Origin of the sequence: Flavobacterium sp. JLP, assembly GCF_015350755.1 — a bacterium.
Taxonomy (GTDB): domain Bacteria; phylum Bacteroidota; class Bacteroidia; order Flavobacteriales; family Flavobacteriaceae; genus Flavobacterium.
The window spans coordinates 288,356-519,041 of sequence record NZ_JADKPS010000001.1; the positions used below are offsets into that span (position 1 = coordinate 288,356).

The 230,686-nt window shown below is 33.8% G+C and carries 212 protein-coding genes and 1 pseudogene (2 of these 213 cut by a window edge); 98 read left to right on the forward strand and 115 right to left on the reverse strand.

The window, feature by feature from the left end:
* The 3 genes and pseudogenes from IRZ83_RS01310 to IRZ83_RS01320 all read right to left on the reverse strand — a co-directional run.
* Positions 1-40, reverse strand: partial view of a family 43 glycosylhydrolase gene (locus IRZ83_RS01310; protein WP_194566276.1) — the 5' end (the start) only. 1,463 nt of this gene lie to the left of the window's left edge; the window shows 40 of its 1,503 coding nt (coding positions 1-40); its start codon is at positions 38-40; the stop codon falls past the left edge of the window.
* 91 nt (positions 41-131) lie between these two features.
* Positions 132-296, reverse strand: a pseudogene (locus IRZ83_RS01315) (thioredoxin-disulfide reductase); the annotation flags it as partial.
* A gap of 331 nt (positions 297-627) precedes the next feature.
* Positions 628-1,107 (reverse strand): YybH family protein, encoded by a 480-nt coding sequence (locus IRZ83_RS01320; RefSeq protein ID WP_194566277.1) that lies wholly within the window; start codon positions 1,105-1,107, stop codon positions 628-630.
* Positions 1,108-1,520: 413 nt separating this feature from the next.
* Between IRZ83_RS01320 and IRZ83_RS01325 the strand changes: the two genes are divergently transcribed.
* A complete protein-coding gene (locus IRZ83_RS01325; RefSeq protein ID WP_194566278.1) occupies positions 1,521-1,808 on the forward strand; it encodes a hypothetical protein in 288 nt (95 codons plus the stop codon).
* A gap of 30 nt (positions 1,809-1,838) precedes the next feature.
* On the opposite strand, the gene IRZ83_RS01330 is transcribed toward IRZ83_RS01325, so the two are convergent.
* A complete protein-coding gene (locus tag IRZ83_RS01330; RefSeq protein ID WP_194566279.1) occupies positions 1,839-2,537 on the reverse strand; it encodes a DUF1826 domain-containing protein in 699 nt (232 codons plus the stop codon).
* A 364-nt stretch (positions 2,538-2,901) separates the two neighbouring features.
* On the opposite strand from IRZ83_RS01330, the gene IRZ83_RS01335 reads away from it, so the two are divergent.
* Genes IRZ83_RS01335 through IRZ83_RS01365 form a run of 7 tightly spaced genes read left to right on the forward strand, consistent with a single transcriptional unit; the run spans position 2,902 to position 8,283 of the window.
* Positions 2,902-4,029, forward strand: coding sequence for an NAD(P)/FAD-dependent oxidoreductase (locus tag IRZ83_RS01335; RefSeq protein WP_194566280.1), 1,128 nt, complete (start codon positions 2,902-2,904; stop codon positions 4,027-4,029).
* The gene (locus IRZ83_RS01340; protein ID WP_194566281.1) at positions 4,030-4,743 is read left to right on the forward strand and encodes a methyltransferase domain-containing protein; all 714 of its coding nucleotides are present in this window, start codon (positions 4,030-4,032) and stop codon (positions 4,741-4,743) included.
* On the forward strand, positions 4,740-5,792 hold the full coding sequence (locus IRZ83_RS01345) for a type III polyketide synthase (RefSeq protein WP_194566282.1): 1,053 nt from the start codon (positions 4,740-4,742) through the stop codon (positions 5,790-5,792). Before IRZ83_RS01340 ends, IRZ83_RS01345 begins: the two co-directional genes overlap by 4 nt.
* Before the next feature lie 17 nt (positions 5,793-5,809).
* Positions 5,810-6,247 (forward strand): 3-hydroxyacyl-ACP dehydratase FabZ family protein, encoded by a 438-nt coding sequence (locus IRZ83_RS01350; protein WP_194567327.1) that lies wholly within the window; start codon positions 5,810-5,812, stop codon positions 6,245-6,247.
* Complete coding sequence (locus IRZ83_RS01355; protein WP_194566283.1) at positions 6,244-7,518, forward strand: beta-ketoacyl-[acyl-carrier-protein] synthase family protein; 1,275 nt, start codon at positions 6,244-6,246, stop codon at positions 7,516-7,518. Before IRZ83_RS01350 ends, IRZ83_RS01355 begins: the two co-directional genes overlap by 4 nt.
* A gap of 7 nt (positions 7,519-7,525) precedes the next feature.
* On the forward strand, positions 7,526-7,780 hold the full coding sequence (locus tag IRZ83_RS01360) for an acyl carrier protein (protein ID WP_194566284.1): 255 nt from the start codon (positions 7,526-7,528) through the stop codon (positions 7,778-7,780).
* Positions 7,777-8,283 carry a 4'-phosphopantetheinyl transferase superfamily protein gene (locus tag IRZ83_RS01365; protein WP_194566286.1) on the forward strand — a complete coding sequence of 169 codons (507 nt, stop codon included), beginning with the start codon at positions 7,777-7,779 and terminating at the stop codon, positions 8,281-8,283. Before IRZ83_RS01360 ends, IRZ83_RS01365 begins: the two co-directional genes overlap by 4 nt.
* 86 nt (positions 8,284-8,369) lie before the next feature.
* On the opposite strand, the gene IRZ83_RS01370 is transcribed toward IRZ83_RS01365, so the two are convergent.
* The 7 genes from IRZ83_RS01370 to IRZ83_RS01400 form a co-directional block, all read right to left on the reverse strand.
* On the reverse strand, positions 8,370-9,797 hold the full coding sequence (locus IRZ83_RS01370) for a glycosyltransferase family 2 protein (RefSeq protein ID WP_194566288.1): 1,428 nt from the start codon (positions 9,795-9,797) through the stop codon (positions 8,370-8,372).
* 4 nt (positions 9,798-9,801) lie between these two features.
* On the reverse strand, positions 9,802-10,623 hold the full coding sequence (locus IRZ83_RS01375; RefSeq protein ID WP_194566290.1) for a hypothetical protein: 822 nt from the start codon (positions 10,621-10,623) through the stop codon (positions 9,802-9,804).
* Between the two features lies 1 nt (position 10,624).
* On the reverse strand, positions 10,625-11,839 hold the full coding sequence (locus IRZ83_RS01380; RefSeq protein WP_194566292.1) for a YaiO family outer membrane beta-barrel protein: 1,215 nt from the start codon (positions 11,837-11,839) through the stop codon (positions 10,625-10,627).
* Positions 11,836-12,204, reverse strand: coding sequence for a response regulator transcription factor (locus IRZ83_RS01385; RefSeq protein WP_194566294.1), 369 nt, complete (start codon positions 12,202-12,204; stop codon positions 11,836-11,838). The genes IRZ83_RS01380 and IRZ83_RS01385 overlap by 4 nt, the downstream gene beginning before the upstream one ends.
* Positions 12,205-12,283: 79 nt before the next feature.
* The gene (locus IRZ83_RS01390; RefSeq protein ID WP_194566296.1) at positions 12,284-14,272 is read right to left on the reverse strand and encodes an ATP-binding protein; all 1,989 of its coding nucleotides are present in this window, start codon (positions 14,270-14,272) and stop codon (positions 12,284-12,286) included.
* A 264-nt stretch (positions 14,273-14,536) separates the two neighbouring features.
* A complete protein-coding gene (katG, locus tag IRZ83_RS01395) occupies positions 14,537-16,810 on the reverse strand; it encodes a catalase/peroxidase HPI (RefSeq protein WP_194566298.1) in 2,274 nt (757 codons plus the stop codon).
* 213 nt (positions 16,811-17,023) lie between these two features.
* Positions 17,024-18,046, reverse strand: a complete 1,023-nt coding sequence (locus IRZ83_RS01400) for an LLM class flavin-dependent oxidoreductase (protein ID WP_194566301.1) — start codon at positions 18,044-18,046, stop codon at positions 17,024-17,026.
* Positions 18,047-18,372: 326 nt separating this feature from the next.
* Here IRZ83_RS01400 and IRZ83_RS01405 point away from each other — a divergent pair, with 326 nt between their 5' ends.
* The gene (locus IRZ83_RS01405; RefSeq protein WP_194566303.1) at positions 18,373-18,600 is read left to right on the forward strand and encodes a hypothetical protein; all 228 of its coding nucleotides are present in this window, start codon (positions 18,373-18,375) and stop codon (positions 18,598-18,600) included.
* A gap of 101 nt (positions 18,601-18,701) precedes the next feature.
* Here IRZ83_RS01405 and IRZ83_RS01410 read toward each other — a convergent pair whose 3' ends face one another.
* Entirely contained in the window at positions 18,702-20,210 is a 1,509-nt protein-coding gene (locus tag IRZ83_RS01410; protein ID WP_194566304.1) for a DEAD/DEAH box helicase, read from the reverse strand.
* 273 nt (positions 20,211-20,483) lie between these two features.
* Here IRZ83_RS01410 and IRZ83_RS01415 point away from each other — a divergent pair, with 273 nt between their 5' ends.
* Entirely contained in the window at positions 20,484-21,065 is a 582-nt protein-coding gene (locus tag IRZ83_RS01415; RefSeq protein WP_194566305.1) for a TetR/AcrR family transcriptional regulator, read from the forward strand.
* A 53-nt stretch (positions 21,066-21,118) separates the two neighbouring features.
* Positions 21,119-21,598 carry an acyl-CoA thioesterase gene (locus tag IRZ83_RS01420; protein WP_194566306.1) on the forward strand — a complete coding sequence of 160 codons (480 nt, stop codon included), beginning with the start codon at positions 21,119-21,121 and terminating at the stop codon, positions 21,596-21,598.
* 295 nt (positions 21,599-21,893) lie between these two features.
* Here the strand turns inward: IRZ83_RS01420 and IRZ83_RS01425 are convergent, their stop codons facing one another.
* On the reverse strand, positions 21,894-22,874 hold the full coding sequence (locus IRZ83_RS01425) for a YheT family hydrolase (RefSeq protein WP_194566307.1): 981 nt from the start codon (positions 22,872-22,874) through the stop codon (positions 21,894-21,896).
* A 160-nt stretch (positions 22,875-23,034) separates the two neighbouring features.
* The gene (locus IRZ83_RS01430; protein ID WP_317174537.1) at positions 23,035-24,396 is read right to left on the reverse strand and encodes an MFS transporter; all 1,362 of its coding nucleotides are present in this window, start codon (positions 24,394-24,396) and stop codon (positions 23,035-23,037) included.
* A gap of 337 nt (positions 24,397-24,733) precedes the next feature.
* Between IRZ83_RS01430 and IRZ83_RS01435 the strand changes: the two genes are divergently transcribed.
* The 10 genes from IRZ83_RS01435 to IRZ83_RS01480 all read left to right on the forward strand — a co-directional run bounded on the left by IRZ83_RS01435 (position 24,734) and on the right by IRZ83_RS01480 (position 33,668).
* Complete coding sequence (locus IRZ83_RS01435) at positions 24,734-25,474, forward strand: transporter (RefSeq protein WP_194600948.1); 741 nt, start codon at positions 24,734-24,736, stop codon at positions 25,472-25,474.
* 11 nt (positions 25,475-25,485) lie between these two features.
* Entirely contained in the window at positions 25,486-25,638 is a 153-nt protein-coding gene (locus IRZ83_RS01440) for a hypothetical protein (protein ID WP_194566310.1), read from the forward strand.
* Positions 25,639-25,787: 149 nt separating this feature from the next.
* Entirely contained in the window at positions 25,788-26,078 is a 291-nt protein-coding gene (locus IRZ83_RS01445) for a hypothetical protein (protein ID WP_157494962.1), read from the forward strand.
* A 105-nt stretch (positions 26,079-26,183) separates the two neighbouring features.
* Complete coding sequence (locus IRZ83_RS01450; protein ID WP_194566312.1) at positions 26,184-26,672, forward strand: hypothetical protein; 489 nt, start codon at positions 26,184-26,186, stop codon at positions 26,670-26,672.
* A 154-nt stretch (positions 26,673-26,826) separates the two neighbouring features.
* Entirely contained in the window at positions 26,827-28,410 is a 1,584-nt protein-coding gene (locus tag IRZ83_RS01455) for an FAD-dependent oxidoreductase (RefSeq protein ID WP_194566314.1), read from the forward strand.
* A gap of 52 nt (positions 28,411-28,462) precedes the next feature.
* Entirely contained in the window at positions 28,463-28,945 is a 483-nt protein-coding gene (locus IRZ83_RS01460; RefSeq protein WP_194566316.1) for an STAS/SEC14 domain-containing protein, read from the forward strand.
* 285 nt (positions 28,946-29,230) lie between these two features.
* A complete protein-coding gene (locus tag IRZ83_RS01465; RefSeq protein WP_194566318.1) occupies positions 29,231-29,605 on the forward strand; it encodes a DUF421 domain-containing protein in 375 nt (124 codons plus the stop codon).
* A gap of 333 nt (positions 29,606-29,938) precedes the next feature.
* Positions 29,939-31,897 carry a PAS domain-containing sensor histidine kinase gene (locus IRZ83_RS19460; RefSeq protein ID WP_228520643.1) on the forward strand — a complete coding sequence of 653 codons (1,959 nt, stop codon included), beginning with the start codon at positions 29,939-29,941 and terminating at the stop codon, positions 31,895-31,897.
* A gap of 9 nt (positions 31,898-31,906) precedes the next feature.
* The gene (locus tag IRZ83_RS01475) at positions 31,907-32,347 is read left to right on the forward strand and encodes a response regulator (RefSeq protein ID WP_194566320.1); all 441 of its coding nucleotides are present in this window, start codon (positions 31,907-31,909) and stop codon (positions 32,345-32,347) included.
* 40 nt (positions 32,348-32,387) lie between these two features.
* Positions 32,388-33,668 carry a hybrid sensor histidine kinase/response regulator gene (locus IRZ83_RS01480; RefSeq protein WP_194566322.1) on the forward strand — a complete coding sequence of 427 codons (1,281 nt, stop codon included), beginning with the start codon at positions 32,388-32,390 and terminating at the stop codon, positions 33,666-33,668.
* Positions 33,669-33,835: 167 nt separating this feature from the next.
* Here the strand turns inward: IRZ83_RS01480 and IRZ83_RS01485 are convergent, their stop codons facing one another.
* On the reverse strand, positions 33,836-35,260 hold the full coding sequence (locus IRZ83_RS01485) for a SusD/RagB family nutrient-binding outer membrane lipoprotein (protein WP_194566324.1): 1,425 nt from the start codon (positions 35,258-35,260) through the stop codon (positions 33,836-33,838).
* Between the two features lie 11 nt (positions 35,261-35,271).
* On the reverse strand, positions 35,272-38,448 hold the full coding sequence (locus IRZ83_RS01490) for a SusC/RagA family TonB-linked outer membrane protein (RefSeq protein ID WP_194566326.1): 3,177 nt from the start codon (positions 38,446-38,448) through the stop codon (positions 35,272-35,274).
* Between the two features lie 579 nt (positions 38,449-39,027).
* Here IRZ83_RS01490 and IRZ83_RS01495 point away from each other — a divergent pair.
* Positions 39,028-40,635: a class I SAM-dependent methyltransferase gene (locus tag IRZ83_RS01495; protein WP_194566328.1), complete on the forward strand. Its 1,608-nt coding sequence runs from the start codon at positions 39,028-39,030 to the stop codon at positions 40,633-40,635.
* Positions 40,636-40,786: 151 nt separating this feature from the next.
* Here the strand turns inward: IRZ83_RS01495 and IRZ83_RS01500 are convergent, their stop codons facing one another.
* The 11 genes from IRZ83_RS01500 to IRZ83_RS01550 all read right to left on the reverse strand — a co-directional run bounded on the left by IRZ83_RS01500 (position 40,787) and on the right by IRZ83_RS01550 (position 56,827).
* The gene (locus tag IRZ83_RS01500; protein WP_194566330.1) at positions 40,787-42,232 is read right to left on the reverse strand and encodes a serine hydrolase; all 1,446 of its coding nucleotides are present in this window, start codon (positions 42,230-42,232) and stop codon (positions 40,787-40,789) included.
* Between the two features lie 279 nt (positions 42,233-42,511).
* Positions 42,512-42,964 (reverse strand): hypothetical protein, encoded by a 453-nt coding sequence (locus tag IRZ83_RS01505; RefSeq protein ID WP_029270001.1) that lies wholly within the window; start codon positions 42,962-42,964, stop codon positions 42,512-42,514.
* A 121-nt stretch (positions 42,965-43,085) separates the two neighbouring features.
* A complete protein-coding gene (locus IRZ83_RS01510) occupies positions 43,086-43,841 on the reverse strand; it encodes a hypothetical protein (protein ID WP_228520644.1) in 756 nt (251 codons plus the stop codon).
* 282 nt (positions 43,842-44,123) lie between these two features.
* Positions 44,124-44,645 carry a DUF3347 domain-containing protein gene (locus IRZ83_RS01515; RefSeq protein WP_194566331.1) on the reverse strand — a complete coding sequence of 174 codons (522 nt, stop codon included), beginning with the start codon at positions 44,643-44,645 and terminating at the stop codon, positions 44,124-44,126.
* Positions 44,642-47,083, reverse strand: coding sequence for a zinc-dependent metalloprotease (locus IRZ83_RS01520; protein WP_194566332.1), 2,442 nt, complete (start codon positions 47,081-47,083; stop codon positions 44,642-44,644). Before IRZ83_RS01520 ends, IRZ83_RS01515 begins: the two co-directional genes overlap by 4 nt.
* A gap of 5 nt (positions 47,084-47,088) precedes the next feature.
* The gene (locus tag IRZ83_RS01525) at positions 47,089-48,513 is read right to left on the reverse strand and encodes a RagB/SusD family nutrient uptake outer membrane protein (RefSeq protein ID WP_194566333.1); all 1,425 of its coding nucleotides are present in this window, start codon (positions 48,511-48,513) and stop codon (positions 47,089-47,091) included.
* A gap of 4 nt (positions 48,514-48,517) precedes the next feature.
* On the reverse strand, positions 48,518-52,162 hold the full coding sequence (locus tag IRZ83_RS01530; RefSeq protein WP_194566334.1) for a SusC/RagA family TonB-linked outer membrane protein: 3,645 nt from the start codon (positions 52,160-52,162) through the stop codon (positions 48,518-48,520).
* Between the two features lie 135 nt (positions 52,163-52,297).
* Entirely contained in the window at positions 52,298-53,428 is a 1,131-nt protein-coding gene (locus IRZ83_RS01535; protein ID WP_194566335.1) for a FecR family protein, read from the reverse strand.
* A gap of 194 nt (positions 53,429-53,622) precedes the next feature.
* The gene (locus IRZ83_RS01540; protein ID WP_194566336.1) at positions 53,623-54,192 is read right to left on the reverse strand and encodes an RNA polymerase sigma factor; all 570 of its coding nucleotides are present in this window, start codon (positions 54,190-54,192) and stop codon (positions 53,623-53,625) included.
* A gap of 251 nt (positions 54,193-54,443) precedes the next feature.
* Positions 54,444-56,468: a M56 family metallopeptidase gene (locus IRZ83_RS01545; RefSeq protein ID WP_194566338.1), complete on the reverse strand. Its 2,025-nt coding sequence runs from the start codon at positions 56,466-56,468 to the stop codon at positions 54,444-54,446.
* Positions 56,465-56,827: a BlaI/MecI/CopY family transcriptional regulator gene (locus IRZ83_RS01550; RefSeq protein WP_029269983.1), complete on the reverse strand. Its 363-nt coding sequence runs from the start codon at positions 56,825-56,827 to the stop codon at positions 56,465-56,467. The genes IRZ83_RS01545 and IRZ83_RS01550 overlap by 4 nt, the downstream gene beginning before the upstream one ends.
* Before the next feature lie 241 nt (positions 56,828-57,068).
* Here IRZ83_RS01550 and IRZ83_RS01555 point away from each other — a divergent pair, with 241 nt between their 5' ends.
* The 8 genes from IRZ83_RS01555 (at position 57,069) to IRZ83_RS01590 (ending at position 66,294) form a co-directional block, all read left to right on the forward strand.
* Positions 57,069-57,461, forward strand: a complete 393-nt coding sequence (locus IRZ83_RS01555) for a hypothetical protein (protein WP_051662678.1) — start codon at positions 57,069-57,071, stop codon at positions 57,459-57,461.
* A 256-nt stretch (positions 57,462-57,717) separates the two neighbouring features.
* Positions 57,718-58,455: a hypothetical protein gene (locus tag IRZ83_RS01560; protein WP_194566340.1), complete on the forward strand. Its 738-nt coding sequence runs from the start codon at positions 57,718-57,720 to the stop codon at positions 58,453-58,455.
* Between the two features lie 427 nt (positions 58,456-58,882).
* Positions 58,883-60,424 (forward strand): hypothetical protein, encoded by a 1,542-nt coding sequence (locus tag IRZ83_RS01565; RefSeq protein ID WP_194566342.1) that lies wholly within the window; start codon positions 58,883-58,885, stop codon positions 60,422-60,424.
* Positions 60,425-60,530: 106 nt separating this feature from the next.
* Positions 60,531-61,160: a DNA-3-methyladenine glycosylase gene (locus IRZ83_RS01570; protein WP_194566344.1), complete on the forward strand. Its 630-nt coding sequence runs from the start codon at positions 60,531-60,533 to the stop codon at positions 61,158-61,160.
* 653 nt (positions 61,161-61,813) lie between these two features.
* Positions 61,814-63,319 carry an ATP-binding protein gene (locus IRZ83_RS01575; RefSeq protein WP_194566346.1) on the forward strand — a complete coding sequence of 502 codons (1,506 nt, stop codon included), beginning with the start codon at positions 61,814-61,816 and terminating at the stop codon, positions 63,317-63,319.
* 246 nt (positions 63,320-63,565) lie between these two features.
* Positions 63,566-65,032, forward strand: coding sequence for a glycoside hydrolase family 130 protein (locus IRZ83_RS01580; protein ID WP_194566348.1), 1,467 nt, complete (start codon positions 63,566-63,568; stop codon positions 65,030-65,032).
* Between the two features lie 70 nt (positions 65,033-65,102).
* Positions 65,103-65,537, forward strand: a complete 435-nt coding sequence (locus IRZ83_RS01585) for an META domain-containing protein (protein WP_194566350.1) — start codon at positions 65,103-65,105, stop codon at positions 65,535-65,537.
* A 163-nt stretch (positions 65,538-65,700) separates the two neighbouring features.
* Positions 65,701-66,294 carry a hypothetical protein gene (locus IRZ83_RS01590; protein ID WP_194566352.1) on the forward strand — a complete coding sequence of 198 codons (594 nt, stop codon included), beginning with the start codon at positions 65,701-65,703 and terminating at the stop codon, positions 66,292-66,294.
* A gap of 60 nt (positions 66,295-66,354) precedes the next feature.
* Here the strand turns inward: IRZ83_RS01590 and IRZ83_RS01595 are convergent, their stop codons facing one another.
* Together IRZ83_RS01595 and IRZ83_RS01600 are read right to left on the reverse strand one after the other, a co-directional pair.
* Positions 66,355-68,019: a serine hydrolase domain-containing protein gene (locus IRZ83_RS01595; RefSeq protein ID WP_194566353.1), complete on the reverse strand. Its 1,665-nt coding sequence runs from the start codon at positions 68,017-68,019 to the stop codon at positions 66,355-66,357.
* 78 nt (positions 68,020-68,097) lie between these two features.
* Positions 68,098-68,910: an AraC family transcriptional regulator gene (locus IRZ83_RS01600; protein ID WP_194566355.1), complete on the reverse strand. Its 813-nt coding sequence runs from the start codon at positions 68,908-68,910 to the stop codon at positions 68,098-68,100.
* Between the two features lie 256 nt (positions 68,911-69,166).
* Between IRZ83_RS01600 and IRZ83_RS01605 the strand changes: the two genes are divergently transcribed.
* Positions 69,167-69,724: a tetratricopeptide repeat protein gene (locus IRZ83_RS01605; RefSeq protein ID WP_194566357.1), complete on the forward strand. Its 558-nt coding sequence runs from the start codon at positions 69,167-69,169 to the stop codon at positions 69,722-69,724.
* 77 nt (positions 69,725-69,801) lie between these two features.
* Here the strand turns inward: IRZ83_RS01605 and IRZ83_RS01610 are convergent, their stop codons facing one another.
* Positions 69,802-71,664, reverse strand: coding sequence for a TonB-dependent receptor plug domain-containing protein (locus tag IRZ83_RS01610; RefSeq protein ID WP_194566359.1), 1,863 nt, complete (start codon positions 71,662-71,664; stop codon positions 69,802-69,804).
* 65 nt (positions 71,665-71,729) lie between these two features.
* Here IRZ83_RS01610 and IRZ83_RS01615 point away from each other — a divergent pair, with 65 nt between their 5' ends.
* Positions 71,730-73,208, forward strand: coding sequence for a PLP-dependent aminotransferase family protein (locus IRZ83_RS01615; RefSeq protein ID WP_194566361.1), 1,479 nt, complete (start codon positions 71,730-71,732; stop codon positions 73,206-73,208).
* A gap of 71 nt (positions 73,209-73,279) precedes the next feature.
* Here IRZ83_RS01615 and IRZ83_RS01620 read toward each other — a convergent pair whose 3' ends face one another.
* From IRZ83_RS01620 to IRZ83_RS01665, 10 genes are all read right to left on the reverse strand, one after another.
* Complete coding sequence (locus IRZ83_RS01620) at positions 73,280-74,335, reverse strand: NAD(P)-dependent alcohol dehydrogenase (RefSeq protein WP_194566363.1); 1,056 nt, start codon at positions 74,333-74,335, stop codon at positions 73,280-73,282.
* Positions 74,336-74,572: 237 nt separating this feature from the next.
* Positions 74,573-75,391 carry a methionine ABC transporter substrate-binding lipoprotein MetQ gene (gene metQ / locus IRZ83_RS01625; RefSeq protein WP_194566365.1) on the reverse strand — a complete coding sequence of 273 codons (819 nt, stop codon included), beginning with the start codon at positions 75,389-75,391 and terminating at the stop codon, positions 74,573-74,575.
* A gap of 19 nt (positions 75,392-75,410) precedes the next feature.
* Positions 75,411-76,064, reverse strand: a complete 654-nt coding sequence (locus IRZ83_RS01630; RefSeq protein WP_029269952.1) for a methionine ABC transporter permease MetI — start codon at positions 76,062-76,064, stop codon at positions 75,411-75,413.
* Positions 76,057-77,088 carry a methionine ABC transporter ATP-binding protein MetN gene (metN, locus tag IRZ83_RS01635; RefSeq protein WP_194566367.1) on the reverse strand — a complete coding sequence of 344 codons (1,032 nt, stop codon included), beginning with the start codon at positions 77,086-77,088 and terminating at the stop codon, positions 76,057-76,059. Before metN ends, IRZ83_RS01630 begins: the two co-directional genes overlap by 8 nt.
* Before the next feature lie 348 nt (positions 77,089-77,436).
* Entirely contained in the window at positions 77,437-78,522 is a 1,086-nt protein-coding gene (locus tag IRZ83_RS01640) for an NAD(P)H-dependent flavin oxidoreductase (RefSeq protein ID WP_194566369.1), read from the reverse strand.
* A 16-nt stretch (positions 78,523-78,538) separates the two neighbouring features.
* On the reverse strand, positions 78,539-78,916 hold the full coding sequence (locus IRZ83_RS01645; protein WP_228520645.1) for a nuclear transport factor 2 family protein: 378 nt from the start codon (positions 78,914-78,916) through the stop codon (positions 78,539-78,541).
* Between the two features lie 73 nt (positions 78,917-78,989).
* Positions 78,990-79,724, reverse strand: a complete 735-nt coding sequence (locus IRZ83_RS01650) for an SDR family NAD(P)-dependent oxidoreductase (RefSeq protein WP_194566373.1) — start codon at positions 79,722-79,724, stop codon at positions 78,990-78,992.
* Positions 79,721-79,948, reverse strand: coding sequence for a tautomerase family protein (locus IRZ83_RS01655; protein ID WP_194566375.1), 228 nt, complete (start codon positions 79,946-79,948; stop codon positions 79,721-79,723). Before IRZ83_RS01655 ends, IRZ83_RS01650 begins: the two co-directional genes overlap by 4 nt.
* 4 nt (positions 79,949-79,952) lie before the next feature.
* Positions 79,953-80,507, reverse strand: a complete 555-nt coding sequence (locus IRZ83_RS01660) for a YceI family protein (protein WP_194566377.1) — start codon at positions 80,505-80,507, stop codon at positions 79,953-79,955.
* Between the two features lie 244 nt (positions 80,508-80,751).
* Positions 80,752-81,324, reverse strand: a complete 573-nt coding sequence (locus IRZ83_RS01665; protein ID WP_194566379.1) for a Crp/Fnr family transcriptional regulator — start codon at positions 81,322-81,324, stop codon at positions 80,752-80,754.
* A 170-nt stretch (positions 81,325-81,494) separates the two neighbouring features.
* Here IRZ83_RS01665 and IRZ83_RS01670 point away from each other — a divergent pair, with 170 nt between their 5' ends.
* From IRZ83_RS01670 to IRZ83_RS01680, 3 genes are all read left to right on the forward strand, one after another.
* Positions 81,495-81,893 carry a DoxX family protein gene (locus IRZ83_RS01670; protein ID WP_194566381.1) on the forward strand — a complete coding sequence of 133 codons (399 nt, stop codon included), beginning with the start codon at positions 81,495-81,497 and terminating at the stop codon, positions 81,891-81,893.
* 188 nt (positions 81,894-82,081) lie between these two features.
* Complete coding sequence (locus IRZ83_RS01675) at positions 82,082-83,671, forward strand: ABC-F family ATP-binding cassette domain-containing protein (RefSeq protein ID WP_194566383.1); 1,590 nt, start codon at positions 82,082-82,084, stop codon at positions 83,669-83,671.
* Between the two features lie 181 nt (positions 83,672-83,852).
* Entirely contained in the window at positions 83,853-84,638 is a 786-nt protein-coding gene (locus IRZ83_RS01680; protein ID WP_194566384.1) for a DUF1223 domain-containing protein, read from the forward strand.
* A 71-nt stretch (positions 84,639-84,709) separates the two neighbouring features.
* On the opposite strand, the gene IRZ83_RS01685 is transcribed toward IRZ83_RS01680, so the two are convergent.
* The 7 genes from IRZ83_RS01685 to IRZ83_RS01710 form a co-directional block, all read right to left on the reverse strand.
* On the reverse strand, positions 84,710-85,477 hold the full coding sequence (locus IRZ83_RS01685; protein WP_194566386.1) for a LytR/AlgR family response regulator transcription factor: 768 nt from the start codon (positions 85,475-85,477) through the stop codon (positions 84,710-84,712).
* Positions 85,458-86,474, reverse strand: coding sequence for a sensor histidine kinase (locus IRZ83_RS01690; RefSeq protein WP_194566388.1), 1,017 nt, complete (start codon positions 86,472-86,474; stop codon positions 85,458-85,460). The genes IRZ83_RS01685 and IRZ83_RS01690 overlap by 20 nt, the downstream gene beginning before the upstream one ends.
* Positions 86,475-86,894: 420 nt before the next feature.
* Positions 86,895-87,305 (reverse strand): organic hydroperoxide resistance protein, encoded by a 411-nt coding sequence (locus tag IRZ83_RS01695; protein WP_194566390.1) that lies wholly within the window; start codon positions 87,303-87,305, stop codon positions 86,895-86,897.
* A 60-nt stretch (positions 87,306-87,365) separates the two neighbouring features.
* Positions 87,366-88,370 carry an alpha/beta fold hydrolase gene (locus tag IRZ83_RS01700; protein WP_194566392.1) on the reverse strand — a complete coding sequence of 335 codons (1,005 nt, stop codon included), beginning with the start codon at positions 88,368-88,370 and terminating at the stop codon, positions 87,366-87,368.
* A 141-nt stretch (positions 88,371-88,511) separates the two neighbouring features.
* The gene (locus IRZ83_RS19465; protein ID WP_317174550.1) at positions 88,512-88,706 is read right to left on the reverse strand and encodes a cupin domain-containing protein; all 195 of its coding nucleotides are present in this window, start codon (positions 88,704-88,706) and stop codon (positions 88,512-88,514) included.
* On the reverse strand, positions 88,691-88,921 hold the full coding sequence (locus IRZ83_RS19470; RefSeq protein WP_228520646.1) for a hypothetical protein: 231 nt from the start codon (positions 88,919-88,921) through the stop codon (positions 88,691-88,693). The genes IRZ83_RS19465 and IRZ83_RS19470 overlap by 16 nt, the downstream gene beginning before the upstream one ends.
* Positions 88,922-89,279: 358 nt before the next feature.
* Positions 89,280-90,023: an SDR family oxidoreductase gene (locus IRZ83_RS01710; protein ID WP_194566394.1), complete on the reverse strand. Its 744-nt coding sequence runs from the start codon at positions 90,021-90,023 to the stop codon at positions 89,280-89,282.
* 216 nt (positions 90,024-90,239) lie between these two features.
* Here IRZ83_RS01710 and IRZ83_RS01715 point away from each other — a divergent pair, with 216 nt between their 5' ends.
* The 6 genes from IRZ83_RS01715 to IRZ83_RS01740 all read left to right on the forward strand — a co-directional run bounded on the left by IRZ83_RS01715 (position 90,240) and on the right by IRZ83_RS01740 (position 94,898).
* Complete coding sequence (locus IRZ83_RS01715; protein WP_029269920.1) at positions 90,240-90,584, forward strand: winged helix-turn-helix transcriptional regulator; 345 nt, start codon at positions 90,240-90,242, stop codon at positions 90,582-90,584.
* Between the two features lie 49 nt (positions 90,585-90,633).
* Positions 90,634-91,467, forward strand: coding sequence for a helix-turn-helix domain-containing protein (locus tag IRZ83_RS01720; protein WP_194566396.1), 834 nt, complete (start codon positions 90,634-90,636; stop codon positions 91,465-91,467).
* Between the two features lie 89 nt (positions 91,468-91,556).
* Positions 91,557-91,964, forward strand: coding sequence for an ester cyclase (locus IRZ83_RS01725; protein WP_194566398.1), 408 nt, complete (start codon positions 91,557-91,559; stop codon positions 91,962-91,964).
* Positions 91,965-92,113: 149 nt separating this feature from the next.
* Positions 92,114-92,704, forward strand: a complete 591-nt coding sequence (locus IRZ83_RS01730; protein WP_194566400.1) for a TetR/AcrR family transcriptional regulator — start codon at positions 92,114-92,116, stop codon at positions 92,702-92,704.
* Positions 92,705-92,819: 115 nt separating this feature from the next.
* Complete coding sequence (locus IRZ83_RS01735; protein WP_228520647.1) at positions 92,820-93,263, forward strand: PaaI family thioesterase; 444 nt, start codon at positions 92,820-92,822, stop codon at positions 93,261-93,263.
* Positions 93,264-93,347: 84 nt separating this feature from the next.
* A complete protein-coding gene (locus tag IRZ83_RS01740; protein ID WP_029269909.1) occupies positions 93,348-94,898 on the forward strand; it encodes a DHA2 family efflux MFS transporter permease subunit in 1,551 nt (516 codons plus the stop codon).
* Between the two features lie 280 nt (positions 94,899-95,178).
* Here IRZ83_RS01740 and IRZ83_RS01745 read toward each other — a convergent pair whose 3' ends face one another.
* Together IRZ83_RS01745 and IRZ83_RS01750 are read right to left on the reverse strand one after the other, a co-directional pair.
* Positions 95,179-95,664, reverse strand: coding sequence for a MarR family winged helix-turn-helix transcriptional regulator (locus IRZ83_RS01745; RefSeq protein WP_194566402.1), 486 nt, complete (start codon positions 95,662-95,664; stop codon positions 95,179-95,181).
* A gap of 2 nt (positions 95,665-95,666) precedes the next feature.
* A complete protein-coding gene (locus IRZ83_RS01750; RefSeq protein WP_194566404.1) occupies positions 95,667-96,158 on the reverse strand; it encodes a GNAT family N-acetyltransferase in 492 nt (163 codons plus the stop codon).
* Positions 96,159-96,651: 493 nt separating this feature from the next.
* On the opposite strand from IRZ83_RS01750, the gene IRZ83_RS01755 reads away from it, so the two are divergent.
* From IRZ83_RS01755 to IRZ83_RS01775, 5 genes are all read left to right on the forward strand, one after another.
* Positions 96,652-97,239, forward strand: a complete 588-nt coding sequence (locus IRZ83_RS01755) for a TetR/AcrR family transcriptional regulator (RefSeq protein ID WP_194566406.1) — start codon at positions 96,652-96,654, stop codon at positions 97,237-97,239.
* 182 nt (positions 97,240-97,421) lie between these two features.
* A complete protein-coding gene (locus tag IRZ83_RS01760; RefSeq protein ID WP_228515056.1) occupies positions 97,422-98,231 on the forward strand; it encodes an SDR family NAD(P)-dependent oxidoreductase in 810 nt (269 codons plus the stop codon).
* 432 nt (positions 98,232-98,663) lie between these two features.
* Complete coding sequence (locus IRZ83_RS01765; protein ID WP_029269899.1) at positions 98,664-98,903, forward strand: hypothetical protein; 240 nt, start codon at positions 98,664-98,666, stop codon at positions 98,901-98,903.
* Between the two features lie 279 nt (positions 98,904-99,182).
* Entirely contained in the window at positions 99,183-99,599 is a 417-nt protein-coding gene (locus IRZ83_RS01770; protein WP_194566408.1) for an OsmC family protein, read from the forward strand.
* A 107-nt stretch (positions 99,600-99,706) separates the two neighbouring features.
* On the forward strand, positions 99,707-100,498 hold the full coding sequence (locus IRZ83_RS01775) for an alpha/beta hydrolase (RefSeq protein ID WP_194566410.1): 792 nt from the start codon (positions 99,707-99,709) through the stop codon (positions 100,496-100,498).
* Positions 100,499-100,658: 160 nt separating this feature from the next.
* Here IRZ83_RS01775 and IRZ83_RS01780 read toward each other — a convergent pair whose 3' ends face one another.
* The 3 genes from IRZ83_RS01780 to IRZ83_RS01790 all read right to left on the reverse strand — a co-directional run bounded on the left by IRZ83_RS01780 (position 100,659) and on the right by IRZ83_RS01790 (position 102,605).
* The gene (locus tag IRZ83_RS01780) at positions 100,659-101,630 is read right to left on the reverse strand and encodes a hydrogen peroxide-inducible genes activator (protein ID WP_194566412.1); all 972 of its coding nucleotides are present in this window, start codon (positions 101,628-101,630) and stop codon (positions 100,659-100,661) included.
* A gap of 221 nt (positions 101,631-101,851) precedes the next feature.
* Positions 101,852-102,175, reverse strand: a complete 324-nt coding sequence (locus tag IRZ83_RS01785) for an ArsR/SmtB family transcription factor (protein WP_194566414.1) — start codon at positions 102,173-102,175, stop codon at positions 101,852-101,854.
* 1 nt (position 102,176) lies between these two features.
* Positions 102,177-102,605: an SRPBCC family protein gene (locus IRZ83_RS01790; protein ID WP_194566416.1), complete on the reverse strand. Its 429-nt coding sequence runs from the start codon at positions 102,603-102,605 to the stop codon at positions 102,177-102,179.
* A gap of 315 nt (positions 102,606-102,920) precedes the next feature.
* Here IRZ83_RS01790 and IRZ83_RS01795 point away from each other — a divergent pair, with 315 nt between their 5' ends.
* Complete coding sequence (locus tag IRZ83_RS01795; protein ID WP_029269887.1) at positions 102,921-103,163, forward strand: hypothetical protein; 243 nt, start codon at positions 102,921-102,923, stop codon at positions 103,161-103,163.
* Between the two features lie 207 nt (positions 103,164-103,370).
* Positions 103,371-104,549 (forward strand): dipeptidase, encoded by a 1,179-nt coding sequence (locus IRZ83_RS01800; protein ID WP_194566418.1) that lies wholly within the window; start codon positions 103,371-103,373, stop codon positions 104,547-104,549.
* A gap of 173 nt (positions 104,550-104,722) precedes the next feature.
* On the opposite strand, the gene IRZ83_RS01805 is transcribed toward IRZ83_RS01800, so the two are convergent.
* Entirely contained in the window at positions 104,723-105,736 is a 1,014-nt protein-coding gene (locus IRZ83_RS01805; RefSeq protein WP_194566420.1) for a zinc-binding alcohol dehydrogenase family protein, read from the reverse strand.
* A 123-nt stretch (positions 105,737-105,859) separates the two neighbouring features.
* On the opposite strand from IRZ83_RS01805, the gene IRZ83_RS01810 reads away from it, so the two are divergent.
* The 9 genes from IRZ83_RS01810 (at position 105,860) to IRZ83_RS01850 (ending at position 114,717) form a co-directional block, all read left to right on the forward strand.
* Complete coding sequence (locus IRZ83_RS01810; protein WP_194566422.1) at positions 105,860-106,417, forward strand: GNAT family N-acetyltransferase; 558 nt, start codon at positions 105,860-105,862, stop codon at positions 106,415-106,417.
* 207 nt (positions 106,418-106,624) lie between these two features.
* Positions 106,625-108,298, forward strand: coding sequence for a circadian clock protein KaiC (kaiC, locus tag IRZ83_RS01815; RefSeq protein WP_194566424.1), 1,674 nt, complete (start codon positions 106,625-106,627; stop codon positions 108,296-108,298).
* 1 nt (position 108,299) lies between these two features.
* Positions 108,300-108,596, forward strand: coding sequence for a circadian clock KaiB family protein (locus tag IRZ83_RS01820; protein ID WP_194566426.1), 297 nt, complete (start codon positions 108,300-108,302; stop codon positions 108,594-108,596).
* A gap of 3 nt (positions 108,597-108,599) precedes the next feature.
* Complete coding sequence (locus IRZ83_RS01825) at positions 108,600-108,899, forward strand: circadian clock KaiB family protein (protein ID WP_194566428.1); 300 nt, start codon at positions 108,600-108,602, stop codon at positions 108,897-108,899.
* Positions 108,892-110,157 (forward strand): sensor histidine kinase, encoded by a 1,266-nt coding sequence (locus tag IRZ83_RS01830; protein WP_194566430.1) that lies wholly within the window; start codon positions 108,892-108,894, stop codon positions 110,155-110,157. The genes IRZ83_RS01825 and IRZ83_RS01830 overlap by 8 nt, the downstream gene beginning before the upstream one ends.
* A 1-nt stretch (position 110,158) precedes the next feature.
* Positions 110,159-110,575 carry a response regulator gene (locus tag IRZ83_RS01835; protein WP_194566432.1) on the forward strand — a complete coding sequence of 139 codons (417 nt, stop codon included), beginning with the start codon at positions 110,159-110,161 and terminating at the stop codon, positions 110,573-110,575.
* A gap of 531 nt (positions 110,576-111,106) precedes the next feature.
* The gene (locus tag IRZ83_RS01840) at positions 111,107-111,328 is read left to right on the forward strand and encodes a hypothetical protein (RefSeq protein WP_194566434.1); all 222 of its coding nucleotides are present in this window, start codon (positions 111,107-111,109) and stop codon (positions 111,326-111,328) included.
* A 49-nt stretch (positions 111,329-111,377) separates the two neighbouring features.
* Positions 111,378-113,189, forward strand: coding sequence for a T9SS type A sorting domain-containing protein (locus IRZ83_RS01845; RefSeq protein WP_228520648.1), 1,812 nt, complete (start codon positions 111,378-111,380; stop codon positions 113,187-113,189).
* Positions 113,190-113,229: 40 nt separating this feature from the next.
* Complete coding sequence (locus tag IRZ83_RS01850) at positions 113,230-114,717, forward strand: hypothetical protein (protein ID WP_194566436.1); 1,488 nt, start codon at positions 113,230-113,232, stop codon at positions 114,715-114,717.
* 78 nt (positions 114,718-114,795) lie between these two features.
* On the opposite strand, the gene IRZ83_RS01855 is transcribed toward IRZ83_RS01850, so the two are convergent.
* Positions 114,796-115,674, reverse strand: coding sequence for an NAD(P)H-binding protein (locus tag IRZ83_RS01855; RefSeq protein WP_194566438.1), 879 nt, complete (start codon positions 115,672-115,674; stop codon positions 114,796-114,798).
* 80 nt (positions 115,675-115,754) lie between these two features.
* Between IRZ83_RS01855 and IRZ83_RS01860 the strand changes: the two genes are divergently transcribed.
* Positions 115,755-116,120 (forward strand): winged helix-turn-helix transcriptional regulator, encoded by a 366-nt coding sequence (locus IRZ83_RS01860; protein WP_029269859.1) that lies wholly within the window; start codon positions 115,755-115,757, stop codon positions 116,118-116,120.
* Positions 116,121-116,176: 56 nt separating this feature from the next.
* On the forward strand, positions 116,177-116,611 hold the full coding sequence (locus IRZ83_RS01865) for a DoxX family membrane protein (protein ID WP_194566440.1): 435 nt from the start codon (positions 116,177-116,179) through the stop codon (positions 116,609-116,611).
* A gap of 139 nt (positions 116,612-116,750) precedes the next feature.
* On the opposite strand, the gene IRZ83_RS01870 is transcribed toward IRZ83_RS01865, so the two are convergent.
* Together IRZ83_RS01870 and IRZ83_RS01875 are read right to left on the reverse strand one after the other, a co-directional pair.
* The gene (locus IRZ83_RS01870) at positions 116,751-117,782 is read right to left on the reverse strand and encodes a LacI family DNA-binding transcriptional regulator (RefSeq protein WP_029269855.1); all 1,032 of its coding nucleotides are present in this window, start codon (positions 117,780-117,782) and stop codon (positions 116,751-116,753) included.
* A 110-nt stretch (positions 117,783-117,892) separates the two neighbouring features.
* Positions 117,893-119,494 (reverse strand): Na+/H+ antiporter, encoded by a 1,602-nt coding sequence (locus tag IRZ83_RS01875; protein ID WP_029269854.1) that lies wholly within the window; start codon positions 119,492-119,494, stop codon positions 117,893-117,895.
* A gap of 371 nt (positions 119,495-119,865) precedes the next feature.
* On the opposite strand from IRZ83_RS01875, the gene IRZ83_RS01880 reads away from it, so the two are divergent.
* The 5 genes from IRZ83_RS01880 to IRZ83_RS01900 all read left to right on the forward strand — a co-directional run bounded on the left by IRZ83_RS01880 (position 119,866) and on the right by IRZ83_RS01900 (position 127,748).
* The gene (locus IRZ83_RS01880; protein WP_194566442.1) at positions 119,866-121,344 is read left to right on the forward strand and encodes an ankyrin repeat domain-containing protein; all 1,479 of its coding nucleotides are present in this window, start codon (positions 119,866-119,868) and stop codon (positions 121,342-121,344) included.
* A 125-nt stretch (positions 121,345-121,469) separates the two neighbouring features.
* Complete coding sequence (locus tag IRZ83_RS01885) at positions 121,470-121,949, forward strand: DUF2271 domain-containing protein (protein WP_029269851.1); 480 nt, start codon at positions 121,470-121,472, stop codon at positions 121,947-121,949.
* 89 nt (positions 121,950-122,038) lie between these two features.
* On the forward strand, positions 122,039-124,222 hold the full coding sequence (locus tag IRZ83_RS01890) for a PepSY domain-containing protein (protein ID WP_194566444.1): 2,184 nt from the start codon (positions 122,039-122,041) through the stop codon (positions 124,220-124,222).
* A gap of 13 nt (positions 124,223-124,235) precedes the next feature.
* Complete coding sequence (locus IRZ83_RS01895) at positions 124,236-125,243, forward strand: FAD:protein FMN transferase (RefSeq protein WP_194566446.1); 1,008 nt, start codon at positions 124,236-124,238, stop codon at positions 125,241-125,243.
* A gap of 156 nt (positions 125,244-125,399) precedes the next feature.
* Positions 125,400-127,748 (forward strand): mechanosensitive ion channel family protein, encoded by a 2,349-nt coding sequence (locus tag IRZ83_RS01900; RefSeq protein WP_194566448.1) that lies wholly within the window; start codon positions 125,400-125,402, stop codon positions 127,746-127,748.
* Between the two features lie 72 nt (positions 127,749-127,820).
* Here IRZ83_RS01900 and IRZ83_RS01905 read toward each other — a convergent pair whose 3' ends face one another.
* The 6 genes from IRZ83_RS01905 to IRZ83_RS01930 form a co-directional block, all read right to left on the reverse strand.
* Positions 127,821-128,711 (reverse strand): SDR family oxidoreductase, encoded by an 891-nt coding sequence (locus IRZ83_RS01905; protein ID WP_194566450.1) that lies wholly within the window; start codon positions 128,709-128,711, stop codon positions 127,821-127,823.
* A 107-nt stretch (positions 128,712-128,818) separates the two neighbouring features.
* Positions 128,819-129,400, reverse strand: coding sequence for a Crp/Fnr family transcriptional regulator (locus IRZ83_RS01910; RefSeq protein ID WP_194566452.1), 582 nt, complete (start codon positions 129,398-129,400; stop codon positions 128,819-128,821).
* Positions 129,401-129,549: 149 nt separating this feature from the next.
* Complete coding sequence (locus IRZ83_RS01915; protein WP_194566454.1) at positions 129,550-130,059, reverse strand: hypothetical protein; 510 nt, start codon at positions 130,057-130,059, stop codon at positions 129,550-129,552.
* A gap of 194 nt (positions 130,060-130,253) precedes the next feature.
* Complete coding sequence (locus tag IRZ83_RS01920; protein WP_194566456.1) at positions 130,254-131,660, reverse strand: efflux transporter outer membrane subunit; 1,407 nt, start codon at positions 131,658-131,660, stop codon at positions 130,254-130,256.
* 18 nt (positions 131,661-131,678) lie between these two features.
* Positions 131,679-134,849: an efflux RND transporter permease subunit gene (locus IRZ83_RS01925; protein ID WP_194566458.1), complete on the reverse strand. Its 3,171-nt coding sequence runs from the start codon at positions 134,847-134,849 to the stop codon at positions 131,679-131,681.
* Between the two features lie 6 nt (positions 134,850-134,855).
* On the reverse strand, positions 134,856-136,013 hold the full coding sequence (locus IRZ83_RS01930; protein ID WP_029269834.1) for an efflux RND transporter periplasmic adaptor subunit: 1,158 nt from the start codon (positions 136,011-136,013) through the stop codon (positions 134,856-134,858).
* A gap of 270 nt (positions 136,014-136,283) precedes the next feature.
* Between IRZ83_RS01930 and IRZ83_RS01935 the strand changes: the two genes are divergently transcribed.
* Genes IRZ83_RS01935 through IRZ83_RS01945 form a run of 3 tightly spaced genes read left to right on the forward strand, consistent with a single transcriptional unit; the run spans position 136,284 to position 138,367 of the window.
* The gene (locus IRZ83_RS01935) at positions 136,284-137,327 is read left to right on the forward strand and encodes a sensor histidine kinase (RefSeq protein WP_194566460.1); all 1,044 of its coding nucleotides are present in this window, start codon (positions 136,284-136,286) and stop codon (positions 137,325-137,327) included.
* Positions 137,327-138,058: a LytR/AlgR family response regulator transcription factor gene (locus IRZ83_RS01940; protein WP_194566462.1), complete on the forward strand. Its 732-nt coding sequence runs from the start codon at positions 137,327-137,329 to the stop codon at positions 138,056-138,058. Before IRZ83_RS01935 ends, IRZ83_RS01940 begins: the two co-directional genes overlap by 1 nt.
* Positions 138,059-138,073: 15 nt before the next feature.
* Positions 138,074-138,367, forward strand: a complete 294-nt coding sequence (locus IRZ83_RS01945) for a DUF3861 domain-containing protein (RefSeq protein ID WP_194566464.1) — start codon at positions 138,074-138,076, stop codon at positions 138,365-138,367.
* 54 nt (positions 138,368-138,421) lie between these two features.
* Here the strand turns inward: IRZ83_RS01945 and IRZ83_RS01950 are convergent, their stop codons facing one another.
* Together IRZ83_RS01950 and IRZ83_RS01955 are read right to left on the reverse strand one after the other, a co-directional pair.
* Entirely contained in the window at positions 138,422-139,033 is a 612-nt protein-coding gene (locus IRZ83_RS01950) for a thioredoxin family protein (RefSeq protein ID WP_194566467.1), read from the reverse strand.
* A 12-nt stretch (positions 139,034-139,045) separates the two neighbouring features.
* Positions 139,046-139,522 carry a TlpA family protein disulfide reductase gene (locus IRZ83_RS01955; RefSeq protein WP_194566469.1) on the reverse strand — a complete coding sequence of 159 codons (477 nt, stop codon included), beginning with the start codon at positions 139,520-139,522 and terminating at the stop codon, positions 139,046-139,048.
* A gap of 308 nt (positions 139,523-139,830) precedes the next feature.
* On the opposite strand from IRZ83_RS01955, the gene IRZ83_RS01960 reads away from it, so the two are divergent.
* The 3 genes from IRZ83_RS01960 to IRZ83_RS01970 are packed head-to-tail and all read left to right on the forward strand — an operon-like array spanning position 139,831 to position 142,117.
* Positions 139,831-140,667 (forward strand): sulfite exporter TauE/SafE family protein, encoded by an 837-nt coding sequence (locus IRZ83_RS01960; RefSeq protein WP_029269822.1) that lies wholly within the window; start codon positions 139,831-139,833, stop codon positions 140,665-140,667.
* Positions 140,654-141,061 carry a DUF1634 domain-containing protein gene (locus IRZ83_RS01965; protein ID WP_082447127.1) on the forward strand — a complete coding sequence of 136 codons (408 nt, stop codon included), beginning with the start codon at positions 140,654-140,656 and terminating at the stop codon, positions 141,059-141,061. Before IRZ83_RS01960 ends, IRZ83_RS01965 begins: the two co-directional genes overlap by 14 nt.
* A gap of 33 nt (positions 141,062-141,094) precedes the next feature.
* On the forward strand, positions 141,095-142,117 hold the full coding sequence (locus tag IRZ83_RS01970; protein ID WP_194566471.1) for an LLM class flavin-dependent oxidoreductase: 1,023 nt from the start codon (positions 141,095-141,097) through the stop codon (positions 142,115-142,117).
* Between the two features lie 137 nt (positions 142,118-142,254).
* Here the strand turns inward: IRZ83_RS01970 and IRZ83_RS01975 are convergent, their stop codons facing one another.
* Positions 142,255-144,702, reverse strand: a complete 2,448-nt coding sequence (locus IRZ83_RS01975; protein ID WP_194566473.1) for a TonB-dependent receptor — start codon at positions 144,700-144,702, stop codon at positions 142,255-142,257.
* 219 nt (positions 144,703-144,921) lie between these two features.
* Between IRZ83_RS01975 and IRZ83_RS01980 the strand changes: the two genes are divergently transcribed.
* Positions 144,922-146,202 carry an acetyl-CoA C-acetyltransferase gene (locus IRZ83_RS01980; protein ID WP_194566475.1) on the forward strand — a complete coding sequence of 427 codons (1,281 nt, stop codon included), beginning with the start codon at positions 144,922-144,924 and terminating at the stop codon, positions 146,200-146,202.
* An 85-nt stretch (positions 146,203-146,287) separates the two neighbouring features.
* Here the strand turns inward: IRZ83_RS01980 and IRZ83_RS01985 are convergent, their stop codons facing one another.
* Positions 146,288-146,899, reverse strand: coding sequence for an FMN-dependent NADH-azoreductase (locus tag IRZ83_RS01985; RefSeq protein WP_194566477.1), 612 nt, complete (start codon positions 146,897-146,899; stop codon positions 146,288-146,290).
* A 106-nt stretch (positions 146,900-147,005) separates the two neighbouring features.
* Here IRZ83_RS01985 and IRZ83_RS01990 point away from each other — a divergent pair, with 106 nt between their 5' ends.
* The 4 genes from IRZ83_RS01990 (at position 147,006) to IRZ83_RS02005 (ending at position 152,122) form a co-directional block, all read left to right on the forward strand.
* Positions 147,006-147,377 carry a winged helix-turn-helix transcriptional regulator gene (locus IRZ83_RS01990; protein ID WP_029269809.1) on the forward strand — a complete coding sequence of 124 codons (372 nt, stop codon included), beginning with the start codon at positions 147,006-147,008 and terminating at the stop codon, positions 147,375-147,377.
* 238 nt (positions 147,378-147,615) lie between these two features.
* A complete protein-coding gene (locus tag IRZ83_RS01995) occupies positions 147,616-150,534 on the forward strand; it encodes a PQQ-dependent sugar dehydrogenase (protein WP_194566479.1) in 2,919 nt (972 codons plus the stop codon).
* Between the two features lie 256 nt (positions 150,535-150,790).
* Positions 150,791-151,225, forward strand: coding sequence for a DUF1810 domain-containing protein (locus IRZ83_RS02000; RefSeq protein ID WP_194566481.1), 435 nt, complete (start codon positions 150,791-150,793; stop codon positions 151,223-151,225).
* A gap of 288 nt (positions 151,226-151,513) precedes the next feature.
* Positions 151,514-152,122: a hypothetical protein gene (locus tag IRZ83_RS02005; RefSeq protein WP_194566483.1), complete on the forward strand. Its 609-nt coding sequence runs from the start codon at positions 151,514-151,516 to the stop codon at positions 152,120-152,122.
* A gap of 245 nt (positions 152,123-152,367) precedes the next feature.
* Here the strand turns inward: IRZ83_RS02005 and IRZ83_RS02010 are convergent, their stop codons facing one another.
* The 5 genes from IRZ83_RS02010 to IRZ83_RS02030 all read right to left on the reverse strand — a co-directional run bounded on the left by IRZ83_RS02010 (position 152,368) and on the right by IRZ83_RS02030 (position 160,698).
* Positions 152,368-154,362 (reverse strand): heavy metal translocating P-type ATPase, encoded by a 1,995-nt coding sequence (locus tag IRZ83_RS02010; RefSeq protein ID WP_194566485.1) that lies wholly within the window; start codon positions 154,360-154,362, stop codon positions 152,368-152,370.
* A 185-nt stretch (positions 154,363-154,547) separates the two neighbouring features.
* Positions 154,548-155,765: an efflux RND transporter periplasmic adaptor subunit gene (locus IRZ83_RS02015; RefSeq protein WP_194566487.1), complete on the reverse strand. Its 1,218-nt coding sequence runs from the start codon at positions 155,763-155,765 to the stop codon at positions 154,548-154,550.
* A gap of 2 nt (positions 155,766-155,767) precedes the next feature.
* Positions 155,768-157,015 carry a TolC family protein gene (locus IRZ83_RS02020; protein WP_194566489.1) on the reverse strand — a complete coding sequence of 416 codons (1,248 nt, stop codon included), beginning with the start codon at positions 157,013-157,015 and terminating at the stop codon, positions 155,768-155,770.
* A gap of 136 nt (positions 157,016-157,151) precedes the next feature.
* A complete protein-coding gene (locus IRZ83_RS02025; RefSeq protein ID WP_194566491.1) occupies positions 157,152-160,280 on the reverse strand; it encodes an efflux RND transporter permease subunit in 3,129 nt (1,042 codons plus the stop codon).
* Between the two features lie 94 nt (positions 160,281-160,374).
* Positions 160,375-160,698 (reverse strand): DUF6660 family protein, encoded by a 324-nt coding sequence (locus tag IRZ83_RS02030; protein WP_231632070.1) that lies wholly within the window; start codon positions 160,696-160,698, stop codon positions 160,375-160,377.
* A 316-nt stretch (positions 160,699-161,014) separates the two neighbouring features.
* On the opposite strand from IRZ83_RS02030, the gene IRZ83_RS02035 reads away from it, so the two are divergent.
* Together IRZ83_RS02035 and IRZ83_RS02040 are read left to right on the forward strand one after the other, a co-directional pair.
* Positions 161,015-162,136, forward strand: a complete 1,122-nt coding sequence (locus tag IRZ83_RS02035; protein ID WP_194566493.1) for a hypothetical protein — start codon at positions 161,015-161,017, stop codon at positions 162,134-162,136.
* Positions 162,137-162,146: 10 nt separating this feature from the next.
* Positions 162,147-162,920 carry a porin family protein gene (locus IRZ83_RS02040; RefSeq protein ID WP_194566495.1) on the forward strand — a complete coding sequence of 258 codons (774 nt, stop codon included), beginning with the start codon at positions 162,147-162,149 and terminating at the stop codon, positions 162,918-162,920.
* Positions 162,921-162,922: 2 nt separating this feature from the next.
* Here the strand turns inward: IRZ83_RS02040 and IRZ83_RS02045 are convergent, their stop codons facing one another.
* From IRZ83_RS02045 to IRZ83_RS02065, 5 genes are all read right to left on the reverse strand, one after another.
* A complete protein-coding gene (locus IRZ83_RS02045; protein ID WP_194566497.1) occupies positions 162,923-163,507 on the reverse strand; it encodes a chemotaxis protein CheB in 585 nt (194 codons plus the stop codon).
* Positions 163,489-164,298, reverse strand: a complete 810-nt coding sequence (locus tag IRZ83_RS02050) for a CheR family methyltransferase (protein WP_029269788.1) — start codon at positions 164,296-164,298, stop codon at positions 163,489-163,491. The genes IRZ83_RS02045 and IRZ83_RS02050 overlap by 19 nt, the downstream gene beginning before the upstream one ends.
* Before the next feature lie 6 nt (positions 164,299-164,304).
* A complete protein-coding gene (locus IRZ83_RS02055) occupies positions 164,305-164,673 on the reverse strand; it encodes a response regulator (RefSeq protein ID WP_029269786.1) in 369 nt (122 codons plus the stop codon).
* A 103-nt stretch (positions 164,674-164,776) separates the two neighbouring features.
* Positions 164,777-168,352, reverse strand: coding sequence for a response regulator (locus tag IRZ83_RS02060; protein ID WP_194566500.1), 3,576 nt, complete (start codon positions 168,350-168,352; stop codon positions 164,777-164,779).
* Between the two features lie 15 nt (positions 168,353-168,367).
* Positions 168,368-169,582: a response regulator gene (locus IRZ83_RS02065; RefSeq protein WP_194566502.1), complete on the reverse strand. Its 1,215-nt coding sequence runs from the start codon at positions 169,580-169,582 to the stop codon at positions 168,368-168,370.
* A 289-nt stretch (positions 169,583-169,871) separates the two neighbouring features.
* Between IRZ83_RS02065 and IRZ83_RS02070 the strand changes: the two genes are divergently transcribed.
* Positions 169,872-170,720 (forward strand): SDR family oxidoreductase, encoded by an 849-nt coding sequence (locus IRZ83_RS02070; protein ID WP_194566504.1) that lies wholly within the window; start codon positions 169,872-169,874, stop codon positions 170,718-170,720.
* Between the two features lie 141 nt (positions 170,721-170,861).
* Positions 170,862-171,122, forward strand: coding sequence for a SemiSWEET family sugar transporter (locus IRZ83_RS02075; protein WP_029269778.1), 261 nt, complete (start codon positions 170,862-170,864; stop codon positions 171,120-171,122).
* A 212-nt stretch (positions 171,123-171,334) separates the two neighbouring features.
* Here the strand turns inward: IRZ83_RS02075 and IRZ83_RS02080 are convergent, their stop codons facing one another.
* Together IRZ83_RS02080 and IRZ83_RS02085 are read right to left on the reverse strand one after the other, a co-directional pair.
* Positions 171,335-172,165, reverse strand: coding sequence for a hypothetical protein (locus tag IRZ83_RS02080; protein WP_194566506.1), 831 nt, complete (start codon positions 172,163-172,165; stop codon positions 171,335-171,337).
* Positions 172,166-172,668: 503 nt separating this feature from the next.
* The gene (locus IRZ83_RS02085; protein ID WP_029269774.1) at positions 172,669-173,007 is read right to left on the reverse strand and encodes a hypothetical protein; all 339 of its coding nucleotides are present in this window, start codon (positions 173,005-173,007) and stop codon (positions 172,669-172,671) included.
* A gap of 206 nt (positions 173,008-173,213) precedes the next feature.
* Here IRZ83_RS02085 and IRZ83_RS02090 point away from each other — a divergent pair, with 206 nt between their 5' ends.
* On the forward strand, positions 173,214-176,423 hold the full coding sequence (locus IRZ83_RS02090) for a PAS domain-containing protein (RefSeq protein ID WP_194566508.1): 3,210 nt from the start codon (positions 173,214-173,216) through the stop codon (positions 176,421-176,423).
* A 5-nt stretch (positions 176,424-176,428) separates the two neighbouring features.
* On the opposite strand, the gene IRZ83_RS02095 is transcribed toward IRZ83_RS02090, so the two are convergent.
* Positions 176,429-176,860 carry a response regulator gene (locus tag IRZ83_RS02095; RefSeq protein WP_029269771.1) on the reverse strand — a complete coding sequence of 144 codons (432 nt, stop codon included), beginning with the start codon at positions 176,858-176,860 and terminating at the stop codon, positions 176,429-176,431.
* 250 nt (positions 176,861-177,110) lie between these two features.
* On the opposite strand from IRZ83_RS02095, the gene IRZ83_RS02100 reads away from it, so the two are divergent.
* On the forward strand, positions 177,111-177,611 hold the full coding sequence (locus IRZ83_RS02100) for a pyridoxamine 5'-phosphate oxidase family protein (RefSeq protein ID WP_029269769.1): 501 nt from the start codon (positions 177,111-177,113) through the stop codon (positions 177,609-177,611).
* 99 nt (positions 177,612-177,710) lie between these two features.
* Here the strand turns inward: IRZ83_RS02100 and IRZ83_RS02105 are convergent, their stop codons facing one another.
* The 3 genes from IRZ83_RS02105 to IRZ83_RS02115 all read right to left on the reverse strand — a co-directional run bounded on the left by IRZ83_RS02105 (position 177,711) and on the right by IRZ83_RS02115 (position 179,799).
* Positions 177,711-178,421 (reverse strand): DUF72 domain-containing protein, encoded by a 711-nt coding sequence (locus tag IRZ83_RS02105; protein ID WP_029269767.1) that lies wholly within the window; start codon positions 178,419-178,421, stop codon positions 177,711-177,713.
* Positions 178,418-179,149: a DNA-formamidopyrimidine glycosylase family protein gene (locus IRZ83_RS02110; RefSeq protein ID WP_194566510.1), complete on the reverse strand. Its 732-nt coding sequence runs from the start codon at positions 179,147-179,149 to the stop codon at positions 178,418-178,420. The genes IRZ83_RS02105 and IRZ83_RS02110 overlap by 4 nt, the downstream gene beginning before the upstream one ends.
* Positions 179,150-179,226: 77 nt before the next feature.
* On the reverse strand, positions 179,227-179,799 hold the full coding sequence (locus tag IRZ83_RS02115) for a ferritin-like domain-containing protein (protein WP_194566512.1): 573 nt from the start codon (positions 179,797-179,799) through the stop codon (positions 179,227-179,229).
* 184 nt (positions 179,800-179,983) lie between these two features.
* Here IRZ83_RS02115 and IRZ83_RS02120 point away from each other — a divergent pair, with 184 nt between their 5' ends.
* Together IRZ83_RS02120 and IRZ83_RS02125 are read left to right on the forward strand one after the other, a co-directional pair.
* On the forward strand, positions 179,984-180,280 hold the full coding sequence (locus tag IRZ83_RS02120; RefSeq protein ID WP_029269762.1) for a hypothetical protein: 297 nt from the start codon (positions 179,984-179,986) through the stop codon (positions 180,278-180,280).
* A gap of 192 nt (positions 180,281-180,472) precedes the next feature.
* Positions 180,473-180,994 (forward strand): hypothetical protein, encoded by a 522-nt coding sequence (locus IRZ83_RS02125; protein WP_194566514.1) that lies wholly within the window; start codon positions 180,473-180,475, stop codon positions 180,992-180,994.
* A 161-nt stretch (positions 180,995-181,155) separates the two neighbouring features.
* On the opposite strand, the gene IRZ83_RS02130 is transcribed toward IRZ83_RS02125, so the two are convergent.
* The 4 genes from IRZ83_RS02130 to IRZ83_RS02145 form a co-directional block, all read right to left on the reverse strand.
* Positions 181,156-181,800: a DUF5661 family protein gene (locus tag IRZ83_RS02130; protein WP_194566515.1), complete on the reverse strand. Its 645-nt coding sequence runs from the start codon at positions 181,798-181,800 to the stop codon at positions 181,156-181,158.
* 90 nt (positions 181,801-181,890) lie between these two features.
* The gene (locus IRZ83_RS02135; protein WP_082447126.1) at positions 181,891-182,052 is read right to left on the reverse strand and encodes a DUF1328 family protein; all 162 of its coding nucleotides are present in this window, start codon (positions 182,050-182,052) and stop codon (positions 181,891-181,893) included.
* Positions 182,053-182,160: 108 nt separating this feature from the next.
* Positions 182,161-183,246, reverse strand: coding sequence for a DNA topoisomerase IB (locus IRZ83_RS02140; protein ID WP_029269756.1), 1,086 nt, complete (start codon positions 183,244-183,246; stop codon positions 182,161-182,163).
* Positions 183,247-183,380: 134 nt separating this feature from the next.
* Positions 183,381-183,554: a hypothetical protein gene (locus tag IRZ83_RS02145; RefSeq protein ID WP_194566516.1), complete on the reverse strand. Its 174-nt coding sequence runs from the start codon at positions 183,552-183,554 to the stop codon at positions 183,381-183,383.
* A gap of 462 nt (positions 183,555-184,016) precedes the next feature.
* On the opposite strand from IRZ83_RS02145, the gene IRZ83_RS02150 reads away from it, so the two are divergent.
* Positions 184,017-184,604: a DUF4142 domain-containing protein gene (locus IRZ83_RS02150; protein WP_029269752.1), complete on the forward strand. Its 588-nt coding sequence runs from the start codon at positions 184,017-184,019 to the stop codon at positions 184,602-184,604.
* Positions 184,605-184,718: 114 nt separating this feature from the next.
* Here IRZ83_RS02150 and IRZ83_RS02155 read toward each other — a convergent pair whose 3' ends face one another.
* From IRZ83_RS02155 to IRZ83_RS02165, 3 genes are all read right to left on the reverse strand, one after another.
* Entirely contained in the window at positions 184,719-185,132 is a 414-nt protein-coding gene (locus IRZ83_RS02155) for a cupin domain-containing protein (RefSeq protein ID WP_194566517.1), read from the reverse strand.
* Between the two features lie 28 nt (positions 185,133-185,160).
* Positions 185,161-185,577, reverse strand: coding sequence for a cupin domain-containing protein (locus IRZ83_RS02160; RefSeq protein WP_194566518.1), 417 nt, complete (start codon positions 185,575-185,577; stop codon positions 185,161-185,163).
* A 193-nt stretch (positions 185,578-185,770) separates the two neighbouring features.
* Positions 185,771-186,643, reverse strand: coding sequence for a helix-turn-helix domain-containing protein (locus IRZ83_RS02165; RefSeq protein WP_029269746.1), 873 nt, complete (start codon positions 186,641-186,643; stop codon positions 185,771-185,773).
* A gap of 193 nt (positions 186,644-186,836) precedes the next feature.
* Here IRZ83_RS02165 and IRZ83_RS02170 point away from each other — a divergent pair, with 193 nt between their 5' ends.
* Both IRZ83_RS02170 and IRZ83_RS02175 read left to right on the forward strand, forming a co-directional pair.
* Positions 186,837-187,424, forward strand: a complete 588-nt coding sequence (locus IRZ83_RS02170; protein ID WP_029269744.1) for a Crp/Fnr family transcriptional regulator — start codon at positions 186,837-186,839, stop codon at positions 187,422-187,424.
* Between the two features lie 100 nt (positions 187,425-187,524).
* Entirely contained in the window at positions 187,525-188,505 is a 981-nt protein-coding gene (locus IRZ83_RS02175) for an SMP-30/gluconolactonase/LRE family protein (protein WP_194566519.1), read from the forward strand.
* A 104-nt stretch (positions 188,506-188,609) separates the two neighbouring features.
* Here IRZ83_RS02175 and galA read toward each other — a convergent pair whose 3' ends face one another.
* Positions 188,610-191,429, reverse strand: coding sequence for a beta-galactosidase GalA (galA, locus tag IRZ83_RS02180; protein WP_194566520.1), 2,820 nt, complete (start codon positions 191,427-191,429; stop codon positions 188,610-188,612).
* A 224-nt stretch (positions 191,430-191,653) separates the two neighbouring features.
* Between galA and IRZ83_RS02185 the strand changes: the two genes are divergently transcribed.
* The 3 genes from IRZ83_RS02185 to IRZ83_RS02195 are packed head-to-tail and all read left to right on the forward strand — an operon-like array spanning position 191,654 to position 193,479.
* Positions 191,654-192,037, forward strand: a complete 384-nt coding sequence (locus IRZ83_RS02185; protein ID WP_029269737.1) for a hypothetical protein — start codon at positions 191,654-191,656, stop codon at positions 192,035-192,037.
* 18 nt (positions 192,038-192,055) lie between these two features.
* Entirely contained in the window at positions 192,056-192,922 is an 867-nt protein-coding gene (locus IRZ83_RS02190) for a chromate resistance protein ChrB domain-containing protein (RefSeq protein WP_194566522.1), read from the forward strand.
* Between the two features lie 56 nt (positions 192,923-192,978).
* Positions 192,979-193,479, forward strand: a complete 501-nt coding sequence (locus IRZ83_RS02195) for a hypothetical protein (RefSeq protein WP_194566524.1) — start codon at positions 192,979-192,981, stop codon at positions 193,477-193,479.
* Positions 193,480-193,649: 170 nt separating this feature from the next.
* On the opposite strand, the gene IRZ83_RS02200 is transcribed toward IRZ83_RS02195, so the two are convergent.
* Complete coding sequence (locus IRZ83_RS02200) at positions 193,650-194,123, reverse strand: hypothetical protein (protein ID WP_194566526.1); 474 nt, start codon at positions 194,121-194,123, stop codon at positions 193,650-193,652.
* 233 nt (positions 194,124-194,356) lie between these two features.
* Complete coding sequence (locus IRZ83_RS02205; protein WP_194566528.1) at positions 194,357-194,851, reverse strand: TlpA family protein disulfide reductase; 495 nt, start codon at positions 194,849-194,851, stop codon at positions 194,357-194,359.
* A 155-nt stretch (positions 194,852-195,006) separates the two neighbouring features.
* Here IRZ83_RS02205 and IRZ83_RS02210 point away from each other — a divergent pair, with 155 nt between their 5' ends.
* Together IRZ83_RS02210 and IRZ83_RS02215 are read left to right on the forward strand one after the other, a co-directional pair.
* Positions 195,007-195,309 carry an ArsR/SmtB family transcription factor gene (locus IRZ83_RS02210; protein ID WP_029269725.1) on the forward strand — a complete coding sequence of 101 codons (303 nt, stop codon included), beginning with the start codon at positions 195,007-195,009 and terminating at the stop codon, positions 195,307-195,309.
* 6 nt (positions 195,310-195,315) lie between these two features.
* A complete protein-coding gene (locus IRZ83_RS02215; protein ID WP_029269723.1) occupies positions 195,316-196,422 on the forward strand; it encodes an NADH:flavin oxidoreductase in 1,107 nt (368 codons plus the stop codon).
* Between the two features lie 230 nt (positions 196,423-196,652).
* Here IRZ83_RS02215 and IRZ83_RS02220 read toward each other — a convergent pair whose 3' ends face one another.
* The 6 genes from IRZ83_RS02220 to IRZ83_RS02245 all read right to left on the reverse strand — a co-directional run bounded on the left by IRZ83_RS02220 (position 196,653) and on the right by IRZ83_RS02245 (position 206,385).
* Entirely contained in the window at positions 196,653-197,792 is a 1,140-nt protein-coding gene (locus IRZ83_RS02220) for an acyltransferase family protein (protein ID WP_194566530.1), read from the reverse strand.
* A gap of 70 nt (positions 197,793-197,862) precedes the next feature.
* Positions 197,863-198,510, reverse strand: a complete 648-nt coding sequence (locus IRZ83_RS02225; RefSeq protein ID WP_194566532.1) for a DUF1349 domain-containing protein — start codon at positions 198,508-198,510, stop codon at positions 197,863-197,865.
* A 148-nt stretch (positions 198,511-198,658) separates the two neighbouring features.
* Positions 198,659-200,875 (reverse strand): glycoside hydrolase family 3 C-terminal domain-containing protein, encoded by a 2,217-nt coding sequence (locus tag IRZ83_RS02230; RefSeq protein ID WP_194566534.1) that lies wholly within the window; start codon positions 200,873-200,875, stop codon positions 198,659-198,661.
* A gap of 206 nt (positions 200,876-201,081) precedes the next feature.
* Positions 201,082-202,725 (reverse strand): DUF6377 domain-containing protein, encoded by a 1,644-nt coding sequence (locus IRZ83_RS02235; RefSeq protein ID WP_228520650.1) that lies wholly within the window; start codon positions 202,723-202,725, stop codon positions 201,082-201,084.
* 239 nt (positions 202,726-202,964) lie between these two features.
* The gene (locus IRZ83_RS02240) at positions 202,965-205,229 is read right to left on the reverse strand and encodes an acyl-CoA dehydrogenase (RefSeq protein ID WP_194566536.1); all 2,265 of its coding nucleotides are present in this window, start codon (positions 205,227-205,229) and stop codon (positions 202,965-202,967) included.
* Positions 205,230-205,467: 238 nt separating this feature from the next.
* On the reverse strand, positions 205,468-206,385 hold the full coding sequence (locus IRZ83_RS02245) for an EamA family transporter (protein ID WP_194566538.1): 918 nt from the start codon (positions 206,383-206,385) through the stop codon (positions 205,468-205,470).
* A 99-nt stretch (positions 206,386-206,484) separates the two neighbouring features.
* Between IRZ83_RS02245 and IRZ83_RS02250 the strand changes: the two genes are divergently transcribed.
* Positions 206,485-207,903 (forward strand): PLP-dependent aminotransferase family protein, encoded by a 1,419-nt coding sequence (locus IRZ83_RS02250; RefSeq protein WP_194566540.1) that lies wholly within the window; start codon positions 206,485-206,487, stop codon positions 207,901-207,903.
* Positions 207,904-207,966: 63 nt separating this feature from the next.
* Here the strand turns inward: IRZ83_RS02250 and IRZ83_RS02255 are convergent, their stop codons facing one another.
* The 5 genes from IRZ83_RS02255 to IRZ83_RS02275 all read right to left on the reverse strand — a co-directional run bounded on the left by IRZ83_RS02255 (position 207,967) and on the right by IRZ83_RS02275 (position 213,266).
* A complete protein-coding gene (locus tag IRZ83_RS02255) occupies positions 207,967-208,914 on the reverse strand; it encodes a bestrophin family protein (RefSeq protein ID WP_029269710.1) in 948 nt (315 codons plus the stop codon).
* A gap of 45 nt (positions 208,915-208,959) precedes the next feature.
* Entirely contained in the window at positions 208,960-209,682 is a 723-nt protein-coding gene (locus IRZ83_RS02260) for a hypothetical protein (RefSeq protein ID WP_194566542.1), read from the reverse strand.
* A gap of 77 nt (positions 209,683-209,759) precedes the next feature.
* Entirely contained in the window at positions 209,760-211,163 is a 1,404-nt protein-coding gene (locus IRZ83_RS02265; RefSeq protein ID WP_194566544.1) for a sensor histidine kinase, read from the reverse strand.
* Position 211,164: 1 nt separating this feature from the next.
* Entirely contained in the window at positions 211,165-211,839 is a 675-nt protein-coding gene (locus tag IRZ83_RS02270) for a response regulator transcription factor (RefSeq protein WP_029269704.1), read from the reverse strand.
* A gap of 155 nt (positions 211,840-211,994) precedes the next feature.
* A complete protein-coding gene (locus IRZ83_RS02275) occupies positions 211,995-213,266 on the reverse strand; it encodes a BamA/TamA family outer membrane protein (RefSeq protein ID WP_194566546.1) in 1,272 nt (423 codons plus the stop codon).
* Between the two features lie 284 nt (positions 213,267-213,550).
* Between IRZ83_RS02275 and IRZ83_RS02280 the strand changes: the two genes are divergently transcribed.
* Positions 213,551-214,030 carry a hypothetical protein gene (locus IRZ83_RS02280; protein WP_029269702.1) on the forward strand — a complete coding sequence of 160 codons (480 nt, stop codon included), beginning with the start codon at positions 213,551-213,553 and terminating at the stop codon, positions 214,028-214,030.
* A gap of 84 nt (positions 214,031-214,114) precedes the next feature.
* Here the strand turns inward: IRZ83_RS02280 and aspA are convergent, their stop codons facing one another.
* Positions 214,115-215,524, reverse strand: a complete 1,410-nt coding sequence (aspA, locus tag IRZ83_RS02285; RefSeq protein ID WP_194566548.1) for an aspartate ammonia-lyase — start codon at positions 215,522-215,524, stop codon at positions 214,115-214,117.
* A gap of 133 nt (positions 215,525-215,657) precedes the next feature.
* Between aspA and IRZ83_RS02290 the strand changes: the two genes are divergently transcribed.
* A complete protein-coding gene (locus tag IRZ83_RS02290; protein WP_194566550.1) occupies positions 215,658-216,236 on the forward strand; it encodes a pentapeptide repeat-containing protein in 579 nt (192 codons plus the stop codon).
* Between the two features lie 8 nt (positions 216,237-216,244).
* On the opposite strand, the gene IRZ83_RS02295 is transcribed toward IRZ83_RS02290, so the two are convergent.
* The 6 genes from IRZ83_RS02295 to glyA all read right to left on the reverse strand — a co-directional run bounded on the left by IRZ83_RS02295 (position 216,245) and on the right by glyA (position 221,071).
* Positions 216,245-216,562 carry a nucleotidyltransferase family protein gene (locus IRZ83_RS02295; RefSeq protein WP_194566551.1) on the reverse strand — a complete coding sequence of 106 codons (318 nt, stop codon included), beginning with the start codon at positions 216,560-216,562 and terminating at the stop codon, positions 216,245-216,247.
* 4 nt (positions 216,563-216,566) lie between these two features.
* Positions 216,567-217,040: a nucleotidyltransferase substrate binding protein gene (locus IRZ83_RS02300; RefSeq protein WP_194566553.1), complete on the reverse strand. Its 474-nt coding sequence runs from the start codon at positions 217,038-217,040 to the stop codon at positions 216,567-216,569.
* An 84-nt stretch (positions 217,041-217,124) separates the two neighbouring features.
* Positions 217,125-217,622, reverse strand: a complete 498-nt coding sequence (locus IRZ83_RS02305) for a GNAT family N-acetyltransferase (protein WP_194566555.1) — start codon at positions 217,620-217,622, stop codon at positions 217,125-217,127.
* Between the two features lie 15 nt (positions 217,623-217,637).
* Positions 217,638-218,678, reverse strand: coding sequence for a GMP reductase (locus tag IRZ83_RS02310; RefSeq protein ID WP_194566557.1), 1,041 nt, complete (start codon positions 218,676-218,678; stop codon positions 217,638-217,640).
* Positions 218,679-219,062: 384 nt separating this feature from the next.
* A complete protein-coding gene (locus IRZ83_RS02315; RefSeq protein WP_029269691.1) occupies positions 219,063-219,656 on the reverse strand; it encodes a tRNA-(ms[2]io[6]A)-hydroxylase in 594 nt (197 codons plus the stop codon).
* Between the two features lie 140 nt (positions 219,657-219,796).
* Entirely contained in the window at positions 219,797-221,071 is a 1,275-nt protein-coding gene (gene glyA, locus IRZ83_RS02320; protein WP_194566559.1) for a serine hydroxymethyltransferase, read from the reverse strand.
* Positions 221,072-221,179: 108 nt separating this feature from the next.
* On the opposite strand from glyA, the gene fahA reads away from it, so the two are divergent.
* A complete protein-coding gene (gene fahA / locus IRZ83_RS02325) occupies positions 221,180-222,463 on the forward strand; it encodes a fumarylacetoacetase (RefSeq protein ID WP_194566561.1) in 1,284 nt (427 codons plus the stop codon).
* A 161-nt stretch (positions 222,464-222,624) separates the two neighbouring features.
* On the opposite strand, the gene IRZ83_RS02330 is transcribed toward fahA, so the two are convergent.
* Both IRZ83_RS02330 and IRZ83_RS02335 read right to left on the reverse strand, forming a co-directional pair.
* The gene (locus tag IRZ83_RS02330; RefSeq protein ID WP_194566563.1) at positions 222,625-223,809 is read right to left on the reverse strand and encodes an endonuclease/exonuclease/phosphatase family protein; all 1,185 of its coding nucleotides are present in this window, start codon (positions 223,807-223,809) and stop codon (positions 222,625-222,627) included.
* A 155-nt stretch (positions 223,810-223,964) separates the two neighbouring features.
* A complete protein-coding gene (locus IRZ83_RS02335; protein WP_194566565.1) occupies positions 223,965-225,005 on the reverse strand; it encodes an agmatine/peptidylarginine deiminase in 1,041 nt (346 codons plus the stop codon).
* A 186-nt stretch (positions 225,006-225,191) separates the two neighbouring features.
* Between IRZ83_RS02335 and IRZ83_RS02340 the strand changes: the two genes are divergently transcribed.
* Positions 225,192-226,709, forward strand: coding sequence for a choice-of-anchor I family protein (locus IRZ83_RS02340; protein WP_194566567.1), 1,518 nt, complete (start codon positions 225,192-225,194; stop codon positions 226,707-226,709).
* A gap of 202 nt (positions 226,710-226,911) precedes the next feature.
* A complete protein-coding gene (locus tag IRZ83_RS02345; RefSeq protein ID WP_194566569.1) occupies positions 226,912-228,171 on the forward strand; it encodes an OmpA family protein in 1,260 nt (419 codons plus the stop codon).
* A gap of 124 nt (positions 228,172-228,295) precedes the next feature.
* On the opposite strand, the gene IRZ83_RS02350 is transcribed toward IRZ83_RS02345, so the two are convergent.
* A complete protein-coding gene (locus tag IRZ83_RS02350) occupies positions 228,296-229,186 on the reverse strand; it encodes a carbon-nitrogen hydrolase (protein WP_029269683.1) in 891 nt (296 codons plus the stop codon).
* A 153-nt stretch (positions 229,187-229,339) separates the two neighbouring features.
* Positions 229,340-229,750: a hypothetical protein gene (locus IRZ83_RS02355; protein ID WP_194566571.1), complete on the reverse strand. Its 411-nt coding sequence runs from the start codon at positions 229,748-229,750 to the stop codon at positions 229,340-229,342.
* 154 nt (positions 229,751-229,904) lie between these two features.
* Between IRZ83_RS02355 and IRZ83_RS02360 the strand changes: the two genes are divergently transcribed.
* Entirely contained in the window at positions 229,905-230,066 is a 162-nt protein-coding gene (locus tag IRZ83_RS02360) for a hypothetical protein (protein ID WP_194566573.1), read from the forward strand.
* Between the two features lie 19 nt (positions 230,067-230,085).
* On the opposite strand, the gene IRZ83_RS02365 is transcribed toward IRZ83_RS02360, so the two are convergent.
* Positions 230,086-230,686, reverse strand: partial view of a DUF808 domain-containing protein gene (locus tag IRZ83_RS02365; RefSeq protein ID WP_194566575.1) — the 3' portion only. 284 nt of this gene lie beyond the right edge of the window; 601 of the gene's 885 nt are visible here — the last part of the coding sequence; its start codon lies beyond the right edge, outside the window; the stop codon is at positions 230,086-230,088.

Consider the following 230,686-nt stretch of genomic DNA (forward strand, 5'->3'; position numbering starts at 1 on the left):
CATAAAATAGCACCAGCAATACTAATATTGATTTTTTCATTTGGATTAATAATATTTGAAAAACAAATATACATAACTTATAGTCTTTTTTACCATTAGATGAAAAACGATAAATATTGATTTTCATCTTACTAATCTTTAGAAGCCAAATAACATTCTGCATCAAGCGCGACCATACAGCATGTTCCAGCAGCAGTAATTGCCTGGCGGTATAGGTGATCTGCAGCATCTCCAGCTACAAAAACATCTTCAACATTAGTTCTTGACATTCTTGGAATATTGATGATATAACTGGTTCCGAGAAGCCTATTAGAGAGGAGTAGCGATTTCGCTTCCCAGACCGGAAACAGAATATACAGAATAAAAAAATAATCATTATTATCATTCGTTTTTCTGTTTATTAAATTCATATGCTCAAAATGAGATTAATCAATTATTATTCAATCTCCCATTGTATTAAGCAGAAATACGATCTACTCCTCAAAAGCCGAAAAATAGCTATCACAAAAAAAATTCAGTGATCATAGAAAAACAGGGGCAAATGATAAAGTTATCGATGCCCAGAACGAAAAAGTTTCACTTTACTACCTGTAAAAACAGTATTGACAATTTATCTTGCTCTATCTATTAATCAATTCCGTCATTAAGCTTTGCATTTTGTCCGGCTAAAATAAGCCATTTGCCATCTTTTTTTGTCAGAATGATTGTTCTGCGAAATTCAAACGTTTTTCCAGGAAAACGTGTATCGCCTGAAAGACCAGTACGAATGTGGGAAATGGCTACATCAGGTTTTACAAAAATTATGTCTTCTACAGCACGAGTATAATAATGTGACGATTTGAAATAGCTTGTATGAACAATTTCATAATGATTCTGAATATCCTCTTTGCCAATATAATATGCGCCAAACCAATTGACCCAAGTTGCATTATTATCGTAATTATCTGCAAGTCCTTTAGGATCATGTCTATTCCAAGCGTTTTCATAATTTGTTACAAGTTGTTTTATAGCATCTTTGTCATTTGCTGTGTCAACTTGAGCAACAACACTTTGTAGCGTTAATATAAAAAATAAAGTCATTGAAGGAATTGTGAAAATCTTGTTCATAATTAAGCTAATTAAAGGTTATTTAAAATCTCGCAATGTTAGTCTATGAGAAACCTAATTTGAGATGTCTCAAATTTAACAAAAAAAGCTGTGAAGCCGATACCTTTTCGCTATAAAAAGCTAAGCCACAGCTGGAAACGCTGAAAAACCTGATCGCGCAGATTTATAATCCGTGCCCGCAAAGTTCATCTTAATGGTTTAAAAAAAGAGAAAATCTAGTTACGCATATCCGAGCAGTTGTTGTCAAGACTGTTGTTGCGAAGTCAGAAGAAATTAAGAGCTTTCCAAAAGAACTCTGCAGTAGCAGGAAATCAATTAGCAATATTAAAGAAATCAAATTCTTATAATAATTAAAAGCTTCCACAAAATCTAATTGAAGTCTGTTTTCGTATATATAAGCAAAAGCTGTTGTCATGGAAACATTCCCAACCTTTCTTATAAAAATCCTGCAAATGCTTGCCGACAGATACGGCATGAGTTGTACTTTAGAAGAACTGACAAGTCTTTTAACTCCTGTTTTTAATATGTATACACCGGTAAAAGACAGTATATCTAATGAAAAGAAAAAACAAGCAAGAGTATTAGATGCTTTAATGCTTTTGAATAATGAAGGATATATCTTTTTAAATTCAAATTCTGATGAAAGTACAATAAGTATAAAAGGTTTGATTTTAGTAAACAATAGGGCCATTTGCAATTAAAATTAACTTCATTTACAAAGCAAATTTTCCTCAACAAATAAGCAACAACCGATATTCTCCGTCATTTTCTCTTGGTGCTCTATGAATACAGGGCTGCACTTCTTGTTTTGGATGATCTACTGCCAGTCGCCAAAGATGTCCTAATCCTAAATTAACAGGTACCGCATCTTGATGTGCCTTATAGTGCAAATCAAAATAATTTTCCTTTAAAAAGTTTTCGAATTCTTCCTCTGGTCCGTCATGCAGTTCTTTTAGCTTTGTTCGAATTTCTGGAATCCGAATTTTTTGCTCTGCCTGCGAATTAGAAATAATATCACTTGCCGCTCCGTGATAGGTACATAAAAAAGTATCTGTTGCAATGGGCGAACGATCAACATGAAAAGAATATACATCAGTCGATATAACATCAAATTCTTCGTCACGTTCATAACACTTCAGTAAATTAAGAGAAGGCGAAGCTCCAAAATCAGTTAGTAATTGCAAATCATTTAAAATTATTTCTCTTGCTATATTCCCCTCTTCTGATAGTTGGAGTGCGGTTAGATCTTCAGGATAAACTTCTGTTATGTTTTCTTTTAAATGTAATTGGGCAACAATCTCACTAAAATCGCCATCTAAATTTCTGTACCAGCATAGTGCATTCATTTCTCCTTTAAAATCGGTATGTAAAAGCTCAGAGAAAGTAGATACTATTCCAATTTGGCTGTTTTCAGAAAATGTGTTGTTCATAGTATAAAATTAGAAGCTAGTAACTTCATAGTACAAAATTATGTAATACCATCCAGCTGCAGCATTTTTATAGCCATAAACTTTTAAAGCTGTTATTTTTTTTACTTGAAAACACAACACTATACTCCAACAATAATTGATTTTGAATAATTAAAGACATTAGTACAGCAACTTTAAAAATTAAATAATCTACAAAACATTTTTTTGAACAAAAAAAGAAAATCTTAAAAGGTAAACCTTGAGACTTTTTTAGTAACCCTGTTTCTAATCTGAATAATAAATCTTTCAATATTATTTTAATACCCGATAAATTTAGTTTGCTTATTATAATCTATATGTAAGATTTAATACTTAAATTGGTAATATGGAAACAAAGATAGATGTACTGATTATTGGTGGCGGGCTTGCTGGATTAACAGCTGCAATTCATCTGTCTCAAAAAAATCTAAAAGTAACATTGATCGAAAAATCCACTTACCCTCGACATAAAGTTTGTGGTGAATATATTTCGAATGAAATTCTACCCTATCTCAAATGGCTTGGCGCCGATGTTGCAGCACTAAATCCTACCAATATCTCTAAATTTGAATTTACTACAAACAGTGGAAAAACTGCAAAAGCAAAATTACCGCTGGGAGGATTTGGCATCAGCAGATATGCGCTTGATGATTTTTTATATCAAAAGGCATTGGCTAACAACTGCACCGTAATTAAAGAAAATGTTATTGATGTTTCTTTTGCCGATAATTTATTCACAGTTACAACATCAGATCAAATTTTAACCGCTAAAATAGTTTTGGGTGCCTATGGAAAACGTTCGAATGTCGATCAGGTCATAAAGCGAAATTTCTTCAATAAAAAATCTCCTTGGCTAGCGGTAAAAGCACATTATTCTGGTAATTTAGATAATAATCTAGTGGCGCTTCACAACTTTAAAGGCGGTTACTGTGGCGTTTCTAACGTAGAGAACAACATCATAAACATTTGCTATCTGGCAGATTATGCGACTTTTAAGCGATATAAAAATATTGAGGAATATCAGCAAAATGTACTTTACAAAAACAAACATCTTAAATCTGTTTTTGAAAACAGCACGCTTCTTTTTGATAAACCGCTAACAATTAGCCAGATCTCTTTTGATAAAAAACAAGCGGTAGAAAACCATATTATCATGATTGGCGATACTGCGGGTCTTATCCATCCGCTTTGCGGCAACGGAATGGCGATGGCAATTCACAGCGCAAAAATAGCATCAGAATTAATTTTAGAATATTATTCAGATGAAAAAATGTCTAGAGAAACATTAGAAAAAAAGTACTCCAAAGAATGGAAAAAACATTTTGGAAAAAGAATCTTTATGGGAAGGATTCTAGCACGGATCTTAACCAATAAAACCATTACCAATATATTCGTTGCGACAACAGCATCTATTCCAGGAATACTGTCTCGAATAATTAAACTAACGCATGGTAAACCTATAGCAATCAATTAAATGGCAATAAATACTCAATATAGAACAGAGGAAAGTGAAATAATGGATGATTTCTCTCTTCAGGGAGAAGAACTAAGAGATGCGCTCGATCAGATTGCACGCATCAATCAGTTGCTCGGAGGCAATAAAATTACGCTGCATGGAATAAAAAAATTATTAAAAAAATCTCATAAAGCTAAGACAATTACAATAGCAGACATAGGATGCGGCAACGGAGATATGTTACGAATGCTGTCTGAATTCGGCCAAAAAAACAATCTCAATTTTAAACTTATTGGTATAGATGCTAATGATTTTACGATAAATTATGCGACGAAATTATCAACAGCATATCCCAATATCGAATATCAGTGCGTAGATATTTTTAGTGAAGATTTTAAAACTATGAAATTTGATATTATTTTATGTACGCTGACCCTGCACCATTTTACGAATGAGCAAATATTAAATATAATTACTATCTTTAGGAATAATGCAGAAACTGGCATCATAATAAATGATCTGCATCGAAGCAAACTGGCCTATCGGCTTTTTGAATTGATCTGTATTATTTTTAATCTGAATAGAATGTCGCGTGAAGATGGACTAGTATCTATCTTGAGAGGATTTAAGAAAAACGAACTCGAAGAATTCTCTAAAAAACTAAATTTAAAAAACTATACCATAAGCTGGAAATGGGCTTTTCGCTACCAGTGGATAATTACAAACAAATGAGTGTAAAAATAGTAACAGTTGCCAAGCAGCTACCACAATATTCCCGCGAAACAGCCGATATACTTCCAATGCTGGAAGTATGGCTGGAAGGGCAAGATGATCGTTTTATAAAAAAAGTCAAAAAGATATTTGAAGGCGCGGCTGTAGACAAACGGTATTCTATAATGGATCCCGCAGAAGTTTTTACTGCCACATCATTTGAAGAAAAAAATGATATTTATTCTCGCGAAGTTATTATTCTGGGTGAACAGGTGCTAAAAAAAGCACTCGAAAAAGCAAATTGGGAGCCGCAGACGCTGGATTACATTATCACAGTTAGCTGTACCGGAATTATGATTCCTTCTTTAGATGCTTATCTTATCAATAAAATGAACCTGAGACAAGATATTGTTCGGCTTCCGGTAACGGAAATGGGTTGTGCTGCTGGAATTTCGGGTATTATTTATGCGAAAAACTTTCTGAAGGCAAATCCTGGGAAACGAGCTGCAGTAATTGCAGTCGAATCTCCAACGGCGACATTTCAGCTTGATGATTTTTCGATGCCAAATATTGTAAGTGCGGCTATTTTTGGAGATGGATCTGCCTGTTGTTTGTTATCTTCTTACGAAGAGGATAAAGGTCCGGAAATAGTAAATGAAGAAATGTATCATTTTTACGAAGCCGAGCATATGATGGGTTTTAAACTTACAAATACAGGACTTCAAATGGTCTTAGACATCGAAGTTCCAGATACTATTGCCTCTCATTTTGGAGACATTATTCGCCCTTTTCTTCAAAAAAACAATTTACAAATCAAAGATATAGATCACATGATATTTCATCCAGGCGGAAAAAAGATTGTTACTACTGTTGAAGCACTTTTTTCTGGTTTAGGAAAGAATATTGAAGATACAAAAGAAGTCTTAAAACAATACGGAAATATGTCGAGTGCAACAGTACTATACGTTTTAGAGCGAATTATGGATGCAAATCCAAAAGAAGGTGAAAAAGGATTGATGCTCAGTTTCGGACCTGGATTTTCAGCACAAAGAGTTTTATTGCAATGGTAATTTTTAGAAGATAAATGATGAAACTGACCGATATTACAGCACAGTTACCGTACAGCAAACCTTTTTTATTTGTAGATGCGCTGCTTCACGTTGATGAAAATAGTGTGAGCGGTACTTATACTTTTAATGAAGATCTTGATTTTTATAAAGGTCATTTTAAAGATAATCCGGTAACTCCAGGCGTTATTTTAACAGAAACAATGGCACAAATTGGAATGGTCTGTCTTGGTATTTATTTATTAGGTGATGCCTTTAATAAAGATACTGTAATTGCTTTTACTTCAGCGGATATGCAGTTTTTAAAACCCGTTTATCCTAATGAAAAAGTAACGGTAACTTCTCAAAAATCATTTTTCAGGTTTGGAAAATTAAAGTGTGATGTTATTATGAAAAACGAAGCCGGACAAGAAGTTTGTAAAGGCATTTTGGCTGGCATGATTACGAATAAATTATGAGCAAGCGAGTTGTTATAACAGGTTTAGGCGTTGCTGCTCCAAACGGAGTTGGAATTGAAGCGTTTAGTCATTCTATAAAAAACGGAATATCAGGAATTCGGCATGATGCACAGCTGCAGGAATTGCAGTTTTCTTGTCAGATAACAGGTCAGCCTCAAATATCTGAAGAAATTAAAGCACAATATTTTACAGAACTTGAACTGCGCGGATTCAATAGCACAGGTATTTTGTACGGTGTTATTGCAGGAATGGAAGCCTGGAACAATGCTGGATTATCAATAGAAATTAATGACGAACCCGATTGGGACAACGGCGCTATTTTTGGAGCTGGTACTTCTGGAATAGATAAATTCCGAGAAAGCATTTATAAAATTGACGAATTACAAGTAAGAAGATTAGGCAGTACTGTTGTAGCACAAACTATGAATAGCGGTATCAGTGCTTATCTTGGCGGAAAATTGGGACTTGGAAATCAGGTTACTACAAATTCGTCTGCCTGCGCCACAGGAACAGAAGCAATACTAATGGCCTACGATCGCATACAGGCCGGAAAGGCAAAAAGAATTTTAGCAGGAAGTACCAGCGATAGCGGTCCTTACATTTGGGCAGGATTTGATGCGCTTCGTGTCTGCAGTTCAAAATATAATGATAATCCCGAAGCAGGTTCACGGCCTATGAGTGCAACAGCTGCTGGTTTTGTACCAGGAAGCGGCGCCGGAGCATTAGTTATAGAAGATTTAGAAAGTGCCTTAGAACGAGGCGCAACCATTTATGCAGAAATATTAGGAGGTGATGTAAACTCGGGAGGTCAGCGCGGCAATGGAAGCATGACTGCTCCTAACAGCACTGCTGTTCAACGCTGTATTACAAATGCAATTCATAATTCAGGTATTTCGCCAGATGCTGTTGATGCCATAAACGGACATCTTACTGCAACCACAAAGGACAGTCTTGAAATTGAAAATTGGACAAAAGCTTTAGGCCGAAAAGGAACTGAATTTCCATATATTAATTCTTTAAAAAGCATGACAGGTCACTGTTTGAGCGCGGCAGGAAGTATTGAAAGCATCGCAACTGTTTTACAGCTTTATGAAGGTTTTATATTTGGAAACACAAATTGTGACGATCTTCATCCTGATATTACGGCGCTTATCGATTCTTCAAAAGTATCTTTAAAAACAATAAACAGTAATCCTGCTATAATTGCTAAAGCCAGTTTTGGCTTTGGTGACGTAAATGCTTGTATAATCTTTAAAAAATTTGAAAAATAATCCTATTATGAACAAAGAAGAACTTATCGCTAAATTAAAATTAATCATCAAGCCATATACTACAAATACAGAAGCATATGACAACCTTACTGAAGATACTGATTTTATTAATGATTTGAGTATCAACTCGGCTAATCTGGTAGATATTGTACTTGATATCGAAGAAGCTTTTGATGTTGTAGTTGACAATACAGATATGGAACGAATGCTTGACGTTAAGACCGCTGTAGAAATCATCGAAACCAAATTGGCACAAAAATGATTGGTAATGACGTGATAGATATTAAGCAGTCACGCGAAGAAAGTAATTGGCAGCGAGAAGGTTTTATAGAAAAAATATATACTCGTGAAGAACAATTGCTTATTTCTAACGCATCTAATCCTGAATTTATGGTTTGGATTCTTTGGAGCATGAAAGAAGCTGCTTATAAAATTTATAATCGTCAGACAAAAGTTAGAGAATATATTCCTAAAAAACTGATTTGTTTTATTGAACTGCACAACAAAAATTTTATAATTGGGAAAGTTAGTTGCAACGAAAACATATACTATACAAAAACAACGCTCTCAAAAGATGAAATTCATACGGTAGCGGTCAGCAACTTAGAGGATTTAAAAAAGGTAATCGAAATTGAAAAAAAATCTATTTTAAAAGACAACGACAATATTCCATATTTAGATACTTCGTTACAAAATACAATTGGGGATGTTTCTGTAAGTCATCACGGAAGGTTTGAAAAAGTAGTAACAATTATGGCATTTTAATTTTAAAATATACTTTTAAAAGCCGGATTGATTTCTTTAACAATTGGAAATTAACCTTTAAAAAAGCAATATAATATCTATTAATATTATTTGCTAAAACCTTTGCGTGTCATCTCACCCCAGCTATTAGTGCCCTTAATTTTTTCTTTATAACCAATTAAAGCAGCATAAACTGAAATAGGATGAAAATAAAATGGCTCTATAAAAGCCGCTAAAAGCAATTTAAAGAAATCCGTTTGTTTTGGGTATTTGTGGTACGTTCGTTCTTCACTATATAAAGCAATTACCGAAAACATTACAGCAAAAAAGTAAACAAAAAGTACAAGTAACAAAAAAAAATGCCAATTAAGCAATCCAAATATAATAAATAGGAAAGTTAGTAAAAGGCCTGTAAATTCTATGGCAGGCGCCAGAAATTCAAATAATGCCCAATACGGTATACTAAGCATTCCCAACATTTTATACTTTGGATTTAAGAACATTTTTTTGTGAAAAATCAATGTTTCAATTGTTCCTCTCATCCATCGGCTTCGCTGTTTTTTAAATATTTTAAAATCTTCAGGTGCTTCTGTCCAACACAATGGGTCAGGTATGTAGGAAACAGAATAAGGGATTTTATTCTCTAACATATACCGACGCATTCTTACTACCAGTTCCATGTCTTCACCTACAGTTTTTGTATTATACCCTCCTGAAAGCAATGCTATTTCTTTATCGAATGCTCCAAATGCTCCGCTGATCAGCAATAGACCATCTAGCCTTCCCCATGCCATCCTGCCGAGTAGAAATGCCCTTAAATATTCTAAAACCTGTATTCTTGGCAACATAAGATCGGGAATGTTTACCTCAACCAAACGACCATTTTTAATAACGCATTGGTTTGCAATCCTTACAACACCGCCAGTAGCAATAATGCGTTTTCCATGAGATTCAAGAAAAGGTTTTGCGAGTTTAAGAAGTGCGTCCTTATCAAGAATACAATCAACATCGATGCATACAACGTAAGGATTGTGCGCAATATTTAATCCTACATTAAGAGCATCTGCCTTACCTCCATTTTCCTTGTCAACTACAATTAATTTTTTATATGCAGCATTTCTAGAAGTATAAATACCCTTAATTTTTTTTGTTTCAATTTGATGATGAAAGTTAAGGTCAGTAAGCAACAGGTCGTAGGTTTTAATAAGTATTTCCATGGAATCGTCTTTACTGCCGTCATTTACAACAATTACCTGGTAGTTATTATAATTTAGTGAAAGTAGGGATTTTATATTCTCTTCAATAGTAAAACTTTCATTATAAGCAGGCGCAATTAAAGAAAGTCCGGGTGCAAATTCACTTGTAAGCAATACATCATAATCTACAAAACTATTTTTTTTAAGATATTCTCTTAGTTCTCTAACAGAGAGATGAGCCAATAGTAGGTAAGAAGACATAATCAGGATGGCATACCCAAGAATGAGGATCATAAAAATATGAGAGAATATTGTTAGTTCATTATTTAAAAAAGTCATTTGCTTAAGCTCTTAAAGTTTGCAATACATGTTGGGCTTCATATTTTAAAACTGCATTTGGCGTTGTATCAGCCAAATGAGCTACAAATGGCATTTTTTGTGTCAGCTTCAGTTCTCTAATAAGTTTTAGCCCCAGAGTAACTACTGTTGTATTTTGTGATTCGAGTAAAAACTCAACGCCTTCAGTATCTCCTATGTCATGTTTTTTAAAAGCATTTATAATATTAACCTGAGTCCAGTCATCAATAGGGTAAGAATGCTCTGTGAGATGAACAATACCTTTTACTCCGGCAAGTTTAATACACGCGTTTAAAGCCGTTATTTTTAAAGTTTTGTTTTGTGCTTTAGAAATTGTAATAATGCTGTCAAAAACTTTAGTAATATTCATTTCTGCAAGCTCAGTAATTCCTTTGCATTTTATTTCCCATTTAGAGCTTCTGAGTTTTTTGAAAGAATCTTTTATTAGTCCTGATTTTTTATAGAATTGTTCAAGTCTCTTTGCATAAATGCCTTCGTAGTTTTTGTGCAGATTGATAATCGACTTGGTCATTACCTGTCTAAATAAAGTATTATTAATGAGTCTTTTAAAATCTATATCTTCTTTCGTTTCTGCTATTGTAGTTTCCTGAAAAATAAGAGCGAATATTATTTTTTCAGTAATGATCTCATATTCAATGGTTCGTCTTTCTTTTTTTATATTCCTGCTTCGGCTGGTAATAATCAACAGGTAAAGTATAAAACACACTGCTATAAAAACTCCTATCGACACAATTAGGAAAGATTTCACCCATACACCACTTTTATAAAACTCCCAGACCTCTTTCATATCAAAAACGTTTAGTAATAATAAGCTGTGCACTAAACCTGTTTCTGTATTCATCAGGCAAATATTCTTCATACTCATAAAGAAAAACAGGACGTACAAAAAATGAACCGCCAAAACGATGCTGATACTGTATTCCTACTCTGTATGCCTTTAAAGGAGTAACAAAATTATTGTAGAGATAAAGGTATGGCACATTACCATATTGAAATTCCAGCCTTATTAAACTCTCTTTTTCTTCATTACTAGTCTGTACACTTAAAACATGAGAAAATAATTCGTTTGATGTATCATAAAAAGGTCTATAAGCTAATGTATAACTACCTGCACGATATCCAAGCTGTCCTGTAAGCAATGTTACATCGTCTGTTTCGAAATGCATATATTTAAATCCCAGAGAATAATCAAATCTTTTGCGAGGAGCAAAAAAATATTCTGCACCAGCTTTTGCGACAGGAAATATGGTTTGACCGGTTGAAACGCCTCCATTTACATACAAGTAATTTCTTTTTGAAAAGGTCTGATAATAATCTGCTTCAAAAAGCATTTGCGTATCATTATTGGCATAACCTAGATTTGCTCTTCCTACAAGTGCCGATTTGGTAAATTTATGAGAATACTCAACATAGCCATAATGAAGCGGCGATTGTCCGGGATTTGAAGTAGAAACATTTAAATACGAAAAGGCCATTGCATTTTTTGCCTTTCGACCAATAAGTGTTCGAAGACCTGTAATCGCCTGAGTGCTATTTTCAGTAACAGATACTTTGTCTACAATTGCCAATGCTTCTTTATCGCGACCCAGCTTTTCAAGACATTTTGCCTTCGTTATTATAACATCTGTTGAATTGGGTTCAATTACTAAATACTGGTCACAATATAAAATACATTTATCAAACTGCTCTGACCAAAAATAGGTGTTAATAATTGCCAATAAAGCATCAGGGTTTGGATTTGTTCTATCTGTTAAAGGGGTCAGTATATCTATTGATTTCTTGTATTCTTTTTTCCAGCTGTATACCCGGCCTGCAAAAATTTTTATCTCTTCATTTTCAGGAAATCCAATAAGCAGAGGCTGAATAAGTGATAACGCTTTGTCGTAGTTGCCTATCTCAGCTTCATGTCTGGCCTCGGAAATTCTAGTATCTAAATTAATTTCCTGTCCCAAACAAGTCTGGGAAATAAATAACAGTAAAAGTAAGTAGTATATAAACTTCATGAAGGGCGTATATTTAGCAGTTTGTTAATTCTTATTAAAAGAACAGCGGGACTGACTGGTTTAGCTATGAATTCATTTGCTCCAATATCAAATGAATCCAATTCAGTCTGTTCTATTCCTGAAGAGGTAAAAATAATTATCGGAATATCAGAACCCATTGTTTGTCTTACATATTGTGTAATTTCCATCCCGCTTATTCCGGGCATATTGATATCTGTCAGGATTAGATCATAATTGTTTTTTTCAATAGCATCTAATGCCTCTTTACCATCCGAAAACTGATCAACGGTAAATCCTTTAGACTCTAAAAAAAAAGATAATGATTTACGCAGGATATCATTATCTTCTGACAAAATTATTCTCATAGGTTAGATATTTAATTGAAAATAACTCAATTTTATAAAATTAAGTACATAAGTAAAGCTAGCGCATATTTATCTTTTATCATAGTTCATTCAAAATTTTAACTATTTCAGCAATTTGATAATCGAGTGTTTTGATTTCACTTTGAGTTCTAGAAGTAAGTATTCCTCTTTTTGCTTCATCTTCAATAATAGATAAAAAATTAGAAAGATCTTCTAATAGAAACATATCTAAACTTGATTTCATGTTATGCGCTAATTTCTCTAACTTCTCTAAGTCATTATCATTAAATGCTTCTTCTAGCTTTGTTACTTCACTTGGAATTTTTGCTATAAAAAGATCAATCATCTCTTTCTTAAAGTTTAGATTACCACACGAAATTTCGTCTAAATATGATAAATCTATACTTCGTTCGTGTAGCTGTTTATTATTTTTAGTTATTGCGGTTTTTATAGCTTTTAAAAGTGCCGGCTGTTTAAAAGGTTTTGGAACATAACCGTCCATCCCTACAGAAAAACAATGTTCTTGTTCTCCTACAAGAGAGTGTGCTGTCATGGCAATAATAGGAATACTTAGTTTCATTTCGTTTCTAATATACTCAGCAGTTTGATAACCGTCCATTACAGGCATCTGAAGATCCATTAATATTAAGTCGTATGCATTTTTTGATAAATAGTTTATCCCTATTTCACCATTTTCAGCAACGTCTAATTCAAATCCGAAGCTGTCCATAACACTTTTAATAAGCTTCTGATTTAATATGTTGTCTTCACAAAGAAGTATTTTAAGTTTACCTAAATTTTCTACCGGTGTTTTCTCTGCTAGGGTTTCAGCATAATTTACTTTTCTGTAATTAAATACAAAGAAAAATTCTGAACCCCTTTCCTTTTGGCTTTTTACATGAATTTCGGCACCGTGCAATTCTACAAGCTGTTTTACAATGCTAAGGCCAAGTCCTGTACCGCCAAATCTTCGTGTAGTACTTTCTTCGGCTTGTGTAAATCGCTCAAAAATAGTTTTAAGCTTATTTGATGGTATTCCTATACCTGTATCCTTAACTGAAAATCTTAGTGAATATTGATCTTCTGTCTCGCCAACTTTTTTGACTGAAATTGTCACTTCACCTTCTTCAGTAAATTTAAGCGCATTGCCGGTTAGGTTAACCAATATTTGATTTAATCTTCCTTGATCACCAATAACAATTTCAGGCATATCGGCATCCAGAAAAAGATTAAATTCTACATTTTCAAGAGCCTTAACTTTTAAAAGATCATAAATATGTTTAAGTGTTTTTTTTAAATTGAATGGCTGATCTTCAATAGTCAAATTACCAGATTCTATTTTTGAGAGATCTAGAATATCATTCACGATCAAGAGTAAATTTTCTCCCGCTACTTGTACACTGTCCATATAATCACGCTGAATTCTATCAAGTTTTGTCTGTGCAAGAAGATCTGTAAACCCAATTATAGCATTTAACGGCGTCCTGATCTCGTGACTCATATTGGCTAAAAAACTATCTTTTGCCAAAACTGCACGATCAGCAATTTTTTTCTGAGTATTAAGTTCTATATTTTTTGTTCTTAATTCCAATTGATTTATAACGTGCTTTGCAACAATCGAAAGTGCATTTCTCTGATTTTTATCTAGTTTTTTACTTACATGATCTGCGGCACATATAGTTCCTATGTTATAACCATCAGGTGTTGTAAGAGGTACACCAGCATAGAATCTTACTTTAAAACCACCTTTAACATTGGGATCATCTTTTAACGTTTCATGTACGTGAGTATCTTCAATTTCAAGCATTTCCGATTCCATTATAGTATAACGGCAAAAAGAAATTTCTCTCGGCACTTCAGATACACCCACTCCAATTTCAGATTTAAACCACTGTCTGCTTTCATCTATAAATGATATATGAGCGATAGGTACACTACATATGTACGAAACTAGCCTTGTTGCGTCATCAAAAGCATCCTCAGGAAGCGTATCTAATATATTGTAGCGCTTTAGCGCTGCGAGTCGTTTTGTTTCGTTGGCTGGTATTGGATTGTCTAGACTGCTCATTTTTTCAAAGTATATCTATAAATGTAAGAAAATGCATTAACTAAATTAAATATATTAGCATTTTTTTATAATTGCATTTTGTTTGTTTTTCGAGCTATGGGATCAAAATTAAAATAGTATAGGAAAAAATATCAAACCATTATTTTGAAGATATTTTAAAAATTGATCTCCAAAATACCTATTAAAAAGAACAACCTCCAAAACTATTTTTTCTGGAGGTTGTTTTCAATTATTTGAAATGTTTTATTAACTATATAGAAATTATTAAACTAAATCAAATCTATCCAAATTCATTACTTTATTCCATACAGCAACGAAATCATTTATAAATTTCTCTCTTGCATCAGCACTTGCATAAACTTCTGCGATCGCTCTTAGTTCTGAATTAGAACCAAAAACAAGATCGGCACGCGTTCCTATCCATTTAGGCTGTCCAGTGTTACGATCGTTTCCTGTATATAATTCTTTATCATTAGAGACAGCCTGCCACTGCGTATTCATGTCAAGAAGATTTATAAAGAAATCATTGGTCAACTGGCCTGGTCGATGCGTAAATACACCATTTTTTGTATGATCAGCATTAATATCTAATACGCGCAATCCACCTAAAAGAACAGTTAATTCTGGTGCAGTAAGAGTTAGTAAATTTGCTTTATCAATAAGAAGTTCTTCTGTAGAAACTGTTGATTTTGTTTTTCTGTAATTACGGAAACCATCTGCTTTAGGTTCTAAATAACCAAATGACTCAACATCAGTCTGCTCAGCTGATGCATCCATACGGCCTGGAGAAAATGGTACTTTTACTGAAAATCCTGTTTCCTTAATTGCATTTTCTACTCCAACAACTCCTCCTAAAACAATTAAATCTGCCAATGAAACTTTTTTGTTTTGTGACTGTGATGCATTAAACTCTGATTGAATGCTTTCAAATTTGTCTAAAACTTGTTTAAGATCTGAAGGATTATTTACCTCCCAGTCTTTTTGTGGTGCCAATCTTATACGTGCACCATTAGCGCCACCACGCTTATCCGATCCTCTAAAAGTAGAAGCAGATGCCCATGCTGTTGCAACTAATTGTGATATTTTTAATCCAGAATTTTGTATTTTTTCTTTTAATTGGTTCGTATCGTTTTCATCTATTAACTCATGATTTACTTCTGGAATTGGATCTTGCCATAACAACTCTTCCTGCGGAACATCTGGTCCTAGATAACGTTCACGAGGTCCCATATCACGGTGTGTTAGTTTAAACCATGCACGTGCAAAAGCATCCGCAAATTCATCAGGATTTTCAAGGAAACGACGCGATATTTTTTCGTAAACAGGATCTAATCTTAATGACAAATCCGTGGTAAGCATTGTTGGCAGGTGTTTTTTTGAACTATCAAAAGCATCTGGAATAATTGCTTCGGCATTTTTAGCTACCCATTGATGTGCACCAGCTGGACTTTTAGAAAGTTCCCATTCAAATCCAAATAAGTTTTCGAAAAAATTATTGCTCCATTGCGTTGGAGTTTTTGTCCATGTAACTTCAAGTCCGCTTGTAATAGCATCAGTTCCCTTTCCTGAACCAAAACTATTTTTCCAGCCAAATCCCTGCAGTTCTAAACCAGCTGCTTCAGGTTCTTTATCTACGTGATCAGAAGAAGCTGCACCGTGAGTTTTTCCAAATGTGTGACCACCAGCAATTAATGCTACTGTTTCTTCATCGTTCATTGCCATGCGGCTAAACGTATCTCTTATATCTTTAGCTGCTGCAATAGGATCAGGATTTCCATCAGGCCCTTCAGGATTCACATATATAAGTCCCATTTGTACAGCTGCTAGAGGTTTTTCTAAATTTCTGCTATGAATATTTCCGTCAGCATCATCATCTGATGATACTACTCCATGATTTTTAGGAACACCTTCAGATCCATCATCATAACGTACATCTCCACCAAGCCATTCCGTTTCTGAACCCCAATAAACTGATTCATCCGGTTCCCAAACATCAGCCCTTCCTCCTGCAAAACCAAATGTTTTGAAACCCATAGATTCGAGAGCTACATTCCCTGTCAATATCATCAAATCAGCCCAAGAAATTTTTTGACCGTATTTTTGTTTTATTGGCCACAGTAATCTTCTGGCTTTATCAAGACTCACATTATCAGGCCAGCTGTTTAAAGGAGCAAAACGTTGCTGCCCTGCACCTGCACCACCACGACCATCATACACTCTATATGTTCCCGCACTATGCCAAGCCATTCGAATAAACAGACCTCCATAATGACCAAAATCTGCAGGCCACCACTCTTGCGAATCAGTCATTAGTTCGTGCAGATCTTTTTTTACTGCGTCAAGATCAAGACTTTTAAAAGCTTCTGCATAATTAAAATTCTCTTTTAAGGGATTTGATAGTGCTGAATTCTGTCGTAAGATATTTACCTTTAGCTGTTTTGGCCACCAGTCACGATTTTTTGTACCTGTTGCGGCTTCATTGTTCATACTGCCGTTATGAAAAGGGCACTTGCTGATGTCATTTGATTGATTATCCATAATTCCAAATTTAATTTTGATACTAATTTACAAAGTAATTAAAGAGAAAGTGATTAGTATTGATAATAAATAATTTTTAATTGATAGATAAAATCTATCAATTCACTTGATTAAGCTTTAGAATAGAACGATAACATTAATTCTATAGAATTTAAATTGAAGGAAAAAAGCCTCCTTATTAAAAGGAGGCTTCATTTTATTTATTTTAAAAAATTATCGCCAACCCAGTGCTGGTGCAATATGTTCTAATATAGACGACAGTATATGTACATTGTAGTCAACACCTAATGTGTTGGGTATTGTAAGCAGTACTGTATCTGCTTCTTGAATAGCTTCATCCTGAGCCAACTCTTCAATGAGTTTATCTGGTTCAGCTGCATAACTCTTCCCAAAAATTGCCCGTTTATCAGTTTCTATATTACCAAAACTATCAGAACCTTTACCTTGATTTCCAAAATAATATCTGTCCTGATCATTGACCAATGCAAAAATGGAACGGCTTACTGAAACACGTGGTTCGCGCTCATGTCCTGCTTTTCTCCAAGCTTCTTTATACAATCGAATCTGTTCTGCTTGCTGAATATGAAAAGGTTCACCATTTTCATCATACTTCAAGGTAGAACTTTGCAGGTACATGCCGTTTTCGGCAGCCCAAATAGCGGTCGCATTAGACGCTGCTCCCCACCAGATTCGCTCTCGCAATCCTTCGGAATGAGGCTCAAGTCTTAATAAACCCGGCGGATTTGGGAACATGGGGTACGGATTTGGCTCTGCAAAACCTTCACCCTTAAGCCTCTCTAAAAATTCTAAAGCTTTTTGGCGTCCCATATCTGCATCTGTTTCACCTTCCTTAGGTTTATAACCGAAAGAACGCCAGCCGTCAATGACCTGTTCCGGTGATCCTCTGCTGATTCCTAATTGCAAACGTCCGCCTGAAATTAAATCTGCGGCGCTGGCATCTTCCACCATATATAGTGGATTTTCATATCGCATATCGATTACACCTGTACCAATCTCTATTTTGCTCGTTTTAGCACCAATAGCCGAAAGTAGCGGAAAGGGTGATGCCAGCTGTCGTGCAAAATGATGGACTCTAAAATAAGCACCATCTAAACCAATTTCCTCTGCAGCCACAGCCAAATCGATGGACTGCAACAGAGTATCGCTTGCTGTACGAGCGACATAGGAAGGATGATCAGCCCAATGTCCAAACGATAAAAATCCTATTTTCTTCATAGATAGTTTTAATAGATATATAAAATTGCAATTATTAATTATTCACTTAACAAATGCAAACAAGAATTTATTAAAGATATAAAAAACTTAATTAACATTCCTCATCTTAATGTTAAATGCATTTGTGAGTTTACCAAAATCATATGATATTATCCCCTAGAAAAAGTTAAGTTTTCATTGCTTCAGCCTGATTAGCTCTTTGCATTATTACCATGATATTTGAAAGTCCTCGAGTGTAAATTTGATAAAGGAATTTCTTTTTCTTATAAAATAAATTCATGTTATAAAGTTAATTTTATTTCTATAAACAATTAAAAATTAGCATAATGGAAAATTTACACAATTATACGAGCGAAGAACTTCAAAAATGCCCATACCACAGCCAGATGAACACAGCTGCAAACAATGGTAAATCTCGAGAGGATGCCAATACAGGAGACTGGAATGAAGAGCGAGAAGATGAGGCAGGTACAGATCCTGATCGTAACGAACAAGGCGGCAATGACAACTCTGGAGGCTCTGGAAGCAGCGGAAGCGCAGCTACAAACAGCTAGACAGCTGATAAGGCTAATAAGATGATTGGTATTATTTTAAGACATTAAAAAAGAAACAGGCTTAAGTGAGCCTGTTTCTTTTTAGTATTAAACGACAATAATTATGCAGCATTCATTTTTGGGAATAATTTTGTAATAAGTACTTTAAGGCGCTGGTGATAATCCTCAATCAGCCATTGTTTGTAATTGGTGCTGGCGTTTTCCAGGCATTTCACGTACTGCTTCACTCTCCACTCAATTTCTGGTTTCAAAGCTTCAGCTAGTGATAAAGCTTCTGACAGTGTTCCCGCATTATCCAGACACATCTTTGCTTGCTGTCTTATAGACTGTTGAATAACTGTTTTAGGTTTTTTATCTGTATGATGTGCTTCTTGATACTGCTCTTCAATATCAAAAGTCATTTCAAGAGTGTTGGGAAACTTCGCACGGAGTTCTGCTGAAAATCCATGAGATTGTACAGCTGATGTTCCGCCTGCCTGATAGTGAAGCTGTTTGGCAAATACATCAGGATGTTCAAACACATGCTGCCAGTCAACAGGTTCTTCCCAATTTCCAAAACGCTGGATATTGTTGCCAAGATCTATAATTCGAAAGCTTTTTTTGGACGGAAGCCTGCGTGCTCCTCTTCCTACCATCTGATGGTAAAGCGTTATGGATGTTGTGGGGCGATTAAGAATAATATTCTCAACCGTCGGCTCATCAAATCCAGTAGTCAAAATGGAGACAGATGTGAGAACAGCATCTTTTGTCTTTTTGAACCACTTTAAGATTTCTTTTCTATCCTGATCTGAAGTCTTATTGTCCAAATGCTTAATCGAAATACCGGCTGCGGTAAAAGTTTCATACACTTTTTGCGAAGCAGTAATTCCATTATTAAATATAAGAGTCTTTGTTCCCGCCGCATGCTCTCTGTAAGCATTTAAGAGCAAATCCTGCATGACTTGCGAACTATAAAGATCATTAGAAGAGCTGACCGTGTAATCTCCATGCAGACCCGTTTTCAACGAGTTCAGTTCTACTTCATAAACATAAGATGTTGGTTTGGCCAGAAAACCTTTCTCGATAAGGCCTGCAATATTTTCTCCAGTAATTAAAGATTTGTAATGTCGATTCATCGGTTTGGTTATATCAGAGCTGAAAGGTGTAGCTGTAACGCCAATGATAAAAGCTTTTTTAAAGCTGCTCATCAATTTTCTGAACGAATTATGATGTGCTTCGTCGACAATGACAAGACCTATGTCTGCAGTTTTTATTTTTTTTGATTTAATTCTGTTTCGGAGCGTCTCCACCATAGCAACATAACAGTCGCAATCTTCTTTTATATTGCCGCTGGTACTATTTATAACACGGTTTTTGACACCGATATTTTTTAGCGTTCTGGAAGTCTGTGTGCATAATTCTATACGATGGGTAAGGATTATTACTTTTTTGCCGAAGCGCGCCATAAATTGTCTTGCGATTTCTGAAAACACAACTGTCTTCCCTCCTCCTGTAGGCAACTGATATAAGAGTTTCAGGTTCGAGGCATTTTCCATCTGGTCCAATATGTTTTTAATATCTCTCTCCTGATAAGTGTAAAATGCCTTAACAGGCTTTGTAGTAGTTTCCATTTTATCTTTTATTATGTTTATGCGAAAGTGTTGCTCTCGTTACTATTACTAAAATTAATATATAAGGCATAAGCATGTTTACAAAATTGCACGGCTTTATTATATTATTCTGACGTGCAAATAGGAAGCAATTTCAAAAAATGCAAAAATTCTGAAAGAGATATGATCATTTCTCATTTGAAACTATTATAAGCTGCAATTAAAAAATATTATTTTTATCAAATACCGATCGGTATTTATAGTATATTTGTTCCTGAATTTATATTAATACCAATGAATACTACCGAATTTATACTAGAAAGAGTAGCTCCTATTTTTAACAAACAAGGTTATGTAGGTACTAGTTTAACTGATATATCAAATGTCACTGGCCTTACAAAAGGTGCTATTTACTGTAATTTTTCTAATAAAGAAGATTTGGCTTTAAAGTCATTTCAATACAACATAAATGCAGCCATAACTCCATTATTCGAACTAGTTGCTGCTACGAAAGGAAGCTTAAATAAATTGCATGCTATAACAACTTATCAGCGTAGTTACTATGACTTAGTTAAAGACAGAGGCGGATGTCCCATGTTACGTGCAGGAGTTGATACAAAATTTATCAATCCGATGTTGTTTAAAAGTGCTCAAAAATTATCTCAAAAATTCACTACTGGTTTAACTAATATTATTAACGATGGTATTGTCAATAATGAAATTAATGAAAATACAGATTCGGCTCAGTATGCAAAAATAATTTTATCCCTAATTGAAGGAAGTTCACTTCTCGCCTTTACCCATAATGATCAAACATATATCAGCACAGCAATGGACTTTATAAATACTTCTATTATCGAAAGCATCAAAAAATAAAAAATTTTAACTCTTCAAATACCGATCGGTATTTGATGTAATACTATAGAAAAATGGAAAAAGTTTTAAAAACAAAAAGAAAAATCAGATTTCAGGATTGTGATCCTTTCAACCACTTAAACAACTCAAAGTATTTAGAATACTTTATTAATGTTCGCGAGGATCAAATTGAAGAACATTATGGCCTTGATATATTCAAATATTTAAAAACAACAGGATTAAGCTGGGTAGTTGCGTCAAATCAAATTAGTTATGTGAAACCTGCTTTTACGGTCGAAACTGTATTAATTGAATCTCAATTGATACAATTTACCAACAATATGCTGCTGGTCGAAATGAAAATGTGGAATGAAAATGAAACCGAACTAAAAGCAATTTTATGGATAAAGTTTATTCACTATAATGTTCAAACAAAAAAAGCGGCAAATCATTCTGATGATTTGATGAAACTATTTCAATCGGTTGTAATACCGGTAGATGAGACTATTTTTGAAAAGAGATATATAGAAATTATTCAAAAATCTTATATTTAACTTAAAGCTCTGCCTTATTTAAATTGGGCTAAACTAAATTCCTATTTCTTAAGAAATGGGAATTTTTTATGCTTTATTTCTGCAGAAATTATTCTTCAAGAAAGGCGTAATCATAATTATCCACAAATCTTTTTCAATGCAAATCAAATAACATACTAAATCCTACTTACTTGTGTAGAGGATTTTTTTCAATAAAAAGGTTGTGACAATTTAAAAAAAATAAAAGGCATAGGAATGTAGGCAGAAAAGTTCTTGAAAGTAAATCAATTTCGCTTTCAGAATTAGTTTTACATTATTAAGAATTAAGAATAGCTGCAGGCTTGCAGGATTTAAAAAACTCATAAGCTCTTTTCTCTGCATAAGAATGCGTTGAATCACGAAGTGGAAAAGCGCAATGTCCTCCATACTTTGGGGTTTCGAGATACACATATGCGCTGTCTTGAGCTATTGCTTTAGGATAGCATCTTTCGCCCAAAAAAGGATCATCTAAAGAGTTAATAATTAAAACTGGAGTCGTAATATTTTTAAGGGAAAATTCTGGAGAAACACGCTGATAATAATCGTCTTTGCTTGCAAAGCCATGCAGTGGTGCGGTAAAATATTGATCAACTTCATCAAAAGAAGTGATTTTATCAATTTGATCGCGGTTTATAAAATCAGGAAACTGCGCTGCTTTATGATTCAGCTTCTTTTTAATATCAATTGTAAAATTCTTTAAATACACTCTGTTGAAACCTTGTTTAAGTACCGCTGCACTTGTTGCAATATGAGTTGGTACAGAAATACATACGCCGGCTTTTATGCGCTCATCAATTTTTGTCCAGCCAAAATAATTCAGCAGCTGAACACCGCCCATTGAATATCCAATCAAATAAACCTCTTCAAATCCTTTTTGTAAAACAAACTTGACTACTTCATCAAGATCATCAACTGCTCCGTGATGATAAAGTCTTGGCAGGCGGTTCATTTCTCCTCCACAAGTACGATTGTTCCATGCGAAAACCGAAAAATCTTTTTCCTGAAAATAAACCGCACAGCTATTATTGTAGGTTCTTCGGGAATCTCCTTCTAAACCATGACAAAGTATAACTGCTTTTTTAGGATCATTTAAAATAAAATCGATATTGATAAAATCTCCATCATTTAGCTCATGTTTCTCTCTTGTATATCCTGGAGCATCAAACCTTTTAAACAAAGCCGCATAAATAGTAGAGACATGCCTGTTGCGATGAATAAAAGAAGGAAAATTATATTCTGATTGTTCAATTACTGGCATAATACGAAATTCTTTAGTGGATTATACAAATCTAAGAAATCAATCAATATGTAATCAAAAACTGTCTTTTTATTTTACTTTAAAAATAGCCTTGATCAGAGAACAAATATGATGTTTTTTAATCAATACTGATCAGAAAATGTTAATTCATTATTAATAATTACTCGGTATACTCTTCGCCATCCGTTTTGCTGAGTCTAGAGAATGTAATACTGGATAAAATAGTAAAAACGGCAAGCGTTATAAAAGTATACTGAAAAGCACGCGCGGTATTCATTTCAAAAATACCGGTTTGAAACAAAGAAAGTACCAAACTTGCTACCGATACCCCAAAACTTACAGACAACTGCTGCATAATAACCAGCATGGTATTGCCTCCGCTGGCAGTGTCCTGATCAAGATCGGCGAGCGTTATGGTGTTCATTGCAGACATTTGTATAGAGGTAAAAATTCCGTAGAAAACCATCAATATAATATAGTAAACAAGCGGTGTATCTTTTTGTACAAATCCAAGTATTATCAATATGATACCCAGCATTATAGTATTGCTTATCAATACATTTCTATAACCCATAAATTTAATAATACGAACCATAAAGGGTTTAATTGCAACATTAGACAAAGCAGACGGCAAAAGCAAAAGACCTGATACCGATGCTGAGTAACCAAAACTCGTTTGAAGCATAAGAGGCAACAGCAACGGCAGTCCCCCAATGCCAAGTCTGGTAATCAAACTTCCGGTTAATCCTATTTTTAGTGTTCTTATATTTAGAAGACGCAGATCAATAATTGGTTTTTCTGTTCTTTTATAATGAATAAAATAAAACACTGACAGCAGTCCAGCAAGAAACAACAATCCCATAATAAGCATAATGTGCATTCGTCCTCTCCCTACAAGTTCTAAAACCATAGTAATTACGATCAAGGCAAGACTAAAATAAACAAGTCCCCTGAAATCAAATCTGCCAACAGCATGCTTAAAGTTTGGCATGATTCGGTAAGCCATTGAAATTCCAATTAGTCCAATTGGAACATTTACTAAAAAAATCCAATGCCAAGAAAAATTATCAGAAAGAAATCCGCCAAGACTTGGCCCTATCACCATACCCAGAAGACCAAATACGGTTATAAAATTCATGGTTTTTAGGAGTTCCTTTTTGGGATACTGATATAAAATAGCAAGTCTTGCTACAGGAACCATCATTGATGCGCCGATAGCCTGTACAACTCGTGCAAGATTAAAAGTTGTTAGATCAACAGAAAGTGCACAAAGCAACGAACCGGTTACAAATAACCCTACAGCAATCATAAACATGGTTCTGGTTCCAAATTTATCAGCCAGCCATCCTGATAAAGGGATAAACATAGCCAGCGTTAGCGTATAGGTAACAATAACAGAATGCATCTGTGTGGGAGAATATGCCATATCGCGTGCTATCGAAGGCAATGATGTATTTAAAATAGTACCATCAAGGGACTGAATAAACATTGCCACAGCAGTAACCCATGGCAGAAGATGCACAGCATTCTTCTCTTTTTGCTCTGTTTTATTTGTCATATTGTAATTAGTAGCCGAATTTTAATTTAACCCGGCTATGTTGCCGTTATCAAAGTTTTAATAATTCAAATATAGGAATACTGATAGTTTTGGTCTTTTATTTAAATCCGAAAATTTTATAGAATTTTCTTTTAAAATGCAATTGAATTATATAACGTAATAACTGTAACATATAATTTATTAGCAGTATGTCACTTGTAATTTTATTCTGCTAAAAATTCAGGAGTAAACAGTTATTAAAATAATAAAGCTGTTTCCGACTTATAATAGAATAGACAACAAGGATTTAAAATTAGTGAGAATGAAAAAAATTACAAAATTACTGACCTTCATTTTGTTTTGTTTTGCCTTTACGGCTAAAGCACAACAAATACAAACAGACAGGCCTAATGAAACAGAGAGTCCAACAGCCATAAAAGTTCATCATTTACAAATAGAAAGCGGTTTTTCTTATGAAAAGCAAGATGATGAAAAAACTTTTGAAATTCCACAGGCAGTGTTTCGTTACGGACTTTTTAAAAATGCTGAAATAAGAATTGAAACTGCTTTTAAAATAAATGAAGAACAACAGGATAAGCACGAAGGAATTGATCCTGTAGTAATCGGTGCGAAATATCATCTTATTGATCATAAAGGTCTTATGCCAGATCTTGCCTTACTGTCGCGCGTTAGTATTCCGTGGATGGCTGATAATGCTTTTCAAGAACCGAAATACAGTCCAGAAATTCGGATGCTGGCACAACATGAGCTTTCAAAATCCTCACATGTAGGTTATAATATGGGAATAAAATGGTTAGCAGAAACTGCTCACCCAGAATATATTTATACACTATCTGCCGATCATGCGCTTACTAAAAAAATCAAATTAGTAGCAGAAGCTTATGGTTTCACTGAATCACATCATCATGCTCAAAACAGTGCTGATATTGCTCTCTTATATGTTCTTAAGAAAAATATGCAATTGGATATCATGTGCGGATCTGGAATTATGCATTCTCCAAAAGAGAAATATGTGGAGATAGGACTTTCTTATGTATTATAAATAAAGAAAATATGACAAATCTAAATCATAAAAATACTGGAGCGAGTTCGCGAACTTCCGACAAAAAACCGGCAATTAAACCGGCGTCGTCACGCACGAACGAAAAATTTAGCAGTGAAATAAAAAAATCAGTATTGCCTGGAAATATTTCTGAGCATTATTAATATAAATTTACTAATCGAACATTAAAAATGAAAATTTGACAATGCTTCGCGAAAATTATATAAAATCACTTGTCTCTTAAAATGTACCTTTAAAATAGTCTAATTGAAGATTAGGCAATTACTATGTTATTAATTTAAAACTCATTTATATGGAATTCGAAAATTACTTTTATTCGTCTGAAGAAACTGCAAATGATATGACATCTTATGAAGAACAGCTGCTGCTAAATTATGATGATTATCTTGAAGGCAGTTTTGCCGCTGCACTAAAAGCCAGCAACCACTACAACTTAGAACTTGGAGAGTTAGAAGATAATCTTGAAGATGATTTTGATTCTGAATATGACGAAAATGACTGGGAAGAAGAAGATTCAGATGACTCTGCAGGAGAATATGATAAAAATGAGGAAGAGCCTGGAACTTTTTTGATGAAAAATTGAAATTTTAATTTTTCTAAATAAAATCCTCAATCCTTAATAATTGAGGATTTTTAACATGCGCCAACAAACCATCTCAAAACTCAAATGCTTCCTAAAAATACTATTATGAAAAACCTTTCAATGCTTTTACTATCCATTTTCTTTTTTTCATGCCAGCAAAAAGAAAGTAAGAATCCTTCTGTTGAAATCTCAGATTCAATTGTTACAAATAAAAATAAGCAAGAAATTAAATATGAAAGTAAAAAGGAAAACAAACAAATAGGCGATACTATAGTCATGAATTTTAAGAATGAAGAAGGTTTGTTAGTAGCTGAAGGCTCTTTAGATTCTATTCATCCGAGAGTATACATCAAATTTAAAGATGAAGATTTGGGAGAATTAAAGGGACTGATTATTCCAACTACCGGAAAAGGAAACATCCGTTTCAATCAAATTATTTTTCCAGACCAAACGTCAGACGGACCCTTTGGAATGGATCTGACAATACCCCTTAAACAAAAAGGAAATTATATTTTAGTAATTGGACATTCTCAAATGGCTGATAATCCGTTTTATGGTAAATTCAAAGTACAGCTTGAGAATAAAAAAGGATAAGCTCGAAATTAAATGAACGATTCACTTCGTGTACTTTTCATTCAATTGGAGACAAAGCAACTGGCAATCCTATAAATTCTGATGTTAAAACTATAATAAACAGCACTTTACATTTTATAGCTTTGATGATTATTAAATTAATTATCAAACTAATATGGATTCATCTAGAGATAAAATTAAAAGTTCCAGTATTACTTCCGGCGATACAGTATCGTTTTGGATTGACACTACTTCTATAATTTCATATAATAAACCAGATCAGGACGTCAACACCGAAGTACTTATCATAGGTGGCGGTATTGCAGGCTTAACAACTGCTTATAAATTATTGCAGGCGGGAAAAAAAGTAGTTCTCGTAGAAGATGGTTTTATTGGAAGCGGTGAAACCGGCCGTACTACAGCACATCTAACTTGTGCACTTGATGACCGGTATTACTTTCTTGAAGAGACCTTTGGGGCAGATGCCACAAAACTTGCTGCTGAAAGCCACAAGGCCGCAATAGACGAGATTGAACAAATCATTACTACACTAAATATAGACTGCTCTTTTAAAAGGGTTAACGGCTACTTATTCCTTGATCCAACAGATAAAGAAGAAAATCTAGATAAAGAATTTCAGGCTACACAAAAAGCAGGAATTGCTACTTCAATATTACAGGGAACTCCAGCTGTTGCCAATGGCGAAAATCAAAGATGTTTGGTATTTAATGATCAGGCTCAGTTTCATATTCTTCATTATTTAAAAGGGCTTGCAGAAGCTGTAATTGCTCTTGGTGGCATTATTTACACAGAAGCTAATGCAAGAGAAATTACCAAAAAAGGAGCAGAAGTAAATGGTTTTACTTTTTCTGCAGACCAAATTGTGGTTGCTACTAACAGTCCGATTAATGATACTCTAACAATGCATACCAAACAACATGCTTATAGAACGTATGTAATTGGAGGCAAAATTCCAAAAGGACAACTGCCCTACTCATTATGGTGGGATACAGGCAATCAGGAATCAAAATGGGTTTCGCAGCCGTATCATTATGTGCGCCTCGAAGAATACGATGAACATTATGATATATTGATTTCTGGAGGAGAAGATCATAAAACCGGTCAGGAAGATGAGGAAAATATTTCTCAAATGGAACGCTATGACAGGCTCGAAGCATGGACGCGTAATTATTTCCCAATGTTAGAAGATGATCTTACCTACAGATGGTCAGGACAAGTAATGGAACCTGTAGATTCTCTTGGTTTTATGGGCAAAAATCCCGGAGATGACAACATTTATATTATTACAGGAGATTCAGGAAACGGTATGACACATGCTACTATTGGAGCCATGATCATCAGCGACAGCATAAATGGCAGTAAAAATAAATGGGAAGATTTATACAGTCCTTCGAGAATTACTTTAAAAACGACTGGAGATTTTATTAAGGAAGCCGGAAACATGGCATCGCAATATCTCGACTGGATAAAAGGATCTGACTTAAAAAATACAGCAGACTTGCCGGCAGGAGAAGGTGGTATAATTTCTTCGGGATTAAAGAAAATTGCTGTTTATCGTGATTATAACAATACTTTGAAAGCATTTTCAGCAGTATGCCCGCATTTAGGCTGCATCGTTCAGTGGAACAGTGATGAAAAGTCATTTGACTGCCCATGTCACGGTTCACGATTTGATACAGAAGGCACAGTAATAAACGGACCATCTCAAGACGATTTGCCAAAAATTCATATCAAATAAAATCTCTATGAATTTAAAAGCCTTCAAATAATATCGATATAATAATTACAAGATGATACAACAAATAAGTGCACCAGAAAATACAGTAGCTTTTAGAGCTATTGGAGAAGTAACAGCAGAGGATTATAAAATGGTTATTGCACCTGCAGTAACTGCATTAGCAGAGCAAATTAACGAAATCAATTTTTTGTTTCTGATTGATACTGAACTCGAAAATTTCAAAGCTTCAGCTTGGCTTGAAGATGCTTTAATTGGGCTTAGAAATCTTGGGAAATGGAATCGCGCCGCAATTGTAACCGATTCTGAAAAAGCGATTACTTTCACTAATGGATTCAGTTATATCGTTCCCGGAGAATTTCGCGGTTATAAAAAAGAAAAATTTCAAGAAGCCTTAAACTGGGTTCATGGAAGTGAAATACTCAATAACGATGCAAAGCAAAATGAACCTTATATTGATCCCGATGATTTAGGAGAAGAAGATCTTTCTAATGGCTATTCAGACTCAGATGATATAGATTATAATTACAAAGAATAATTAATGATAAGTCCTAGATACAAGGACTGAAGATTTTTACAAGACAATATTATGTTTTTCATTTTTTTATAAATCTTACAAATTGATTGACAAACCGTTTAATAAAATAATATGGAAGAGCTTTTTTTTAAAGATTGGAAAAGTATAGAGCACGTTATCCTTGCAACCTTTATAGCATTTATAACATTATTTTTTTTCGTAAGGATTTCAGGTAAACGCACTCTGGCGAAACTTAATGCATTCGACTTTGTGGTAACTGTGGCATTAGGATCAACATTATCGTATATGATGCTGGCCATTGTTCCCATAATTGAAGGTGCTATTGTTTTATTTCTCATTATTCTATTGCAATATATTTTTGCATGGACAGCGCGTCTTTCAAGAAAAATGGAAAGACTTATAAATGCTGTTCCGAGTCTTATATTTTATGATGGAGAATTTATAGAAAAAACTATGTCAAGAGAAGCTATAACTAAAGGCGAAATATTTTCAACAATCAGAAACTCCGGAATAGACCAAATTGACGACGTAAAAGCTGTTGTAATGGAATTAAATGGACAAATTACAGTAGTAAGAAAATCAAAAGGTAACGGAACCAGTTCATTAGATGATATTAAACCTTTAGAAAAAAGATTAAATACAACTCTTAAGAAAATTTAAAGACTGAAAGCCCTGCTCCTTTTTCATTCAATTTTTTCATTAAATTAAAAATTTATTTGTCTTATTGAATATTTTAATTCATTTCAATTCACTGCTGAATAACCAATATTTTTTTTTAAATTATACTGATAACCGCTCTTTTAATATGGAAACAAGTAATTTATTCAGTATTATTCATTACATTCGCGCACTACCACACATACAAGCTAAGTATATTATATGTTAAGGTAAACATTACATCATTATTGAATTTCAATGTTACATAACTAATAAAATATAGGTGCTTTTCCAGCAAATTACCGCCGTTATTTTCTAAATACCATTTCGCTTTATATGAGCAAAGAAGAAAAAAAAGACGGAAAAGAGCTGTATACTACAACCAAAGCAAAACCGTTTAATTCCGAAAAAGAATACCAATACGTCGAGGAGCTAAACATAGCTAAAAAAGAACTTCTTTTTCAAGATGGTGAAAAACAGAAAAGAGCAGCGGAATTAATCATTGCCAATATAGAACTCGTTTATCAAAAAGATGAAAAAGAAAAAAGAGCAGATGAACTTCTTATAGCAAATAAAGAGCTTATTTATCAAAATGCTGAAAAGGAAAATCGAGCCGACGAACTTATCATCGCCAACAAAGAACTTATTTATCAGAATACTGAAAAGGAAAATCGCGCATCAGAATTAATTATTGCCAATAAAGAGCTTGCTTTTCAAAATAAAGAAAAGCAAAAGCGAGCTGATGAACTGATTATTGCTAATGAAGAACTCTTGTACCAAAACACTGAGAAAGAAAATCGCGCATTAGAATTAATTATCGCTAATAAAGAGCTTGCTTTTCAAAATGAGGAAAAACAAAAACGTGCTGATGAATTGCATCTTATAAACGAACAGCTGAGAGCCAAAGAACAGCAATTAAACAATCATATTAATGCAATAGCGGTCTCAAATGCTTCTATCGAGTTTGATCTTGAGGGCAATATCTTAAACGCTAATCAAAACTTTCTTGAGATTATGGGATACACTTTCGATGATCTGGAAGGAAAACACCATAGCCTTTTTATAGATAAAGTTTATGCTAAATCTTCAGCTTATAAACAATTTTGGAATAATTTAAAGAAAGGGATTTACCAAAAAGATGAATTCAAACGAATTGGAAAACAAGGACAAATGATTTGGCTTCTTGGTAGTTACAATCCGATTTTGGATATTTCTGGAAAACCGTACAAGATATTAAAACTTGCTACTGATGTAACGTTAGCAAAAATACAGTTCCTTCAGTTAGCATCGCAAGCAGGAGAAAAAGAAAAGCGTGCTGCTGAACTCATCATAGCTAACAAAGAACTGGCTTTTCAGAATATAGAAAAAGAAAAACGCGCCGCAGAACTTATTATCGCTCATAAAGAGCTAGCAATAGAAAGCATAGAAAAAGAAAAGCGTGCCGCTGAACTTATTATAGCAAATAAAAAATTAGCCCTAGAGACTATTCAAAAAGAGAAAAGAAAAGCAGAGAAAGAAAAAAGTGCCGCAGAGCTTATTGTAACAAACCGAGAATTGGCTTATCAAGAAAAAAGAGGAAAAGAACTCTTTTTGGCTAACAGCGAACTCAAAAAAGCTCAGGAAGAGTTAGAAGGCTTCTCCTACTCTGTCTCTCATGATTTAAGAGCACCTATTCGTGCTATTAATGGTTATACGCAAATTTTAGTAGAAGATCACGCCGCAGCTATTGATGAAGATGGTCAAATGGTACTGAAAGCCATTATACACAACTCCAGAAAGATGGGACTTTTAATTGATGACCTTCTTGCTTTTAGCAAGTTAGGCCGTAAACAAGTAAGTACCGAGTCTATAAATATGAGATCTTTATTAAATGGAATCATTAGTGATATTGTGTTTGACAATGGTGATAAAATTCCAATATTTGAAATAGAATCGATTGAACCTGCTACCGGAGATCCTGCTTTAATCAAACAAGTATGGATTAATCTTATTTCTAATGCTATTAAATACTCTAAATATAAACCTGAAATCCGCATTAAAATTAGCTCATTTGCCAAAGAAGACAAGATTGTCTACTGCGTACAAGACTTTGGTGCCGGATTCGACATGGAATATTACGATAAACTGTTTGGTGTTTTTCAGCGTCTGCATTCACAGGAAGAATTTGACGGCACAGGAATTGGCCTTGCTATAGTACAAAAAATAATAAACCGTCATCACGGGACAGTATGGGCAGAATCAGAATTAGATCATGGATCGACATTTTATTTTAGCCTTCCAAATATTAATCTTTAAATATAAAAAATGAATTACGACGACGTTGAAATATTATTTGCCGAAGATAGTCTGGACGATGCTATGCTGACAATACGAGCATTATCAAAAAGCGGTTTTACAAACAAACTGCTTCATGTAAAAGACGGCGCAGAAGCACTTGACTTTATTTACTGCCGTGGCATATATGCAGATAGAAATCCTAAAGCATATCCAAAATTATTTCTTTTAGATCTTAAGATGCCAAAGGTTTCAGGTATGCAGGTGCTCGAAAAAATTAAAAGTGATCCTGAGTTTAAATCAATTCCGGCAGTAATATTAACTTCTTCACAAGAAGATCCGGACATTGCTAAATGTTATGATCTGGGTGCTAACAGCTACATTGTAAAACCGGTTGACAGTAATAACTTTTTCAATGCTATAAAAGAAATGGGCATGTACTGGATGATCCTGAGCCAGCCTTCACTCTAAAATTACAGTGGCTGCTTCTCACCTTATACTGTCTAATAAAATGAAGAAACAAATTAAGATATTGATTCTTGAGGATAACAGCTCAGATGCAGATTTGATTCTGCGACAGCTCCACAAATCAGGAATGAACTTTTTATCGAAAACTGTCGAAACACGAAAAATGTTTGAAGAGGCATTGGAAAATTTCTCTCCGGACATTATTTTGTCTGACTATTCTTTACCAACATTTGATGCTGTATCAGCTTTTGGTCTGCTTAAAAACAGAAAACTTAATATCCCATTTATTATAATTTCAGGAACTATTGGCGAAGAAAATGCTGTAGAGCTTTTAAAAGATGGAGTAACTGATTTTGCTTCTAAAAACAACCTAAGGTCCTTACCGCAAAAAGTAATTAGGGGACTCAAAGAAGCTGAAGAAAGTCTTGAAAAAAAAGAAATTTTAGAAAAATTAAAAATACAGACTGCTGCACTAGTTATTGCAAATGAAGAACTTCGATTTCAAAATAATGAAAAAGAAAAACGAGCTATAGAATTACTAAATGCGAACAAAGAACTACTGGCATTTAATTTTATCTCAAGCCATGATCTTCAGGAACCGTTGCGTAAAATCCAAACTTTTATTTCAGTAATTATGTCGAATGAGGCAAAAAACATGAGTGAAGCTGGTAAGAACAATATGGAACGCATACAAATAGCTGCAACCAGAATGAGACAGCTAATAGATGATTTATTGGCTTTTTCACGTGTAAGCAGTACGGGCCGCAGTTACGAAATGAATGATTTAAAAGGCATAATTGAAGATGTTCAATCAGATTTGAAGGACACAATTAAACAAAAAAATGCCACTATAGATATAATCGCACTCGTGCCGGTTAATGTAGTTACATTTCAGTTTAGACAACTTATTTATAACTTAATAAGTAACGCGCTTAAATTCTCTCATCCTGATTTACCTCCGCGTATTAGCATAGAAACCAGTATTTTAGAATCTACACATTCTAAACTGAACGAACTAAATTCTAAAGTATTAAACTGTGATTATTGGAATCTAAGTTTTCAAGACAACGGAATTGGTTTTGAAACTGAATTTAATGAACTGATATTTGTAATGTTTCAAAGGCTTCATCATCGTCATGAATATGCCGGTACTGGAATTGGGCTTGCCATTGTAAAGAAAATTGTGGACAACCACAATGGAATTATCACTGCAAATGGCATCTTAAACAAAGGAACTACTTTTGAAATTTTTATTCCTATACAGGAAAAATTAACTCCTAAAGCTGTAAAAATTAGGAGAACTATTCTGCCAATGCTAGTTTAATATAAGTATACATATGCTTTTATTTCAAGTTTTATTTTTTAAGGATTAACTACTTTAGTTGAATAGAGGAAAAATTCAGGTGAAAATCATAAAAAAAGCTAAATCGAAAGATTTAGCTTTTTGTTTTTTATCTCTAATAGCAGTTTAGATATGTTTTGAAATCGATCTTACTTTGCATCAAACCATAGTTTTGTAGTAAGCAAATCTTTTCCTTGAGCGGCTACTGCAGCTTGGTAGCTCACTCCGTTCAATGATTGCTCAGTTCCTGGATAAAAGAAACGCAAAGGCAGTTGTCCGTCTAAAACTGTAGCTGGACCGGCTTTTAACACCGGATAATCGAGTCTTCTCCACTCTACAAAAGCATCAAGACCTTGTCCGTAAAAAGCAATCCATTTTTGAGTCCCTATAGATTTCGCATAATTTGTTGCATCGTACTTCACAGTTGCTTGATTAACATAATTTGAAATTGCTGTTGCATCAGTAATACCAAATTGATTTAACGATGCTGTTATTGCATTTTTATAAAGCTGTTCTGCATCTCCTGAAATATAACCACGTGCCACAGCTTCAGAAAGATTAAATAGCGTTTCAGAATAAGAAGCAATTACTGCTGGCGATGTTGAGGTTAAAAAGTATGTACCCGGTTTTGATGTCTTAGCAAATCCTTGACTATTGGCATCACTATTTGATAATCCATTAGCACCTCCAACGTATTTTCCTACGGTTGCATCTGATGGCAATTGCGCATAAACAGGCAAACGCGGATCTGACAATGCATTTAACTGATCCACCATTGTTTTTGAAATACGAAAATCATCACGGGTTTCAAACCAGGCAGAAGCCGGATTTTGCTGAGGTGAACTAATGTAAGTAAACTTAAAAGTATCGTTATTACTGCTGATTAATCCTCCAGCATCAGTGGTTGCATCAATCGCAGCTTGCTTAGCCAAAGCAGGTTCTTTGTCTGAAATTCTCAATGCTATACGCAAACGAAGCGAATTCACAAATTTTTTCCATTTTGCAATATCTCCTTTATAAACTAAATCACCTGTTACAGCACCATTTGCCGTATTTAGCAAAGATTGAGCTTGTTTTAAATCTTCTAACAATCCAGTGTATACCTCTTTTTGTGTATTATATGCCGGAGTTACTTTTAGACCTGCTTCTTTATAAGGAATACTTCCGTAAGCATCTGTCAATAATAAAAAAGTCCATGAGCGAAGGGTCAGTGCAATTCCTTTATAATTTGAATTAGCCTGCTCTTCTGGAAAATTCAGAATCGTGTTTAGATCTGTAATCAAAGTGGCATATCCAGTATTCCACAATGATGTGAAAGATGTATTAGACACATCGTATCTGTCCGGTTCAGTATATTGGATTTTAGCCCAATGCTGTACAAATAACAAAGACGAGTTAAAATTATTATCTGATCCCCAATATAAGTCGGCTCCCTGCTTTAATGTTCCTGTTAACAGGTAAGGCGCCAGTGGTGTTTCAGTTGCATTTGGATTTTTATTAATATCATCCAAAGTATCACTGCATGAAGTCAGTGATAATGCAAATAGAGTTATATAGGCTATTTTTTTTAGCATGATTCGTGTTTTTAGAATTTAAGATTTACATTAAGGCTAAAATTTCTGGTAGTTGGCAAAGCTAAACTTTCCAGTCCTTGAGCGTTTCCAGTGTTGAAAGCTGTTTCAGGATCAATATTTGGTGCATCTTTATAGATAAACATCAGGTTACGGCCTACAGCAGTAATACTTGCAGCCTCAAATCCCAGTTTCTTAGCAAATGACTTATTAAAATTGTAAGCCAATTTTACTTCTCTAAGTTTTACAAAAGTTGAACTGTAGATATAAGCTTCACTAATATTGTATGAAGCTTTGTAATATTCCTGCGCACTAATTACTTGATTGTTAGGAGTTCCGTCGGCATATACTCCTTTAAAAATCATTCCATCATCATAAATCGCTGCTCCAGCTGGAGGCGTTCCGCTCGGAAGCAAGATTTTGTTAGTACCAGAATAATAGTAATTTAATCCGCCATTTGCTGCATCACGGCCTGGAAGCGTTTGCGCTAGCACACCCGTATAATTACCTGTTCTGTTCGTTCCTGAAAAAAGCTCTCCTCCTACACTTGCATCAACAAGAAATGACAATTCAATATTTTTATAGGTCAGCGTGTTTGTAACACCTGCTAAATAGTCTGGAGTATAATGTCCTAGAACTTTCTTAGTCGGATCAGCTTTTGGCAATCCGTTAGCGCCTACAACTATATTTCCACTTGCATCACGTTCGTAAGCTGTTCCATAAAGTGCTCCGTAAGCCTGTCCTACAGATGCCAATACGTCAACACCTCCTGAAGAACCAATAGTGTAGTTTTGAATCTGTTTTTCATAGTCAAGAATCTCAACTTTGCTTATATTCTTTGAATAATTTACACCTACATTCCATTTGAAAGCTTCAGTTTGAATAGGGCTTCCATCTAATTGAATTTCTATACCGCGGTTGTTTATTTTTCCAGCATTGATTAATTGCGAATTATAGCCACTAGAAGCTGTTGTTTTTATCTCCAGAATCTGATCAAAACTATTGGTATTGTAATATGCTGCATCAAAATGCAGTCTGTTTTTCCAAAAAGAGGCTTCTAGACCAATTTCGGTAGATCGTGTTGTTTCCGGTTTTAGGTTCTCATTTAGTTTTCTTTGAGAAGAAGTTTGTATAGGATTTCCGTCGAATGCAGTTAGAAAATTATAAACTGTAGACAATTGATATGGATCTGCATCATTACCAACTTCAGACCATCCGCCACGTAATTTTAAGAAATCAAGCGTGTTGCTTTTCAAATTCAAAGCTTCAGATAATACCAAACTTCCGTTAATAGAAGGATAGAAATAAGAACGGTTACTGCTTGGCAATGTCGATGACCAGTCGTTACGAGCTGTAAGATTTAAATAGGCATAGTTTTTATATCCCAGTTGTGCTGAGGCATAGGCACTATATACTCTCAATCTTGATAATGTATTTGATGACGTTAACGGATCTCGCGAGTTGATCAATGTATATAAATCAGGTACTGCCAAACGTGGTGCTTTTTGATAATTGTTAGCATCACTGTGGTTGCGAATATTAAATCCAGCTAAAGCATCTAAACTAAAATCATCATTCAGTTTCTTAGTATAAGTAAAAATACCTTCCGTATTTTGCTCGTTTACAGTGTACGCATCTTCAGCATAAGATCCAAAAGGAGTTCCATTTGTACCATATTTAATCTCGTATTTTCTGCGATCGTTATAATAGTCAACTCCAGTGCGGAATTTAAAATTAAGTCCATCGAAAATCTTGGCATCCAAATGAAAATCACCAATTAAACGGTTGCGTTGCTGACTTGTTGTATTATAATATGCATTCCAATACGGATTGCTGTAATAGCTATTATTCCAGTTTCTAGTCCAATCATTACTAAGCTGATTAATATCAACCTGACGTCCGAACCAAAGAAACTGCAGCATCACACCGGCTGCACGTCCGCCTGATGGACCACCCGGCAGTGCTGGAGCATTAGTAACAATATAGTTACCTGTTACCCCTACTTTTATATTTTTGGATATTTGATAATTAGTATTAATAGTAAAGTTTGTTTTGTTCACTTCACTGTTAGGCACTACTCCTGTTTGCTTTTGATTGTTTACTCCAATACGAAAATCTGATTTATCATCTGATCTGACCACAGAAACACTATTATCAAAAGTAAGCCCTGTATTAAAGAAATCTTTCACATTATCTGGATGAGCTACAAAAGGAACTGCCTCACCATTTGAGTAAAATTGAGGAATAAGACGTCCGTCTAATTTAGGACCCCAGCTTTCATCAACTCCGTCATTAATACCGCCTCCTTTGCCATCTACATAGCTGAATTTTCCGTTTGAACCTTGTCCAAATGAATTTTGATAGCTTGGTAATGTAGCAACTTGAGAGATCGTTATACCTGAACTAACGCTTATGCCCAGTCCTTTTTGACTTTTTCCTGATTTTGTAGTTATTAAAACAACACCATGCGCGGCACGTGACCCATAAAGTGCAGCGGCATTAGGTCCTTTCAGCACAGTTAATGTTTCAATATCTTGCGGATTTAAATCGGCAATTGCATTTTTAAAATCGCGCGTAGCTCCTCCAGCGTTAAGCTGTGAGTTATCTACAGGAACTCCATCGACCACAAATAACGGCTGATTATTTCCTGCTATAGATGTCTCACCACGAATAATAATACGTGAAGATCCCATATCACCCTGTGAATTAGTAATACGTACTCCGGCTAATTTACCAGTAAGACTATTCAGAAAATTAGTTTCTTTTGTATCTGCTATGTCCTTATTCTTAAGTGATTGAGTAGTATAACCTAAAGATTTTTTTTCTTTTGTAATACCAAGCGCTGTAACTACTACTTCTGACAACACATTTTGTTCTTCAATAAGACTAATAACAACTGCATTTGCAGTAACAACAACTTCTGTTTTTTTATAACCCAAATAACTTATTACCAGTGTATAAGGGAATTTTTGTCCCGTTTGGAAATAAAACTTTCCATCTAAATCTGTTGAAACACCGTGTGTAGTGCCTTTTATATTTACTGAAGCACCAATTACTGGTTCTTTTGTAATAGCATCAATTACTGTTCCTTCGAGTTTGGATTGTATTAAGGGTTTGGTTTCTTGAGCTTTAATCCCAATTGAAATCAATAAAATACATAACCAAATATATCTATTTAATTTTTTTTTCATTACTTTGTTTTAGTTTAAAAAATAAGGCTAGCCGAAAACGGATTTACTCCATTATCGCTTTCCTTACAGAGATCTACAATTTCTTTAAGCTTCGCCATTTCTGCTGCAACAGAAATGGTTTTTTTTTTAGCCGCAGCACATTCGTTTTTTCATTTTTATTTTTTTTGATTACTATTATTTGAATTTGTCTTTAAAATTCAATCCTGAAATTAGGATCAATTCTATTAAAATTTTTATGATTTAGAGATTGAAGAATTTTAACTGGGAAATTATAAGACATACAGTGTCAAATAGTTTCTCCTTAATCAGAAATTAAATGCCTGACAGCCTTTAAATCTGGAGTTAATTTTATATTCTACTAATTTGATAGAACAAAAGTATATTAAAATTATTAACCTCAAAAGTTAAATCTCTTTTTTTGTAAAAAAAATGTTAATTAAAATTTTAGTAAAATTTTAAATTACTAAAAACAAGATCTTTAATACTATCATCCCGTTTACTAAGGTGTAAGAATTTTTCTAAACAGAAAGGATCTTAGTTAAAAAAATCACTATTTTTATTATACTTTCATTCATTACTATGACAAATATATCAGAACTAAGAAGCTCAATTTTCAGACATCTTGACGGTTTGGCTGTAGCACCAGTAGCAATAGCACTCAAAAATCAAGGAGTTTTAAATTTTATCCTGCAAAAAAAGCAAACACAATTAGCAGAGCTTGCTACTGTTTTCAGAGCAAACGAAGGTTATCTTAATGTAGGTTTGAGAATTTTAGCTTCTCAAGGTTTTTTAGATTATAAAGTCAATAACAGTACACAAGAAATTATAATTTCAGAAAATGAAAAGACAGAAATAGCTTTTTCTATGTTTCATCTTTATGAAGATGTTGTTGATTTGCTTCAGTTTTCTGTACAGTTTCATTCACGATTATTTGAAGATGCACCCTTCGAAAAGCTCAATATTATTTTTGAAAAATATAAAATGAGTTACGGAATTATACCTACCGATAATATCTTGATTAATAGTATTCAAAACCAGATTTTAAAACATATAGAAGGTTATTTGATTGGACCGACAATAGTACGTTTGGCAATGAATGGAATGTTTCACAAGTATTTTATGGAGACTTCTTTCAGACCCGAAGAGTTTCATAAATCTCCTGAAAATTTTAAAAAAATATTAGACTTTTTTGTTCATCTTGGATGGTTCTTAGAAAAAAATGGCAATTACCAATTTACAGAAGTGGGTTTGTTTTTCGCCAAAAGAGCCAGTGCATATGGCGTTACGGTTTCATATTTGCCAACATTTGCAAAAATTGAAGAATTAATTTTTGGTGATCCAGCTGTTTTAAGAATGATAGCCGATGGTGAAAACGAAATTCATGTTGATCGGGAAATGAATGTATGGGGAAGCGGTGGCGCTCATGATACTTATTTTAAGGTTGTCGATGAGATTATCATTAGCCTTTTTAACTTGCCAATTGAAGAACAGCCTAAAGGAATCTTAGATATGGGTTGTGGCAATGGTGCTTTCCTACAACACATTTTTGAAGTAATCGACAGACAGACATTGCGCGGAAAAATGCTCGATGAATATCCACTATTTTTGGTTGGAGCAGATTATAATCAAGCTGCTCTGAAAGTAACCAGAGCTAATCTTATAAAAGCAGACATTTGGGCAAAAGTAATTTGGGGAGATATTGGACGACCAGATTTACTTTCGAATGATTTGAGAGAAAATTACAATATTGACCTAAAAGATTTGCTTAACGTGAGGACTTTTTTAGACCACAATCGAATTTGGACAAATCCGAAACACATTAATCAACATCGAATCAGTAAATCTACTGGTGCATTTGCCTATAGAGGAAAAAGAATAAGCAACAATCTGGTAGAAGACAATCTCTTGGAACATTTGCAAAAATGGTCGCCTTATGTTTGTAAATTTGGTCTGCTTCTAATTGAATTACATACTATAAATCCAAAACTTGCAGCTGGTAATTTAGGAAAAACACCTGCAACCGCTTATGATGCCACGCATGGCTTTTCTGATCAATATATTGTTGAAATAGATGTGTTTAATAATATAGCTGCAGAAGCAGGATTATTTCCAGATAAATCAATTTTTAAACGATTTCCAGATGCAGATATAGCTACAGTTAGTATTAATTTATTGAAAGGAAACTAAATACATTCCTACTCTATTTTTTCATAATAACCTCTTACAAAAAACCGAAATAAAACGTTTTAAATAAACTTCGCTTAAAAATGTGTTAGACCAATTTAATAAAAAATAGCTTTAACGAAACAGATTTTTGGCTAATAGAAATTTCTTTATTCTAATTCGAATATAAACGCTCTAGTATTTTTCTCCCGCTTTCATTGTTAGGATTCAACTCTATTGATTTTTTATACATCTCAATTGCTTTCTTCTTATCTCCTATTTTCAATAATATTTCACCATAACTGTCAAAAGCATTCGAGCTTTCTGGAAACAAATGGGCATTTAACTTTAAAATTTCTAAAGCTTCATTATTTTGCCCTTTGGCCATCATACGATAGGCCCATTCATTAATTTCAAATTCATTAGGGATAAACAATGGATTATTTTTTATTTCCTTCTCTGAAAATGGAATTGCATTCTCAAAACCAATCTCCCTCAAAGTCGTACGAAGATTTGTTATTGGGTCAGCTTTGGGTATACTTGGAATATATACGCCTGCAATTTCTTCTAAAAAATCTTCTGGATAACTTCCTCCAAGATTTGTCAGGATTATTACAGCCAAATTATCATCTGGATATATCAAAAATGCAGATCTTCCTCCTCCGGACATTCCAACAGCACGATGTTTATTCCGAAATTTATTCATTCCCCAGCCTAAACTCCAAGGTGTATTCTTGCCATTGTTAAAAACTGAAGGTGTCCACATTTTCTCAAGTAACGATTTAGATTTCAGCAGTTTGCCAGTTTGTAAAGCAATCACCCAATTTGCCATATCTTCTGAGGTACTGTTTAATCCTGCTGCGGTTCTTCGAAAATACGGAAATTCATAATAGTTATTAATCAGCTGGGGACTTTCTAATGCGCGTCCGTCAGTACTTTTTCTCCAGAAATAAGTCGGTGCAAAATGCGTTATTATATCGCGGGAGTCACCAAAAACAGTATATTTCATTTGTGCGGGCTTAAATTGCAGATCCGTAAAATTTTCAGTAAAAGGTTTTTCTGATAATTTATCTACGAGTTTCCCTAGTAAGTAAGCATTGGTTTGATTATAGGCAAATTTTTCTCCTGGAATAAAATCCATCGGCATTGTTTTTAGTTTTTCCCAAACTGCTTCTTCTGTTTTCAGAGCCCCTACACCACCTGTATTTGGATCAAGAATTTTTAGTAAATCTGGAAGTCCAGAAGTATTTGTAAGCAAATGTTTTATTGTAACAGATGCATCCCATTTTTTTGGAAATATATCTAAATAATGAGATACGGGCAATGAAAGATCTAATTTTCCTTTTTCGGCCAATTGCATTACCGATACAGCAGTAAAAACTTTTGTAATAGAATTGAGAGCAAATACAGTTTGATTTGTTACTGCAATACTATCTTGCACATTTGCAATACCATAACTTTTATTTAGGACAATTTTTCCATTTTGAACAACGGCAACTTGCAAACCGGGTATTTTACGTTCCTGCATTTCCCTAAAAATAATAGCATCTACATCCTTCTGTTGACCAGTCATCTGTAAAGTAAATATCAAAACGGTTATAAGAGAAAGTATTTTTTTCATTTGCTGTTAATTTAGAAGGTATAATTGAAGTTTAGATAAATAAAAAAATAAAAGGTTTAATGGTTCCTTCTAACAATATTTTAATAAATAAATATTCTGCATTAAACATCGTAATTAGCTAACATCAAGTTAATTTTAAACGAAAAACCTCCAAAATCAAATGACTTTGGAGGTTTTGTTTTTACAGGTGGTTTCGAATTCGAAACCTAAATGATATTTTCTATTAATTACTACCGTTCAAAATGAATCAGTGTAATGCTTTAGAAAGTATATTATTTATTACATTTCGTTCAAGTCGTTGAACTCGTGTAAAGATTTTAATGTGCTTTCGTAGAATAAGATTGCAGCTATTAGATTTCCTTTATCTGAATAAGGCATCATTTTTCGCTGAAAGTCTACTGTTGTATCTAAAAATGCTGTTGTACCTACTGCCTGAGCATCTAGTACTTTTTTGTGCTCACTATCGTCTGGAATACCTAAGTCTGCCATTGTAACACCTGGTTTAGTAACCAAAGCAATATAAGGGAGAGTTTTTACCAAAACTTTAATACGCTCAATGTACAATTCCAAAAGTTCTCCTTTTTGCATACCACTTAATTCTTTTTGATCGTGGTATTTACGAATTAGAGCTGTTGTACTGATAATACTTCTTGGAGCATTTTTTGCCTGTGCTGAAATAGCGCCAGTTGTCAAGAAGAAAAGGAAACTTAGTAAAATAATATTGCTCTTCATTTTATTATTGTTATTGGTTATTGATTGAAACAAAAATATATAAATTAACTTAAATTGCAACTTTATTATCATTTTTTTTTAATGTAATAATAGCAGTATTTTATTTTTAATGTCAGGCAGGTTAAATACTGCTGTCACTGCTTACAAAACTAGTAGCGGTATTCTTAATTTTAGGAGTAGTACTTGCCTCTTGCTGTGACTTAATATCGACTTCTTGCTGTGGTTTGATATTTACTTCTTCCTGCGATTTTATTATTCTAAAGCGTCCAGGATATTTTATCCATATGCTTTTTTTATTTCCATAATAGTCCATAAATTCTTCGCAAACAAAAACGGCATGTGCTGTTGACCACGCAACAACGCCACAAAATTCACTTCCGGACTGTCGTTTTAGCTTTTGTATTTGTTTGCCTTTTCTGAATCCTAAATATTTATAAATTGTTGGAGTATAAACTGCACCGTCTTCTAAATCCTCTAATGCTTTATCAAAAGTAGACTCGTTATCTATAATTTGCTTATATTTTGCCATTACTGCATATGTCAATACTGCATATTCTGTAATTTTTTCACTTTCCAGATTATCTTTGATATATACAAAACCAGCAGAAAATTTAGCTCTATCTATTTCGGCTTTTTTTAGATTAAAAGAGGCATTATTTTTTAATGTTATTTTGTATAAACTGTCATTTACCTGTTCCGTTAAAAAAAGATTATCTAATCCATACACGTTTAAAGAAGCTTTGATAAAAGCAATTGAGGAACAGTTTGTACGTTCTCCTTGTTTAAAACTTTCGAATATTTGATCTGAGCTTAATTGCGCATAAGAAGTGGAACAAATAAACATGAAAAATAAAAATATTGAAGTAACAGATTTCATTGTCTTTAGATTTTATAATTGTTTCCCAACTGATTTTAGAAATATACAGATTTTACAAATCTATAAAAAATCAATTCATAGTCGTTTTTTACCTCTTAACTTTTTTAAAAAATTATAAAAGATACTCCAAATATAAATCTTTTAGATATGACAGAATGAAATGAACAACTTTTTTTTTACTAACAGTTTATGATTGCACATTTATTACAAAAATTATAATAAAAGACAAATACGGCTCCTTTTCAGAATACCGTATTTATCAAACTAATTCAACTTAAATTTTTACAGACTTGCTTTTACCACACCGCAAGTCAGCATATTTTTTGGGTAGTACGGATTTTTAATTTCTTTACTGTCACTTACCCACTCTGCACTCGTCATCGGACACATTTGTAAATGAAGCTCTGTATCAGTGGCTTTGAATTTAGGTGCCAGTTCCCAAAATTTTACAGAAAGTGATTGAAAAATTCTACGTTGCTTATTGATGTTTTTAGTTGTTGTAACCTCTGCAGCAAGTGCTATTATTTCCTTTCTTGTTTTCGCAGCCTCGTTCATTTGTTCCAGACTTAACTTTTTAAATCTGAAGTTTTTTAATGAATTTTGCAAGGCAGTGGCATTTGTAATAACTGCCAAACTATCTGAAGCTATAAGGTTATTTTTTAAAGCAAGGTAATTGCTTGTGATTTCCTCTTTTTGCGCTTCACGTTTTGCTGCTAATTCTGGTGCAACTTCTTCTTTTGACGTTAATTGGGCTTGCGCCAAAGTGGTGATGCAAACAAATACTATCATTAATAATTTTCTCATATATCCGTTTTATTTAATTTTGAAATGATTTTGTCTATTTCTATCAAAATACCTTCGTAATGTTCTTTATTAAGTCCGGTTGTAACACTCATTAATTTTGTAACATCAGTTCTTAATTTTAAAAGATGCTGTTTAGCATACAATCTAATATCACTTCTCTGTGCTGCATTTAAAGCTTTGCCCGGCTCTACTTCTTTAGGCAATAACAGCATGTTTAGTTTGTCAATATAACTGCGTTGCAGGCTTCGTCTGTAAAAATCTAATTTTTCGTCACCACTAAATTTTACCCAAACAGTTTGCTGCAAATCATTTAAAAATTCAGGAACAGTGTAAGCTCCTTCAAACTGCATGGCTTTAAGACTGATGTTATAAAGCATTCCAGAGCTAAGCAGCATATTTAATACCTGATTTTGCTGATCTGATATTTGATCTTCTGTTTTTAACGAAATCATTTGACCAATATCTTGAGGATACATCCAGAGAGGAGCTACAAATAATTGTCTTCCTACATAATCTACAGCTGCTTTAACTTTTGCTTTAGGAACAGGCTGATAAACCAAACCTTTTTCATCAACAGTTCTTTTGGTTACATAATTATTCCCAATATATTTTAGCACATGATACAAATACAAACCGTATTGCTTTACAACCGCTTTATGCATATCTGATAAATTATCATATGCATCGTTAGGCTCGTAAGTCCATTGAATAAGGTTTGGTACAACACGCTTTAAATTTTTAATTCCATAATCACTGGCAAGAACAGCATCATCGCCAAGATCTTCTGTTTGGCTTCGAGGATCTTCTTCTTTTCCTTCTCCACCAAACCATAATTTAGGATTAGCAGTCAAACTATCAGTAGCTAGTTTGCTGAGTTTTTTTTCTTCCTCAAACTCATCTTTAGATTTTGGAAAATAGCTATACCCCCACTTTACAGCCCATTTATCGTACATACCAATACGCGGATAAATACCTTCTGGACTAATATTATCTTCTGGCTGTGCAACATAATTAAGTCGGGCATAATCCATTATAGAAACGGTATGACCATTTGCTTCAACCCATTTTTTATCTCTCAGTTTTTCTACAGGAGTGGCACTGCTGGCTCCCATGTTGTGGCGTAACCCAATAGTGTGCCCAATTTCATGAGAAGAAACAAAGCGAATTAATTGGCCCATAACCTCATCATCTAAGTGCATTTTTCTCGCTCTTGGGTCTAGAGGACCTACCTGGATCATATACCATCTTTGCACTAATTTCATCACATTATGATACCACCCTACATGGCTCTCGATGATTTCTCCACTTCTAGGATCGCTTACGCGTGGTCCATAAGCATTAGGCGTTTCTGATGCATAATAGCGTACTACAGAATATCTTGCATCTTCCAGACTCATTGTTTTATCATCTTCCGGCCATTCCTTGCCAACAATAGCATTTTTAAAACCAGCAGCTTCAAAAGCCTTCTGCCAATCGTTAATTCCGGCAATTAAGTAAGGTCTCCATTTTTTTGGCGTTGCCGGATCAATGTAATAAACAATTTGTTTTTTTGGTTCAACCAATTCCCCATTTAGGTATTTCTTAATGTCTTTATCCTTTGGCTCCAGACGATAACGCTGAATAATGAACTTCGTTTGTGCCCGCTGTTCATCATCATCAAACAAAACATATTTATTAGCAAAATATCCCACTCTTTCATCTGCAAAACGTTTGCGCATTGGTGTTTTTGGCAACAATACAATTGAGGTGTTTAATCTCAAAGTTATGCTTCCGCTGCTTGCTGTAGAACTCGTATAGGTTTTCGTTGTTTTTATTTCAATGTTAATAGGATAAGTATCTATTGTTTCGATAAATGATTTGTCATCGGCAAGAGAGGTCAGCTTTTTTTCTGTTTTCTCTTTATTTTCTATAGAGAACATTGGATTATCTTTCTTGAAAACATCCGTTACATCGATGACAACATTTCCAGTATCAGGATTTGTTGTTTTTACTGGAAAAGCAGCAACTATTGGATTTTCATTACTACCTGCTAATGCTTTTGCCAGCATCGAATCTGGATTACGCACATCTTGCCTGTATTGTAATGATCTTAAAAAAACGGTATTGTTTGCTCCTTTTTCAAAATAAACAGTCTGCTCATTAGCTTTCTCACCACCAAAAAGCCCTATGCCTTCTGGAGTAGAAAGATATCGAGTTACCACCAACATATACCTGTTAAACAAACTGTCCGGAATTTGGAAATAAAATTTATTATCGACAAGATTAACTGTAAAAAGACCTAATTTGCTTTTAGAGCCGTCTTTAATAATTTTATTATAAGGCTGTAAGGCTTTAGTCTGGGTACTTGTACTATCCGCTTTTTTTTCTGGCTGCGTTTGCGCAAAACCATGCTGCTGTAGCGTAAGCAGCATGATTATTAAAATAAATATTTTTTTCATTAGAATTAAAATGGAACTTTTTCGTCTGTGTTCAAAGTAAGTTTAGGATTCTTTTGCAGAGCAGATAAAGGAAATGGTATAATATATAATCTTGAATTAGGCAGTAAAGTATAGGTTTTTTGAGGCACAGTCTTATTCACTATTGGAAACACTCTTGTAACCGTTTTTGCATAGTCAGCTTCGTTATTTAATCTCTTAAGGTCAAAAAAACGATTAAAACCTAAAAGCAACTCTTTTCTGCGTTCGTTTATAACAAGTTCCATCGTTTCTTTTCTGGTTGTTGGAACGGTTAAATTGACAGTACCTGACAAAATACGTTTTGCTCTTAATTTATTTAAAACATCGACTGCATCGCTATATTTGTCTTCTCTGGCATAGCATTCAGCCAACATTAAATATACTTCAGTTGTTTTCATTCCAACTGTAGAATAAAAAAACTTTGTATATACAGTTGCCCAATACGCTGTATTTGAACCCTGATCTAGATTTGTTGTGCTTGTAGTATTGAAAAACAAATTAAAACGTGCATCATTTGTACCAAATAAAGTTCGCAGCTCCGGGCTTATGATATATTGATAGGCAAAGTTCATTTCATTATAGCCTGTCATGTACTGATAGCTCAGTACCTCTATATTATTTGCTGCTGGTACGGCGACTACGTTTGGTCCGCCTTGTTTATTGTAGGCTACCATATCAAATATTTGGCTATTATAAGTTAGCGACTTTTCTGCAGCTTCTTTAGCGCTTGCAATTTCGCGCTTAAATAAGTGCACTTTTGCTTTAAAAGCGTAAGCAAATGCAAGTGACGGATGGTAAATATCAAGAGGTTTTTCCTGAAGATAAGGAAGTGCATCTTCTATATCCTTCTGAATAAAATCATACACCTGTGCTACGGTAGATTTTGAAGGCTTCGCTTCTAAATCAAATTTATCCATAATACAAATACCACCATCAGTGGCAGCAGTTTGCGGATCATAAGCCTTTGCGTACGTATTCACTAATAAAAAGTGATCGTAAGCTCTATAAATTTTAGCTTCTGCCTTTGCTAATTGTTTTGTGCTTTCTTCTCCTTTGCTTTCATCAACTAATGAAATAATAGTATTCCATCTGTTGATATAAGTATAAGCCTGATTATAAAAACTTGAACCTGTTAACAAGGAAACTCTGTCTGTACTTTCATCAAAAGTAAAATTAATGATGTCAATATTTGGAGTTTTCCCAATTACGTTTGCTTCTTTCATCCATTGATCGTCTGATAAATACTGAAAGTTATTAATAGGATAACCTCTGTTTGGCAGAGATACCATTTCATGAAATTGCGCGGCAGTTTCTATAACTAATGCTCCTTTAGGAGTAATGTCAGTGTAATCTTCGCAAGATGTCACTGTTAACAGTAACAGCGACAGCGTTATAGCATATAGGTGTTTCATTTTATTAAAGAGTAAGATTAAAGCCGAATAAGAAAGTCTTAGGCAATGGTAAATTACGTGTGCCAGAGTTAGCCGAATAAACTTCTGGATCAATATGATTTCCAGCAGCACTCCAGTACCAAAGATTATTCACTTGAAAAGTAAATTTAGCCGATGCTATTTTAATTCTATTTGCAAATGATGTTGGCAAATTATAACCCAATGAAATGTTTCTCAGCTTGATATAATCGCCGTCTACCACATTTGCACTAGAATTTCGCCATTGACTGCTGATCGTTCCTGCATAATTTCTGATACTTTCATCAAAATCTACATATAAACGTGTATTGCCATTTTGGTTCGTATCTGTATAACGATCAGCAATACCTGAAAGTGTTACAGCATCAGAATCCATAGCTATAGTTTCTTTACGCATTACATTTCCGCCAGAAAAAATAAACATGAAATTTAAGTCAAATTGCTTATAAGAAAATCGTTGTGATAACGACCCCGTATATGTTGGCATTAAGCTTCCCATATTAACTAAAGCATCAGGATTTGTAACTGTTTTAATACTGGTAGATATTGGATTTCCATTTGCATCAAAAGTGATCGACGGATTTCCATTTTCATCTAAAATATACGGGTAGCCATTAGTGGTTCCTCCATATTTATAGGCATATAAACTATTATATAACTCATTTTCTGAAAAATAATCTATTGGAGAACTTACATATACTGAAGCTATTGATTGAGCTCGTGTAACTTTTTTAACAGTTGTTCTGTTGAAAGCCAGAATTGCATTAGAAGCAATACGGAAATCTCCATTATTATACCATTCAGAACCAACACTAAATTCAACTCCTTTATTAAGCAAAGCTCCAGCATTAATTCTTCGTGTCAATGCACCAACTGTAGGATCTAAATCTGTATTTGCTAATAAGTCGCTGCTGTATTTGCGATAAATATCAATACTACCATTTAACTTAGCTCTAAAAAGACTGTAATCTATACCAAAATTAGCACTTTGAGTTTTTTCCCATCTTAACATAGGATTAGGCTGCGCTGTAATATTTATATATTGCAAAGACTGATATAAGTTATCGTTTTTTCTAGTAGCCGTTATATAAGGAGTTGTACTCTGATCTATATTTCCGTTAATACCGTAGGTTGTTCTCAATTTCATCATGCTGATCCATTTTATTTCTTTCATAAAATCTTCATTGCTGATATTCCATCCTAAACCTGCAGACCATAATGGGCGATTTTTATACTTAGGATCTACACCAAACAAATCTGCCCTGTCAACACGATAACTTCCTGTTACATTATATTTTGATAAATAAGTATAACTAGCAGTACTAAAAACTGAAAAATAACGGTGTAAAATTTCTGTTTGTGTTCTAGATAAAGCACTAAGCGTTCGGTTATTTCCATAAATATAGCTGGCAACTCCCGTCTGGCTCATAGCAAGGCTATTCATTACTGTAGAAGTTAGTGTTACAGGATCATAACCATATCGCACCTGTTCAATAGTCCTTGGCAAATAAGTTTCACGCATTTCAATACCAGCTAAAGCATTTACAGAATGTTTTCCATCACCAAAATCCTGAGTAAAATCTAATTGATTTCTAAAAGAATAATTACTGGCTTGATTGCTTGATTGTGCGTAACGCCCACCTGCAGATAATCCCTCTGGATAAGTATAAGCATTTGTAGTCGCATTATATCCGGTTAATGCATTAATAGCATAACGCATTTTGTATGAGTCGACAGCATAATACTGCTCATTATCGTTTCTTTTTAATTCATATTGAAATTGCGTATTATAGCTTAATCCTCTCCATAGTTTAGCTTTAACGTTTGCAAAAGCTCTTAAGCTTAATGAATTTTGATGTTCTATACCTTCTTGAAGCGAATTTAAAACATTAAAACTCATAGATTTAAAACCGCTTAAAGCTGCTAATTTTTCAGCTACGGCTGGGTTAATAACACTGCTTGAAGTAAAACCATCGCTAATACCTACAAATGGTGATATTACAAGATTTCCTTTGTCATCAGTAATTCGCTCGTATCTTTTTTGAATATCGTAATTACTGAAACTAGGATCAGTAACATCTTCATTGCTATAGGTTCCGTTTATTCCAAATGTAGCATTCAGCCAGTTGTTAACCTGAAAACTGCTTTTTGCATAAAGATTAAAAGCACGGCTTGTATTGTATTTAACCCGATCTTTTGATTCATCATAATTTAACGACACATACGTATTTTGCTTGCTTGTACTGCCAGAAAAGGCAATATTATAACGTTGTCTCATTTCGTTTTGCCACACATTATCACGATAATCCTTTATATAATCATTCTTTCTCCATTGCGCAATTGTGCTGTCATAATCAGAATTGGTAATTTTTCCTTCTTCAAGATTTCTGTTAAGCTGATAAAGAGGGCTATAGTATTTCATACTGCTGCTTCCTATATCTCCATAACTGTTAAACATAGAAGCTGTATTGGTAAATCTCGCTCTTTCTCTATTGTATACTGACTGCTCAAGATCAATTAAATCGCTTGTAGACGCATAATTCATATCTCTTAAATTAGGCTTGTCTGCAATAAATAAATCAGAATTTATAGTTACTTTTAATTTACCATTTCCTTTTTTGGTAGTTAAAACAATAATTCCGTTTGCGGCTCTTGAACCGTAAATAGAAGCTGCTGCTGCATCTTTAAGAACATCAACACTTTCAATATCATAAGGATTAATATCATCTAAAGTCAACTCGGTTGGCAAACCATCTATAACCAAAAGCGGACTGTAACCAACTTGATCAGAAGAAAAAGTACCGATACCTCTTAATATAGGTTTATCTGACCCAATTCCAGCCACATTTTTTTGAAACATCAAACCTGAAACACGCCCTTCAAGTGCACTTGATAAATTAGAATTGATGTTTTCATTTAAGGTTTTCTCGTCTACTTTAGCAATTGCGCCAGTAAAATTACTTCTGGCAATAGTTTGATACCCCGTTATTACCACTTCTTTCATTGCAGAAATTTTGTCTTCAACGATAAGTGTTACTATGTTTCTTCCGTTAATGGCAAAAGATTTTTTTTCAATAGTCAATCCTGTACATTCGAGAATGCCGTTTTCTGGAACATCATCAAAAGTAAAACTTCCGTCAAAATCGGTTATGCTGGTTCTGTTTGTTCCAGAAAGAATCACAGTTACTCCGGGAAAAGGCTCATTTTTATTATTTAATACTTTTCCGCGGATATCGATTAGACCGTTTCCCAAATTCTCCTCTTTTTCTTTTACAGCAGTTACCACAATTGTTTGATTTGTAAGTGCGTACTTTAGATTTTGAGCATTAAAAATTTGATTAAGCGTTTCTTTTAATGTCGAATTCTTAACGTTAACAGATACTGGTTTCGAATCTTTGAGTAATTTCTGGGTGTAAAAAACTTCATAATTTGCCTGTTTCGCCACTTCTTTCAAAACGGTTTCAAGAGGTGCATCTTTAAAGTTTATGGTAATGTTTTGTGCTTGCCCGGAAAAACTGCAAAGCAGTAAAAAAAGAGCACTTATCATCCATGAAGGAGCAGAAAAACAAACTCCGGGAATCTTTTTTTCAGTTTTTTTGTAAGGTTTTTTTTGTTGTAAATTAAATTTCATACATTTACATTTGGTTATAGTTAAACAATAGGTGGACAACTTATACTGGCTATAAACTTTTATAACAACCAGAAGCATCGCAACTGCTTCTGGTTTTTTAGTTTATATACTCAGTATAATCGGGCAAATTTAAAATCAGGGATATACAATAATCGTTTTTCCTTCAACCTTAAATTTTATATTGCTAAGCTCAAGTACTTTCAATACTTCAGACAAATTTTTATTCATAAATGTACCTCCATTAAACCTGACATCAGAGACATCACCCTGGTACTCTACTTTTACTCCATACCAGCGTTCCAATTGTCGCATTACTGTTTTTAGATCTGCATTGTCAAATTTAAATCGGCCGTTTTTCCAGGCAATTGTGGCTTCGGTATCCACTTCTCTAATTTTAATATTATTATATTTATCAGATACATTAGATTGCTGTCCGGGTTTTAAAATTGATTTTTGATTTTTATAAGAAACTGCTACACTTCCTTCTAATAAAGTAGTTTTTACAACAGATTCATCCGTATAAGCATGTACATTAAAATGAGTTCCAAGTACTTCGATAGACTGTTCACCAGATTTTACTATAAAAGGTTTGCTCTTATTTTTGGCAACTTCAAAATAAGCTTCACCTTCTAGCTCTACAATTCTTTTGTCTCCGTTAAACTGGGTTGGATACTTTATAGAAGAAACTGCATTTAGATACACTTTTGTTCCATCTGCCAAAACAATATTATATTGCCCGCCAGTTGGGGTTGAAAGTGTATTAAACGAATTTTTATTTTCTTTTGAAGCTGCATCTGGATTTATGATATAAGTAACAACCCCATTTGCATTCATTTTAATTGTAACTTCTTCTCCTTCTTTGGCAATTGTATCTTTTGCAGAAATATCAGAAAGTACAATCTGTTTTCCGTTAGAAAGTGTCAAAATACCGCGATTACCTCCAGGTGCAACATCTTGAGGTTTTTCAGCAACTTGAATAGGTTTATCCTCTGGGTTTGTAAAATAAAAAATTCCTGTTCCTAATAATAAAGCGATTGAAGCAGCAACAGCAACACGCGGCCAAATACGAATTACTTTTGTTTCCTGCTTTAAAGGTAATTTTGCTTTTAGATATTCGTAACTATCTTCAAGTTCGTACTCGTTAAGCTGTAATTTGCTGTTAGCTGCTTTGTGCAAATACCATGCATCTAGTTTTTCCTTATCTGCATTAGATAAAGTATCTTCCTGGTATTTTTTAAGCAGCGCTAAAATTTCTTTTTCATTCATAAATACAACACGAAATTTGGTCCCGTTTTAAATAAGACAGTTAGGAATAAGTTTTGTCATAGACAAAAACAAAAAAAATTAAAAAAATATTATTATATCATTAACAAAGTAAGAAGAGTATTATTTCTTCTTTATCGATTAAGACGATATGCGTAGATTTTGATACAAGAATTAACAAAAACGCAACGATTTATTTACCAAACAAAAACACCCATGAAATCCTTGAGTTTTTCTCTTAGTATTTTAAGGGAATTGTATACTTGCTGCTTAGCTGTTTTATCAGTAATATTGAGCTGAATCGCGATTTCTTCATACGACAAGTCTTCTACTTTTCGGAGTAAAAAAACTTCACGCATTTTAGCCGGAAGAAGATCTATTTCTTTTGCAATAATAGCTTCTAATTCTTCTTCCCTAAGTTTAAAATCTGCCAAAACGTAATCATCTTCGATAAAGTTTGAAATAGATTCAGCATATCGCGAAACCACTTTTTCATGGGCGATGTGATTCAATATTCTGTTTTTTACAGCTTTGTATAAATAAGAAGAAAGTGATCCAGTAATAATCAATTCATAACGTTTGTTCCAGATAGACAAAAATACTTCCTGAACAACATCGTTTGCTTCATCTTGATCGCCAAGTATTTTATAAGCGTGGTTAACGAGAAGTTTACAATACCTTTCAAAAATTTCTGTATACGCTAACTGATCATCTTCTTTAAGAAGATTAAATAGAATATGATCAGCATATTTGCTATAAACAGGCATTATTTAATAAGGAATTGTGGGTCAAAAAAGCAATATTAAACATTTTTTATGTTAAAAACTAAAAGATGATTCAGTTAGAAAAACTACATCGATTTATAGCTATTATTTTCTTACAGAATTATATTACGCATCGAACAGAACTACAAAAAACCAATACTAATAAAAAAGCCCACTCCTATTGGTTTGGGCTTTCTAGTCATTACAATTCCATTTATTTTTAAGACTAATTCAAATAAAATTAGTTGTTTTTTTTAATTATCTGCAAGTGCTTTCAGTGCAATATACCTATCTAAGCTTTTAAAATCATGTCCTTTTGCTCGCATTGACTTAATAAAAGATGGCGTAGCACCTGTTGCTTTTGCACCAACAACTTCTTCTAAGTCTAAATTATCAAATCCAAGTTTTTTATATTCTTTTATTAACTCAGGTGTTACATTTTGTGATTTCAAAGCAATTAGATTTTCTGCCTGAATGTTTTTAAAACCTGCATTTTGAAAACTCTTTATATATTCTGCCGTAACATCTAGCGATTTCATAGCAATAAGATCACTATTTGAAAGATTATTATATCCAACGGCTTTAAAAGAATCAATAAAAGCTTTGTCAATGTTTAATGATTTAAAGGCAATGATATCATCATCATCGTCATCGTTGTCACCACTATTATTGCTAACGTTGTTTTCATCGCTATTATTTTTAGAAGAACTGCGGAAATCAGTAATATATTTTGCATCAATTCCTTGTGATTTCAATGCTATTATATTACCCGGACTAACATCTTTGTATCCAGAATTACGTATTTCTTCAATAAAAGCTTTATCAATCCCTAATGACCTGAAAGGAACTAAATCATCCAAATCAATATCTGGAATTGCTTTTTTAATTGAAGCAATATAAGCTTCGTTTACATCTAAAGCAGCAAGCGGAATAACTTGATCTTTATCAATTTTGTCATAGCCATTTTTTTTAAGCATCTGTACATAAGAAACTTTAATGTTGATCATAAAGAAAACCATAAGATCTTCATCGTTTTTAAGATCAATACCTTCTTTAGCCATTGCAGTGCTGTATGATGCATTTGGGGTAAATTTATAAGTTCCCATTCCTTTATCACCTTCAAATTTTCCTTTAAAAAGCATTGTTCCTGCCTCGCGTGTTAAAGTAAATTCTCCTTGCTTATCTCTAGGAAGACTGCTAATCTCGCTCAATTGAAAATTACTGGAAGAATTATCATTCTCGTCGCTTTTAAAGGTAATCTCTATGGTATTGCCTTTTATTACAGCAAACCAGTTTCCGTCTGTTTTCATTCCATTTTGAATGCCTGCATCCTCTTTCGATTCTTCTTTAGAATTAAGAGTTTGACTTTGCGCAGCCGGTTGATTAAAAAGGCAGGCAAAAAGTACCATTAGCGGTACAAGGAAAAAATATTTCCAAGTAGTGTGAACATTTGATTTTTTTGAGTTCATCATGATGATTCGTTTTTTTAATAATGATTGATTATAATTGGTTGTAAGACTCAAAGGAAATTGTGGTGCCGCTACCTTAAGCAGGCTAAACTGATAACTTTCTTTTTCTACAGTATCTTGCTGCAGCATTTGATCATCAGTCAAAAATTCAAGATTAATTTCTAAGGCTTTTCGCCATTGCCAAGCAAAAGGATTAAACCATTGAAAAACAAGAACCATCTCTGCAAGCAGAAGATCAATAGTGTGTTTTTGCTCAATATGAATTTTTTCATGAAGCAAAATCTGATTATAGGTTTCCCATTCGTATTTTTCAGGATTGATGAAAATATTATTTCCAAAAGAACAAGGAGCTTTGTCGCCGGTTATCTCAACAATACGAAACTTGCCATCTTGAATTACTGTTGTAGAATAGGCTCTAAACAATAATATAACGGCTTGCATCAAAAAATTAAGAGCAAAAACTACTACTCCAAACCAGTATAAATAAACCAGACACTTTAGTAAGACATCAGCATTGATTAGTTGTTTAGTCTCTTCAACAAGCGTTGGCTGAACTGGCAATTCTTTTATAACGGCTGTTTCAGTTTTATTTGATGGAGCTTTAGAAATTGTAATATGATTTTTTACAGGAATTTTTCTAAATGATAATTGCTGCGGAACTGGAATCAGTGGCAAAACAAACGCCAATAACATACAAGACAGCAATACATATCTGTTTAAATGAAAAAAAGTCTCTTTCTGTAAAAGCAGTTTATAAAACATAAGACATGCCGAAAGAATAAGTGCCGCATACAAAATATAAGGTATCATATTTTATCTTTTTTAATGATGTTTACTATTTCATCTAATTCTTTTTCTGAAAGTTTTTGTTCTTTTGCAAAAAAGGCAAGCATTCGAGGATAAGAGTTATCAAAATATTGGCTTACAATATCCTTCAGTGCAAATTGCTGGTACTCTTCTCTACTGATAACGGGAAAAAAACAATGCATATTCCCGGCAGTTTCATGATTTAGAAATCCTTTTTCTTCTAATATTTTTACTATTGTCGCCACACTATTATAATGTGGTTTCGGATCTGGTAACTGAGGAATTATATCTCTTATAAATGCTTTGTTTAAATCCCAAAACACCTGCATGATCTGTTCTTCTCTTTTTGCTAGTTTTATCATAGTTAAATATTTTAGTGCAAGATACTACTAATTAATTAGTAGATAAACTAATTTGTTAGTTTTTAAACTAATTAATTAGTAAGTACTTGAAATTACTGAGATACCAAACGCTAACAACCTATAAATTATACAAGTAAAATTGGTTTTTCTGTAATAATTTCAATTGATGTCTGGGCTAAATTTGTAAAACATGATCCTTAAAATGGATTTTTGCTAAAAATTAATTTAAAAAAACACTATCATGGAAAATCAAATCAACCACGATTATGGTCAAACAGATCCTGATTTTATAGATCAAAATACTCTTATAGATGGTCATCATATCGAAAACAATGATCAATTTCAAAAACAGCTTCATACTGAAAATAAATCTGAATTTGGAGAAAGCGATCCTGATTATTTAGAACAAAATACGCTCGTTGATCATGATAATTACGCCAGAGACGAAGATCCCTATGAGGCTAAAGAAGAATTTATTGAACAGTTTAAAAATCCTGAAAGCGATTTGAATGTAGAAAACAAATCGGATCAAGAAGAAATTACAAATACAGATGAAAATCTTGAAGAAGAAAATAAAAAAGAATCTAATCCTGAACCAGAAACTTTTGCTGACGACGGATATAAAATAGATTAAGAATAAAATTAACTAAATTATAAATCCCATTTTTTAAGAATGGGATTTTTTATGCACTATTCTCTCCTGAATTTTAATCTTTAAGTGAAAAGTGTCACAAAAAAACAATGAATTAAACGGAATGTTTCTTTAATTTGTCTTTTTGTAAAACTCTTGGGAAGTTTAAAAGCCCTATATTTACTTTTTTGGCTTACAAATTATATTGTGTAAAGATTTATATCCTGCAGTATAAGCCAATAAATTTTAAGCAGTCAAAATGGAAAATTATACAGTATCACAAGCTTCATTGCCTCTGGTTGATAATCCGATACCGAATACTCAAATAAAGAAAGCCGATTTATTGCCGGATGCAGAATCTCGACTAGATTCTATGGAAATGAAGGAAAAACCAATTTTGGACTCCACTATTCCATTTAGAGATTTAACAAATGCTGAGAGTAAAAAAGAAAGCATTCACAGACTTATTAATAAACTCGATGTTGAGACAAATCTAAGATACCAAAGAACTGTAGAAGATACCTATTGCAATGTCTACTCGTATGATTTTTGTTATTTTGCTAAGGTCTATCTTCCAACGGTTTGGTGGACAGATGAATCTCTTCAAAAAATAGTAAAAGGCCAGGAAATTGAACCGGTGTTTGAGCAAAGTGTAGATCGTATTTACTCAAGTGCCATACACGATTGGTTTTTAGAATGGGGAGCCAGTTTTGGCTGGAAAAGAATGTTTACTGCTGACGAAATTCAAAATAAAGTAAATGCTGAAGGTGGAATCGGAATAATTTGTGCCAAAAGAAAAATAAAAGGGCTTTCTGGACATATCGTTCCAGTTGTTCCTGAAACAGATTTGCATAAAGCGTATCGAGAAAATGGCGTTGTAATTTATCCACTGCAGTCACAGGCAGGAAAACTGAATTATAATTACTTTGCAGAAGTTCGAAAAGACTGGTGGAAAGACGAATTATACTCCTCTTATGTGTTTTATTACCATGAATAAATCAAACAATTCACCTAATTGTTTAAACTCTTAAAAAAAATATTGATTTTCAACAAGTTAACTACTTGTAAATAACATAATAAAAAACTACTTTTGCAACTTGGAAAAAACAAGGACCGCAAAAGTTACATTTTGGCTGTTCATCTGCTTAAATTATTGATATAAAAGGCTTTAATAAAATAATATTTTATAACCCAATTGTAAAATCTTACTTTTTTTATCAATTATTCAGTCGATATAAAGTGCAAAATTCCTAAGACCAAATTATAACCTACATTTTAAAAGTAAAATAAACTATTAATGGAAAACAATTCTGTTTAATCCATTAAGTTTTCGTCTCTGATTCTAAACAGATTAGATTCGCGTTTCCGAATAAAAATAATGACTTTAAAATTATAATCAACCTAAAAAAAGAAAGTAAGTATAAATGAAAGACAATCAGACAAAAAAATATTATTGGGGAATTGGATTAGAAAACGAAACCTACATGCAATTTGAAGAATCCCTAATAGTTTCTGGTGAGTTTATACAAGAAAAAATTGGTTTTGAGAAATATAGTATTGACTATAGAAAATGCTACAAACCAGAAAGCTTGGCCCCTATTTTGAAAAAAGCTTTTGACTTAAACGAAAATTACAAAGTAAGCCGAATGATGAACAGTCATTCGCTTGAAAAACTGGACATCAATTATCAGCATAAAACGTTATCTCCAGTAAAGCCATTAATTGATACAGAAAATGGTGAAGTAAGTGCGCAGCCAGTTGAAAATCCTGAGTATCTTGGAAAATCAATTATGGAGCTTTTTCTTGAGGATCAGCCGTACAACATTCAAAGTATGATTACCCAAAGAAACAAAACAATGGGTTCTGTACATTTTGACGGAGACTCTATTGAATTTGTAACCAAATATTTTGAGAATCGAACCATTGCTGATTCTTGCAAAGAATTAAAAGCGACCAAAAAATTATTTCTGGATAAAATCAATGAATCGTCTGTTTTGGATGGAAAATTAAATTTTCCGGATTACAATAACGGGCTTAATATGTTTATGACCAATCAGGAAAATCTGGTGTTGTTCAATAACGGAACATATCATTTTCATATTACTTTGCCATCATTAACAGAAGACAGCAGAATTGTTGATTACAATGAATTTGAAAAAACTCATGCCAATGCTATTTATTTACTGCAATGGTTTGAGCCTTTTTTCATTGCAACGCTCGGAAGTCCAGACATTATGGGTGTGATTAGCGACAAATACAGTTTGGATAAAAAATTTACGCTAGGTTCTATGCGAAATGCAATGTCTCGTTATATTGGCGTAGGAACCTATAACAAAGCAATGCCAAAAGGTAAAATCTTAACGTATAATGTAGATGATTTTAGAAAATTGCTGCAATTTGAAAAAGAAGAAAACATTTGGTGGAGAGATCAAATCGAAGCTGATATGGAATATGAAATGCTTTCAGAAGTTGGTCTTGATTTTAATCAGGAAAAAATGTACCAGAGCGGATTTGAATTCAGAAGTTTTGACGAGTTTCCTGCAGAATACTTAAATGATGTTCTTTTTTCTATCATTCTAATTTGCGAACATTCTTTAAATTTGCCTGATGTTCAGTGGGGACACGATAGTAAAGCTTGGAATAATTTGGTTTTTAAAACCTTAAAAATGGGTTATTCAACTGAAATAAATAAAGAAGAAAAGAAAGAGGTTTTAGATTTATTTCAATTATTGAATCCATCAGATGCAAACTATAATACTTTAAAATCTGAATTTGACGCTATTGTAATGCTGGATGAATTTTTCTTTAAAATTCTTGCTGTGCTCCATGACAAATACAAAGACAATAATGTTTGCCTTGATGCGATGTACGGACAAAAAACAAGTTCTCCTCCAAAATGGGATAACTTTAATAAATATCAGACAGAAAGGCATTTACAACAAATTGGCTCTTTTTGTGACAATTAAATAGTACTAAAAAAATCCCATTTCTAAACGAAATGGGATTTTTTGTTTTGTTGAATTCTTATCTTAAATTTAATTAATTTTAGAAACTAAAATTGAAAACTCAACAATGAAACCCTCTAATAAAGAGCCACGCAAATTACAACTCTCCTATTTTCTTAATAATGATGTAATTTTTCTAGCCAAAGACCTTTTAGGAAAAGTACTTTTTACTCAAATTGACGGAAAAATAACTGCAGGCGTTATTGTTGAAACCGAAGCCTATTTTGGAGTTCAAGATAAAGCTTCTCATGCCTACGGAGGACGACGAACTGATAGAACTGAAACATTGTACAGCCAAGGAGGCATTTCGTATGTGTATTTATGTTATGGCATTCATCATCTTTTTAATATAGTGAGTTCCGTCGAAGGCGAGCCACATGCAGTTTTAATACGAGCAATTGAACCTCTGATTGGTAAAAACATAATGGAACTTAGAAGAAATATGTCTGCCGATAAAGCCGCTATTTCATCTGGCCCAGGTTCTGCAGCTAAAGCTTTAGGAATCGATCGTAGTTTTAATAGAAAAGATTTAAATGGTGATGAAATCTGGGTTGAAGATCACGGTTTAAGATACGCTGATAATGAAATTACAGCAGTACCTCGTGTGGGTGTAGCTTATGCGCAAGAAGATGCTCTTTTGCCTTGGCGATTTTTTATTAAAGGAAATAAATATGTAAGCAAACCCAATAAAATATAAATTCAAAAAGCCCATAAAAGCAATATAGGCTTTGAATTTTACTGATCAGTTATAAAACTGAAAATTACTTATTCTCTTTGTTTTTATCCAAATTTATCTGCTCTTTGTGTTCCAAATTTTTCCCTTCAGGCAGTATTTATTATCATTTTTACAAAAATAAAAGTCCACTTAATATAAGGACAAATGCAATTATTGTTAGTGTTTTCATATTATGTCTTTTTCTCTTTAATTTTTTGCAAATTTAGAATCATAAGTAAACTTTTTTCTTATATAATTACCGTAATATTTTATAAAACATACGTGTGAAATAATAGTTTAAAGAAAAAAACAAAAATAGAAACCGATTATAAAATAGAATTATTATTTCGTCAGCTTAAAAAGTCAAAAGCAAATATGAGATAACCTTTATTAAATTTAATACACTACAGTATCCTTTTTTTATAAATTATATTAAGATGTTAAAAAACAGTAATTGTTTAACTAAATTTTCAAAATAATAAACAGAATAAAATTTATATAATTAATTTAGCTATGCTTATCAAGTCATTTGCAGTTGGATTTCACATCGTAATTGTGAAACACTAACTTAAAGTAGTATAACGATCTCATATTAAAAATAGATAGCTTCGCAACTATAATTAATTCAATTCGCTATGTGCCAAAATATTAGCTTCTTTAAAGATATAGTGAACAATACTCCTTCACCTATTGCAGTTTATACTGGGGATAATCTCAAAATAGAACTTGCCAATACGGCCATGATTGAAACTTGGGGAAAAGGCGATCAGATAATTGGAAAAAATTATCTTGATGTGCTTCCTGAAATCAAAAAAGAAGTTTTTTTTCAGCAGGCAATTACTGTTTTAAAAACAGGAATTCCTTTTCATGCAAAAGATGCAAAAGTAGATTTACTTATCAATGGCAAGTTGACAACACATTACTTCAACTACAGCCTTATACCCCTTAAAGATGCAGAAGGAACTATCTATGGCGTCATGAATACTGGCGCTGATGTAACGAATTTACATCTAGCAAAACAACAAATTCAAAACGCAAATGAAAGACTGAATGTAGCTATTGAATCCTCTGGTATGGGAACTTATGAAATAGATTTGGCTACCAAAAAAATAAAAACTTCTGGAAACTTCAATACAATTTGGTCTATTGACAAAATTACTCATGACAACCTAGTATTTAAACTTCACCCTGATGATCAGCTAATTCGTGAAAAAGCACATCATGAAGCAGAGACTACTGGAAAAATGTGTTACGAAGCTCGAATTATAAATGAGGATAATTCGATTAAATGGGTTCGTATTAATGGAAAATTAATTAAAGATGAAGATGGCACACCATTAACTATTATCGGAATTATTCAGGATATAAACGATCAGAGAGAATTTGAAGAAGAGTTGAAAAAACAAGTTTCTGAAAGCACTATAGAATTGCGGAGATCAAATGAAGATCTATTGCATTTCGCTAACGTAGTGAGTCATGATCTTAGAGAACCGCTCCGGAAAATAAAAATCTTCAATACTCTTTTAACCAATGAAGAAAAGGGAAATTTTGATGAAAACTCTAAAAAATATCTCACTAAAATAGACCTGTCTGCTCAAAGAATGAATGATATTATTGAAGGTATTCTAACCTATTCTACTGTAGACAAAACACAACAGCCTGTTGAAATTATAGATCTCAATGAAATTATTGAAAATATAAAAACAGATCTCGAGCTTATTATAAAAGAAAAAGGAGCTATACTAGTTAATAGTGAACTTCCTGAAATAGAAGGCGCACCAATTCTTATACACCAGCTTTTTTACAACTTGCTTCAGAATGCTTTAAAATTCGCAAAAGCAGATCTGCCTCCACGAGTGGTTATAAGCAGTTCTACTATACATATAGACGATATGAAATGTGTGAAAATTATAGTAAAGGACAATGGTATTGGCTTAGATGCTGCTTTTGTGGAAAGAATTTTTACCGCTTTTGAAAGACTTCATTCTAAAAGTGAATATGAAGGAAATGGGCTGGGTCTTTCCTTATGCAGAAAAATAGCCAAAAGGCATAAAGGATCTATTACTGCTGCTGGCGAAAAAGACAATGGAGCTGAATTTACAGTAATTCTGCCTTTAAAACAAAATGCAGAAACAATTTAAAATGATTTATTAAAGGAAATCAATTGCTTCAGATAACATCCAGCGTCATTTAGAAACAAAACAACTGCAAAAGTTTTAAAAATAAAGTTTCTTTTTGTTAACAAAATTACTAACTTGTATAGAATTAGCGTTACTACTTAATAGTAATGCCTATTAAAAACAGGTTCTTTTTTCATTTTTCGAATCGAATTATGAATGAAATTGAACTGAAGTAATTTTATAACACAAAAAAAAACAGAACTTATTATGCGAGTATCAGTCATCCGAAAAAACATACTATTTACCCCCGATTCTAAAAGAGTTGTTGCCCGATATTTTATGAATGGTGATGAACGGACCAAACAAATGGTCGTGCGTATAATGATGCTGAATGAAAAACAAGTATTAGAAACCTTAGAACAGACACTTCGTGAGTTTGCAAGGCGCCATCGAAATATTTCAGCTATATTTTTTAGACATTGCGAAAAAATCAGACCTGTTATTGAATCTATGCAAATTGATTATGAGGCCATTTCTCTTGATAGAAAAATGCTTATTGGCTCTTATTGCACAATGGAATATGCAATAGAATCTGCCGCTATATTTAACCCTTCAATAGTAGAAGATTTTGATCAATCAGGTTTAGAAGAGGGCGAAAAACGCGTTATCATTTCTTTCCGCGCAACAGGCGAAGGCCATATTTCATCTATTGTTTTTAGAAGAGGTATTCTCGATAGAAATAATAATCTTCAGGTAATGAAAATTGGGCATAATATCGATAAAGCCGAGATTATGCATAAATCCTTTTTTAATAAAGAACGCTTTTTACTGAAATTATCTGAAATGCATACGCAGGACAAATACATTACGCAAATTATGCAGGATCTGCCAGATGAATTTGAGTATGCCGTTTTAAAAAGCATGGTTAATACAGCTTTAACAGACCCGTCTATTCGCGAAGAAAGAAGAGTTGCTCTAGAAGAAATTATATGGCTGGCAAAGTCTTTTTATGATTTAGAATTTAAACACGATTCTGACATTACGGAGCGTGTTATATTCCCTATTTCTGATTCTGAAAGCCGAGGTATTGAAGATGCACGTTTTGTTCGTTTTGTTGATGACGATAATTCTGTTCGTGTTATGGCAACTTACACTGCTTACAATGGCCACACAATTTTGCCAAAACTTATTTCTACTGAAGATTTTTACACCTTTAGAGTAATGCCTTTACACGGAATTGGTGCTCAAAATAAAAATTTGGCTTTATTTCCAAGAAAAATAAAAGGTAAATATGCCATGCTTGCCAGAATCGATGGTGTAAACAATTACATTATGTATTCTGACCGAGTTACACAATGGAATAACCCTGTTCTGCTTCAAGAGCCTCGATATACTTGGGAGTTTACGCAAATAGGAAACTGCGGATCACCTCTTTGGACAACAGAAGGCTGGCTCGTTATTACTCACGGTGTGGGAACAATGAGACGTTATTGTATAGGAGCTTCTTTATTTGATCTTGATGATCCGTCTAAAGAAATTGGAAGGCTTAGTGAACCCCTGCTTTCGCCTCTTGAGGACGAACGTGAAGGTTATGTTCCGAATGTAGTGTACTCTTGCGGTGCAATTATTCACAACAACAGCCTAATTTTACCTTATGCCGTATCTGATTATTCATCAACTTATGCCATTGTTGATATGGTAGAATTACTGGATGCTTTGAAGAAAAGCAAATAATTTTTTAATAACAAGAACACTATTCTTGACTCACTTGATCAAGAATTTTTTAATCCTAAAATCATTTTCTATGAAAAATTATGTAATACTATTCATTTCTGTTTTAGCAGTATTTTTTGATTCTTGCACAACAATGAAGGACACTACTAAATCTGATGATTTATACAATACATCATGGGAGTTAGAATATATCTCCGGACCACGTATAGCTTTTGAAGGTTTATATCCAGACAAAAAACCTTTTATAAAATTTGATAAAAGTAAAAGCCAAGTATTCGGCAATGCCGGATGCAACGGATATAGTGCTCCATTTACTCTAAAAGGAAATTCATTAACGTTTGGAGAACAAGGCCCAGCTACTATGATGTTTTGTGAAGGCGGCGGCGAGCAGACTTTTTTGCAAATGATCAAGAAAATCGACAGTTATGCTATTGATAAAGATGGCAAGCTTAATTTATTGATGAATAACATTCCAATGATGCGATTTAAAAAAGTAACGAAATAAACCGAAATACAGTTAAGAACTTCTTTAACAGAAAATAAAATCCCTCTATGTTGAGGGATTTTATTTTTAAAAAGGCAATAAATCCAATAATTAAATGTTTTATAAATAAGCGTTATTGTATTTATTTTTAACGGTTAATTTTTATTTATCAAGATTTAAGAATATGAAAAAAATATTGTTTTTTATTATAATTGGTGCTTCTTTACACGCCTATTCACAAGATGAGCTGAAAAGAAAACAGCAATCCATTCAACAAAAAAATTCAGAAAACAAAGAAGTGCCGCCACCAGCGGAAGTTTCGCCAAATGATCCTCCACCGCTTCCAAAAGAGCCAATTGTTTTTAAAATTAATCCGGATGAACTTTATAAAAATAACATTCTATATAAAAAAGAAGCTAACGTTGAAGGCATTTTTTATAGAAGAAATGAATTTTTAGGAAGTTTTGTAACCAATACAATTGTCTCTACCGTTCGCTATCGTGATGCAGCTTTTGTAGATGGAGACAAAATCAAAGTTTATTTGAATGATAAGGTTATTGAACCAGAAGTGCTTTTAGATGGAGAGTATAAAGGATTCAAAATAAATTTAGTGAAAGGAATCAATAAAATTGATTTTGAAGCTTTAAACGAAGGTTCTGCATCGCCTAATACCGCAGAATTTCAGGTTTTTGATGATAAAGGAACTGTAATTGAGTCCAGCCAATGGAATGTTGGAACAGGTTATAAAGCTACAATAGTGCTCTACAAAGAAAATTAAACTAACGTAAAAATCCCATTTCAATTTGAAATGGGATTTTTTTTAGTATTCAAAACTCGATTAATTTAATATTGATGGCAAAATATAATCCTTTACAATTGTATCAGCTTGAGTATGTGCGTATCGTTTATTATAAGCTTTTGATGTGATAATGATTACAATTGGCAATTCTTTGAAAATTATAAATTCATTTCCTCCATTTCCTGCACAATAATACGTTTCGTAACTTTTTCCTTTATATTCAACTGTTTTATTCCAAAACAAATAACCATAAAATTGATTCTCTCTTTCTGGAATCTGAATTTGATGCGACAAAGTCTTGCTAACCCAATCAGAGGGAATAACTTGCTTGTTATTCCATATTCCGTTGTTTTTATATAATTGCGCATATTTAGCATATTCTAAAGACGTCATTTGCAAACTCCCAGCCGTGTTAACTACTTTTTGCGGTGTATATTGCCATTGATATTGTGTAATGTTTAATGACTTAAAAAGCTTTTCTGCTGCATACTTTTCTAATCCTTCAGGAACTGACTTATTTAAAATATCTCCTAAAATGACGACTCCTGCTGTAAAATAATCCCATTTGCCACCATTGGTTTTGTTTTTATCCATTGGCAGATCTAAAGCAAATTTTACCCAATTATCAGTTGGATACATGTTTTCTTCATTTCCTGGCGAATCACCATTGCTGTCAGATCCGTCAAAGGCTGAACTCATCGTTAATAGGTCTTTTATTTTGATATTATCTTTTTTAACTTCATAATTAGCAAATTGTTTTAGATCATAAAAATTGCTTAATTTTTCGTTTTCGCTTTTAATATATCCGTCTTGAATTGCAATTCCCATGAGCGTTGAGGTAAATGATTTTCCGGCAGATCTGGTATCGTGCAAAGTATTTCTATCCGCATCATTAAAATATTCTTCAAGCATTAATTTACCTTCTCGAATTACCACTACACTCGTAATTTCTTTTAAAGTGTAATTGGCAATGGCAGTATTAAGCTGTTCGATTTTGTTTTTATCAAATGACAAAGTTGAAATTTGCCAGCCACTGCTAGGTTTTATCGATTGAATTTCAATTTGCTTTGCTGTTACTTTAGGCGTTTTTATAATCAGTTCCACCTGACCTTCAGCAATTATATTTCCCGTTTTTACTGTACTTTTTTCGTCTAATTTAACATAAGGCCGGATTTCAATTTTTAGCAGATGTTTGCCTTCTGTCAAAGCCTTTTCTCCGCCATTATTTAGAAATCGGTCCCACATGTACATTGCCCACCAGTCCTCGCCTTTTGAACTGGTCAGCGGAACCCGAAAAGTAATAGAAGTATTTTTATTGCCACCAGATCCAAAATTACATCCATGATGGATATTTTCTTTATAAATAAACTGATTGTCTATATAAAAAGAAAACTGAAGATTTCCTGATTCTAAAAGCTTTTCTGCTGGTAAATCTGGAGCCAAATGATGTAAATAATTAATAACAGAATTCTCCATAAAAACCCTAATATTAAGATCTGACTTATATTTAAGCTCATACGATTTTAGAAAATCTGACTCCTTATATTGCTGTAGCGGGATATTTCTATCCATAAAAGTTATTTTGCCTTTGTTTGCATTTTGGAGATTGCTTGTAATAGTATCTGTTTTATACAGATCATTATTTTGAGCGCTCAAAATACCGCTCATAAAAAGTCCCGTCAACAACAATAAGATTTGTTTCATAATTTGATTTTCATGGAGATTAAAAGTCAAAACTACACTATTGCTATTTTATAAAATTGTACCAAATTAACATCGAATTTATTTCTGGAAAAGGATTTTAGCATGCTCAGACGGATTTATACCATTCATTTCCTTAAAACATCGATTAAAATGGCTTTGATCTGAAAACCCGCATTGATAGGCAATCTCTGTAAAAGATTGCTTTTGAAGCGCCATCAGCGAAAGTGCTTTTTCTACTTTTAATTTCCGGATATATTCGCCTAAATTACAATCAAAATATTTTGAAAAATCTCTAGAAAGATGAACAGGATGAATATCTGCTATTTTAGATAAATAATCAAGCGTAAGATTTTCGGCAAATTGTTCATGGAGAATTTCATCAATTATTACAACCCATTTAGGATTTTTAAACAAAACATCATCAGTATTGTTTTGCAGTTTATAAAGCAGTTCAAGTAAAATAGTCTGTGTAGAAAGATCAGATTGATTATTCTCTAGTTTAGAAGCCCTAAAAATTTTATACATCAATAATTTAATCGAAGGATCTAGAATTTTTGTACTCCCTTGCAGACCTTCAATACTTAAGGCAAAATCATCAAACCATTGTTTCTCTATTTCGAGATGAAAACCTCTCGTAAAACCTTCCGGTTTGATATTATAATGCGCTTCTTGCCAATTATGAAACAATAAACTTCCGGGACTGCAATTGTAAATTTCCTTTTTATTTCCTTCTATTACATTTCCCTGAAGAATAAAAGTAAAATAAGCATGTTCATGATAATGCCAATCTACTTTTGGATGTGTGTAGACGGTATCGGTCAAAGTAATTCCATCAAAACAAATCGTTTTGTTCGTTTGACCATAAAACTCGCCTTTCTTTAAATGTTTCATTTTTTTTCTCTAGGTTCAGAGGCTGATTGGTTCAAAGATACAAAGTTTATTTTTTTAGTTTCAAAGGTTGAGGTACAAGGTTTTGCATTTGTTACTAAGCCTATGATTACCTCTGGAAATTGGCGCCTCTGAATCTTTGGACCTTAAAAAAAAACTTATAAACAACTATATATCAAAAAATTAACTATTTTTAACTTCCCCAACATTTTAAATCATTTTATGACTTAATTACACTAATCAAACTAAATCAGAAATTATGAAGTGGTTTACTAATTTAACAATGAAATTTAAAGATAAATTTTCGGCTTCAAACTCAAATGAAGGCTTGGAAAATTTAGAAAAGGGAAAACAATATTATTTCTCCAACCAAATTCAGGATGCTTTATTTTATTTGGATAATGCTATAAATTCTGGATTTGATAATGGTGCTTATGAATTGAGAGGCAATTGTCTGCAAAAATTAGATTATCATTACAGAGCTATTGAAGATTTTGATAAAGCAATAGAAATTGATCCTTTAGAGTTTTCAAATTATTACAGCCGTGCGGTTTCAAAAAAAGCAATATTAGATTTTACAGGCCAAATTGAAGATCTGCACAATGCCATTTATTATTACAAAAAAAATAAAAATATAGAAAATAACTTACTGAAAGCATTTGAAACCGATTTTTTAAGTGCTAAAACCTATATAGAAAGCTTAAAACAGAATATAACCGAACTGCATCAGGCTCCGTATTTAGAGATAAAAACTTTAATCAAAGATTCACTGCATCTCATTAAAAAAGTTAAATTGAGAAACGTAAAAATTAGATAATATCAAATCCTAAAGTATTATTATAAAAAAAAAGCTCAATTCTTAAGAACTGAGCTTTTTGTATTTAATAAATTGAATTAAAAAGTAACCACTTTTACTCCCAAACTAAACCATCGTGATGGAAGAGGAATCGCTCCCGCCTCATAATAAGTTGTATTGAAAATATTTTGCGCATCTGCATAAACCGTAACTTTTTTGAACGATTGGCTTAATCTGAAATCATTTATCCAATAAGATGGTCTGGTAATTCTTTGATTAAAACGAGTCGCAAACAAAACTGTAAAACTTTTATACTGATAATCAATTGTATTCGTCAATTGATGTTTTAAAGATGAAATCGAGTATTTAGTATACGTTGCTGGTATAACATCTTTAAATTCAAAATCTAAGTAACTATAACCAAGCATTATATTTAATCGAGAATCTTTAGAAAAATCAGCTCTGTAAGTCGAACGCAAATTAAAACCATTCGTATTTAGATTTCCATAGTTGTTGCTCTGCCAAGGCTCTGTAGTAACATTTCTGGTCCAATCGATGAAATTGCTGATCTTTCTGTAAAAATAATTAGCATTGAAACTGAATTTTGGCTTATTATATTTAAAACCAATTTCGCTCTGAAAGGCGTTTTCAGAATCAAGATCTGGGTTTCCAATATTTCCCGGACGCTGATTTAAATATAAATCTGTAAAGGAAGGTATACGCTGGCTTGTTCCGATATTTCCAACAATTTTAAAAGCATTTGTTATCGCATAACTGGCATCAAGACCTGGATAAATTTGCCAGCTGTAATCTGAATTATAGTTTACATACGTCCCTAAATTTACATCAAGTTTTTCGATAAATGTAGTTCTGTATTGCGCGTAAATCCCAAAGTTTTCGCGATCATGCTCGCCAATATTAGATGAATTTATATTTTCGTTTCTAGCTTCTGCTCCAAAACCCCATTCTCCATTACTGGTTTCATAAGTTGTATTAAACTCTGCTGCTATAGAATTTGTGTAATGCTGGCTTCGTCCGGCATTTAAATTTGCCATTCCGTAATAACGATAATCGTCATAATTGTATCTGTAACTGATTCTAGGCATCAATGTCCATTTCTCAGATACTTGGTGTTTCGACTGAATCGAAGCAAATGTTGTCTGAACTGCCTCGCTTGAATTTCTATCTCCGGGAGCGGCATAAAATCCGTTTGCTCCAAATCCGTTATTTATGTAGCCAAATGAAGTCAAAATTTCATTTGCATCATTAAGCTGGTAATTCCCCTGATAAAAGATTTTATTGTTTTCGAAATCAGTATTGTAACGGTATCCGTTGCTTTTATCGTGTGACGCAAAAAGCGAATGCTGTTGTTTTTCTTTACTTAAAACACCACCAACTTGAATTCCGGTTCCAAAATAAGTGTCTCCAGTATCTTGTGTGTCTTTTTCAAAGTTCGAGCCTGCATAAGTATTTACTAAAAATCCAGATTTTGTTGGTTTTTTGGTAATAATATTAACAGCTCCTGTCAAACTGTTGATTCCGTATATCAAAGCAGCTGGTCCGCGAATTATTTCGATTCTCTCGATTACATCAACCGGAATAGGCAAATTTAGCATATTGTGAGCCGTTTGAGAATCGATGATTTTTGTACCATTGATCAAAACAACAGTCTGCTCAAAACTTCCTCCATCAATACTAATATCTGCTTGGGTTCCAAAAGGTCCTCTCTGTCTTAAATCAACCCCATTTGCATATTGCAATACTTCTTGAAGCGTTCTGCCTGGCAATTTTGCAATTGCTGCCTTGTCAATTACATATACATTTCTGTTTTTCTTAGAAATTGGAATACTGAAACGGTTTTCATGAATTATAACTTCATCAATGTTTATAGTATCTTTTTCTGTTTGAGCGTATGAACCAACGCTAAAAAGAATCAGAATAGCAAAATAAATTTTCATCATTTTTTTTAATTTTTTTGCAAAAGTACTACCTTGCCGTACTACTAATGTGTACCAGTTTTACAAAAATGAATAGTCCGGTTCAAATTCCTTTTAAAAGTTTCATTCAGCTCAAACCTGAAGATAGTACTTCGCTGTATCTGCAAATCGTTTTTGAGTTTATCAAAGCTATACAAATTGGTTTGCTTCCTGAAGGCACAAAACTTCCGGGAACCCGCGTATTGTGCAAACTGTTGTCTGTTAATCGGAATACACTTATCAAAGCTTTTCATGATTTAGAACTGCAGGGCTGGATCGAAATTCTGCCCAACAAAGGCACTTTTATTTTATCTGAAAAGAAACAAAAAAATAAAACTGAAACAGCTGTTTCGCAAAATTTATCAAATCATAACGCTGGTTTTACTTTTAAACAATCTGCAATTCTTGAAAATCCGTCAGAATTGAGCGCTTTGCCTTTTCAATTTAATGATGGTCTCCCCGATTTAAGATTAGTTCAAACCGATGTTTTGGCGAGACTTTATGTTTCTAAATTAAAAAGCCAAAAAACACCAAAAACTTGGGAAGAAATTCAGACACAATCGCATTTAAATTTCAAAAAACAATTTTCAAATTTTTTAAATGTAACTCGAGGCATACGTATTTCGACGTCAAATTTACTCACAACGAGCAGTCATGAAATTAGTTTGTATCTGGTTACAAAATTACTGATAACACCTGGCGATAAAGTAGTTGTAGCTTCTCCAGGTTATTATATTTCTAATATGACGCTCTCTGACAGCGGAGCGCAAATTATTTCGATACCAGTTGATAAGGACGGAATTATCACAGAAAATCTGAAACAGATCTGCGAAGAGCACGAAATCAGGATTTTATATCTGACGTCTAATTATCATTATCCCACTAACACGGCATTGAGTGCAAAAAGGAGAATGGAGATTTTAGAATTGGCCAATCAATACGGATTTGTTATTTTGGAAGATGACTATGATTTTGATTTCCATTACGATAACAACCCAATATTGCCATTGGCTTCTTTAGATTCGAATGAAAGAGTGGTTTATATTGGGTCTTTTGGAAGATCTTTGCCTTCTGGTTTTGGATACGGATTTATTGCTGCAACATCAGCATTTATAAGTGAATTAGAAAAACACCAGAACATTCTAGAACCCGGAAAAGATGTGATTAAAGAACAGGTTTTAGCAGATTGGATTCAGGAAGGCGAAGTACATCGTCTTTCTAAAAAAAATAAAAAAATATATAAAGAACGCCGAGATTACTTTGTTTCTTTATTAAATCAAAATTTGAAAGACAAAATAAAATTTCAAGTACCTCTTCGCGGTTTAGCAATTTGGGTAGAGTGGCTTGATCCTTTTAATTTGATAAATCTTCAAAAAAAATGTGCTGTAAACGGATTGTTTTTACCGAAAACTATTTTATATCAAACCAAAAATATTACCGCAACGCGTTTAGGATTCGGACATTTGAACCCAACAGAAATGGAGAATGCCGTTATTATTTTAAAGAAATCCCTTGAAGCCATTGTTTAAAAACTAAAATTAAAAAAGCCCAATTCATTAGAATTGGGCTTTTACTATTTTTGAAATTAATATGGATAATATTATTTCAAAGAAGCCATATCAATTACAAAACGATAACGAACATCACTTTTCAGCATTCTTTCGTATGCTTCGTTTATTTCCTGCATTTTGATCACTTCAATTTCTGATACAATATTGTGTTCTCCACAAAAATCAAGCATTTCCTGAGTTTCAGCAATCCCTCCAATTACAGAACCTGCTACAGATTTTCTTCCCATAATCATGGGTACAGTATTTAGAAATGGCTCTAAACCTCCTAAATAACCCACTATAACTAGAGTTCCATTTATATTTAAAGTTGCTACATAAGGGTTAACATCGTGTACATAAGGAACTGTATCTATAATTAAGTCGAATTTTCCGCTCACTGATTTCATTTGACTGCTGTCAGTTGAAATAATTACTGCATCAGCTCCTAATTCTATTGCTTCTTTTTCTTTTTCTGGGGTTCTTGAAAAAAGTGTAACATGAGCACCTAGACCTTTTGCTAATTTAATAGCCATATGTCCTAGTCCGCCTAAGCCAACTACAGCAACTTTAGAATCTTTCCCAACATTCCAATGTTTTAATGGCGACCAAGTAGTGATTCCGGCGCATAATAAAGGTGCTACAGCAGCTAAATTTAAATTTGATGGCACTTTCAATACAAAATGTTCATCGACTACCACTTTTTGAGAATAACCTCCAAAAGTATGTCCGCCTAAATGTTTGTCTTTGCCATTATAAGTTCCTGTAAAACCATTTAAGCAATATTGCTCCAAATCTTGTTTACAGCTGTCGCAAGTATGGCACGAATCAACCATACATCCTACTCCAGCTAAATCTCCTACTTTTAGTTTCGTTACACCGATTCCTACCTTGGTTACTCGGCCTACAATTTCATGTCCTGGAACTGCAGGATATTGGCTTCCTCCCCAATCGTTTCTTGCAGTATGCAAATCAGAATGACATACACCACAGTATAAAATTTCTATCTCTATATCTTTTTCCAAAACTTCTCTGCGGGCAATTGTCATTTCCTCTAATGAAGCGTCTGCAGCTGTTGTACCAAATGCTTTTGTTTTATCTGAATTCATATTTTAGAATTTAAATTATTTTAAGATGTAAATTTAAGGCTGGTTCGTTTCTCAAAATAATAGAAAAGAAACATTTACTTAAGAAATTCAAATAATTTTGAATTTAATTTTCATTTCCAGTAATAAGCTGTGGATGAATTGTTTTCGCTAAAATCTCTGATTTATAAATAGTCTATCACAAAAAAAGCACTAAATCTTATGATTTAGCGCTTTTTAAAATTGAAATATAATCTAAGATTACCAGCCTTTTACAGCACCGCCTTTGAATTCACGAACTGCTGCCTGCTCTACTTCTGCAGATTGAAAAGCCTGAAGAAACTGTTTTACTTTTTCTTCATTTTTATTGTCTTCACGGCTAACCACAAGGTTTACGTAAGGTGAATCTTTATCTTCAACAAATAAAGCATCACGAGCAGGAACTAATCCAGCCTGTGAAGCAAAAGTGTTATTGATAATTGCAATCGAAACATTTTCATCGTCTAAAGCACGAGGCAATTGCGGCGCTTCTAACTCTAATATTTTTAAGTTTTTAGGATTACTGATAATATCCGTTACTTTAGGCAGCAAACCTACACCATCACGCAGTTTTAATAAACCATTTTTCTGCAAAAGCAATAAGGAACGCCCTCCATTTGTTGGATCATTTGGAATAATGATTGTACTTTCGTTCTTTAATTCAGAAAGATTTTTGATCTTTTTAGAATAAGCAGCAATTGGGTAAATAAACGTCTTTCCGATAATCGCCAATTTATAACCGCGTTGTTTAGACTGCTCATCTAAATAGGGTTTATGCTGAAAAGCATTCGCATCGATATCTCCTTGGCTCAAAGCTTCATTTGGGATCACGTAATCATTAAACGAAACCAATTCAACTTCTAGTCCGTATTTTTCTTTTGCGACTTTTTTAGCTGCTTCAGCAACTTTATATTCTGGTCCGGTTGCAACTCCCACTTTTATAAAATGAGGATCATTATTTTTACTTTTTCCACAATTAGCCACAACAAGTGATAAAGCTATAATTCCGGCTGTTTTTAAAAAATTTAGTTTACTATTCATTGTTATATTTTTTTAATAATTATCTATGATCAAAATGTTTCGATAAAGCATCACCAGCAAACTGAATCAGGAATACCAAAATAACCAGCAAGGCTAATACTGAGTTCATTGTTACGGCATCATATCCAATATATCCGTATTGATAGCCAACCTGACCCAAACCTCCTGCTCCAACGGCACCACCCATTGCAGAATATCCTACAAGCGTGATTAAAGTAATCGAAGCTGCGTTTATTAAAGATGGCAGAGCTTCTGGAAGCAAGACTTTATAAACAATTTGAAAAGGTGTTGCTCCTAATGCTCTAGCTGCTTCTATTAATCCTGAAGGCAAACCTAAAAGACTATTTTCTACCAATCTTGCAATAAACGGCGCGGCGCCAATACTCAAAGGCACTAATGCTGCACTTACTCCAATTGAAGTACCAACAAGTGCACGTGTAAACGGAATCATCCAAACGATTAAAATAATGAATGGAATAGAACGAAAAATATTGACCACAACCGATACTATTCTATTTAGAATTGGCTGTTCTAATATTTGATTTTTTCTAGTCAGGAAAAGTAAAATTCCTGTCGGAAGTCCAAGTGCGAAACCAAAAAAGCCAGACACAAATGTCATAACGATAGTTTCCCAAGTACCTTTTAATAATAATTCTATAATGGAATCAGACATAACCTATAATTTCTGTTTTAATATGTTTTGAAATAAAATACTCAATTGCTGCTTGATAATTTTCCCTCTTTCCTGATAATTCTATAAGCATTACACCAAAATTCACTTCACCGGCCTGATCCATCTGTGCACTGATAATCTTAAAATTGGTATCAAATAATCGAGAAACCTCTGAAATAACAGGTTCATTAACTGATTTTCCGGTCATTTCCAATCGCAATAGCGGGTTTAGATTTCCGTCATCTTCCTTCTGAAGTTTTTCCTGATAAACCGCAGGAATATCTAAATGCAATGATGATGCAATAAACTCTTTTGTCAATTCGTGCTTGGGATCTGCGAAGATTTCACCTACACTTCCCTGCTCTATTAATTTTCCATGACTGATAACCGCAACTTCATCACAAATCGATTTTACGACTTCCATTTGATGTGTAATCAATAAAATAGTAATATTAAGACGACGGTTAATGTCTTTCAATAAATTTAAAATAGATCGTGTCGTTGCTGGATCAAGCGCGCTTGTAGCTTCGTCACACAATAATACTTTTGGACTATTGGCCAGTGTTCTTGCAATAGCAACACGCTGTTTTTGACCACCAGAAAGGCTTGCAGGATAATCATTTGCCTTTTCTGCCAAACCAACTAACTTCAATAATTCTAAAACACGTTCTTTTACAGCTGATTTTGAGGCTCCAGCCAATTCTAAAGGAAAAGCCACATTGTCGAAAACTGTACGCGATGAAAGCAGATTAAAATGCTGAAAAATCATTCCGATTTGTCTTCGCTCAACAGCAAGCTGTGCATTTGACAATTGGATCAAAGATTTTCCGTCAACGATAATTTCTCCTGAAGTAGGTCTTTCTAAAAGATTTACGCATCGAATCAAGGTACTTTTCCCCGCTCCCGAAGTTCCAATTACTCCGAAGATTTTTCCCGGCGGAACTTTAAGAGAAACATCAGATAAAGCCGAAACAATTCGATTTTTCTGATGAAAATTTTTAGTTACATTTTTTAATTCAATCATTTTATTAATTCAGTTTAAAAACAAAAAAGCCTTTCATAATTATATTTGAAAGGCTTATTAAATAAGTAATATTATTTTATACAGAAGCCAAATCAATTATAAAGCAATACAGCACATCATGCTGAAGCTATAATAATTATTCATATTCTGGCTATTTTTTCTCATTGTTGCTGCAAATTTAAACAGATAATTTTAATTTACAGCATAATTGCTTAAAACTTTTAATACCCTATCAATTTAATAGATTAATTAACAAAATTGTAATTATTTACTATGTCAATATCTCAAAAAAAAGCTCACTTTATTTAAAAATGAGCTCGTGTATCTAAATATCTATATCTCTTTAGCTTACGCTTTCAATTCATCAAAATAAGCGGTAGTTTCCTTAATTAATGAATTCATCAGATCTTTTGCTTTTTTATGTTTTAAGATTGGCGCAATCTGTCCTCCCCAAAACAATATCATATCCCATTTTTGCTGTTCAAGCGCCGCTTTTCTCAAAGGAGAAATAAAAGTAGTCTGCAACGGAAAAGGCAAAACTGCTGCTTCATTTCCTAAAACTTCTTTCGCAATCCTGCTTGTTATTCCGCGGCCGAGTCTTCCTGTGTAGGCTCGCGATAATGTCGTATATTTTGCCATATCAGAAAACAACATTTCTCTGTGAATCGGCAAAGCATTTGATTCATCAACCGCTAAAAATGCAGTGCCGATTTGAGCCGCACTTGCTCCCAGTGCTAAAGCTGCAGCTACACCTTTTCCGTTAGCAATACCTCCAGCTGCAATAACTGGAACTTTTACTTTTTCACGAATCAATTGCAACAACACAAAAGTTCCTGTTATAGATGATTCAGCCGAAGCCAAAAACGAAGGGCGATGTCCGCCGGCTTCAAAACCAGAAGCAATAATCATATCTACTCCTGAATTTTCTAAAAAAATAGCTTCGTCTAAAGTAGTTGCTGCTCCAACAGTTACAATTCCTAATCTGCGGCATTGCTCTAAAATATCTGGCGAAAGTGAACCAAACATAAAACTGAATACTTTTGGACGAACATCTAAAATAACTTCAAGCTGGTTTTCGAATCTGGATTGGAATGGTGCAGGCTTTTCGGGTAACGGAATTCCAGCTTCATCAAAATAAGGTTTAAACAGTTCTTTTGTTTTATCAAATTGTTCATCTGTCAAACCAGATTCTGCAATATCATGGTCAGAAACCCAAAGGTTTAGGTTATAAGGTTTATTTGTCGCCGCTTTTATTTGCCTATCAGCTTCAAAAATTTCCTGAGGACTCATTGTATAAGCTCCGTAACCGCCCAATCCGCCGGCATTAGAAACAGCAGCTGTCAATTCTACTGTTGATAAATTTCCTCCAAATGGTCCTTGCATAATTGGATACTGAATACCCAATAAATCGGTTGCTTTTGTATTGTACCACATCACTTTACGTTTAAATTTATTCGCTTATATCCGTCAACATTTTATTGACGATCAGCCATTTGCCGTTAATCTTATGGAAAGATAAAAAATCTCGGTAATTAAAGTCATACATTTTGACATTAATAACAGCCATTGCAATAGAATTCGCGACATTTATTTCTAGAATTTCTCCTTTAAAAGGTTTTCCAGAATCCTTGGGACTTTGTCTGTTTTTAACACCTTGAAGATACAAATCAACTGTTTTAAAATAAGGCTGTCCTTTTACATCTCCATAAAGTAAAGTTCCGGGCTGAAAAATACTTCCTAATACCATTTCATCACCTTCGTAAAGACCTTTAAAATAGAAGTTTTCAATTGTATCTTTAATGTCTGTTATTTCTGCTTGATTTTCCATTTTGATGTTATTTTGTGCTTTTATGCCCTGAGAAAACCAGAGCATAAAAGCAGTTAATAAAAGAGTTTTCATTTTAATTTAAATTGTGTCCAGCACCTTTACCGCCATCTACATTGATAATTGAACCTGTAATAAAATTGCTTTTCGCAACGGTGTAAACCATTTCTGCAACATCATCGATCTCTCCTACTCGGTTAACTAAATGAAGACCAGCACTCAAATCTGCTTTATCACCATGCATAGGTGTACGAATCACACCAGGAGCAACTGTATTGATTCGTATATTTTTTTTTCCGAATTCTGCTGCTAACTGAATCGTCAAAGCATGAATGGCTCCTTTGCTTGAAACTGGCGCAGAAGCCGGCCAACCGCCCAGACCGTGATTTACCAAAGGTGTTCCGATATTGATTACAACACCGTCTTTTTGTTCCAGCATTTGAGGTATAACAGCTTGTGTGGTAAAATACGTTCCTTTAAAGTTTGTAGTCAAAAATTTATCCAAATAAGCTTCATCAACTTCTAAGAATGGTTTGCTGTCAAAAATTCCGGCATTGTTTACCAAAACATCTACAGTACCAAATTTCTCTAAAGCGATTTTTACCAATTGTTCTCCAGTTTGTTTTTTGCTTACATCGCCAGCAAACATTGCTAAATTATTGCCTGCGCCAAATTCTTTATAAGTGCTTTCTAAGGCACTTGGTGTTACCGAATTGATTACCACATTATCGCCTCTATCTAAAAAGTATTTAGCGATTCCTTTCCCGATACCAGAGGCCGCTCCGGTAACGATTATAGTTTGTTTTTTCATGATATTTGTTTTTTATCGGCTGTAATGCCTTTTTCTCTCAATACTGAAACTTGTTCTCCTGCATAACCCCAATCGTCTAAATCTATTTCCTGAATCACGATATGAGTTAAATGCGGATCTTTGTTTAATACTTCTGTAATCAGGTTGGTAATACCGCTGATTAATTCCTGTTTTTGCTCGCGTGTTACTCCTTCGCGTGTCAATTCAATTTTTACGTAAGGCATGGCTTTAGTTTTTAGATTGTTCTGAAAAAACAGCTTCGGCAGCGATAGTAAAATCTAAATCAAAGTCGTTGTAGATCAATGTATCTCCTAAATCTTTGAAGAAATTTCCAGATCGAAATTTGATATCATATTTAGTACGGTCAATTACTAATTTGCCTTTAAGGGTAATTGTATTTTGGTTGTTTTCTACTAAAGCTTCAAACCCTACAATGTGCGTAATATTTTTTATAGTAAGATTGCCTTCAAGATAATAAGTGCTGTTTGAAAGTTCTTTTACAGAAAGAATATCAAAAGATGCAGTGGGAAATTTTTCAATAGAGAAAAAATCATCAGAGGCAAGATGACCTGCGAATTGTGCATTTGTTGCCGGATCTGTCACATCCAAAATTTTAATTGAAGAAGTATTAATGATAATATTTCCACTTTTTACCTTTCCATCATTTAAGACGAAATTACCTTCTTTGATACCAATTGTACCATTATGTGCACCGGTTACTTTTCTGCCAGTCCAATCTACGCTGCTGTTTGAGCTTACGATTTTAAAATTTGTTGTTTCCATTTTTATTGTATTTAAAAGTACAATACAAAGGAACGACGACTATGAAAATTGGTTACGTGACCTAGATCACATTCTTTTTTTGAGTTTAAAGGTTGAAATAAACAAAGGTACAGCGGTACAAAGTTTTATTATCATTTTTCATACGGAAGAATGACAAACTAAAACAAAAAACAGGAATCAAAAATGATAATCTGTAGAATCTGCGTAAAAAAAAAACATTTATCTATGAATCTGCCACTAAAATTTAAGAATTATAAAGTCGGCTAAGGGTTTCTCTTGAAACACCTAAATAGGAAGCAATCAAATGCTTCGGAACTAAATTGTACAATTGTGGATATAAAGCCAAAAGCTCTTCATAACGAATTTTGACATTATTATTCATGAAAGACAAAAGCCTTTTTTGAGAAGCAATATATCCTTTATTGGTACGCCAGCGAAAGAAGTGTTCGACCTCATGAAATGCAGCACATAGTTTTTCACGGTCAGCATTAGAAAGACAGAGAACTTCTGCATCTGTAATACAGTCAATATTTATTGTAGATTCTTTTTGATTGTAAAGTGCATCATAATCAGAGGTCCACCAAGTTGGCATTGCAAACTGCAGGATGTACATTTTGATTTCATCATTAATAAAAAAAGCTTTCAAACAACCTGAAACTACAAAATATTCGCAATCTACTTTATCTCCGGCACTAATAATGGTCTGGCCTTTTTTATAAGACTGAAACTTAAAATGAGAAAAGAAATAATTAAATTCCTCTTCTGTCAATGAAGCAGTTTTGGCTATATGCTCTTTCAGTAATTCTTTTGCTTCCATTTTTAATTTAAATAAATACCGCTTCTTTCAAAACGTAAAGTTATAAAATCAAATGAACTTATTCATTGTCTATTTTGAAGTTCAAATTGTCCACTTCGGCTAATTCCTCCTAGTAACTGTTTTTATTATGAAGCAAATTTGCCCTGTTTAACAACTTAAAATATAAAATCATGAACACAAAGATTACAAGAATTATCTATTGGACCGGCATCGTATTAACTTCATTATGGTTTGGTGCCAGCGGTTTTTTTGAATTAACCAAAAATCCGGTTGTCTGGGAAATAACACAACAATTAGGCTATCCGGCACATTTTATTTACTTGCTTGGCGTATTCAAGGTATCGGGTGTAATTACATTATTGATTCCGAATAAAGCATTACGATTGAAAGAATGGGTATTTGCAGGTGTATTCTTCGATATAATTTTTGCCTTCTTTTCTAAATTGGCTGTAATTGGGTTCTCAGCGACAATAGATGCCATTATTGCCTTTATAATGGTGAGCGTAACGTATGTTATGTTCAGAAAATTATATACTGCAAATTATACAGAAAATATAGCAGTTTACTAATTTTATTAATTCAAATAACTTAAAAATGCCTGCGAATGACTCTCGGGCATTTTTGATGTTATAAAAAACTTATTATCTTTGCCATTCAGATTAAAAACTCCACAAATGTGAATAAATAATTTCTTTCAGATATAGAAACAGTGAGCCGTTTTCGGTTTGCTGATTTATTAATACTTAAGAAAGATATTATGCTTATTCTACAAAATATATCCTATACACATTCTAATAAAGAATTGCTGTTCAGCAACATAAACCTGACAGTCACAGCCGGCAACAAAGTTGCATTAGTAGGCAATAACGGTTCTGGAAAATCAACATTATTAAAAATTATAGCCAAAGAACTATTTCCGACAAGCGGCATTCTAGCAACTGATTCAGTACCATATTACATACCGCAAATTTTTGGGCAATACAATCATTTAACAATTGCTGAAGCTTTGCAGATCGATCAAAAGCTTAGCGCTTTTCAGGAAATCCTCAAGGGAAATGTAACCGAAACAAATTTGAGTCTGCTTGATGACGATTGGACGATTGAAGATCGATGTACAGAAGCCCTAAATTATTGGCAATTAGCCAACTTTGAATTAAATCAAAAATTAGAATTTTTAAGTGGAGGCGAAAAAACAAAGGTATTTCTTGCTGGAATCATGATTCATCAGCCAAAATTGATTCTGCTTGACGAACCTAGTAATCATTTAGATTTTCACGGCCGGGAACTTTTATATGAATTTATAGACGCGTCAAAAAACACAATACTTATTGTAAGCCACGACAGAAAATTATTGAATTTGCTTTATACTACTTTTGAGTTAAAGCCTAATGGAATCAGAATGTACGGCGGTAATTATGATTTTTATTTGGAACAAAAAAATATCGATAAAAATGCACTGACACAAGATATTCACGCTAAAGAAAAAGCACTTCAGAAAGCAAAAGAAAAACAGCGCGAAACTTTAGAAAGACAGCAAAAATCTGATGCCAAAGGAAAAAAGAAACAAGAAAAAGCCGGAGTTGCACGCATTATGATGAATACTTTGCGCAATAATGCTGAAAATAGCACCTCAAAAACTAAAAGTGTTCATGCTGAGAAAATTGGCGGAATATCAAAGGAGTTGCGTGAATTGCGTGAAGAAGTTCCGAGTATCGATAGGATGAAATTTGGACTAGATCATTCGAGGCTCCATAAAGGAAAGGTTATTGTGACAGCCGAATCCCTTAATCATAAATATAATGAAAAATGGATTTGGAGAGAAAACTTGAATTTCCAGATTTTAAGCGGACAGCGAATTGCATTAAAAGGAAATAACGGAGCTGGAAAAACCACGCTGATTAAACTTATTTTAGAGGAAATAATGCCAAAATCAGGCAGTTTGAAAGTAATAGACTGCGAAAGAATTTATATCGATCAGGATTATTCGCTCATAAACAACAAACTTACGGTTTATGAACAAGCACAGCAAAGCAATACTGAAGGTTTAGAAGAACATGATATTAAAATGAGATTAAACCGATTTTTGTTTACCAAATCAGATTGGGATAAGTCCTGCAGTTATTTAAGCGGAGGTGAAAGAATGCGATTAATGCTATGCGGTTTAACGATTACCAATCAGGCGCCGGATCTCATCATTCTAGATGAACCAACTAACAATCTTGATATTCAAAATATCGAAATATTGACGGCCGCCTTAAATGAATATCAAGGTACTTTAATAGTAGTTTCTCACGATGCTTTTTTCTTAGAAGAAATAAGCATAACGAATAGTTTTACTTTAAGTTAAGGCAGAGGATTTATACAAAAGCTTGAATAATTTTAAATACATATTCCGGTTTTTTTATCGTGATAAAGGAACGATTCAACTTCTATTTTGGACGTTTGGCGCTTTTTGAATTCCTGTTAAACTACGGTGATTATACCTTTGATGAAATTAAATAGTATTAAAGTTTAAAATCAAAAAAATCATGAAAAACAGTATCTTAATCTTATTCGCAAGTGCGCTTTCAGCACTCTTTTGTTTAGATTGTTTTATGTTTCCAGAAAGTGAAATTTCAGGAAAATTCAAGACCAAGAAAACAAAATTACAAATTACAGAAAGCAATAATTTTGCTGTTGTAGAACTTTTTACCTCAGAAGGATGCTCCAGCTGTCCTCCCGCTGATAATTTAATGGCTAAACTTCAAACCGAAACCAAAGACAAAAATATTTATTTGATTGCTTATCATGTTGATTACTGGGATCGTCTGGGCTGGAAAGATCAATTCAGTTCTAATGAATTTACGAAACGCCAAGAAAAATATCAAGATTGGTTAAATTTACAAGTTATGTATACACCTCAGTTTATCATAAATGGAACTTCTGAATTTGCCGGTTATGATGAAAAAGCTTTGTACGCAAAGGTTTCTGAAGCATTAAAAACAAACGAAACGGGGAATCTAATACTTAATTCAAATACGGTTAAAGATTCTATGCAAATTGATTTTAAAGCGAATGAAATTATGAACTCAAGTTTGTTTGTTGCTGTAATTCAAAAAGATGCAACCTCAAAAGTAAAACGCGGAGAAAATAAGGGAAGTACTTTGCATCATGTTCAGATTGTGAGACAGCTCAAAAGTTTCCCTCTAACTAAAACTGAAGGAAGAATAACAATGTTAAAACCTTCTGATTTAAACAATTTCGAGATCATTGGATTTATTCAAAATAATGCTACCGGGAAAATTTTGGCAATTTCTAAGATTAACTTGAAATAAAACTAAGCCGTGGATTAACTTTTTAAGAGATTTCCACTGATTATTGTTTTATGATCAGTGGATTTTGATTTTTATCTGTTTTCTAGCCAGCTTAGGAATGCTGTGGCTTTTTCTTTTCCTACCAATAATTTTTCTTCGGTCGGAATTGTTAGTTTGATAATTAATTTACGCGAAAAATAATGCTCAGCTTCTCTAATTGCCGAAAAATTAACTAAATATTGCCTGTTCATTCTAAAGAATTGTATTGGCGATAACAATTTATGAACCTCATCGAGTGATTGATTAATTTGATATTCTGTTTTATCAAATGTCATAATCGTTGGCGTTTCATTTTTGATATAAAAGAACGCAATATTCTCTGTCATAATGGTTTGATATTTATTGTTTTTAAAAACCAAAAAACTGCTTTTTCCTTTATTCTCGCCAGTTCTAGTCAATAAATATTCGAAATCTGGTATCATTTTTTTATTTCTTTGAAAGAAATTCTTCAGTTCGCCAGTTTTTTTAATTGCCTGTGCGATGCTTTCTCTGGAAAAAGGCTTCAATACATAATCAATTCCGTTCGACTTGAAAGCTTCAATCGCATAATCATCAAAAGCAGTGCAGAATATTACAGGCGACAAGACCTCAACATTTTTAAAAATTTCAAAACACAAGCCATCTGCGAGCTGAATATCCATAAAAATCAAATCTGGCTGATCATTTTCTGACAGATAACTTACTGCTCCGTCTATGCTTTGTATATACGACAAAATTTGAGCATCAGGCCTGATACTCAAAATAAGCTGGCCGAGTGCTTTGGCCGTTTTTACCTCATCTTCAATTATTATGATAGTCATAAATCAGTGGTATTTTTACTTTAAAAATAGTTTCATTTTTTTCAATTTCGATTTCCTTATGAACCAAATGCATAAAACGCTGATTGATATTATCTAAACCAACTCCAGTTGACAAAACGCCTCTTTTAAGCTGAATCGGATTCTCAATCACTAAAAAATCATTCTCAGTATATAATTTAATTTCTAAAGGTTTTTCTAAAGAAACGACATTATGTTTGATACAATTTTCTATTAACAACTGCAAAGTAAAGGGCGGAATAACGGCATCATATTGTCTTTGATCAGCATTATTTATCAAAACAAAACCATCTTCAAAACGGGCTTTCAGTAAATAAACATACGAATCTAAAATTTGGATTTCTTCTTGAAGCGATATCAAGTCTAACTTTCGGCTATCTAGTGTAAAGCGGTAAAAATCAGATAATTTCAAAATAAAATCAGAACTGTGCGGATCTTGAATATCCACCATTGATTTTAAAGTATTTAAACTATTAAATAAGAAATGCGGATTTACCTGCTGTTTTAATAATTCATACTGCGCGCCAAGATTTAAGGCATGCGTACGCTCGAGTTCAAGTCCCATTTGCTGCGTCTGATAATTTTGAAAAAGCAAATGCAAAAACATATACACAATCAAATTTATTAAAACACCACGAAGTTCGAACATGATTGGCGCATCCATTTTAGAAATCTCAAAAAGCTCTTGATGCCCAATTACCAGTAAAACCATAACTACAATTCCCATTACAACACTAAATAGAAGTTTCCAGTTAAACAAATTGGTATTCGTGCGCTTTGATGAAAATTTAGGAAGGCTGTAAATATTATAATACCATATAAAAATAGAAAAAAGCAACGTAATTGAAGAATTGATGACAATGTCTCCAAACTTTGAATCGGCATCAAATAATTTTGGTATCGAGGCAAGAATGGCAAGTGCAATAGAACTTCCCCAAATAACCTTTTTGGAAACCTGAAAGCGTTTTGTTTTTTCCATATTTGATAGTTGATTTTTATCTTGCTTTGTCAAAGATATGATTTTTTTGAAAGGGTTTTTATCTTGATTTCTTAGGTTATATTTTTTTCAACAAGAATAACAGAGATAGTATTAAAGATAAACAAAAGCTTTATATTAAATATTAAAAATATTTGGTTATCAATATATTAATAAAACAAATAATTACATACTGACATTTCGTCAGAGGCATAAAAACACGCTTTTTAAGCAAATTTAATTGCTAAGTTCGCAAGGATCTTTAATTAGGTTTGGTGGAATTTATTTTGCAATAATTTTTATTGTTTTGTGCATTTATTAAAGTTGAATTTTGCTGTTGCATTGAAGTTTTATCGCTTCATTTTGTGAAAAATTAATAAAAAAAAACCTCAACAATCGAAGAGGTTTTTTAATTAAAATATATTACAAGATATTTATTTGAACCTTAATATTACCTTTTGTTGCTTTAGAATAGGGACAAGTTTGATGCGCTTCATCGGCTAGTTTTTTCGCAGTTTGCTTATCGAGACCCGGAAGACTGACATTCAGACGCGCTTGCAAAGAATATTCACCTTCTGCAACACATAAATCTACTTCGGTATCAACAGCAGTATCTGCAGGAAGTTTAATATTTTGTTTTACTGCAGCTATTCCCAATGCTCCAATAAAACAAGCAGACCAGCCCGCAGCAAAAAGCTGTTCTGGATTGGTTCCAGGACGTGATGATCCCGGAGAACTCAATTTAATATTTAATTGATCATCAGAGCTTTTAGATGCTCCTTCCCGTCCGCCTGTAGTGTGTGTTTTTCCTGTATATAAAACTTTTGTTTCCATAATTTTTTTAATTTTAGATTATTTTAATTGATTGATATTGACACTTTTTAATTTAAATTTTTAATTCTTAAGCCCATCCACATCTATAATCGCTTGTGCGAATGCTTTAGGATCTTCTTGCGGTACGTTATGTCCAATTCCTTTTAAAATTCGATGCTCGTATTTTGCTGTAAATTTGTCTACATAGGCTTTTCCATCCGCGTAAGCGCCATCAAAATCACTCGCTATCGTTATTGTCGGAACTCTAATTGCTGGTCTCGAAGCTAAACGTTTCTCTAAACTATCGTACTTAGATTCTCCAGGTTCAAGCGACTGTCTCCATCTGTAATTGTGAATTACAATCGCCACGTGATCTGGATTGTCAAATGATTGAGCAGTTTGATCGTAAGTTGCCTTGTTGAATTTCCATAAGGGAGAAGCTATTTGCCAAATTTGTTTATTAAACTCATAAGTATTTTGTGTGTAGCCTAATTTTCCTCTTTCAGTCGCGAAGTAATATTGATACCACCATCCTAATTCGGCCTTCGGAGACAATGGTTTTAAGTTAGCTTCGAGATTTACAACCAGATAACCACTGACAGAAACCAATCCTTTTAAGCGCTCTGGCCAAAGTGCCGCCATAACTACAGCTGTTCTCGCACCCCAGTCGAAACCGCCAATAATAGCTTTGTCAATTTTAAGCGCATCCATAAAAGCAATAATATCACTTGCCAGAGCGGCTTGCTGTCCGTTTCTAAAAGTATCTTTTGATAAAAAAGTTGTGGTACCAGATCCTCTTAAATAAGGCGTAATTACACGATATCCTTTTGAAACTAAAATCGGAACCACTTCTTCATAACTGTGAATATCGTACGGCCAGCCATGAAGTAAGATTACTGGTGTTCCGGTTAAAGGTCCAGCTTCTGTATAACCTACATTCAATAAACCGGCATTTATTTGTTTTAATGTTCCGAGTGAAGGGTTTACTTCTATATTCTGTTTCTGCGCCTGTATTAATGCTGCTGTCAAGAACATCACTATTATTAAAATTGCTTTAAGAGCAATTGTATTCACGATTGTTTTCATAATTTTAGTTATTAATAAGTTGATTAGTAGTTAATTTATTCGTCAAAAGTATTCTGGTAATACTCTCAATACAATCAGAAAATAACTCAACCGGACAAAGTGAAGATTGAAACAGGCTGACCAAAACCTGAAAATTCTGATTTATTGTTTCATTACAAGAATTGGCTTTCCTTTTTCGACAATGTAAGTTGCCAACTCTGAAGCTTTTGTATTACTATGGTTTTGAGCTGAGTGAATCTGACCTGCCGGAATGAAAAGCACTTCTCCTGCGGTAAGTACTATAGGCTTTTGATCTTCAATTTGATATTCTAAAGTACCTTCTAGAACATAAATGATTTCTTCGCCGGGATGCGAATGTTTACCAAAGCAACATGGGGTTCAAAATCGATGCGTGCTTGCACTGTTTCTTTTCCAGTGACACTTATGTCGTGTTTTTGCAAATCCGTGCGTTTAATGCCTTTAATTTGTGCTGTAACGGTAATAGGCATTACTAATGCGATAAAAATAAGAATAGCAATTCCCTGTAAACTGAAAATTTTATCTGTTTTCATAATTTTTTATATTAATTTTATTGGTCAAAAGTATTTCAGTAATAGATCTTCTGAAATGAGAAAATAGTCCAAACAGGCAAAGTGAGAGCTGAACTGGACATAGTGAAATGGGAATTAAGATTACTTTGTAATTTTATTGCAAACGTGCAAAGATTTTATATGAGGTACTTTATAAACAAAGACCGCAAAACATATCTAAATATACTTTGCGATCTTTGCGTAATTCTTCGTGAACTTTGAAGTTAGATTTCTATCTCCATTTCAACTTGAAACTTGAAACATGAAACTTGAAACATGAAACGTGAAACTTGAAACTTGAAACTTGAAACATGAAACCTGAAACTTGAATCAATTAAAATCAAGCTAAAACCATTCCTCCATCCATAATAAAATCTGCTCCGGTAATAAATGTTGCTTTATCACTGCTTAAATACGAAACCATTTTAGCAACGTCCTCTGCAGTTCCCATTTGCTTTAGCGGAATTTTATCAACAATTGCACTCATCAAAGCTGTAACTTCTTCTTCATTTAAACCTACTTTTTTCATTATTTCTGTTTCTGTTGGACCCGGGCTTACCGAATTCACTCTTATCTTTCTTGGAGCCAGCTCTAAAGCTGCAATTTTCATAACTGCATTGAGAGCCGTTTTGCTAGATGAATAAATTGACGTGCTTGCATAACTCATACTTGCCGTGTTAGAAGAAAGAAACACAACTGATGCACCTTCTTTTAAAATTGGAATGAATTTGCTTAAGGTAAAATAGGCTCCTTTAAAATTAATATTGAAAATACTGTCAAATAAAACTTCTGTTGCGTCTTCAATTGCTGTTTGCCCCGTAATTCCAGCATTTATGAAAAGAATATCAACTTGACCAAAATCTTGTTTTACTTTTGAAGCCAAGTTTTCGATATCCAAAATACGCGATTGATCTGCAACAATTGCATGTGCGCCTAACTCTAAAGCAGCTTTTTCGATTGCGTCCTTTCTTCTTCCAGTAATGATAACAGTTGCGCCTTCTTCTTTTAATTGTTTTGCTGTTGCGTAACCAATACCGCTGTTTCCGCCTGTTATTACAGCAACTTTATTTTTTAAATTTTCCATTTTTAATGTGTTTAAATTAACGAGACAAAGTTAGATTCGAAAACATATTGCTTTTGCGACGGTATCATGGAGTATATCAATATTTTCAACATATGTATTATTCTTGCAATTGATTTTAAACCATATAAGCTAAAACTCAACATTGACTTTAAATGAACTTATATTACTTATATGGTGAAAAAAATGTTTTTATATCTTAGTATAAAATAAATTTCGATGGAAAGAAATCAACAAGAAGAAGTTCGAGCACTTCAGGATACGATATACGTTTTGGGCGGTAAATGGAAATTGCCTATCATCAACTCCATTTGTAATGGAAATAGTCGCTTTAAAGAAATTCAGCAAAGTATTCCGGGTATTACTTCACGAATGCTTTCGAAAGAATTAAAGGATATGGAAATGAATAATTTGGTTAAAAGAACCGAAGACCGAGATGCCAAAGTACCGATACTGTATCAATCTACACCCTATTGCCAATCTTTTGGACCTATAATTTCTGAGATGATCAAATGGGGAATCTCACACAGAAACCATATTAAAAAACAACACGAGAAAATATAAAAGGCATTAAATTGGCTATTTTTACAGGAAGTACTTTTAAAAACACAATATGGACTATGTATTAATGCCAGATAAGATTGCAGAAAAAGAAAACACAAAACCTAAATTAAGTTTTGTTCCCTATGTTTCAGATGCGCCACTTGTAAAAGGCAAAAGCCGGTTAACGCAACACATGATCAGTTTGATCATGCAGGGTGAAAAGCATATTTACAGCGACGGCAAACCCATTCAAATTAATCCGGCTAACATATTATTGCTTTCTGCAGGAAATTACATTTTTACAGAACGACCCAATGGCAACCCAGGAATAAGAAGCATACTTGTTTTTTTTGATGATGAGTTCTTGCAAGACGCAGTACGCAATAACATTAAATTTCCTAAGAATGCTTCTAAAAAAACACCGAATATTTTAGTACCAAAAGATGATTATCTTAATAATTTTATCAGCACTGTCCAATCTCTGATATATGATCCCATTTTTACTGAATCAATGCAGGTTGCCAAGTTAAATGAACTGCTGGTTTATCTTTGCCTGCGATTTCCGGAGGAGCTTAATAATTTTCAAAACGTCTCCATAGCAAAAACACCTGAAGAAAGGATTCAGAATGTAGCACAGCAAAATATTTTTAATAATTTTTCGGTCAGCGAACTTGCTTTTTTTTGCCACATGAGTGTGTCTACATTCAAACGTAAATTCCAAAAAATATATAATGAAAAGCCGGCTAAATGGATGCAGGAACAAAGACTCATCACTGCAGCAGCCTTATTAAAAAACGGATCGAAACCAAGCGAAATATATTTAAAGGCAGGATATGAAAACCATTCCAGCTTTTCTAAGGCTTTTAAATCTCATTTTGGAAAATTACCAAAAAATTACAGTTAAAATGAACTTTTAGCTACAGGAATATGATCTTTTTGCGCTATCAATTTCCCGCTTTCTCAGAATAACTTTGTGCTATAAAATTATCTATTATGAGCACAGCACAAAACAAGGATTTACTTCTAAAATACAATAAAGAGGTAATCGAAAAAGGAGACATGGCATTTTTTCAGCAAATTGCTGCGACTGATTTTATCAATCACTCTGCGCCGGAAGGAATGTCAAACAAAATTGACGGTGTTATTTATTTTTTCTCTGCTATTATTCATACTGCTTTAACAGACGTTACAGTAAAAGTTTTGGATATGGTTGCGGAAGATAATAAGGTTGCAACCCGAAAAGAAATAACCGGAATTCATACAGGTCCGCTTTTTGGAAAGCCTGCAACAGGTAAAAAAATAACTATAAAAGTTATCGATATTTTTACAGTTTTTGATGGAAAACTAAAAGAACATTGGGGTGAAAATAATTTTGCTTCCGTTATTCAATCGTTACATTAATAAAAGTGAAGTACCAGAAAAAGGAGGTTTCTATTGTTTAGAAACCTCCTTTTTTCAGTTTGTACACTATTTAGATAAAAATAATCTACAAAAACAATAATTAATTATACCGATTGGTATATATTTGCAGTCTAAAATCATTCTTTATCATGAGCAAGGCTGAAAGAACCAAGCAATTTATTATAGAAAAAACCGCTCCACTTTTTAATATGAAAGGCTACAGCGGTACTTCGATGAGTGATATTACCGAGGCAACCGGACTCACAAAAGGAAGTATTTACGGCAATTTTGAAAACAAGGATGAAGTTGCTCTTGCTGCCTTCAAATTTAATATAAAGAAACTTCAAGATGTGTTTGCAACCGAACTTGAAAAACAAAACACTTTTAAAGACAAACTATTAGTGTATCCCCGCCTCTATTCTCATTATTATGACTTAAGAGTTACTCAAGGAGGCTGTCCGATTCTGAATACAGCTTCTGAGGCAGATGACACGCATCCGGTACTTAGAAAAAGTGTGGAAAGAGTAATCTTGTTCTGGAAAGAACGACTAATGCATTTTATAGAACAAGGGATTATTGCTGGCGAATTCAAAGCAAAATCTATTGATATTGAAAGAACCGCATTAACCATTATTGCCATGATCGAAGGCGCAGTGATGATTACGAAAGTAACCGGTAATTTGAAAGATTTATCAAGTTTAATGCTCTCAGTAACTCAAATCATAGAAAACTTAGAATAAAGCAATAAAGATAGGTTGCTTTTTTTAGCAATTAAAATATACCAAACGGTATAAAATAATTGTGAATTTTGAATTATCATATTTAATATAACATAACTCATAACTTAAAACTCAAATGAAAACTAGACTACAAGTACTTCAAGATCATATTGACAGAGAATTTACGGTTTCGCCTTCACCTTTTATGCTTTGGATGAAACCCTTTGTTCTTGCTGCTGAAAATGGCAGTGTAACTTTTAAATACCTAGTCAGAGAAGAAATGTCCAATCCGATTAAATCACTTCACGGAGGTGTAATAGCTGCAATTGCTGACGATTGTATTGGCGCTACACTATTTTCTTCAGATGAAGAAAATTTTTATACGACCATAAATCTCAATGTCGATTACTTTGCTCCTGCCCGTGTTGGCGATATTATTTTGGCACGAACTTCTATCATCAAAAAAGGAAGACAATTTGTAAATGCACAATGCGAAATTTGGAATGAAGCCCAAACAAGACTAATTGCAACGGCATATTCTAATCTTTTTAAAACAAATGTTATCAAGCAAGAGCTTTAAATGGAAATGCAAAATCTTAAATTCCAAATTTCAATCGCTACCTTTTTTTAATCAAAAATATACCAATTGGTATAATTAAATACTATGACACCACTACACCGAAAACTTTTAATCATCACAGTTATCTTGGCTGCGATTATGGAACTTATTGATATTTCTATTGTCAATGTAGCGCTTTCTCACATGAGCGGTAATCTTGGCGCAACACTAGAAGATACTTCCTGGGTTATTACTGCTTATGCGATTGCGAATGTGATCATTATTCCCATTACGAGTTTTTTGAGCGCTAATCTTGGGCGACGCAATTATTATATCGGATCTGTAGTTTTGTTTACATTCTGTTCTTTTATGTGTGGCCATGCGTCGAATATTTGGATGCTGGTCTTTTTTAGATTTCTGCAAGGCATTGGCGGAGGCGCTTTATTATCAATTTCGCAGGTTATTGTTTTTGAACTTTTTCCAAAAGACAAACAATCGACTGCGGGAGCCATTTTTGGAGCCGGAATTTTTATCGGACCCACCATTGGGCCAACGCTCGGGGGTTATATTACCGAAAACTATGATTGGCCGTGGATTTTCTTGATTAATATTCCGCTTGGAATTCTAGTCGCAATTTCATGTTATTTTTTGTTGAAAGAACCTCCTGTAAAACCCGAAATAACAAAAGTCGACTGGACAGGAATTGCTCTATTAGCAATTGGCGTTGGTTCGCTGCAAACGGTTTTAGAACGCGGCGAAGTCGAAGATTGGTTTGAAACCCGATATATTATTATATTGAGTGTAATTGCTGCCACGACTTTGCTTGCTTTTATTTATTGGGAATTGAAAGTCGATAAACCTGTTGTGAATCTGCGCGTACTTAAAAGCAAATCGTTAAGCATCGCTGCCATTCTGACTTTCGTTACCGGATTCGGAATGTTTATTTCGATTTACATCAGTCCGGTTGTAGCGCAGAGACTTTTGAGTTTTTCGCCTTATCAAACGGGCTTGCTTTTGCTTCCTGGTGCTTTGTTTGCACTTTTGGCACTAAAACTTTGCGGCACATTATTGCAGAAAGGCGTTTCTCCTGTTCTTATTATTGCTGCTGGATTTCTTTTGTTTATTTATTTTAATTGGAGAATGTCCGGAATATCACTAGACACCAGCGCTTTTGAAGTAGCAACAGCGCTTATTTTCCGAGCTTTGGGATTGGCTTTATTAACTGTTCCGCTGACGATGCTGGCTGTTTCATCTCTTGATGATAAAGATGTGGGACAAGGTGCGGCGCTCAACAATATGATGCGTCAATTAGGAGGTTCTTTCGGCGTTTCGATCATCAATACCTATATTGTACATCGATATGCGGCGCATCGAAACGAATTGGTTTCAAACATTACTCCAGACAATAGTAGAGCGATGGACAGAATCAATGCGTACATCAATTATTTTCAGCACAGAGGTTTTACGTATAATGAATCGCGCTTGAAAGCCCTCAAATTAATGGAAAACATTGTAACCAAACAATCTTCATTACTAAGTTATAGAGATGCTTTTTTTCTAGTCGGACTCTTTTTTGTTTTTACACTGCCTCTTTTATTGCTGGTAATGAACAAATCAAAAAAACCCAAAACTAATATTATTATTTCCGATCATTAAAATAGTTGTTTTAACACATAGAAACATAGTTTTTTATAATGTATAAAATGCGTTTCAATCATTTAAACAAACAAAACTGTTGCTCTAAAAAGAAAAAAAGTTATTAGCAAAGCTTCAAGACTATGCAGATATAGCATAAAACCCTGAAGCTTTGATCAATAACTCTATTTAATTCTTTACTCTTTACTCTTTACTCTTTACTCTTTACTCTTTACTCTTTACTCTTTACTCTTTACTCTTAATTATTTACTCTTTACTCTTTACTATTTATTTTTATTCTTTATTCTCCACTTTCACCCTTCAACTGCAGCGCTCTTTGCAAAAAACTCTGCTGGCTTATTTTATTCTCGGCTTCGTTAATTGCTTGAAGCAAATTATTTTGGTTATCTGCAATTGTAGAAAGAACCGTAGACATAACATCCCAAACCGGTTTCATTTTTAAAATAAGCTCCTCGCCTTTTGGCGTAAGCAATAAAAGCCGTTTGCGCTCGTCTACTTTGTCTTTTTTTGACCGAATCAGTTTTTGTTTTTCGAGTTCTTTCAATAAACTAATAGTCGAAGGATGCGTATAACCAATTTCATTTGCAATTTCAACAACACTCAAAACCCCTTTGTGATGCAAGGTATAAATAACTGGAAACCATTTTGGCTCAAAATCAATATCGTATGATTTATACAACAGCGCGCCGTCTTTACGCAATTGCTCGCTCAAACGCTGCAATCGTGTCGAAATAGCTAATATTCCTGATTCGTCTATAATATTCATTCTTATTTTTTTAGTTGTAAATGGCAAAAAACATTATCGGCACTCATTACTGGAAATGATTTTGGAAGCGCTTCTTTTTCAATACGCTCAAATTCATTTCTTTCATAAAAACGCAAAGCAGCTTCTAATATGGATACGGTTCCCAAATATAAATCATCAATTTGATTTTCTTTGCAATAATCAATTAAAGTCTGCAATAGCTGTTGTGCAATCGAAAATTCTTTGCCTCGAAATTCTTTCTTTACAAACATCTTTCTTATTGCGGCTTCGTGATCGCTAAATTTCACTAAAGCGATCGTACCAACCAATTCATCATTTACAAAAGCGCCCCAGAATCCGCCGCCGCTGGCGTAATAAAAGTTGGTAATATTTAGCAGATCAGGCTGGTCTTCTAATGTAATGGCAACATTAAATTCTTTTTGCTGAATGTTTAAAACTAAATCTATAATAGCATCTGCATATTTATTTTCGATCGGAATAATAACTGGTTTCATAGCTTAAATATTTACATCACAAAACTACGTAGTTAAATACATAAATGCAATTATTTTTATTAAAAATTTGCTACGAAGGCGCAAAGACACAAAGTTTAATTCATTTAACACATAAGATAAATAATTTAATATCTGATTAATATGCCAAGAAGACACAAGGACACAAAGTGTAAATTTAAAAGATAGGATAAAATAATTTAAACTGCTTAATCTGCCAAATCTGCGAGAGAAAAAACTTCATGAACTAAACATAATATGCCACGAAGGCGCAAAGACACAAAGTTTAATTCATTTAAAACATAAGATAAATAATTTAATATCTGCCAAATCTGCGAGAGAAAAATTTCAAAAACTAAATATATTTTTAAAATTTTCCCGTTCTTTAAATGTAAAACTTTTCATAAAATCTAAAATAAATTTGCATATATGACCAATCGGTCATATATTTGTACCGTAATTTATTTCAATCTACAAAAGGTCAAATAAAACGATCATGGCAAAAGGAGAAGAAACCAGACAATTCATTATAGAAAAAGCCGCACCCATTTTTAATACAAAAGGGATTGCAGCAACTTCTATGAGCGATATTATGGAGGCTACGAAATTGTCTAAAGGAAGCATGTACGTTCATTTTGAAAACAAAGAAGTTCTTGCCTGCGCTGCTGTCGATCATAATATGAAAGTATTAGGCAACAAACTGCATTCTGAATTAGCAAAAAGCAAAACAGCAAAAGCCGAATTATTTACTTATATCGATTTTTTCAGTAATCCGGTGCATCCCCCAGTAATAGGCGGTTGTCCGTTATTGAATTTCGGTACAGAAGCTGACGATACCAACCCGATCGTAAAAGAAAAAGTAAACAGCGGTATCAAATACAACCAGCAATTGCTAGGAAGTATCATTAAAAAAGGCATCGAAAAAGGAGAATTTAAAACTGAATGGAACGCCGAAGATTTCGCTACCGTAATGTTCGCCATGATGGAAGGCGGTCACCTAATTTCAAGAATGTCAGGAAACAACGAAAAAATGCAAGTCATCACCAAAACCTTAAAAAATTTAATAGAGGAAAACACAATCTAATTTTTTTTATCTAAAAAATGACCTTTCGGTCATAAATATGAAATATTAGTTGTAAATGTAAAATCATAAAGCGCATATAACATATATCAACTCACATAAAACAAAAACAAAAACATTTAACATCTAACATTTAACATCTAACATCTAACATCTAACATCTAACATTTTAACAATTCACAATTATGAAAACAATTTTAATTACAGGAGCATCAAAAGGATTCGGAAGAGCCTGGACAGAAGCATTTTTAGCAAAAGGATACAAGGTAGCTGCAACAGCCAGAAATATTGATACCCTAGCCGACTTAAAAGCGCAATACGGAGACGCGATTTTGCCTCTTAAACTAGACGTAAACAAACGCGAAGAATCGTTTGCTGTAGTGCAAAAAGTACACGAACATTTTGGTGCCATCGATATTTTGATCAACAATGCCGGTTATGCCTTAAACGGTGCGGTAGAAGAAGCCAGCGAACAAGAAGCCAGAGCGCAGTTCGAAACAAATTTCTTCGGAACTTTATGGTTGACACAAGCGGTATTGCCTATTATGAGAAATCAAAAAAGCGGTCATATCATTCAGGTTTCTTCTATTTTAGGAATCGCCACTTTGCCTATAATTGGTTTATATAATGCTTCTAAATTTGCGGTTGAAGGCCTTACGGAAACTTTGGCTCAAGAAGTAAAACAATTTGGTATCAAAGTGACTTTGGTCGAGCCAAACGGTTATGTTACAGATATTTGGGGCAACGGATTCAACAGCGAAAGCATCGATGCGTATGACGGAATCAAAAAAGCCATTGCAGAAGGACATGATCCTGATACTTTCGGAAAAACCAGCGCTACAGTTCCGGCTATCTTAAAACTGGTCGAAGCCGAAAACCCTCCTCTGCGCCTATTCTTAGGAAAAGTAGCTTTACCATTTGCCAAACAAACCTACGAACAAAAACTAGCCACTTGGGAAGAATGGGCTGACGTTTCTGTAGCAGCACACGGATAATTTATTTCTGATTTTTTTAAGTTGATTGCAAACGAGATTGTTTCTTTTAAGAAGAGATGGTCTCGTTTTTTTGTTTTGGAAGATCCCGATACTTCTGGATCGGCTGTCACAAATCTTATGCGTATTTCGATTCTAATGCACTATTTCTGATTCTGATGCCGTCATAAATGTCCCAATTTAATGATTTCAATTTCTTTTATAAAAATACTCAAAAAACGAATTGCTTTCTTAATTGATTCAATTTCAATTATAAAAACAAATTTAAAAACATGGGAATTATATAACATTTAAATGAAATTATGTAAAAAATAACTAAATATTGATCTAATATTTCACTTGTTTTAAAATTTACACCAAACCAAATAATTACACTCTTATTTAATTATTTGTCGATTTCATTTGCTCTTTTTTAATAATTTAAAATAAAATACTTTGGAAAAGATAAGCATGCAGCGACTAAACAAGACTTTAGATTATCTAAAAAGCAAACAGCGCGAATTAGAAAGAAATTTTGAAAATGATACGCGAAGTATCGAATCCATGATAAACTATCTTAAAAAAGACATGATTGAACAGTTTAGGCTAGTGGCTTATGATGAATCGATCAAAGAAGTTAAGAGTACTAAAACTTTTATTAATCGTGTACAAAACATCATTAAGAAACAATTCTAAAACAATATCCATTTCTAAATAAAAGATTGCCCCCAATCTCTTATATATTGCCTGCCCCAAACGCAAATGTCTTTTGACTTTGCGTTTTTTTTTATTTTCTATAAAAATTAAAACTTTTATTTCTTCTCTTTTCTCCTTTAAACGCAATCATTATAAATTATTTTAATAACACTAAAAATTTATTAATTTGATTAATAACAACTATCGCCATAAATTTGTCTCATCAAAATCAAACAATTGATTTGAAATAATTTAAAAACAACTTAAAAAATAGAAATCATGAAATTTACAAGAAGAGCAAACGCAAATTGGAAAGGTACAGGAATGGAAGGAAAAGGAACTATCAGTACGCAAAGCACAACATTGAACGAAGCACAATTATCATTCAAAACTCGTTTTGAGCAAGGTGTAGGAACGAATCCAGAAGAATTGATCGCAGCAGCACATTCAGGCTGTTTTACCATGCAATTGAGCTTTTTACTTTCTGAAGCAGGATTCATACCAGAAGATTTAGACACAGTTGCAAAAGTTACTTTCGAAGACGGAACTATTACTTTGATTCAATTAGAATTAACTGGAAAAGTACCTGGAATCTCTGAAGAAGATTTTCAGAAAGCAGCACAAAAAGCAAAAGAAATCTGTCCGATTTCAAAATTATTGAACACTGAAATTACTTTAACTGTAACATTAAATTAATAAACTCCAACAATAAAATTCCAAATTCCGATAAAAAAGCTTCGCTCGTGTTGGAATTTGGAATATAAAAAATTGGAATTCACTTCACACTTAAAATTAAAATAAAAATGAAAACACTATTTATAAAAGAACAATTGAAACGTTATTTCATGTTCGCCGCATTAATCTTTAGTTTCTTACTCGCAGCAAATGCTAACGCACAAAAAACTGCAGCGCCAAAAATTAAAAATGTAGTATTGGTACACGGTGCCTTTGCAGATGGTTCAGGATGGCAAGGTTTATATCAAATTTTGACTAAAAAAGGATATAATGTAACCATTGTTCAAAATCCGTTAAGCTCTCTAGAAGATGATGTTGCAGCAACAAACTTAGCTTTAGACAAACAAGATGGACCAACAATCTTGGTAGGACATTCTTGGGGAGGTACTGTAATTACAGAAGCGGGAAATCATCCAAAAGTTGCTGCTTTGGTTTATGTAGCGGCGCTACAGCCTGATAACGGAGAAAATTCTGTTCAATGGCTTCAAACTGCGCCTCCAGCTCCTGAAAACGGTGTATTGCCTCCAGATGAAAAAGGAATTGCTTATTACGATAAAGCGAAATTTCACGCCGGTTTTGCTGGTGATCTAAGCAAAGAACAAGCCGATTTTATGTATGCTTCTCAAGGTGCATTTCACGCAAAAGGATTTTTAACTCCTATAACAAAAGCGTCTTGGAGAGATAAACCATCATACGGAATTGTAGCCACAGAAGATAAAAGCATCAATCCTGATATCGAGCGTGCAATGTACAAACGTTCTAACACAAAAATTACAGAAATAAAAGGAAGCCACGTTGTGTTTATTTCGCAGCCAGCGAAAGTTGCTGCTGTAATTATTGCGGCATCTAATAAAGAGTAATTCATTTACTTTGCCTTCAATATTTAACACATAGAAACATAGTTTTTACACTTTAAAAAAAGGCGTTTTACTTGTATAAGTCCACATAGCTATGTGTATTAGAACAAGTGAAACGCCTTTATCGACAAAGAAAAACTATTTTCTATGTGTTAAATATTTTCTACATAAACTTACTCACAGACTTAACAAAATAGGGCGAATCGTTCCAGCGGATTTTTTTGTAAGCAAAGTCTTTTTTGAGAGATTCTGGAAGGCAATTCCAAATCGCTTCGTTCATTTTTTCCAGCAGTAATTTCTTCGAAAACGAATCTGAAACCACCAAACTGATTTCTCTTACGGGAATTGGTTCTTTAAAAGGTTTAAAAAGTCCAGATTCTCTATCGTTTAGAATAGAAAGTTGCGGAATAATCGCAAAACCCAACTGCGCACGAACTAAGTTTTTTAAGGTTTCGATCGAACTGATATCATATGTAAACTGTTCTTTTATTTTATCAGAAGATTTTAAGCCACAAATATCTAAGAGCTGTGCATTATAGCAAAATTCATGATGAAGCAACAGCAATTCGGTTTTATCTCCGGGCTGTAATTCGTAAAATTCCTCATTTGCCAGCGGATGCATCTGATTTAAATATGCCACAAAAGGTTCTTTAAAAATAGGATGTTCGATTAAATTCGGATTTCCCGTTGGTGTTGCCATAATGACAACATCAAGAGCTCCCGTTTCTAAATCTTTCATCAATTGTCCGGTATTGGCTTCTCTAATTATAAAATGCACTTTTGGAGCTGCTTCTCGCATCGCCTTAATAAAAAGCGGAATAAGATAAGGCGACAAAGTGGATATAATGCCGAGCTTCAGCTCCCCTTCCAGCAGATTTTTTTCATTCACCACAAAATCCCTGATTTCATCTGCTTCGCGGAGAATTTTTTTTGCTTTGTTTATAATTTCTGTTCCAAGCAAAGTTGGCGTTAAAGGCACTTTATTTCGATCGAAAATCTTGATCCCAATTTCCTCTTCCAAATTTTTAAGCTGAATCGTAAGTCCGGGCTGTGTTACCATACAAACTTCGGCAGCTCTTGCAAAATGGCGTTCTTCGTCTAAGGCTACAATATATTTTAATTGCTGAATGGTCATGATTATAATTTTATTTTATAAAGATATAAAAATATCAATTTTGATTAATAAAACTATAAACTAAAATTTAACGGCAAAAGACCTAATTTTAAAGTTCACAAAGATTTACATAAATTTCGAAAAGTTATTTTCATTAGCGTTGCGAACTTTGTTTTTTATAAATCTTATAAGTAAAAAATCCTTGCGGACTTTGCGATACATTTTAAAGTTGCTTTACCCTTTTAATTCGGCAATTTATCATCTATTAAAGATTCTAATTTTTTGAGTTTTGAATTCCAAAATTCATCAAAGTACGAAAGCCAGCTTTTAAGTGCATCAAAACCGTCTTTTTTTAAAGTGCAATAACGTTCTCTCCCACTATCTTCTATCGAAATAAAACCTGCATGATGCAAGATTTTGACATGTTTAGAAACAGCAGGACGACTCATATCAAAATGATCTGCAATCGAATTAATTGTTAAGCGGTCATCACAAAGCAGGGACAGCATTTTTCTCCTGCTTGGATCTCCAATAACCTGAAATACATCAAGAGCCGGTGTTGCCATTTTATGCATTTATTAGGTTTGCTATTTTTTCTAACTTTTCTGTCCAGCCATGATTTAAACCGTTGAAGAAATCAAGATTTTCATCTTTGGCAAAACCGTTATGTTCCAAAAAAACTTGAGTTCCGTCTGCTGTTGGTTCAAGTTTCCATACTACAACAGAATTAAGTGTAATCTTTTCATTACCAGGCCCACTTGCCCAAGAATAGGAAAGTTTTTTAAATGGTTCGACTTCTAAAACAGTACAATAGAAAATTCCATCGAAATCCAAGCTCGGAATTGGACCTGTCCTGAACTGAAAATCTGTTCCAACAATTGGTTTAAAATTGTTTTTCATAAGCCATAGCTCCATCAAATCGGAGTTGGTCAAATATTGCCAAACCTTTTCAGGGGAATGTGCAAAGAAATACTGATGTTTGATGCTTCTTTCCATAATAAGTAACTTTTAAGTTACACAAATATATAAGTAACTTTTGAGTTACGCAATTATTTTATAAAAAAAAAATTAAAATCATAACAACGAACACTTTACCAAACAAAACGTTTTCAACCACTTACCTTTTTCATATGAAAGTTTTTTAAAATTTTAACAACATATTCTAAATCCAAATCTTGTATTTCAACGTAAATAAAAGCAGACGGTACTCGGGAATGCGGTAGATTCAAATGGAGTAGTTTTTGGAGCATATTGAACGCTATCACATTCCTAGAATATCGTTTTTTATTAAAATTTTAAGCAGATCACAGGTTGGAAAAAGTACACATTGAGAGGTTAAAAAAGACTTTAGAATACTTAGAAAGCAAACAGCGCGAACTAAGAAGAGAAACTGAAAAGGATACGCGAAGTATCGAATCGATGATTAAATTTCTTAAGAAGGATATGATCGAACAGTTCAAATTATTCGAATACAACTTATACATTAAACAAGAAATTAAAAATACTGACAATTTTATCAGCAGTGTGCGAGATATAATTGATGAGCAATCATAACGTTAAGTTTTTGAGATTCCCCCAGTCCCAAAATATTTAGCATTCTTGTGGCGCATCTTCTTTTGAAGCTGCGCCATTTTAATTTTAATAATTCATAGTACTAAACAATAAATTCATCGGCTCTTCTTCCTTCTCTGTCGATTGTCATTTCTATACCATTATTTTATACTTACTTTTGTTCAACATCAAATTATCTATTTGAAATTTATGAAAGAAACGGAACAAAAATGGTCCCGCAGGCAGTTTATCACCACCGTAACGGGAGCCGGAACCGCCCTTATGCTAACGCCTCAATTATCTTGGGCAATCAGTAAATTAGATCCTGCGACTGCAGCAATTGTATCTAAAATAATCGGAATTGGAATTGACACGCACAATCATATTGATGTGCCGCTAAACACGGCAGAATTGCCAGGACCGCAAATTGATCTTTCTGGCGAAATGAAGAAATCTGGCTTAGCCGCCATATGTATGACATTTGCCGTAGATTATCAGCAATTGAAAAATCCCGGAGACGCTTATACCCGATTCATAAATGGCCTTGATGCTATGGATAAAATCTTGGAAAGGAACAACATGAAACGCTCTCTTAATTTATCTGATATCAAAACAGCCCATAAAAAACAAAAGCCAACGGTTATTCAATCTGTTGAAGGCGGCCATTTTCTTGAAGGACAATTAGACCGCTTAAATGTCGCTTATGGCAGAGGTTTACGCCATTTAGGCTTGCTTCACGATCATGATGCGTCTGTACCTTTAGGAGATGTTTTTACCAATCCGGTTCAGTTTAACGGACTGACTTCGTTTGGAGCAGATGTTATAAAAGAATGCAACAAACTCGGAATTCTTGTCGATCTTTCTCACGCAGATAATACGACTGTAAATGCAGCGCTGAAAATCGCAACTAAACCTGTTTTAATTTCTCATACCGGTCTCGATACACAATTAGGTCAAAATGAAAATTTTGCTAAAATGATGAAACCGAGACTAATCAGCAAAGAGCAGGCAAAAATTGTTGCAGATGCAGGCGGTGTTATTGGAGTCTGGACGCACTTAGCAGACACGCCTTTAGAGTATGCCCAAAATATAAGAGCGATGGTTGATGTTGCTGGCATTGATCATGTTTGCATTGGAACCGATACTAAGCTGACTCCATCGTATAGATCTCCAAATAAATCGGGCGAAAATGGCCCAAAACCGCAAAACAATCAAAAACAGGAACGCCCTGGCGAGCGAACCAATTTTACATGGAAAGACCAAACAGAAGGTTTTTATTACACTGTAGTTGACGCTATGCTTAAAACAGGGTTTACAGAAAATGAAATTATAAAAATTGGCGGCGGTAACTTTTTACGAATATTTGATGCTGCGACGGCTGATCATTAACATTTTAATGTACATTACAATTTTTACATTCATTTTGAGGATTCAGAATTGTATATGAATTTTGAAAGTATTGACTCTCCCGGAGTACAAGTTTTAATAAAGAAAATAAAAAAGTAAAACGCATAAAAAAATCCCAATGATTGGGATTTTTTTATTTTTTGTAAATTAATGCTCTAAAATTTCACCGCTATTTTTCCGATCATTTTTCCTGACTCTAAAAGTTCGTGCGCTTTTTTGAAATTCTCTGCTGTAAGTCCGTTTAGGGTTTCGTTCAGCGTTGTTTTCAAAATGCCTTCATCTAATAAATCGGCTATTTTATTTAAAATATGGTGTTGTTCTATCATATCTTCTGTTTCGAACATCGAACGTGTGTACATTAATTCCCAAGAAAAAGAAGCACTTTTGTTTTTTAGTTTATTTAAAACAATTGGATCACTGCTTCCAGTAATCGATGCGATATGTCCTTGCGGTTTAATAAGTTCAACCATAGTATCCCAATAAAAATTGGTATCAACAAAATCTAAAATAAAATCAACATTTTGAAATCCGGCTTCACGCACAGAAGCAATTAAATTTTTATGATCTACTACAAAGTCAGCTCCTTGCTTTTTGCACCACTCTATTGTTTCTGGTCGAGATGCGGTTGCGATAACGGTTAATCCGGCAATTTTCTTCGCCAACTGAATCGCGATCGAACCAACGCCGCCAGCGCCGCCAATAATCAAAATCGTTTTGCCTTTGTCTTTTTCTGGATTGATTCTGATACGGTCAAACAATATTTCCCATGCAGTTAAAGCCGTTAGCGGAATCACAGCTGCTGCTTCGATACTTAATGTTTTTGGTTTTTTACCCACAATTCGCTCATCAATAATCTGATATTCGGCGTTGCTGCCTTGTTTGGTGATATCACCTGCATAGTAAACTGGATCGCCAATTTCAAACAAGCGAACATTTTCTCCCACATTTTCTACAATTCCAACAGCATCCCACCCAATGATTTTAGGCGTCTCCAGAACAGTATCTTTTGCGCTGTTCTGACGAATTTTAAAATCGACTGGATTTACAGATACGGCACTGATTTTTACTAATAAATCATTTGGACCTGGAATTGGTTTTGGAGCTTCCAATTCTATAAAGCTCTCTCTTTCTTGTATGGGTAACGATGTTTTAAATCCTATTGCTTTCATTTTTTTAAATTTTTAGTTTAAAATATACTACAAAGATAAGGGCAGATAAAATTTTAATAATGGTATAAGTTCATTGTATATTTGTACATATTCATCTTTTGAATATATTTAAAAACATCAAAAATGATTATTAGAAAAGCACTCTCTGAAGATTCACCGCAAATCGCTCCTATGCTGCTGCTCGCAATGGAAGATATTGTGTATAAATTCATTGGGAAAAAAGATTTTGACAGTGCAAAAGATTTTTTATTGCATTTTGTCGAAAAGGAAAACAATCAATATTCTTATCAAAATTGTTTTGTAGCCGAAGAAGAAAATAAAATTATAGGTGCTGTCAATATATATGATGGTGCTACATTAGAGAAATTAAGAATTCCAGTTATAGAATATGTTCGAGCTAATTTTAACCCAGACTTTAATCCGGAAGATGAAACGCAAAGCGGTGAATTTTACATTGATGCTTTGGGCATAGACCCACAACATCAAGGAAAAGGAATTGGATCTAAAATATTGCAGTTTTTAATCGAAAAATATGTTAATCAAAAAAAACAGACTTTAGGTTTGCTGGTAGATGAAGATAATCCGAATGCTAAAAAATTATATGTAAAGTTAGGGTTTGCGTTGGTTGGCAAGAAGACTCTAGTAGGGAAAACTTTGGAACATCTTCAAATTAAAATTTAACATATTCATTAAAATTAATATTTAATTGATCTTTCTGTAACAAGCCATTAACGTCTTTTAATTCATTTAATAATTTACAACCTTATTTTATATGATGTTCATTCAAAATGTTCGAAATTTCTTTAAACAGCTGTTAAATCTTTAATAATTTTTAATTGTTAATAAATTAGGAAAACGTATATTTGAGTAAACAGAATATTTATAAACGTGCAAGTACAATCAAAATCACATAGTTTTATTTTTCCTAAAACTCCTACAGGAGTAGATGGCCTAGATGAGATTACTGATGGAGGCTTTCCAAAAGGGCGTCCTACATTAATCTGCGGTGGTGCCGGCTGCGGAAAAACTTTGTTATCAATGCAATTCCTTATTAAAGGTATTACAGAGTATAACGAACCCGGAGTTTTCATGTCTTTTGAAGAACCCTCGGATGACCTTACATTAAATGTAAAATCTCTTGGCTTTGACCTTGAGCAGCTTAAAGCTGATAAAAAACTGGTAGTCGATCATGTTCGGGTTGAAAGATCTGAAATTGAAGAAGCTGGTGAATATGATCTAGAAGGTCTATTCATCAGATTAGGACATGCAATCGATTCTATAAAAGCGACAAGAGTAGTTTTAGACACTGTTGAGTCTCTATTTTCAGGCCTTGACAATCAAGCGATATTACGAGCAGAATTAAGACGATTATTTCATTGGCTTAAAACAAAAGGCGTAACAGCAATTATTACTGGAGAACGCGGTGAAGCTACGCTTACGCGCCAAGGTTTAGAAGAATACGTATCAGATTGTGTTATTGTTTTAGATCATCGTGTAATCGAACAGGTGTCAACCAGAAGACTTCGAATTGTAAAATATAGAGGTTCTACTCATGGTACAAACGAATATCCTTTTCTTATTGATGAAGAAGGAATTTCTGTACTTCCGATAACCTCATTGAAATTAGATAACGAAGTTTCTTCTGACATTGTGCCGACTGGGTTAACAGGCTTAAATGAAATGTTTGAAGGCGGTGGTTTCTATCGCGGGAGCAATATCTTGGTTTCTGGAACCGCTGGAACGGCTAAAACCACGATTGGCTGTTATTTTGCCAATCAGCAATGCGAAAATAAAGAGCGAACAATTTATTTTGCTTTTGAAGAATCGCCACAGCAATTGGTACGAAACATGAAATCAATCAATGTTGATCTTCAGAAACATATTGACAAAGGTATTTTGCAGATTCATTCTTCAAGACCTTCGCTGAACGGGCTTGAATTGCATTTGCTTACGCTTAGAAAACTAATTAAAGAATTTAAGCCTACAACAATTATTATTGATCCCATCAGTAATCTTATTACAGTAGGAAGCGAACATGAAGTTCGTTCGATGCTGGTGAGGCTTATTGATATGCTGAAAGCAAATAATATTACAGCGCTTTTTACATCATTAAACAAACAGACAGACAGTGTTAGGCCAGATCTTGCAGAAGAATCTGTATCATCACTTGTAGATACGTGGATTACGGTTCGCGATATGGAAGGAATTGGCGAAAGAAACCGTGGAATCTTCATTGTAAAATCTAGAGGAATGGGACATTCGAATCAAGTTAGAGAGTTTGTAATTACAAATAAAGGAATTGAATTATTAGATGTCGAATTAGGACCACAAGGAATTCTTACTGGTGCTGCAAGAAAATCACATCAATTCAAGAAAACAATGTCAGATATTAAGCTTCAGAATGAAATCAGTCGAAAAGACCGCGAAATTGAACGTAAGCGAAAAGTCTTAGAAGCAAACATAGAAGCGCTCAAGACTGAGTTTGAATCTGCTGAAGAAGAGTTAAGTATACTTAAAGCAACTGAAGAGCTGCAGGAAAAACTCGCTTCTAAAAAGAAATAATATGAAAAAAGAAATTGTAGCCGAATGGCAGTTACGATTATATATAGCTGGCCAGACACCAAAATCAATTACGGCACTTGAAAATATAAAAAAATACGCCGAAGAACATTTGAAAGGAATTTACAGCATTGAAATTGTTGATTTGCTTAAAAATCCTCAATTGGCAGAAGGTGATCAGATTTTTGCTGTACCTACATTAGTGAGAAAATTTCCAGAACCTATCCGTAAGATTATTGGTGATCTTTCGAATGAGGAAAGAGTACTTGTGGGGCTTAATATCCAACCCTTAAACTCTTAAAAAATGGACGAATCATCTGATGGCTCAAGTTCAACTAAACATAAATTTATGCTTTTTGTTTCTGGTATGTCTGTAAAATCAGGTCATGCCATAGAAAACCTGCGCAAAATCTGCGATAAATATCTTGAAAATAATTACGAATTAGAAATTATTGATATTAGTCGTGATACCGAGCAGGCTATGATACATCAAATAGTAGCAATACCTACTTTAATCAAAATAAATCCTGCACCAAGAAGAATAATTCTGGGCGATTTGTCAGACAAAGAGAAAGTATTAAGAATTCTAAACATACGTGAATAATTTGAAGGATAATAATACAAATATTGAATCTTTATTAGCTGAAATAGCCTCATTAAAAGAGCAGCTTTATGAATCTAACAGTATTGTTGATGCCATAAAGCAGGGAGATGTTGATGCGCTGGTAGTAAATACAAATGGGACTCCAGAGATTTATTCACTCGAAACGGCCGACTATACATTTAGACTTCTTATTGAGAAATTTGGACAAGGTGCACTGAGTGTTTCTAGAAACGGGCTTATACTATATTGTAATGATTTTTTCTCAAAACTTGTAGGCATACCTTCTGAAAAAATTATTGGAAATTACATTTATGACTATTTCCAAAATCAGGATCATTTTTCTGCTATAATGGAAGCTTTGAAATATGGTATTAATACGCATGAAATTATATTTAAAACTGAAAACTACAAAAAAACTTTTCCTGCTTATATAGCAGTTACAGACTTAGAGCCGGCTGTCTTAGGAATTGGAATTGTGATTACAGATCTTACTGAAAAGAAAAAACATGAAGATGCCCTAATACGCCATCAAAGAGAACTCGAAGAAAAGATCAACGAATTAAATCGTATAAATGCAAATCTTGAAGAATTTATTCATGTAATTTCACACGATCTTAAAGAACCTCTTCGAAAAATTGTTATGTACAGCGGCAGAATAAATGCTTCTAACCTTTTAGATCTTGATGCAAAAGCCATGCATGTCATGAAATCATCGGCATTGCGATTAAACTCACTTGTTGATGATTTAGTAAAGTATTCTTCGCATACGGCTCAGGAAGAACGTACAGAAGTAAATTTAGTTGATATCATTTCTGAAGTAAAAGATGATTTAGAAATTATAATCTCTGATAAAAAAGCGATTATTGAAATTGGAAAACTTCCAACATTAAAAGCATCTAAAGTGCAAATGCGCCAGCTTTTTTCTAATCTTATATCAAATGCTATTAAATACAGCAAAGCAAATATTCCTCCTGTCATACAAATTTTTGAAACCAATAATTTTGAATCAGAAAACTCAAAAAATAAAGATGCTTTTTTGAAGATTCAGATAAAAGACAATGGTATAGGAATGGAAAAAACTCATCTCCTTAAAATTTTTACTATCTTTCAGCGACTTCATGCTAAAAATGAATATTCTGGAAATGGTATTGGTCTTTCGATTTGCAAAAAAATAATGGAGAACCATTCAGGACATATTACTGTTGAAAGTCAAGTGAATGAGGGTACCACTTTTAATCTTTATTTCCCTATCTACTAAAATGTTAAAAAAAAACAACTTACATATAATTATTGCCGAAGACGATCACGATGACGCCGATGTAATCACCGAGACCTTCAGCAAAAATCCTGATTTTAGAAAGGTCAGCCTTGTAGCAAATGGCGAAGAACTTTTAAATTATCTAAAAAATACTTCAAACGAAATTCCAGACGTTATTCTCACAGATATTAATATGCCCATTATAGACGGCATTGAAGCACTGCAGGAAATCCTTAATACAGACGGACTCAAAAATATTCCATGTTTTGTCTATTCTACAAGCATAAATCCGGTTTATAAGGAAAGATGTGATCTGCTGGGGGTAAAAGGTTATCTCATTAAGCCTTATTCTATTGAAGCTTTTGAAGAAATTCCAAAAAACATCCTTAAAATAATTGAATATAATATGCAAGTATAAATATCTAAACTTGTAAAACTTTATTCTTAATCTAAAAATTTTGAAATAAGGCTTGTTACTATAAAAACAAAAAGAGCTGATTTAAAAATCAGCTCTTTTTTTTGTTTAGAATTTAAATCATTAAGAATATTCTTTACTTCCCAACTCACCTTTATTCTAAATAGTTTTAGTAAAATTACTATGCATACATAGGAAATTACTTAAAATATTATATATAGTATTAAAAAATATAAGAATTTTTTCAGTATATTTAATTAAATATCATATTTAAACTACAATATGTAATTGTTAAAAGAATGCTAAAAACTCATTTTTGCAGTACTTACAAAGTAATTTTTATAAGATTATTTATGAATTAACAGAATGTTCTATTATTAATTTAAAATCAAAAAAAACTCATGAACCTCATTTACAGCAAAATACAGGTTTCGAAATAAAATCCTAATCCTATTTTATAAAATTATTCTTACCTGTCATTTCTGCCCCACTTACATTTTATGAATTTTATATACCCAAATCTAAAATTAGCATATGAAAGTCAGAAAATTTAATTTCCTATCAGCCTTATTTCTTTGCTTAGCCTTTAAAAGTTATGCTGTTCCTTTTCCTCCTCAACCGCAATCAATTCCTCCGCCGGTCGGTGATCCGGTTCCTATTGACAGTCAAATTTTGATACTGTTTGCAGGTGCTGTTTTGCTTGGAATGTTTTATCTCCTGAAGAAACCAAAGTCTAAATTATCTGGAGATGCTTAATAAAAAGGAAACAAATTGGAATCTATTACTATACTTAAAAGTAAAAGTTATGAAGAAAGCAACATTACTTATTTTAATACTCGCTACTACAAAATGCCTCTCACAAATTTATTTTAGTCCTAACGCGAGCATGTATGTAAAAAATGAAATACTTTATGTAAAACAAGATGTGAATTTAGCTTTAAATTCAAATTTATATTTACGAAACAATTCGCAATTAGTGCAAGGTGCCACAGGAACATCTACCAATACTGGAGCCGGTTTGCTATCTGTATATCAGGAAGGCACATCAGATAATTATGATTATAATTATTGGTGTTCTCCTGTTGGAAATGCTTCGGCTTCTTCAGGAAACGAATATTTTGGAATTACGATGTTAAGCCGTCCGACAACTTCGATTGCTTCTACAACAGCGGCTATTCTAGCTCCAACCATTTCTGACGGAACTTCAAATCCGCTTGCAATAGCTTCAAAATGGATTTATAAGCTCGTTAATGCTAATAATTACTCGCAATGGGTTTTTGTTGGCAGTGCAACATCATTGGCTCCAGGTGAAGGTTTTTCTATGAAAGGCACAAGCGGAACTGATGCATTAGATCCTGAAGCAACTGGCATTACTAACAATCCAGGAAGTGCTCAAAGATATGATTTTAGAGGAAAACCAAACGATGGCAATATTACGATTACACTGGGGATCAATAATGCTACGTTAACAGGAAACCCATATCCATCGGCTTTGCACTTAAATGCTTTTCTCTTAGATCCTTCTAATACAGCCACTGGAGGCATTGCGTACTTTTGGGAACAAGATAAAACGGTTAACTCTCATACCTTAATTAATTACAGAGGCGGTTATGGATCCTATTCTCCAGTAGACTTAACTTCTTCAGGTGTTTATGTTGCTGCATTCTTCAATTCTTATAAACCCGATGGATCAGTAAACAATGTAGGATCAACATCTGGACTTGTAATAAATAGACGATATTGTCCTATTGGTCAAGGCTTTGTTATTAGTGCAACTGCAAGCGGTACAGCAACATTTAAAAATAGTCATCGAGTTTTTATAAAAGAAAGTTTCGGCTCGTCTCAATTTGAAAAAAAGAAACCAGAAGAAAAAACCAGCAAGAAAGAAGATTCAGCGGAAAAAAACAATGAAGACATCGTTGAAGAAGTTTCTCATTTTAAACTTAATACCATAATTGACAATCAATTTACCAGACAATTGGCGTTGGCTTTTGTACCACAAGCAACTGACGGAATAGATTATGGTATTGATGCATTAAATATGGATGATGCGCTCCCAAATGATGTGACCTTTTGGATAGAAAATGGCAGTTATGTCATTCAGGGCGTTAGTTTTGATGAAACAAAAAAAATTGCACTTAATGTAAAAGCGGCTTCAACTGCAACGTTTAAATTTTATATACCTGAATTCATAAATTTCAATGCTTCGCAGATGGTTTATTTGTATGATGCCTTAGACAATTCCTATCACGATATCAAAAATGCAACATATGAAGTGACTGTTCCTCCAGGAATTTATGCTGACCGATTTAAGATTGCTTTTAAAAATAGCGGAACACTGGGTGTAGGTGACAATGTTATAAAACAATTTTACGTAAATCAAGATAATTCCAATAGCACTTTAAAGGTTTCAAATCCTAGCAATCTAGCATTAAAATCATTTAGGCTTTATGATGTTTTAGGCAAAACAGTATTGTCTAAGAAAGATTTGGAAACCGAAGAAAATTACACATTTTCAACCAGTGGCTTAAGCAGCGGTGTTTACTTAACCGAATTCTTAACTATTGATAATCAAAGATTCACTGAAAAAATTATCATTTCAAATTCTGGAAAATAAAGATACATCATAAAAAAATCATTAACTAATATTAGAAATTATGATCACTAAACCTGCTCTTCAAAATTATAAGCCATTTTTACTGCTGTTTTTTCTTTTTTTAAATTTTATCGGAAATGCACAAATAGGAATTGGTACCGTAACACCAAATGCCAGTTCAGTACTGGACATTACTTCTACTACTAAAGGAATGCTGGCGCCGAGAATGACAACTACTCAAAGAACTGCCATAACAACTCCAGCAGATGGATTGCTTGTGTATGATACAGATTTAAAATTGTTTTATTACTACTCTTCTACTGGTGCGGCTTGGATGCCTATTTTAAATGGAACAAACGGAAGAACTAATTTTAAACGTGTAAAATCTTCTGCAGATCTAGCACCTGAACTTACCGCAGGAGGAGGATCTGTCTATTTATTAACGTCGAATACCTTGTATGAAATAAATGGAACAATCAGCATAAGCAACCCAATAAATTTAAACAATGCGTATGTTGCTGGGCAAGATACGAATGAAGACATTATTTCATCTACAGGTGTTGTTTTTCAAGGAGCTACAGGCGGCAGTATCAGGAATGTTACGTTAAAAGGAACAAAAGCCTTTGATATTACGGGTCCAGGAGTCGCAACAGCTACCTCTCTTTTGGTTCAAAATACGGTTATAGATGGGATGACAACAAGTGTTGGAAATATTTCGGGTTTAGGATTATACTTCGGGAATATCGTTCAGTTTATAAACAACACCACTGGAATGACGTATTCTAATATTGGCAGTTTACTGTTAAGCAATCAAGCCTGGTTTAGTTCTAATAATGGTACTTTTGAAACATTTACTGGCACATTTGGACTAATACAAAAAAATAGCGGTTTTAGCACTGTTGATGCAGCCGATGTTGCATTAGATGTCAGTACTGCTGGTCTTACCGTAGGAACAGGCATCTTGCTGGGTACCGTTTTTTCAGGAACTACGACAGCTCCTTCTGGTTATGTTAAAGGTTATGCTGCAGCATCGACTTATCCTGGTTATCTTTTTAGCCTTGCATGGACAGTAGATTCACCAGGTATCTCTCGTGAAGGTGATGGCGATTCTACCGGTGATATTAATTTAGATGCAGCAGTTGGTAGTGGTGTAACAACTACATTTAGTGGCACAGGAACAGGAAGCAGAACTAAAGTTCTGGGTACTACTACATCTAATAGTTTATTTCGTTTTACAAAAGACGGAAATAACAGAATTACGTATAGAGGAAACAAAGCAAGATATTTTCAGGTAGCTGCTTCAGTTTCATATCAAACAAGTGCTGATGCAACAATAATTCTTTATATAGCAAAAAACGGTACAGTACTTACTGAAACAAAAGTATATGGCAAACCTAGCAGTGGACTTTTCTCTTCTGCTGGTATTATGGCTTTGCCAATTATAGGAACTGTGCAACTGAAAACTGGAGATTATATTGAAATTTGGGCAGAACGTTATGCTGGCAGCGTAGATATGCAAACAGTCTCTCTAAATTTAACTGCCAAATAAAACAAGATTAATTAATATAAAAAAGGGAATAGATTAGTTTCTATTCCCCTATTTATATTTACAGCATTTTTTTAAAGATTAAAACTTTGAAGCAAATTCCTTAGCAAAATCTTCAAGCTTAATCTTTCCATCAATAGCTTTATAATTTTCTATAAAATCTGCAGCAATTTTACCGCTTCGTAAACCTGATCCCATTTCGGTATACAAATTGGCCATTTCTTCTGGCAATCCAGCTTGTATCATTCCGTTTAGAGATTGCTCATCGGTAAATTCAATCCATGGCAGTTCTGGTTTTCCAATTGCTGTACCTAGAGTAACCGCTACATCTTTTGGCGTACGAACGTCACTTACAATATAACGGATGTTTGTCCCTAATTGTGTTTTTACTAATTCTTCTGCCACTGCATTTGCAATATCTTCAGGATGTATGTAAGGAATTTCAACATCTACCGGATAATTCGCTCCAATAATACCAGCTCCTTTTATCATCGGTACATCATTAAATAAATTGGTAAAAAAGAATCCTGCACGAAGAAAAGTTACAGAGGTGTTTTCTAACTTTTTATAAATGTTTTCAATGTTATAAAGTCCTGCAATTGGTCCAGTTCCTTCTGGCAAATCAGCACCAATACTGCTCAACATAACAACTCTTTTTACTCCGGCTTCCTCAATTGCTTTTGCAAAAGCATGACCCGCCTCTATTGTATTGGCTATAACATTAGAACCTCCCAAATTTGGAGGTGTCATCGCAAAAATTGCATCTGCGTCTTTGAATGCATTTTTCAAAAAATTGGCATCGCTTACTGATCCAATTGCTGATTTTGCACCCAATTTTTCTATTTCTTCAATTCGATCAGCACTGTTGCTTATTACTGTTACTTGATGTCCTGAAGCAGTTAAATTTTTAACTAATGGTTTTCCTATGTTTCCTAGTGAACCTGAAATTGTAATTTTCATATCTATTTATTTTTTTATTTCTGAAACAAAGGTATATTTGTACTTACTTTTATACAAGTACTTACCCTAAAGTATGTATCATGACAGCAATTAAAGAATCATCGACTATTCAGGAAAATAAGCAATATGCTTTAGAAAAATGCCCTGTAACTTATGTAATGGATAAAATTGGAGGCTATTGGAAACCCATTATCATCTACCAGCTTTCTAACGGAAGTTTGCGATATAGCGAATTAAAAAGAGCTATTCCAGCCATAACTGAAAAAATGTTAATTCAGCATCTTAAACAATTAGAAGCTGATAATATCGTTATTAGAGAAGCAAAGCCTGTAGTTCCTCCTTTTGTAACTTACAGTTTAAGCGCTTCAGGAACTGGTTTACTGCCTGTTATCGAAGCTATGGCAACTTGGGCTTTCAAAGACAAAGATGATGGGTTTAAAATGTAATTTTGTAAGTATTCAATTTTAATCCCAAATCAAATATTAATTAAAATTGATTATAAATGAAAAGCATAACCACAGCAAAAGCCGGTTTAATTTTAAGAATTGTTTTAGGAATCACCATGTTATCAGCAGTAGCTGACCGATTTGGACTTTGGGGAGCGCCCGGATCTGCCGGAGTAGCCTGGGGAAATTGGGAGAATTTTGTAATTTATACGCATACCCTTAATCCTTTTGCAAGCAAGCCTGTAGCCGAAATTCTAGGCGGAATTGCTACTTTTTTTGAAATCTTATTCAGCTTGTTGTTATTCGCCGGATTCAGAACTCGAATTACTGCTTTTGGCACAGCTTGTCTTATGTTGATTTTTGCTGTTTCTATGGCAATTTCAGTTTCTATAAAAGCACCTTTTGATTATTCAGTTTTAACCAGCGCCGCTGCGGCATTATTGCTTTCGACTATAGACAGAACTTGTTTTGCAGTTGACAATAAGATATAATTCAATATAAAATCAATATAAAAAGCCCCGAAATTTGTTTTTCGGGGCTTTATTTTATTTCTAAATATAATTTTAATTTTGAATTCTATTCATCAACTGCAATTCTAAAATATCGTCTTTGATGGGATTGAATTTAAATTTATTTTCTATTTGAAGATTCACGAACAAGTACTTCTGTATTCAGAAAAGTTATTTCCTGAACATCATTTTCTCTAACTGACTTTAGATTTTTTATTATAATTTCTGCGGCGGCTTTTCCCATTTTTTCAGCGGGATGCGTAATTGTAGATAAATTAGGATCTATTATTTCAGAAATTGGGTCGTTATTAAATCCAATGATCGCAATATCTTCTGGCACTTTTATGCCTCTTTTTTTTGCTGTCTGCAATGCACTCACCGCGATAATATCTCCAGAAGCAAAAAGGCCATCCGGAATTGGCTTTAGATTAAATAACTTAGTACTGGCTTTTACGCCTTCTTCATAAGTTACTGCTTTTAAATCAACTATAAGTTCGTCTAAAACAGGCAAATTAGCATCTTTTAAAGCTTCAACATAACCTCTTTTTCTTTCATTATATAAATTACCGAATTCAGCGCCCGCACCCAAATGCGCAATGCGTTTACAGCCTTGATCTATAAGATGTTTGGTAGCTTTATATCCTGCAGAATAATTATCAATAACTACTCTAAAAGTATTGTAATCTTTTGGCACCCTGTCGACAAAAACTAATGGAATATTATTATTTGAAAATTGCTCAAAATGCGATGTATCTCTTGTTTCCATTGCTAAAGAACAAATAACGCCGCTTACACGGTTGCTGTATAAAGATTTAGCCATATTTACTTCTTCAGAATACGAATCGTGCGACTGCATAATAATAACTGAATAGTCTGATTTTTGTGCTGTAATTTCGATTCCGCTAATTAATGAAGACAAAAAAGGCTGTGTTACAGTGGGAATCAAAACTCCAATTGTTTTGGTTTTATTTCCACGCAAACCTGCAGCCAAAGTGTTAGGAACAAAACCCATTTCTTTTGCCGTCTTTTTGACTTTTTTTATGGTTTTGTCACTTATAGAATGGTGATCTTTTAAAGCTCTTGAAATTGTAGAGGTCGCCAAATTAAGTTTCTCAGCAATATCGTAGATCGTTACGTGTTTATTCTCTTCCATGAAATAAGTAAATAAGAAATGTAAATATAAGGTATTTTACGACACTATATCTTTCTAAAATGCAACTTCCACCTTCACAAAATTATCAAATCATCTAATTTTTACATCAATTAATCTTCATACATTTCCATATAAAGACGGGTTTCTTCGAGATCTAACTCTTTTTCTATCTTTCTGAAAATTTCTTCATTAACTGAACCCTGTTTGTGCATAAGCTCTAATTTTGCGCGCTCTACATTCAGCAAATCAATTTGCAATTTGGTGAAATCATTGAAGATTTCCCCTCCCATTACATTTCCTTTTCCAAAAAAATTGGCCGGAAGTTCTGTCTTCTGCAAACGGTTAAACTTTACTTCATATTTGCTTTTGATGTTGTGAAGTAAATCATCATTCAATAGCGAGAAATTGTCTTCTATATGCGTAATGGTTTGTGAAACAATTATATTCCGAATCTCGTATTCTTCTGCCAAAATAGAATACGGCTGTAATTTTAATTTCTTAATAAGCCACGGAAGCGTTAATCCCTGAATAACTAAAGTGGAAAGTATGACACAGAAAACCAAATAAATAATCAGATTGCGAAAGGGAAATTCTTCTTTTTCATTTAACATTAAAGGCAATGCCAAAGCGGCGGCCATCGAAACTACGCCGCGCATTCCAGACCAGCCAAAAATAATCATGTTTCGATAATCGAATTCTTCTTTCTCCCGTATTCTTTTGCTGAGGAATCTCGGAAGCAAAGTCGCCGGAATAACCCATAAAAACCGCACCAAAATTACCACTAAACTTACAGTCGCTCCCCAAATAAATAATGAACTTCCAGAATAATTACTAATTCCAGAAATGATGTGACGCAGCTGCAATCCTATCAATATAAAAATCAAACCATTTAAAATACTCGTCAAAATACTCCAAATTGTGTTGGTCATAATGCGGCTCTCGTGCGTAAAAATACTTCCAGATCTTGCTGAGAGATACAGTCCTGTTGTTACAACGGCTAAAACACCTGAACATTCAAAATGTTCTGCAATTAAGTAAGATGCAAAAGGTGTTAAAAGTGTTAATGTGGCTTCAATTATATCATCACAAACGAATTTTTTATGAATAATACTCATTACATATCCCACGACTAAACCAATAGCAATTCCTAATGTCGACATGATAAAAAAGTTCAATCCAGCCTGCCAAAGCACAAAATTGCCAGCAACGATGGCTGTTAGTGCATACTTATAAGCGACAAGTCCGCTTGCATCATTAAGCAGACTTTCGCCTTCAAGAATGGCAATAAGTCTCGGATTTAAACCTAATCCTTTTGTAATAGAAGTTGCAGAAACTGCATCTGGAGGCGAAACAATTGCGCCCAGCAAAAATGCTAACGGCCAAGAAATATCTTCGATCAGCATATGTGCCGCAATCGCTACTGCAATTGTAGTAAATAGAACCAATCCGACAGCAGCAAGTGTTATCGGTCGAATAGTTTGTTTAAACTCAAACCAGCTGGTGTACCATGCTGCGTGATACAAAAGAGGTGGAAGAAAAATAATAAAAACAACATCGGGATTTAAAGTAATAATTGGAAGTCCTGGAATAATACTGATTATTACACCGCAAAGCACCAACACAATTGGTACCGGAAAATTATATCGCTTACTAATAAGGCTCAGGAAAGCAACTCCAAATAGCAACATTATAATTACTGTAATATTCTCCATTTCCAGATTGTTTTTGGTTATCTAACTTCAATTTATTGAGGTACTAATTTAATATTTTATGCGAATTATATACCTTTCAACAAATCAATTTTAAAAAATGCCTACAGTTTAATTTGTATGCTCGAAAATAATTTTGATTTGGATTAAACCTTTATAAGATTTTTGCTTCTAAGGATAAAAATGAAGCCAAATAAAAAACTTGATTAAAATCAGCTTAAATTTGAATTTTCTCGTATAAATAAGGTTGATTTACTAATAATAATTTTTACATTTGCGCTATTTTTATTTATTCTAAATAGAATTGATTAAGAAAGTCAATTTTGATTAAATGAAAAAAGATAGAACTAATTTAAAACAGTAAAAACCAAAATATGAAAAAGAATATCCTTGTTTCTTTAGCATTAGCCGCTACTTTATTTGTTAGTGCACAACAAAAAAATACTTTATTAGAAGCTTCTTTTTGGAAAACAGCTCCCAATACAGAGGCTGTAAAAGCTGAAATAGCAAAAGGAAATAATCCAGCTGAAGCCAATGCAAATGCTTTTGATGTTGTTGTTCTTGCAATTAATAACGATGCTCCAGCAGCAACTATAAAGTTCTTGTTAGATCAGCCTGGAAATCCAGTAAATAAAATGACACATGATAATCGTATTTATTTGCATTGGGCAGCTTACAGAGGAAATACAGAATTGGTAGAATACTTAATTGCAAAAGGCTCTGATGTTAATTTAGAAGACAGTCACGGTACTACTCCAGTTGCTTTTGCTGCCAGTAATGGACAAAACAATCCAGCACTTTACGAAGCTTTTTTTAAAGCTGGAATAGATCCGAAGAAAAAATACAAAGACGGAGAAAATTTATTGCTTTTAGGCATTCCGTCTGATAAAGATTTGACACTTACCGACTATCTTATAACAAAAGGACTTTCTCTTAAAGATGTTGACAATAACGGAAATACAGCTTTTGATTATGCTGCCAGAACAGGAAATATTGCGCTTTTGAAAAAATTATTAGAAAGAAAAGTAAAACATACGGACAATGCTCTTTTGATCGCGACACAAGGAAATCGAAGAGAAACAACTTCGCTTGAAGCGTATAAATTTTTAGTTGAGGAAATAAAAATTAAACCAACTGCAGAAAACAGATCTGGCGAGAATGTATTGCATCTTTTGGCAGCAAAACCAAATCAAAAAGAAATTATCAGCTATTTTTTGGCGAAAGGTGTCGATGCAAATAAAGTTAATAAAGAAGGAAATACTCCATTTATGATCGCTGCAGGAGCTAGAGAAAATGGTGCTTTAGAGCAATTATTGCCAATAGCAAAAAACATTAATTTAAAAAATACAAAAGGAGAATCAGCTTTGATATTTGCTGTAAAATCAGGAACGCCTGAAGCAGTTGCCTTGCTTTTATCAAAAGGTGCTGATGTAAATGTTGCTGACAAAGATGGCAATAATTTAGGCGTGTATTTGGTACAATCTTACAGACCAGATCCGAAACAGGACCCTTTTGCTGCTAAAGAAAAATTGCTTCAAGAAAAAGGATTAAACTTGGCTGCTCAACAAAAAGACGGAAGCACTTTATATCATTTTGCAGCAGCTAAAAACGATTTATCTTTACTGAAAAAATTAGCCGATTTGAATATCGACGTAAATGCTAAAAACAAAGATGGTTTAACTGCTTTGCATAAAGCAGCATTGGTTGCTAAAGATGATGCTGTTTTAAAATACCTGCTTTCAATTGGTGCCAAAAAAGAAATTACAACAGAATTTGATGAAAGCGCGTATGCTTTAGCAAAAGAAAACGAATCTCTGACAAAACAAAATGTTTCAATCGAATTTTTAAAATAGTTTTTTAGTAAAAAATAAAATGTAAAATGTGAAATGCTATGTTAAACTAATCATTTCGAATCTAAAAACTACATTTTACATTTCACAACTCACATTTCACAATTCACAACTCACAATTAAAAAAAATGAAATCAATATTTAAAATAGCGCTTACAGCTTCATTAATCTGCCTTATTTCTTTTCAAGCTTCGGCGCAAAGCAAATACAAATGCATGCTTCAGATGGCAAATTATATGGGAGAAGGTGCTTATATTGTAGTCTCGCTTATTAAACCAAATGGTGAATACGAAAAAACACTTTACGTAATGGGCGACGATAAAAAATGGTACAAATCATTGAAAGAATGGAATAAATTTCAGACTGCGAAACCTGCTGATATCAGTGCAAAAACAGGAGCATCTGTCACTGGCGGAGACCGCAGTGTTACTACAATTGAAATTGAAGATTCTAAAATTAACAAGGGATACAAATTGCGATTTGAATCGGCAGTGGAAGACCAAAAATATTATGTTAGCGATTTAGAAATTCCGCTTACTACTGAAGGTCTTGCTGATAAAACAGAAGGAAAAGGCTATATTCGCTATGTCAGATTAAGTAAAATTTAATTTTTATTTTCTGCTAAATAAAGCTTTGTCAAAGATTTAAACTTTGACAAAGCTTAAATCTTTGATCATATCTCAATAGCTTACATTACATGACTCTTTCTTTTTGGCGTTACACACACTTGGTTCTAGCCTTGTTTTCTTCTTTGTTTCTGCTTTTGGCATCTGTAACGGGTATCATTCTCGCAGTCGATGCTGTTCAGGAAAAAACACTTCCATATAAGGCAGAAAATTTCAATCAAATAACTTTGGGAGAAACATTGCCTGTGTTAAAAAAGGTATATCCTGAAATTACGGAGCTCAGTGTAGATTACAATCAATTTGTAACGCTTAAGGCTATCGATGAGGATGGAAATGATATTAACGCATACATTGATCCAAAAACAGGAAAAGCATTAGGAACTCCAGTAAAAAAAAGTGAGTTTATTCAATGGGTGACGAGTTTTCATCGATCTTTATTTCTTCATGAAGCTGGACGCTTTTTTGTTGGTGTAATTTCGTTTTTATTGCTGCTGATTTCAATTTCTGGTTTTGCTCTAGTTTTGAATAGGCAAAGAGGAATCCGTAATTTCTTTTCGAAAGTAATCAAAGAGTATTTTGCTCAATATTACCATGTTGTTTTAGGAAGATTGGCTTTAATTCCCATTTTGATTATAGCACTTACAGGAACGTATTTATCGCTGGAAAGATTTCATTTTTTCATGGGTGAGGAAAAAACGAAACCCGTAAAAACAGAACTTTCGGCGGAAGCCAAAAAAACTTCTATCTTTAAAACTACACTTTTATCAGATGTAAAAAAAATCGAATTTCCTTTTACAGATGATCCAGAGGAATATTATATAATTGAATTAAAGGACCGCGAAATCGAAGTCAATCAGATTACAGGCGCTGTGGTTACAGAGAAACGGTCGCCGATAACTGTTCAATTTGCAGACTTTAGTCTTGACCTTCATACCGGAAGAATAAACGCTGTGTGGGCTTTAATTCTAGCGGTTGCCTGTTTAAATATTCTCTTTTTTATTTACTCAGGTTTTGCGATTACATTAAAAAGAAGATCAAGCAGAATCAAAAATAAATTCAAGGCTAATGAAAGTAAATTCATTTTATTAGTTGGTTCTGAGAACGGAAGTACATTGCGTTTTGCCAATGCAATTCTCAAACAATTAATCGATCACGGACAAAAGGCTTTTATTGCAGAATTAAACAGTTATACTGTGTTCCCAAAAGCAGAGCATATTATCGTTTTATCATCTACACATGGTTTGGGAGATGCTCCATCTAACGGAAGTAAATTTTTATCGCTTTTACAGAAACACAATCAGCAGCAAAATATCAACTTTTCTGTAGTGGGTTTTGGTTCAAAAGCTTATCCTGATTTTTGTGCTTTTGCTTTTGAAATTGATACGCTTTTAGCGGCTCAAAATTGGGCTGAACGTTTTCTAGATGTTCAAACAGTAAACGATAAATCCGCACAAGAATTTGTAAATTGGATAAAATTATGGAGTACCAAAGCAGGTATTTCATTATCAACGACGCCGTCTGTTTACAATCACGTTCCAAAAGGCTTGCAAAAATTGATGGTTCTAGATAAAACTGTAGTTTCAGAAACAGAGCAGACTTTCTTAGTTACATTACGCGCCAATATGCGGGCTAAATTTACATCAGGAGATTTATTGGCTATATATCCGGCAAACGATACACGAGAACGCCTTTATTCTATTGGATATCATTCTGGTAATATCCAATTGGTTGTAAAATTACATCCTCACGGATTGGGTTCTGGTTTTTTAAATGAACTTAAACCAGGAAATAGTATCAAAGCGAGAATTATCAATAATCATGCTTTTCATTTTCCTAAAAAAGCATCAAAAGTGGCGCTCATTTCAAATGGAACTGGAATTGCTCCTTTTCTTGGAATGATCGAACAAAATAAGAAAAAAGTTGAAACTCATTTATATTCGGGTTTTAGAATGGAAACTGAAACTGTTGTAGGTTACAAAAAGTTTACATCAGAAATGATAGCGAAACAAAAGCTTCAGAGTTTTCATTTGGCTTTATCGCGCGAAGCAGAACATTTTTATGTAATGGATTTAATAAAACGCGATGCATTATTTTTTACAGATTTATTAGATCACGGCGGCGTAATTATGATTTGCGGTTCGCTTGCGATGCAAAAAGATGTAGAATCGATTTTGAATAACTTATGTCTTTTAAACGGAAATAAAGATTTTTCAAGTTATAAGCAAAACAATCAAATACTTACCGATTGTTATTAAAATTTTTATAGCCATGAATTACAAAACGCTTTATAAGTTTTTTATTCTCTTTATAATACTGAGCAGCTCATTAAGCAACGCGCAGGTTTTACGAAAAAAAACCACACTGCTTATGGGAGGACGTTTTGATATTACAATCGTTGCAAATGATACGCTTGAAGCGGAAAAAAACATAGAGGCTGTCATTGCCGAAATTACCCGAATTGAAAATTTAATTTCAGATTGGAAACCAACTTCGCAAATTTCTGAAGTGAATCAAAACGCAGGAATCAAACCCGTGAAAGTTGATCGAGAAGTTTTTGAACTCACACAAAGAGCTATAAAATTATCTGAAATAACAAACGGCGGTTTCGATGTAAGCTTTGCGGCAATGGACAGAATCTGGAAATTTGACGGATCAATGACCGAGATGCCTTCGGCGGAAGCCATAAAAAAATCGGTAGAGAAAGTTGGTTTTAAAAACATTATTTTAGACAGTGCTCAATCGACCATTTTCTTAAAATTAAAAGGAATGAAGATTGGTTTCGGTGCTTTAGGCGAAGGCTACGCAACCGATAAATGTAGAGCCATGATGATTGCAAAAGGCATTAAAGCTGGAATTATAAACGGTTCTGGCGATATGAGCACGTGGGGAAAACAGCCTAACGGAAATCCTTGGAAAATTGGTATTACAAATCCGTTTGATCCTGAAAAACTTTTGGCAATTGTTCCCTTAGAAGAGCAAGCTGTCACTACTTCTGGCAGTTATGAAAAGTTTGTTGTTTTTAATGGCAAGCGCTATTCACACATTATAAATCCTTCAACGGGTTATCCTGCAACTGGCTTGTGCAGTGTTTCTGTTTTTGGTCCAAATGCCGAAACAGCAAACGGGCTCAGTACTTCCCTTATGGTTTTGGGTCAAAAAGAAGGATTGCTTTTACTTCAAAAATATCCTGAATACAGCTGTATTATGATTACAGATAATGGGAAAGTTATCAAATCAAAAAACTTCAAAATCAAAAAATTTAAGGCTAAATTTTAATAGATTTTTTTTCTGAAAGATTCAAAGTCGCCCTGATTTATAATCTATTTAAAGTTCAAAATATCTTTATAACTATTTTACATTATTTCTTCACTATAACACGGAAGTCGATTAAAAAAAATTAAATTTGAAGACCCTAAATTTATTCTTTAAATTATGATTCAAAAAAGAAGTTATCTCTATTTATTCGCCTTACTGACTGCATTATTTTTCGCGCCTCTTTCCTACTCGCAGACGCAGCCGCAAAAAAAAGAAAGCCGCTCAAAATTATTTGAAGAAACTACTACAGACAGCGATTATTTAATGGCTATAGAAAAAGCTGGCGAAGTAATGGAATCTGCTTACAACGATGCTGATTTTGACAGTGCTTCGCATCATTTGTTTAGCGAAATCAAAAGAACTCAAAGCAAACTCGACCTCATTTTAGCAAGTTTGAAAGGCGCCAACCCAAATGTGCGCAATCAGCAAATGTATCACACGGTTCTAAAAGAGATTCAGTTGCAATTAGACGAGCAAAATGCTGCGATTAATTTACGAAACGAAAATCTCGAAAAAATTAAAGGCCGATTTATCGAATTGCGCAAAGACAAAACGTTGATGGCTCTTATAAAAGATACGATTCGACGCAAGCAATTTAAAAGAGAATTTGCAAATCTTAAAAAGAAATACCTGAGTACAGATAGCTTGATGACTAAAAATCAAGGAATTCTGAACACCAAAAAAAGGATTACTGTACAACGAAAAATTGCAGTTTCGAATGCTATAATTACAGTGGAAAACCACCTTGAAAAATCAGGAATAAGCATGCTGCATAAAGAATATCCTTTTTTATGGAGTATTAATGATTCTATTCCGAAAAAAACTACAGCACAAAATATTGGAGCTAAAATTGTTATCGAAGAAAATGTCGCTGCCTACTATTTGAGTTATCGCACTGGTGGCTTGATTGCCTTAATCTTCTTTATGGGACTTTTGGCGTGGTATATTTCGCGTAATTTAAAATACCTGAGAACCAACGGATATTCTGAAAACTTAGCTCAGTTTAACTTTAAATATTTAAACAGAGGTGTATTGCTTCCCGTTTTAGTAATCGGACTTAATATTGCAGTAGTCAGTAATTTATATTCTCCTGCAATGTTCTTGGAATTGCTTCATCTTATTTTACTTGGAATTCTGACCCTTCTTTTCAAAGATAAATGGTCAAAAAAATCAATGCGAAATTGGATCATTCTTTTAGGATTGTTTTTTACCCTCTGCTTCCTTGATTTATTTATAGAAGTTGGGCTTATACAGCGCTGTGCTTTTATTATCATTAATGTTTTTGGAATTCGCTATGGTTTGGTTCAAATCAAAAGCATTAAAGATCAGTTGTATATAAAAGGATTCTTTAAATGGGCCAGCATTATTTTTATTGCATTGAACGGATTATCGATACTTCACAATCTTTTTGGTAGAGTATCTCTTTCGAATATGTTGAGCTTGACTGCTTTTATTTCGCTTACGCAAATAATTGCTTTGAGTGTACTTCTTAAAATAATTTTAGAAATTATTATTTTACAGATCTATACAACGCGAATCAAACGTGGTTTCGAAAAGCTTTTTGATCACGAAAATTTATCTGAAACACTCAAAAAGCCTTTTATAATTGTAATCAGTTATATGTGGCTTGTTGTAATTGCTTCTAATTTAAATGTTTGGGAATCACTTCGTTCTTCTTTAGGTTCGCTGTTAAGTCATCCTAATACTATCGGAAGCATTACTTTTACCTTAGGAAATATTGTACTTTTCTTTATAATTATTTGGATTGCTCATTTGCTTCAAAAATATGTGGCTTACTTTTTTGGTGAAATTGATGATGAAAACGAAGAAAACGTTAATAAAAGACAACACTCTAAGCTATTGATTACAAGACTTATTGTTTTAATTGGAGGTTATCTTTTAGCTGTTGCCGCTTCGGGAATGCCGTTAGATAAATTGAGTATACTTTTGGGTGCTTTAGGTGTGGGTGTTGGGCTTGGACTTCAGAATGTGGTAAATAACTTTGTTTCTGGAGTCATATTAATTTTTGACAAACCCATCCAGATTGGAGATGTAATTGAAATCAGTTCAGAATCTGGCCGAGTAAAATCAATGGGATTGCGTACAACTAAAATTAATGCTCCAAACGGTGCTGAAATTATTATTCCGAACGGAAATTTATTATCACAAAACATCACCAACTGGACGTATACAGACAATTTTAAACTTGTAGAAATTTCAATAGAAATAAGTGGTGAAACAACTCCAGACGATATAAATGCAACTGTAATGCAGGCTCTTGAAAGTTTAGCATTAGTAAATACAACTAAAACACCGCAAATTTTTTACACTGCAATTTCTGATGGAAAATATAAATTACTAATAAAATTCTGGTGCAGTATTTACCGTACCGAAGAGTCTGTCAGCAGTGCTCGTCAAGTTTTATTTAGCAGTTTTAAAGCTAAAGGATTGACTTTTTCAACTTAAAAGTTGAGTTATTAATTATAAAAAAAGCCTTCAAATGTAATTTTTGAAGGCTTTTTTTATTTGCAAATATTTCTAATAATTCAATTCTGCTTTATGTTTTTCGATAAAGTCATTCCATTTTGTGGGCTCTTTTCCTGTAATTCCTTCAAAATTATCAAAAGTTTCATCTGCACCTGGAATTGTTCCAGCTGCATATCTCTTCCAATGTTCATAAACACAGCCCATATAAGCCATCTCTGCACCAGCTTCAATCATATTTTGAAGAAATATTTCGGGAGAAAGCGCTTCGTAACGAAAAGGTTTACCAATTATTGAAGTCATTTTTACAGCCAAATCATCAAACGAACAGGCATCATATCCTAATCGATATGTTTTTCCAGAATGCAATTCAGGATTTTGCAATGCGATCGCAGCAACCTGAGCCACATCTTCTACATCAACCCAGCTCAATCGTGCGCCTTCAATATATGCATTTATTACGCCGTTTGTAATCGCTTTTTTACCTCCATAACTGAGCAAATTCTGCATAAAAGTTTCAGGACGCAAATGCGTAAATGTAAAACCACACCACTCTATATAACGTTCTACCAACTGATGCCATGCCCAATGTCCGACAGTAGTGTTATCTGGCCCGCAAGCGCCCAAATGTACTACGTGCTTTACTCCTGCTTTTTTGGCATTGTCTAATAAAACTTTGCTTTGGCGAAGCATATCAACAGTATAACCTGTCACTATCAAAATGCGATCAATGCCTTCTAATGCAGGTAAATGTGTATTTTTATCATCAAAATCAAGTATTACTGTTTTGATGCCTAATGCCGTAAAAGGTTTTGCCTTTTCTGACGTTCGTACTGCTGCAATAATTTCTACGTCAGAATTTGATAAAAGAAAATTGATTGTTTTATTTCCGACCTGACCTGTAGCGCCAGTGATCAATATTTTAGGGAGTGCTTTTTGTGACATCTTTATTTTTGTATTTAAATTTTTATATTAAAAAAACAAAATTAAGGCGATGTAAATTATTGCCAATTGATCTGGATCAAGTATTGTATTAATTTTACGCAGTTAAATTATGTGCCCAAAGCAATATTTTTTTTAATACGGCTCAATGTTTCTGGTGCTAAACCCAGATAAGAAGCAATTAGATTTTGAGGAACGCGCTGAATCATTTCTGGATTGGTTTCAGCTAATTGAATGTATTTTTCTTTTGCAGTAAAAGAATTCGAACTGACTAATCTTCGTTCTTTTGTTGCGAGACTATTTTGGAAAAGAATACGGAAATAACGATCCATTTTAGGAACCTGTAAAGTCATTTTCTCTAAATTTTCTCTTGTAATCATAAGCAATTCAGAATCCTCTAGTGCATCAATATTAAATTGAGCATTTTCGCCAAAGCTAAAACTATAAATATCAGACGACCACCAGCCTTCCCAAGCAAACAAATTCATATGTTCATCGCCTTTGTCATCAATATAATAGGAACGCAGCAGACCTTTTGATACAAATGAAAGGCAACTGCAAATTTCTCCTTCTTGAAGCAAAAATTCTTTCTTTCGAAGGTTTTTAGAAATAAAAAAACTTTTGATAGTGCTTTTTTCTTCCTCTGTCAAGGGTACTTTTTTAAGAATATGAGAAAAAAGAACATCAAACATTTTTATTGATTTTGAAAGCCATTCCGCTTAAAGTGAACAACAAATATAAGTGTTTTTTTAAGGTAAAGAATTAATCTAAAACTATATAGTTGTACTAAAAAAAGACGCCTCAATAATTTGAGGCGTTTTTCATTTGTCATGTTTTTGAATTAGTGGCGATCATCGTGTTTTTGCTTATGATCATTGTTATAATCTCCTTTAGAATTTCCTCTTGGATCTCCTTTGGTATTTTTCGGATTATCTTTTTTTGGTTTTTGGTTGTTATAAGATTTGTTTTTCTCAGGTTTATTTCCTCTGTTTTTTTGAGGTGCTCCATGATATCCTTTAGGATAGCTTGCTCTGTGTTTAGTGTGATATGTGTAAGGAGTATTTCCTTTATAATCATTTAAAACTACTTTGTAACCTCCATACAAATCATATTGTCTGTATTTTGAGGGAAGCCTGCTGTCACGAACCCATTTACCATTATTAGCATAGATGTACTGACTTTGAGCAACATCATAATAAGTATCAATATCAGGTAAATAATAATATCTGCTGTCATCGTTTCCTTCTGGTCCCCAGCTAGGAGGAGTTCCAATGTTTACATTAATTGAAACTTGTGCGTGAGCAAAAAATATACTCATAAAGAGCACTAAGGCGAATACTAATTTTTTCATGTTTTCTATTGTTTAAATGTTAATTTGATTTAAACAAAGCTAAAGTAATGCCAATAAAATTGATTATCGCATTCATTATACAGAACCACTAAACCAATCGACGAACAGGACTTTATAACCGACATAAAACTTCAAATAAAAAAACGCCTCAGATTTGAGGCGTTTTTTAAATATTTAAATAAGAGTAATTTCGATTATTTCCAACCGCCGCCTAAAGCTCTGTACAAATTAACAACAGCCTGCAGTTTCTGCAAATTATCATTTATACCACTTAATTGCGCTGCCAAAAGGTTTTGTTCTGATGTTAATACATCTGTATAATTCGTAGCCGAACTATATTCTAAAAGCTGTTGTGTATAATCAACTGCTTTAGTTAAGGCTTCAATTTGTTTTTCTCTTGAATCTTGTTTTTCAACAGCCATTTGGTAGGAATACAAAGCATTAGAAACTTCCTGCCCAGCCGTCAATAGGCTTTGCTGGAAATTATTATACGCTTGCAGTTGTTGTGACTGTGCTGTTGTTAATCTTGTTTTATTTAAACCCTGATTAAAAATCGGCTGCGTTAATCCGCCAATTATCGAATAGAAAATAGAATTACTGAAAAAGTCTTTTAATTCCAAATTCGAAAATCCACCGCTAGCTGTGAGCGTTAAACTTGGGTAGAAATAGGTTCTAGCAAGGTTTGTCGATTCAAAAGCAACTCTGAAGTTATATTCTGCCTGACGAACATCTGGACGATTCTGTAATAATTGAGAAGGCACACCAATTGCAATATTTTCAGGAATAACCTGCGTTCCTAATTCTCCTCTGTCGATTGGTCCTGGTGCTTGTGCTAATAAAATATTAATAGCATTTTCGGTTTCACGAATGCTTTGTTTCAAATCCGGAATCAAAACTTCGGCTGCATGCTGGTTGGCTTCACTTTGTACAACCGCCGCACCAGTTACAATTGCACCTTCTTTTAAAGCTTTAATGGTTTCTACATTTTTTACACGGCTTTCTAATGTTTCCTGCGTGATTTTCAATTGCTTGTCATATGCTAATAGCAAGAAATAATTATTTGCAATGTCTGAAATTAGTTGTGTCTGAACCGCTTGTTTCGCTGCATCTGTAGCTAAATACGAAGCTAAAGCTGCTCTTTTAGAACTGCTTAGTTTCCCCCAGATATCAGCTTCCCAAGATGTGCTTAAACCTAATTTATAAGTTGTAGTCAGGGTATTGATATTAATTCCTGCAGGAAAGTTTAGTCCTGCTTCAGACTGTTTGGTACGTGTTGCATTGGCATCGAGCTGTAATGTTGGATAATATGCCAATTTACTTTGACGAAGCGAAGCTTGAGCCTGTATAATATTTTCAATAGCATTTTTCAAATTAAGGTTATTATCTAATCCTTTTTGAATCAACGCATTTAGTTTTTCATCCTTAAAAACGCTCTGCCAAGGCATATTAGCAATCGTAGTCGAATCGGCGGAAGCCTGATCACGATAAAGCTTATCTGTCGACAGTGTTGTTGGTCGTTCGTACTTTTTAGTAATTGAGCATGCACTTAAAAGCGCGGCTGCAATTACCATTAGAATATATTTATTTGAACTATGAGTCATTTCTTCTGAATTAAATTATTACTCTTTATGAGCTTCTATAAGTTGTATTTCCTCGTCATCATCGCCTTCGTCATCGTAATTTTCCTTTGCCGGACCACTAATTCTTTCTTGTAAAGTCTGGAAAACGATAAACAAAACCGGAATAACAAAAACTCCTAAAATGGTTCCGATTAACATACCTCCAACAGCTCCAGTTCCAATTGATTTATTTCCGACAGCTCCCGCTCCTGATGCAAACATCAACGGTACAAGTCCTAAGATAAAAGCAAAAGATGTCATCAAAATTGGTCTTAAACGCGCTACGGCTCCTTCAACTGCTGCTTGAACAATCGGCAATCCTTTACGTCTTCTTTCAAGGGCAAATTCGACAATCAAAATACCGTTCTTCGCAAGGAGTCCGATAAGCATGATCAAGGAAATCTGAAGATAAATGTTACTGTTTAGTTTGAAAATAATCGAGAACAAATAAGCTCCGGCTAATCCAAACGGAATCGAGAATAATACAGCAAATGGGAGGATATAACTCTCATACTGCGCACTTAACAAGAAATAAACAAAAACCAAACACAGAATAAAGATGAAAATAGTTTCACTTCCTGAAGCTAATTCCTCACGAGTTAATCCTGAGAATTCATATCCGTAACCTGCTGGAAGATTTTCTGCTGCAACTTCTTGAATTGCCTTAATAGCATCTCCAGAACTAAATCCAGGATTTGGAGCTCCGGTAATGGCAATAGAAGAGAAAAGGTTAAATCTCGAAATAGATTCAGGTCCAAAAACTCTGGTCATTTTTACAAATTCTGTAATTGGCGCCATATTTCCAGCGCTGTTGCGTACAAATATTTTGTTCAATCCTTCTGTATTGGTTCTGAATTCTGGCGAAGCCTGAATCATAACACGATATTGTTTTCCGAATTTATTGAAATTCGAAGCATACAATCCACCATAATAACCCTGCATCGTTGACAAGATAGAATTGATTGAAACACCAGCATCTTTGGCTTTAGCCAGATTAATATCCATCATATATTGAGGAAAACCTGGATTAAATGGCGTTGTTGCATATTGAATTTCAGGGCGTTTCGATAATTTTTCTAAAAATTCAGTATTTACTTTAAAGAATTCTGCAGTTGTATGGCCTCCTTTGTCTTGCAATTGAAATTCGAATCCACCACTTTGTCCAAAACCTTGAATAGTTGGAGGCGAAATAAAGAAAATATTAGCTTCACGAATACCGCTTGTTTTGGCAAAAAGCTGTCCAATTACGTCATTAACGCTTAATTCACGTTCATCCCAAGGCAACAATTTTACAATTACCATACTGTAAGCACTACCCGCACCTGCTGTAAAGTTCTGCCCTACAATACGAAGGGTATTTTTAACACCTGGAATGGTGTGCGCAATACTGTCTACTCTTTTAGCTATTACATCAGAACGTTCCATAGAAGCTGATGGCGGTAAGCTAATATTAGCAAAAACAGTTCCTTGATCTTCCGCAGGAACGAAAGCAGAAGGTGTCGTTTTCATCATATAAAATAATCCTGCACTGGCAATAAGAATCGCTGCAAGTACAATCCATTTTTTAACGGAAAGAAAACTAACCGAGCGTTTGTATCTGTTGGTTACATTATCAAATGCAACGTTGAACGAGGTATAAAATCTCTGAATAAAACTTTTATGTTTGTGATCGTCAGCATGAGGTTTTAAAAGTAACGCACATAATGCTGGACTTAAAGTCAATGCGTTTACAGCCGAAAGGATAATGGCAACTGCTAATGTGATACCAAATTGTTTGTAAAAAACTCCGGTAGATCCTGTAATAAAAGTTACTGGAATAAATACGGCAGCCATTACAAGTGTAATCGAAATAATCGCTCCCGAAATTTCACTCATTGCATCGATTGTCGCTTTTTTAGACGATTTATACCCATGATCCAGTTTCGCGTGCACTGCTTCGACGACGACAATAGCATCATCTACCACAATACCAATCGCCAAAACCATTGCAAAAAGCGTTAATAAGTTAATGGTGAAACCGAATAAATTCAGGAAGAAAAACGTTCCTACAATAGCAACCGGAACTGCAATCGCGGGAATTAAAGTAGATCTAAAATCTTGAAGGAAAATAAATACTACGATAAAAACCAATATAAAAGCTTCAATCAAAGTGTGAATTACCTTTTCAATAGAAGCATCAAGGTTTTCGTTAACGTCAACTAAAAGTGTGTATTTTACTCCTTTCGAGAAGCTTTTTGCAGCTTCCTCAATCAATTTTTTCGAGTTGTTGATTACGTCACGTGCATTAGATCCTGGAGTCTGGCTAATTGCCATTGCCGCAGATTCTACTCCGTTTGTTTTAATTGTAGAAGAATAACTTAGAGATCCTAATTCTACTTTAGCAACATCTTTTAATCGTAATATTTGTCCGTTTCCAACAGATTTTATCACAATATCTCCAAATTCCTGAGCACTTGTTAAACGCCCTTTATATTTAATAACGTATTGAAAAGCCTGATCTCCATTTTCACCAAATTTCCCTGGCGCAGCTTCTATATTCTGTTCTGCCAAAGCAGCCGAAATATCACTCGGAATCAGCTTGTATTGCTGCATGATGTCTGGTTTTAGCCAGATTCTCATAGAATAATCTTTTGCCCCAAAAACCGTTACATCTCCTACTCCAACAACACGCTGAATTTGCGGTACAAGATTGATCTTCGCATAATTTTGAAGAAAAGTCTGATCGTAAGCTTTGTCATCACTGTATAAAGAAAAAATCAATAAGTTACTGCTCTGACTTTTCGTTACAGTTACACCTGCTTGAGTTACCTCAACTGGCAATAAACTTGTTGCGCGAGAAACTCTGTTCTGCACGTTTACCGCTGCTAAATCTGGGTTTGTTCCTACTTTGAAGAAAATTTTGATAGACGCATTTCCGTCATTGGTTGCTGAGGATGTCATGTAAGTCATGTTCTCCACACCGTTAATCTGCTCTTCTAGCGGGATTACAATACTTTTAAGCACTACGTCTGCATTGGCTCCGGTATAACTGGCTGAAACGTTTACTGTAGGCGGTGCAATATCCGGATATTGAGAAATAGGCAACTCAACAAGTCCTAAAACACCTAAAATTACGATGATGACCGATATTACTGTAGAAAGTACTGGTCGCTGTATAAATATTTTAAACATTGGCTTTTATTTTAAGTCTGCGTAAACCGTTTCTGGTTGCTGATTTTGAGTTTTTATTTCGCTTCCTTCTTTTAAAGAGGCAACTCCTTCTAATACAATTTGATCTCCAGCTTTTAAGCCGCTTGTTACTACATAATAATTTCCAGCTGTGTTTTCAAGTTTGGTAATATTGACGTTTTTCGTTTTTCCGTCTTTTCCTACTGTTACAACAAAAATTTTGTCCTGAAGTTCAAATGTAGCGCTCTGAGGAACGATCATAGCATCTTTTACTTCATTTGGAATTCGAACTGTCGTGCTGCTTCCGCTTCTGATAATTCCTTTTGGATTAGCAAATCTTGCTCTGATGTTTACAGAACCAGTTTCAGTATTAATAAGTCCATTTACAGTTTCAATACGACCTTTTTCAGTGTACTCTGAACCGTCTGAAAGTAATAATGAGACAGGTGGGAATTGTTTGATTTTCTGCGCTATTGTAGTTCCAGAACCACTTTGTGTAAAATTCAGTAAAGCTTTTTCATTCATAGCAAAATAGGCATACACATTTCCAATACTGGAAACAGTCGTTAAAGCTTCAGCTGTATTTGAACTTACCAAACTTCCTAAACGAAACGGAATTGAACCTACAACTCCATTAACCGGACTTGTTACAGTAGTATAACCTAAATTAGTTTTAGCATTTACTAAAGCTGCATTTGCCTGAGCCAAATTAGCAGCCGCCGATTCATAAGTATATTGAGCCGACTCTAAATCATATTTACTTATAATTCCTTTTTCGACAAGAGGTCTTACTTTGTTAACAGCCAGTTTTGCTGCACTTACTTCTGCTTGAGCACTTTTAATGCTTGCCGCCGCAGTACGAACCTGCTGCTCATATTCTGGAGCACTGATTTTAAACAAAGGCTGGCCTGCTTTTACAACAGCACCTTCATCAACAAAAATCTTATCAATATAACCTTCCACTCTTGGACGGATTTCTATATTTTGCTGCCCTTGAATACTCGCAGGAAAATCAGTATTTAATGTTGCTGACTCTGGTTGCAATACCAGTGTTTTATACTCTTTAACTTGAGCCGCTCCGGCTTGTGCCGCTTGGTCGTTTTTATTTCCACATGAAGTGATGATAACTGTTGCAGCAAGAATGCCTAAAAAAGATTGCTTATTCATTTTTATCAAATATGAGATTATCTATTTATTAATAAACAAAGGAACTAAAATAGTGTAAGCGGCAATTTTTCAATAGACGTAGAGGCCAATAGAATCGACATAAATGGATTGCCACACGATTAAAATTATACAGATGCATCTACTGCCTCTTCAATTGAGGCTCGTCGTCTGTAAAGCGGTTTTTAGAGATTATAGCACCATTTTGGACGATTGGTTAAAAGATCATATGCAAATAAAATGTAATATTGTCAATAAAAATCATAACTTATAATGGCACCAAACCTTTCTAGACCCTATATGTTTGCGGGATTACATATCCTTGCCTGGTTATTATTGGGATTTATCATGCTATTTTATATTCCTATAACATGGAATGTAGTTTTGCCGTCCGTTTTTTGGCTTTGGCAGATTATCATATTGATTCTCTTAATTATTATTTTTTACTCTAATGCCAAAATCATAGTTCCAAAAACAATAATAAGAAACAATACCACTCCTTATTTAGTCTGGTCTTTTCTTATAATTTTTGCCATGCAGATTATCGCGTATTTTTATTCTTCTCAAACCGATGTTCACACTAAAGTAAGTTTGGTTTTAGGTTTTACAAAATACAGAAATCCTTATTTTGACAATTATGTTTTAATGCTCACTTTGCTGGTTTTGGGTATAAGTACAAGCTGGTCAATGCTGCAATATTGGCAAAAAGCAGCCCAACATAAACAAAAACTGGAACAAGATAAAACAGCCGCAGAATTAGCAATGCTGAAAGCACAGATTAATCCGCACTTTTTCTTTAATTCGCTTAACAGCATTTATTCTCTTACTTATACCGATATTGAAGATTCTAGAAATGCGCTCCATACTCTAAGCAGAATGATGCGATATCTTCTTTACAGCACTGAAGAAAGAACCACATTGCTGAAAGAAGCTGAATTTATGAGAGATTTTATTGCGCTCATGAAACTTCGAGCTAACAGCAAATTGACGATTACAACAGATATTCCAGAAAAAATACACGATTACCCAATTGTTCCGATGTTATTGCTACCTTTAGTAGAAAATGCTTTTAAACACGGTATTCATGCCACTGATAAAAGTCTAATACATATTTCGCTAATACAGAAGGGAAACATTCTTGAATTTGAAGTAGAAAATACCTATTTCGAAAAATCTTCAACAACTGACGAAGGCGGTATTGGATTAACAAATACAAAACGCAGACTGCATTTAATTTATCCGAACAAGCATTCATTAAAAGCTGGAATTGGCAAAAATGGCATGTATAATGTAAAACTGCAAATAACTTTAGACTAATGACAACATTAAGATGTATAGCAGTAGACGATGAACCGCTCGCATTAAAACTCGTAGAAACTTTTATTGAGCAAACACCATTTCTGGAATTAATCTCCAGCTGTGACAATGCCGTTGAAGCCATGGGTTTAATTCGCGAAAAACAGCCCGATCTTGTTTTTTTGGATATTAATATGCCGAATTTAACGGGAATGGAATTAGCAAGACTTTTACAAGAACAGCCTGGAATATCGCCAAAGATTGTTTTTACAACTGCTTACAATCATTATGCTATTGAAGGTTATAAAGTTAATGCCATTGATTATCTTTTAAAACCTTTTAGTTATGAAGAATTTTTGCGCGCTGCAAACAAAGTGCGCCAATTAGTCGAAGAATCTTCACAAGAAAACCACTCTTTTAATCCTGATGATGAATTTATATTTTTAAAGGTCGAATATCATTGGGTAAAAGTGAATTTAAAAGACATTTTATATATCGAAAGTTTGAAAGATTATGTAAAAGTGCATCTTGAAAATTCAGATAAAGCCTTAATGTCGCTCATTTCTTTAAAAGCGCTTGAAGAAAAACTGCCTTCTTCAAAATTTATGCGAATGAATCGTTCTTTTATTGTTGCACTAGAAAAAATAAGTGCCATCAGCAAAAACTCCATTTTTGTAGATAAAATTGAAATAACTGTGGGAGAGCAATACAAAGAAACCTTTAAGGTAATTGTAGATAAATGGATAAAATAATTATAGAATTATCAGATGGAAAAAAAATCTAACAAATATCATTTGACATTAAAATTGTCGCAATATGCAAACGGCGACACAGAGCCTGCCCAAGAACTTGAATTAGATTTCGATAATCACGATGAAATTTTCAGTATTATCGAAAGAATGAAAAACAAAAACATTTTTGATACGCCTGAAGAAGCAACTCAGTTTGCACTTGGCTTGAAATTATTTGGAGAAATAAAATTAAAACACCGAAAAAATCCTCTTTTTGACGAGTTGAATGAAGTATTTCCTGTCTTTATGAAAAAACTAAAAAGTCTATAGAAAATAAAACGCCTCAATAATGAGGCGTTTTATTATTAGAAGAAAATCTAAAAATTAAGCTTTTGCTTTTCTTTTTACAGTACATCCAATCTCTTTTGTTTGTGTCACTGCTGGTTTTTTATTGCTTTGCAATGCAGCAATAGCCTCTTCGGCATATTTCGTTTTTTCTGCTTTTGTTCCTTCTGGATCATTGTCAATTGCCCCAACATATTCTATAACATTTCCTTTTGCCGTTTTAGAAACGATAAAAAGATGCGGTGTATGTTTTGCACCATATTGATCTGTAACTTTTTGTCCTGCATCATACAAATATGGAAATGGGTATTTTTTCTCTTTCGCTAAATCCTGCATTTTATCAAACGAATCAGCTTTTGAGGCTTCAGGATCATTTGGGTTAATAGCAATTACAGGATATCCTTGAGATCTGAATTTTTTATCCAACTCAATAATTCTTTGCTCATACGCTACAGCATACGGACAAGTATTACAGGTAAAAACTACGATAAAACCTTTTGCTTTTGGATAACTTGCAAAAGAAATTTCTTTACCGTCTACATTTTTCAATTTAAAATCTGGTGCAGGATCTCCAGCTTTCAGCGTTGCATTTTGAGCCTGAGAAATAAAAGCAGAAAATGCCAGTACTAATAAAAGAATTATTTTTTTCATGGTTTAAGAGGTTTACAGTTTTTTATATTCATTTAATAATTGTTCGTACGTAAATTCCGTTTCGACAAATTTTCGTTTATCGCCTTTGATGAAAATGGTTGCCGGAATACTGCCTGACCAAGAAGGATCAATACGGTCAATATATTCCTGCGGACTGCTTTCATTTAATAAAAAGACTTCATTTTTCAGGTTTTTTCTTTTCACAAAAGGAATAACTGAGGTGCTTAATTTTGATTTAAAATCGACACTAACTAATAATACAGCTAATTTTTCTGTTTTAAATTCGGATTTCAACTTTTCAAAATGTGGTAATTCTTTAATACAAGGTGCGCACCAAGTTGCCCAAAAATTGACTACGTAAGTACTGTCTTTTCCATTTTTTATTCTTTCGTGTAGCTGATCAACATTAATCAATTTTACATTTTGGCTATATGACGATCCTGAAAAAATGACCAATAGAAATAGGTAAACAAACAACTTGATTTTCATAAAGACAGCCTTTTGAATTAATTTCTTCTTACAAATATAAACTAATGAAGTTTTAGTTTTTGTTAATAAAAGTTTAATGCATTGAAATTAAACGTGAAGATCTCTAAGTAATTAAAAGGTCTCCTAAGTTTTTAAGCTAAAAAGCATCATGTTCCTAGGAACATTTCATCGGTACAAAAAAATGTTTAATTTCAACGTCGTTTCGTAAAATAAAAAAACGTTTTCGTCTTTTTAAGTATTTTTTAAGCTCTTAAAAACTCCCTCAGCAAATTTCTATTCGTAAATTAGCGGAAACAAAATTTATCCGAATGACAGTACTTACATTTACCCTGATTATGATTCTTGGCGCTTTTTTAGCGGGTTTTATTGGTTCATTATCAGGTTTAGGAGGCGGTATTATTATTATTCCGCTTTTAACCGTCATTTTAGGAGTCGATATTCATTATGCTATTGGCGCGGCATTGGTTTCAGTAATTGCAACTTCTTCGGGTTCTGCAGCTGCTTATGTTCGGGAAGGAATTACCAATATGCGTCTGGGAATTTTCCTCGAAATTGCCACTACAATCGGTGCTGTTTGCGGTGCATTGCTTTCCACAATTGCTCCTACTTCATTCATCGCCGTTTTATTCGGACTTACTTTAATTTTCTCGGCTATAAACTCACTTCGAAAAAAAGAAGAACATATTGTATTAGAATCTAGTTTATTAGCAAAAAAGCTAAAACTTCAGGGAACTTATCCTTCGCATGACGGAGAAGTAATCAGTTACGGAACCAAAAATGTAGTTGGAGGTTTTGGAATGATGGGAATTGCCGGAATGATGTCGGGCTTGCTTGGAATTGGTTCTGGTGCTTTCAAGGTAATCGCTATGGATAATATTATGAAAATTCCGTTTAAAGTTTCGACTACAACCAGCAATTTTATGATGGGCGTTACGGCAATGGCAAGTTCTGTTATTTACATTCAAAAAGGATATATCGAACCCGGAATTTGTATGCCTGTTGTTATTGGCGTTTTGTTTGGAGCAATGGCGGGAGCCAAAGTATTAGTGAAAACAAACCCTAAAAAACTGAGAATATTTTTTGCCTGTCTGATTTTTGTACTTGCAGTAAATATGATTTATAACGGAATTAATGGAAAAATCTAAAGTTATGCAAAACGAAAAATTTGGAGAAAAAGACTTTCAATCCATTATAGGGAATCTATTGCGCTATGGCGTTTGGACTTCATTATCAGTGGCTTTTGTTGGCGGAATTGTATATTTAATGCGACATTCTACAGCTATTGAAGATTACTCCGTTTTTAAAGAAAATGACCAAAATATTTTTGAAGTAATATCTTCTGTTTACAAAGGCGTTATTCAAGGAAATGGCGAATCGCTTATCTTTTTTGGAATTATACTGCTGTTTTTAACGCCGGTATTTCGAGTTTTACTTTCGTTGTTTTCTTTCCTTTTAGAGAAAGACTACCTTTATGTAGTGATTACTTCAATCGTTATTTTAATCATTATTACAAGTGTCTCGCTGGGATTTTCACATTAATTGCTTAAAGACTAAAGCTAAAAAATTAAAAAAATGGAAATAGGAATAGATAGTTTTGCTTCGGCAATGTACGGAAGCAACAACAGTTTAAGCAGTGTTGATGCTATGGAACAGCTCCTTCAAAGAATTGAATTGGCAGATCAAGTTGGTCTTGATGTATTTGGAATTGGAGAGCATCATAAAAAAGAGTTTTTAGATTCGGCTACAGTTGTAATTTTAAGTGCCGCGGCTTCAAGGACAAAAAACATTAGATTAGCAAGTGCTGTTTCGGTTTTAAGCGCTGCAGATCCTGTGAGAGTGTATCAAAGTTTTGCAACATTAGATTTAATTTCTAAAGGAAGAGCTGAAATTGTTGTAGGACGAGGATCATCTATTGAAGCGTATCCCCTTTTCGGATTTAATCTGAATGATTATGATGCTCTTTTTAAAGAAAAACTGGAACTTTTTTTACAAGTTAGAGACAATGAATTTGTGACTTGGTCAGGAAAATTTCGTCCAGCAATAAATAATCTTCCGGTTTATCCGAGGGCATTGCAGGAAAAACTGCCCGTTTGGTTAGGCGTTGGAGGAACTCCAGAATCGTTTATTAGAGCTGGAAGCCTTGGTTTGCCTTTAATGGTAGCCATAATTGGAGGTCAGACACACCGTTTTCGTCCACTGATTGATTTGTACCGTCAAGCTGGAGCAGCTGCAGGTTATAAGCCAGAAGAACTTAAAGTAGGAATACATTCGCCAGGTTATGTTGGAACTACAACAGATAAAGCAATTGAAGAATACTATCCGGGCTACGCTGAACTTTGGACAAAACTAGGACTCGAGCGCGGTTGGCCACCAGTAACAAAAGCCAAATTCGATGGACTTATTGATGACGAAGGCGTTTTGATAGTAGGTGGTCCGGAGCGTGTTGCTGAGAAAATTTTGCGACACAGCGAATCACTTGGCGGGATTTCAAGATTTACTTTCCAAATGGATAATGCAGGGCTTACTCACAACCAATTAATGAATGCGATAGAACTCATTGGAACAAAAGTAATTCCTTTGATAAAAAAAGGGTAGTTTTTTGGCCACAGATGTCACAGATTAAATGGATTTTTATAACCTTTGACCCTCTGTAACTCTGAACCTTTGTAACTTAAAAAAAAAGCATCCCTTTACGGATGCTTTTTTTATGAAAAATTCGAGATGAAAAATTCTTAGAATTTATAAGTTAACCCAACTCTAAAGTTTCTTGGCTGTTCTGTCTGCCAGTAGTAAGCATTAAGGTAAGAATAGTAAGACCCGCTGTAAAGGTATTTATCCAAGATATTAAAAACATTTGCTGTAACTTTAATTTTTCCAATCTCATAAGACAAACCTCCATCAAGCTTGAAATAACTTGGCAGTTTTTGAAGTCCAACACTCCAAGTATCCGTTTGGCGTCCGTCAAGGAAGGTTCCTCCAATAGAAGCTCCAAATCCTTTGATTTTACCGCTTTGAACCGTATAATTTAGCCATGCATTTGCAACATGTTTAGAATATCCAGGTACAATGTCGCCAACTTTAATTCCGGTTGCAGCAGAAACCGCTGGGTCAACTTCATTTACAATAGATTCTGTAAAGGCGTAGTTTGCAATAAGATTAAGGCCATCAAAGATTTTTCCTCTCAAATCAAGCTCAACACCCTGCGCTCTTTTTTCTCCCAAAACAACAGAATATTGTTCTCCAGGACTATTAGCAGGATCAGATGTAAGTTCGTTTTTCTTTAAAATGCTGTAAGCTGCTAAAGTTGTACTCCATGAACCGTCAAACCAGTCTTTTTTGATACCGATTTCCATATTATTGCCCGTAAGAGGTTTTACTTTATCACCGCTTTTAATAATACCTGATTGAGGTGTAAAAGCTTGATCATATAATCCGTAAATGGCAAGACTTTCTGTTACAGAATAACTTACTCCTACACGTGGTGTAATATGAGAATCTGAGATTGGCGCACCGCCCCAGCTTGCTTGGCTGATCCAAGTGTATCTTGCAGCCAGAGTCAATCTTAATTTATTTTCAAAGAAACCCAATTCATCTTGAGCATAACCAGCAGCATATTCTGAATTCATAATACCACCCGCAGCCAAAGCTCTGTCTTTTAAAGAAGTTGCTCTGTCAAAATTCGGCATTCCGTTTGAAGGCGGGCCATAATTTGGAGCATTTACATTAAATGGATTATCAACAGTGTCAAGATCATGCGACTGACCCCAATCTGCAATATAATCTTTGCTTCCTAAGTCTATTCCACCCAATATTTTATGGCTTACTGAACCTGTGTTGAATTTTCCGTTCAAAAATATTTGACCTAGGTACATATTGCTTTCAGAATCCCAAATACCAACATTTCTAATAATTTCACCATTGGCAAGAGTTCCCTCTGGAATACCGTCAAAATTTGAATCTACTGGACCTGGACCTACAGCACTTGGCCATGAGCTGTATCCTTTTTGAAGATATTTAAAGTAAGTTGTCTGAGCAGTAAGTTTCCAGTTGTCATCAAATTTATGTTCAAAAACCAAGTATCCGCTGTGGTCGTTAATTTTTGTATCCGGCAAACCTGGCTGTGTCATAGTAAAGTCTACAGGCATTGTTGCGTAACCTCCAGAATCAGCACCAAAAACATAGTACGAACCTACTTCTGTCATATTGGCCATTTGATAATTGTATTCTAAAGTAACTTTGGTTTTATCATCAATTTGATAAGAAAGAACCGGAGCAATTACGTAACGGTCATTGTGCTCAAAAGGACGATGAGATCCTTTTTTCTGAAATGCACCATTAAATCTGTATAAAAATTTACCTTTTTCATCAAATTTACCGTCAAGATCTATACTTGCTCTGTAAAAATCATAGCTTCCTGCCATAACAGTCGCTTCGTTTTTTGTAATTCCGGTTGGTTTTTTAGTAACTACATTATAAAGTCCGCTTGGATCTCCGCTAGAAAGCATGAATCCTGCCGGTCCTTTTACAAATTCAATATGATCTACAAAACTCATATCTTCTGTTAAGGGGCCCCAAAAAGAAGAAACCACATTAAATCCGTTACGGAAAGCTTGAATTTGAGATCCACGCATCGTGATATTTGTGTACATATCTCCCCAGTGCTCTAAACGCACCGCTCCACTCACATTACGGATAACGCCATCACTCATACTGATAATTTGCTGGTCTTTTAAAGTCTGGGCACTAACAATTTGAATGTTTTGCGGAATTTCAAGTATCGGAGTCTGAAGACGCAGTGACAATGAAGGTTTGTCTTGTTTGTATTTATTTTTTGTAATAATTACTTCATCAAGATCTTCCTGGCTTTCAGAAAGTGAAAAGTTTTTATTTGTAGTTTGTTTTGCTGTAACCACAATTTGATCTTCAATTCTATGAATTCCTACAGAACTGATCGTAATGGTATAAGACGCTGGTTTTACATTTTTAATTTCGTATTGTCCGGTAGAATTGGTTACTGCACTATATTTTGTTCCTTTAAGAGCAACTGAAACATTTTCTGCAGGGACATTACCACTTAAAGTAACTTTTCCGCTCACTTTTCCCAACTCTTGACTCATCATGTTTAATGAACCCAAAAGAACTGTTAAGAAGAAAATTTTTTTGATACTATTTATATTCATTTTAGTAAGGTGTTAAATTTCGTTGGCAAAAGTAACTCCTAATATCTGGTTTTCCAAATTATATTTATTCATTCTAAATAAATATAAAAAAGTACAGCTTTAATTTTATTATAAATGCTCTAGATAAAATTATCTTAAGTACTTAATATCATATTACAAATAACTCTTCCTATCTTTATTCTTAGAAAATAAAATTAGTCCTTCCCTAAAAACATAAAAATGAATCACAACAATACCATTAGAAAAGTCGCCATTGTTGGCTATAATAGAATTCCGTTTGCACGTGCCAATACCGCTTACGCAGAAGTTGGAAATCAAGAAATGATGACAGCCGCCTTAAACGGACTTATCGATAAATACCATTTAAAAGGTAAATTATTAGGTGAAGTTGTTGGTGGTGCCGTAATCAAGCATACATCTGACAGTAATTTGATCAGAGAATGCGTTATGAAAACCAGTCTCGATCCTGCAACGCCAGCCTGCGATCTCCAACAAGCGTGCGATACCGGAATAGAAAGTGCCATTTATATCGCCAATAAAATTGCTTTAGGACAAATTGATTCTGGAATTGCAGGAGGTGTAGATTCTATTAGTGACATGCCGATTGCAGTAAGCGAAAAATTGAGAAAAATTTTGCTGAATGCTCGAAAAGCAAAATCATTGGGAGAAAAAATCAAGACTTTCTTAAAACTTCGTCCCGCAGATTTAACGCCTTTGGTTCCGAGAAACGAAGAATCTCAGACCGGACTTTCAATGGGCGGTCACACTGAAATTACTGCAAAATATTATAAGATTTCAAGAGAAGACCAAGACAATTTAGCACTTAAAAGCCATTTGAATATGGCAAAAGCCTATGATGAAGGTTTTTTTGATGATATGATCACACCTTTTAACGGATTAGAAAAAGATAATAATCTGAGAAAAGACAGTTCAATCGAAAAGTTAGCCAAATTAAATCCGGCATTTGACAAAACAAACGGAACATTAACGGCTGGAAACTCAACACCTCTTACAGACGGCGCATCGTGTATACTTCTAGCCAGTGAAGAATGGGCAAAAGAACGCGGACTGCCTGTTCTAGCTTACATTACTTTTGCAGAAGTTGCTGCGATTGAATATGTCAAAAATCAGCAGAATCTTTTACTAGCACCTTTATTCGCTGCCAGCAGAATGCTCGAAAAAGCGGGACTGACTTTACAGGATTTTGATTTTTATGAAATTCATGAAGCTTTTGCTGCTCAGGTTTTGGCAACCTTAAAAATCTGGGAAAGCCCCGAATTGAGTGCCGAATTAGGTTTAAAGAAAACACTAGGCGCAATCGACAGAGAAAAACTGAATGTAAAAGGCAGCAGTCTTGCAGCCGCGCATCCTTTTGCTGCAACTGGAGGCAGGATAATTGGTGTTATGGCTAAGTTATTAAACGAAAAAGGTTCAGGAAGAGGATTTATTTCGATTTGCGCTGCCGGCGGACAAGGAATTACAATGATTATTGAGAAATAATAATTATTTGATATTAAAAATAAAACGGTCATCACTGTTAAAGTAAAATGACAATGATGATCGTTTAAATTTGTATATGACTCAATTAAAAAGCAAACTCTTCAACTGATATTAAAGCTTTTGGCAAAGCATTCTCAGCTAATTGTGGGATTGCAGAACCTTCGACACGAAAAACAGTAACATCTGTAATTCCTAAAAATCCAAAAACCGTTCGCAGATAAGGTTCAGAGAAATCATAGCTTTGGTATGGTCCCTCAGAAAAAACGGCACCGGAAGCAATAGATAAAATCACTTTCTTATCTGTCAATAATCCTTTTGGTCCATTTTCATCATAACTAAACGTCTTGCCAGCTCTTGCAACCTGGTCAATCCAGCCTTTTAATACTGCTGGAATTCCAAAATTATAAAGAGGAACACCAATCACAACAATATCAGCTTCTATAAGATCTGTTGTCGCCTCATCTGAGTATTTTAAAGTTTCGTTTTGAGCGTCGCTTCGCTGTTCTGCCGGAGTATAAAGAGCACTAATATCCAATCCGCTTAAATAAGGCGAAGGCGCTTTCGAAAGGTCAAGCGTTTTAACCTGAGTTTCTCCGTATGTTCTTTTCAGTTTTTGTAGAACAGCATTAGATAATTTATTGCTAAATGAAGCATCTCCTTTGGTGCTTGTTATTATGTTCAGAATCTTTTTACTCATTTTATACTTGTTTTGTTTATAATACAAACTTATGTACATTTGCTATCTCTTTTATAGTACTATCCTCAAGGATAGCGCTATCTTTGAGGATAGTAACAGTATAAATATGAAAATAGCAAGTAAGAAAACGGAGAAAATTGCCTGTCAGCCAGAAGAATGCTTGTCTTCACTGCTTCCGGTAAGAGATGCATTAGAGGTTTTAAGCGGCAGATGGAAAATCCCCATATTGATCACTTTATCAAATCGACCGAAACGATTTAAAGAAATTTCTAAAGATATAAATGGCATTACAGATAAAATGCTTTCGAAAGAACTTAAAGATCTAGAAATAAACAAATTGGTTACCAGAACGGTTTACGATACTTTCCCGCCAACTGTTGAATACGCCTCAACAGAACACAGCAAATCTTTAAAAGATGTGATAATGGCGCTAAAAGATTGGGGAACTTTACACAGAAAAGAAATTATAGGAAAGTAAAAAAACACATCGTATTAAATAAAGCTACAAGTTATTTTCGCACGCTGATTTTATAGATTTAAAACATTTTTTTTTTAATCTTCTAAATCATTTTAATCTGTGGCTATAATAAAAACTTAGCCACTTTGCGCCTTCGTGGCAATCATCTCAATCTTCAAAAGAAATTATTGGAAATTAAATAATTAGGAAGAAAAAGATTAAATTTGGTTGCCCAAATTATTAATCATTTTGAATAATTATGAAAAAAAACCTACTTTTCACGTCTTCAAGGCGACAATTACTCACTTTACTGCATGCTTTCCTTTTGATGATCGCATCACAATCTTATTCTCAATACATTACACAAAATCTTGCTCCGACAGCCGTCATTAAAGAAGGGCTTTCTTTAGAACAATCTTCTGATGGCCGAATTTTTATTGCAGAAAGAGGCGGAATAGTAAAGGTGTTTCAAAACAATGTTGTCTCTAGTGTTTTTACCGTTACAACCGTAACAGATAATGAACAAGGATTACTCGGATTAACACTTCACCCTGATTTCGCGACTAACGGCTACATTTATGTATTTTATTCGATTAACGACGGAACTGTAATCAGACATCGAATTGAAAGAATTAAAATTAATACTGCCAATCAAGTGGTTAGCAGACAGGAAATTTTGCTTTTAGAACCTATTGGAGGCGGTTTTCATAACGGAGGAGATTTAAAATTCTTTAACGGATTTCTTTACGTTACAGTTGGAGACAGTCAGCTGAATACCAATTCTCAGGATTTGGATACCTATAAAGGAAAAATCCTCCGACTTACAGAAGACGGACAGCCAGCTCCAGGAAATCCATTTTATGGAAGCGGTTCGGTACAAAGACAAAGCATCTGGGTTTACGGGTTTAGAAATCCGTGGCGATTGGTGCCAAATGTTGCTGCCAATAAATTATTTGTTTTGGATGTTGGAACTTCTTGGGAAGAAATAAACGAAATCAGCAATCCAGCCATTCGTAATTATGCATGGGGGCACCCGCAAGGAGGCGACGGAAAACAAACTGAAACTAATTTATTTACTAATCCCATATTTACATACGCGACCGGCAGTATCGGAAATGCTTTAACGAATGGTGTATTGTATAATCCTGCTATTTCTCGTTATCCTAATCTTCAGGGACAATTCATCATTAAAGACTATGTCAGAACACAAATAAGATCTTTTGATCCTAATATTGCTGATCCTGTTTCGACTACATTTTTTGAAGCACCACAGCAATACGCACTTGGAATGATGTTAGGAAATGATGGATACATCTATTATTGTGCTTACGGAAATAATGGTTCTCTAATCAAATTGGACTATATTGAAACTGCAGCTCCAACAATAGTAAATCATCCGGTTTCTCAAACTGTAATGGCAACTTCGCCAGTAACTTTTACCGTTTCGGCGAGCGGAACTGGTTTAACATATCAATGGCAATTTAATAATATAAATATCAACGGCGCGACTGGTGCAAGTTACACGATTCCAAACGTTACAACTGCAAATGCAGGCCCTTACAAAGTAATTGTTACCAATACCGCAGGAAACGTAACCAGTAATCCTGCAACACTTACCGTAACGCCATTTACAAATCCGCCAACTGTTACTTTAGTTTCACCATTGCCAACTTTAAAATGGAATGCCGATGATGTAGTTCATTTTGAAGCCACAGCTACAGATACGGAAGACGGGACTTTGCCAGCAAGTGCTTTTTCATGGAGTATGGATTTATTTCATGAAGATGTTCCAGGAGCTGGCCACTCGCATCCTGGCGCAAGTCCGCAAGGGGTAAAATCTGGCGACTTTACGGCATCCAATCAAGGTGAAAAGACACCAAATGTATGGTATCGTTTTACTGTAAAAGTAACGGACAGCAACGGTTTAACTGCGTCTTCTTTTGTGGATATTAAACCGAATTTAGTTGATGTTACAGCTACTTCTTCCCCAGCACTACTTAATTTAGAATTCAATCAAAAAGCAGTTACTGCGCCTTCTACAAAACAAGTTGTGGCGAATGCTGCTTTACAAACTTTAAACGCTCCTACTCCACAATACGTTGGCAATATTCGTTACGATTTTGATCATTGGAGCCAAGGCGGAGCAGCAAATCAAACTTTTAAAGCTCCAGCCACAGGAACGATTACTTATACTGCATTTTATACAGCAACGACGCTTGCCAATGCGCCTTATCTAGGAACAGTTGCTCAAATTCCAGGAATTATTGAAGCCGAAAATTATGATGTTGGACCAAGTGCTTTTTTAGATAAAAATGGCGGAGGAGATACTGCATATCGAGCGGGAGACGGTGTAGGAACAGAAGCCTGCAATGAAGGCGGTTTCAATATTTCATATGTAGCGAAGGATGAATGGCTGAAATATACAGCAAAAGTAAATACTGCTGGAACTTATACTATAAATTTAAGAATTGCATCTCCGTACGCAAACCGAAAATTACATCTTGAAGTCGATGGCGTTAATAGCACTGGAGTTGTTAATATTCCGAACACTGGAGGTTTTCAGGCTTGGCAAACGTTTGCCATTCCAAATATAGCTTTGACTCAAGGTACGCATGTCATTACTTTATATTTTGATGAAAATGACATCAACGTCAATAAAATGGAATTTGTACTGACTGGTAGTGTCGCTGCTCCTATTGCCGATTTTGAGTTTACGCCACAAATGGGCTGTATTAATACTGCTGTGACTTTCACTTCAGTTTCAGTAGGAACCGTAGATAGTTATACTTGGAATTTTGGCGCTGGCGCTCAGCCTGCAACCGCAACTGGAATTGGACCGCATTCGGTTATTTTTTCTACAGAAGGAAATAAAGAAGTTTCACTCACAGTAACAAACGCAACTGGAAGCAATACCAAAGATGTTATGTACATGGTTCATAACTGTAATCTTGGTGTTGAAATTCCAACTGAAGACTCTAATAAAATTAGAATCTATCCAAATCCATCAACTGGAATATTTCATTTGTCTAAAGAGCTAAAATGGACGCTATTCTCTCCTTTGGGAATCAAAATCAAAGAAGGTTCTGGAAATATAATTTCGATTGCAGAACAGCCAACTGGAATATATTTTGTAAAAACAAATGAAACCAGTAAAGCGATCTCAATAAGCAAACAATAAGACTTTATAAAAATCTCGCAAAGAAACAGTACGCAAAAAATAAATTTTGCCTATTCACGGCTTTGCGAGATTATTTTTTAGGTGTTTAATACTATTATTTTCTTTTTTTGTAAAGTAAATCTGCAAGTTCTTCTTATCTGAATCATTTCTCTTATTTATAAAAAAAATAGCAGGAAAAAAAAGATTTCAGCGCATACAACTAAACATATTTTCAGTAGTTTTATGACCTGATCTCCCAAATAAATATCAGTAAAGAATGGCCTACAATACAAATGAATTGCTTCGGTTTTTAGATGCACAAAATAAGTTATATTTAGTTGCTCTTGATGAAATTAAAAAAGGAAAGAAAGAATCTCCGTGGATGTGGTTTATTTTTCCTCAGATAAAAGGAATGGGTTCAAGCGACAATTCAAAATTTTACGCAATTAAAAGTGCAGATGAGGCAATCGCTTTTCTAGAACATCCAATTTTAGGAAAACACCTTGTCGAAATTACCGAAGAATTGATCAGAAAGGAAGAAAAAACAGCTGAAGAAATATTTGGAATGCCCGATGATGAGAAATTAAAATCTTGCATGACTCTTTTTGCCAGCATCCAAAATACACAACCTGTTTTTCAGGAAGTGCTGCATAAATATTTCGATGGCTCTTCAGATTTTCATACGTTGCAATTATTATACAGCAATCTTTAAAGTCAGAAAGTTAGCATTATAGTTACGTTTTCTTTAAATTGAAAAGTGACTTTCTAAATTAGATATTTGTATTTGTAACATTGTTGCGTTTACTTAATGGGAATTGCAAAGTGATATAAGTGTTAAAAAATTTAACCGCAAAGAGCGCTAAGATTAGCAAAGTTCGCAAGGTTTTACACAAAGCTTTGCGAACTTTTTGTTTGCATTAAACTTTAATAAATAAAAGCCTTTGCGTGCTTTGCGGTTAAATACAATCTAATTTTAGTATTTTTAATAAAAAGTGCATCAATGAAAAAAATAATTTTAATAATCGTTGCCGTTATTATTGTTTTATACGTTTTTAAACAATTGGTTTACAAACCTTATACATGGAGAAAAGCCATAAATAATCCAGAGCATAAATTGCAGCTGGGCAGTTTTGTTTTTTGTAAACAGCGAGGGGCAAACGGCAGTCAAAGCATGCAGAATTATTATTTTATTTTTAAAGTAATTGAAATAAACGGAGATTATGTCAGGCTTTCTGTTATTCGTCAGTTATCTGATAAAGATAAATTGCAACAGTCTGATTTTTCGACTACAAAAGATGCGTTTAAGGATTTAAAAGATACTATTAAGCACATTACTATTACTCCTATTCTTCCTGAAGATTTATACAAGGAAGGTGCTTCTTTTACTTTAAATGATTATTTGTTAGATAAATATCCTTCTCTAAAAAAGTCTCGTTTTTATTATGAAGACGTAAAATTAGATGCAAACGCAACAGAATATTTTAGTTTGGTTTATTCTAAAGAAGAAATTTTAAAAAGGGGAAAATTGGTTCCGTGGATATTAAACAACAGCGACAAACCTGAATTAGCTGAAAGATTATCTGAGGATATCGATTTGATTCTTAATTAGTTTGAACTAATTTAATCGAAAAGTACGAAAAGATTACGCGCGGTTCGCAAAGTGTAAAGTCAAAGCTTTGCGGACATACTAGATTTTTTAACCTTGCTTTTCAAAACTACTATGGAATCCTGATTTTAAAAATTTTTACATTGAAGAAAGATGGATTGAAATTTTGAATACTATTTAATAAGTGAACCATATTTATAGCAAAAGCCCAATTCAATAAAATGAATTGGGCTTTTGAATATTTAAGTTTAAAACTTCATTTTCTGAATTCTGACTGCGTTCAAAATCGCTAATAATGCTACGCCAACATCGGCAAAAACGGCTTCCCACATAGTAGCCAGTCCGCCTGCGCCAAGAATCAACACAAAAGCTTTAACGACAAAAGCCAAAGTGATATTTTGCCACACAATTTTTTTGGTTTGCTTGCCAATGTTTATCGCCATCGGAATCTTGCTGGGTTTATCGTCCTGAATCACTATATCTGCAGTTTCGATAGTGGCATCGCTTCCTAAGCCTCCCATTGCGATTCCAACCGTACTTAAAGCAATTACGGGTGCATCGTTTACGCCGTCGCCAACAAATGCTACTGTTTCGTTTTTAGCTTTAATTTCATTTAATTTACTGACCTTATCTTCTGGCAGTAAATCTCCAAAAGCCTGTGCAATTCCAAGTTTATCTGCAACAAATTGTACCACATTGGTTTTATCACCGCTGAGCATCGTTACTTTAACACCTAATGCTTTTAGTTTATCGACTGCTTCTTTCGCATCTTCTTTAATTTCATCTGCAATAGTAATGTAACCAGCAAATTTTCCGTCGTATGCAATGGCAATTGTAGTGTAAACAACTGAATTTGGATCTAAATCATATTTAATATTAAATTTATCCATCAATTTGAAATTCCCTACATGCAGTTCTTTTCCGTTTATTACAGCTTTTAATCCGTGTCCGGAAATTTCCTCTACATTTTTCAATTCAATCGAAGCATCAACCTGACCAACATGATTGTGAATTGCCGTTGCAACTGGATGTGTACTTTGACTTTCTAGAACATTAACTAATTTCAGGATTTCATCTTTATCAAATTCATCTAAAATAATAACTTCCTGCACTTTAAAAACACCTTCAGTCATGGTTCCTGTTTTGTCCATCACGACATTCTGAATCGTAGAAATGCTGTCAAGAAAGTTGCTTCCTTTAAAAAGTATTCCGTTTTTGCTTGCTGCGCCAATTCCCCCAAAATAACCAAGCGGAATACTAATAACCAATGCACATGGACAAGAAATTACCAGAAACACTAAAGCGCGATATACCCAATCATTAAAAACATAATTATCAACAAACAGCATTGGCAATAAGCAAATTGCAATTGCAAGATACACCACAATTGGGGTATAAATTTTAGCAAATTTTCTAATAAATAATTCTGCCGGCGCTTTTTTAGTCGTGGCATTTTGAACCATTTCTAAAATTTTAGAAAGCTTGCTGTCACTATAAGCTGTGGTTACTTTTATTAATGCAATAGTATTTTCGTTTATCATTCCGGCCAAAACGTTTTCGCCTTTTACTTTTGTATCTGGCTTGCTTTCGCCTGTAAGTGCTGCTGTATTAAAAGATGCCGTATCAGAAAGCAACTCTCCGTCTAAACCTAATTTTTCTCCCGCTTTAAGCTGAATAATAGATCCTATTTTTACGTCGGCTGCTTTGACTTTTGTGGCAACATTATCTTCTAAAACAGTAACTTCATCTGGTCTTTGGTCTAATAAGCTTTTGATATTCGATTTTGCTCTGCTAACAGCCAAACCCTGAAAATTTTCTCCAATAGTATAAAAAAGCATTACAGCAACACCTTCAGGATATTCGCCAATTGCAAACGCTCCGATTGTAGCAATGCACATTAAGAAAAATTCTGAAAATATATCGCCTTTTATAATGCTTTCGTAAGCTTCTTTCAAAACCGGAAGTCCAACAGGCAAATAGGCTACGATATACCACGCCATTCTAACATATCCTGAAAACCAGTTTTGCGGAAAATAGTTTTCAAACACAATCCCAATAAGCAATAAGACAAATGAGATTATAGCTGGTAAAAACATTTTAAACAAACTGCCTTCAGCATTATGTTCATGATCGTGGTCGTGCCCGTCTTCATCAGAATGGTTATGATCTTCATGTACTGCACAGCATCCCGATTGATTGGTTTTTTTTTTGATTATTTTTTCTTCTATATCTTGGTGTATCATATTATAATTTCAAGTTTTATTTGTGTCAAGTTTCAAGTTAAACCTTGTCTAATTAGTTCTAAATTTACTGCTTTTCTTGCAATTGTTTCTATTGTAAGGTTCTTTTTAATTTTGATTGTTTCAGTTTTCAGGTTCTGAACTTACGAGCTTTGTTTTTAACTTGAAACCTGAAACTTGAAACCTTTTTAATGTTCATGCTCTCCTCCGCCTTTCATCGCAGAAAGCAAATAAAAAGCACCTTTCGTTACAATTTTAGCATCAGTAGCAATTCTATCGACAGATTTAACTTCCGTAAAACCTAAATCTGTTGTTCCGGGAATAACTTCAACGGCTTTAAAATGAATTTCTTTTTGGTTTGCTTCTTCTTCTACAAAAACAAAATACTTATCAGCATTTCGAACTACAGCTTCTTTTGGCAACGCAGGAACAGTTGCATTTGTGATATTAATGTTTGCCGAAACATACATTCCCGGAATCAAACCTTTTGCATCAGCAGATTCGATTTTGGCGTGAACAGCAACGGTTTTGCTTTCGTTAGAAAATGATTTATTGATTCCGAAAATCTTTCCTTTGATGGATTTGTTCGATTGGTTCGTTAAAACAAAATCAATTACCTGCCCAACAGAAATCGAACCCAAATCTTTTTCATAAACATTCAAATCCAAATGCATTTGACTGTTATCAACCACTTCAAACAACGAAACTCCTGTTTGGGCATAAGCACCTTTTGCAATGCTAATTTTACCCACATATCCGCTTATTGGTGCAACAATTGGCACAAGCGACGTACTTCCTTTCGTACTTACATGCAACGCTTCTAATTTATTTTTCGCTGCCTGCGCTCGAGCTCTTTCCGCTGCTAATTTTGATTTAACTTCCTGAAACGTTTTCCTCGGATTTACATTTTCTTCGCTTAAGGTTTTCTGGCGGTTATATTCCAATTGTAAATATTCAATATTGGCTGCTGCAGAATGATAATCTTCCTGCATTTCAATAACTTCTAAGTTTTGAATTGTAGCCAAAACTTTTCCTTTATTGACAAAAGTACCTTCCAAAACAAAAATATCTTTAACGGTTCCGCCAATCAAAGTTGAAACTTCAGCAGAATTTTGTGGCGGAACTGTAGTATATCCATTGGCTTTTATGACCTTGTTGAGGTTTCTTTCTTCGATAAATCCAGTTTCAATTCCAACTGTTTTATATTGAGCACTTGTTAAAGAAACTTCTGTTTGCGATTTTTCTTCTTCATGCGTTTCTTCTGCTTTTTTTTCATTACAGCTTAAGAAAGTAACCGCAAAGAACGCAAGGAAAAAGCGCGAGGCGCGCAAAGAAATTAAACTTTGTAATCTTTGCGAAAACCTAGTGTCCTTTGCGGTTAAATATGTTGTTAAATCTATTTTCATTTTTAATTGTTTTTGATGGATGGATATTGCAATTCTATTGCACTTTGATTAAAGCTGTGCGTTGCTTCGGTATATTGCTTTTTAATATCAATTGCCTGATTTAAAAAACTGATGTATGACCAATAACTCATATCGCCATTTGCATAACTTTTTTGCGCTGTATTTATGATTTGATCTGCATATTGCAAACCTTCATTTTGGAAATAATTCAATGCTTTTTGTTGTTTTTCGAAGTTGTTTTGCAATTCTTGAATTTGCAAGTTCAAAGTTAATTTGCTTTTATCTAAAGCCAATTGCGACTGCGACATACTAATTTCTGAAGCTTTGGCTTTCGCCGAATTAACACCGCCAAATAACGGAATCTGCAAACCGGCTGTAAAGCCTTGAAATAACGATTCAGTATTAATGGTCTGTGCAAAATAACCCAAGCCAACTTTAGGAGTTCGCAAAGCCTTAAAAGTATTCGTTTCTTTCTGATAAACCGAAATTTGCTGTTGATAATAAGCGGTTACTAAGCCCAAAGCTTTATTGTTATCTTCTCGTTTTCCAATAGAATATTGCAAAGCCGTATTTTCATCTGGAACAATATTTTCATCGGTTTGAACGAAAAACTGCAATTGTTTTTGATACATGGCCAAGTCATATTCTAACTGCGCTTTTTGCGTTTCAATTTCTTTTACTTTGGCTTTGGCACTGATTACTTCAATATTACCACTTTCTCCAGTCTGGAAACGCAGCTCTGCATTCTTTAGAAATTTGGTATAAATCTCATTTAATTCTGAGTTTAATCTCTGAATGGAAACTCCATATAAATATTGATAATACGCTAATGTAACAGCTTTTTCTATTTCATAAGATGATAATGCTTTTCGTTTTTCTGCCAGTTTTACCAATTCTTCCTGTAATTGTCGATTGGCTTTTGTAATGTTTCCTATCGGGAAGAATTGCTGTACCGAAACATTATGATCAAAATCAGCACTATTGAATTGCCCGCCCTGATATTGAACCTGAAGCGGATCTGCCTGAAAAGCAGTCTTTTTTAGAATCGTTTGTTTTTCGATTTCTTTGTCGGCAATTTTTAAATCGATGTTGTTTGATTTAGCGAGTTCTATTGCTTTTTCTAAAGATATTTTGGTTTGCGCTGATATCAGCGTGCTTGCCAACATAAATGCAATTAACCGCAAAGATCGCAAGGGATGCGCGAAGTTCGCAAAGGTTATTTTTCTTAGATTGTATAGTAGTTTTTTCATTTTATTTATTTTTATTTCACGCAGATTCAAAAAAGATTTAAGCAGATTACGCAGATTATTTTTATCAGAATCAAAAATCAAATCTGCTTAAATCTGCGTATTTTTGTAGACAAGCATAAATTATCTAATTATCTAATTATCTAATTATCTCTTTTTTACGGTCAAACTTCTCTAACATCAAATACAAAATCGGTAAAACAATTAAGGTTAGTAAGGTTGCTGAGAATAACCCGCCAATTACAACCGTCGCTAAAGGTTTCTGAACTTCTGCTCCACCGCTTGTTGATAATGCCATTGGCATAAATCCTAAAGAAGCTACGGCGGCAGTCATTAATACTGGGCGTAATCTGGTTTTGGTTCCGATTAAAACTCTTTGGAGCGGATCTGATATTCCTTCTGATTTTAATTGATTGAAGTACGAAATCAAAACAATTCCGTTTAGAACAGCAATTCCAAACAAAGCAATAAAACCAATTCCTGCCGAAATACTAAATGGCATTCCTCTCAGCGAAAGCGCAAAAACACCTCCAATTGCTGAAAGCGGAATTGCAGTAAAAATCAAGGCCGCCTGTTTGAAACTGTTGAAAGTTAAATACAGTAAAATCAGTATTAATCCTAAAGCAATTGGAAGGGCGACTGATAATCGTTTCGTAGCTTCGATTAGATTCTCAAATTGTCCGCCATAAGTAACATAATAACCTGAAGGAAGTTTTAAATCTTTATCTAGTTTCTGCTGAATTTCTTCTACAACACTTTTTATATCGCGTCCGCGAACATTCAAGCCAATTGTAATACGTCGTTTTCCATCTTCGCGGCTTACCTGAACCGGCCCTTGCTCATAATCGACAGCGGCAACCTGAGAGAGCGGTACCTGCTGACCATTTGGCAACGGAATAAACAAATTGCTCACATCTGTAATGTCGGCGCGATTGTCTTGATTCATCCTTACTACAACATCAAATCTTTTGCTTTCCTCGTAAATTTTACCAGCACTTTCTCCCGCAAATGAGGAACGGATTATTTGATTAATATCTGAAATATTCAATCCATATAATGCAATCTTATTGTAATCGTATTTAATTGTAATTTGAGGCAACCCTGTAACTTTATCCGCTTTTAAATCGCCAATTCCGTCAATATTTTTAATTTTTGAAATTAATTCGGTTGCTTTTGAATCCAGAATTTCTAAATCATCTCCAAAAATTTTAATAGCAACATCGCTTCGGCTCCCGGTCATCAGTTCATTAAAGCGCATTTGTATGGGCTGTGAAATTTCGATATTAGCACCAGGAATCACTTCCATTTCTTCTTTCATTGCATTGGCCAGATCTTCCCAATTATGATATTTTCCGGTCCATTCCTTTTTATCTTTCAAAACGATAATTAAATCACCGCTTTCAATTGGCATAGGATCGGTCGGAATTTCACCACTTCCAATTTTGGTCACAATCGTTTTAATTTCTGGAAATTTATCCTTTAGCAATTTCTCATATTTCGTAGTCGTCTCTACCATCTGCGTAAGCGAACTTCCCGTCATAATTGTGGCATTTATAGCCAAATCTCCTTCTTCAATAGTCGGAATAAATTCTCCTCCCATTGTATTGAAAATAATGAATGCCAGAGCAAATAAACCGAGAGAAATTCCTAAAACAAGCTTTTTAAACTGTAAAGCTTTTTCTAAAAATGGCTTGTAGAAAGATTCCAGCCAAACCATCATTCTATCACTGAAATTGGGTTTGTGTTCTGTTTTCTTCGAAAGAAACAAGGCGCTCATCATCGGCACATATGTCAGCGACAAAACAAAAGCTCCAATTACAGCAAAACCAACCGTCAGTGCCATTGGCTTAAACATTTTTCCTTCAGTTCCTATTAAGGCTAAAATAGGCAGGTAAACAATTAGAATTATGATTTCACCAAAAGCAGCGCTATTTCTGATTTTCGAAGCTGAATTGTAGACTTCAACATCCATTTCTTCCTGAGTTAACTCTTTTTTATTTTTTAGTTGCTGCAGATGATGCATTGTGGCTTCTACAATAATCACGGCGCCGTCTACAATAATACCGAAATCAATTGCGCCCAAGCTCATTAAGTTGCCGCTTACGCCAAAGGCATTCATCAAAATAACAGCAAAAAGCATTGCAAGAGGAATTACAGAAGCGACGATCAATCCGGCGCGAAGATTTCCAAGAAATAAAATCAATACAAAAATGACGATTAATGCGCCTTCTAATAAGTTCTTTGTAACGGTTCCTATGGCATTGTCAACTAATTTTCCTCTATCGATAAAAGCTTCAGCCACAACTCCTTCAGGCAGACTTTTATTAATCTGAATCATTTTTTCATGAATTCGATTAACAACAGCACTTGAGTTTTCTCCTTTTAGCATTAAAACTAAACCTGAAACGATTTCCCCTTTTCCGTCTTTTGTAGAAGCTCCGTAACGCAGTGCAACGCCTTCACGGACTTGGGCAACATCGCGAACCAGAACTGGCGAACCGTTGCGGTTTTTTACCACCACATTTCCTAAATCTGCAACTCCTTTTGCCATTCCGACACCGCGAATAAAATAGGCATATTGATCTTTTTCAATATAAGCACCACCGGTATTTTGATTGTTTTTTTCTAAAGCATCAAAAATTTCAGTAATTGTAACTCCAAGACTGTTTAGTGTATTTGGGTTGACAGCAATTTCATATTGTTTCAGTTTTCCTCCCCAAGCACTAACTTCCGCAACGCCTTTAATTCCCTGCAGCTGCGGAATAATAATCCAATCCTGAATGGTTCTTAATTGAACTGCATCGTATTTTTTTTCATAGCCTTTTTTGGCATAAACATCATACTGATAAATTTCTCCCAAACCTGTCGAAATTGGAGCTAGTTCTGGAGAGCCAGCATAAGACGGAATATTTTCTTCGGCTTGTTTTAATCTTTGAAAAATTTGTTCTCTGGCCCAATAAATATCAACATCATCTTCAAAAACGACGGTAACAACAGACAATCCGAAACGCGAAATACTGCGAAGTTCAATAATATCTGGAACCGTTTTTACGGCCTGTTCTAAAGGATAAGTAATTAATTGTTCGACTTCCTGACTTGCAAGCGTAGGCGCTGTCGTGATAATCTGCACCTGATTGTTTGTAACGTCCGGCAAGGCGTCAAGTGGCAGTTGTTTGAGCGAATAGCTTCCCAAAGCTATTAATACAAGGGTAAATAGCAGTATAAAGAATTTATTCTTTATACTGAACTGTATAATTTTATCTAACATTTGAATATATAATGATGTGAGAAATTAGACAAAGCTCTGTCTAGTTATTCTGTGGAAAATCCACTACAATCTCACCCAATTGAATTGGGCATCATTATGCTATTTGAGGAGGCTGCCAAATACTTCCGTAGAAATTAGAAGCAAAAACGGAATTGTAATTTGGTAATTGAATCGAAATAATAGAATATGCAACAGGAAAATCAATACTTACCAAGGATTGATAACTTAAAACCTGTGCACCACAGCAATTGCAGGCACAAAATGGCGAACACAAATCGCTGTTTTTATCATGCGAATGATTCGCTTCTGATGAAAACTGTGCAGTTTTATGAACAGCACTGTCCACTTCCATATCTGCACAAGGCATATTTGAAAGAGCCATCAAATAAATTGATAATATTATTGCTATCCATTTCACATTGTAAAAATAATATTTATTCTGTTATAAAAAATCTAAATTATTGAAAATGATGTTTATAAAAGATCATTATTTACAGCAAATGCAAGAAAAAAAATCAATTAAAAATTCTAGTTTATAAAAAAATATTAGAAATGGTAAGAAAATTTAGTTAACTTTAACAATAATTATCATATATAATTAGTTTTTTATTTCAAAGCCTTTTTGATCTATTTTATTATAAACCAAAAGAATACGCATAAAATCCCCTCAAGAATACCATAATACTTATTTATTTACGCAGTTTCTATTTAATTAATCCTAAAACCTTAATTCGATGAAATGTAATACAATAATATCTGCCTCATTATTATTCTTTAGCATGCAAATTTTCGGTCAAGTTTATACTGACAAGATCGTTGGAGAAAAAAACCAAGAATTAAAAGACAGTCTTAAAGTCGAAAAATATCCATATGCCTTACCAATATGGGGTGAGAAGGTAGCACAAAAAGGGTATAAATTGCCTTATTCTGCCGGACTTTCTGTTAATTATTTTTGGCAAGACTCTGAAATAAACATTAATGACCTTGAAGTTGGATTTAACAATGGTCCAATGTATAATTTAGATGAAATTGTACGTTTTGATAAATCTTCTGTTGAAGCTGGTGCAGTAACCATAAGACCTGATATCTGGCTGCTTCCTTTTTTAAATATTTATGGCATTTTGGGAAAAGCAAATACCACAACAAAAATCAATGCCGGAATTTGGGTTCCGGATGCAGATAATAATTGGTCGCAAGTTGCCAGTTTTAGTACTAAAGCCAATTTTAATGCTACAACAGTTGGGATAGGAATGACGCCAACAATCGGAATTGGAGGCGGATGGCTGGCGCTTGATATGAATATGTCATGGAGTGATGTCAGTGCACTGGATAAGCCCGCTTTTTCTTATATTTTTGGTCCGAGATTAGGCAAGACTTTTAAGTTTAATAAAAAAGATGAAAATATAGCATTTTGGGTTGGTGCCTTTAGAGTTCATATTTCAGGAGATACTAATGGAAATATAGCCTTGTCTGATATTTTTGATTTGGATACTGCACAAGGAAAAGTCGATGAAGGATTAACAAAGATATCTGATAACCAGACAAAAGTAGATAATTGGTGGAATGGCTTAACCCCTGCACAACAAAATAATCCTATAAATATTACCAAACATGATACCGCAAATAGAGCTTTAGAAAGCGCAGGAACATTCTTAACGCATTTAGACGGCGCTTTAAGTACAGCTGAAACTTCAACTATACAATATTCTCTTCAGAAAGCACCTAAAGACATGTGGAATTTTATTACTGGTACCCAATATCAATATAATAAGCACATTATGTTTCGATTTGAAGCAGGATTTTTAGGAACCCGTACACAATTTCTAGGCGGACTTCAGTATCGTTTTGGACTTTAAAGCCAATTTTATGAAAAAAGGTTTATTACTTTCTATTGTATTCTTTTGCATTGCTCCTGTGCATTCTCAAGTTTTAATTTCATTGATTTTTGGAGACAAGCTGAATTCTCCCTTTTTAGAATTTGGTTTAGAAGGCGGTGCCAATTTCTCGACTATTTCTAACTTAGAATCTTCTGGAACGAATGTGGGATTTAATCTTGGTTTTTATTTTGATTTTCGCTCTAAAAAAAATCCAGCCTGGATGATTAATACTGGTGTTATTGTAAAATCACCTATGGGAGCACATGGAATTCCAGTATACTCTTTAGACGATGTAAATTTAGACAATACGTTTACTGGCGGAAGCGTAAATCGCGAAATTCGTTATTTTAATGTTCCTATTTTAATTAAATACCAATTCAAAAATAATATTTATTTAAAGACGGGACCTCAATTAGGTTTGCTGGCAACAGCTTTTGATGAATTTAAAAATGAAATCAACAAAGACGATGTTGTTTATAAAAAAAATATCAGAGATCAAATTCATGTGATAGATGCAGGTCTAGCTTTAGGCGCAGGTTATCATATGAATGTTGGAAATGGCTTAAATATTACTGTCCAATATTACTACGGTCTAGTACCTGTAATGAAAGGTGACGGTCCGGATCAATACAACAGATCTTTATATGTAACCGCTGGAATACCCATTGGAAAAGGAAAAGCCGCGAAAAAAAGAGCTGAAAAAGAAGCTGAATTAAACAAAATAATTTTGCCAGAAGATGAAAAACCAAAACCTGAAAATTAAGTTTAACTATTAATTGAAGTTAGAAACTGAAGGATTTCCTCATTTGTTAAGATGAAGTCAGGATTTGTATATAAAATAGCGTTATTAGGCATAAAAGGCATCTCTGCAGAAAGCGGATTTTGAACTGCAATAGTACCGCCAGCTTCCTTAATTGCTTTTAAGCCCTGTGTTCCATCAGTATTAGAACCAGATAATAAAATCCCGATCAAACTGTCTCCATACACTTCGGCCGCAGATTCAAATGATACGTCTATGCTTGGACGGCTGTAATTTATTTTTTCAGAAGTGTCTAATGCAAGAAAATCATTTTTTTCGAAAAGCAAATGATAATTAGATGGCGCTATATAGATAAATCCAGTTGAAAGAGGCACTTTATCTTCTACCGCTTTTACTTTTATACTTGATTTTAATGTAATTAGCTCCTCTAAGGTTTGATCATCTGTGCTTTTTCTATGCAGTACAATCACCATTGCATAATCATTTAATTTGTATAATTCAGGCAATATCTGCATCAAAGCATTTAAGCTTCCTGCAGATCCTCCTATAATTACTACTTTACAGCCTGATATTATTTTATCTTCCTCCATATTTTCTCTTTTTCCAACTGTTTGTATTTGTTTGGAGCAACAGAATATTTTATGGTTTCTTTAGTTCCTAAAGCCAAAAAACCTAATACAGCTAAGCTTTCATCAAATAGATTGATAACTCTTTTTTGCAGATTAGTATCAAAATAAATTAAAACATTACGACATAAAATCATATCAAATTCATTGAATGATGTATCTGAAACTAAATTATGCTGCGAAAAAACCATCTTCTCAGCTAACTCTTCATTAAACTTTGCTATTCCGTAATTGGCTATATAGTAACTAGAAAAGTCTTCCTGACCGCCTGCATCACGATAGTTTTCTGAATATTCTTTCATCATTCGCAAAGGAAAAATTCCTTTTTTGGCTGTTTCCAAAACAGTTGCATTAATATCTGTCGCGTAGAGCAGTGATTTATGCAGCAAACCAGCTTCTTTCAGCATTATAGCCATAGAATAGACTTCTTCGCCTGTAGAACAGCCTGCATGCCATAATCTTATAAAAGGTTTTGTGCCTAACAAAGGCAAAATTTCATTTCTAACTACTCGATAAAAACCAGGATCGCGAAACATCTCGGTAACGTTTACCGTAATTTCATCAATCATTCTTTTGTAATATTCTGGATCGTATCGAACTTTTGAGAGAAATTCATGAAAATGGGTAAATCCATCTAAATGAAAAACTCTGTTGACACGCCTTTTTAATGAAGCTCTGGAATAGCTCCCAAAGTCAAAACCATAATATTCATAAACATCATTTATAAGCGTTTCTAATTCGATATCCTCAATCATAATCCATCAAATTTTGCTTAAAACAAGCAGTAATTTATCTACATCAACTGGTTTAGAGACATAATCATCTGCACCCGCTTCCAAACATTTTTCTTTATCGCCTGTCATGGCCTGTGCCGTTACCGCAACGACAAAAGTAGACTCTCTTGACGGAATCTTTTTTATTAACGGAATTGCTTCATAACCATCCATTTCAGGCATCATCATATCAATTAAAATGGCATCAATATGCTGATTATCTGATTCTAATAATTTCAAAGCCTCTTCTGCACTTAAACAAGACACACAATCAAATGATTTTGCACGCAAAGTATTTTCTAAAGCAAAAATATTTCTAGAATCATCATCAATAATTAAGAGTCTTTTTTTATTCATATTGCCCACTTTTATATATTTTTTTGCCACAAATTTTAGGAATTCACGAATCAATTATTTGATTGAAATCTAAAATTCGTAAAATTCGCAGCAGTATTTTTATTTATATTTTATCATACAGCCAAACTCGCAAAAGCGAAAGCAATTGATCAATATCTACTGGTTTTGTAATATAATCAGAAGCTCCTGCTTTGATGCATTTTTCTCGATCGCCGGTCATGGCTTTTGCTGTTACGGCAATCAAAGGTAAATTCAAGAATTTAGGAATCGAACGTATTTTTTCAGCTGTTTCGTAACCGTCCATATTTGGCATCATCATATCCAGCAAAACAATGTCAGTATCGGTATGTTCTTCTAAGATTTTGATGGCTTCTTTACCATCAAAAGCTGTAATTACATTCATTTTAAATACCTCTAGAGCTTTTGTCAATGAATAAATATTACGAACATCATCATCTACAATCAACACCTTTTTTTCGTGCAGAATATTATTTAGTAAATTTAGCTTTTTATGGCTTTCTTTTTTGCCTTTTCCTTCTTTTTTATCTTCAACTAAATGCAAGAAAAGCGAAACTTCATCAAGCATTCTTTGGTAAGAATGCGCTGTTTTTACAATAATAGAATCGGCGTATTTTTTAATTTTAACTTCTTCTTTAATTGATAAGCTTTTCCCTGTAAATACAATTACCGGAAGATTTTCTAAACCTGGACTTTTCTTAACGCCATCTAAAATTTGATACGCCTGTTTGTCCGGAATTCCCATATCTAGAATTACACAATCTACTTCTGATTTTGTTAAAACTTCTAAACCTTCAGAAACATCACTTTTAATTTCTGAATTGATGTTGTAAGTTTCTAAAAAGAAAGCCAATGCTTTTGCATGTTTTGGATTGTCTTCTATAATTAAAACCTTCTGTGCTTCTTTATTAATGATATGTTCGATTCTTAAAAATACATCGGGAATTTTATCAAAAGCCACTGGTTTATCTAAGAAATCTACAGCGCCTTTCAGTAAACTTTCCTGTTTCAATTTATGCGATGACATAATGTGAACCGGAATATGTTTGGTTGCTGAGTGATTTTTTAATTCTTCTAAAACTTCCCAACCGCTTTTTATTGGAAGTTCGATATCTAATAAAACACCAATTGGGTTATAAATTAAGGCAAAGTTTAAAGCATAATCGCCTCGTACGGATACAACACCCTTATATCCTTTTTTTCTGCTAAAAGCCAAAAGTGATTTTGCAAAATTGATATCATCTTCTACAATCAAAATTACTTTGTCTCCAGGTTTAATTGTATCTCTGTCATCTTCGATTTCATCTGGAATGACAACACTTAAATATTTGTTTTTTTCAGGAGCTTTTTCTTCTTCTTCTTCAATTTCTGTAAATTCTGTTGGCGGTATTTTTTCAACATTAACTTTTCCAGCTAGAGATCCAAAAACGGGCAGACATAATGTAAATGTACTTCCTTCTTTCACTTTGCTGTTCAAGATAATTTCTCCTCGAAGCAGTTTTGCCAATTCCCTGCTGATTGAAAGTCCTAAACCAGTTCCGCCATATTTACGTTTTGTAGAACCATCCGCTTGTTGGAAAGCTTCAAAGATAAGAGGCTGTTTTTCTAACGGAATTCCAATTCCAGTATCTTTTACAATAAAGCAAATGATTTTATCATCGTCTGTATTGATTTTAATTTCTAACGTTACTTTTCCTTTTTCTGTAAATTTAATTGCATTCGATATTAAGTTTTTCAGAATCTGTTCTAAACGCATTTTATCTGTTTTAATGACAACTGGCGCATCTTTAGAAATAATTTCAAACGTAATTCCTTTTTCTTTGGCAATCAAATTAAACAGATTCCATAAATTATCTGTAATTTCTTTAGTCGAAACATCTAAAAATTCAAGTTCCATTTTTCCAGCTTCAATTTTAGATAAATCTAAAATCTCATCGATTAATCCTAACAAACTGTTTCCAGAACTCTGAATTACTTTTGCAAATTCAATTTCTTCTGGAACCATGCTTTTATTATTATTTTCAGACAATAATCTGCTTAAAAGCAAAATTGAATTCAGAGGTGTTCTTAATTCGTGCGACATATTCGCCAAAAACTCAGATTTATATCGCGTTGTAAGTTCTAAAGCTTCAGATTTCTTTTGGATTTCGTTGTTTTTTTCTTCCAATAAAACACTTCTTTCAGACAATTCTTCATTGGTTTGTTCCAATTCTTCCTGCTGTACACGCAATTCTTCTTCAGAAGCCTGAAGTTTTTCAGTCTGTGCTTCTAATTCGGCATTAATGGCTTCTAATTCACTGTGCTGTACTTGAAGTTCTTCTGATTGTGATTTGGTTTCTTCAAGCAATTCCATTACTCGTTTTCTGTTTTGAGTCGATTTAATAGCAATTCCAATATTATTTGAAATGATTTTTAAAAACTCTAAATGCAAATCAGAAAAACCGTAAACGCTTGCCAATTCAACAGCACCTTCTGTTCTGGTATCCATTAAAGGAAATGCGACAATATGTGTTGGTTTTATTTGGCCCAAAGCATAGTTAATCTGAATATCATCTGGAGATAATGTTTTTAGTTCTAACATTTTGCCAGAAACAATAGACTGACCAATCAAACCTTCGCCTTTTTGAAGACGTTCGCGATTTTTGCTCGGTATGTAGCTATATCCTCCAGCAACATATAGTTCATTATCTTCTAAAACATATAAGACTCCAGCACTGCTGTTAGTGTAATTACACAAAAATTCAATAACATCTTTTGATAATTTTTGAAGTGTTTTATCACCCAGCATCACATTATTAAGATTAGCAATACCAGTTTGAAGCCATTCTTTTTGAGACAATAACTCGAAAGAATTTTTTAAAGAAACTCCCATGTTGTTCAGTGATTCTCCAACGCTTCCAAGAGCATCAGACTCTGTATCGTCTACACGAATATCATAATTTCCGTTCGAAATATTGCTTGCAATTGAGCTGATAGCCACAATTCTATCTGCAGTCTCTTTATCTTTCTTTTCTAATTCATGCTGTAGCAATAATCGTTCGCTGTAATCTTTTAAAATCCTGAATAAAAAAACAATCGAAATAACAAAAGCAATTACAAAAGCCACAATTATTAAAACTAAGCTATAGGTACCATATCGCTCTGATGTTTCATTTCTTTCTTTTAAAAGTACTTGTTCTGTACCTTCAACTTTCTTAATATGATCCCTTAATTCATTAATCATTAAGCGTCCTTCATTAAGATCAAAAGTAATTGTACTTTTCCCTAATCGCTTTTTGACGATTTGATTGTTAAGGTATTTAAAAAAATTAATTCGCAGAACCTTAAGTTCTTTTAACTGTTTTTGCTGTATTGGATTATCTATAGTAAGTTCTTCCAGCTTATCAAAATAACTGTTAGATTTTGCCTGAGATTCATTATACCGATCTACAAACTGCTCATCTCCAGTAATAAGATAACCACGCATACTGGTTTGCGCTTCTGTAATTATTGCAGAACCTTCATTTAAATTATAAATTACCTCTTGTGTATGATTTACCCAAAAATTACTATTCAGTAAATTTTTTATACTCAAAAAAGAGGCTGTAGAACTGATCATTAATACTAGTAAAGAAACTAATGAACTAATTAATAAATTTCTTTTAAAATTATTATTCTTCATACTTGTAAATTATAATTATTCGTATTTTAAAGGAAGGACGATAATGAAGCTTGCACCCTCTCCTATTTTACTTTTTGCTGTGATTAATCCGTTATGTTTTTCGATGATTTTTTTGGCAATTGCCAGTCCAATTCCGGTTCCTTCGTACGATTGTCGATCGTTTAAACTCTGAAAAATAATGAAGATTCTGTCCAGATAAATTTCATCAAAACCAATTCCGTTGTCTTTTACAATAATTCGGCAAAATTTCCCTTGCGGGGAAGTCGGACTCTCAAATGATTTTTCCGAAATTAATTCAGATGTAATTTCAATTAGCGGACGTTCTGAATTTCCTGAGAACTTTAAGGCGTTTCCAATTAAATTTTGAAAAACTTGTCTCAGCTGACTCGGAATACTGTCTATAGTAGGAAGTTCAGTGCTTTTTACTGTTGCATTTTTGCGTTCTATAAGATAATCAAAATCAGATAAAACTTCTTGCAAAACTACATTTAGGTCTGTTACCTCAGGTTTTACCTGCGAAGATAGTCGAGAATATGCGAGGAGATCTGTAATTAAAGTCTGCATTCGTTCTGCCGATTTAATAGTTCTATCGACATAATCTACCGCTTTTTCATCAGCCGTTAAATAAAGCTCTTTGATGATTTTTATAAAGATTTGGATCTTTCTTATGGGTTCATTCAAATCATGCGAGACTACCCAGGAAAATTGCTGGAGTTCATGATTTTTCATCTCTAATTCTTCGTTTTTCAAAACCAGTTCTTTAGTTCTTTCTGCGATCTTAATTTCGAGATTATCTTGCGCTTCTTTCCTGATTTTGATTTCTTTAGAAAGAAGATCTTTTATGCCTTTTAATTCGTTTTGCTGTTCGTAAATTTTAATGAATGTCTTTACTTTTAAAATCAGCAAATCGCTGTCAACGGGTTTTGTTATATATTCTACAGCTCCGGTTTCATATCCCTTAAAAATGTATTTTTTTTCGATATTAAGTGCCGATAGAAAAATAACCGGAATATCTTTAGTGCGTTTGTTGCCAGAAAGAATTTTTACTACTTCAAATCCATCAAGTCCTGGCATCTGAACATCCATTATAATAAGACAATAGTTAGTCTTTAAGATTTTTTTCAGGGCTTCTTCTCCAGATTCCGCAGTATCTACATCGATATTATGCAGCTCCAATGTTTTTTTTAAGGCAATTATATTTGCCTTTATATCGTCTACGATTAATACCATACTGTTTTGGGGGAGTAAAGTTTTATTATGATTGTTAATTTAATATTAATTAAAAAAATGCTGTTTAAAGTATCTGATTCTATTTTAAACAACACTGGTCAAACCGTCAAATTTATTAAAAAAAAGAAGATAGCTCTTTTATCTAAAATTCGATTTGTTACATAATTCCCATGTTTAAATATGAAATTATATAAAGATTTATTGAGACAATTTTAATTTTATTTCAGTTAAATATTTAAACTGTAGCTATTTAAATTAGAGTTAGATTAACTGCTCTAAATTTTATGTTATGAAAAAGAGAAAAACATTTCCTGAACAAAAACAGGAACTTCCGGGAAATGAATATCAAATGAATCCCGAACCAGAAATTATTCGTGAAAATTATGCAGGAAGCGGCAAACTTCTCGGAAAAGTAGCTTTTATAACTGGCGGCGATAGCGGTATTGGCCGAAGCGTCGCTGTACATTTTGCCAGAGAAGGCGCTAATATTGCAATTGTTTATTTAAAAGAGGATAAAGATGCCTTGGCAACTAAAGAATTAATAGAAAAAGAAGGCCAGCAGTGTTTAATAATAAGCGGTGATTTGAAAGATGAAAAATTCTGCAAAAGTGCCGTCAAAAAATGTATTGATACTTTTAAAAAATTAAATATTTTAGTTAATAATGCTGCAGTACAATTTCCGCAAAACGAATTAGAAAAAATAACTTCGTCACAGCTTCGAAAAACATTTGAAACGAATATTTATCCGTATTTCTATATTACAAAAGCAGCGTTGGCCTTTTTAAAAGAAGATGATGCAATTATCAACACAAGTTCTGTTACAGCATATCGAGGCAGTGAACATCTTGCTGATTATGCCAGTACAAAAGGTGCGATTGTGAGTTTTACAAGATCATTATCGACTATGCTTGCGAAGAAAAAAATAAGAGTAAACGGAGTTGCGCCAGGCCCAATCTGGACGCCATTAATTGTAGCAAGTTTTGATAAACTTTCAGATTTTGGCAAAGACAACCCGATGGGACGAGCCGGACAGCCATCAGAAGTTGCGCCTGCCTATGTTTTCCTGGCATGCAATGACAGCAGTTATATTACCGGACAATTCATTCATATTAACGGTGGTGAATTGGTTGGAAGTTAATTTTTGAGGGACATAGGTTCAGAGGGACAAAGGCTCAAAGGTTTTCTAGGATTCGCAAATATTACTTTGAGAAGATGGAAAGCAAACTGATAACTTAATGGCATTCACATTTCACATTTCACAATTTACAAATAAAAAGCTATGAACTTCACTGATATTATAGGGCTCTTCGCAGGAACTTGTGTTACTCTATCTGTCATACCGCAGATCTTGAAAGTTTGGAAAACGAAAAAAGTAAAAGCTATCTCGCTTAAAACATTCAGCATCCTAACTTTTGGGCTGCTGGTATGGATTATCTATGGAATTTTGAAAAACGACTTGCCTATTATAATTACAAACAGTGTTTCACTAACCCTCAATCTAATCATGGTTTATTTTATTATTTATTATGAGAAAGAATGATTTTTAAGTTGTTTAGATTCTAAGATACTGAGCTTATAAATTTTCATGTAAATATTTGCTCACTTTGAGTGGGCGTCCTACGGATATTACTCGTTCCTCGAAAGACAAAAATCATCTTTCGACAATTATATCCAGTGAAATTAATAAATCAAAAAAAAAACAGCCCGTTAAAAGCTGTTTCGTGATTGTAGAAGTGGTATATGTGATGCTTATTAGCTAGCTAGTTTTTGGTTGTATGACTTAAATGAGAAATGGTATTTCTCTTTCAAAATGCGAGGCAGATAATTTCGGCTGGCTGCACCTGCAGCAGTAATAACTTCTGAAAAATTTATGTTTGAAATTCTTTTTATTTCGTTTAATTGCCTCGAAGCTAAGTTTACGATTGGATCAAAAGTTTTCAAATAATTATAACTATGCTGCGCTATCTCTAATTCAAAAATGTCTTTTAAAATACTTTTTCTAAGCAAAGTACCCACAATTCCTTTTTGGGGAACAGCTTTGTATTCTTGCAATTTTTCAGAAATTTTCAAATTTTCTTTTCCTATATAAATGAAATTTCCAGAAGAGTCGTTTGTGAAATGTTTTTTAACTTGAGAACTTAATTCACTATTCTTATTTTCTACAGCAAACGTCGGCATTCCAAGAATTGTGAATTGTATGCGTTTGTGGCTTTCAAAAAACAAAACACTATTGATTACTGAAGAATTGTTTAAAACTGCTGATTGGCTCTTTTTAAGATTTCTCTTCTCTCCATTTACACCAAAACTATGTGTAATATTTCCGTTTTCACAATACACAAAAAATACCGGTGCAGACTGAAACGATTCTATACTTAAGCTTACATCTTGATTAAATACAAGATCAAAATGCATGAATAATACTTTATCATCGAAGCGAGTTCCTTTTATTGACCCTTTTGTCCATTTAGATTTAATCTCTAGATTGTATTCATTGTTTTCAGCGATTAACTCGCCATTGAAACTATCTTTAAGGTCATTAAAAACAGCATCGAATCCTCCAGTATTTAAGTATAGTTTTTTCATTTGTTCGGTTTTTTAAATATATGTTTCGTACTTATTTACGTACAAAACTTTACTTTGGTTTCTAACTCATTTTGTATAATACAAATTTCATACATATTGCAAATCAAATCCTTATACAATTTCAGTAAGATATTTCATAATTTTTAGTTTGAGTTTCAAAGACGCACAGTCCCAAAGGTTCAAAGTTTTCTGACAGGCCTTTTTGTATGTGGCCTCCTTTAAAAAAAGGATCATAGGATAGATTTTACGCTTCTATATCACATTATATTATATCATTTTCAGATTAAGTATTTGATGCTTTGCACAATAATAATACTCTGAACCTATGCAGCTTTGCAGCTTTGCACCTTTGTACCTTTGTACCTTTGTACCTTTGTACCTTTGTACCTTTGTACCTTTTGCACCTTTGCACCAAACGCAAGTGCAAAAAAAAAGCAGCTGCTTCAGACGAATCTGAAACAACTGCTTCCCAGCAAAATAAAAAATACTTCCCTATTTTTATTTTAGGTAAGTTCGTTGATATCGGCGTTTGTAGAATAATTTCCTTCAGGAATATCCTTAAAAAATTCGGCTTCTTCTAAATCAGCCGTTGGCCCATATCCCAATAAATGAGTTCCTTTTCGTTGGTCTTTTGTTTCGATCACATATAAAATCGACATGTCATCAGGATCACTCATTCCTTCGTAACGGTGATGGGCTACAATATAAATTTCGTCAGGCTGATAAGCATACTTTGTTTCTGCATCAATTAAACAGCCTTTATCAAATAAATAATTTGTTGTATAGCCTTCATTTTGATATTTGTCGATATAGTCGGTTTCGTGTTTTTGTTCCTTTTTCATGACTGATTGAATTTTAAGATTTTTTATTCAAATCTATTGTTTACCCAAATTTCATCAATGATATCAAATAAAATTAACTCAATAGATTTAAAAATTGCCTCATTCAAAAAAATAAAAATCAAATCAAAAATTATTTTACTAATTTTAACAACTATCTAAATAATCAAAGCGTTTTCGCGCAATAAAAACACACAAAATACATTTTGATGAGTACTATAAATCATGATTTCCTGGCTAATGGAGGCGAAATGGGTACATTAACTCGAGCTAAAGACTGGAGCAAAACCTCTGTTGGATCTCCAGAAACATGGCCTCAAAGTTTACGTACTACATTAGGAATTCTTTTAAACTCAAAGTTCCCAATGTTTTTGTTTTGGGGACCAGAACATATTTGTTTTTATAATGATGCTTATCGTCCAAGTCTTGGAAATGATGGAAAACATCCTGCAATATTAGGTCAGAAAGGAGCAGAATTTTGGCCAGAAATTTGGGATTTTATTCAACCCTTAATAAATCAGGTTCTTAAAGAAGGCGAAGCAACTTGGCACGAAGATCAATTATTGCCTATTTACAGAAACGGAAAAATGGAAGACGTTTACTGGACATTTAGTTATAGTCCGGTAAATAATGATGACGGAAAAGCTGAAGGTGTGCTCGTTATTTGCAACGAAACTACCGATAAGGTAAACATACTTAAAAAACTCGAAAACAGCAATCAGCGCTATCTAGATAACATTCTCCAGACTCCAAATGCAATGTGCATTTTTAGGGGTGAAAATCATGTTATTGAAATTGCAAACGAACTCATGCTCGAAATTTGGGAACGAAAAATCGAAGATGTTATTAATAAACCTGTTTTTGAAGCTTTGCCAGAAGCTACAGGCCAAGGTTTAGAAGATATATTAAAAGAAGTTTATACAACGGGAGAAAAATTCATCGCTTATGAACTTCCTGTAAAATTAATACGCAATGGCAAAATTGAGAATACTTTTATCAATGTAGTTTATGAAGCCTTGAAAGAACCTGACGGAACAATTTCTGGTATTGTAGCTATTGCCAATGATGTTACAAGACAAGTCACATCTCGAGCCGCCGTCGAAGAAAGCGACAGGCGATTTAGAAATATGGTAAAACAGCTTCCGTTAGGTATTGCCATCCTTAAAGGTGATGATTTAATTGTAGAAATGGCCAATACTACTTATCTTCAAATTTTAGATAAAAGCGAAAAAGAGATTCTCAACAAACCCGTTTTTACTGCCGTTCCAGAAGCCAGAGATAAGGTATACCCTTTACTTTCTAAAGTTTATAAAGACGGTATTCAATATTCTACAGATGAATTAGAAGTTACTTTAAATCGTTATGGCAAAGAGGAGATTTGCTATTTTAATTTGGTTTTTCATCCCTTAAGAGAAGAAAATGACGTTGTTACAGGCGTAATAATTGTAAGTTATGAAGTGACAGAAGCTGTAAAAGCAAGATATCTTTTGACAGAAAGTGAAAATGCTTTTAGAAAATTAATCATGGACTCTCCTATTGCAATGGCTATTTTTAGAGGTAAGGACCATATTATCGAATTAGCTAATAATACTATGATGAATACGCTCTGGCATAAAGGTCTTAATGAAACAATTGGTAAACCTTTGTTAGAAGTTTTTCCAGAATTAGAAGGACAAAAATATCCCGAATTATTAAATGAAGTTGTTTCGAGCGGAAAAGTTATCCATGAAAATGAATCTGTCGCTTATATAGATATTAAAGGAAAACTCAAAAAGTTTTATCTTGATTACCAATACACGCCATTGTTTGAAAAAGAAGGTGAAATATCAGGAGTCATGGTTAATGTAAATGATGTCAGCGATAAGGTGCGAGCTCGAAAAAAAGTCGAAAATGCCGAGCAAAGAGCACGTTTAGCTGCTGAAATTGCTGAAATCGCCACTTGGGATTTAGATATTCCAACACAGAAAATAATTTATTCTGAAAATTTACCTATTGTTTTTGGACATGAAAAAAATATAAAGTTAACTCGTCTGCAAATGCAGCAACAAATACATCCTGACGATAAGTGGATTTTAGAAAAAGCATTTGAAATTGCTCTTAAAACAAGTATTTACAAATACGAAAGCCGCATTATCAAGCCTGACAATACTATTGCTTGGATAAAAGCGCACGGCAAAATATTTTTTGATGAAGATAAAGAACCGATCAAAATGATTGGTACTATAATGAATATTACAGACGAAAAAAACAATCAGGAAATTTTAATGAAAAGCGAGCAGAAATTTAGGCTTCTCGCTGATTCTATGCCACAGTTTATCTGGACAAGTGATGCGTTGGGAAACATAAATTACTTTAATGAAGCTGTTTATACTTTTTCTGGTGTTGATAGAAGTGAAATCGGCAAATATGGCTGGTTGCAAATCGTACACCCTGATGATCGTGAAGAAAATGTAAGAATATGGATGGAATCAATTAAAACAGGTAATGACTATTTGTTCGAGCATCGATTTCGTCGTGGAGACGGACAATACAGGTGGCAGTTAAGCCGCGCCATTGCTCAAAAAGATGCTGAAGGAAACATTCAGATGTGGGTTGGTACAAGTACAGATATTCAAGATCAAAAAGATTTTACCGATCAGCTTGAAAAAGTTGTTCATGAACGAACCGAAGAATTGGAGCTAAAAAACAAAGACTTGATTAATATGAATATTGAACTTCAATCTTTTGCGTATATCTCGAGTCATGATTTGCAGGAACCTTTGCGAAAAATTCAAACTTTTGCAAGTCGATTATCTGATTTAGATGAACAGAATATTTCGGCGAATGCCAAAACATACTTAAGCCGGATTGAGTTTGCAGCGAAAAGAATGCAGACTTTGATTCAGGATTTGTTGACGTATTCAAGAACAAATTCAGCAGAAAGAGTTTTTGTCAGTACAAATCTAGATGATATTGCCGAGGAAATAATAAGTGATTTTTCAGAACGGATTGAAGAGAAAAATGCTCAAGTAAATTTTGAACCTTTAGGAGAAGTTACTGTTATCCCTTTTCAGTTTAGGCAATTACTGCATAATTTGATCGGAAATGCCATAAAATTTTCTAGAAAAGACGTAACACCAATTATTTATATTAAAGCAGAAAGAATTAAAGGAAGCACTATTAAGCATGTGGTTGATTTTCCTGAAAAAAATTATTACCATCTTAAAGTTACTGATAACGGAATTGGTTTCGATGCTGCTTACAAAGAAAGAATCTTCGAGGTTTTTCAGCGTTTAAATACCGAAAGCGAATTTGTGGGAACTGGAATTGGCTTGGCAATCGTAAAAAAGATTGTAGAAAACCACAAAGGAATTATAACCGCAATAGGAGAAAAAGACAAAGGGGCTACTTTTGATATCTATATTCCTGAATTACAATAATTTAATTATGTTTTATAAACAAAGTTTTTATCGGTTGGAGTAAAATTTCTCCAATCGATCTCAAGAGCATGCTCTATAGATTTTATAATGTCTTTCATTAAAATAGGCTTTGTTATAAAATAATTAGCACCTAATTTACGACATCTTTCTATAATACTTGGCTCGTTTGAAGTAGAAAAAATAACGACGGGAATATCATTTTTTTCTTCAGAGTTTCTAAGCTCAGTCAAAACATCAAAACCATTTTTGCCTGGCATATTCAAATCCAAAAAAACAACATGTGGTGTTGGCGGCGGGTTGTAAATTGCATTTAATAACTTTTCACCCCCAGTATAGGTCTGAAGCTTTACTTTCTTTGGTAATGAATCGACTGCATCTGAAAAAATGCTCAAATCATCTTCATCATCATCAGTATAAAAAATAGTAAAATCACCCATGTGGTATTATGTTAATTTGGTTTGTTTTTCTGCATTCAAATGTACATAAAATTAATGGATTTTAAATTTCATAATTTAATTTTTAGTAATTGAAATCTCATAATTTTTAAATCAAATTCTATAACCTTAAAAAGTATAAAAAGTTCAACTTTACTATAATCAAGTTTTAGATAAAACTATCGCTCTATACCTCATCTAATGAGATATTTAATGAAATAAATTTATAATAATAAACTAAAAAATTAAAGTCATGGGAGATCATAAAGACCTTACGAACGAATTTGCTGTAGATAAAATTAAAGATCTGGCAGAAAACATAAAAACTTGTATGTTTTGTACATACGACGAATATAGACTTCAATCGCGACCAATGTCAGTTCAAAAAATTGATGACAAAGGACAGCTTTGGTTTTTATCTGATAGAAACAGCAGTCAAAACGCAGAAATTACGCTGAATCCTCAAGTTGAATTATTTTTTGCTGAGCCGCACGATAAATTTTTAACCTTGCACGGATCTGCTTCTATTTCTTACGATCGAGAAACAATAAAAGAATTATGGGATCCTATTGTAAAAGTCTGGATGCCAGGCGGAGAAGATGATCCAAATTTAAGTGTTATAAAAGTTGTTCCTGAAGATGGTTATTACTGGAATAACAAACACGGAAAAATGGTTGCCATTGCAAAAATGACTGCAGCTTTTGTAAGCGGTACAACAATGGATGACGGAATTGAAGGAAATTTAAGTTTATAATTCAATAGCTTAAATTTAAACTGCAAAGTCTGCTAAGATTTACGAACACTAAGATTGATTTCTTTATGTACTCTCGTAAATCTTAGCAGACTTTGCATTTTAAAAAAGCTGCTGTAATTCTAACGCATTCAAAATTCCAGCTTCGCTCGCAGTATTATTAAAATATACAAATGCTGGTTTTGAAGCAATTTCAGCTTTTATATCAACTAATTCTTGAGTTGAATAACTGGAATAAAACATTTTAGGAACTCCATGAAGCCTAATGAAAATCAGTGGGAAATCTTTAAAAATAGTTTGTGGCAATTGTGGGTGACTTACACTGCAAAACGTAATATTGTTTTCTAAAAAAGCATTCCAAACCTCTTTATTCCACCAGCTTTCGTGACGAAATTCGACGACATTTTTAAAGTTTAAATCAAGATTATCAATTATTTGGTGCAAGCGTTCTGAAGTAAATTGATAACTTGGCGGAAACTGAAATAATATACAGCCCAGTTTTTCTTTTAATCCCAAATTACAGACATTATAAAACGCTGTGATTAAATTTTCACAGTCATTAAATTTCTTAAAATGCGTAATATCTTTTGGAGCTTTTACTGAAAAAATAAAATTTTCAGGCGTTTTATTATACCAATTTTCAAATATTCTTAAAGTAGGAAACTTATAAAAACTTCCGTTGAATTCATAGGTATTAAAATGCTGGCAGTAATAATCAAACCATTTTGAAGATGGCAAATTTTCTGGATAGAAAATTCCTTTCCAGAATCGATTATAAAAACTCGAACACCCTATTAAAACTTCATTTTTCATACGTGTAATTGTTGGCAATTGGTACAGAAAAAACTTCTTCTATTTTTAGATCCAGTGTATTTTTTTTCCATAGGAAGATTGCATCTTAAACAGGTAGATTTGGCATGTGCGAGCCAATGCTGTTTCAATTCAAATTTTTTCTTCCAATACAGAAATTCAAAACTATATATGGACGATTCTGTAATAAGTTCATCGATTTTTTCAGATGGAATTTTGCTTACCAATGATTCTGGCTGAATATGGCATCGGTACAAAACTTCATTTTTAATTATATTCCCTACTCCAGAAAAAATATTCTGATCTAAAAGTGCATCGCAAATCATTTGGTCTGGAATTTTATCTAGGCTTCGTTTGGCCTTTTGCGGATCCCAGTTTTCATTCATTACATCTTCACTCCAATCGTAATGACTGTTGACATCTCCTTCTAAAATTTTAACAGAACAGGTATAAAAATTGAGTTCTCCATCATCAAAAATAAGGCTGAGTCGCGGTGTGGTTTCTTTTCGTTCGTTTATTCGATAGGTTCCAAACATCAGCAAATGAATTTTAACGGTAAATCCGTCAAAGCAAATTAAAAAATGTTTTCCCCAAGTTTTAAAGGCAAGTATTGTTTGGTCTGTGAGGCGTTGCATATCAATTGAACTATTTCCAGAAGCAGAAATTATTTTCTTCCCTGCGAATTGCTGTACTTCCTCTTTTAATATCAATATAGATGGACCTTCCGGCATAATATGGCGTTTAAGTTAATAAAAAATAAAAGTGCAGTTTTTCAGGCTGCACTTAAAGGCTATCTTATCTGTGTCTATTAGTCTGCTTCAGCAGCTTCAAGATTTACGGCATTTACAGCAACTTCAGTCAATTTTTTATCCGCACCTTTTTCCTCATCAAGCGTTTGTTCTAATAAGGCAGCCGCTTCTGTCAAACCTAATGTTTCAGCAAATTGTCTTAAAGTTCCGTAAGTTGCAATTTCATAATGTTCGATTTTTTGACTTGCAGCTATAATTCCCGCATCACGTACAACGCCAATTTCAGTTTCTTCCAGAATTCCGTCTCCTTCTTCGATTAAACCCGCCATTGCATCGCATTTTTTTGCTGTTGCTTTTTTACCAATTAATTCGAAAACTTGCTCTAGACGAATAATTTGTTCTTCAGTCTCAATTAAGTGGTTGTTTATAGCATCTATAAGCTCTGGAGATGTAGCATTTTTAGCCATCTTAGGCAATGCTTTAGTCAAAGCTTTTTCTGCCCAATAAATGTCTTTTAGGCCGTCTTCAAAAAGTTCTGTCAATCCAGATGCTGCATCTGATTTTGGCTTTACTGCTCCTTTTTTCGATTCTTGTTTTGAAGAAGCTGCTTGTTTTTTATCTGTAACTTTCATGATAATATTTTTAATAGTTAATAGAAAATAAAATTACCACCTTGATTATCAGTTAGATTATATTATTATAAATTAAAGTTCTATTCTAAACACCCGTATATTATGCAACAGGATTTTAAAATTCTGTAAGCTCATTCTTTTGAATCCTAGTTAAATTTGTATTATTAGACTAAATAAAACAGCCATGAAAACATATACAAATTATACATACGAGGAAGCAGCATTATACTTAAGCGGATTTTTAGATATTAATAATGCTATTTTAGTAGATAAAGAAATTGATAAGCTTCTTAAAGATGACAATATCTTCAGAAATGAAAATATCCCAAATGATGAACAAGTAGTAAACGAAGACGACTACATCACAAATACTCAAGAAGATGAAGAAGAATTTATTGAGAAAGATGATTTTGATGAAGAAGAACATATAGAGGATGAAGATCATTTTGATGATGATGATTTAGAAAGAAACGACAATTAAAAGTAACTTGAGCATTACTTTTAATTTGTAAAATTTGAATTAGTATTAAAAAACCACAGAAATCTGTGGTTTTTTTATTTGATCAAACAAAATCATAACCAACTGTTAATTATACAATTACAGTTCATAATTCTATAAGAGAAACGATTTAATCTCTTGTAGATTTGTATTATAACTATTAAATAAACCGTCATGAATACTATAGATAATAACAACAGTACGATTAAAGGAAATAGAGATCCTAGAAATCAAAGTCAAAATGCAAACGATAAAAATACACTTATGAACGAAGAAATGTATAATATCGATGATGTCAAAAAAAGCGATAATGATAATAGTGAAATCGCTGAACGCGGCTACACTGTGCGAAACGGAACCAATCCTGATATACCAAATCCTGATCAAATATCAGACGATGATTTAGACGATCTAGACGATGATTTTCATACCCAAAGAGATCTTGAAGACAACGAAGATTACATTTACGAAGTTGAACTTGAAGATGACGAATTAGACGCAAACGGAAATGAATTGAATGAAGTAAATGACGAATTTGATAATCCGTCAGACGATTTTAATGAAACCGAAGATGATCTCGAAGATATCGATCAAGACGACGATGAAGAGGAAGAAGAAGAAGACGACGAATATATGGAAGATGATGTTCAGGAAGAAGATGAAGAATATCAACAAAATGATCCGAGAAAATTTTAGTTTTTAAGGCTCTAAGATACAGAGGTACATAGGTTCAAAGGTTTTTGCTTTGTACAGATGTACCTCTGTATTTTTTTAAAATATTTCGAGTTCAACTGTTTTTAATGCTTTCAGGTCCTTTGTCACTTAGAGCCTATGAACTTTGAATCTAAGTGAAAAATCTAATCTCCAATAATTTCCAAAACCGGAATATCATCCATTTTTTCCAGGCGTTCTGCAAGACCGGCTTTGGCTTCAATCAATTCTTGTTCGGCTTTACCGAGTTCTTTGTACCATTTTTCCTTTCCAAATGTAGAACCTTCTATTTTACGAAGAATCTCGTAAATCTCACCTTCAGCTTCCATCACTTTTAGTCTTTTGTAATACGTTAAACTTTCGGTCATGTGCGCGAGTGCGATCATTGCTGTTAAAAACGGGTGATTATTGGTAACATTTACGTCCTTAATTTTTCCGTGTTCGAGTTCTACTTTTAATGCAAAAGCAAATTCCTCCATATTAAAATCTTCATATTTGCTTTCTGGACTCAAATATGCCTTTATTGCCTCAACATTGTTCATAGTAGAAAGATCAACATCCGTTTGTTTATCCTGCAGGTCTTTATACACTACATTCGCAATTGCTCTGGCTTCTGCGACTGTAGGGTCATTATCTGGATTTTCAAAATCACGTATCGACCAATCCCAATTTTCAGGATGTACAGGTTTTATATATTTTTCACAAAAATCTGTCACATCGTTCTTTAAACTTACCATTTCATCATCTCTTTTGATATAAACGTCTTGATAAGCACCGCTCTTTGTTCCCATAATTTCTATTTTTTATTTGAAAATACAAACGACACATTTATCGAAATAGATGTGTCGTTTTTGTTCTTACTTTATTTTGCTGTATTATTTTTAGATACTTCTTCTTCCTCTAATAATGGAAAGAATAAATAATATTAAGAATATAAAGAATAATACTTTAGCGATACTTGCTGCTCCAGCGGCAATACCACCGAAACCAAATATTCCGGCCACTATGGCTAGAATAATAAAAATGACTGTCCAACGTAACATAAGCTTTGATTTTTAGTTAAAATGATTTTGTTTGTTACTCAAATTTCATGCTTTTTAAAGAGATGCATTAACTCAAAACGTTATTTTATTAGCGCATTAAAAAGCGCATTATGATAAGTTAATTTGATAATTTTGAATTAACTCCGAAAACGCAATTTCTGTATGCGAAAAGTACTTTTTAGTGCTTCTGCATTTTTTTGCCCTATCAAAATATTCTTGAATCGATCCATCTTCGTAAGTCGAAACCAACAAAGGATGTACATAATAATTTTTACAGACATTCCTTGTATTACCTAATGCTTCTGCAGTACTGTCGTAAGCAGAAAGAATGTTCTTTTTAATTTCCTTTTCATCAGAAGTGACTCCCATTTCCATCAAACTTTCAAAAAATATAATTGAGGCGGCCCAAGTTCTAAAATCTTTTGCGCTAAAATATTCGCCAGAAATGGTGTGCAGATATTCATTGACCATATGGCTGTCCAAAACTTTTCTTTCGCCGTTTTTATCGTAATATTTAAAAACTTCTCTACCTGGAATTTCCTCACATCGGCTTACTAATTTTACCAGTTGTTTATTTCTGGTTGTAATTGTATGCTGTTTTCCTTTTTTTCCAATAAATTCAAACCTAAGCGAATTTTTATTGATGTTAATGTGGCGTTTTCGCAAAGTCGAAAGTCCGTATGATTTATTGTCTTTAGCGTATTTTTCATTTCCGATTCGGATATGCGTTTCTTCCATCAATCGAATTACAAGCGCAATGACTTTTTCTTTACCCCAGTCTTTTTGCTCTAAATCAGTATCGACTTGTTGTCTGATAGCAGGAAGTTTAGAGCCAAATTCGGCTATTTTATAGAATTTAGTCTGATTGCGGATCAAATTCCATTTTGGATGATATCTATATTGCTTTCTGTTTTTATCATCTAAACCAACGGCCTGTAAATGTCCGTTTGGCAAATCTGATATTTGCACATTTACCCAAGCGGGAGGCAAAACCAAACTGCTGATTCGTTTTAGCTCACTTTTTTGCTTAATACAGCGTCCGTTTTTTTTATAAATAAAACCATCTTCGCATTTGCATCTTTCAATAGGTAATGTTTGGTTGTTTACGTAAACTAAATCTAATTTATCAATCACCAAATGTGGTGTTTTGATTAATTGATTCATTAGTTTTTCGGTTTTTGCTGCTGCATTCATGATAGTAACTTTTAATTTTTTCCGTCAAGCGGCTATTTTTGTCGCAGATTTCACAGATTTTCAGAGATTCTCTCTTTCATTATTCTTTTCTTATTCTTCAAATCTGCGAAATCTGCGGCACTATTATTTTAATTTTAATGGGTACGTAACGAGCGGATTAGACTCTTTTTATTCATATAAGAACGGCCCGAAATACCAGCTTTGATAGCTTGTTGGTACAATTCATCCTTTGTCCACTCTTCATATGGTCTAACTCTTCCTCCTTCTTCTCCTGAATGCAATGCATTTTTGTTTTTTGAATCTGGCATGATTTGAAAATTTAGATTAATAATTGATGTTTGGTATATCAAAATTCAATATAAACTAAGATTTTACCGTTATACAATTTTTCTAATAATTTTCATAATTAACTCTAGCACAAATAATTTAAGTTTATAAAATTTATTCTGTCAATACTTATATATAATATCTCCTACCCGATACATCACTAAAATATTGATCTCATTAATTCATTTAATGTTTTACACCGAATAAATCTTGATTATTTTAAATTCAGACTGAGTTTTGCTTAATCTAAAAATCTTGATATTATTTTAATGAAGACTCAATTCTTATTTCATTTTATTTTTTATAAAGCGAAAACATTAAAGTAAATGAATGTTTTTGTAAACCTTACCTGTATCAAAATCCTATAACATTATCTAAAAATGCTGTAAAATATTCTCTTTCAATGTGAATAATTTTACATCATAACATTTAAACTATAAATCATGAAAAAGATACTATTAGCCGGAAAATTAATTTTAGGAGCAGGACTTATCATTATTTTCTTGAATTCTTGCAAAAATGAACCAAAACAAGAAGACCCAAAAGAAGTAGCGGAAGATGCAAACGAAGCAAAATTTGACTCTATAGACGATACAAAAGACGATTCTAAATTTCTAGTGGATCAAGCCGAAATTAATTTGGCTGAAATCGAAATCGGAAAATTAGCTCAAATAAAAAGTACAAATACAGAAGTGAAAAATTTTGGTAAAATGCTTGTTGACGAGCACACCAAAGCAGCGTCTGAAGTAAGCGCTTTAGCGAAAGCTAAAAACTTTACTTTACCAACTTCTTTAACAGAAGACGGTCAAGATGAATACAACAAATTAAATGAAAAATCAGGTCTTGATTTTGATAAAAAATTCGCCGATTTAATGATTGATGGTCATGAAAAAGCCATCGATAAATTAAAAAAAGCATCTGAGGATGCAAAAGACGAACAAGTTAGAATTTGGGCATCCAATAATATTGCCGGATTGACCGCACATTTGGAACATGCTAAAATGCTAAAACAAAATTTAGACAAAAAATAAAATAAATTTAATTGGTTATTATTTATTTTAAAAAACCCCTCAAGAGTTGAATTGCTTGAGGGGTTTTTCTTTTTTAAGGTTCTTGCCTATGTCGCAAGTTTTAGACTTTGGAATTTAAATATTGGAATTTATATCTTCGAAATATTCCTCATCACTTACGCTTTCGAGCCACATTCCGTGACCTTTATCTATTTCTGTGATAATGGCTATATAAGAGAATTTGCTAAAAGGCGTTGCACCATACCAATGTTCAATTCCTGGCAAAATCGTAACAACTTCATCTTTATGGAGCAATCTGATTGCACTTCCTTTTTCTTGATAATACCCATTTCCGTTTGTTGCGATAAGCAATTGCAGACTTGCATTGCTGTGCCAGTTACTTCTTGCACAAGGCTCAAAAGTAACTTCTTTAATCATCGTATTTTCCGGATGAATATCGCTTGTTTGTTTTTTATAAGATACTTCGCCCGTCATATACGTATTCGGGACTTTTCCTTCTTCAATAACTGCTGTATAATTTGTTGACATAAGTGTTTATTTATTTTTTGAGTTTGATTTATTTAAAACTGTTGTATTCTTCATCGGTTACAGGTTCAAGCCAGTCTACAATACCGCTGTGTGTATTTGTGCTAATGGCAATATGCGTAAATTCACTTTCTGGAGATGCACCGTGCCAATGTTTTACTTCGGGCTGAATATTTACTACATCACCCACTTGCAAAAGCTGAATTGGTTTTCCTACTTCCTGATAATATCCTGTTCCGTGCGTCACGATTAAGATTTGTCCGCCTGCATGCGTGTGCCAGTTGTTTCTTGCGCCGGCTTCAAAAACAACATTTCCAACTGCAGTATTTAAAATTGGATCATTTGGAACAAGCATTTTTACATACGCATTTCCTGTAAAATAAGCTGCAGGTGCTAAATCTCCTTTAGGAAAAATGGTTTCATTAATTTGATTATCTGATGTTTTCATAAATTTCTTGTTTTTGGAATTATCAGAATCAGAAAACTAAATCAAGGAAAGCTAGAATGCGCTTTATGAAGTATTTATTTAGCCTGTTAAAAACTGATAAAGGATTAATACTATAATTTCAACGCAAATTTAGTCAAATGATGCTTTTTAGAAATAACAATATTCAAACAAAAAATTAAGAAATTGAAACAATTTACATTCTAAGCGATTTCGGAATAGTTCCAGTTAGTCTTTTAAAGTAATTATTAAAATAACTAGGATATTCGAATCCGAGCGAATAACCAATGTCTGAAATACTCCAATCTGTATGATGCAACAAGGCTTTTGCTTCACTTATAATTCTTTCGGTAATATGAGCAGTTGTTGGTTTTCCGGTAATTTCTTTCACAGAACGATTTAAGTGATTTACATGAACTGCAAGCGTTTGCGCGTAATCCTGAGGCGTTTTCAAGGAAAGAGGCTGGTCTTTTGTTTCAATAGGAAATTGTCTTTCTAAAAGTTCTAAAAACAAAGAAGTAATTCTAGAAGAAGCATTTTTATGTCTAAAGAAGTTTTCCGAAGGCTGCATTTTCATCGATTCATGAAGAATTAAATTGATGTAATTGCGCATTAAATCATCTTTAAAAACATAATCTGTTTCTTGTTCTTCAATCATTTTTTGAAACAACGAATCTATAAACACTTTTTGCTCAGCAGTTAACGTAAAAATTGGCGTTCCTCCTATTTTAAATAAAGGCGATTCATGAAGGGTTTCTGAACGATCGTTTACTTTCAAAAATTCTTCTGTAAAAACACAGGCATATCCCTGATATTCAGGTGAGATAATTTCCCAAGAATACGGAATAATCGGATTTCCAAAAAACAAAATTGTTCCTTCCGTTTCTATACCGCGATCCGCGTAATGTATAAGACTTTTGCTGGTATTAATACAAATTTTGTAATAATCACGGCGATTGTAAGCTGGTATTTTACTAACGTCGCCATTTATCTCGTAAACTTTAAAACCTTTTAGCTTTAAATCGTTTATACCAAGTTCAGAAACCTGACAATCTGTTTGCTCTTTCATTTCACAAAGTTATGAAATTCAAATAAAAAAAATGTTTTGTTTCCAGTTTTTGTTTGTTTCAGGTTTTTTATTTGTTTCAGGTTTCAAGTTATGTTGGAGCAGTTAACCGCAGCGTTAGCAAAGTTTTATAATCTCATTTCAACCTGAAACAAACAAAACTTAAAACCTGAAACAAAAAAATTATCTTTGTTACATGAACGATCTAATGCCCGTTATAAACTATATCTCAAGATACGTTGATTTGACAGATGAAGAAAAAAATCATCTGGCTTCTTATTTGAAAATAACGAAGGTCAAAAAAAGACAATTTATTGTACAGCCGGGTTTTGTTTGCCAACACAAAAGTTATGTTGTAAAAGGTGCTTTCAGAGGTTATTTAGTAGATAATGAAGGAAAGGAACATACTTTGTCATTTGCTATTGAGGATTGGTGGATTTCTGATTACAGCAGTTTAATTTATCAGGAACCCGCAACTTTATTTGTTGAAGCTTTAGAAGATTCAATTCTAATTCAAATTGCTTATGAAGATGAGCAGCGATTTCTTCAGGAAATTCCGAAACTAGAAAAATTTGAACGTATTATTACACAGCGTTCACTGGCTTTTCATCAAAAAAGACTTTTATCCAATCTCACTAAAACAGCCGAAGAACGGTATGATGAATTTATGAGCAAATATACTGCAATTGCAAAACGTGTTCCGCAATATGCGTTGGCTTCGTATTTAGGTTTCAGTACTGAATACCTAAGTAAAATTCGGAATCGAAAATCCTCAAAAAGTTAAACTAGTTCAACCTAATTTCCTAAACCAGTTCATTTTTATTTTTAGTATTCTGTCCCAGATTTGCATTGTCAATAAGGACAAATAATTTAAAATTATAAAAATGAAAAATACTATTTTAATTACTGCGTTTTCAATCCTCTTCATGGCTTGCGACACCGAAAAAAAATCCGGAACAACGCCCGCTTCACTTCAAAGCAATTATACTATAACTGATATTGGACTTTATCCCGAGGGAATTGATTACGATTCTAAAAATGAAAAATTTGTATTTAGTTCAATGTATAAAGGAGCTGTTTATGTAATGAGTACAAAAGGCGTAACTGCTGTTTTTGCAACAAGCCCTAAATTAGTTTTACCAACAGGAGTTTATACCGACGAAGCCAGAAACCGATTAATCGTAGCGAATGCTGATTTAGGGATTTCTCAAAAAAGTACTCCCAACAGCGCCGGAACAATTGCAACGGTGAGTATTTTTAATCTTAGTTCTGGTGCCTTAATCAAAGAAATTGAGCTAAAAAATTTCACCCCAAGTGCCGGATCTTGCCCAAATGACATTGCTGTCGATAATACAGGAAATATTTATATTACCGACTCGTTTTCTCCAAATATTTATAAAATTGACGGTAATTATACGGCATCTTTATTTGCTACAAACAACTTGTTTCAGCCCGCAGCCAATCAATTTGGCTTAAATGGAATTGTTTTTCATCCAGATGGTTATTTGCTTGCTGTAAAAACAGATGATGCAAAATTATTCAAAATATTGCTTTCAAATCCTGCTGTTATTACAGAAGTTAAAGGAATAGCGTTTAGTGCTCCTGATGGTATTGAATTAGATAAGAACAATAATCTAGTTGTTGTAGAAAATGGTTTAGGTTTGGGCAAAACTTATACTTTTTCTAGTAAAGACAATTGGGCAAGTGCTTCAAAAATAAGTGAAACCGCTATTGGAAAAGATGAATTTCCAACCACTGCTGCATTAGCTTCAGATGGAAATATTTATGTAATCCATTCTAAATTAGGGAAATTATTGGCTGGAGATAAAACGCAGTCAAGTTATACTATTCAAAAGATAGATTAAAGTTTTTTGTTTCAAGTTTCAAGTTTCAGGTTTCAGGTTTCAGGTTTCAGGTTATTTTATGTAAAAACTAACTTGAAAACTGAAACCTGAAACCGTTTTTTAAACTAGTTTCTTAAACTTGCTGAGCGTAATCCTTTCGCTGTAGCAGACAAAACAGCTTCATTCGCAGTTTCATCTTTTTGAATAATGATCTGTGCATAACCATTAAAAAGTTTTCTTTTCCAAAGTTCTGCTGGCGTTATTATTTGAATAATTCCGGGATCAGTATTCATAACATCCCAATCTTTAATTTTTTGCAAAGGCGTTGCGGCAATGTAAATACTGTTTTTTCCTTCTTTTAAAACATTCGAATTAAGCATATATTTTTGAGAATCTTCTGCACTTGGTTCCACTTTTTTTCCGTTTACAAAAACCGTTGCGTTTACTCCTATTTTTTTATAAAAGAAACTCACAACATTTGTAGCTGCATTATTTTTTAAATCAAATTCTCCAAGATACACATACGCTGGAGCTTGATTTTTATAATCTCTGTCTTTAAAAGCTATCTTCCATTCGTTTTCTGAATACGATGGCAGTTGTTGTGGCAAATCGGCGGAAGCCAGTTTTTGTTCTTCCAAGTTCGTTATCGGAACAAGCAAAAGTTCATCTATAAACTGATCCTTTTCTAAAGAAGTCGGATCGCCATTCCCAACGCCTAAAATTTTCCCGCCTTCAATAGAAAAATTAATTTCATTGTTTGAAGTTGGTACATGTAGACCCTTTTTATCTGTCACTTCAACCGTTACAACCATAACTTTTGAATTTGGAACATTTTCTTTATCTAAAGTAAGCTTTAGATTTTCTGCATTGCCAGTAGTTTTCTGAATGTCTGAAAGTATTTTTTTGCCGTTTTTATAACCAATTGCTTCTAAAGTTCCCGGCGCGTACTTTACCTTCCATTCCAAATGTCCGTTTTGCTCCATTTTCTTCTTTCCACAGCTTTTCTTATTCAGAAATAATTCAACTTCATCGCAGTTAGAATGTACCCAAACATCGATTTCTTTGCCTTCCATCCCACTCCAATTCCAATGTGGCATAACATGAACAACGGGCGAATTTCCCCACCAAGATTTTAGATAAAAAACATTGTCTTTCGGAAAACCGCAGACATCCATCATTCCAAAATACGACGTTACCGATGGCCATCCATAAGGCGTTGGTTCACCGCGGTAATCAAAACCTGTCCAAAAAAATACGCCAGCCAAATAAGGTCGCTCGGCATAAAACTTCCATCCTTCCTCAATACTGTAAAAAGTCGGGCGTGGTTTTTTATCATAAGCACTTTGATAATGTTTTGCATCATCTGTAAAATATACACCTCGAGTAGCGAACGTAGATCCTTCCTCTGTTCCCATTCCGGGCTGGTTTTTAAACTGATTTCTGTGCGCGTCGATATCGCCGTTTCCGAGATAATTATAGCCCATAATTTCTACTACAGATGAAATACCGCTTTTAAATCCGCTGCTTATTCCAACCGTTACAGGCCGCGTCGAATCAATGCCTTTCGTAAATCCCTGCATCACTTCGGTAATGTGTACGCCCACAATATTGCCTTCAATATTCCATTCTTCATTTCCAACCGACCAGCAAAAAACACTTGGATGGTTTCGGTCACGTTCTATCATTCGTTTTAAGTCATTCAAATGATAATCATTAATTCCCATCAACCGCGTTTCATCAATCACCAGCATTCCTAATTCATCACAAGCTTTCAGCAATTCTGGCGTTGGCGGATGATGTGAACAGCGATAGGCATTGGAACCCATCTCTTTGAGTTTTTTGATTCTAAAATACTGCAATTCATCCGGCAGTGCAGTTCCAATTCCGGCATGATCCTGATGATTGTTTGTTCCTTTTAATTTTAAAGGTTTTCCGTTCAAGAAAAAACCTTTTTCAGCATCAAAACGAATCGCTCTGATTCCGAAAGGCGTTTCATAACTGTCTACTATTTTTCCGTTTTGCTTAATTTGAGTACTTAATCTGTATAAAATTGGCGATTCAATATCCCATAATAACGCATTATTTACAGTTAATTTTGAAATGTAATTTGCTATTTTATAAAAATCTGGCACCACCACATTTTCAGAAACTGCAGCAACTGATTTACCCGAAGAATCAAAAACAGTCTGAACAATTTCAATACTGCCTTTATAATTTCCTTTATTCTCAATGTTAACTTCGGCAGTAATTGCTGCAGTAGTATTTTTGATTTCTGAGGTTACGTAAGTTCCATTTGAAATAACATGAATTGGATTTGTTTTCTGCAGGTAAACATGCCTATAAATACCTGCTCCTTCATAAAACCATCCTTCTTCCATTGAGGCATCGGCGCGCACCACGAGTGTATTTTCTCCTCCGTAATTTACATATGCTGTAACGTCATATTCAAATCCGTTATAACCGCTTTCTTCTGTTCCGAGGAAATATCCGTTGAAAAACACTTTCGAATTTCTGAAAATGCCATCAAATTTTATCGAAATAATTCGGCCGTTATCACTTTCCGGGATGGTTATTTTTTTTCGATACCAGCCAATGCTTTTTTCTGGATAATTTTTTCCAGCCATTTTAAATCCGTGGCTATAACTTGCCTTTTCACTAAAAGGCTGTTCTACGGCCCAATCGTGCGGTAAATCTAATTTTCTCCAAGCGCGGTCATCAAAGTCTTTGGCCGCGGGACCATCACCAAATCCTGTTTTTGTCAAGTAAGAAAAATAGCCTGTTGCGTGTCCATAATCTTTCTCGGTATCATACAAATGTCCGAACGAAAAACGCCAATCTTTGTCGATTAAAATCAAATCCCTTTCTGATTTGTTTTGTGCAAATGCGAAACAGGTCATTAAAAAAACAATACACAGAATTAGTCTTTTTGGCGAAATAATTTTCATAAAAACACGGTTAGCTAAAATTTAAAAATACAAAGAGCGATAAAATTAAGCTTTAAAAACGGTTTTAATTAATAGTATTTTATCAAAATAGGGCTGATTTGACATAAAATAAATGAGATAAAAATGCGTTTCAAAATTTAGAATCATTCTATGGCCTATACATTATTAAATGATTCGCATTTGATGTAATTTTAACAAGAAATTGAACCAAACTTAGTATTACGATGACTGTTATTAAAGATGAGAATTCGCTGTTAGACGCCATTAAGCGAATTGATGAGAAAATTGATAAACTTAACGATCAAAAAATAATCGCTTTTTTTGAATCTCTTGGATTAACTGAAAGAGAAGATGTACCAAAAGATTTCCTTAGCTGGGAAACGATTCTTGTTGTGGTACCAAATCGCCATATTTCGCATGAATTAAAGTATTTTAAATATTCAATCGCAAGACTTTCTTTTGTTACGAACCCAAATGCGCAGGAAATACATATTTTTGATTTTAATGTATGGAAAGCTGTTACCCGAAACAAAACACAATTTCAGATCAGAGAAATGCTGAAAACTAGTTTTGGCGGTGTTCGCAATATAATTGAAGGTATGAATTAATTTTTAAGTCTTCTAAAAATGAAATGGATTACCCGCGAAAGGCCAAAAATTGATAGAATTGCATGCCCGTGGCTGATCAAAAAATTCGTTGATGCTGATGCTGAATTTATTTATGTTCCATTTAGTGAAGTTCTGAATAAGGCAAAAGAATTAAACGCTATTCCGTTTGATATTCCGAATGTCGAATTCACACATTATAATGAAGAATGTACTTTTGATTACATTGTTAAAAAGTATCAAATTAAAGATCCTGCCGTTTTAATTATAGCAAAAATTGTTCGTGGTGCCGACACAGACCAACATGAAATTGCAAAGGAATCTGCTGGGCTTTGGGCGATTTCTGCTGGGCTTTCGCACAATATCACAAATGATTCGGAATTATTACAAAATGGAATGATACTTTATGATGCACTCTATACGTGGGCAACGCATTTGTACAAACAAAATCATTTACAAAACAGTCCTTTTGAAAGCCTCCTTCATGAAGTTTATAAAAAGTTTTTAATCGAAAAGAAATCAGCTCAAAAAACACCTTCGTGGGTAAAAGATTTAAAAGAAATAATTCAAGACCAAATTGATACACAGTTTGCTTTTGATCTCAAGAAAATCTCAAATGATTTAGAATTAAATCCATCTTATTTATCAAGAGAATTTTCAAAATATTTTGAAGATTTAAATTTTGGAGAATATGTTCGAAAATTACGAATCGAAAAAGCCATAAATCTTATTCAGAATTCTACTTATACACTTACTGAAATAGCTTACATGACTGGGTTTTCAGACCAAAGTCATTTTACCAGGATTTTTAAACTCCATACTGGCAACAATCCTTCTTCATATAGAAAAAATGCACTGAAAAGTAATTCAGATACAAAAAGTAAATAGTGTTCTATTTATAGTTTTATATTCCTGATAGTTTTGTTTTACTAACAAAAACTATTATGAATTCATTAAAACACATTTTCTTAATTGCATTATTTTCTTTTTGCACTGGTGCTTTTTCTCAAACGGTTTATCCTAAAATAACAGGCCATTTCGGGATCATGCATCCTCTTGTAACGATTAGTAATGAACAAACGAATGTAAATTTCAGAGATTACTACGCTGTAGGTTTCCCTACTGGAATTAACATCTGGAAAAATCAAAAAATTGGCTTTTCATTCGAAGTAGTTCCCAATATAAAAGCACAAGGCGGAAGTGATAAAGTAACAAATTTATTGTTTCATCCGGGCGTATTGGTTGCTTTAGGAAACGGTTACACTTTTGCAGGAAGAGCCGCTTTTGAAAGCAGTGGAAGATACGGAGTAACTCCTGTATTAAACAAAACTGTAATAAAAAGCGATAATTGCAGTTATTTTGTTGCAGTGCCACTTCCGGTTCGATTTGGCAATGATCATCCAGCTACATTTACAGTTGGTTTTCAATTCGGAATCGCTTTTTAAAATCAAAATTAGCCTCCCTAAATATCATAATTTCAAGACTTTAAACAGGAATTACTATTTAAATTTTTAAATTTTAATTCCAAGATTCTGGTTGTTGGATTTTTATATCAGAATCGTTAATCTTTTCAATTGGGATTTGCAATTTTCAAATTTAGAATTTCATTTTTAACTTATTTCTTAATTTCAAAAATCTTAACGAACTTTTGCTCTAATTTTTTTCCTTTTCTTTCCTCTTTCCATCTTGAATAGAAAATCACAATAAGCAAAAACAAACTGACAATGGTAGATGCGCGCCTAAGTCCCTTGCCAAAAAAGAGGAAAAATATATTAATGGCAATTAAAAAAACGACAGGAGAGAATCTTGTCCAAATCAATTGAAATTTACTGTTTGGTTCAACAATGTAATTTACTTTAAGTATATCGTTTACATTCTTGTAATTCCCTCTTAAAATAAAATAAGTTGGTGATGTTGGTGAATTTATGGTTAATCTAAAACTCTTATCATCAAAAAGTCCATAAAAAGGTTTTGTTCCTCCAAATCTTGGAAATATTCTGAACAGATTTAATTTTACCCTTAGAGAACCAATTTCTGTATTATCTTTTAATCTTGTTCGAAATTCCGACAAACTAAGTTTTGATTCCATTTAAATTCAAATTTAAAATCTCTATTCCTTATTCAAAAAATATTGAAATAAGTGAATTTATTTTTATTGATAAAATAACAGCGAAATACAAGCAATCCTAATTTCAGAAATCCTGTTAAACCTTCAAAAATGACACAGGATTTCTTTATAATCGTTATAGTAAGCAAATAAAAATGGCACCAGAAAGACTAGAATGATTAGTACAGATATTATATACTGTTTCAATTATATTTCTATTGCGCCGCCAGCACACTCTTAACCATTTCATTCAAAGCATTTCCGTGAATATTTTTGGCTAAAATAATTCCGTTTTTATCAATTAAAAAATTTAGCGGAACTGATTGAAGCATATAATCTGTCGCTGCAGGAGATTTCCAATATTTTAAATCGCTTACTTGAATCCAAGGAGATTTTGTTTTTGCTAAAGCACCAAGCCATAATGGCTTTTTAGTATCCATTGAAACGCTGTATATAGATAATTTTCCAGGATAAGCATTATACAATTTTAATAATTCTGGCTGTTCTTTAATACAGGGTCCGCACCAAGATGCCCAAAAATCAATAAGTACTAAATCACCTCGTAAAGAAGTAAGTGCAACGTTATTTCCTTTTATATCCGGAAGATCAATTTCTGGAGCAATATCTCCTACTTCAAGTCCTACAACTTGGGCTTTTGAAGAAGTTATAACAAAGCATACAAATGCTAAAATGAGTAAAGTTTTTTTCATAATTGATTAAGTTTATTTGTTTGGGACTTTTTAATCTGTAAGCAAATATAAATTTTCTTTATTAAATCTTTCAAAATTCAGCTCCTCCATCTTAAAATTATCCTAAATATTTTTTACTTAATTGATATATCGGGAAAAGTCGATATATTTGCAGCATGGAACATATAGAAATTTTTAAGGCACTGTCTAACAAATCCAGATTACAAATGCTGGAATGGCTGAAAGAACCCGAAATAAACTTCCCTGATCAATTGCAGCATGCTGGATTTGAACATGGCGTTTGTGTTGGGCAAATTCAAGCAAAAGCTGGCCTGACACAATCGACAGTTTCAGAATATTTGTCGATTTTACAGCGTGCCGGATTTATCGAAGCAAAGCGCGTTGGACAATGGACCTACTATAAACGCAACGAAGGTGCCTTTGAAGCACTCAGTAAATTAATTCAAACTAATTTGTAAATTACTATGAGTACAAACAACCTGTTTTCTCCATTTAACTTAAAAACGTTAAATCTTAAAAACCGAATCGTAATGGCGCCAATGACGCGCTCATTTTCTCCAAACGGAGTTCCAACTGATGCAGTAGCTTCTTACTACCAAAAAAGAGCTGAAGGTGAAGTTGGATTAATATTATCTGAAGGAACTGTAATTGACAGGCCATCTTCCTCTAACGATGCCAATGTACCACATTTTTATGGCGAAGCGGCTTTAAACGGCTGGAAAAAAGTAATTGATGAAGTTCATGCAGCCGGAGGTTCAATGGGACCACAGATTTGGCATATGGGAATTATGGATAATCATCATTCTGGATGGGTTCCTCCTGTTCCATTTGAAGGTCCGTCTGGATTAAATAGACCTGATTTCAGAAATGGAGTTTCTATGACTGAAAAAGATATTGAAGATACTATCCTTGCTTTTGGAAAAGCTGCTGCCGATGCCAAAAGATTAGGTTTTGATACTATCGAAATTCACGGTGCACACGGTTATTTAATCGATCAGTTTTTTAGAGCCGAAACGAATCTACGTGAAGATATTTACGGTGGAAAAACATTGCCGGAACGTAACCGTTTTGCTATTGAAGTAGTAAAAGAAATTAGAAAACAAGTTGGGAATGATTTTGCTGTTATCATGCGTTTTTCTCAATTTAAACCTTCTGATTACAATTATAAATTGGCTAAAAACCCACAAGAATTAGAAGCTTGGCTTACACCGCTTGTTGATGCTGGTGTTGATATTTTACACTGTTCACAACGTCGTTTCTGGGAACCAGAATTCGAAGAATCTGACTTGAACTTTGCAGGATGGGCTAAAAAAGTTACTGGAGCACCAACAATTACTGTTGGTTCTGTTGGACTTTCTGGTGATTTCTTTGGTGCTTTTGCAGGAGAAAGTTCACAGCCAACTTCTTTAGAAGAATTAAACAGACGTTTCGACAGAGGTGATTTTGATTTAGTTGCTGTTGGAAGACCATTATTATCTGATCCAAATTGGGTTGCAAAAATCAAAGCTGGAAAAACAGATCAACTGAAAGGTTTCAGTAAAGAAGCTTTAGGAGAATTGGTTTTAGAATAAGTTTTTTTAAGGTGCAAAGTAACAAAGGAAGCAAAGGTGCAAAGTTTTCACTTTGAACTTTTTTTATTTTGGCTTCTCCTAAAATATAAAAGGGATGAAAATTTTAAGGTTTCATCCCTTTTTGAATTTCTATAACTAACAAAATAGAAATTCATTTTCATAAAGGTTTAGCTTTACAATCCGACGAGGCTTCGGGATGAAATCGAAGATTTTGCTTTGCTCCTTTGAATCTATGAACCTCTATTACTTTTTTGAAATTTACTTTGAAGCCAGTTTCTAACTGGTTCATCGTATAATTTTAAACATAAATAAGCGATTACAATGCTTGAAATTAAAACTCCGACTCCCACAAGACAACCTTCATTTAAGGTAATTTTATTGTCAACGACCCAAGCAGTAAACCAGTAAATTAAGGGATAATGTGTAATGTAAATTGGGTACGAAATATCGCCCAACACTTTGCAGATTTTAATCGAAAACGGATTATTAATTGCTCCTCCTGCTCCTATAGAAACAATTAAAGGGAAAACTAAAATAATACAAATTGATTCGTATAAGCCGTTCATCCATAAACTGTTTTCGTCTCCAATTCTTGGTATAATAAGCACTGCAGCAATAAGCAAACTGCAAATCCAGAAAGCACCTTTTATGTGAATTAATTTTCCTAAACGAGAAAGCAAAATTCCCGCAAAAAACGGATACAGTAATCGAGTAAAGCCAACATTCATCTGCTCAAAATTTAAAGACCAGCCACCAATTACATCACCTTTGGGTCCAAAAACAGTATAATTAATGAGTAACCCAGCAAATAACAATATAAAAATTCCCAACACTTTATTTGAGAATTTACGAAAGAACAAAGCATATAAAATATTGGCAATATATTCGAAGAAAAGTGACCAAGCCGGTCCGTCAAGCGGATGCATTTCGCCCCAGCCTCTAATTTCAATCGAGGGAGGAATAGGAAGCAAAGTAAAACCAACAATCATGGTTAGAATCAGTTTCCAAATGGGCATTCCGGCAATCTGCGGAAATAAAATATCTGAGGCCTGAAAATAGTAGAATATGGCGCCAATTATCATTCCCATAATGACCATAGGCTGTAATCGAATTAAACGTCGCTTGTAGAATTCCAATTGCGTCATTCTACCCCAGCGATCATCATAAGCGTAGGCGACAACAAATCCAGATAAAAGAAAAAAGAAATCAACAGCCAGATAACCGTGATTAATGATTTGTACAAAACGGTTTCCGCCTGCAAAAGCTTCAAAAATATGAAAAGCAACAACTAAAATAGCGGCAACTCCACGCAATCCGTCTAGGATTTCGTAATGTTTTTTAGGTTTTATATCTGTAGAAATAGAATTCATAAAATGGTTAATTATTAATTGTTAATGGTACGTTTGCAATTAATAATTGATAATTTACAATTAACAATTATTACTGGTGATTCTTCAGCCATTCCAATCTCCTCTGATCTGGCAAATGTTTTACTGTAAAATTTTCGAACTTAGCCTCAAATCCTTTTCCGTCTGGCGAAGCTGCCATTAGACCAACCATTACTGGCGTATTATCTTGCAATGGCGCATTTCTCGTCAAGATGTAATTTTTATCATCGTATGAAAAGAAAACTTCAACAGCATCTAATCTTCTGACAACTTTTATCCATACAAATGGAGGTGCTTTTTCTAGAGTTGTTACGCTCCAATCGCTTTTATCGTGCGTAACAACGGTACTGATATTGAATTTACCATCAACAAATTCAACTCCAGTTTTGATGTAGTTTTTTTCATCAACTCGGATCATTAATCCCATTTGGTCAAAACGGGCAATGTAATTTCCAGTTAGTTTTACTTTGGCTTCAAATTCACCTCCATAATTAGCATAGTAAAAAGGTGCATCGTCAACAGTAAATCCGTAATGCGAAATTCTCCAGTAATCGCTATTTGCTGTTACGTTCATTATTAATGCATTGTTTTTAATTTCCCATTTTTCAGGTTCATTAAACCATTGCATTTTATTTAAAGTCTGCGCTGAAAGGTTCTGAAACAATACAAAACCAATCGTTAATAATAATATTTGTTTCATTTATAATTTGATTATTTATTTTAAAAAAAAGCAAAACTTCTAACGTTTCACATTTATCATTTTTACATCTAACTTTTTAAGACAAAAGCAAAGCCGCAACTTTTTACAATTGCGGCTTTACAACCAACCAATTTAGAAAATAATGAAATTATTGAAGTGAAAAATTCACTTTAGATTTTATATCTGTTGATGATGCTCCAATAATAGCTTCAAAAACTCCCGGTTCAGCAACCCAGTCGTGTTTTTTATCATCGAAGAAACTCAATGCCGTTTTATCAATTGTAAATGTCACTGTTTTTTCTTCTCCCGCTTGAAGCGAAATTTTATCAAATCCTTTTAATTCTTTAATCGGACGAACCAAAGAAGATTTTAAATCACTGATATAAAGCTGTACAACTTCTGAACCTTCACGGTTTCCTGTGTTTTTTACTTTTACAGAAAATGTAATTTGATCTCCAGCAGCCATTTGTTTTTTATCTGCCGTAACTTTTCCGTATTCGAAAGTAGTGTAGCTTAAACCGTGTCCGAAAGAAAATAATGGTTTTGCTTTTTGTTTGTCTGCCCAACGGTATCCTACAAAAATACTTTCTTTATATGTAACTTCTTCTCCACCAGGAAACTCTCCTAAAGCATGCGCTCCGTTATCAGACAATTTTACAGGAAAAGTAAACGTTAATTTTCCAGACGGATTTACATCTCCAACCAAAACAGCGGCCAAAGCATTTCCAGCTTCAGTACCTAAAAACCAGCCTTGAACAATTCCTGGAACTTCTTTCACCCACGGCATTGCCACAGCATTTCCTGAAATATTTACAAAAACAACATTTTTATTTACCTTAACTAAATCTGTAATTAATTTATCTTGATTGTACGGAAGTCCTAATTCTTTACGATCATGTCCTTCATCATCTTGGTTTTCACTTTTGTTTAAACCTCCAATAAACAAAACAATATCAGCATCTTTAGCTGCTTTCAAAGCTTCTGCTGTTAATTCAGCTTGTGTACGTTTTTCTTCTAAACTTACTTTTGCAATAACACCATTATAATTGCTTGTCGGATCTCCAACATAACCTCGAGCATAAACGATTTCAGCCTGATTTCCGATTCTCTTTTTCAGACCTTCAAGCGGTGTAATTTCATATCTTGCTTTCAATGAAGAACTTCCTCCACCAACAGTCATCATTTTAATGGCATTCTCTCCAATAACCGCAATTTTCTTAGTTTTAGAAAGATTAATTGGTAAAATATTATTGCTGTTTTGAAGCAATACAATTCCTTCTTCAGCAATTTTTAAACCAGCATCAGCATGTTCTTTAGTTCCGAAAGATCCGAAAGGACGATTTTTATTCATCGTTGTTAGAAAAGACAAACGCAGAATTCGACGTACTTTTTCATCTAATTCTTTAGTTCCTATTTCTCCTTTTCTGATCATTTCAGAATATGGTTTTGCCAGATAATAGTTGTCATATGCATTACTTGTTCCCCAAGAAAGTCCGTTAGTCCAGGAACCAAATTCCATATCTAAACCATTATGAATAGCTTGTTTTGTATCATGAACTCCACCCCAATCTGAGATTACAACTCCTTTAAAACCCCATTCTCCGCGAAGAATATCATTCAGCAAAAACTCATTGTGGCAACATTGCTGTCCTTTAAATTTATTATAAGATCCCATGATTGCCCAGGCGTCTCCTTCTTGAACAGCTGCTTTAAAAGCTGGAAGATAGATTTCGTATAATGCACGATCGTCGACAATTACGTTTACCGTATTACGGTTTGTTTCTTGATTGTTTAATGCAAAATGTTTTACGCATGCAGCAACTCCATTTGATTGTACTCCTTTAATATAAGGAACCACCATTTTTGAAGTCAAGAACGGATCTTCTCCCATATATTCGAAGTTACGACCGTTTAATGGCGTTCTGTAAATATTTACTCCTGGCCCTAATAATACATTTTTGTTACGGTAACGTGCTTCTTCTCCAATTGATTTTCCATATAAGGAAGCTAAGTCTTTGTTCCAAGTTGCAGCAAGTGCTGTAAGAGCCGGAAATGCAATACAAGAATCGTTTGTCCAGCCAGCCTGATCCCATTCGTCCCATTTAACCTCAGTACGAATTCCGTGTGGTCCATCGGTCATCCAGTTTTCTGGAATTCCTAAACGCTGTACACCTGGCGAACTAAATTTAGACTGCGCATGAATAATGGCAATTTTCTCAGCAGTGGTCATTTTAGAAAGTGCATCTTCTACACGTTCATTAATTGGCTTTTTATCATCAAGATAAACCGGAACTTTATTCTGTGCATTTACACCGAACGAGCTCAACAAAAGTAAAACAACAATTGTTTTAACGTTTTTAAACATAACTATTAATTTATTAAAGCATTTATTTATAATGAAGGGACTTGAAGTCAAAAGTACCTTATAATAATATTGTAAAGCTAAAACGTTATAGTTCGTATTGGAATTTTAAACCAAAAAAAGTAGTAAAATAAAAAATCAATTTACTGAATATCAATTAATTAATAAAAAATAAACAGCAAAAAAAGTAGTAGTTTTAAAATAAATAATTAGACTTTCAAGGAAATTAAGCCTATTCTCATGACCATTTCTTCAAAATCATTTCTCGAAACAGCTGCTTTATTTCTTGCTCTGGTACGATAATTATAAATCGTGCTTAAAGAGTAGCGAAGAAAGGCTGCAATTTTTACACTGTCTGTAATTCCGAGTCGGATTAAAGCGAAGATGCGAAGCTCGGTATTGAGCAGTTCTCCTTGTTTCAAAACAATTTGTTCTTCATTTATAAGCAGCGCGTTAAAATCTTTTACAAATGTTGGATACAGATTCAAGAAAATAATATCGAAGTTCTTGTACAATTCTTCTAATTCGTTATCAACTAAGGTTGTAGATTTTAAAATTTTATAAATTTCGTCAAATTGTTTGGCTGTTGCTTTTTTATTTAAAATAATGCGGTAATTCTCCAGCTTATTAATGTAGGTAGAACATAAATTGAAAAAGTGCGCAATATATTCTTCCTTAATATGATTCGATTCTGAAAGCTGGGCATTACGTTCCTGCAACTGATTATTTGTTTCAGTAATATCTTGGTTTAATTCAGCTAATTTTTGACTTGTAATAAAAAGTTCTCCACGAATTTTTGAGACTTTTTTCATTTGCTTGTACACATAAATCACGGCTACAATCAAGAATACGGAAAGAATACTGATGAAAAGCAAATACAATTGCAGCTGCATTTTTCGTTTTGCTTCTCTTTCTAAATAAGCAGTGTTTATAATCGAATAAACTTCAGACATTTGAAGTGTACGAAACTGAACATTACAAAAAAGAGCATCAGCAATTGCAGATTGTGTCAATTTGTAGGCCATATCTACATCGCCCGTTTCAAAATATGCCAAAGCCAATTCCTGCAAAGAAGCATTGTCTTTGATGGCATGTTTAATATCTGAAATAGCCGAAAGTGCGTAGTATTTTTTTCTTAATGCTGATTGATGCTTTGTTTCATAAATACTTCCTAACAAATAGCCAATCATGGCATATTGCGTGTTATCCTGATCTGCTGTTTGTAACAACTGCATCAATTTTTTTTGAGCAATGCCAAACCTTTTATACGAAATATGTCTTTGAATCAGATTAATTTTATACTTGAGCGTTTTCGGATCTAATATTTCTAATAAGGAATCTCTGTATTTCCTGATTTGCTGAATGTAAATTTCATCATAACTATTTGCCACATAATGCTCATAAAATTCTCTGTAAGCTTCGTAGTATTGAGGAAGCAATGTTTTTGACAATTCTTTTTTATTAATTCCTTTTAAAAGAGCTTCAGATTCTCTGTATTTTCCTGAAGAAGAATAAAGTGTTGCCAATTGAAGTTCGGCTTGGTCTTTTAAATCTTTATTTTGAAGTTCACCCGAAAGTTTCAAATTCTTTTTTACGTAAAAAATAGCCGAATCAGAATTAAACTTTTGATATTCTGTATATAACGTTTTATTATAATTGTACTCCTGCTCTTTCGTCAAATCATCAGATTTGATTTTCTTGAAGTTTAAAATGCGCTCTTCTTTTAGCTGCACATACCTCTCCTTATTTCTCAAGGCATCATTCAATTTTGATAAAATAGTATCTGTACTATCCAATGCATAAACAGGAAAGCAAAACAAAATAATTGTTAGAAACAGAAAATATTTTTTCAAGCTGATGGGTAATAAATGAGACTTACAAATATAGTAAAGTGATTACATAAAAAGGAATTATTTATAAGATGATATTTTCATCTAAAACAGTTTAAACTCCATTTCAAAACATGTCTACTTGTAGCAGTGACATAAAATTATTTATTTCAAAAATACAGAGGGATAAAAAAAATAATTCCAAGTTTGTTCTTCAATTTGAAGAATAACTTGGAATTAGTAGATTTCTAAATTTTTAAAGTTTAAATATTTACCGCAATTGGCGCTGCTAAACAACTTTCCGGAATATCAAAAGCATTTACTAATGCAACTGCATCTGGACGAATGTCCCAACACAATTGGTTAACTATTTTACGAACTGCTTTTGTTTTTACAGCCTCCATATAACCGTCTTCAAGATACCAGGCTTTATTTTTTTCTATCTGCGAAAGTGCATATAATTGATATAATTTGATCAAGATTTCTTTTGATTTTTCATCTTCAACGGTTTTCATGACTTCTTGAAATTGCTCTAAAACAATTCTTTCCAAATATGCCTGCGCCACATCAATCATTTGATGCTGTACAACATTAAAAGCATCATAAGGTTCTAAGCCTCCATCAACTAATTTTTTGATACGTCTGGCTGCTGATGCCAATATTGTTTTTTCTCTATGTATAAAAGCCTGCAAATGAAATTCGCTATCAAGCAAATGTTCATCATCTGTTCTTCTGGTAGCAATCGGATTTTTCTCTGCTATGGCTGTTTTTGCATTTTCATAAACATAATTTATGATTCCAAGCGATCCCATTTCGCCAAAAGATTTTCTGAATTCTGATAGGCGATTTTTAGCTACTAATTGCATCAAAACTGTGTTGTCACCTTCAAAAGTGGTATAAATTTCGGTATCATTTTTTAGCGCGTCGATTCTATTTTCAGATAAATACCCTTTACCACCGCATGCTTCACGGCATTCTTGCAAAATATCTCGTGTACTCCAAGTCGAATATGATTTCATTCCGGCTGCTAACGCTTCGATTTCCTGCATTTCTGCTTCGGTTTTATTCAAGAATCGTTTTGTAAGGTATTGCAAAGCAAAATGTACTGCATATGTTTTCGCTAAATGTGGCAATAGACGGCGCTGGTGCATTCTGTAATTTAAAATCGGAACTTCTGATCCGCCTTCTGGCCCAAATTGTCGTCTTTGATCGCTATAACGAATTGCGATTGTTAAACCAGATTTAGCTGCTGCCAAAGCCGAACGCGGAATACCAATTCTTCCTCCAACCAAAGTTCCCAGCATCGTAAAAAAGCGACGGTTATCACTCGGGATTGGACTTTCAAATTCTCCTTTATCATTTACAGAAGCAAATCTGTCCAGCATATTTTCTTTCGGAATTACAACCTGATCAAAACTAATTGTTCCGTTATCAACGCCATTTAGTCCCATTTTATGACCGCAATCACCAATTGTAACTCCCTTCAAAGTATTTCCACTTGTATCGCGCAAAGGAACCACAAAAGCATTTACGCCGTAATCGTGATTATCAATTATAAGTTTAGCAAAAACAGTAGCCATTTGTCCGTGAACTGCAGCGTTGCCAATATATTCTTTTTGTGCTTTTTTGTGTGGCGTATGAATCGTAAATGTTTGATCCTTATGATTGTAAGTAGCTGTTGTTTCAAGACCTTTTACGTTTGAGCCATGATGCGTTTCAGTCATAGCAAAACAGCCTGGAATTTTTAGAGATCCAATATCTTTTAAATATTTTGCATAATGTTTTTCGGTTCCAAGCGATTGAACACTCATTCCCCATAATCCAAACTGAACGCCAAATTTTATCACTAAACTTAAATCGTGATAACTCAAGGTTTCCATAATAGCAAAATAATCGGCTATGTTTTCTCCTCCGCCATATCGCTTTGGATATGCCATATTTCCAAGATTTTCTTCTGCCAATATTTTACACCAATCGTAAACGGTTTGGCGGTAAACATTTACATCTGTCGAAGTTTCGTAAGCAAATTCAGGTCTCGAAATAACTGATTTTACTTTTTTAATTATTGAAGCTTGCTCACCATCCAAAAGTGATGTTATTTTTTGAATATCAAAATTGCTGTTGGTTTGGGAACTTGCAGTGAAAGAAGCTGCTTTAGTCTTAAAGTTCTGAATTGCTTCTTCTCCTAAAAATCCCAAATCGTTCTCTAGTTTTGTAAAATCAGATTTTAAAGCATTTATATCTAAATCTTTATCTGACAATGCAACTGCAATATCAAAAATAGATTTTATAGAAGATTTGTCTTCGATGTGCGACTCAATATCGAGTTTCCATTGTGCGAGTTCATTTCGCGAAGGCGGATTTGAAATGTCAACTTTAGAAAGAAGCTGTTGTTTTTCTTCTGGCGAAAGCCAAGTTAAAGCATTTATAAATTCTTGAATTGTAGCAAATTCTTTTTGAGTTAAAAGATCGTCAGACCATACTAAATAGAATAAAGGAAGAAAGGCTTGGAGTTTTGTATTTTTCATAAAATTTTCGAATCGGTTTTGTAATAGGTTTTTGTTGCGACTGATTTCATATATTAAAAAAATTTTTGAGGTAATTAAACCAAAAAAAACTTTAAAATTAGTAATCTGTTACATTATTTTTACCACACTTTACTGCATAAAAAAAACAGAAATGAAAAATACTCATTCCTGTTTTAAAACCCTGTTAAGATTCTTGTAATTTTATTTTTAAACCAATAAAAAGTATGCAAATTACATTTTAAACCGAATCTTTAGACGACAGGATATATTTTTGTTTTAAAGCAAAAAGATGATGCGAGTTAAAAACCAAAACAGCTATAAAAATGATACCGTAAGCACTTATCTGCAAAGCTGATATTTTTTCGTGGTAAACAAAATTTGCTAATCCAAAAGCGATCATTGGGTTGATGTTTAGCAGCATTCCTACAGTTGATGAATTAATTCCAGAAAGCGCATATAAATTTAGGAATAAAGGAAATATTGTAAACAAAATCGCTATTGTTTCGATACAAAAATAGAACTTGAATTCAGTCGGAACCGGTCCGCTGTATGCTGGATAGAATGGCAGTAATACCAAAGCCGCTAAAGTAATATGAAATGTAAGCACAATGAATTTATCAAAACCTTTGTTCACACGCTGACTAACCAAATAACAAGCGTAAGTAAATCCGATAATGATGCTGAAAAACATATCCATAATATCAGCATATGACAGCAATAAACAGCCCGAAATACTCAATCCGACAGAAATCCATTGTGTTTTGCTTAATTTTTCATGCAAAATAAAATAAGCCAGCAAAGTGGTTAAAATTGGGCAGACCAAATACGCCAAAGAAGTCGCTTTTACGCTGACATGATTCATAACATATATAAAAGTGAACCAATTAGACATTAAAAAAACGCTTCCGCCTATGTTTAGCAAAATTGCCTTTTTCTTTTCAGAAGCTGATAAAGATTTGAAGATGGAAATAGTATCCTGAAGCGTTTTTCTTTTAAATAAAAAACAAATCAAAAGCATTAAAATACTGCAGCTAAATACTCGGAAGAACAAAATATCCAGCGATGCATAGTCGTGAATAGGTCTTAAAACCAAACTGAAAAATCCCCAAATGGTGTATGCGGTAATTGCTGCTATGTAGTATTTTGTTGTTTTCACAGGAGTTATTTTTATTATTTCTGATAAAGCAAATTTCACAAAAATAAAACAGCAATACAGATACAGTTTTTGTAAATTGCACCATAACAGTTTTTTTTTATGAAAAATTCAAATTACTTGTATTTGCAATTTGCAGATCGCATCGAAAAACAAATAAAATCAGGTGTACTAAATGTTGGCGACAAACTGCCTTCTATACGTGAAGTCTGCGCTGAAACGGGCTATAGTATGAGTACAGTAAGCAAAGCCTATTATGAAATTGAAAGCCGATCATTGATAGAATCAAGACCACAATCTGGCTATTATGTGAGCAATACTTCGGCTAGAATTATTACGGAACCTTCGGCAAGCAAACCTATTTTAAGCGTTCAAAACATCGACAGACAAGACTTAATTGATCAGGTTTACGGCAATATGACAGATAAAAATATTACGATGCTTTCTTTAGGTTTTCCATCAAATGAATTGCTGCCAATTGCTAAATTAAACAAAGGAATGCTTCAGGCCATGCGTCAGCTTACAAACAGCGGTACGAGTTACGAGCAAGTACAAGGAAATCAGAATTTAAGAAGAGAAATTGCAAGATGGTCTTTTACGTGGGGAGGCTCACTGACCGAGGAAGACATTATTACAATGCCAGGCTGTACAAGCGCTATATCACATTGCTTAATGACGTTGACCAAACCTGGAGATACTATTATTACAGAGAGTCCTGCTTATTTTGGCATTTTGCAATTGGCTAAATCTTTGGGTTTATATATTATGGAATTGCCGACAAATATGACAACTGGAATTGAATTAGATGCGTTAAAAAAAGCGCTTTCTTCTAAAAAAGTTAAGCTCTGTTTATTGATGAGCAACTTCAGCAATCCGTCTGGAAGCATGATGCCAACAGAACATAAAAAAGAAGTAGTTCGATTGATGGAATTTTACAATATTCCGCTAATCGAAGATGATATTCACGGCGATTTGTATTTTGGCTCTAGCCGACCATCTAATTGTAAAACTTTTGATGAAAGCGGTATTGTACTTTGCTGCAGTTCTGTTTCTAAAACATTGGCACCAGGTTATCGCGTGGGCTGGGTTTCTCCGGGGAAATTCAAAAAAGATATTCTGCGAAATAAAATTTATCACACGCTCTCCTCGCCTACTATTACGCATGAAGTTGTGGGCGATTTTCTTAAAAACGGAAGATATGAAAATCATCTTCGCAAAATTCGCCAGATTTTAAATCACAACTGCAACAATTACATTAATACCGTTTTAGAATCTTTTCCGGCGGGAACTAAGGTGAGTCAGCCTCAAGGCGGTTTTTTTCTTTGGGTCGAATTAGATAAAAATGTAGATACCGGAGCTTTTTATCATTTGGCCATGAAACAAAAAATCAGCATTGCGCCGGGAAGAATTTTCTCTCTGCAAAATCAATTTTCGAATTGCATGCGATTGAGTTTTGGTTTGCCTTGGACAAATGAATTGCGTCAATCGATACAAACTCTCGGAAAACTGCTCGATTCGTAAAACTAAAAAACCAGACAACATAATTGCTGTCTGGTTTCCAACTAATCTAATTCCAACATTTAATTATAAAACAAAGTAGGCATCTGCTGGCGCTTTTTTGGTTTCAGGTTTAAGGTCAAATTCCTTAATAATATCAAATTCACTTTGATATTCATTAAGCATTTGCATTAAGTTCTTTTCGATTGTATTCGAAATCGCAGTAACAGGCGTGTCTGTTGGTCTGTTCTCGAAAGGATCTTGTAAATGGATTGCCATTTTTTCAATTAAGAAAAATGTTCCTCCAATAATTGTAATCAACGGAATTGCAAACCAGCTCAACAAACTGATTAATCCGAAAGGCAATAAAAGAATAAACAAACACAATGTCATTCTGATATACATGCTGTAAGTTGTTGGAAAAATGGTATTTTTAATACGCTCACATTTCCCCATTGCGTCACATAATCGTGTTATGGTTTTATCTATTTCTACTTGCTGATAGGTATTTAAACGTTTGTCTTTTCTGGCAATTCTCAAATCTCTAGAATGAAGCAATAAGATCGCATTCGGTACATTCTGATGATTTTTTACAAAGTTTAATTCTTCTTCACTTATAAATTCTTTGATTGGTTTTATGGCATCTTTATTTCGTAAAGCCTGCCCTAAACTGTAACACCATGCAATTTGTCGTTTTGTAAAATTCTCTTTGAATTCATTTGCTTCTACAGAAAATTCAGGGTCTTTATAAAAAGTCAGCATTTGTCTTACCAAAGTTCTGGACTCATTTACGATTGATCCCCAAATAATTCTGGCTTCCCACCATCTATCATAAGCCTGATTCGATTTAAAAGCCAATAACAGCGAAATAATGGTACCAACCATTGTTGGAATTGCTATCGGAATATCAACTGAAATATTAATAAAATAGTGATGAAAAATTTCAAACAAAATTGTATAAGTCATTACCAGACCTAATTCTACTTTAATTTTCCCGAGAACGTACTTCATTGGAATTCTTTTCTTTAATAACATATTTTCGGTTTTAAATTAAACTTGCGTTTTTTGAAGAAATTTGGATTAAGCCAATTCTTCATAAAGTGAAAGAACCGGAAGTCCGAGTCTTTCGTTTGTATTTTCTTTTTTAGTTTTATTGAATTTTATTTTTTCTCCTTTACGAGTTTCAACTAACAAATCGATGTCGTATTTCGAAATTGCTTCAGATAAATAAGGCGCAAAATTTTCGTAATTATCATCAAAATTTGATGTTTGGCTTACAATTTCAAAAGAGAAATTTTCAGTTACAAACTGCTGCACAACTTTAACATGCATATTTGCATTGGCGTTTTCAATATAAAGTGCTTTATTAAATCCATCTTTCGATTCTTCTGATCCTAAATGCAAAATCGGGCATTTTTGATTTCCGGCTAACTGAATTAAATATTGATGAATTCGTTTTGTTTCTTGTTTATAAGAATTAGTCAGAATAACTAATTTTACAGAGAAATGCTCGATAATACGTTTAAAAATTGGCGATGAAAGTCCGTATTGATTATGAACTTTTAATTTGCAATTCGGAATACGATCAACAATATATCTGCACGTTTCTAAAATTTCTTCTTGACTTGCAGTAAGTCCCGTTTTCATTTCGCGCAAAAAATAAGATGACGAATACGAATCTGGAGTTTCAGCGCTTATCATTAAAATGATTTCGCAATCTGAATCTTTCGCTTGGTTAACAGCCGATTTTACGGCAGAAATTGTATCGTCTTTTAATGTGGTTGGTATAAGGAAACTTTTCATAAGTATAATCGTTTAGTTTATACATACAAAATAACTCCCTGTAAATTAGAAGGGTCTTAATCTAAAATTAGAATTTTCTAAGATTCAACATTAGAATTTTTAATGTTGGGATTTTTGATTTTTGACTTCTTGAAAATAATAGTTACAATAGTCCCTTTATTTTGCTCTGACTGTACTTGTATCTCACCGTCGTGCATGCGGATAATTTTGGATGCCAACGGCAAACCTAAACCGTAACCAATATATTTAGTGGCAATTTTTCCTCTAAAGAAAGGTTCATACAGATGCGGAATATCTTCTGGCGGAATTCCAATTCCGATATCATTAATAGAAATTTTAATCACTTCCTGATTTGCTGAAAGTGTTACAAAAACTTCGTTATTATCCGAATATTTTACTCCGTTTGTCACAATATTGTTAATTGCTAACTCTAAAAGAGGCTTGTTGCACGGAATTAAAAGCAAATTAGAATCTTTTGGAACAAAATTAAACTTCATGCTCACGCGATTGTCTGGATAAATTTTATCAAGATCTGATTTTACATCCATCAAAAGCTCATCTATACGTGCTATATCTAAAACTTGCTTTTTGCCGTCGTAACCTGTTTGAGTCAGTTTTAATAGACTTTCTGTTAAGTTTCCTAATCTAGAAGCCTGACTGTAAATATTTTGCAATGACTCAATATATTCTGAAACTTCTCGCTCTTTAAGCAACATAATTTCAGACTCGGCAATAATAGTTGTAATTGGCGTTTTTAATTCGTGAGAAGCATTATTAATAAAATTCGCCTGAATTTCAAATGAAGTTTCTAATCGGTCGAGCATATCATTAAACGTTTCCGTAAGATCTGAAATTTCATCTGAGTTTTTAACTTCCGGCAATCTGTTGTGGAGATTTGAAGCACTGATTCGGTTTACTTCTTTGGTAATTCTAGCAACAGGATTTATAACACGTTTCGCTAAAAAACGTCCTAAAAAGAAAGCGAGAAGAATAAATCCGATACCGCCAAAAAATAATATTTTTACAATATAAATCGTTGTGGTTTTTCCTCTTCGGTCACGTGCGGCAACAATTACAATATATTTCTGATTGTTTTCTGTAAAAACCTGTCCTAAATAATATTTGCTGTTAACCTCAAAATAATCTTTGCCTGTAGTTAAAATATTAGTATAAAACTGATTTGGCAAATTAAGAGCAGTATTATAATCAAAACTATTGGCACTGTTTATTTTAAGAACAAATTCTTCCTCTTCTATAAGTTCTTCGAGCCCGTTCTTTTTAAGATTTTTATAGTATTTTATTTTTTCAGGATCTTTTTGAAAATGAATCGAAGCTACAATTTTAGCTCTGTCTTCTAATCTTTTTAAGAAATGATAACGGTTATTTTCTCTAAATAAAACGAAAACAATAATACACAATAATAATGTACTAAAGGTAGACAACGCTACATAAGTAAAAGTAATTTTTTTTCTTATATCCATTTTATGGCTGTATAACATAACCTAAACCCTTCATGGTATGAATAAGTTTGGAATTAAAAGGCTTATCTATTTTTTTTCTCAAGTAATTGATATACACATCAACAACGTTAGTATTCATATCAAAATTAATGTCCCAGACATTATCTAAAATTTGATCGCGCGATACTATTCTGCCTGTATTTTTGGCCAAATAATACAATAATTTAAATTCTTTCGCAGTCAAGACAATTGATTCTCCGTTTCTTTTTACGGTTTTAGCTTTTCCATTAATCTCTAAATCTGCAATTACGATAGTATCTACTTTTTCAGTTTCCTGATTTGCTCTTCTGTTCAAGGCATTTACTCTTGCATCGAGTTCTCCAAATTTAAAAGGCTTCACTAAATAATCATCAGCACCAGCGTTTAATCCGGTTACAATATTTTCTGAAGTTCCTAAAGCGGTCAAAAGTAAAATTGGGACAAAATTTTTGCTGGCACGCAATCTTCTGCAAATTTCGATTCCGTTGATATCGGGCAGCATAACATCTAAGACTACAACATCAAAATTGTAATTGTGAATCATTTCGAGAGCTGTTTTGCCATCGAGAGCCACGCTGACTTCGTTATTGTTTTCGGCAAATCCTTTACGCAGAATGGATAAAAGATTTGGTTCGTCTTCGACTATTAATAATTTCATCTAAATATTTCTATTAGTAACAAAAATAAGAATTGAGTTTAAAAATCTAAATGGCAATAGTTGTAAATTATGATTTAATTATGAACAGTTGAACATATAAACCAATAAAAAAAATGAGCTTTTAGTATTTCGAAATGCTTTTAGAATATTTTTTATTAGAAAGTTTCGCCGGCATTCAAATAAAAACCTTTTGAATTATTGCCCCAAGCGTAGTCTACAATTAGATTCGTTCGGGTTGCTTTATCGATTAAAATTCGTAATCCTGCACCAAATGAAGGCTGAATATATTGAAAAAGATGGATATTTGTATCTGGATTATTTGCGGTTACAAAATTGGTAAAAACCGTACCGCTAAACATTTGATTACAGGTAATTGGAAAGCGAAATTCAGTTGAAAGATAAACTAAATTCGTTCCTCTAAACAATCCCTGTGTATACCCTTCGGCGCTTCGGCTTCGCTGGTCCCAGCCATTTGCGGGCAGGTTTAAATACGGAACTTTTCCTCTGGTTACAAATTGTCCATAGGTCCAAAGTGCCAAAATATAGCCTTTCTTTTTTGCCGAAAGCGGAATAAAATTTCGATATTCTGTATATAAAACATTACTGTATTCCTGATTTTTAAACAATACGGGATTAAATCTATAATTAATATTGGCAAACCAGCCGTGTGTAGCATTAATTTGATTGTCTCGTGAATCGTATACCAAATTAAGACTTACGCCCGTTAAAAAATATTCTAAATTATTGAATCCATATTTTTGACTGTAATCATAATGATACGTAGATATTCCATTTGCAATATCTAATTCTTTATCTTTTATAGAAGTATACCAGTCGATATTTACACCACCTCCGACATAAAAATTAGGTTTTACCTCAAAAGAAGCCGTTTGGTGAAACTTAAAATAATTATAATCCATTGGCTGAGCAAGCGAATCAATACTAAAATTTGGTTCCTGATCGCGTCGAGGCGGAATAATATTAGTTCCTAAACCGTAATTGGGCTGTGAAAATATATAGATTCTATAATCTCCGTTTAGAAATATCTTATTGTTTTTTAGAAGAATACTGTTTTTAATATTGACCAGCCACTGTTTTTTTGTTGTATAAGTTATGCCCACATTGGCAATTGAATATTTAGCTGCTTTTTGTTTTCCTTTAAAAGTATATTGTGCTACACCACCAAAAACAAATCCGGTCGCCGGCTGAGAACCGATCACTGGAATAACTAAAAAAAAGCTGTTTTTTACAGGTTTAATTACATGAACAGAATCTTTTTTTGTAAAAAGTTCGAAGAATGTTTTTGGTGGACAAATTTCGGAACCGCCTGATTCAATTTGAGCAATCAAACTGAATTGAATAAAGAAGAACAATCCTAAAAGGCTGTATTTATTCTGAAAACAATTATTTTTTAAAATTTTTATCATCTAAGAATTTTAATTTTCTGAAATAACATCAATTGCTATGTAAATATAACGCTTATTTTCAACACTTTATAAAACTAAAATTATATATAGACTTACTACCTCTAAAAAACAAGTTCTATATTTAGAATAAATTATTCTTCAAATTACTATTGAAATAAAATCTTATTCTGTTTCTTTTTAAGCTTTTAGCAATTACGCAAATTACCAGTTTCAATTATTTTTGCAAAATATTTAATACACCAACAGTAAGGATTTCATTTGAAACATTCCCAAAAAAATAAACAATGAAAAATAATTTTGAATTTACTCTAGAAGACTTTCCAAACGATACTTTTGAATTTGAAAATAATATTTTCTCAGGCAAATCAACATTAAAACAAAATGGGATTCTTGTTGAGCAAACTAAAGAAAAAGGGAAGCCATTTTTATTAAAAACAGCCAATAATGAAACCGTTAAAGCTTTCCCTAAAGCAAATTTTCCAGATATATCAGCACAAGTTTTGAATATAAATGGAACGAAACATCCCATGGCAAAAAAATTAAAATGGTATGAATATTTAATTGGCGGTTTGCCTTTTTTAATAATAATCGGCGGAGGCGCAATTGGAGGATTCATTGGCGGTGCAGCAACAGTAATGAATTATACCTTTTTTAGAGAAAATATTCCTTCATTAAATAAATACCTCAAAGTATTGTTTGTTAATGTAATATGTCTTTTTATATATCTTATTTTAGCTGGTATTTTTTATAAAATATTCTATTAATAAAATGCTTTAAAACATATTTTTAAAAGCATAAAAAAGCCGTCATATAAAAACTGACGGCTTTTTTAGATCATAAATAATCTTTTATTTCGTGATAAATTTTGGATGAATTAAATTCTCTAAAGAATAAATCTCATCCCATTTTTCCTGAGTGATTACTTTTCTCTCGATAACAGCAATTTCATGAACGCTTTTATTTGTTTTTAAAGCTTCCCCGGCAATACTTGCACTTTCTTCATAACCTAAAATAGGGTTCAATTGTGTTACAATTCCAATACTGTTCATTACCATATTATAACAGTGATCAACATTTGCAGTAATTCCGATGATACATTTATCAATTAGAGTTTGAATTGCATTTGAAAGATAGTCTAACGATGTAAACATAGCAAAAGCAATTACTGGTTCCATTACATTTAATTGTAATTGTCCTGCTTCAGCTGCCATAGTAACCGTTAAATCCTGTCCGATTACGTAAAAACAAGTCTGGTTGACTACTTCTGGAATTACCGGATTTACTTTTCCGGGCATAATAGAAGACCCCGGCTGACGTGCGGGCAAATTAATTTCGTTTATACCTGTTCTTGGTCCAGAACTCAATAATCTTAAATCGTTGCAGATTTTAGAGATTTTTACAGCCGTTCTTTTTAATGTTCCCATGATTTGAACATACGCTCCAGTATCGACTGTCGCTTCAATTAAATCTGGTGAAAGTGTTAGCGGAATTCCAACTTCTTTTGCTAAGTAGTTTACACAAATTTCAGGATATCCTTCTGGTGCATTTACTCTTGTACCAATTGCAGTAGCTCCCATATTGATTTCTAAAACCAGGCTCTGAGCATCTTTTAACCTTCGTACATCTTCACCAATTGTAGTTGCGTAAGATTTAAATTCTTGTCCTAAAGTCATCGGAACGGCATCTTGCAATTGCGTTCTTCCCATTTTTAAAACATTTTTAAACTCCTCTCCTTTTGCAGCAAAAGCGATTTCCAAGCCTTCTAATGTTTTAATAAAACTTTCCATTTTCAAGTAAAGTGCAATTCTAAAAGCAGACGGGTACGCATCATTTGTAGATTGAGAACAGTTAACATGATTATTTGGGTGAAGGAAATTGTATTCCCCTTTTTTATGTCCGAGATATTCTAAACCAATATTGGCAATTACTTCATTTGCATTCATATTTACTGAAGTTCCCGCCCCGCCCTGAATCAAGTCGCTTACAAATTCTTTATCGAATTTACCTGCAATAACCTGATCACTTCCGTAGCAAATTGCTTCGGCAATTTTAGGATCTAAAGCGCCACAGTCTTTATTTGCCATAGCAGCGGCTTTTTTTACATACCCTAAAGCTTTGATAAATAAAGGTTCTTTTGAAATTGGAATTCCCGTAATATTAAAATTCTCTACAGCTCTAAAGGTCTGAATACCATAATATAGTTGATTAGGAATATCTAATTCTCCTAAAAAATCATGTTCTTTTCTTGTTGATTCCATATTTTGTAATTATCATTTTTACTTTAAAAAAAATCAACGTAAAGCTACATCAAATTATAAATTTTGACTGTAAATTTTGCATAATATTTTACTTAAATTAGTATCTTTTCAACCTAAAAAATTAAAAGTCACCTTGAAAAAAGAGAGCGAATATTTCCTTGATAAAGAATACGATACTATTATTTATAATCGAGACGATCTTAATTTTAAGGATTTCGAATGCTGTATATTTAATAATTGCAATTTTTCCGCCTGCACCTTTTTAGCTGTTACTTTTATTGACTGCATTTTTAATGATTGTACTTTTAGTGAAGCAAAGATTAATTACGTCGCTTTTAGAACTGCATCTTTTAATCGATGCGAAATTAAGGAAGTGAATTTCGCCATGTGTGACAAACTAATTTTTGAAGTTCATTTTTACGATTGCATCCTTGATTTTTCTAAGTTTTACACGCTAAAAATCAAAGGAACTACTTTTACCAACTGCAGTTTAATTGCGGTAGATTTTATGGCAACAGATCTTACAAGCGTACTTTTTGATAATTGCGATTTATATCGCTCAGAATTTGACAAGGCAACTGCCAACAAAGCCGATTTTAAGACCAGTTACAATTATACAATTGATCCATCAAAAACTAAGCTCAAAAAAGCTGTTTTTGCTTTAAAAGAAGTAAAAGGATTATTATTTAAACATGATATTATTGTGAGTTAATACACAAATTAATAAGATTTGCCTTTTTTATAAAACTGTTTACCTACTCTATTTATATGATTTACCAAATGAGGGTTTTCAATTTTATCAAAGATTATTAAATCAATAAAATTGGGTATATATAACTCTTCTAATTTGTTTTCGATTTGTTGCAAAGTTGACAAATCAATCAATTTTCCTTTTATTGCTAAGTCAATATCAGAATTATCTCTATAGTTTCCTTTCGCTCTTGAGCCAAATATTATGACTTCATCAATATTAAAATACTGATGAAATACTGAATTAATTTTAGTTATATAATTTGAAGAAAGACCAAACGAACTCATAAAATTAAATTAGATTAATTTGTTCACCACTTTTTTTTTCTTTCATTTTTTTTTGAAAATCTAAAAACAATTGGAAATAGTCATTAATTATTTTATTAAATATTTCATTTGCAATTTCCTCATTATAAGTATGAGAAGTTTTATTACGGCTCTGAATCATATCCATCCACATTTCAGCATTTTCAATTATATGTAATCTAAAAGCTTCCCTTGTTGCATCTCTAGAACCCCCAACTGTCGAATTTCCCTGAAAAAAAGCATAATCTTTCATTACATTCCAAGCTAATTCATGAGTATATTCAAATCTTTGAATTAGGCCTTCTTTTATTAGTTCCTCTACAACATATCCTAAATTATCAGCATCTAATTCATCTTTGTCATCTAAATAATTTTGTTTTATATAATTTACTGATTCGTCTAACTTTAATAGCGCTTTATTAAAATTAGAAAATCTTTGTTCCCATCTTATATCTTCCATATTATTTTTTTTACAAAGTTAGCTTTTTTAATATTTAGCTAAGTACAATTACAGTCAATGCCTTTTTATGATTTATTTTAACCCTTACAACCGCTTTTCCATCACATAATCTTCCATCAAAAATCCATTTCCAATGTCAATATTGACTTCATCGGTAACTTCAAATCCTAGTTTTTGATAGAAACGGAGTGCGTTATTAAATCTATTTACATTCAGTGATAATGCGATTGATTTTTTTTCAAATGCTAATTTTTCGATTTCAGCTATAACCTTTTTTCCTACTCCTTTTCCCTGAGTTTCTGGCAAAAGATATATTTTATGAATTCTAGTTACGAATCCATTTTTGTAATTATGTTCAATTCCGATAAAACCAACTGTTGTTTCATCATCTAAAATTAAATAAAACAACTGTTCTTTCTTTTCAAATTGAGTTTTTAAAGCTTCATCTGAATAAATTAGATCCAACATATAATCTAACTGTTCTTTAGATAAAATTTCTCCATAGGTCAGTGGCCAAGTTAAATGTGCTATTTCTTGAATTGTTTTAAGATCTGCTATTGTTGCTTCTGAAAGTGAAATCATTATTTTGAAAATATTCTAATTTGTAAAAACTTGATTTTCTTGTTCGCTTACTCTTATAAAAGTAGTTCGCTTGGTCAATTCTTTTAATCTCGAAGCGCCCACATAGGTACAAGTACTTCTTAAACCTCCTAAAATATCTAATACTGTATTTATTACATTTCCTTTAAACGGCACCTGAACTGTTTTTCCTTCGCTTGCGCGATATTCAGCAACGCCGCCAACATGTTTGTCCATCGCAGTTGTAGAACTCATTCCGTAAAATTGTTTGAATTTCTTGCCTTCAACTTCGATCAATTCTCCACCACTTTCAGTATGTCCTGCCAGCATTCCGCCGAGCATTACAAAGTCTGAACCTGCTCCAAATGCTTTGGCAACATCTCCGGGAGTGCTGCATCCGCCGTCGCTTATAATATGTCCGCCTAATCCGTGCGCTGCATCTGCACATTCTATAATCGCTGAAAGCTGCGGATAACCCACGCCTGTTTTTACGCGAGTTGTACAAACAGATCCCGGCCCAATCCCGACTTTTACAATATCAGCTCCGGCCAATAATAGTTCTTCGACCATTTCACCCGTAACTACATTTCCTGCAATAATAACTTTATCCGGATATTGTTTTCGCGTTTGTTTTAAAAACTGTACAAAATGTTCTGAATAACCGTTCGCAACGTCAATACAAATAAATTTTAATAGCGGATTTGCTGTTATTATTTCACCAATTTTTGCAAAATCTTCTTTTCCTGTTCCGGTACTAATTGCTATAAAATCATAGAAATCTGGGTTTGCATCTTTCAGAAAATCATGCCATTCCTGAGGAGAATAATGCTTATGAATGGCTGTAAAAAGCTTTTCTTTAGCTAAAACTTTAGCCATTTCGAAAGTACCAACTGTATCCATATTTGCCGCCATAATAGGAATTCCTGTCCAAATAGCTGTACTGTGTAAAAACTTGAAATTTCTTTCTAAAGATACTTCAGATCTGCTTTTCAGCGTTGATCTTTTTGGTCGAATCATTACGTCCTTAAATCCTAATTTCAGATCAGTTTCTATTCTCATGGCTTTGAATTTTGGTTACTTTCAAAGATACAATTTTAGATTGTAGTCCCGAAGCTTCGGGATAGAATTTAGATTATTAAAATTTTGCGTTTATTTGGAACGCGGATGTGACCGATTCGCTTTGCGAAGACGGGGATTTTTTATTTTAGAGTTTTACAGAGATTCACAAAGATGGCACGGAGATTCAAGAAATTTTTTAATTGGAACGTACCTTTTGACGCAGATGACACAGATTCGCTTCGCGAAGACGCGGATTTATACTGATTTTATTTATTGTAAACCTGAAATTTTCAATCAGAACGCGTTTAGATTTCACTCAACGTGACAAACTTGAAACAAAGAAAACCTGAAACCTGAAATAAAAAAAGCCTGAAACAAAACTTTTTACCCGTGAATCGTCTCTCCTTTTCCGTAATTTTTAATGATTGATTCTTCATAGGCAAGCCATTCTCTCCAACGTTTTTCTACATCAATTCCAACTCCGTATTTACGAGCGTAAGTAATGAATGTAGTATAATGTCCAGCTTCACTTTCCATTAATTCTCTGTAAAAAACAGCTAATTCTTCGTCCTGAATGTTTTCAGATAAAACCTTAAAACGTTCGCAGCTTCTTGCTTCGATCATCGCTGAAAAAAGCAATCTTTCGACTAATCCAGAAACACGGCTTCCGTCGCCGCTTTTTTTCATATATAAATACAATTCATTTACATAATCGTCTTTGCGTTCGCGACCTAATTTTAAGCCTCTTTTGATAATAATATTATGAACCTGTTCAAAATGATCGATTTCTTCTTTGGCTAAAGCCAATAAATCTTTCACCAAATCTTGATGTTCAGAGTTATTCGTTATAATTGTAATCGCATTTGTTGCTGCTTTTTGCTCGCACCAAGCATGATCTGTCAAGATTTCTTCAATGTTTTTCTCTACAATATTTACCCATCTTGGGTCTGTTGGCAGTTGTAATCTTAGTACGCCCATGTCTTTTTGTTTTTTTGTTTCAGGTTTTCTTTGTTTCAAGTTTCAGATTCGATCCGAAACTAAAAAAGTTTAAAGTTTTGTTCTACGTTTTTTTACGCGTCACAAAACTTTAAACTTGAAACTTTAAACTTGAAACTATATTAATATACGAAAATAGGTCTTTCGCTCATCATTTCATTTACTTCGTTAGCTACTTCTTCGATAACTGTTTCGTTTGTATGATCAGACAAAACTTTATCGATAAGCGCTACGATAGTTTCCATATCTTCTTCAATTAAACCACGAGTTGTGATTGCAGCTGTTCCTACGCGAATTCCAGATGTGATAAATGGAGATTTATCGTCAAATGGAACCATATTTTTATTTACTGTAATTTCTGCTTTTACTAATGCATTTTCAGCTTCTTTACCAGAAATGTTTTTATTTCTTAAGTCAATAAGCATCATGTGGTTATCGGTTCCGCCAGAAATAATTTGGTATCCTCTTTTTACAAATGCATCTGCCATAGCGTTTGCATTTTTTTGCAATTGCATAGCATACGTAAAGAACTCATCTTTTAATGCTTCACCAAAAGCAACAGCTTTAGCAGCAATAATGTGCATTAATGGTCCACCTTGATTTCCTGGGAAAACAGCAAGATCTAATAATGATGACATCATTCTGATTTCTCCTTTTGGAGTTTTCAAACCTTGTGGATTTTCGAAATCTTTTCCCATCAAAATCAAACCTCCACGTGGCCCACGCAAAGTTTTGTGTGTTGTCGTAGAAACGATATGACAATGAGGAATCGGGTCATTCATTAATCCTTTTGCAATTAAACCTGCAGGGTGAGAAATATCAGCAAATAAGATCGCTCCTACGCTGTCAGCGATTTCTCTGAAACGTGCAAAATCCATATCGCGAGAATAAGCAGATGCTCCGGCGATGATTAATTTTGGCTGTTCTTTAGTCGCAATTTCTTGAATTTTGTCATAATCTAAACGACCAGTTTCAGCATCTACACCGTAAAAAACTGGCTTGTATAAACGACCTGAAAAGTTTACTGGAGAACCGTGAGTTAAGTGACCACCATGAGATAAATCAAAACCTAAGATAGTATCACCAGGATTTAAACAAGCGTGGTAAACTGCTGTATTAGCTTGAGAACCTGAGTGAGGTTGTACGTTTGCGTATTCAGCACCAAATAATTCTTTTGCTCTGTCTATTGCAATTTGCTCGATAACGTCAACTACTTCGCAACCGCCGTAGTATCTTTTGCCAGGATAACCTTCGGCATATTTATTAGTTAAAACAGAACCAGCTGCTTCCATTACTTCGTCACTTACAAAATTCTCAGAAGCAATAAGTTCTAGTCCGTGAATTTGTCTGTCTTGTTCCTCTAGTATAAGGTCAAAAATTTGTTCGTCGCGTTGCATTTTTTCGTTTTTCGTTAATTTCCTGCAAAAATACAAAAAAACGTTTGTCAAACTGTTAGATTATGATATATTTGACATACAATTTTTCAACAAATAATTAACATTCACATGCCAATAACCGCCAACGATACCAAAAGAAAATCATGGTTAGAAGTGCCAGAAAATAGCGACTTCCCTATTCAAAATATTCCTTTCGGTGTATTTCTTACTAAAGAAAATGTCGTTACAGTAGGAACAAGAATTGGCGATTACGCTATAGATTTAGGAGCTTTACAACAATTGAACTATTTTGAAGGAATAGATTTAACTGATGATATGTTCATGCAAGACACGCTTAATGATTTTATTTCTGATGGAAAAAAAACATGGCGTTTAGTTCGAAATCGTATCGCTGAAATTTTCGATGAAACGAACCCTCAACTTAGAGATTCAACAAAAGATAAAGATATTGTTATTTTTAAAATTGATGATGTCGAAATGCAATTGCCGGTTTTAATTGGCGATTATACTGACTTTTATTCAAGTAAAGAACACGCTACTAACGTAGGAAAAATGTTCCGTGATCCTGAAAATGCTTTATTGCCAAACTGGCTTCATATACCTGTAGGTTATCACGGAAGAAGTTCTACTATTGTTCCGTCTGGCATTCCGGTTCACAGACCAATGGGACAAACTTTGCCTGCTGGAGAAAAATATCCTGTTTTTGGTCCGTCTCGTTTAGTGGATTTTGAATTAGAAACTGCTTTTATTACAACCGACGTTAATGTAATGGGAGAAAATATCCCCACTTACGAAGCTGAAGATTATATTTTCGGAATGGTTTTATTGAATGACTGGAGTGCACGCGATATTCAGAAATGGGAATATGTGCCACTTGGACCATTCTTAGCAAAAAACTTTGCGACCTCTATTTCTCCTTGGATTGTGACTATGGATGCTTTAGAGCCTTTTAGAACAAAAGGTCCAAAACAAGATCCGTCGCCGCTTCCTTATTTACAAACAAAAGGCAAAAAAGCTTTTGATATTCATTTAGAAGTTTCACTTAAACCTGAAGAAGCAGAAGAAACTATAGTTTCAAAATCAAATTTTAAATATTTATATTGGTCAATGAGTCAGCAATTAGCGCATCATACTTCAAACGGATGCCGTGTGAATTCTGGTGATATGATGGGCTCTGGAACTATTTCTGGACCAACTCCAGACAGCTTCGGTTCTATGTTAGAACTGACTTGGGGAGGAAAAAATCCGATTAAATTAAAAGATGGAAGCGAACGTAAATTTATAGAAGATAACGATACCGTAATCATAAGAGGTTTCTGCGAAAATGCTGAAGTACGAATTGGTTTTGGAGAAGTTTGCAGTCAATTATTGCCTCCCTTTATCAGACCATAAGGAGTCCTAAAATATTAATTTTAGTTCATATAATAAAGAGCTTGTTAGAATTAAACTAACAAGCTCTTTTTGTTTTGAGTCTCGCATTCTGAGGCTTCGGGAGCGAAGTTGCAAAGATTTTTTTGCGTTTAAAAAACAAAAAAATATAGAGAAGAAGTTATTTACTCCAAAACTACCTTCACCCAAACTAAACGATGATCTGAACTTGATTCACGTTTTTCAACCAATTCTGACATTGGTTCACCTTTTGCAGGCCAGAATACACCGCTGTTGATAACCTTAAAACCAAGTTTTGAAGGCAATACATAATCAGCACGCATTCTCCAAAAGGCAGTATGATTAATTCCGAAAGGGTTTTGAGGACTATGTTCCGCACCTCCTTTACTTGCAGGTGTAAGGTCGCTGTTAACTTTAGGATGGTCAAGTAATGACTTTATACCTTCCATAATAGCATTTCCTTCTACCGGTGAAGCATTTTGATCACCCACTATAACAAATTGAGAATTCGAAGGTAAACCTCCTTTTATCCCTTTGTCATCATAAATATACGAAGCTGTATTGTCTGAAATATAGTCCTTCCAGAAACGGATTTCATCATGATTTCTTTTTCCATTACGATCTTCTGCACCATCAAAAGAAGGAGGAGTAGGATGACTGGCTAAAATATGAACCGTTTTCTTGCCAATTTGAACAGGAACGTCCCAGTGAGATTTGGAAGATAATGGAAATTGCTCCCATGCTTCCTTGCTATACCAATCCGAACCATCCGCGTTTTTGGTAAGCAATGCTCCCGGCATATCTTTCCATTTAAAATGTTGAAAAGTACGGACTGCCTTAACATCAATAGGGTATTTTGACAAAATCATCATAGCATATTGACCAGGATACATACCAAATCCCCAAGCATCACTTCCAAAATTTTCTGACTTTCCGTCATTGTTCAAATCGTAAGGGCTTGGCTGACCAGTATTCACCGTTGAGTAATAGAAATAAGGATAATCAATAGCCGTTGCTCCGCCTTGAGCCACTTTTAAATAATTTTTAATAAACGCCTTTACCCCAAGTTTAGGATTTTTAATGTAATCAAACTCGTTTAGCAAAATAACATCCGGCCTTACCGTCTGAATAATTTGGGCGATGTTTTTAATTTGAACGTTATTTCCTGAATCAAGCTGATTGATCAATATCTGCTCCGAATTTCCCTTCGTACCTCTCGGAAAATAGTTTTCAGATTCCATACTTACATTATAGGTAGCAAATGTAAGTTCAACTGGTTTTTGTGGATTAGTTTGTGAAAAAAGAGCTCCCTGAGAAAGCATAGAAAGGACCAAAAATATTTTTTTCATTATAAAAATTGAATCTGCATTGCTGCATTTGTTGACTGGACAAATTTAAGAATGTTGCCGGGACGCACGGTAGTTCCGTATGTTAAGTATATGTAAATAAAAAAGCTGTCACTAAAAGTGACAGCTCAATAATATTGTATAATTAGAGGCGAAAATTAAGCCGGAATCTGTTGGCTTAAACAATGTAAGGTTCCGAATCCCCAGATAAAATCAATACAGCTAATTCCGATTACTTCACGATCAGGAAAACATTCTGATAATATATTTAAAGCTACGCGATCGTTGCTGTCATTAAAAGTTGGAACTAAAACGCAATTATTCAAAATCAAGAAATTAGCATAACTTGCCGGTAATCTTAAATCTTCAAAATCAACACGTTTTGGCATTGGAAGCGCTACAATTGTCGGCGATTTTCCGTCTTCTAATTTTGCATTTTGTAAACGCTTTAAATTATCCTGTAAAGGTTTATAATTTGAATCGTTTTTATCTGTTTCAACAATTGTTACAATGGTATCTTCATTTACAAATCGGCATAAATCGTCGATATGACCATGTGTATCATCTCCTTCAATTCCGTTTCCAAGCCAGATTACGTTGGTAATTCCTAAGTATTCTTTAAAAACAGCTTCGTAATCTTCTTTAGTGAAATTTTTATTTCGAACCTGAGTTGTAGGATGCATCAAACATTCTTCAGAGGTTAACAAAGTTCCTCTTCCATTTACATCAATTGCGCCACCTTCAACAATTACTGGTTTTCCTTTATAAGTAACCTGAGTTAATGGCACATCAATAAAATCAGCAATTTTGCCTGGAACAAATTTATCTAATTGATAATTTTTATATTTTGCCCAGCCATTAAAGTTGAAATTTAAAGCTTCTCTTTTAGAACCATTTTTCACAATAATTGGTCCAGAATCACGCATCCAGCTTCTATTTGTTTTATGTATAATGAAAGAAACATTCGCAAGATTTACGCGCGCACTTTCTAACATTTCGGTAACTTTTGCTTTTAATTTTTCATCGGCTACGACCAAAAAAACAGTTTCAAAAGTTGCGACTTTTTTAATAAATTCTACAAAAGCCCATTGAACGGTTTCGTATTTTCCCGGCCAATCGTTGCCATTATGCGGAAAACACAATACAATTCCTTGTTGCTTTTCCCATTCTGCTGGAAATCTTCTATTATTTGTTGACATAAAGAGGTTCTAATTTTAAAAGAGCACAAAGATAAACATTCAAAAGGATTATAAAAAATACAGTAAAATTCAAATCAAAATTATGCCAAAATATGTGGTAAAATTTAAGTTAAAGATTAAATAATGAAGCCTTAATATACACCCAAGTTCTCCTAATTACTTTTGACAAACTAAAAACTATTTAAAATGAAAAAACTAACTATCTCATTATTAGCAGCACTTTTTATAATGGCAAGCTGTAATAACGATGAAAATTCAAAAGGAGAACCTGAAGTTGCAGTAAATGAAAATCCAGCTTCTTTTAAGGAAATTGGGTCTATCACCATTGGCGGTGAAGCTGCTGCTGAAATTTCTGCTTATGATGAAAAAACAAAAAGACTTTTTACAGTAAATAACAGTAGTACAAATCAAATTGATGTAATTGATATTTCTGACCCAACAAAACCTGTTAAAGTTGGCAAAATTGATTTAACACCATATGAAGGTGCTTCAAATAGTGTTTCTATTTACGACGGAAAGCTTGCTGTTGCTTTAGAATCAACAGTTAACAAACAAGGAAACGGAAAAGTCGTTGTTTTTAACACCACAGATTATAGCTTAATAAAACAAGTTACCGTTGGTGCATTGCCAGATATGATTACTTTTTCAGCTGACGGAAAATATATTATGACCGCTAATGAAGGCGAACCAAATACTGATTATTCTCAAGATCCAAACGGAACTATTTCTATTATTGAAACAAGCACATATACTGTTACAACATTAGATTTTGCTTCTTTCAGCGGTCAGGCAGCGACATTAGCTAAGGACGGATTTAGAATTTCAAAATTTGCTAAAAGTTTTGCTCAAGATATTGAGCCTGAATACATTACTATTTCTGACGATTCTAAAACAGCTTGGGTAACTTTACAGGAAAATAATGGCGTTGCAAAAGTAGATTTAACATCTAAAACTATTACAACTATTTATCCTTTAGGATTTAAAGATTTTAATACTGCTGATAACGCGATTGATGTAAGCGATAAAGATGATAAAGTAGCTTTTAATCCATGGAAAGTAAAAGGTATGTTCATGCCAGACGCTATTAGTCATTTTTCTGCTAATAATGTTCCGTATTTTGTAACAGCTAATGAAGGAGATGCCAGAGAATATAATGCCAATACTGATATTAAGCGAATGAAAGACATGAAGTTAGACGCAACAGTTTTTCCTGATGCTGCTACTTTAAAATTAGAATCTAATTTAGGAAGATTGAATTTGATTGCTGATATGGGTGATACTGACGGCGATGGTGACTTAGATGAAATGGTAAGTTTTGGCGCACGTTCTTTCTCTATATGGAATGGAAATACTGGAAAAATTGTCTTTGACAGCAAAAATGAGGTTGACAAAAAAACTCAGGAATTGGGAACTTACGATGATAAAAGAAGCGATGACAAAGGTTCTGAACCAGAAGCTGTTGTGGTAGCTAAAATGGGAACTCAAAACATATTATTTGTTGGTATAGAAAGATCTGATGCATTTATGACTTACGATGTTACAAATCCAGCTTCTCCTCAATATTTGCAAACCGTAAAAACAGGCGATGCACCAGAAGGTGTACTTTTTATTCCGGCTTCTAAGAGTCCAACAAAAAGAAGTTTATTAGTTGTCAGCAGCGAAGGAGATGGCACAATTAAAATTTATCAGCCAGATTTAAAGTAATCGATATAGTAAAAATCAAAAAAAGGATAAAAATTAAATTTTATCCTTTTTTTTTATAAAATATTTAACTTTAATTAACACATTTTCAGAATTCTAAGTTAATTAGTGGGAATTATGTAAGACCCGATACAACACATATCATAAACATGAGCGATACTTTTGTCAGGAATTAAAATAAAAAACAAATTAAATTTTTGATATCATGAAAAAGAAATTAGCATCATTATCTTTATTACTATTAACAGTCGCTGCGGGCGCTCAAAATATGGCTACAACTTCTGCAAAGCCATCTACTGACCAAGAGTACAACAAATGGTCTATCGAATTAAATGGTGGTGTTAACAAACCAACCAGAACGATGACTCCAGGTTATTCAACAGAATCTTTAAATTTCTTTCACGCAGATTTAGGTGCTAGATACATGTTCAATCCTAAGTTTGGTTTGAAATTAGATGTTGGTTACGATCAATTTAAAGAACGTGAAAATACTCCTGACTTCGAAAGCAGATATGTTAGAGCAAGTTTACAAGGTGTTGTTAACGTAGGAAGAGCTTTAAATTTTGAAACTTGGACAAATACAATTGGTATTTTGGCTCATGGTGGTTTTGGAGTTTCTCAAATTAGTACTGAAACTGGGCCAGGCGGACAAGATTACATGGCTCACGGAATTGCTGGTTTGACTGGACAAATTAAATTAAGCAACAGAGTTGCATTGACAGGTGACCTTACAGGAATTGTTAATGGAAGACAAAACTGGAACTTTGACGGAATGGGTAATACTACAAGCGGTTCTTTTGACGGAGTATTGTTAAACGCTTCTGTTGGTTTGACTTTCTATCTAGGTAAAAATGCAAAACATGCTGACTGGGTTGGTGAAGAAGATCGTTACAAAGAATTGGAAGAAAGAGTTACAACAATCGAAACTGGACTTATCGACACTGATAAAGATGGTGTTGCTGACTTATATGATTTAGAACCAAATACAGTTTCTGGAGTAGCAGTAAATACAAAAGGACAATCTATTGATACGAATCAAAATGGTGTTCCTGATGAGTTAGAAAGCTATTTAGAAAAAACTTACGGACAAAACGGTAAAGCAGTTGCAACTAACGGTACTATCGAAGAATTGATTAATGGCGGATATGTAAATGTTTATTTTGATTTTAATTCATCTAAACCAACAAATGCTTCATTATCTGGTGTTGATTTCTTAGTGAAATACTTGAAAAACAATCCAGGTAAAACTGCCGATATCATTGGATATTCTGACGAAATTGGAAGTTCTAACTATAACACTGAATTGTCTAGAAAAAGAGCTGAAGCTGTGAAAAGCGTAGCTACAAACGCTGGAATCGATGCTTCTAGATTGAATGTAATTGCTAACGGAGAAGATACTTCTGTAAACAAAAATTCTAAAGAAGCACGTCAAATCGTGAGAAGAGTTACTTTCCAAGTAAAATAATTCTAAAAGAATTTAAATATATAAAAGGCGGTTTCAATAATTGAAACCGCCTTTTTATTTGCAAAGAAAAAGGACAAAGTTTAGTAAGCTTTGTCCTTTTTTTTATTGTTTAAATGATAATTAATTATTTATCAATTGCTCTTTTTGTAATATCTCCAAAAGCATCAATTCTTCTGTCTCTGAAAAATGGCCAGTTTTGACGAACATTTTCCTGTAAGTCTAAATCAACTTCAGCAATTAAAATTTCTTCTTGATCGTGAGAAGCCTGAGCTAAAATTTCACCTTGAGGTCCAGCAATAAATGAAGCTCCCCAAAATTGAATTCCTTCTGTTCCTTCAATATATTTTTCTAAACCAATTCGGTTTGCAGCAGCTACGAAAACTCCATTTGCTACAGCGTGGCCTTTCATTACATTCATCCAAGCGCCGTATTGATTTTCTCCGTATTGCTCTTTTTCTTTTGGATGCCATCCAATTGCAGTTGGATAAAATAATACTTCAGCACCTTTTAAAGCAGTTATACGAGCTGCTTCTGGATACCATTGATCCCAGCAGATTAAAGTACCAACAGTTCCTTTTTTTGTTTCAATCGCCTGAAAACCTAAATCGCCAGGAGTGAAATAGAATTTTTCATAAAAATGAGGATCATCCGGAATATGCATTTTTCTATACAAACCAGCTTCTGTACCATCTGTATCAATAATGTAAGCGCTGTTGTGGTAAATTCCGGCCATTCTTTTTTCGAAGAAAGGAACAATAATTACAACTCCTAATTCTTTTGCCAATTCGCTGAAAGCAATAAAAGAAGTGCTGTATAATGGTTCTGCTAATGCAAAATTATCTACATCTTCGCTTTGGCAAAAATAGTGACTGCTATATAATTCTGGAAGCAAGATAACTTCTGCGCCTTTTCCTGCAGCATCTCTTACCCAGCTGATACATTTTTTTAGATTATTTTCGGCAACGTCATTCAGGTTTAACTGAATAACGGCTATTTTATATTTTCTTTTCGGCATGACATAAAATTTAGAGTGCAAAAATAGTAAATTTTAGAGGAATGGCAAAGTCTGCTTAAACGCAAAGGATACAAAGATTTATGCGAAATTCACAAAGATTGTATTTCACTTTACTAATTAAAAAGAAAACCTAAAATTAAGAACTAAAATTGCTTATTCAATAACCACTTTTGCAGTTACAAATTCAGTCTCTGATTTTTTAAATTTAATTTCAAATGTTCCTTTTGTAGTCGATTTGAATTTGTAAACTGTTTTCTTTGGATCTGGAACTTGTTGTGTACAAACTTCTGATGGATATTTTGCTTCAACTTGCAATCCTTTTACTCCACCAATTGTAACTTCAGAAATTTTATCAAACTCTCCGCAAGCATTATCAACAATAAACGTTACATCATAACTTAATTCTTCATTTACTTTTCCTGTTGCTGGCCCCTTAACTTCTGTAACCAGTGCAACTTTTGTTGTTGGATTTGTTGTTTTTACATCATCATCATTGCTGCACGAAACAAATGCAGTTGCTAAAAATAATACTACTAAAACTGATTTTAATCTAAAACTTTTCATATAAAATAATAATTAATTGTTAATTACTATGAAGACGTTAGATAATTGCAATGGTTGCTTTGACAAAATGTTAAATAGTTTTACAAAAACATTAAACGGCTAAAGATCAAATATTTATTTAATAAAAAAAATTGCGCAACTACCGTTATTTCTTATGAAAATTAAACTTTCAATTCTAGCCCCGACAGAAACGGTATCCTTTTTCTGGCTGCTCCAGACAGAAAAAGATATAGTGTATGGCGGGACAAAACGTGCATTGAAACGTTTATTTCTGCTTCAAAAAAAAAAACACCAGCTTTATGACTGGTGTTTTTAATTATGTTTTCTAAATCGAATTATAGTACTGGTTCTTTCTTTTTGAAGATTTTTTTAATAAGATTTACAATCGCTAAAACGATAAATCCTAATGCTAGTCCGATTATAAATTCTCTTATTATGGATGGGAAATTCGGCAATAGATGGTGGAAAAATTCAATATTATGGATGAATAAACCTCCTGCTACTAAAATTAAAGCGATCGTACCAATTACAGTTAAAGCCTTAATAACCTTAGGAAGTGCCTGAACTAAAATATTTCCGATAAATTTCAGTACTCCATTTTCCTTTTTACTAATCTGGATCAGTTTAAAACCTGCTTCATCCATTCGCACAATAAGCGCAACAATGCCATAAACACCAACTGTTGCAATTACCGCAATAATTGATACAACCACGATCTGCTGTAAAATAGGTTTGCCAATGACGGTTCCCAAAGCAATAATTACAATTTCGACAGATAAAATAAAATCGGTTAAAATAGCTGATTTTATTTTTCCTTTCTCGGCTGCCAGAATTTCTTCTTCTGTAAAAGTTTCTTCTGTTATTCCTTCTGATTCTTCGTAACTGTGCGGGAAGAAAAATTCGTAAATTTTTTCGGCACCTTCATAAGCTAAAAAC

Bases quoted from the DNA above. Each gene is read 5' to 3' on its own strand.
- IRZ83_RS01320 (WP_194566277.1), bottom strand. From the start codon at position 1,107: ATGAACAAGATTTTCACAATTCCTTCAATGACTTTATTTTTTATATTA.
- IRZ83_RS01325 (WP_194566278.1), top strand. From the start codon at position 1,521: ATGGAAACATTCCCAACCTTTCTTATAAAAATCCTGCAAATGCTTGCC.
- IRZ83_RS01330 (WP_194566279.1), bottom strand. From the start codon at position 2,537: ATGAACAACACATTTTCTGAAAACAGCCAAATTGGAATAGTATCTACT.
- IRZ83_RS01335 (WP_194566280.1), top strand. From the start codon at position 2,902: ATGGAAACAAAGATAGATGTACTGATTATTGGTGGCGGGCTTGCTGGA.
- IRZ83_RS01340 (WP_194566281.1), top strand. From the start codon at position 4,030: ATGGCAATAAATACTCAATATAGAACAGAGGAAAGTGAAATAATGGAT.
- IRZ83_RS01345 (WP_194566282.1), top strand. From the start codon at position 4,740: ATGAGTGTAAAAATAGTAACAGTTGCCAAGCAGCTACCACAATATTCC.
- IRZ83_RS01350 (WP_194567327.1), top strand. From the start codon at position 5,810: ATGAAACTGACCGATATTACAGCACAGTTACCGTACAGCAAACCTTTT.
- IRZ83_RS01355 (WP_194566283.1), top strand. From the start codon at position 6,244: ATGAGCAAGCGAGTTGTTATAACAGGTTTAGGCGTTGCTGCTCCAAAC.
- IRZ83_RS01360 (WP_194566284.1), top strand. From the start codon at position 7,526: ATGAACAAAGAAGAACTTATCGCTAAATTAAAATTAATCATCAAGCCA.
- IRZ83_RS01365 (WP_194566286.1), top strand. From the start codon at position 7,777: ATGATTGGTAATGACGTGATAGATATTAAGCAGTCACGCGAAGAAAGT.
- IRZ83_RS01370 (WP_194566288.1), bottom strand. From the start codon at position 9,797: ATGACTTTTTTAAATAATGAACTAACAATATTCTCTCATATTTTTATG.
- IRZ83_RS01375 (WP_194566290.1), bottom strand. From the start codon at position 10,623: ATGAAAGAGGTCTGGGAGTTTTATAAAAGTGGTGTATGGGTGAAATCT.
- IRZ83_RS01380 (WP_194566292.1), bottom strand. From the start codon at position 11,839: ATGAAGTTTATATACTACTTACTTTTACTGTTATTTATTTCCCAGACT.
- IRZ83_RS01385 (WP_194566294.1), bottom strand. From the start codon at position 12,204: ATGAGAATAATTTTGTCAGAAGATAATGATATCCTGCGTAAATCATTA.
- IRZ83_RS01390 (WP_194566296.1), bottom strand. From the start codon at position 14,272: ATGAGCAGTCTAGACAATCCAATACCAGCCAACGAAACAAAACGACTC.
- katG (WP_194566298.1), bottom strand. From the start codon at position 16,810: ATGGATAATCAATCAAATGACATCAGCAAGTGCCCTTTTCATAACGGC.
- IRZ83_RS01400 (WP_194566301.1), bottom strand. From the start codon at position 18,046: ATGAAGAAAATAGGATTTTTATCGTTTGGACATTGGGCTGATCATCCT.
- IRZ83_RS01405 (WP_194566303.1), top strand. From the start codon at position 18,373: ATGGAAAATTTACACAATTATACGAGCGAAGAACTTCAAAAATGCCCA.
- IRZ83_RS01410 (WP_194566304.1), bottom strand. From the start codon at position 20,210: ATGGAAACTACTACAAAGCCTGTTAAGGCATTTTACACTTATCAGGAG.
- IRZ83_RS01415 (WP_194566305.1), top strand. From the start codon at position 20,484: ATGAATACTACCGAATTTATACTAGAAAGAGTAGCTCCTATTTTTAAC.
- IRZ83_RS01420 (WP_194566306.1), top strand. From the start codon at position 21,119: ATGGAAAAAGTTTTAAAAACAAAAAGAAAAATCAGATTTCAGGATTGT.
- IRZ83_RS01425 (WP_194566307.1), bottom strand. From the start codon at position 22,874: ATGCCAGTAATTGAACAATCAGAATATAATTTTCCTTCTTTTATTCAT.
- IRZ83_RS01435 (WP_194600948.1), top strand. From the start codon at position 24,734: ATGAAAAAAATTACAAAATTACTGACCTTCATTTTGTTTTGTTTTGCC.
- IRZ83_RS01440 (WP_194566310.1), top strand. From the start codon at position 25,486: ATGACAAATCTAAATCATAAAAATACTGGAGCGAGTTCGCGAACTTCC.
- IRZ83_RS01445 (WP_157494962.1), top strand. From the start codon at position 25,788: ATGGAATTCGAAAATTACTTTTATTCGTCTGAAGAAACTGCAAATGAT.
- IRZ83_RS01450 (WP_194566312.1), top strand. From the start codon at position 26,184: ATGAAAAACCTTTCAATGCTTTTACTATCCATTTTCTTTTTTTCATGC.
- IRZ83_RS01455 (WP_194566314.1), top strand. From the start codon at position 26,827: ATGGATTCATCTAGAGATAAAATTAAAAGTTCCAGTATTACTTCCGGC.
- IRZ83_RS01460 (WP_194566316.1), top strand. From the start codon at position 28,463: ATGATACAACAAATAAGTGCACCAGAAAATACAGTAGCTTTTAGAGCT.
- IRZ83_RS01465 (WP_194566318.1), top strand. From the start codon at position 29,231: ATGATGCTGGCCATTGTTCCCATAATTGAAGGTGCTATTGTTTTATTT.
- IRZ83_RS19460 (WP_228520643.1), top strand. From the start codon at position 29,939: ATGAGCAAAGAAGAAAAAAAAGACGGAAAAGAGCTGTATACTACAACC.
- IRZ83_RS01475 (WP_194566320.1), top strand. From the start codon at position 31,907: ATGAATTACGACGACGTTGAAATATTATTTGCCGAAGATAGTCTGGAC.
- IRZ83_RS01480 (WP_194566322.1), top strand. From the start codon at position 32,388: ATGAAGAAACAAATTAAGATATTGATTCTTGAGGATAACAGCTCAGAT.
- IRZ83_RS01485 (WP_194566324.1), bottom strand. From the start codon at position 35,260: ATGCTAAAAAAAATAGCCTATATAACTCTATTTGCATTATCACTGACT.
- IRZ83_RS01490 (WP_194566326.1), bottom strand. From the start codon at position 38,448: ATGAAAAAAAAATTAAATAGATATATTTGGTTATGTATTTTATTGATT.
- IRZ83_RS01495 (WP_194566328.1), top strand. From the start codon at position 39,028: ATGACAAATATATCAGAACTAAGAAGCTCAATTTTCAGACATCTTGAC.
- IRZ83_RS01500 (WP_194566330.1), bottom strand. From the start codon at position 42,232: ATGAAAAAAATACTTTCTCTTATAACCGTTTTGATATTTACTTTACAG.
- IRZ83_RS01505 (WP_029270001.1), bottom strand. From the start codon at position 42,964: ATGAAGAGCAATATTATTTTACTAAGTTTCCTTTTCTTCTTGACAACT.
- IRZ83_RS01510 (WP_228520644.1), bottom strand. From the start codon at position 43,841: ATGAAATCTGTTACTTCAATATTTTTATTTTTCATGTTTATTTGTTCC.
- IRZ83_RS01515 (WP_194566331.1), bottom strand. From the start codon at position 44,645: ATGAGAAAATTATTAATGATAGTATTTGTTTGCATCACCACTTTGGCG.
- IRZ83_RS01520 (WP_194566332.1), bottom strand. From the start codon at position 47,083: ATGAAAAAAATATTTATTTTAATAATCATGCTGCTTACGCTACAGCAG.
- IRZ83_RS01525 (WP_194566333.1), bottom strand. From the start codon at position 48,513: ATGAAACACCTATATGCTATAACGCTGTCGCTGTTACTGTTAACAGTG.
- IRZ83_RS01530 (WP_194566334.1), bottom strand. From the start codon at position 52,162: ATGAAATTTAATTTACAACAAAAAAAACCTTACAAAAAAACTGAAAAA.
- IRZ83_RS01535 (WP_194566335.1), bottom strand. From the start codon at position 53,428: ATGAATGAAAAAGAAATTTTAGCGCTGCTTAAAAAATACCAGGAAGAT.
- IRZ83_RS01540 (WP_194566336.1), bottom strand. From the start codon at position 54,192: ATGCCTGTTTATAGCAAATATGCTGATCATATTCTATTTAATCTTCTT.
- IRZ83_RS01545 (WP_194566338.1), bottom strand. From the start codon at position 56,468: ATGATACCTTATATTTTGTATGCGGCACTTATTCTTTCGGCATGTCTT.
- IRZ83_RS01550 (WP_029269983.1), bottom strand. From the start codon at position 56,827: ATGATAAAACTAGCAAAAAGAGAAGAACAGATCATGCAGGTGTTTTGG.
- IRZ83_RS01555 (WP_051662678.1), top strand. From the start codon at position 57,069: ATGGAAAATCAAATCAACCACGATTATGGTCAAACAGATCCTGATTTT.
- IRZ83_RS01560 (WP_194566340.1), top strand. From the start codon at position 57,718: ATGGAAAATTATACAGTATCACAAGCTTCATTGCCTCTGGTTGATAAT.
- IRZ83_RS01565 (WP_194566342.1), top strand. From the start codon at position 58,883: ATGAAAGACAATCAGACAAAAAAATATTATTGGGGAATTGGATTAGAA.
- IRZ83_RS01570 (WP_194566344.1), top strand. From the start codon at position 60,531: ATGAAACCCTCTAATAAAGAGCCACGCAAATTACAACTCTCCTATTTT.
- IRZ83_RS01575 (WP_194566346.1), top strand. From the start codon at position 61,814: ATGTGCCAAAATATTAGCTTCTTTAAAGATATAGTGAACAATACTCCT.
- IRZ83_RS01580 (WP_194566348.1), top strand. From the start codon at position 63,566: ATGCGAGTATCAGTCATCCGAAAAAACATACTATTTACCCCCGATTCT.
- IRZ83_RS01585 (WP_194566350.1), top strand. From the start codon at position 65,103: ATGAAAAATTATGTAATACTATTCATTTCTGTTTTAGCAGTATTTTTT.
- IRZ83_RS01590 (WP_194566352.1), top strand. From the start codon at position 65,701: ATGAAAAAAATATTGTTTTTTATTATAATTGGTGCTTCTTTACACGCC.
- IRZ83_RS01595 (WP_194566353.1), bottom strand. From the start codon at position 68,019: ATGAAACAAATCTTATTGTTGTTGACGGGACTTTTTATGAGCGGTATT.
- IRZ83_RS01600 (WP_194566355.1), bottom strand. From the start codon at position 68,910: ATGAAACATTTAAAGAAAGGCGAGTTTTATGGTCAAACGAACAAAACG.
- IRZ83_RS01605 (WP_194566357.1), top strand. From the start codon at position 69,167: ATGAAGTGGTTTACTAATTTAACAATGAAATTTAAAGATAAATTTTCG.
- IRZ83_RS01610 (WP_194566359.1), bottom strand. From the start codon at position 71,664: ATGATGAAAATTTATTTTGCTATTCTGATTCTTTTTAGCGTTGGTTCA.
- IRZ83_RS01615 (WP_194566361.1), top strand. From the start codon at position 71,730: ATGAATAGTCCGGTTCAAATTCCTTTTAAAAGTTTCATTCAGCTCAAA.
- IRZ83_RS01620 (WP_194566363.1), bottom strand. From the start codon at position 74,335: ATGAATTCAGATAAAACAAAAGCATTTGGTACAACAGCTGCAGACGCT.
- metQ (WP_194566365.1), bottom strand. From the start codon at position 75,391: ATGAATAGTAAACTAAATTTTTTAAAAACAGCCGGAATTATAGCTTTA.
- IRZ83_RS01630 (WP_029269952.1), bottom strand. From the start codon at position 76,064: ATGTCTGATTCCATTATAGAATTATTATTAAAAGGTACTTGGGAAACT.
- metN (WP_194566367.1), bottom strand. From the start codon at position 77,088: ATGATTGAATTAAAAAATGTAACTAAAAATTTTCATCAGAAAAATCGA.
- IRZ83_RS01640 (WP_194566369.1), bottom strand. From the start codon at position 78,522: ATGTGGTACAATACAAAAGCAACCGATTTATTGGGTATTCAGTATCCA.
- IRZ83_RS01645 (WP_228520645.1), bottom strand. From the start codon at position 78,916: ATGGAAAATCAAGCAGAAATAACAGACATTAAAGATACAATTGAAAAC.
- IRZ83_RS01650 (WP_194566373.1), bottom strand. From the start codon at position 79,724: ATGAAAAAACAAACTATAATCGTTACCGGAGCGGCCTCTGGTATCGGG.
- IRZ83_RS01655 (WP_194566375.1), bottom strand. From the start codon at position 79,948: ATGCCTTACGTAAAAATTGAATTGACACGCGAAGGAGTAACACGCGAG.
- IRZ83_RS01660 (WP_194566377.1), bottom strand. From the start codon at position 80,507: ATGGAAACAACAAATTTTAAAATCGTAAGCTCAAACAGCAGCGTAGAT.
- IRZ83_RS01665 (WP_194566379.1), bottom strand. From the start codon at position 81,324: ATGGAAGCAAAAGAATTACTGAAAGAGCATATAGCCAAAACTGCTTCA.
- IRZ83_RS01670 (WP_194566381.1), top strand. From the start codon at position 81,495: ATGAACACAAAGATTACAAGAATTATCTATTGGACCGGCATCGTATTA.
- IRZ83_RS01675 (WP_194566383.1), top strand. From the start codon at position 82,082: ATGCTTATTCTACAAAATATATCCTATACACATTCTAATAAAGAATTG.
- IRZ83_RS01680 (WP_194566384.1), top strand. From the start codon at position 83,853: ATGAAAAACAGTATCTTAATCTTATTCGCAAGTGCGCTTTCAGCACTC.
- IRZ83_RS01685 (WP_194566386.1), bottom strand. From the start codon at position 85,477: ATGACTATCATAATAATTGAAGATGAGGTAAAAACGGCCAAAGCACTC.
- IRZ83_RS01690 (WP_194566388.1), bottom strand. From the start codon at position 86,474: ATGGAAAAAACAAAACGCTTTCAGGTTTCCAAAAAGGTTATTTGGGGA.
- IRZ83_RS01695 (WP_194566390.1), bottom strand. From the start codon at position 87,305: ATGGAAACAAAAGTTTTATATACAGGAAAAACACACACTACAGGCGGA.
- IRZ83_RS01700 (WP_194566392.1), bottom strand. From the start codon at position 88,370: ATGAAAACAATCGTGAATACAATTGCTCTTAAAGCAATTTTAATAATA.
- IRZ83_RS19470 (WP_228520646.1), bottom strand. From the start codon at position 88,921: ATGAAAACAGATAAAATTTTCAGTTTACAGGGAATTGCTATTCTTATT.
- IRZ83_RS01710 (WP_194566394.1), bottom strand. From the start codon at position 90,023: ATGGAAAATTTAAAAAATAAAGTTGCTGTAATAACAGGCGGAAACAGC.
- IRZ83_RS01715 (WP_029269920.1), top strand. From the start codon at position 90,240: ATGGAAAGAAATCAACAAGAAGAAGTTCGAGCACTTCAGGATACGATA.
- IRZ83_RS01720 (WP_194566396.1), top strand. From the start codon at position 90,634: ATGGACTATGTATTAATGCCAGATAAGATTGCAGAAAAAGAAAACACA.
- IRZ83_RS01725 (WP_194566398.1), top strand. From the start codon at position 91,557: ATGAGCACAGCACAAAACAAGGATTTACTTCTAAAATACAATAAAGAG.
- IRZ83_RS01730 (WP_194566400.1), top strand. From the start codon at position 92,114: ATGAGCAAGGCTGAAAGAACCAAGCAATTTATTATAGAAAAAACCGCT.
- IRZ83_RS01735 (WP_228520647.1), top strand. From the start codon at position 92,820: ATGAAAACTAGACTACAAGTACTTCAAGATCATATTGACAGAGAATTT.
- IRZ83_RS01740 (WP_029269909.1), top strand. From the start codon at position 93,348: ATGACACCACTACACCGAAAACTTTTAATCATCACAGTTATCTTGGCT.
- IRZ83_RS01745 (WP_194566402.1), bottom strand. From the start codon at position 95,664: ATGAATATTATAGACGAATCAGGAATATTAGCTATTTCGACACGATTG.
- IRZ83_RS01750 (WP_194566404.1), bottom strand. From the start codon at position 96,158: ATGAAACCAGTTATTATTCCGATCGAAAATAAATATGCAGATGCTATT.
- IRZ83_RS01755 (WP_194566406.1), top strand. From the start codon at position 96,652: ATGGCAAAAGGAGAAGAAACCAGACAATTCATTATAGAAAAAGCCGCA.
- IRZ83_RS01760 (WP_228515056.1), top strand. From the start codon at position 97,422: ATGAAAACAATTTTAATTACAGGAGCATCAAAAGGATTCGGAAGAGCC.
- IRZ83_RS01770 (WP_194566408.1), top strand. From the start codon at position 99,183: ATGAAATTTACAAGAAGAGCAAACGCAAATTGGAAAGGTACAGGAATG.
- IRZ83_RS01775 (WP_194566410.1), top strand. From the start codon at position 99,707: ATGAAAACACTATTTATAAAAGAACAATTGAAACGTTATTTCATGTTC.
- IRZ83_RS01780 (WP_194566412.1), bottom strand. From the start codon at position 101,630: ATGACCATTCAGCAATTAAAATATATTGTAGCCTTAGACGAAGAACGC.
- IRZ83_RS01785 (WP_194566414.1), bottom strand. From the start codon at position 102,175: ATGGCAACACCGGCTCTTGATGTATTTCAGGTTATTGGAGATCCAAGC.
- IRZ83_RS01790 (WP_194566416.1), bottom strand. From the start codon at position 102,605: ATGGAAAGAAGCATCAAACATCAGTATTTCTTTGCACATTCCCCTGAA.
- IRZ83_RS01800 (WP_194566418.1), top strand. From the start codon at position 103,371: ATGAAAGAAACGGAACAAAAATGGTCCCGCAGGCAGTTTATCACCACC.
- IRZ83_RS01805 (WP_194566420.1), bottom strand. From the start codon at position 105,736: ATGAAAGCAATAGGATTTAAAACATCGTTACCCATACAAGAAAGAGAG.
- IRZ83_RS01810 (WP_194566422.1), top strand. From the start codon at position 105,860: ATGATTATTAGAAAAGCACTCTCTGAAGATTCACCGCAAATCGCTCCT.
- IRZ83_RS01820 (WP_194566426.1), top strand. From the start codon at position 108,300: ATGAAAAAAGAAATTGTAGCCGAATGGCAGTTACGATTATATATAGCT.
- IRZ83_RS01825 (WP_194566428.1), top strand. From the start codon at position 108,600: ATGGACGAATCATCTGATGGCTCAAGTTCAACTAAACATAAATTTATG.
- IRZ83_RS01835 (WP_194566432.1), top strand. From the start codon at position 110,159: ATGTTAAAAAAAAACAACTTACATATAATTATTGCCGAAGACGATCAC.
- IRZ83_RS01840 (WP_194566434.1), top strand. From the start codon at position 111,107: ATGAAAGTCAGAAAATTTAATTTCCTATCAGCCTTATTTCTTTGCTTA.
- IRZ83_RS01845 (WP_228520648.1), top strand. From the start codon at position 111,378: ATGAAGAAAGCAACATTACTTATTTTAATACTCGCTACTACAAAATGC.
- IRZ83_RS01850 (WP_194566436.1), top strand. From the start codon at position 113,230: ATGATCACTAAACCTGCTCTTCAAAATTATAAGCCATTTTTACTGCTG.
- IRZ83_RS01855 (WP_194566438.1), bottom strand. From the start codon at position 115,674: ATGAAAATTACAATTTCAGGTTCACTAGGAAACATAGGAAAACCATTA.
- IRZ83_RS01860 (WP_029269859.1), top strand. From the start codon at position 115,755: ATGACAGCAATTAAAGAATCATCGACTATTCAGGAAAATAAGCAATAT.
- IRZ83_RS01865 (WP_194566440.1), top strand. From the start codon at position 116,177: ATGAAAAGCATAACCACAGCAAAAGCCGGTTTAATTTTAAGAATTGTT.
- IRZ83_RS01870 (WP_029269855.1), bottom strand. From the start codon at position 117,782: ATGGAAGAGAATAAACACGTAACGATCTACGATATTGCTGAGAAACTT.
- IRZ83_RS01875 (WP_029269854.1), bottom strand. From the start codon at position 119,494: ATGGAGAATATTACAGTAATTATAATGTTGCTATTTGGAGTTGCTTTC.
- IRZ83_RS01880 (WP_194566442.1), top strand. From the start codon at position 119,866: ATGAAAAAGAATATCCTTGTTTCTTTAGCATTAGCCGCTACTTTATTT.
- IRZ83_RS01885 (WP_029269851.1), top strand. From the start codon at position 121,470: ATGAAATCAATATTTAAAATAGCGCTTACAGCTTCATTAATCTGCCTT.
- IRZ83_RS01890 (WP_194566444.1), top strand. From the start codon at position 122,039: ATGACTCTTTCTTTTTGGCGTTACACACACTTGGTTCTAGCCTTGTTT.
- IRZ83_RS01895 (WP_194566446.1), top strand. From the start codon at position 124,236: ATGAATTACAAAACGCTTTATAAGTTTTTTATTCTCTTTATAATACTG.
- IRZ83_RS01900 (WP_194566448.1), top strand. From the start codon at position 125,400: ATGATTCAAAAAAGAAGTTATCTCTATTTATTCGCCTTACTGACTGCA.
- IRZ83_RS01905 (WP_194566450.1), bottom strand. From the start codon at position 128,711: ATGTCACAAAAAGCACTCCCTAAAATATTGATCACTGGCGCTACAGGT.
- IRZ83_RS01910 (WP_194566452.1), bottom strand. From the start codon at position 129,400: ATGTTTGATGTTCTTTTTTCTCATATTCTTAAAAAAGTACCCTTGACA.
- IRZ83_RS01915 (WP_194566454.1), bottom strand. From the start codon at position 130,059: ATGAAAAAATTAGTATTCGCCTTAGTGCTCTTTATGAGTATATTTTTT.
- IRZ83_RS01920 (WP_194566456.1), bottom strand. From the start codon at position 131,660: ATGACTCATAGTTCAAATAAATATATTCTAATGGTAATTGCAGCCGCG.
- IRZ83_RS01925 (WP_194566458.1), bottom strand. From the start codon at position 134,849: ATGTTTAAAATATTTATACAGCGACCAGTACTTTCTACAGTAATATCG.
- IRZ83_RS01930 (WP_029269834.1), bottom strand. From the start codon at position 136,013: ATGAATAAGCAATCTTTTTTAGGCATTCTTGCTGCAACAGTTATCATC.
- IRZ83_RS01935 (WP_194566460.1), top strand. From the start codon at position 136,284: ATGGCACCAAACCTTTCTAGACCCTATATGTTTGCGGGATTACATATC.
- IRZ83_RS01940 (WP_194566462.1), top strand. From the start codon at position 137,327: ATGACAACATTAAGATGTATAGCAGTAGACGATGAACCGCTCGCATTA.
- IRZ83_RS01945 (WP_194566464.1), top strand. From the start codon at position 138,074: ATGGAAAAAAAATCTAACAAATATCATTTGACATTAAAATTGTCGCAA.
- IRZ83_RS01950 (WP_194566467.1), bottom strand. From the start codon at position 139,033: ATGAAAAAAATAATTCTTTTATTAGTACTGGCATTTTCTGCTTTTATT.
- IRZ83_RS01955 (WP_194566469.1), bottom strand. From the start codon at position 139,522: ATGAAAATCAAGTTGTTTGTTTACCTATTTCTATTGGTCATTTTTTCA.
- IRZ83_RS01960 (WP_029269822.1), top strand. From the start codon at position 139,831: ATGACAGTACTTACATTTACCCTGATTATGATTCTTGGCGCTTTTTTA.
- IRZ83_RS01965 (WP_082447127.1), top strand. From the start codon at position 140,654: ATGGAAAAATCTAAAGTTATGCAAAACGAAAAATTTGGAGAAAAAGAC.
- IRZ83_RS01970 (WP_194566471.1), top strand. From the start codon at position 141,095: ATGGAAATAGGAATAGATAGTTTTGCTTCGGCAATGTACGGAAGCAAC.
- IRZ83_RS01975 (WP_194566473.1), bottom strand. From the start codon at position 144,702: ATGAATATAAATAGTATCAAAAAAATTTTCTTCTTAACAGTTCTTTTG.
- IRZ83_RS01980 (WP_194566475.1), top strand. From the start codon at position 144,922: ATGAATCACAACAATACCATTAGAAAAGTCGCCATTGTTGGCTATAAT.
- IRZ83_RS01985 (WP_194566477.1), bottom strand. From the start codon at position 146,899: ATGAGTAAAAAGATTCTGAACATAATAACAAGCACCAAAGGAGATGCT.
- IRZ83_RS01990 (WP_029269809.1), top strand. From the start codon at position 147,006: ATGAAAATAGCAAGTAAGAAAACGGAGAAAATTGCCTGTCAGCCAGAA.
- IRZ83_RS01995 (WP_194566479.1), top strand. From the start codon at position 147,616: ATGAAAAAAAACCTACTTTTCACGTCTTCAAGGCGACAATTACTCACT.
- IRZ83_RS02000 (WP_194566481.1), top strand. From the start codon at position 150,791: ATGGCCTACAATACAAATGAATTGCTTCGGTTTTTAGATGCACAAAAT.
- IRZ83_RS02005 (WP_194566483.1), top strand. From the start codon at position 151,514: ATGAAAAAAATAATTTTAATAATCGTTGCCGTTATTATTGTTTTATAC.
- IRZ83_RS02010 (WP_194566485.1), bottom strand. From the start codon at position 154,362: ATGATACACCAAGATATAGAAGAAAAAATAATCAAAAAAAAAACCAAT.
- IRZ83_RS02015 (WP_194566487.1), bottom strand. From the start codon at position 155,765: ATGAAAATAGATTTAACAACATATTTAACCGCAAAGGACACTAGGTTT.
- IRZ83_RS02020 (WP_194566489.1), bottom strand. From the start codon at position 157,015: ATGAAAAAACTACTATACAATCTAAGAAAAATAACCTTTGCGAACTTC.
- IRZ83_RS02025 (WP_194566491.1), bottom strand. From the start codon at position 160,280: ATGTTAGATAAAATTATACAGTTCAGTATAAAGAATAAATTCTTTATA.
- IRZ83_RS02035 (WP_194566493.1), top strand. From the start codon at position 161,015: ATGAAATGTAATACAATAATATCTGCCTCATTATTATTCTTTAGCATG.
- IRZ83_RS02040 (WP_194566495.1), top strand. From the start codon at position 162,147: ATGAAAAAAGGTTTATTACTTTCTATTGTATTCTTTTGCATTGCTCCT.
- IRZ83_RS02045 (WP_194566497.1), bottom strand. From the start codon at position 163,507: ATGGAGGAAGATAAAATAATATCAGGCTGTAAAGTAGTAATTATAGGA.
- IRZ83_RS02050 (WP_029269788.1), bottom strand. From the start codon at position 164,298: ATGATTGAGGATATCGAATTAGAAACGCTTATAAATGATGTTTATGAA.
- IRZ83_RS02055 (WP_029269786.1), bottom strand. From the start codon at position 164,673: ATGAATAAAAAAAGACTCTTAATTATTGATGATGATTCTAGAAATATT.
- IRZ83_RS02060 (WP_194566500.1), bottom strand. From the start codon at position 168,352: ATGAAGAATAATAATTTTAAAAGAAATTTATTAATTAGTTCATTAGTT.
- IRZ83_RS02065 (WP_194566502.1), bottom strand. From the start codon at position 169,582: ATGGTATTAATCGTAGACGATATAAAGGCAAATATAATTGCCTTAAAA.
- IRZ83_RS02070 (WP_194566504.1), top strand. From the start codon at position 169,872: ATGAAAAAGAGAAAAACATTTCCTGAACAAAAACAGGAACTTCCGGGA.
- IRZ83_RS02075 (WP_029269778.1), top strand. From the start codon at position 170,862: ATGAACTTCACTGATATTATAGGGCTCTTCGCAGGAACTTGTGTTACT.
- IRZ83_RS02080 (WP_194566506.1), bottom strand. From the start codon at position 172,165: ATGAAAAAACTATACTTAAATACTGGAGGATTCGATGCTGTTTTTAAT.
- IRZ83_RS02085 (WP_029269774.1), bottom strand. From the start codon at position 173,007: ATGAAAAAGGAACAAAAACACGAAACCGACTATATCGACAAATATCAA.
- IRZ83_RS02090 (WP_194566508.1), top strand. From the start codon at position 173,214: ATGAGTACTATAAATCATGATTTCCTGGCTAATGGAGGCGAAATGGGT.
- IRZ83_RS02095 (WP_029269771.1), bottom strand. From the start codon at position 176,860: ATGGGTGATTTTACTATTTTTTATACTGATGATGATGAAGATGATTTG.
- IRZ83_RS02100 (WP_029269769.1), top strand. From the start codon at position 177,111: ATGGGAGATCATAAAGACCTTACGAACGAATTTGCTGTAGATAAAATT.
- IRZ83_RS02105 (WP_029269767.1), bottom strand. From the start codon at position 178,421: ATGAAAAATGAAGTTTTAATAGGGTGTTCGAGTTTTTATAATCGATTC.
- IRZ83_RS02110 (WP_194566510.1), bottom strand. From the start codon at position 179,149: ATGCCGGAAGGTCCATCTATATTGATATTAAAAGAGGAAGTACAGCAA.
- IRZ83_RS02115 (WP_194566512.1), bottom strand. From the start codon at position 179,799: ATGAAAGTTACAGATAAAAAACAAGCAGCTTCTTCAAAACAAGAATCG.
- IRZ83_RS02120 (WP_029269762.1), top strand. From the start codon at position 179,984: ATGAAAACATATACAAATTATACATACGAGGAAGCAGCATTATACTTA.
- IRZ83_RS02125 (WP_194566514.1), top strand. From the start codon at position 180,473: ATGAATACTATAGATAATAACAACAGTACGATTAAAGGAAATAGAGAT.
- IRZ83_RS02130 (WP_194566515.1), bottom strand. From the start codon at position 181,800: ATGGGAACAAAGAGCGGTGCTTATCAAGACGTTTATATCAAAAGAGAT.
- IRZ83_RS02135 (WP_082447126.1), bottom strand. From the start codon at position 182,052: ATGTTACGTTGGACAGTCATTTTTATTATTCTAGCCATAGTGGCCGGA.
- IRZ83_RS02140 (WP_029269756.1), bottom strand. From the start codon at position 183,246: ATGAATGCAGCAGCAAAAACCGAAAAACTAATGAATCAATTAATCAAA.
- IRZ83_RS02145 (WP_194566516.1), bottom strand. From the start codon at position 183,554: ATGCCAGATTCAAAAAACAAAAATGCATTGCATTCAGGAGAAGAAGGA.
- IRZ83_RS02150 (WP_029269752.1), top strand. From the start codon at position 184,017: ATGAAAAAGATACTATTAGCCGGAAAATTAATTTTAGGAGCAGGACTT.
- IRZ83_RS02155 (WP_194566517.1), bottom strand. From the start codon at position 185,132: ATGTCAACAAATTATACAGCAGTTATTGAAGAAGGAAAAGTCCCGAAT.
- IRZ83_RS02160 (WP_194566518.1), bottom strand. From the start codon at position 185,577: ATGAAAACATCAGATAATCAAATTAATGAAACCATTTTTCCTAAAGGA.
- IRZ83_RS02165 (WP_029269746.1), bottom strand. From the start codon at position 186,643: ATGAAAGAGCAAACAGATTGTCAGGTTTCTGAACTTGGTATAAACGAT.
- IRZ83_RS02170 (WP_029269744.1), top strand. From the start codon at position 186,837: ATGAACGATCTAATGCCCGTTATAAACTATATCTCAAGATACGTTGAT.
- IRZ83_RS02175 (WP_194566519.1), top strand. From the start codon at position 187,525: ATGAAAAATACTATTTTAATTACTGCGTTTTCAATCCTCTTCATGGCT.
- galA (WP_194566520.1), bottom strand. From the start codon at position 191,429: ATGAAAATTATTTCGCCAAAAAGACTAATTCTGTGTATTGTTTTTTTA.
- IRZ83_RS02185 (WP_029269737.1), top strand. From the start codon at position 191,654: ATGACTGTTATTAAAGATGAGAATTCGCTGTTAGACGCCATTAAGCGA.
- IRZ83_RS02190 (WP_194566522.1), top strand. From the start codon at position 192,056: ATGAAATGGATTACCCGCGAAAGGCCAAAAATTGATAGAATTGCATGC.
- IRZ83_RS02195 (WP_194566524.1), top strand. From the start codon at position 192,979: ATGAATTCATTAAAACACATTTTCTTAATTGCATTATTTTCTTTTTGC.
- IRZ83_RS02200 (WP_194566526.1), bottom strand. From the start codon at position 194,123: ATGGAATCAAAACTTAGTTTGTCGGAATTTCGAACAAGATTAAAAGAT.
- IRZ83_RS02205 (WP_194566528.1), bottom strand. From the start codon at position 194,851: ATGAAAAAAACTTTACTCATTTTAGCATTTGTATGCTTTGTTATAACT.
- IRZ83_RS02210 (WP_029269725.1), top strand. From the start codon at position 195,007: ATGGAACATATAGAAATTTTTAAGGCACTGTCTAACAAATCCAGATTA.
- IRZ83_RS02215 (WP_029269723.1), top strand. From the start codon at position 195,316: ATGAGTACAAACAACCTGTTTTCTCCATTTAACTTAAAAACGTTAAAT.
- IRZ83_RS02220 (WP_194566530.1), bottom strand. From the start codon at position 197,792: ATGAATTCTATTTCTACAGATATAAAACCTAAAAAACATTACGAAATC.
- IRZ83_RS02225 (WP_194566532.1), bottom strand. From the start codon at position 198,510: ATGAAACAAATATTATTATTAACGATTGGTTTTGTATTGTTTCAGAAC.
- IRZ83_RS02230 (WP_194566534.1), bottom strand. From the start codon at position 200,875: ATGTTTAAAAACGTTAAAACAATTGTTGTTTTACTTTTGTTGAGCTCG.
- IRZ83_RS02240 (WP_194566536.1), bottom strand. From the start codon at position 205,229: ATGAAAAATACAAAACTCCAAGCCTTTCTTCCTTTATTCTATTTAGTA.
- IRZ83_RS02250 (WP_194566540.1), top strand. From the start codon at position 206,485: ATGAAAAATTCAAATTACTTGTATTTGCAATTTGCAGATCGCATCGAA.
- IRZ83_RS02255 (WP_029269710.1), bottom strand. From the start codon at position 208,914: ATGTTATTAAAGAAAAGAATTCCAATGAAGTACGTTCTCGGGAAAATT.
- IRZ83_RS02260 (WP_194566542.1), bottom strand. From the start codon at position 209,682: ATGAAAAGTTTCCTTATACCAACCACATTAAAAGACGATACAATTTCT.
- IRZ83_RS02265 (WP_194566544.1), bottom strand. From the start codon at position 211,163: ATGGATATAAGAAAAAAAATTACTTTTACTTATGTAGCGTTGTCTACC.
- IRZ83_RS02270 (WP_029269704.1), bottom strand. From the start codon at position 211,839: ATGAAATTATTAATAGTCGAAGACGAACCAAATCTTTTATCCATTCTG.
- IRZ83_RS02275 (WP_194566546.1), bottom strand. From the start codon at position 213,266: ATGATAAAAATTTTAAAAAATAATTGTTTTCAGAATAAATACAGCCTT.
- IRZ83_RS02280 (WP_029269702.1), top strand. From the start codon at position 213,551: ATGAAAAATAATTTTGAATTTACTCTAGAAGACTTTCCAAACGATACT.
- aspA (WP_194566548.1), bottom strand. From the start codon at position 215,524: ATGGAATCAACAAGAAAAGAACATGATTTTTTAGGAGAATTAGATATT.
- IRZ83_RS02295 (WP_194566551.1), bottom strand. From the start codon at position 216,562: ATGAGTTCGTTTGGTCTTTCTTCAAATTATATAACTAAAATTAATTCA.
- IRZ83_RS02300 (WP_194566553.1), bottom strand. From the start codon at position 217,040: ATGGAAGATATAAGATGGGAACAAAGATTTTCTAATTTTAATAAAGCG.
- IRZ83_RS02305 (WP_194566555.1), bottom strand. From the start codon at position 217,622: ATGATTTCACTTTCAGAAGCAACAATAGCAGATCTTAAAACAATTCAA.
- IRZ83_RS02310 (WP_194566557.1), bottom strand. From the start codon at position 218,678: ATGAGAATAGAAACTGATCTGAAATTAGGATTTAAGGACGTAATGATT.
- IRZ83_RS02315 (WP_029269691.1), bottom strand. From the start codon at position 219,656: ATGGGCGTACTAAGATTACAACTGCCAACAGACCCAAGATGGGTAAAT.
- glyA (WP_194566559.1), bottom strand. From the start codon at position 221,071: ATGCAACGCGACGAACAAATTTTTGACCTTATACTAGAGGAACAAGAC.
- fahA (WP_194566561.1), top strand. From the start codon at position 221,180: ATGCCAATAACCGCCAACGATACCAAAAGAAAATCATGGTTAGAAGTG.
- IRZ83_RS02330 (WP_194566563.1), bottom strand. From the start codon at position 223,809: ATGAAAAAAATATTTTTGGTCCTTTCTATGCTTTCTCAGGGAGCTCTT.
- IRZ83_RS02335 (WP_194566565.1), bottom strand. From the start codon at position 225,005: ATGTCAACAAATAATAGAAGATTTCCAGCAGAATGGGAAAAGCAACAA.
- IRZ83_RS02340 (WP_194566567.1), top strand. From the start codon at position 225,192: ATGAAAAAACTAACTATCTCATTATTAGCAGCACTTTTTATAATGGCA.
- IRZ83_RS02345 (WP_194566569.1), top strand. From the start codon at position 226,912: ATGAAAAAGAAATTAGCATCATTATCTTTATTACTATTAACAGTCGCT.
- IRZ83_RS02350 (WP_029269683.1), bottom strand. From the start codon at position 229,186: ATGCCGAAAAGAAAATATAAAATAGCCGTTATTCAGTTAAACCTGAAT.
- IRZ83_RS02355 (WP_194566571.1), bottom strand. From the start codon at position 229,750: ATGAAAAGTTTTAGATTAAAATCAGTTTTAGTAGTATTATTTTTAGCA.
- IRZ83_RS02360 (WP_194566573.1), top strand. From the start codon at position 229,905: ATGAAAATTAAACTTTCAATTCTAGCCCCGACAGAAACGGTATCCTTT.